The sequence below is a fragment of the Rhabdobacter roseus genome (assembly GCF_014202275.1).
GTDB lineage: Bacteria > Bacteroidota > Bacteroidia > Cytophagales > Spirosomataceae > Rhabdobacter > Rhabdobacter roseus.
This window is the reverse complement of record NZ_JACHGF010000003.1, coordinates 757,455-977,249: the sequence shown is the minus strand read 5'-3', so window position 1 is coordinate 977,249 and position 219,795 is coordinate 757,455. Positions and strand designations below refer to the sequence as shown.

Here is a 219,795-nt window from a genome sequence, read left to right as displayed (position 1 = left end):
GCTACGACTTCCGGATCCTGCGCTCGGTGATGGCGGTGAACGACGACCAGAAGAAGCGGCTGCTGCCGGTGGTGGAGGAGTACTTCGGGGGCGAGTTGAAGGGCAAGACGATTGCGGTGTGGGGGCTGGCCTTTAAGCCCTACACGGACGACATCCGCGAGGCCCCGGCTTTGGAGAACATCCGGGCGCTGCTGGCGGCGGGGGTACAGGTGACGGCCTACGACCCCGAAGCTATGGAGCACGTGAAGGCGCAGCTGCCGCAGGTGACGTACTGCCACACGCCTTACGCGGCCCTGGACGAGGCCGACGCGCTGATGATCTTCACGGAGTGGCCGCAGTTTAGGACGCCGGATTTTGCGAAGATGGGCAAGTTGTTGAAGAACAAGGTGATCTTCGACGGGCGGAACCTCTACGAGCTGGATCAGATCAGGGAGCAGGGCTTTACTTACTTCTCCATCGGGCGCGAAGCGGTGCAGGTGAGCTAGGCCTCCTATTTTTAGAACACGAATTTTTCACTATTTGACCAAATAACGTATTCATGAAACGCGTACTTATCACGGGAGCGGCGGGCTTTCTGGGCTCACATCTGAGCGATCGATTTATCAAGGAGGGTTACCACGTCATCGGGATGGATAACCTCATCACCGGCGACATGCGTAACATCGAGCACTTGATGCCTGAGCCCCACTTCGAGTTTTACCACCACGACGTGACTAAGTTTGTGCATGTGCCGGGCGATCTGCACTACGTGCTACACTTTGCTTCCCCGGCCAGCCCCATCGACTACCTCAAAATTCCCATCCAAACGCTGAAAGTAGGGGCCATGGGTACGCACAACCTCCTGGGCCTGGCCCTGGCCAAAGGCGCGCGTTTCATGATTGCCTCCACCTCGGAGGTTTACGGTGACCCGCTGGTGCACCCACAAAACGAAGAATACTGGGGGCACGTGAATCCCATTGGCCCGCGGGGCTGCTACGACGAGGCCAAGCGGTACCAGGAAGCCATCACGATGGCCTACCACCGCTACCACAGCCTGGAGACGCGCATCGTCCGGATCTTTAATACTTACGGACCGCGTATGCGCCTCAACGACGGACGGGTACTTCCGGCTTTCATTGGGCAGGCGCTGCGGGGCGAAGACCTGACGATCTTTGGCGACGGCAGCCAGACGCGCTCTTTCTGTTACGTAGCCGACCTGGTGGAAGGTATTTACCGGCTGTTGTTAAGTGACTACGCGTATCCGGTCAACATCGGCAATCCGGGTGAGATTACTATCAAGGAGTTTGCCGAAGAGATCATCAAGCTGACGGGTACTTCGCAGAAAATTATTTATAAAGATCTGCCGCAGGATGATCCCAAGCAACGGCAGCCGGACATCACCCTGGCCCGGCAGATCTTGGGCTGGGAGCCGCAAGTAAGCCGCCAAGAAGGGTTGCAGATTACCTACGACTACTTCAAGGCCTTACCTCAGGATCGACTGTACGAAGAGTCGGGACACCGCGCTTTTGCTGATTTCAAAAAAGTATAAAACGAAGGTACTTTGCCCGATCTTTTCCAAAGCCCGGTCTCATCAGGATCGGGCTTTGCCAGTTAGTGGCCGGAAGCCGACAAGCAGGCGTAGAAGAGGATACGCACTATGGGGCAATTACTCAAAGTATCTGGCGTTAAAAAGCGCTGCCAGGTACTTTGAGGGGGCAGGAATGGAATTTTTACATCTTCTTCCTGTCGTGGATAGGTACTTAATAATAATAAACGTATCCTGCACGACAAGGATGATTAGCCACTGAAAATACAAAGCGAATAGTAAGAGAGTCTGAGCTTTGCTCAGCGATAGCCATGAAAAAAGAGCAGCGATTCCCGTTAGTAGACACTAGCGGGAATCGCTGCTTTATACAAGTACCCATAAGGGTTTTTATACTTCCATAATATCCTTTTCCTTCACCACAAAAATCTGCTCGATTTGGGCGATGGCGCTGTCGGTGAGTTTCTGAACGCGCTCTTCCCCAATCTTCACTTCGTCTTCCGAAACACCTTCTTTGGTCAATTTACGAATGGAGTTATTGGCATCCTGACGGATGTTCCGCACGTTCACTTTGGCCGTTTCGACTTCCTGCTTCACGCGCTTGACCAGCTCCCGACGGCGCTCTTCGGTGAGCGGTGGTACCGACAGCCGGATCAGTTCGCCGTCGTTCGAAGGGGACAACCCTACGTTACTGTTCCGGATGGCTTTTTCTATTTCCGGAATCATTTTGCGCTCAAAAGGCTTGATGGCGATCGTGCGGGCGTCGGGCGTATTGACGGTCGCTACATTTTGTAATGGCGACATGGAGCCGTAGTACTCTATTTGTATCCCCTCCAGCATTTGGGGAGAAGCCTTTCCGGCGCGAATTTTCGACAATTCAATGGTGAGGTGTTTCAGAGCTCCGTCCATCGTTTCCTTGGCGTCATCCAGATATAGTTCTATTTCTTCCATGTGGGTTTGGTTAGATTTTATATCAAAACATATTTCAATGTAAAAAACGACTTACCCTTCACTCGACACCAGTGTACCGGCGGAGCCACCCATGACGATGTCGTAGAGATTGCCGGATTTGTTCATGTCGAACACGATGATGGGTACGTTGTTTTCTTTGCAAAGGGCAAAGGCGGTCAAATCCATAATCTTTAAATTCTTGGACAGCGCTTCGTCAAAGGTGAGTGAATCGTACTTGGTGGCGGTAGGGTCTTTTTCGGGATCGGCCGTGTAGACGCCATCGACGCGGGTACCTTTCAGAACTACCTCCGCCTCCGACTCAATGGCCCGCAGGCTGGCGGTGGTGTCGGTGGTAAAGTAGGGGTTGCCGGTACCGGCTCCAAAAATAACGATCCGGCTCTTTTCGAGGTGGCGAATGGCCCGGCGGCGGATCAGCGGCTCGCATACCTGCTCCATCTTGATGGCCGACATCAGCCGGGTGTACATGCCGTGCTTTTCGAGCGAGCTTTGTACGGCCATGCCGTTGATGACCGTCGCCAACATGCCCATGTGGTCGCCCTGGACGCGGTCGATGCCGGATTTCTCGACGGAGGCACCGCGAAAGATATTACCTCCACCAATGACGATCGCGATTTGTACGCCCGCGTCGTATACCCGCCGGATCTCCTGCGCGTACTGATCGAGAATACTAAAATCAATGACCTGAGTTTTATCGCCGCCGTTGAGGGCTTCGCCGCTGAGTTTGAGTAAAATACGTTTGTATTTAGGACTGGGCATGATGAAGTTTTTGGAGTTGAATTCGTAAAAATAAGCGCAGGAGAGTCAGAATTACAAGTTATTTAGACAAACTCTATCAATACCTGATTTTTTTCGACGCTATCGCCGGGCTGTACATGGATGGTCTTCACTACGCTATCGGCGGGGGCTTTGATGGCGTTTTCCATTTTCATAGCCACCAGCACTAGCAGGGTGTCGCCTTTCTGTACGGGGTCACCGGGCTGCACCCGGATGGTTTGGATGAGGCCGGGCATGGGGGCCTTCACCTGATTTACCTTAGTGCCCGCGGCCTGGCTCATGCCCATGCTTTCGAGCAGGAGATCGAAGCGATCCTGCACGGAGGTAGTGTAGAGCTGGCCGTTGATGCGTAGCGTAAACTGCTTGGCCGCCGCGTCCGTTTCAAGTACCTCCACGGTAAAGGAGCGATCGTTCCAGATGACATGGTACCGGCGGTCGTCGAGCCGTACAACGTCCCCTCCAAAGGGCTCGTCGCCAATAAACCACTGTTTCTTCTCCTGCCGGATCTGTAGCGTATCGGATTCGTTTACGGTTACTTTTAGCATGGTCGTAGCTTTTCTTTTGGGTTTAGATGGCCTCTAAGGTAGGTACTTTGCGGGGTACTTCCAGCACAAAAGTACCTCGGTCATGGCTTGTGGTTTGGTTCCGGGGTACTGGGCGGGCGGCTTTTGGCTTTCCTATTGATAAGGTACACCCCCGCCAGGATCACGAAAGTACCTCCCCACTGCTGTGGCCCGATGGACTCCTGGTCGAGCAGCCCCCACGACAACGCCACGATGGGCATCAGGTAGGTCACGGAGGCCGCAAATACCGCACTGGATAGCTGAATGACACGATTAAAAATGACCGACATCAGTCCCGAAGCCAACACGCCCAAACTAAGCAAGGCCGAGGAAGGAACCAGGTTGGCGGGGTTGGACATTTTGGTAAAAAAACCCGTGTACAGCAACATGCCCAACGCCATAGGCCCCACGCCGGCAAAAATCCAGGCGGTAGAGATTAGTGGTGGGAGCTCCCGGAGGTACCTTGCCACGATGTTGATGTTGGTGCCGTAGCAAAGCGTAGCCGCAATGGCCAGAATGACGTAGGGATTAATTACCGAAAACGAAGTACCGTTGTGCGTCAGGATGAGCATCAGGGCTCCGCCCAGCGCCACCAGCAGCCCCACCACCTGCATGAGGCGGGAGCGCTGCCCAAAGAGCAGCACGCCGATCAGCATCGTGAACAGCGGACTCAGGGCGTTGAGGGTACCTACCAGCGCGCTGTTGAGGTGACTACCCGCCTCGGCGATCAGAAAAGCCGGTACTAAGTACCCCAGCAGCCCCGACAGGAAAAGGTACTTTAACAAAAACCGGGGGATGATTTTGTAGCTGCGGACCAGTACGGGAAAAAAGAAAACAAAAGCCAGGAAAACCCGGCCCGCGGCCACTTCGGTGACGCTGTAAGCCAGTAAACTTTTTTTGATAAGAATAAACGAACTACCCCACACCAAAGCCAGTAGTCCGAGCAGACCCCAGGCGATCAGGGGAATGGGGGCGTTGGAGCTGGTAATGGATTTGCTGCTCATGCCGTCACGAATTCGGCCTGGTGGTAGGCTTCAGAAATTTCGCTCAGGATGCCGTTTAACTCCTCGTGCGACAAGCTCTCCACCAACCGCATCCGGTAGGGTTTGAAGTGGTTGAGGCCCCGGAAGTAGTTGGTGTAGTGGCGGCGCATTTCCAGAATGCCGGTAATCTCGCCTTTCCAGCGCACCGAAAAATCCAGGTGCTTGCGGCAGGCTTCTACGCGCGCGGCCAGGGTAGGAGGGGTCAATAGCTCACCCGTGCGGAGGTAATGCTTCACTTCGTTAAAAATCCAGGGGTACCCAATGGACGCCCGACCAATCATGATGCCGTCCACGCCGTAGCGGTTTTTGTAGGCCAGGGCTTTCTGGGGGCTGTCGATGTCGCCGTTGCCGAAGATCGGAATCGTCGTGCGCGGATTTTCCTTGATCCGCCCGATGAGCGTCCAGTCGGCGGCGCCCTTGTACATCTGTACGCGCGTGCGGCCGTGTACGGTCAGGGCCTGAATGCCTATATCTTGCAGCCGCTCGGCCACTTCCAGAATATTCTTGGTGGTGTCGTCCCAGCCCAGGCGCGTCTTAACCGTCACGGGTAGGTGGGTGGCTTTCACCACGGCCTCGGTCATCCGAACCATCTTGGGGATGTCCTGCAATAGCGCGGCACCCGCCCCACGGCAGGCTACATTCTTAACCGGGCAGCCGTAGTTGATGTCGATCAGGTCGGGACTGGCCTGGGTAGCAATTTCCGTACAAGCGCGCATGGTTTCGATGTCGCTGCCGAAAAGCTGGATGCCTATGGGGCGCTCGTACTCAAAGATGTCGAGCTTCCGGACGCTCTTGGCGGCGTCGCGGATCAAGCCCTCCGACGAAATGAACTCCGTGTACATCAGGTCCGCGCCATTCTCCTTGCAGACGGCCCGGAAGGGCGGATCGCTCACGTCTTCCATGGGGGCCAGCAGCAACGGAAATTCCCCTAATTCAATATTCCCAATCTTGACCATGCTTGTACTTACACTTTACTGATTATCTTGCCCATCAAACACCCGGACGCAGTCCGATAGTTTCTTTATTTTATACAATCCCAACCAGAAAGATGTTCCTGAACAGGAATTTAGCCGTAAATTTACGGAATTATGGTAGAAATAACTCCAAGTACCTCACGTCCACGGGTACCTAACACCTGGCGAAGCCTGCTGGTCCTCGTCGGATTTATCCTGGTCGGCATGTCGGTCGGGAATTTACTGGCGGCTTTGCTCCTGATTGGGTACCTGTCTATGGACGGCGCGGTATCCATGGACATCATCGCGACGCTCTTGCAGGACCCCTCGCAGGTACCCAACGGCTGGTACGCGCTCATGCTCTTGCAGGCTACGGCCCATGTACTTACGTTTCTGGTACCTTCGCTGCTGTACTGGTACCTGATCGAGCGGCGGCGCTGGGCCGATTTTGACTTCCGTCCGGCCTCGTCGGCCACTACCTGGCTGATGGTATTCCTGCTGGTCGTGGCTTTCATGCCTTTCAATAGCCTCATGATCGAGTGGAACAACCAGATGAGCCTACCCGAAGGGCTACAGGGTGTGGAGCAATGGATGCGCGCCAAAGAAGATCAACTAGGCAAGCTCACCAAGCACCTGGTGCAGTTCGAGTCGGCCGGGCAGCTGTTGATCGCCATCGTCGTGATCGGGTTTATTCCTTCCGTCGGCGAAGAGGTACTTTTCCGGGGCGTGTTGCAGCGGAAACTAGCCGAAGAATGGGCCAGCGTGCACACGGCGATCTGGGTATCGGCCATCGTATTCAGCGCCATTCACGTGCAGTTTTACGGGTTTTTGCCCCGGATGCTGCTCGGTGCCATGTTTGGGTACCTGTACTACTGGTCGGGGCGGTTGTCGATCGCAATCTTTGCGCATTTTGTCAATAACGGCTTCACGGTATTCATGATGTACCTCTACCACCGGAAAGCCATCCCGATCGACATCGAAGATACCGAGACGGTGTCGCTGGTTACCGCGCTGCTCTCGTTGGGCATCACCGGAGCCTTGCTCTACGGAGTTTGGGTGCGCAAAAACCGTCCCCTGGAGAGCACAGAAAAAATACTTTGAGAAAATAATAGTAGCAAGTAGCCACAAGTGATCATTTTTGAACGTAATCTATACTAGAGTAGAATGGATAATTGGGAAAAGGTATTTGAAACGAGTCAGGTAGTGCGGGCCGAAATAGCCCGGTCGGTGCTGGAAGAAAACGGGATCAACGCCGTCATTCTGAATAAACAATCCAGCAGCTACGTTATTTTCGGGTTATGTGAGGTACATGTACCCGTAGAAGACGCCCAGGCCGCCAAACAGATCCTGACCCATGACGCCACGCTTAGAGAAACTGAATAACCTGCAGCAACGCGTTGTGGCGGCTATCGTGGGCGTGGGCATTATTGTGCTGGGGGTACTTTACAACGACCTGACCTTCATGCTGTTGTTTTGTACCATTAGTGCTCTTACGCAGCTGGAGTTTTACAAGCTGCTGGGCCTCGATGGCAACCAGCCCCTGACTCACTACGGTACCTTGTGCGGGATCGTGATGATCCTGCTGACGTATTTGATCGAAAAGGAAATTGTCGCTTTTGAAAATTACTTTCTGATCAGCCCTTTGCTTGCCATGATTTTTTTTATCAAGCTGTACAAAAAGAACGATCTGAAACCCTTTACCAACATTGGCTTTACGTTCCTGGGGATCATCTACGTCGCGCTACCTTTTTCGCTCATCATCGCCATGGCCATTCGTGGGGGTATTTACAACTACGAAATCGTAATGGGTAGTTTGTTGCTGCTGTGGGCTACCGACATCGGGGCGTACTTTGCCGGCACCAAATTTGGCCGGCGAAAACTGTTTGAGCGCGTTTCGCCCAAGAAATCCTGGGAGGGAGCCCTGGGTGGAGCGGCCTTTGCGGCCCTCGTAGCCTTTGTTCTGGGCTTTTACTTTCGTACCTTCGAACCCTGGAAATGGTACTGCATCGGGGCTATTATTGTGGTGGTAGGTACCTACGGCGACCTGGTGGAGTCTCTCTTTAAGCGCAGCATTGCCATTAAAGATTCGGGAAGTACCATACCGGGCCACGGCGGTTTCCTGGACCGGTTCGACGGCTTGTTGCTGTCGGCGCCGTTCATCGTAACTTTCATCAAGCTGTTTTCGTGATTGGCACAACTATTTATACTTAATCCGAAGCAATGCGCCGATCAGCCGGGCGTTTTGGTACTAGCAGGTACTTTCAGGTACCTCGCCCAAGTACCTTTTTGATCATTTGCTTTTTTGAACCTTGGCTGGCAGCCTAAAAAACAGCGAAGGTAAGTCCTTGACCCATTAGAAATTAGAAATAAAGATTTGCAGGAATGAAAAACATCATCATAGTATTTTTTGTCGTACTGGCCAGCTGGCTGAGCAGCCCCGACGCCGCGGCGCAGGGGCAGCAAAAAGCGATCATCTTTACGGGGGTCGTGGTGGCCGGAGGAAACTCCGAGCGGTTGCCCGGCGCTTATATTTTTATTCCCAAAGCGGGTAAAGGTACCCTGGCCGACCACGTCGGGTACTTTTCCATTCCGGTGTTTCCCGGTGATAGCATTGTGTACACCTACGTGGGGTACAAAACGCAGTACCACGTGATCCCGCGCAACTACAACGCCGAAACCTACTCGGCCATCATTGCCATGCGCGAAGACGTACAGATGCTGGCCGAAGTACGGGTGTACCCCTACGCTACCGAAGAGGAATTCAAGAAGGCCTTTTTGGAAATGCGACTCCCCGACCAGGCCGACCGCGACGCTCTGGCGCGCAGTACCGATCAGGACTACCTCACCCGGATGGCCGCTCAGGTACCTAACAACGCCCAGACCAACTACCGCTACACCATGGATCAGCTGCTCTTTGGGCGGGAGTCGGCGGCCAATAAAAGCTTTGTCACTACCTTTCCGTTCCTGAATCCTTTTGCCTGGAATAACTTCATCAAATCCGTGAAGAACGGCGACTTGAAAAAGAAGGAGTACCGGCAGGATCTGAACCAGACCCCACGCGAAAGCATGACGCGGCAGGACTTTATCAGGGAGCCCTAGTCCATCAACATCCTTCTATTTGCCAAAAGTACCTAGCTGTACGCTCAGGCCGTCAAAGGTAGCGTAGGTTTGCTGGCTTACCCATTCGCCCAGGTTGATGTACCGGCTGTTGTCGGTCACGCGCAGGTCCAGGGGTAGGTGCCGGTGGCCAAAAATGTAGTAGTCGTGGTGGAGCAGCTGCTCCATGGCCCGGCAGTACTGAAAAAGCCATTCGCGTTCTTCGCCCAAAAACTGTTCTTCTCCCTTTTTGATGTTCGTGATCCGGCTGCGTTTCGACCAGCCCGTCGCGATCCGGATGCCCAGGTCGGGGTGGAGCTGTCGAAACGACCAGCGTGCCAGGGGGTTCTCAAACACCCGTTTGAGCTGCTTGTAAAAGTGATCGCCCGGCCCGAGCCCGTCGCCGTGGCCCACCAGCAGCGCTTTTTCTTCGCCCGTAGGCAGGGTGACCTGGTACCTGACGGGCACCCGGTGTATGGTAGCCCCCAGCTCATCGGTGAAGTAGTCTGACATCCACATGTCGTGATTGCCGGTAAAAAACACCAACTGGATGCCATCGTCCGACAGCTCGGCCAGCTTGCCCAGGAGCCTGACGTACCCCTTGGGGACGGCGTGCTTGTATTCAAACCAAAAATCGAAGATATCGCCCACCAGGAAAATTAGTTGGGCATCCGCTTTTATGGAATCCAACCAGCTTACAATCAGCCTTTCGCGGGCCCGGCTACGCTCAGGATTGGGCGCGCCCAGGTGGAAGTCGGAAGAGAAATAGAGGCGTTGCCCGGGGAAGAGGGAAAGAAGTTCCGTAGGTATTGCTGGAGTCATGGGTATGCTTCAAAAGAGTGCGCAAGTTACGACGTTCGGTTGGATCTGTTACCAAACCCGACTACCGAATGATAGCCCAACTATTCAAGTTAGGGGTTGATCTGCGTAATCCGCTAAATGTTGGACATTCTTATAAAGGGATTGCGGTAATTTCGAACCTACAACATCTGCCTGTAGGCTATTGGCTCCCACACCAATGCACCAGGAGTTTATCCTTTCTATCAGCCGTGGATCTCGACCGGGAAATAGCCCAATTAGAAGTAAAGTTGCTGCGTTCGCAGATCAACTCACACTTCCTGTTCAACAACCTGAATGCCATCAACTACCACATTTTACGGAACGATTCGCAGAAGGCCTCGCGCTACCTGACGCTCTTTTCCCGGCTCATGCGCCGGATCATCACCGGCTCCCAGCGCGACTTCGTCAAGCTTGACGAGGAGGCCGAGACGATCCGCCTGTACGTAGAAATGGAGAGCCTGCGGTTTGATAAACCTTTTAAGTTTATGTACTTTGTGGATGATAGCGTGGCTCCCGAAGCCGTCTGGATCCCTTCGTTGCTGCTGCATACCTACGTAGAAAACGCCATCTGGCACGGGCTGGTACCCCAAACGGGCGAGGGAATGCTGCGACTGAGTGTAAACCGCCACCTGGGGAAGTACCACATTGTGCTGGAAGACAATGGCTTCGACCGAAAGCCGGGCGGAACCGGGCTGCCCAGCGCCCTCCGGGCCGACGAAGATGCCGGCCTGCTCATGGCTGAAGAAAGGCTCCGGCTCCTGAACCAAAAATACAAAACCGATATGCGCGTACACATCGATACCCCTTCTTACGGTCCTGAGGGCTCCCGCCCCACGAGGCAGGGTACGCGCATCGAACTATCCTTTAAACCCTTTATGCTATGATGAAAGCCATACTCGTCGATGATGAAAAGCACTGCACCGAAAGCCTCGATATTTTGCTGAAAGCCTACTGCCCGGCGGTGGAAGTAGTAGGCAAGTACAACCGCGCCGAGGAGGCCCTGGAGGCCATCGGGCGTAACTCGTTCGACGTACTTTTTCTGGACATCGAAATGCCCGTCTACAACGGCTTCGAGCTGCTCAACCGTGTGGCCAAGCAAAACTTCGACGTGGTATTCACGACCGCTTACGATCAGTTTGCCGTGAAGGCTTTCAAGTACAGCGCCTTCGACTACCTCCTGAAGCCCATCGACGCCGATGAGCTGGTGAAATGCGTGGAGAAATTGAGCGAGAAAAAATCCCAGTCCGATGTTCAGAGCCAGCTGAGTTTTCTGCGCAGCATCCTGGATCGGGACCGTTTTCAGCCCCAAAAAATCGCCCTGCCTACTACCGTGGGCGTGGAGTACGTCGAAATCGCGGACATCGTGCGCTGTGAGTCAGACAGCAACTACACGCGTATTTTCTTGAATAACCAAAACCCAATCCTGATCTGCCGTACGCTGAAGGAGGTAGAAGAGCTGCTGGAGAACTCTAATTTTGCCCGGATTCACCACTCGCACCTCATTAGCCTGGACCACCTCCGCAAGTACGTCCGCTCCGACGGCGGCTACGTAATCATGTCTGACGGCAGCGAGCTGACCGTATCGCGCAGCCGCAAGGACGTATTGAATAATTTGTTGAAAGTCCGGTCTTTTCGGAATTGACCAATTACTCAGTAGAAAGCCCCGACTACGCAATCAACGGGCAAAAAAATAACGCGATGGCTACCTTTACTGAATCTACTAACCAACGCATGATCATGAAGGTAGCAAGAATCAGTACATTGGTGGTCGGGCTAGCACTCCTGGCTTTAGCGGAGGCCGGGGCCCAAATCCGGATCAATAGCCCCGGCAAGGTAGCCGAGCGCCAGGCCGAAAACCGGGCCAATCGTAAAATTGATCAGACCATCGACAGGGGCTTTGACAAAGTAGAGGAAGGCATTGGGAACATCTTTAAAAAGAAAGATAAAACCGCCAAGGAAGAAAAAAACGACCAGAAAGGTACCTCTGCCGAAAGCTCCGAAGACAATACAGGCGGAGGATCATCCGAAGGCCGCGCGTCGGGAGGTACTTCTACGGGCGGGAAAGCCGTCGAACCCGCCAAGCCTACCCTAAAAGCGTACAGCAAGTTTGACTTCATGCCCGGCGAGAAAATTGTGGCCGCCGAGGATTTTGCCCAGGATGCCGTGGGGGATTTTCCGGCCAAGTGGAATACCAACGCTTCGGCCGAGGTAGTGACCATTGACGGCTACGACGGCAAGTGGCTGATGATTGGTAAAACCAGCAACGCCAGCTACATTCCGGAGTTTATCAACGCCCTGCCCGAAAACTTCACCCTGGAGTACGACCTGGTTTATAATAACTGGAACAAAGAATACGCCTACCAACGCCGCCTCCTCACGACCCTCCACGAGGTACAGGACGCCTCCCAGCAAATTAACCGCGATGCCGCCGGACGGGGAGCGACGTTCGCCTTTGACGGGAAAATGGGCAATGGAAGCGTAGAGCTGGTACAAACCAACAAAAGCGGAAACTATACCGACCTGCGCGGCATAAACGACTACCAGCCCATCAACCCCGATAACAACGGCAAGGTATTTCACGTAGCGCTGTGGCGTCAGAAAGGCCGTCTGCGGGTATACGTTGATGAAAATAAGGTGTTCGATTTCCCCCGGGCCTTCCCGACCGACATCCAGCTTTCGGCGGTACGTTTCCATGCCGATATATCCAACGACGAAGCGCAGGTTTTTATCTCCAACATCCGCCTGGCCGTGGGCGCGCCCGACACCCGCTCGAAGCTCATCACCGAGGGGAAATTCGTGACCACGGGCATTACCTTCGACGTGAACTCGGCCACCATCAAACCCGAATCCTTTGCGGTACTAAAAGACATCGCCGCCACGCTCACCGAAAATGCGTCGGTAAAGGTGAAAATCATTGGCCATACCGACTCGGATGGCGATGAGGCCAGCAACCTGGCGCTGTCAAAGAAACGGGCCGAGGCCGTAAAAGAAGCGCTGAATAAAGAGTTTGGCGTAGGCAGCGACCGCCTCCAAACCGACGGCAAGGGCGAAAGCGAACCCCTCACCCCCAACACCACGCCCGAAGCCAAAGCCAACAACCGCCGCGTTGAGTTTATAAAGCTTTGATATACTTGGCAGAGGGTAGTTTGCAGGGGGCCTGGGGCAGAGGGTACTTTTTTCCAAAAGTAGCATCGTAGACTCCCTTTCTCCGCGGGAGAAAGGGCCGGGGATAGAGGCAAGGGAATTGGGGCTTTTAGCATAGTTCTAAGTACTTTGCCCGCTCAACTACCCTACGCCCTCTGCCGCGCGGCGGACCGCCCCGAGCCCCACGCTATGGGCCTACTCCGCCAGCTGGTACCGGATCTCGACGCGGGTACCGGCTACCTCGCCCTGGGGCGTTACTACGTCGGCTACTTGGATGTGGATCTGGGCGGAAAAATTCCGGTTAAAAAGCTCTACGCGCTTGTGGGTGATCTGCATTCCGAATGACTTGTTGCGGCTGGCCGACTTGCTCTTCATTTCGCGGGCTTTCTCGCGGCCAATGCCGTTGTCTTCAATCAAAAACAAGCAGGCGTCTTCCTCTTCCACCAGCCGAATCGTAAGTACCTTTTCGGGCTTGGTACTGTGAAGCAAGCCGTGCCAAATGGCGTTTTCGACGAAAGGTTGCAGCAGCAGGGGCGGCACCACCAGGGCGTCGGTATCCATGTGCTCGGGTACCTCGAGCCGGTAGTCGAAGCTGTCGCCGAAGCGCCGGGCTTCAATCTCCAGGTACAGCCGGAGGGCTTCCAGCTCTTCACTCAGGCTGATGGTATTCTCGCGCGAGTTTTGAAGTACCATGCGCAGCAGTCGCGAAAACTTGCCGAGGTAGTCGCTGGCTTTATCGTTTTCGTTATTGAGCACAAAATACCGGATCGTGTTGAGGCTGTTGAAGATAAAATGCGGGTTCATCTGGGCGCGCAGGGCCTGCATCTCCATGTCGGCGAGCTGGAACTCAAACTCGGAGCGGAGGTTGGCTTCCTTCTGGGCCTGCAGTGCTTCCGACATCGCCATCACTTCCTTGGTACGTTCAGATAGTTTTTCCTGTAGCTCGGCGTTGGCCTGCTCGGTGATGTCCTGGTTCAAGTGGAGCTGCTGGATGTAGGCCTTTTGGTTTTCGGTGCGCTCCTGAGCGAGCAGCCGCACGTTGAAGCCCAGCGCAAACGAAAAGCACATGATCTCGGCCAGTACGCCAATCTGGAAGTAGTTGATGGGAGAAATCCCTTGTACCTTGAATACCATTAGACTACCGAGCGTAGCTAGAATCACGCCCGCAATAAAAAAGATATTCCCGGCCAGAAAGTAGGGTAGTACCGGCGAGCGATTCTTTTGAATGATGCGGGCCAGCATCACCAGATTAAAGAGCAGCAGCACCACACGATCCACGGTGAAGAGCCGGACGTCGAACTCCCGCCTCCAGACGAGCCCCACCGCTACCAGTACCCCCACGCCGTACAGAATCAGGCCTTTCCAAAAAACGTTCAGAAAAGACCACAGCGGTTTGTCGTACTCCTGAATGCGCAACAAGCCCATGCTAAACCGAATGTAAAGACCCATGTAAACCAGCTGGATGGGCTCGTTGATGAGCGTCCGGAGCGAAGGCGACAGGTAGTGGCCCAGCCAAAACACCGAGCCCGTTTTTAGCGAAAAATAAATGACCACGCCCCCCAGGTACAAGGCGTAATAGAGGTAGAGGCGGTCGGTGGTTTTGAGGTAAAGAAAAACCACAAACAGGAAAATGGAAAAAACGGCCCCCAGAATGAGTACGCTGGTATAAATACCCAGGTTGCCGGGTGAGTAGGAGTCCCAAAAATCTTTTTCGAGCCCACGCTGGGTAAGGAGCCGCACCTGGAGGTTGGGGGCGGGCTGGTAGTTGTTCCTGAATTTGAGTAACAAAGCGGCCCTGGTCCGGGCCGGGATGCTGAACGGCAGGAGCGAGTTGTTGTAGCGGTAAGCTACCTTCCAGTAAGGCTCCATATCACCCACGCGCTGGTGTTGCCAGGTACCTAGGGAGTCGTAAGCGATGTACACGTCCACCTGGTCGTTGCCAGCGGGTGGATAAAGTACCCAGCGCCCGGCCTGAGGAGAGTCGTTCCAGAGCTCTAGCCGCAGCCAGTAGAGGCTGTCGCGGGTGGTAGTAGGTACTTGGGTGAGAGGCTGAAAGGTACTTAGCGCCAGGGTGTCGGGCGGGTAGTTGGCCAGCGAGGTAGCCCGCCAGACTACGTGCGAGGTCAGTGACGTATCCGAAGGTACCCCCGAAAGACGAAGGGGAGAAGGACTCTGGGCCACAGCGGCCCCCGCAAGGCAAAGCAGTAGTAAAAAAAGAAGGGTACTTTTCATGCAAAGTCCAAAATCGGGACATGGGTCCGCGCGCGATTCAAATATACTAAGTACCCAAGTACCTTCCGAATACTCCTCCGTTTTTCGGGCTTATGTTTCAAAGTACCTCCCGACGGATCTCGGCAAACTAGCTGCCAGGTACCCTGGCCGTGCGTATACTCGTCCGTTCAGACTCCCCGGTCTGGGGCTTTAGTTTTGCTTCGGCTCTGCTGGGTCTTTGTTTAAGTAAAAATTGGCATAAAAATTGCTTAAAAATTCGCGGTAAGCCCACTTTGGGCAACTACTTTATTCTTACTTTCACGTAGTCAGAGCCTTAACTCCGGCCGAGATTTTCTTTGTTTTTTGGGGCAAAATGGCATGTTTTTTGCAAAGGAAAGCTATACTCAACGTTAGGTCGAAATAGCATCCTGCGAATAGGAACATGAATAAATTCAAGAAAGAGTGCACGAGGGTGCGTACCTTCGTGTGTTGTTTGTGCTTTATGTTGGCCACGATGCTGAACACAAAGGCACAAGAACATCTTTGCGGTATTCCCGAGCCCACCGACGCGGAGGTGGAAGCACGGGAACTCATGATCAAAGCCCTGAAAAAGAACAAGCGCGGGGCGCGCCTCAGCGCCACCGAGCCGGCCTACATTCCCGTGCGCTTTCATGTGCTACAAAGAAATAACGGGGCCGACGGCGCTACCCTGACGGAGCTGAACCAGGCGCTGGCCCGGGCCAACAGCAAGTACCTCGAGAGCGGCATTCAGTTTTACATGGCCGGAAGTACCCCCAACTACATTCCCAGCGATACCTACTATGACTTCGATTTTACCGAAGAAACGGCCCTGACGGCCTCCCACTACGTTTCCAGCGCCATCAATCTGTACGTGGTAGGTACCCTTACGTACTATTCTTCGTCGGTGGCGGGCTACGCGTACTACCCGGCCACCTCGGCCGTGAGCAACCGGATCTTCATGCGCCGCGACGCCCTGCTCGACGGTCGGACGCTCATTCATGAGCTGGGGCACTATTTCAATTTACTCCATACCTTTCATAACAACAGCAGCTCCAACCTGGCCCTGCGCGAGCTCGTTACCCGCGCGGCGGGGGCTAATTGTACTATAACGGGGGACCTCCTCTGCGACACCCCCGCCGATCCGTACGGTTTGGGTAATTCCAATACGCAAGGATGTACGTATACTGGTACCGTTACAGACGTGAATGGTCAGCTGTTTACGCCTTCGCTCACCAACATCATGTCGTACTACTTCTGTGGCAACGACTTTACGGCGGGCCAGCACGGCCGCATGGCCGACGGCCTGCTGCTGCGCCAGCTGCCTGCCAACCAGTACGTGCTCAACTACGCATCGGCCAACGCCCTGCCCTCCAACCTGGTAGCTACTTACGGGGGGCAGGGCGTACAGGTTACGTTTACCGATAACAGCTCCGACGAAAGTGGCTTCCAGATCGAGCGGGCTACGGCGCCGGGCGGGCCTTATCTGGCCCTTGCGGGCCTGGCTCCCAACGTGACGTCCTACCTCGACAACGCCATCGTGACCAATACGCTGTATTACTACCGGGTGCGGGCCTCCAATAGTATTCAGTACAGCGCCGTGGACACGGCCAACGTGCAGCAATTCTACTGCCAGCCTCTCTACGGCTCGCCCTGCTCGCCGGTCGTCATTGCCGACTTCATTATGTCGGGCGCGGGGATCAATAACCTCAACACGGGCTGCGGGGTAGCCAGCTACAGCAATTTTACGAATATCACCGGGCAGGTAGTGGCCGGGCAGAGCTATTCGTTTACGGCCCGGGCGGTGCCGGGTGGCGTGGGGACGTACTTTCCCCAGCAGCTTTCGATCTGGATTGATTTCAATAAGGACGGTATTTTTGAAACCAACGAGCGGGTGTTCCAGTCGTCGAGTGCCATGGCACCTACCCTCACGGGCACCATCACCATTCCGGCGGGAGCACAGGCCGGAAGTACCCGGATGCGGGTGCGTTCGGCGTACAATGTGGCCGCGAATGATCCGTGTAGTTCGCTGACGTTCGGTGAGGCCGAAGATTATACCCTGAACATCACGTCTTCGTCTCCCACCATCCAGACTACCACCCTCAGCGCCACGAACATCTGCCGGGGCGATGCCCTCCAGGTGGCTTTTACGCACACGGGTAGTTTTGGGGCCAACAGTACCTTTGCCGTGGAGCTGGCTCCGGTGGGTAGTAGTACCTACGTAGCGGTACCTACCAGCGGCACGGCCAGTCCGCTCACGGCTACTATCCCGGCGGGTACGGCGGCAGGTACCTACAAAGTACGGGTCGTGGCCAACGGCGTAGCAAGCCCCGAAAGTACCCAGCAGCTGGTGGTGAATGCGGTACCCGGCGCGCCCACGCTGGCGGCAAGTACCCTAAGCGTGTGCCCCGGCGAAGCGGCCATCCTGACGGCCAGCCAGTGCAGTGGTTTGGTGAGTTGGTCGCACGGGCCTACGGGGAGCTCGGTGGAAGTAAGCCCCAGCACGGCTACGACCTACACGGCCACCTGTACCGTGGGGGGCTGCGTGAGCGGAGCCTCCGCGGCTATTACGATTGGTATAAAGCCCTTGGTACAGGCCACGCTGAGCGGCGGAGGTACTTTTGCCCTCGGCGACAGCGCTACCCTGACGGTACTATGCACCACGGGTGCCTTGCCCTGGCAATTTACGCTGTCGGATAACACGCTGTATGCCAACCTCATGAGCCCCAGCGTACAGGTGAAGGTGGCTCCGCCCACAACGACGACCTATACGCTGCTCGCGGTGCAGGATGCCGCCTGCGGCCTGGGAACGGGCGGGGGCTCGGCCCAGGTGGAGGTACTGGCACCCAGCGCCGTGGCGTTGCAGCTCCGGGTGTTTCTGGAAGGCCCCTACCGCAGCAACACGGGCCTCATGATTACGGGCCTCAACCAACGGGGACTGCTACCGGGGCAAACGCCCGTCAATATTCACGCCACTCCCACGCCTCCCGGCCAGCCCTACGGCGGCTCGCCCTGGAGCTACTTCGGCCCCGAAACCCAAAGTACCTACGCCACTACGGTGGTAGACTGGGTGTTGGTGTCGCTGCGCGCCACCACCTCGGTACAAAGTACCCTGTACCGCACGGCGGCGCTGCTGCACAACAACGGTTGGATTACGTTCGTGGGGAGTGGCCCGGCCCTCGACCCCCAGCAGAGCTACTACGTGGTGGTAGAGCACCGCAACCACCTGGGGGTACTTTCACACCAGGCGGTACCGGTGCAGAACGGCACCCTCACCTACGACTTCACGGCGCAGGACACCTACACGGCTACGACGCCCGTTTCGATGGGGCAAAAGCAAATTGGCTCGATCTTTGCTATGTTAGCGGGGGATGGCGATAAAAGTTTGCCGAACCAAAATTTTGATATAAATGTGCGCGATCATAATCTTTGGTTCGGCGCAAACGGTATCTTTGATGTATACTTTGGCGTCGATTTCAACCTGGACGCCCAGGTGTCGGCTTCGGATAAGGCCGTTTGGAATACCAACAACGGCCGCTTTTCGCTGATCGGGCGGCAGTAGTGCGTGAGAAAACTATACTAACTCATATTTCTTGATTAAAAAGCGAATGAAGAAAGCGATACTCTTTACGGGCTCAAGTACCCTGTTCCGGCTGCTGCTGCTGGTTGTCCTGATGGCAGGTACCCGCGCCGTTTCGGCCCAGTCGTTCGACCTGCGCCTGCGCCAAACCTCGGCCAACTGCGCCACCCGGCAGGTGGTTTTTGCGCTGGACATTCGGGCTTCCAACGCCGGAAGTACCTTCTCGCTGGGCTCGTCCAATTTCCGGTTTCAGTACAATACCGCCGTTTTGTCCAATCCCACCCTTAGCGCGCAGAATAACTACGCCAGCGGGGCCTACGCCGCGCAGGGGCTGGTAGTACAGACCGGCGTCGTGACCGTGAACATCAACCACAACAACGGCTCGGTGATCAACACTCCCAACGTCACTACCGACTGGACCACCATGTCGCACCTTACCTTTGAGGTACCTGTGGTGTCAGACGGCTGTTACAGCCTTGCCTGGATCGCCGGCCCGGATGCCTTTGCGGGTACGGAGGTATTCCTGGTGACGGGCGCGGGAGGTACTTCCACCGACCCCGTGGCCGAAGGTACCATCACCAACGCCACCGGTTGCGCCTTTCCGCAGCCCACGGCTACCCTCAGCGGTACCCAGAGCATCGGCAGCGGCGACGCCGCCCTGCTGACCGTCAACTACACGGGCACAGGCCCCTGGAGCATCAAGCTCTCCGACGGAGGTACTTTTACGAGCAATAACAACACACAAACCCTGGGCGTATCGCCCACCGGCACCACCACCTACACCCTCACCGAGGTAGAAGACGCCTGCGGAGCAGGTACCGTGAGCGGAAGCGCCATCGTGACGGTACTGCCGCCCCCGGCCGAGTGCAAGCCCATTTGCATCCCCGTTACGCTCCGAATCATCAAGTAGTTTTTTCCAAAAGGTACTTTACACAAACACCTCAGGGGTACTTCCGCCTGAGGTGTTTGTGTTTAAAAAGCAAAAAGAAAACCTACTGCTCCGGCGTGGCTTCGCGCTCGGCCAGTACCTCCGAGAGCGGCCGCAGGTTGGCTGGAATGGCCTCCTCCTTGGCGCTGCCGTCGTAGGGGAACACGTCCAGGATGGGCGTCAGGTTCAGGTCGGTGGTTTCGTAGGGGATCAGCATGGTGCGCATGCTTTCGGTGATCCGCGCCAGCGCCTGGGCTATATCCTCGGCGTTGACGAGCATGTAGTTCACTACCTTTTTTTCTTTCCCGCTTTTTTCGTCCACCGAGTAGTACACCACCTTGGCCTTGAACCACTTCTCGCCGTCTTCGTAGGCAAAGAGATCCGCCAGGCGCATCCGCGTGATGCTGTTGACGGTGAAGTCGCTGGCACCCGTCACGATCTGCTCGTAGAGGCGCGCTTCGGCCTCGGTGTAGGAGAGGGCGTCTACGAGGTAGGCTTCGTTGGTGGTTTTGAGTTTTCCGGTTTCGTCTTCTTTTTGGAAACGTATTTTTCCTAAGTACCAGCTGGCCATGGGTCTTTTGTAATGGGTTGATAAAGATGATTCGCCTCTCGCTCGGTGCCCCGGCTGGGGAGCCACCTTGGAGACGCGCAAAGGTACCTTCCCGCCCGCCGCCGCGCAACCCGCCCGGTACATTCTTTCACAAAAAAAGTACCCCCCGCAGCGGGAGGTACCTGGTGATTTTGTTCATAGCTAAAATTGTTTCACCGCTTAGGAAGCGCGCGACTTACGTACTTTCTTCCCTCGGTTCTCGGCCCATTCTTCGGCTTTGGCCGTCGCAATGGCAATGGCTTTTCCTTCATCGTAGCCTTCGTCCAGCAGCGCGTTGGCGATGTCGACCGCCTTGTTGCGCACGGGAGCCATGAAATTCTTCAGCGAAGGCGGATAGTTTTGTTTGGTCCAGGGCATGGCTTGTGATAGGTTTGGTACTTATGGGTTTTGAGAAATAAGTATGCCAGCGAAGTGGGAATCGCTTTTGGTACATACAATGTCGGCGGAATCTTCCCGTTGTATAACCTGTTGTAGCATTTTATACTACCTTTTAATCATCCCATAGACCATGAAAAAATGGCTTACCGTGGCCGGATTGCTGGCCGTAATCGGCGTGTTCAGCCAGTGTAGCGTTAGCAAGCAAGTAAAAGAAGCCAAGGCCTTCGGCGACTGCAAGTACCGCATCACGACCGTGGACAGCATCTACCTGGCGGGTACCGACATCCGGGAGCTGCGCAACATCCGCAGCATCCGCGATTTTGACCCCACCAAGTACCCTCACTTGGGCCTGGCTTTCCTGCGCAAGAACATCCCGCTGGACCTGCGCGTGAACCTGGATATTACTAACCCCACCAAAACCCTGGCGGCCATCAACCAGCTGGAATACAAGGTACTGCTGGCCGACAGCGAGCTGTTCAGCGGCTTTCTGAACCGCCGCATTGAGGTGTACCCCGGCACGGGCAGCACGCGGGTACCCATCAACCTCAGCACCAACGCCTACGAGCTGCTCAACAACGACAAAACCCGCGACGAATTCCTAGCCATGGTGCAGGCGCTCTCGGGCAAGGCCGACATAAAGCCTACCAAGCTCACCATCAAGGTGAAGCCCACGCTGTCGCTGGGCGACAAGCAGGTCAACTACCCCGGCTACATTACGTTTCAGGAAGAAATCACCCGCGAGATGCTCCTGGGCGCAAGCGGGTACTAGAGCAGACAGGTACTTTTGGTACGAACAAAGCCGGGGCACACCAAGTACCCCGGCTTTGTTCGTTTTGGAAAAACCCCAAAGTACCTACGGATGGGTACTTTTGAGCTTTCCGGTGTAGGTTTTCTTAAAAAGCTCAAAGCGCGGAATCGACACGCCCCGCACGTAGGGGTTGTTGGGGTTATGGATGACGTAGTCCTGGTGGTAGCCTTCGGCCCGGTAGAAAGCCTCCAGCGGCTTAATCTCCGTCACGATGCGGTTCTTATACCGGCTCTGGTTCATGTCGGCAGTGACGCGCTCGGCAATTTGCTTTTCTTCGGGGGTACTATAAAACAAAATGGAGCGGTAGGACGAGCCGCGGTCGGGCCCCTGCTGGTTGGGCGTGGTGGGGTCGTGGGAGAGGTAAAACACCCGCACCAGCTCTTCGTAGCTCACCTGGGCGGGGTCGTAGTACACCAGCACGGTTTCGGCGTGGCCGGTGGTTTCGGTATTTACTTTGTCGTAGGTGGGGTCGGTGGTGGTACCGCCCGCGTAGCCCGACACCGCCGAGTCTACGCCCACCACGGCTTCAAAAATTTCCTCGACGCACCAGAAGCAGCCTTCGGCAAAGGCCGCCGTGGCTTTGGTAGCGGGAGCCGCCGAGGCCAGCTCCACGGCGCGTACGTCGCTGTTGTCTTTGGCCTGGTGGTTGTTTCCTTTCTGCGCGCCGCAGGCCAGCAGCAGCAGCAAGGTACTTGCCTGAATACTCAGGACGAATGGATTTTTCATAGAGAACGAGGTCTTTGCTTATGTTGGGATAAAACAAGCAAAGACCTCGTTCTGTTCAAGCGGGGCGCAGGCTACTTCAGTTGGTAGGCCATCACGCTTTTTTTGTAAAAAGTAGGTACGTACACGATCCGCTTGGCGGCGTCGTAGCCGATGTCGGCCGAGTTGACTTTATCCGCGCTGGTGTCCAGCAGGGTGGTGGTAGTGCCGTCGGCTTTTACGTGGTACACGTAGCCCGACCAGCACGAAACCAGGTACTCGCCCGGCGCAATCTCCTCGATCCCGTCGGTACTTTTATCCATGCCCTCGGCCAGGGTTGTCAGATTTTTGTTGGCATCGAGCTTGTACAGGCTGCCGCTGGCGGCAAAAAGTACCCCGTCGCTGACGGCCAATACCCCGTTGGGGTTGTCGGCACCTTCGTGGTAGGTACTTACCTGCCCGTCTTTGAGGAGGTGAATTTTACCGGCGCTTTTGTCGGTAAAGTACACGTTGCCCTGCCCGTCCACCGACACGTCATTGAGCGCCTGCGCTCCGGCTACGGGTATTTTTTTGGTAATTTTTCCGTTAGCGAGGTCAATCTGTACCAGCTCGGTGAGGTCGGTCACGTAGAGGTAGCCACCTCCCATGCCCATGCCTTTGGGCGCGCTCAGGCCCGTCACCCAGTCCAGGTCGATGATCTGGCCGTCCAGCCCTACCTTCGCGATCCCGCCCTGGTTGTCCTTGCCGTCGGGCTTGCCGTCGATCTGCGAAACGTAAAGTACCTGGCTTTGGCCATCAAACAGCACGGACTCGGGTACTTGCAGGGTGGAGTCGGTACTCCAGAGGAGCTCCAGGGTACTTTCGGCGGTGGCAGTAGTGTCTTGGTCGTTGTCGGCGGCGTTGTCCTGATTGGACGAGCCGCAGGCGGAAAAAATGGCCAGAGAAGCCAGTAAAGCAAGGTGTTTGTGGTTCATGCGTTTGGGTAGTTGGTGAAAAAAATAAAAGCAAGAGGGCAGACCGGCACAAGGTACCGCCCCGCTCCGTTAACCAAAAGTACCTCGGTGGGGTTTTCTAATGGTACATCGTGAAGAAGAGGGTACTTGCCGGTACCTTACGGTGAATGGTCTGCGCTACCCACGCGAACGGGCGCTCTGCAACCCTTGGCACATCGATGAACAGCCAACACGCTTTTTCCGCCAAAGTACCCCGTTTTTAAGTATATTTGGTATCTGTATTTTCTCAAAGTACCTCATCTACTTATGTTCCAAGTCATGCTTCGTAGCCTTTACTGCCTCTTTGCGCTGAGTCTTCTTTCGTTTTCGGTTTTTTCCCAACCGCTGGACGTCCTCATCAAGAACGGTAAGATCATCGACGGCACCGGCAACTCCTGGTTTTATGGCGATGTGGGCATCAAAGAGGGAAAAATTACGGCCATCGGGAAGCTGGGGTCGGTGGAGGCGCGGCGGGTGATCGACGCCGCGGGGCTCATCGTCGCGCCGGGGTTCATCGACGTACACGCGCACATCGAAGGGGCGGAAGCAAGTACCCCCACGGCCGACAACTTCATCTACGACGGCGTCACGACGGTCGTGACCGGCAACTGTGGCGGCTCCAACCTGGACCTGGGCGGGTACTTTGTTCGCATGGATTCGCTCCGCACGTCGATCAACATCGCCTCGCTCATTGGCCACAATACCGTACGCCGGGCCGTGATCGGCGAAGCCCGGCGCGACCCCTCGCCCGACGAGCAGCGCCGCATGGAGGAGCTGGTTGAAAAAGCCATGCAAGACGGCGCCGTGGGCCTTTCGACGGGCCTGATCTACGTACCCGGTACCTACTCCAAAACGCCCGAAGTACTGGGCCTGGCGCGGGCCGCGGCCCGGCACGGCGGGGTGTACGCCTCGCACATTCGCGACGAAGGCGACCGCGTGACGGAGGCCATCGAAGAAGCTATTTCCATAGGTCGGGAAGCTGGTATGCCCGTCGAGATTTCGCATTTCAAAGTAACCTACAAACCCAACTGGGGCCGCTCGGTGCAAACGGTGGCGCTCATCGAGCGGGCTCGTAACGAGGGCCTGGACGTGACTATCGACCAGTACCCTTACATCGCCAGTAGCACCAGCCTCGACACCACCGTACCTACCTGGGCCTTTGGCGGCGGGCGCGACTCGCTGCACGCGCGCCTGCACGACGCGGCCACGCGCCAGCGGATCAAGAAGGAAATGGTCGCTACGCTCAAAAAGAAGCAGTTCAAAAACTACGACTACGCCCTCGTGGCCCGCTACGCCCCCGATACAACCTACAACGGCAAGACGATCCACGAAATCAATAAGCTGAAGGGCCGCAAAGCCAAGCCGCTGGACGAAGCCGAAACCATCCTGGACATGATCGAGGCTACCAACCGTACGCAAATGGTGTTTTTTAGCATGGACGAAAAAGACCTGGTGCGGATCATGCAGTATCCCTTCAACATGGTGGCTTCCGATGCGGGCATTGCGCGCTTTGGCTCGGGTATGCCGCACCCACGCGCCTACGGTACCAACGCCCGCGTGCTGGGTCGCTACGTACGCGAGCAAAAGGTACTTCGGCTCGAAGAGGCCATCCGGCGCATGACTTCGCTGCCGGCGCAGAAGTTCAAACTGCACGACCGCGGCCTGCTGCGTCCCGGCCTGGCGGCCGACCTCGTGGTATTCGACGAAGCTACCGTCAACGATGTCGCCGAGTTTGCCAATCCCCACGCCTATTCGGTAGGGTTCAGCTACGTACTGGTAAACGGCGAACTTACCGTAGACCAGGGCAAGCACACGGGTGTGCGCAACGGACGAGCCTTGCGCAATACAGCGACAGAATAAGAATAAAACCTTCGGATCAGTTACCTTGCCGGGGTACTTGCAAAGGTACCTTATAAAGCCAACAGGGAGCCTCTCAGAGGCTCCCTGTTGCGTAAAGTAAAGCAGCTACTTTACGTGTTACTTTTTGGCGATGCGGTACAGGCGGCCTTGGTCGGTGACGGCGTACAGGGCACCGTCCTTGCCTTGGGTAATATCCCGGAACCGCTGCATTTCCTCTACGAGCAGCCGCTCTTCGCCCACCACGCGGTTGTTGTCCAGTACCAGCCGTACGATGTGCATCCCGCTCAGGGCTCCGATGAAGAGGTTGTTTTTCCATTCGGGGATCTGGTTCCCGCTATAGAAGGTCATGCCGCTGGGTGATACCGACGGGTCCCAATAGTAGACGGGCTGCTCCAGTTGGGCTTTTTCCTGGATGTTTTCACCCACTTTTTTGCCGCTGTATTCAATTCCGTACGTAATGGTAGGCCAGCCGTAGTTTTTCCCGGCCTCAATGCGGTTTAGCTCGTCGCCACCGCGGGGGCCAAACTCATTCTCCCAGAGGTCGCCCGTGACGGGGTGGAAGGCCAGCCCCTGAACGTTGCGGTGGCCGTAGGAGTAAAGCTCCGGACGCGCCCCTTGCTTGTTCGCAAACGGATTACCGGCGGCGGGCTTGCCGTCGGTCGTGATTCGGATCACCTTGCCCAGTCCCGAGTTCAGGTCCTGCGCCTGGGGCCGGGTAGAAAGGTCGGAACGCTCGCCGGTGCTGATAACGAGGTTGCCCTGGCGGTCGAAGAGGATACGTCCGCCGTAGTGCAGATTGCCCTTGTAGGCGGGCGTAGCGCGGTAAATCACCGTAGCACCTTCGATGCGCTTTTCGTCGGTCGAAAGTTTGCCTTTGGCTACGGCCGTCAGGTTACCGTCGGAGAGGGGTTCCGAAAATACCCAGTAGACCATCCGGTTTTGGCTGAATTTGGGGTCCAGCGTAATGCCCAGCAAACCACCCTGACCAGCATTATGCACCGCCGGGAGGCCCGTAATGGGTTCGCTTAGCTTGCCCTCCGGCGTCACGATGCGCAGGTGTCCGGCTTTTTCGGTCAGGATCAGGCGGCCGTCGGGCAGGCTCGTAATGCCCCAGGGCGATTTCAGCGACTCGGTCAGTACCTTGCCTTCGTAGCTGGTGGTTGTTTTTACGCCCGGTACGCGGGTTTGGCCCGCAAAGGCCGGCCGGTTTTCGGGCGAGTTGGGTTCTTTGGTCTCGACGGGCGGCAAACTACCCCCCGCTCGGGCGGCGGTACCGCTTTGAGCAAACGTAGTCGTACTGGTACTCACCGCTATAGCAGCGGCGATCGTAAGAATAGAAATAGGTTTTATCATGGTTGGGTTGATTTATGGCTATTGGTTACCAGCCACAAAGATAACAGCTTACGAACGTGATCTGTTACTCCTCGGACGCCGGAATAGCATTTTCCTTTGGAGTGGTTTGGGGCGGTTCTGCCTGCTAATCAATGGATGGTACCGGAGGCCGAATGTTAAGGCAGAGGCTAGGAACGTTTTGCGTGTATGAGAAGTAGGGGGTTAAAAGGTACTTCACTTTCCATTTTGTGCAGCCTTTTATTAAAAGCACTAAGATTGGTTTAGCACCGAAATCACTGTTTCTTATGCCCGCTGTTATAGAACGTTTTCATTGCCTTTTCCAAAAAATAGTACGCTGAAACCAATCAAAGTTAATACGTAACCAAAAATAAGGCGAAAAGGTAATGGAATGATATGCCACAAAATGAGATTGGCAATAAAAATTATAAGAATGCCTAGTTTGGCTTTTTTGAAGTAATTCAAACTTAAAACCAGTAAGCCTAGATTGAAAATCTTAGAACTTGGCCCAATTGTAATAAAGGGTTTCCAAATTGATGGAACATTTGAAATATGATTGGTGAATTCAGTTCGCAATTCTTGATTAGGAAAGCTCCACCAAATGAAATCCAACACACACATACCAATGGTACAAACAATCCCAACTAGGGTCAGCGGTATCCCAATTAAGCTAATATTATTTTTAGGAAAAGATACCGTTTGGGGAATCAGTAGAGTCACACCAATTAATAAAAACCAATGAGCAAAATCAATGGGCTCCTGGTTATATACAAAATCATTCCCCTTAGCCAATAGAACCTGACCTATTAGAAAGAGAGCGAGTCCAACTATAAAGAGTGTTTTGTTTGTTATATTAAGCTTTATAGCCACCATTTTAGTATCGTCTTTTTTGTTATCCAAATGTGCTACAACATCCGTATATACGAACATAAGTGGCGTATATTCATCCAAATATACCGATAATTAAAAATTTTTGGCTTAGAAAGGCAAAGTCTACTGACGCCATTGCTGGTGGTAAAAACCCCCACCGGACTGTTTAGCTCAGGCTAATCCGTGCTCGATCGCAAACCGCACGAGATCGGCCGGTTGCTTGATGCCTAGCTTGAGGTTGATATTGTTGCGGTGGGTTTTCACGGTAGCCACGCTCAGAAACAGTCTGTCGGCTATTTCCTCGTTGGTGAAGCTTTGCCCGATCAAGCCGATAATCTCGATTTCGCGCTTCGTGAGTTGAAACTGGCGTTGAAACGAATCGTCGGCGTGTTGGTTAGGGGCGGTACTTTTGGTTAGTTTAGGATCGTAGTACTTTTTTCCAGCCAGCACCGTCTCGATGGCGTTCAGTACCTCGTCCACGCCGGAATTTTTGAGGATGTAGCCAGGTACCCCCAGCCGACTGCAATCCTCGACAAACTTGCGGTCGCTGTACATGGTAAGCATGATAATCCGTAGGGTAGGGTGGTGGTCCCGTAGTTTTTCGGCTACTTCCAGCCCGTTGAGCTGAGGCATGTTGATGTCTAGTAGCAGCAGGTCGGGTTGCAGGGTATGGACGGCATGAAGGACGTCTTTCCCGCTAAATACCTGCCCGACAACCTCAAGGGTGTCCTCGACGGAAAGCATCATTTTCATTCCATCGTTAAACAGCTGATGGTCGTCGGCAATGAGTATTTTGGTCATTTTTACTAAAAGTTAAACGTTGAAAATGAGTTGATAAGCGTACCGGAAAGGGATAGCGTTTGTCATGCCCTACGTACCCTTCAGTACGGTATTTCCACCACCACGGTCACGCCCGCGGGGCTGTTGTCGATGTCCAAGGTACCGTTAAGGAACGCCACTTTGGAGTGTAGGTTGTTGTATTTTGGTGGCATGGGGCCGTTGTGTTCAGAAATAAGCCTTACGCCCTGCGTATCGAAAACCAGCTGCAGGGTGGCTTCCGAAGCCTGGGAATTACGGACGATCTCGTTGATCAACTCGGCGGCAATCCGAAAAATCTGCACCTCGGTGCTGGGAGCCAGGCGGCGTTCCTGCCCGGCCACGATGTACTGAAAGCGGATGTCGGTGCCAGCCTGCACCTTAGCCATCGTTTCGGCCAGCGATTGGGCCAGACCCAAGGCGGCGAAGTTCTTGGGCATCAGGTTGTGCGAAACTGTCCTCAAGTTTTCTACGGCCCTATCCAGCAGGTGGCGGACTTCCATCAGTAAGGGTTGCTTTTCGCGAACGTCTGGCTTGCGTAGTACGCTAGTTACGTAGCCGATGGCCGTAGAGAGCATAGCCCCCACGTCGTCGTACAGATCTTCGGCGATACGGCTTCGCTCCAGTTCGAGGGCTTCAATGATCCGGCTCGATTGAGCCTGTTCATTCTGATGCAGGGTCGTGAGCAGGCGTTCGTTTTGCTGGCGGTAGCGCCGAAAGCCGAAATAAAGTACCCCCAGTGAAAGCAAAACCAGATCTACCAAATAATTGACCAGGACCAATCCTTCGTTGGTGAAATTGAACAGAGCGCGGCCCGTGCGACTATAGCCCATATTCACAAAGAACAGGATCAGAACCACAAACTGGACCACGGTAATGCCCATGTAAAAAAGGATAATCGGCTCGCGTTGATGGATGCGTTCCCGCAAGCTGAGCATAGCCAGCGGAACCACCATGAATGAGAAAAACAAGGTAAGCAAGAGTAATAGCCGGAAATAAAAAACCGGAACGTATCGAAGAATGAGTAGCGAAATGGTCAGCACCAGGGCCGCCACGATGCTGTACTTAAAGATATTAATGTAAGGAAAAACGCGGCTGTTTTGGGCATTTTGACCTATGAATCGTTGCATGAAATGCACCTTTACCAGTACGATCAGCCAGGCCGAGATAGTTTGGGGGTACCAGTCGTTGATGATCGGGGTATCGGGCCATACATACTGAAAAAATAACCCCGACGCAGCCCCCAGATGGAAAGTACTCACTACGACAATCGACATGAACCAGCCGTAGATGGAGTCGGCGGTGGCCAGCCAAACCATGCCGTTTAGCAGCAGTATCAGTAGCGTCATACCCGCCAGTCCACCCCAGAGTAAATACCGATTGCGACCATGTTGCTCGAACCTATCGGGGCTCCAGAGCCGAATACCCGTACTAAGGACTTCGCCGTGTTTGGCTACCATCACAAAAACATCCGTAGGTTGCTGGTAGTCAGCTAGCACCGGAAATACCCATTGGTAGTGTGAAAACTGCCGTGAGGCGAAAGGCAGCGAGTCGCCGGTAAAGACTTGCTTAATCAGAGATTTTCCAACGAATTGGTAAAAATCAACCCGATTTAAACGTGGATTTTCTATTTCCAGATAGCGCAATTGCCGCGAACCCGGGGGCAGCCGTAGGTGCAGCCAATGGTGGGCGGTCGTGTAGTTACTCAGCAACCGATTGTCGGGCAACGGCACAAAGCCTCCCTGGTCGTACAACGCTTTGATTTGTAAAACAGACATCTGACCGGTCGAGTCCATGAAGGTTTCGACCCGCTGGCCCAGGAGGGCGTGAATGGGGAAAAGGGTAAGAAATATGAAGCAGATGTTTTTCAAGCCAGTGGGTTTGATTCAAAAGTAGGGTGACATATTCTTTCTTCCTATACAAACATGTTTGTATATTGATCTAGCCTTGTACACGTATCGTAGTACCTTCCTTGCCGGATACGAGCTGCACCGTGGCCCCGAGCGTTTGGGCGCGGGCGAAAAGATTTTTGAGGCCAATTCCTCCTTCGGACCCGGCCTGACTCGGATCAAATCCGCGCCCATTGTCTGATACCATCAGTTCCCAGCCTGCCGCCAATTGGCTCAGAACGACGCAGCCTTCGGTGGCTTGGGCGTGTTTGATCAGGTTGTTGGTCAATTCGTTGGCTATGCGGTACAGCTGCCGGGTCTGCGCGTCCGACAGGTCGGCCAGTGGGCCATCGGTATCGTGCCGGAACTGCAGACGAATGCTTCCCGTCTCGTTGCGTTGCTGCACCAGTTCGGCCAGGGCCACCGCCAACCCTTTTCGCAGGAGGTCGGGCGGCGGACTATCGCGCAGAATCTGGTCGAGACAGTCGTCGGTTTTGTCGATCAATTTCACGGCCTCCACCAGTAAGGGGGCAGATGCAAGGCCGGTGAGCAGGGAACGGGTCTGGTGTAACCGGCCGCCTACGTCGGATTGCAGTAGGTAGCCTACCTGTTGGCGCTCCGCTTCGAGCACGTCAATGATGGCCGCGTTGGTCTGTTGTTGGGCTTGGGCCAGACTGATTTTCAGCCGCCGCTGTTCGTCAAGCGACCTCCTGTACCTGTAGGCCAGGAGGTAGGTGAACACCACCAGGTCGATAAAAAAATTAACCATCACAATCAGGTACGCATCTACGAAGAAAACCCCGTCGACCCGGTATCGCATGAGGTTCTGGATAAAAATAAAAAGCTGGCCGATGATTTGTATCCCAAAGCCAACGGCGTACAGTCGCTTGACGGAATCCTGCGATCGCAATCCTACAAGCGTAATAAAAATAAAAAGGATAAATACCACATTGGCCAACAGCGTATGGGTCATCGTGACGAGCCGGTACGCGCCGGTGTAGGCCGTGAGAAGGCCGGTCAGCTGGCCAACCACCAACAGCAAAAGCGCCAAGCAAAAGGCGTATTTAAGTACCTGGCTTAACCGGAATACCCAGGGTGCGGCCGTACGCAGTTGTAGAAAATGCTGCTGGAACTGTAGCATGGCGGGAACGTAAAGCCAGAGCGCTTCGATGACTGCATCGGGATGGTTGAAGACAGGTAGTCCGGGCCAGACAAACTGAAACCCCAGGCCGGTGTCGGCGAGCTGCCGCAAGGTAAGCCCCAAGAGGTACAGTCCGAACCAGCCGTACACCCGATCGCGGGTTGTTATGAAGAACAAAAAGGCCAGGAAAATCACCAGACCGGCTACCCCGAAAAATAGCCCCCAAAGAAAATACTCGCGCTGCTCCTTGTCCTCAAAATCACTCGTTCGCCACAATGTAAGTTCCGTCGCCAGATTTTCGTAGCGCTTATCGAGACGGAGGTAATAGTCTGCTTGCTGGCCGACTTCCACATTAAGCAGGTAAACAAAACTTTTGGTAGGAGAGGGGCGCTGGACGAAGGGGAACCGGCTGCCGGTTTGTCCCAGGGAGCGAAGGCTATTGTTTTTCAAGACAAAGAGCTCGACTTGGTCGATTGCGTGGTTTCGGATTTCGAAGGAAAGTTCTACGGGTTCTTTACTCGCTTTTATACGTAAATGAAACCAGTGGATCGACTCGGTATAGCCGGTGTTGAAGCGCTTTTCCTGAACCCTCGTAAACCTGCCGACTTGCCTTGCCTCCCGCGCGGAGGCTAGCCCGGTTGTGTCCTCCCAGTGATAGATGGGCACCGGCTGGATGGCAATCTGCCTGATCGAACTTTGATGATAGGTCAATAAACCCAGCATCAGTAGTACCACCACCCCCAAAAGCAGAACTAGTTTGCGGATCATACCAGGGTAGGGTTAGGCAAGCTTACCAGGGCCGAATTTCCCGCCTCAAAGTTATCCAGAAGCAGCGTGGCTCCAACCAAGTCGGCTTTGGCGCGCAAATTTATTAAATCAGAATCCGTAAACGCCGAGGACTGACCGTTATCCTCCACAGACAGGCTTACCTCATCTTCATGAAACAGCAACTGTGCCGTTATTTCGGTAACCATCGTCTGTTGTTGGGCGATCCGAATCAGTTGCACGGCCATACTGAACAGCATCTGATCGCGCTGTTCGCCTAGCGTTCTGCCCTGTCCCAGTGACACGAACTGTACCGGGGCACCCCGTCGGCTTGCCTGGTGACAGGCTTCGGCCAGGGCACTGGCCAGGCCGCTCTGGGCCAACTGCCGGGGCAATAACTGGTGTGAAAGTGCCCGCAGTTCGTCGGCGGCTTCGTCCAGCAAGGTCTGAGCGCGTTGCAAACCCGAGATTCGGCTGACACGGTCGAAGCGGGATAGGTACCCCTTGGCCGTAGCCAGCAAGGGGCCAACGTCGTCGTGAAGATCCTGGGCGAGTCGGCGGCGTTCGTCTTGCAGCGAATGAATAACCTGCTGCTGGGCCTCCTGTTGGCTTTGGAGTAGGCCCAGCTCCAGTTGCTGGTTGCCGTGGAGTGTGTGCATGTAGCGGTAAGCCAAGCCGTACGTAAAAAAAACCAAGTCGGTGAGTAGCGTTCCGCCCAGCACCACGTAGGTTTCGACGTCGAAGGGTAAGGGCCAGCCCTGCGCCTGGCAGAAATTCATAACGGCCACCAGTCCGTAGCCCGTGAACTGCACCGCGAGGGCATAGCCATAGTAGCGCACCATTTTTTCTCCTTCTCCACGGGTTACTTTTTCGTACAGACTCAGGGCTGTCAACACGACAATCACCGGCACAAAATAGGAAGTGGCCAGCGACACAAATTGGTACATGTACTGCTTGTGCCCCGCTACATCGAACAGCGGCATCGCAATAGCCACCGCCAGGCAACCCACCACAAACCACTTAAAGGCATTGACCCAGCGATATACCCGGCTATGGCTACGATCCTGGTTGATGAAATACTGCATGAAAGTCGTCTGAGCCACCATGGCGGCCCATACGTAGAGGTAGACGGGCATGAAATCGTTTAGGTGGGGCGAATCGGGCCACAGGTATTGGAAACCCAGCCCGGCATCGCAAAAAAGATGCATCGTGATAAAATGCAGATACAGGTTGTACCAGAGGTAAATCCAGTCGCGTACGGCCAGTAGCATCACAAAGTTCAGCACCAGGATCAGGCACACAATGCCAATAAAAATACCCCACAGAAAATATTCGTTTCGGTCGGAAGCGAGGAACGCCTGGCGGGGCCAAAGCCGCACAAAAAACGACAGTGTAGCGTACGACTGATTGACGCGCAGAAAGTATTGCGACGTCTGCCCTGCGCGCAGCCGAATGGGAAACGCGTAATTATTATTGAGGTAGGGCCGCTCACGGAACCGGAAGTGGTCACCGGTTCGGCCCAGTAATCGGATCGTATCGTTACTGACTTCGTATAAGGTCAGGTCGTCGAGGTTGGCGTACTCGATTTCCAGCATCAGGCGGTTCCCGTCGGCGGAATTTTCGGACCCGGCGAGTTCAAAAAACAGCCAGTGGGCCTCTGTGGTAGAATAGCCGAAATCCTGCCGAACGGTCCGAGCAGGGGAAAGGTGGAACGCCCCGTTCTGTTGGCGGATGACGACCTGATGGATGTCAAGTCGGCCGGTAGGGTCAGTAAAACGATGCAGATGCCCCACTAGCGGTATTTCACCGGTAAGGGTACTGGGGATAATGATCGGGTTGCTTGAACCAGGTGAATGCGCACGAGCCGCTTGCACAGAAAATAGCAGAAACCATACAAGGCAGGCGCGTTTCATGCTGATTAGTAAGAGACAAGGAGGGTTGAAAGATCAAATGAACATGGTTTTTGGTAAAAATACAAACAAGGTTGTATGGATTCGCCCGTGTCCGACCCGCCAACTTTGTGTCATTCAAACGGAGTGGAATTCAGCTATTTAAAATCAATACTAAACTCTTTTAAATCATACCAGAATGAAAACGAAACAAACGGTAGGTATCATCGGGGCGGGGGTAAGTGGACTGGTTACGGCCAAAACCATGCGGGAGCACGGATTTTCGGTGGTGGTGTTCGAGCGCGAACAGGAACTCGGCGGCGTATGGGCCTCCACGAAGCGTTATCCCAACGTAACTACCCAAAACACCCGCGACACCTATACGTTCTCGGATTTTCCCATGCCCGCGCACTACCCCGAATGGCCCACCGGAGAGCAGGTGCAGGAGTACCTGACCAACTATGCCCGGCAATTCGGAATTTTGCCCGGTATCCGATTCGGTACTACCGTGGAGCGGGCCGAACCTATAGAAAACGGCACGGAAGGCTGGCTACTCCAAACCCGGCAGCATGACGAAATCACCGAAGTACTCGTGGATTTCCTGGTAGTGTGCAACGGCGTGTTTAACGAACCGAACAAGCCCAAGGTACCCGGCCGTGAACTATTTCAAGGAACGGTGCTGCACAGCACCGAGTTTCGGCAGCATCATCTCGACGCCGCCCGCCACCAACGGGTAGCTGTGGTGGGCTTTGCCAAATCGGCCCACGACATTCTATCGCAGGTAAGTAACGTATCCGAAAATTGCGTTTGCATTTACCGCGAGGCCAAGTGGAAAATGCCCCGTATTTTTCAAGGATTGAACTTCAAGTACCTGCTGCTGCATCGCTTCGGAGAGTCACTTTTTCCGTACCGTCATTTGTTAGGTATCCACAAGTTTCTGCACGGACCGCTGGGTAAACCGGTCACCGGCCTGTTGACGAAAGGACTGGGTAAGTTGGTGGCGGCCCAATTGAAATTACGCCAAAGCGGTCTGTTGCCCGACAAGCCCTTCGACAGCATTGCCAACTGCTCCATTGGCCTCACCTCCGACCATTTTTACGAACGGGCGGCCTCGGGCGACATTCGACTCGAAAAGGGTGAAATTGCCCACTTTGTTTCGGACGGCGTGGTACTTCATTCCGGTAAGAAAATCGAAGCCGATCAGGTGATCTTCGCCACGGGTTTCCGGCAAACAGTACCTTTCTTTAGTGAAGAACTTACCCGCCAAATCCGCAACCAGAAAGGCTGGTTCCAGCTCTACCGCAACGTCCTGCCCACCGATGTACCCAACCTGGCTTTCGTAGGCTACAATCCGTCGCTGTTTACGCCCTTTACCTCAGAGCTGGCGGCCCACTACTCGGCTCAGTATTTCAAAGGCCAACTGAACTTGCCCAATCCCGTGGCGATGAAAACAGAAATCGCCTTACACCAGGAATGGCTCATGCAACGCGCCCCGCGTAGCAATGCTTCAGGTACCTGCATCATTCCTTTTTCGTTCCATCACGCCGACGAACTGATGCGCGACATGGGTCTCAAAACCCGCCGCACCCGTAACCCCATTAAGGAGTTTATGGCGCCGTTTAACCCGGCTATTTATCAAGGTCTTACCGACGAATTACGCGCTTTGAACAAAACGGAAATGGGTGCAGAAAAATCATTAGTTTTGGAGGAAATATGAACCCTAAACTCTCAGCCGCTGGCCCCGCCTCACTGGGCCCGGCCCTCCTAAGACCCATGAATGCCCTGAGCCGTTTCATCGACCGGATTGCCACCTGGAAAATCCTGATCCCGTTGCTTGCCCTTTACATTAGTTTTCCGGCTTACTGGCTTAAAAATGCCGAGGCTACCATCAACCGTTTGGCGGGCAAACCCCTGGGGCCCATCGACCTGACGTTCGGATTTGACCCTGCCCGTACCCTGCGCATGGTAGCCGACTACGGCCCCGCCGCCCGAGCCTACTACACACTAATCGAACTGACCACCGATTTGGTTTATCCCATCGTGTATAGTCTATTGTGGGCAGTAGTCCTCACGCTGCTGTTCCGCGGCAAAGCCTATAAACCGTTTGGCTGGATAGCACTACTGCCGTTCATTAGCCTGCTTTTCGACTACCTCGAAAACGCCACCATCGTGGGTTTGTTGACTACGTATCCTAATCAGTCCGTGGCGTTGGCGGTACTATGCGAACTGTTTAAGCTGGCTAAGTGGCTCACCTTTGGAGGGGTGATAAGCCTTGTCCTGTACGGGTTGGTTCGGCTTATGGTGACTCAATGGCGAACGTCATCCCAAGGGTAGAGAACCGCCTGGTTTTCAGAAGCCGTATGACGCCTTAATTGTTGTTTTTACTAACAAAAGCTAAAGTTTTTTTACTACTTTACTGATTAACGGTAAGTACATGACGATCATGTCGGCTGAATGCCGACATGATCGTCATGTACATTGTTAGATAGCGTTTTTCTATTTAATGTTTCATTTAGATTTATTTGTTCCTCTTGTATCATTTTATCAAGTACAATTGGGTTGATTTCAGGTTTGTTGCGTTTTACATATATTTCTGAAACTGAATTGATGATAGTCTGACCTTCCTGTTCTCCAAAGACTTCCTTGTAAATTTCCAAAGACTCTTTATGTGTTAAGAAAAATAAATCTCTTAGTTCTTGATCCATAGTTGCGAAAATGTATACTTGTTTAGCATCTTTTTCACAATAGTATTGTGTACTCCAAAACGATAAATACGTCAGATCCCATGCAACGTTCTTACAGATGCGGTTTATCGATTCGTAATTTATCTCCTTCTTTCGAAAGGTTTTGGATTTGCCGCCTAATAACATAACAGCAAAATATGTTGTGTACTTACAGATCAGTATATTCTCAAAGACCCATTTATGGAATAATTCAAATCTCTTCACAATTTCGAGTTCGTCACTAAAGTACAATTGAGACAATTTTAGCATTTCTAAGTAATGCATCTTGAAATGATCGTCTTCAAGAAAGAATTCGAAATCTTTTCCTTTCTCAAGTTCTATTTTTGGAATTGTTTTGGTTTTGCCCATTGCAAGGTCAAACCAGTCCCTTGGAGAATATTGCTTATATATATGGAGAAAGATATTGTTTTCTTTACTTGCTTCTATGTTACCTCCATGATGGTGTGAATATTCAGTAAGTGCCAAACCTGAATTAAGTGCAATGTTATTAAACTCTGACCATGCTAAAAGACAACTAATTACTTTCAGACTGTGTGTATCTTTTAATTCTCCATTATTTACTAAAATCTAATTATTCGAACCAGAATATTACGATCTAAGATAACGATAAAATTTCTCCCTTCATATCCTGAAAAGTCAGGAATTCCGTCAGGAGATATTATGGGATGTAGAATTATCTTCTTATCAATTAGGAAGAGAGTTATACTCTTAAGTTCACTTTCTTTAATTTCGATAAGTTTCATATTTTAAGCCTCTTACATGTTATCTAACATCTGTATTTACGAACCATACATTCAAATATACCGATACTTGAGGAGACTTGCCTAGGCTAAAAACTCCCGCACAACCTTCTGCTGAGTGCAAACCAGCCCGTGTTTGATTGTAAACTGGGTCATAGTAGCAAAGCTAGAGCTCGTACCTAACCTGAATTCTACGGTCAGCTATTCGTCAAAGCAGTAGCCCCCCCCTTACTTCTCCAGCTTTTTCAACTCCGCCCGAAGGTAGTCTTGCGGGTACCAGCGGGCACCTACCAACACACCCTCCACGCTGCGCGACTGGCCAATGTCCTGTAAGGGGTTACCGCTGAGCAGCACCAGGTCGGCGGCCTGGCCCACGGCTACGGTACCGGCGCGGTCGGCCTGGCCGAGGTAGGTCGCCACGTTGACGGTACCCGTGCGCAGGGCCTGGTAAGGCGTCAGGCCGGCGTCGACAAGGTACTTGAGCTCGTGGTGGACCGAGAAACCGGGTACGTTAAAGACCTGCGGGCCGTCGGAGCCCAGCAACAGGCCCACGCCATGTTGCTGGCAGGCCTTGATGAGGTCGCGCCGGAACTGAATGTACTTCGAGATCCTGGCTGGGTCGTAGGCGGCCTGCGCCTGGAGGCTCTGCTTGCTCCTGATCCAGCTCATGCGCACGTCAGGCTTCATGTAGATCATCTCGGGGGCGCGGTCAAGTACCTCCGGTGACGTGGGCGAAAGCCAGCGCTCGGCCAGCGCCTGGGTAGGCACTACCCAGATGTTTTTTTCCTTGAGGGCCTGCATGAGTTTAGGTACCTGCGCGCGATCGGCCTTCTCGGCCACGTACATCCCAAAAAGCCCCGCCTCCTGCTCGGTGTACGACTGGATGTCGGGCACGAGACCTTCGATGAAGCCGTCGAGGTGGTCGATGGACGAGTAGCCCGCCTCAATGGCCCGCCACACGCCCACGCCAAACGACACGTGCCCCACAAACGGGATACCTACGTCGTGGGCGGTTTCGGCTACGGCGTTGAAGTTGCGGAGCGTCAGGCCGGGGTGCAGCTTCAGGTAGTCGTAACCCGCTTCTTTTTGGGCCCGCACGCGCGCCGCACCCTCCTCGGGCGACTTCACCGTTTGCCCGTTGAAGGACGGGCCGGTGGTGTAGAAGTGGGGGCCGGGTATTTCGCCGTTGCGGAGTTTTTGGCGGAGCTCCAGGTGGCGTGAGTGGCCCAGCATACCGCGGATCGTCGTGACGCCGTTGGCCAGAAAGAGCGTAAGTACCTCCTGCATGGGCTCCAGCTCATCGACGGGCGGCACGTGCGCGTGCATCTCGGCCAGGCCGGGGATGAGGTACTTGCCGTTGGCCTCCACCACCTGCGCGTTTTTACCGTACTTGGCCTTAGCGGCATCGGTAATGGCCGTGATCTTGCCGTTTTGCACCACGACGGTCTGGTTGCGAAGTACCCGCTCCTGGTCCATCGGGATCACATTGACCTGCCGGAACACCAGCTCGCGGTCCTGGAGGTCGGTCCAGTTTTGGGCCTGAACGGGCGAAAGCGGTAAAATAACTAGGAACAAGAAAAGCAGGAGCCGGTCCATAGGATTGAAAGGGTTAGGGTAGAGGTACTTATCCTAATAAGTCCGAAAGGTAATGAAATGTTTTTGACCAGACCAGGTACCCCAGCAGTAGGTACTTATTACAAGAAAAAAGCCCCGCGCCGGGGCGCAGAGCTTCGTAAAATACTACGGAAGGTGCCCTTAGATTTTCCCCACCATATCTTCAGGTTTTACCCATTCGTCGAACTCCTCGGGCGTGAGGTACCCCAGCGCCACGGCGGTTTCTTTGAGCGTGGAGCCGTTTTTGTGGGCCGTTTGGGCAATTTCGGCGGCTTTGTAGTAGCCGATCTTGGTATTGAGGGCCGTCACGAGCATGAGCGAGTTATTCACGTGCTTCTTGATGTTGTCGTGCAGCGGCTCAATGCCCACGGCGCACTTGTCATTGAACGACACGCAGACGTCGCCGATAAGCCGAGCTGAGTGCAGGAAGTTGTAGGCCATCAGCGGCTTGAAAACGTTCAGCTCGAAGTGGCCGTTGGAGCCGCCGATGCCGATGGCCACGTCGTTGCCCATCACCTGGGCGGCCACCATCGTCATGGCTTCGCACTGCGTGGGGTTCACCTTGCCGGGCATGATGGAGCTACCGGGTTCGTTGTCCGGGATGTAGATCTCGCCAATGCCTGAGCGGGGGCCCGACGACAGCATCCGGATGTCGTTACCGATCTTCATCAGGCTCACGGCCACGGTTTTCAACGCGCCGTGGGCTTCCACGATGGCGTCGTGCGCGGCCAGGGCTTCAAATTTATTTTCGGCCGTGATGAAAGGCAGGCCGGTGAGGTCAGCGATGTGCCGGGCTACGTTTTCGGCATAACCGTCGGGCGTGTTGATGCCCGTACCCACGGCCGTACCGCCCAGCGCCAGCTCCGAGAGGTGCGCCAGGGTGTTGTTGATGGCGCGCAGGCCGTGGTCGAGCTGCGACACGTAGCCCGAAAACTCCTGCCCCAGCGTGAGCGGCGTGGCGTCCATGAAGTGCGTACGGCCAATCTTCACCACCTCTTTGAAAGCTTCGGCCTTGGCTTTGAGCGTGTCCCGCAGCTTGGTGATGCCGGGGATCGTCACTTCTACCAGGATCTTGTAGGCCGCAATGTGCATGGCCGTGGGGTAGGTGTCGTTGGACGACTGCGACTTGTTCACGTCGTCGTTGGGGTGCAGGTACTTTTGTTTATCCCCCAAAGTACCCCCTTGTAGCACGTGGCCGCGGTACGCAATCACCTCGTTGCAGTTCATGTTGGACTGGGTACCCGAGCCGGTTTGCCACACCACGAGCGGAAACTGGTCGTCGAGCTTTCCTGCCAGAATCTCGTCGCACACGCGGCCAATCAGGTCGCTTTTCTCCGGCGCAAGTACCCCCGCTTCGTAGTTGGTAATGGCGGCGGCCTTTTTAAGGTAGGCAAAGGCTTTTATGATTTCCTTGGGCATCTTGTTGATGTCCTGCGCGATGGGGAAGTTCTGGATGGAGCGCTGCGTTTGGGCACCCCAGTAGACATCGGCCGGTACTTGCACCTCGCCCATGGTATCTTTTTCGATGCGGTATTCCATAGTATTGGGTAGTAAAAAGAGCGTGTAGTGAGAAACATTTCGAGCCGGTAAAATTAGGGCAGGCGCGGGAGTTTTAGTAGATTTTAGGGATAAATAGTTTCATTCAGGCCATAAAACCCGGTCGCGGCGAAGGTACCTTTGCCCCGGCGGGGAAGGTACTTCGAGAGGCTTCATTTCCCAAAGTCCGAAACCTTTCGCCCTATCCGGGCGTATGTACTTTGCGGCGGCTTCTTGGCCAGCCAGCTCCCTTCGTTTGCCCTATGCGTGTTTGGATTCGAATTTTTGCGGGTACTTTATTGGCCATGGGTACTTTATCCATGGTGTCGCTGCGGGCGCAGGTACCTGCCGATACCCTGACCCGCGCTCGCCCGCCGCTTCTGCGCGACAAGACCATCGTACCCCTGCCGGTGGTGTTTCGGCTGCCCGAAACGGGTTTTGGGGCCGGGGCGGTGGTGGCGGGCGCTTTTTCGTTTGCAAAAGATTCGCTCTGGGCCAAGCCCTCGCAGCTCTCGCTGGGCGTCACCTACACCCAAAACCGCCAGATCCTGGTTTTTCTACCCTTTTCGATTTTCCTTAAAAATAATCGTTACTACCTCTTCTCAGATACCGGCTGGTACCGCTACAACTACTTTTACTACGGCATCGGCGAGGCGCGGGTACCTCAGGAATACTTCGACGTCACCTACCCGCGGGTGCGCCTGCTGGCCGCCCGGCAGTTGGGCCCCAAAACCTACGCGGGCCTGCGCTACCAGTACGAAAGCTACCGCGTCACCCGAACCGACGCTGGCGGCGAGCTGGCCTCCGGGCGGGTGGTGGGGAGTAGCTTCAGCCGTACGTCCAGCCTGGGGCCTTCTTTGCTGCGCGACACCCGCGACACGGTTTTTTACCCCCGCACGGGCATGTTCGGCGAGTTATACGTACTCCCCACGGCCCGGCTGCTCGGGGCCGACCGCAACTTCGTGCGGCTCTACCTCGACGTCGCCAACTACCTCGCGCTGAGCCCGCGCTGGGTACTGGCTACCAACTACGTGGTGAGTACCGTAATGGGGCGGGAAGTACCTTTCAGTCAGCTTTCCTTTTTGGGTGGGCAAAAAAAAATGCGGGGGATCTACGAAGGATTTTTTCGGGATAAAAACGCCCTCCTGGGCCAGGCCGAACTGCGCTGGGAGCTCGGCTGGCGGCTGGGGCTGGTGGGCTTCGGGGCGGTGGGGTTTCTGGGTGACCAGGCGGAGGTACTTCGGCTGGCTCGGCCCAAGTTTACCTACGGGGGCGGCCTGCGGCTGAAGGTACAAAAGAAAAACCACCTCAACGTCCGTGCCGACTACGGGCTGTCGCCCTACGGAGGCGGGCAGCTGTACCTCACGCTCGGCGAAGCTTTTTAGGTACTTGCTGCGGCGCGGATTTTTATTTTTTGTTACCTTTGCCGTGTTCTTTGTAATACCCGTCAATCGGAATAGTGGTTTTCGCGGGTGGAATCTTGCTTCTACCTACCCGCAGAAATTAAAAAAGGAATCGTGTGAAAATCACGAGCAGACGTGCTACTGTAAGTACCCCGTTTTGGAAACAAAACACGTTTTTACCCTCGCGGCCCATTGTCCTGCCCGGCAGGATGAGAAGGGCGGTAAAAATGGGACGAGCCAGGAGACTTGCCCCTATTCTCAATGGCTGAGCCTTCACGACTAGGGCTGAGTCACGCATTGATTTTACAACGCCGTTTTTATGAAAGTACCCCCTTCTTCGCCTTGACCATCAGGCGGGAAGGTAGTTTAGGCCTATCGCCGCCGCCGGACGAGGGTACTTCGTGCACAAAAACGGTACGTACCGGGCAGGCTGTGCCTTTTGACTTCGGTGAGAAGGCCCGCTGGCTTCGGGACGGGTAGGGTGTTTCAGAGGCGTTTTTTCAAAAACCCTTTAAACACAACGTAGTATGCTTACGCACAACCTCGGCTACCCGCGCATCGGGAGCCAACGCGAGCTCAAAAAAGCCTGCGAACAGTACTGGGCCGGTACCATCGACCGGGAAGCCCTGCTCCGGACCGCCCGCCAGCTGCGCCACCGCCACTGGGAGCTCCAACGCGCCGCGGGCCTGGACCTGATCCCGGCCAACGATTTTTCGCTCTACGACCAGGTACTGGACACCGCCCTGCTGGTGGGAGCCATTCCAGCGCGCTACCACGCGCTCATCGACGGCAAGTCCAACGCCGAGCTCGATCTTTACTTTGCCATGGCACGGGGCATCCAGCGTGAAGGCGTGGACATCAAAGCCCTGGAAATGACCAAGTGGTTCGATACCAACTACCACTACCTGGTACCTGAGTTTACGAAAGATCAGACCTTTTACCGCTATTCCGATAAGCCCGTTCGGGAGTTTGAAGACGCTAGGCAGCTGGGCATCCCTACCAAACCCGTGCTGCTGGGACCGGTTTCGTTTTTATTGTTAGGTAAAGAAAAAGAAGCGGGCTTCCACCGCATCGAGCTCCTGGACAAGCTCCTTCCCGTGTACGTGGAGGTACTTTGCGAGCTGGCCCAGCGCGGGGCCGAGTGGGTGCAGCTCGACGAACCCTGCCTGGTGCTGGACCTCACCGCCGACGAGCAAAAAGCCTTCGGCCGGGCCTACGAGCGGCTGGCGCAGGAAGTACCCCGTCTACGGATCATCCTGGCTACGTACTTTGGTAGCTTGGGCGACAACTTACCCGTAGCCACGGCCCTGCCCGTGGAGGTACTTCACCTGGACCTGGTGCGCGCCCCCGCCCAACTACCCCAGCTCCTGGCCCACGAGGCTTTTACCAATTCGTACAAGGTACTTTCGCTGGGGGTAGTGGACGGCCGCAATATCTGGAAAAACGACTACGCCGCTTCCCTAAAACTCATCGACGAAGCCGTGGCCAAGCTGGGCCCCGACCGCGTGATGCTGGCACCGTCGTGCTCGCTGCTGCACTGCCCCAACGACCTGGACCTGGAACGAGACGAAGCCGTGCTGACGCCCGAAATCAAGAACTGGATGGCTTTTGCCAAGCAGAAACTCCACGAAATAGTAGATCTGCGGGAGCTGGCCATAGCCGAAAAACCGCTGGACGAATGCCCGGTTTTAGTGCAAAACCAGGCGGCCCTGGAAAGCCGTCAGCAGTCGGCGCTGATTCACAAGGCCCACGTAAAAGACCGGCTGCGCGAGGTACCTGCGGTGGATCTCCGCCGTCAAAGTACCTTCCCGATTCGGCAGCTGATCCAGGGCAAAAAGCTCCAGCTACCCCTTTTCCCCACCACGACCATCGGCTCCTTCCCGCAGACGGCCGAGGTACGTCAGCTGCGGGCGCGCTTCAAAAAGGGAGAGCTAACTACCCAGGAGTACGAAGCGCGCATCGAGCAGGAGGTATTTGACTCGATCCGCTGGCAGGCTGACCTGGGCATCGACGTGCTGGTGCACGGCGAATTTGAGCGCAACGACATGGTGGAGTACTTCGGCGAGCGTCTGTCGGGTTTTGTTTTTACCCAAAACGGCTGGGTGCAGAGCTACGGAAGCCGCTGCGTGAAGCCGCCCATCATCTACGGCGACGTAGAGCGCCCCGCGCCCATGACGGTCCGGTGGTCGGCCTTTGCGCAGGCGCAAACCGATAAGCCCCTGAAAGGCATGCTAACCGGCCCGGTGACGATCCTGCAGTGGTCGTTTGTGCGCAACGACCAGCCCCGGCAGGCTACAGCCTTCCAAATCGCCCTGGCCATTCGCGACGAGGTACTTGACCTGGAGCAGGCGGGCATTCGCCTCATTCAGGTAGACGAGCCCGCCCTGCGGGAAGGCCTGCCGCTGCGCCGTGCCGACCGCCCCAGGTACCTGCAGTGGGCCGTGGACGCCTTCCGGCTCAGTACTTCGGGCGTGCAGGACAGCACCCAGATCCACACCCACATGTGCTACGCGGAGTTCAACGACATCATCGACTCCATCACCGCCCTCGACGCCGACGTGATCACCATCGAAACGTCCCGCTCGCAGATGGAACTGCTGGAGGCTTTTGCCAACTACCAGTACCCCAACGAGATCGGCCCCGGTGTATACGACATCCACTCGCCCAGGGTACCTGGCGCGGAGGAAATGGTACAGCTGCTGGAAAAAGCGCTGGCGGTGATTCCGGCCCGTAACCTGTGGGTAAACCCCGACTGCGGCCTCAAAACCCGCGGCTGGCCCGAAACCGAGGCTGCCCTGCGGAACATGATCGCGGCCAGTAGGTACCTGCGAGAAAAAGTAGGCGCGGAGGTACTTTGATGCGTTACTTTGTACCCGGCCTGCCGCCGCTTGGTGGAGGTAGGTCGGGTAATTACTTTATTCTTTATTTGTAAAAAACGCATGACGACCGAAGAGCGAATGAAGCAGGCCGAGACCCGCGTATTCAAAACCGTATTTCCCAACAACACCAACCACTACGACACGCTGTTTGGCGGCACGGCCCTCTCCATGATGGACGAGGTCGCCTTCATCGCGGCCACGCGCTTTACGCGCCAGCGCTGCGTCACCGTCTCCTCTGACCGCATCGACTTCGCGCGGCCCATCCCGGCGGGTACCATCATCGAGCTGGTGGGGCAGGTCATCTCCGTGGGCAATACCAGCCTGAAAGTACGTACCGACATCTACGTGGAGCAGATGTACGAAGAAAAACGCGAAAAGGCCGTGAGTGGTACCTTTACCTTCGTGGCCATTGACGAGGATAAAAATCCGATACCCATTAACAAAAATGAATAACAACGGGTTGAGGTACCTATGTAAACGCTGGTTTCAAAGCCCAGCACGCCAATAAAAGCTCCTGCCTGCTCCCAAAAAGAAGATTTCCCTGGTCCTGCCAGGTATGAGGTGGTATTGGTATTATTTCAAAACCCTCCTTCTATCCCCCTTTTCCTAGAAGGATCGGACCGTCGGACCGTCGCACGGAAGGGCCGCCGCTACGAGGATGATATTGAGGCTGATAGTTATTACTAACCTCCCTTCTCCTGAAAAGAGAAGGGCCGGGGATGAGGTAGATAAGGTACTTTATTACACTAACTTTTTAAACATACATTGCCATGCTGAACTTACCTTCCAAAACACACTGTGATACTTTCGTAGGTATCCAACTGACCATGCCACTGCTGATCGGGATGGAGTTTTCCCGCAAGCCCACGCCCTCGCAGCAGGACGACTGGCAGTGCCTGGAACAACTCAAAGAAGAGCAGGGCTGGGTATTTAACCTCCAAACCGCCAAACCCTACCTGGAAGGCCGCATGAGCGCCGTCGTCATCACCGACGCGGCGCAGCAGATCACCTGGGTGAGCAAGGGTTTTACCCGCATGACGGGCTACGGATTCGACGAAGCCTACCACAAAAAGCCCAGTTTTTTGCAGGGCGAAAAGACCAGTCCGGAAATTCGGCAGGAAATACGGCAGCAGCTCAGCCGCCGAAACCCCTACGCGGGGACAATCATCAACTACCGGAAGTCGGGCCTACCGTACCTCTGCAACGTACACATCATCCCCTTGCTGAACCAGGCCAACCAGCTGGTCAATTTTATGGCTCTGGAAAAAGAAGCGACCTGGCTGGTGTAAGGTACTTGTCTATTTGCTATTATTGAGGTTGTAAAACGAGTCAAGTACTTAGCCCGAACTACCTATGGCTACGCCCGAATTCCTGATTACCCACGAGCCCGACCAGAAACGCTTCGTGATCCATACCGAAGCCGGAGACGCCTACCAGGAGTACCTCCTGGCCACGGGCCGGATCGTCATTGCCCACACCGAAGTACCCGAAGCCCTGGAGGGGCAGGGTATTGGCTCAGCTCTGGCCAAGAACGCCCTGGAGTATACGGAAGCCAACGACCTCAAGATCCTGCCGCTTTGTCCGTTTATGGCTACTTACATGCGCCGCCACCCGCAGTACCACCACCTGCTGGCGGCGGGCTTTTCGGTGTAGGTACTTTGGGCTTACGAGTCGGCGTTAGCCAAATTGCTTGGGCTTTTGCTTTAGGCTGGCCAGGAGCGCTATTTCGTCCCGTCTTTTTTGCCGGGTTTCGGGGCGCTTGGCCAGTATGAGCCATTGCAGGATGGCTTTCCGCGTAGACCGGCTCAGGCTCATAAAGTACTCCTGAGAGCCCGCCCGGGCCGCAAATGCTTTCTCCAGGTCTTCGGGTATGTTCAGCTCTTCTACCTCGTCCAGCGTTTCCCACGAGCCGTTTTGCTGGGCCGTTTCGATGCTGTCGTAGCCCGCCTGGGTCATGAGCCCGGCGTCGATCAGGCGCTGTACTTTGGCCTTGTTCACCTTCGACCACACACTCCTGGGTTTTCGTTTGCAGAAAAACTGCATGAAGGTTTCGTGGTCAATGGATTTCCGGGTACTGTCGATCCAGCCAAAGCACAGGGCTTCGTCTACCGCATCGCTGTACGCAATGCTCGGTACGTTTGCCTGCTTTTTGTAGTACACCAGCCACACCGACTGCTTGGTCTGGTGGTGCTCCTGTAGCCAGTCCCGCCAGTCTTGCTGGCAAGTAGGGCAAAATGTTTCCAGGTCGGGTTTTTGCATAAGGGTACTCTTGCTGGCTCGTGTTGTTCCAATAATTAAAAGTAGTTGCAAACAGCCTAAAAATTTCCTAAATATTACAATAAAAGTATAGCTTTTTTACCTGAGCTGTTTAATAAAGATAACAAGCCATACAGTTTGTTTGAAAAGATGGCTTTGCGGTAGCCATTTTCGCCAATCTGTACGGCTTGCCGGATAAGGTATTTCTACTTATGGCTCTGTATCTACTTTACAACGGTGGCTTCAAGTTCTACCGTTAAAGTGGCAAAAAGTCCTTTTACTTCCAGCAAAGTGGTAGCTTGCTGTATTCCGTGTTTCATAAGAAAAGGCACGTAAACATCCATACAAGTTGTGAAAAATTCATTGGTGTTTGTTGTATACACGTTCAGCCTTACAATATTGTTACACTCATAGCCAGACTCACCGATAAGCTGTTCCAAATTTGCGATTGTTTGAATAAGCTGACTTCGCATATCAGCCGAACTTGGAATGCCGTTAGCGTCAATGGCCACTTGTCCTGAGCAGTATAGGGTTCCTGCTACGTTTTTAACTTCAACGGCTTGTACTGAATTGGTGCTTTTGCCCCAAGCCCAAGGGTCAACTGTTTTCTTTTCCATTTTTTATTGTTTTAAAAGATACAATACAAAGATGGAATAGGGTAGTGACAGCCTTATGTCAGGGGTCAAAAATAATTAATGATATTTATCAAAATATTCTTGTAACGTCATTTTATGTTGTTCAAACTTCTCGGTAAGGATTTCCATTCTCGTTATTCGGTCTAAACGAAAATACCGAAACTCTTTACGCAAACGGCACCAGGCAATGAGCAGCCAATTTTCAGTGGTACTTACCAAGGCAAAAGGCTCAATAATTCTTTTGGAGGTTATGCTTTGTTCGTTCGTATAGTTGATTTTTAGTAAATAGAAGTTGGTTAAAGCAAACTGCAATTGAGAAAGAGTATTACTGTTTCGTTCCCTATTCAGGTTCTGCTCAAAACGCGTTCTGTCCGCAAGCAGATTGGCCTTGTCTTTTTCTGATGGACGAAGTACCGCCTTTATTTTGTCAATGGCCTCTATATAATCTTTAATAAAAGAGGCATCTTTGTTTTTCAATACCAATTGTTCGGCAAGGATCAAAGCATTTGCTTGGCTTTCCGAAAACATCACGGGTGGAATTTTGTATCCTTCCATTAAGGTGTAACCCTTTCCGTCTTCGGTAAGAATAGGAACGCCCGCTTGCTCTAAGGCTCGAATGTCGCGATAAATGGTTCTCACGCTTACCTGAAATTTATCTGCCAAGCTGGTCGCTGTCAATAGTCGTTTCGTTTGCAGCTGTGTTAGAATGGCCGTCAGTCTTGAAAGCCGCTTGGTATCGTTGCCATTCATGTTTTATTCCAAATCCAAGTCACTATGCTCATATTCATTTGTTCCTCTTTTTAAGTTCCAAAACTTTATATCTGAGATAGAGCAATAAAGTTGGTGAAAATTGAGTAATTTGCCTGTTTTTAATTATTAGTAGTGCCTTTCAAATTTCTTCACTAAGGATTTTTTGTTTCCATTTATCAATTATTTCTGCTCTATTGCCAAAATCAGACTCACTATCAAGTTCATCGAGAGCTTTATCTCTACCATTTATATGTGTTTCTATAATTCCGTTAATTTTGTTTGTGTTTCCTGCATTTATTTTCTTACTATTAATCTCTTTTTCTAATTTTTTTGCGAAATAATGAGAAATCTCATACTTCAATTGAAGATAGTCTAGTAATTGTTGCGATTTATACTGTGGATTAACCCACGATAAATCTCTTCTAATTCCTCCGTATGATTCAATTGTGGTGACTCCCGTCCAAACATTTGCTTTTTTTACAAAAACGCCAAATGTAAGTTCTATATGAGCTTTCAAATCGTTGTTTGCAACAGCTGACATTTTAAAATCAGACCAATCTAAACTTTTTTTAGACCTATAAGTAATCGTGTCTCCTTCTTGTGCCTTGGTCATTTCAGAAATAACCCTTTCCCATTTTGGGAGATTCTTTGCCTGACCATAAACAAGAACCGGGAAACAAAGTGCTAGAAAAATTAATGCGACTCTACTCATTTTTTAAACGTGATCTATTTTGTAAGTAAGTTGAATCTTAATAGTATTTTCGTATTATGTAGTTTGCACAGTCACTTGGATTGTCCATAGCGTTTTGGCACTTGGCGCAGTGGTGGATTTCGGATCGGCCCGCCGAAGCGGCACAAAATTGACAATACACCACAAAAGTTGATGCGAGGTAGAATGTTCAATTAACCACGTCACCCGCCATTGAGCCAAATGCCTGTTACCGCATAGTGCTTCTGGCAAGCTTTGGTCGGTGCGTTAGCTTGAAGAGTTTGCCTATAGTCTTGGGTCAACATCTTCACTTTCTAATGCTAATACTCCAAACACACTTTCATGTATTCGTCTTAAAGGTTCTTTTTTTACAAATCTTTCAAGCCCTTCAACCCCAAGTGCAAATTCTCTTAGTGCTAAAGATTGTTTTCTTGAAAGACCTCTGTTTTTAAGTCTGTCGATATTTTCGGGTGCATCATATTCAGGTCCGTAAATTATTCTCAAATATTCACTTCCTCGGCATTTTACGGCTGGTTGTAAAAGTCCGTCCGAACCATAAGCAATAAAATCATAAGGTTTAACAACCATACCTTCTCCACCTTTACTTGTCAGGTCAAGCCACCATTGAACTGCTTCGCCAAAACTTGATTGGTCTTTCAAGTCCACTATTTTGTAGGGTGTTGCTATAAAAAGTTTGGTGTCGCCTTGACAAATCTCCTCAATGTTTGTCATGTGCCATTCATGCGTTTTATTAACGTGTACTTGCCCTTCTGTAGCTAAAATATGAAAAGGGGCTAATTTATAATCATCAATACTTTCAACCGTCCAACAGTAATTTTGATAGGCCTTTACATACTTGCCTATAGCTTTATTCTTGGCGGCAAATTTTTCTAAAGATGGCAAAGCATCTTTAATTCCTCTGTCAAGTGCCATTTGTAATGCTTGCTCGACAACTGGTAACGCCCCACCTGCTGCTGAACCAACAGATGCATACTGGTCTTTTAATAATGCCTGTGCTTTTGCAGACCAAGGCATTAGCTCGGCATCTAAACATACCCAATCCGTATTGAACTTATCCCAAAAGTTGGTGTTTGTCAGGCACTGATTAACTCTTGCTATAAAGGCTTTCTCAATTTCCGGGTCATTAAAAAAGTTTCTACCTGTTCGTGTGTAGCAAACTCCAATGCCTTCATTTTCAACCCCAAAGCGTTTTATGGCGGTTGTTTCATCTTTACAGATTATTAAAACAGCTCTTGAACCCATGTGTTTTTCTTCACAAACAACCTTTTCTATCCCTCTTTTTTTATAGTAATTCAAAGCCTGTGCTGGGTGTTCCAAAAATTCAGGCAATTCACTTGTCGCACATGGAGACATGGTTGGGGGTAGATAAATCAACCATTTTGGATTTATTGCAAAACGGCTCATTACTTCTAAGGCTGCAATAGAATTTTCCTCCTTGATAGTTATATTGTTTCTTAGTCTCGTTTGAACGATACGTTTTCCCGTAACATCTTCAATGTTCAGTAAATCATCATATTCTTGTTGTGAACTAAGTTTATTTTCTGATTCGTTAAAGTCTAAAGGTCTTATTGGCTCACAATAGACTTGTTTAGCCTTAATAGAAACTAATTCTTCTTCAGGATAACGAAGCGCGGTTAATTTTCCGCCAAATACACAACCTGTATCAATATCAATGGTTTTGTTTAACCATTCTGCTTCGGGTACTGGCGTATGTCCATAAACTACTTTCGCTTTACCTCTATATTCCTTTGCCCAATTATGTCTGACAGGCAAGCCAAATTCATCAATTTCTCCTGTTGTTTCACCATACAGACAAAATGAACGAACCGCACCCGAACCACGACCTTGCATTTCTTCTTTTAATCCTGCATGTGCAACAACTAACTTTCCATTATCAAAAACATAGTGGCTAATCAGGCTGTATAGAAATTGCTCAACCGATTTCTTGAATTCGGAAGTTTTGTTTTCCAATTGCTGTACTGTAACTTCTAAACCATGTTTTAACTGAACTTGCTTCCCATTGAGGTACTTCTGTAATTTTAAATCGTGATTACCTGGCACACAATACGCAACACCCGTATTAACCATACTCATTACTAAGCGCAAGACACTTGGCGAATCAGGGCCTCTATCAACAAGGTCGCCAACAAAAATTGCTTTTCTGTTTTCAGGAGCAATTACCTCAAATCCAAAATTTGAATTATTGGCTTCGACTTGATTTATTTCATAACCAAGTTTTAATAGTAATTCTTTCAACTCGTCAAAACATCCGTGAACATCTCCAATAATGTCAAACGGACCTGTTTCGTCTTTTTTATCGTTGTAAAGTTTCTCTCTTTTGATGTCAAGAATTGCTTCAACTTCATCAATTGATTTCAGAACATAAATTTGTCTAAATCCTTCATGCTTCAAATTTCTGATTGATTTTTTCAGTTGTTGAGCTTGTTGACGAATCACATGACCGCCAAAATTTCGGTCGGGTCTGCTTAGATTTCGTTCTTCAGATACTTTTTCGGGCAAGTCCAATACAATTGCCACCGGCAAACAATGATAGGTTCTGGCTAAATCAATTAGTCCTTTTCTTGATTCCTTTTGAACGTTGGTTGCATCTACAACGGTCAATAAGCCATTTTTCAAGCGTTTGCCCGCTATGTAATACAAAACATCAAAAGCGTCATTGGTTGAAGCCTGACTATTTTCGTCATCTGAAACTAATGCTCTACATTCGTCAGACGATAATATTTCCGTTCGTTTGAATAGTCTCCTTGCAAAACTACTTTTTCCCGAACCTGAAACACCGATTAAAACAACTAATGAAAGTTCTGGTACTTTAATTTCCATATCTAAATATTGCCATTTGTGATGGAGCACCAATGTTTTCTTCTTCGCCACCTATTGGTAATGTCTCCACGCTGTAATTATAAGTTTTTCCTATTCTGTTTGCCCATTCTGCAAACTCGTTTCTTGTCCATTCAAAACGGTGGTCGTTATGCCTCATATTCTCAGCATCCAATTTTTCCCACATTACATTATACTCTTTGTTTGGAGTGGTCAGAATTATGGTTTTGGGTTTTGCAAATTCAAACAAAACTCTTTCAAACGATTTTAGTCTGTTTAAATCCAAATGTTCAATAACTTCTACTACCGCAGCGGCATCAAAACCGTCAAGTCGTTTGTCTCTATATGTTAATGAGCCTTGAAATAGGTTGATTCTTTCTTTTTGTTTAGGCGACATTTCGTCAAAGTGAAGTCTCTCTCTCGCTTTCAATAGTTCATTGTAGGAAACGTCCATTCCTGCAATTTCAATAAATTGCTTTTGCTTTAGTAGTTGTCTTATGAGCTTTCCTTCTCCACACCCTAAGTCTAAAACCCTTTCAGCTCCTGATTCAATAAGTTTTTCAGCCACTAATTTTATTCGTTTGTCATGGAGAGTTTCTTTCTTTTTCTCAGTCTCTGTCTTTTCAATTGGCTCTTCTATTGCATTTTCAATTTCATCTCCTTCGCTTAGTCGTTCAAGTGCTTGTCTTGATAATGAATTTAAATTAATCAAGTATCGCCTGATTATTTGCTCCCTTTCAGGATGGACTTTTAGCCAACCTTCCCCTTTTTGAAATAGTTTTTCAATTTCGTTTTCACTGACAAAATAGTGTTTGTCGTTATCCAAAGCTGGAATTAAAACATACAAGTGTGAAAGTAATTCCTTTGTGGTGATTGTATGTTCAAGATTTAAAGAGAAGTATTTACTCTCTCCCCATTCAGGAAACTCAGCATCTAATGTATGTCGCTTCAATTCCACTTTATAACCAAGCGGTTCAAAGAATTTTCTAATTAAAATTTCGCCACCTTTTGGAGCGGGAATTGATGCAATTGAAATTTCAAAAGGCAATTTTACATCAACCAGTTCCGGTTTGTCTTTGCACTTACCATTCATTGCAGATGAAAAAGCTTTTGAAAGAGCAACACTCAGAAATGATGAAGCAACATAGGGTCTGTCGTTTACATAGTGTCCAAGTGAAAAACCGTCTCCACCCAAATTTCTTGCACCTCGGACCATGTCGATAGGATCAATGTCGAGTAATAGACTGATAGTTGTTTTATCTTCTCCCTTTTCTGGATAAAACACATGAGCCTTTCCAACAGATAAATCAAAGGTCTGAAACTTGTCAGGATGTTTATGTAGCAAATAGCCTAAGTCGGTTGCTGGCTTATGAGTTGTCGTAATGTTTAAAATCATCTTATGTCTTTATGGTGCGTTGGCAAAAATTCAGGCTCTTTTGCTTGCGAAGCGATAGCCCGTGCGTTAGGGCAAGCAAATACGCCTGGATGTGCGGTTGGCATTTTATTTCTGTCGTTCATTTTGTTCACTGTCGTTGTCTTTTAGCATTGGCGGTAACGTTTCACAGGTTTAAGAATATTGCGGTATTACTTGCAGAATTTCTGTCGACCCGCACTAAAAATAGTAAAAAGCGATGAATAAATTAACAGCACATCGCCCCGCAATTTTTTAAACCTGTTGTTATGGGCAGTAGTTTTATAAATCATTAGTGGTTATAAATGTCAGTATAACAAGTCCAAAATGAAACGCCAATATTATTAGTGTCACTTTCGGTTTATTTTTCGCTCGGTCTATCAAAAGTCCATAAAAAGGATATTGAAGAATTCCTATAATTATAAAAGGTATTTCAAGTCGATGGAAAATAGAAAAGCTTATTAATCCAGTCGGAAAAAGTAATATTCCTGGAACATAAGTTCCGTGACCACCTCCCATTAATAAAAAGACACCAATTAAAAGAAATGGTGTCAATATGGAAAGTGTGGTAGTTGTCTTGTAATTACTTTTCATTAGTCAGGTCGATACTATTGCCCATAACATCTGTATATACGTAATAAACTTACCTAGTTTCGTGTATTTCCGCTATACTCGAACCATTTGCAATCGTTTGCAAACGACTACAACTGTTTTTAGTACGTTTGTAACTAGTAATTGACAAGAAAAAGTACCTATGCCCTTCGTACCCAAAGATACAATCCGCCCCGCAAAAAGCGTAGCCCTCAGGCATTTCCTTTCGGAGAAAAAAGCAAATTTTTCACCCAACAACAAAAATCCCCACCTCTTTTCAAAGGCGGGGTTTCACAAAGTACCTTAGGCGCTGGGTACCGGGTCGTGTTGTAGGCACCTTCCCGGCAAATGCGTTGGCCGGGAAGTACTTTGCCGGGGAAGGCTTGCCCACTCGCGCCCGACGGACGTAAGCTCGTCAGTTAAACGACTGCCGGAATTCCAGCGGACTTTGGCTCGTCTTGGCTTTGAACAACTTGCTGAAAGACTGCGAATGCTCAAAACCCAGCTCATAGGCTATTTCGCTCACGGATAGCTCCGTCGTGGACAGTTTTTCCTTGGCTTTATCAATCAGTTTTTCGTGGATGATTTGCTGCGTGGTCTGTCCGGTGAGTTGTTTGAGTAAACTACTGAGGTACTTGGGCGAAACGTTGAGTGCGTCGGCGATGTACTGAACCGAGGGCAGCCCGTTGGACAGCAGCGCTTCGTTGCCGAAATAATCCGCCAGGACATCTTCCAGACGCTCCACGAGTTTATGGCTGGTTATCTTGCGGGTGATGAACTGCCGCTCGTAAAACCGCTGGGAATACGTAAAGAGCAATTCCAGCTGGGCAATGATCACATCCTGACTGAATTTGTCGATGTTGGCGTGGTATTCCTCTTTGATATTGTCAATAATGCCGTTGATGAGCGTTTCTTCCTTGTCAGAGAGAAACAAAGCTTCGTGGGTAGCATAATCGAAGTATTCGTAGTGCTTTATTTTCCTGGCCAGGGAGGTATTCCACAAGAAATCGGGATGAATGAACAGCATCCAGCCTTCGAGGTTGGGGGCCATGCCGCCTGCTTCGCCACGTAACACCTGGCCGGGGGCAATGAAGGCCATCACCCCTTCGTCAAAATCAAATCTTTGCTGCCCGTAGTGTAGCTTGTCACATCCTCTTTTTAGCGTCACGGTATAAAAATCAAAAATGGCAGCGTTCATTCCCGTTTCTACCTTCAGGTTTTTGAGGTCGATGATACTGACGAGCGGGTGATACGGCTTGGGTAGGCCCGCCAAGCGATGCCCCTCGGTGATGGTTTTGATTCGGTAGGGTTTTATCGAGGCCATGCTACGTAGCTAGTTTGAGAATTTAAAAGGGTACTTTAACCAGATCAATACCAAGGGCAGAGCCAGAAACGGAATCTCGATGAAAGCCATTTTTACGTTCCCCGCTTTCAGGGACAACGCCATGATCAAAACAATGGTGACGGCATTCAGTAGATTACTGATAAAAAAGGTTTGCGGAACCAGGAGCATTAATCCAAGCAGGATTGAAAAAGCGCCAAAAATGGGCATGATGGTTTTGCTGATACCTAAGTCGGCCATCATTTTTGTTTGCTCCGCGTTGGCGGGTTGAAAGGAATCCCAGCCGTGCTTGAGGCTCAGGAAGGCCGAAATCAGCAGGAGTATGATGCTTATGATTTTCATTTCTTTCGTTTGGTAAGGTACAAAAAATTAATTTCCATACATGTAGGAAGCTCCCATTTTCCCGGACTGGGCAATGATGAAGCTGGGGGCCACCCGGCTCAGTACCCGCATCACCTTCGCCAGGCCAGGATAGATTTCGAGCTGATCGTTTTTCATACCCCTGATGGCGGCGTCTATGATTTTTTCCGGAGCCATGAGGACATTGCTGCTAAATCCGTCTTCATTTTTGAATTTATCATTCAAAGGGGTAGCGCTTCCCGGTGCGACCAGCTCCATCACCTGAATGTTGGTATGTTTCAGCTGTACGCGCAGTGCCTGCGTGTAGGAACGAAGTCCGGACTTACTGGCGCTATAAATGGGTGATATGGCAAAAGGCATCAGGGCAATGCCCGACGTGACATTGAGTATAGCCGCGTTTTTTTGTTTTTTCAGATGCGGCAAAAACTGCTGTACCATCCGGATGGGGCCCATCAGGTTGATCTCGATTTCGCGGGTTATGTCGGCCAGATCGTGCTCGTGGTGCAGGCTTATTTTTCGCATTTCACCGGCATTGTTGATGAGCATATTGAGGTCCGGAAAGGCATGGGTTACGCGCTCGAAGAGACTCGTGATATCCTCGGCCCGGCTGACGTCGCTCTGGATGGTATGTACCGCAGGTAGTTTGCGCTTAACCTCCTGCAATTTTTCGGCATTTCGGCCCGTGATGATGACCGTGTTTCCCAAATCAATCAATTTGGCCGCAAACTCGTAGCCGAACCCTCCCGTTCCGCCCGTTACTAAGATCGTGTTGTTTTGTAAGTTCATGTTTCTTTGATTTTGTATGCTGCAAAGTTCAGCCATAGCCCCCAAACGGATGTAGCCAAAAGGCGGCATGTTGTAGTAGAAAGGCAGGGGGGCTGGTTGACGTAGCGTTCTTTAGCCGATCGGCTACTGGGTAGAGGTACTTTCTGGTATTTTTTTCGGTAACCAGAAGCAAAAATCCTCGCCTCTTTTCAAAGGCGGGGATTCGCAGCGTACAGAAGTTTTCATAAAAGTACCCTACGCGCCGGGTACCGGGAGGCCGAGGGTGCCTTCTGGTTGCTGGTTTACCTATCACTCCATCTGACGGGCAAGTAGTCTAAAACCTTTCTGGGGCGGTTTTGGCACGGGGTGCTTTTACTGGTGAATTTCACCCGAGACGGCTTTTAATTGTCAAAGTAGTAGCCCCTTGCTTTTAGGATTCCGTCTTTTTTTAACTGAAATAGTTCATTAATATAGTTTCCCATTACTACAATTGCTTTGTTGCCCGTTATTTTATAATAGGGGCTAGGAAACCATCTATCTATGGCTTCTTTTTTAAATTCACTAATATCAACAGATACTTCCTCTTTGAACTTTACCCTTACAGGCTTTATAGAAGTATTTTCATTGTCAGGATGCTCATAATCGCTAGAAGAATAAGGCCCGGCCCATTTATTGCCTTTTGTTAGGTAGACATCCGAGTATTGGTACTTTTCGTGGTATAATTTTCCGCCTTGCTCAGAAACGTATAAAAGTACGTGTTTGTATTTTGAGAAAGCGGGGACGCCATAATGGTCGTAGGCTTCAAATTCTATGGTATCCTTTGGGTAGTTTCCGTGTATGTTTTTAATGATTTTATATTTTGCTTTAAATGCGCCATCCATTATTATGGTGCCTTTTTTGACATCAGGAGAAAACTCTTTCACCTCGACTTTTTCTCCAATGAACACGAAAAGAGTTGAGTTTTCTTTTTCTTGCGCATAGGAAGCGCTTGAAAAAAATAGAAGCAGTAGGAGTAGATATATTTTATTCATGAGTTAAATCGAATAGTTGAAAAAAAGTGTGTTGGATACGTAAATTGCGGCCCAACGCCATCTTCTAAAACATGAGTGATATGTAAACCGTGTTCTTTGATGTCTAAAGTTTTTTTTCATATCCTTTAACTTCTTTTTTTTGTCTTTTGAATTTGGGTTATTGATGAGGGATTAGATTTGTAAAGCACCTAACTGGATTTGGTTTGCCTTACGGGGGCTCGGTGAGCCTAGCTAATGCTCTGAAAGAATTTACGAATTAACTCACGGATCAATTAAAGCCTTTCGTGAAAAAATTTTAAGAAATATTCCTCATCGACTTCAATCTTCCAGATATAATATATAGATGTTTTTGCTGACGGAAAATCACCTTCGATATTATAAAACGTAAGATACTTTGAATTACAAAACTTGCATTTATTATATAGAAGAGAACTAATTGAGTAGGGATTTTTTTTATTTATCAGTAAACCAAATAACTTGCCATCTTCAAAATAATCAGGGTAAAGTTTGTTTTTGATTAACAAATCATTTAAAATAGACTCGGATTTAATATATTTTATTGTTGTACGAGATTTGTACTTGTGATGAATAATGTCTATCTTTTGAATACTATTACATTGAATACAATTAAATTCAAGTATGCCAAAATCAGGTGGATCTACTGGGATGTCTTGGCCAAAAGCTACATTAAATTTTTTTTCTAAAAAATTTAATGTAGCTTTTTTAACATTATCCACTATCCTTAATTTATTACCCATACCAAGTTTTGAGGGATACTTATGTATTGAATTTTGATTTTTGGATTACTTAGATATTAGATAACTCAAATAAGGCATTAGGAAGATTTACTTGTTTAGTCTTGCCCTCTTCCAAACCACAGAATTATTTCTCCAACTTCGAGCCGCACACTTTCGTTTAACTCTATTTCGATATACTCTAGTACATCTAATTTGTCATAAGGGAGCGCGCGCTTATTAAAAGCTTCGGGAGATGTGTTATTATAGATCCGAGAATTAACCCGTAAAGGCTTGTGAATTATCAAGTGCTTTTCTTTTACATTAAGTAGAGGAAAGCCATAAGATACTTTACAAGTTTATTTATTTGTCAATAAAATCAATTTTTGATTCTTTAACTTCTAGTAAGTAAAAGATAGCCACAAAAAGTACCTATGCCCTCCATACCCAAAGATACTATTCCCTCCGCAAAAAGCGTAGCCCTCCGGTATTTCCTTTCGGAGAAAAAAGTATAAGTGTCACCCAATGGCAAAAATCCCCGCCTCTTTCCAAAGGCGGGGGTTCGCAATCTACAGAAGTTTTCCTAAAAGTACCCTACGCACCGGACACCGAAAGGCCGAAGATGCCTTCCCGCTGTTGGGTTGCCCATCGCCCCATCTGGCGGGCTAGGAGGGTGAGCGGTTTTAGTTGGGGGTACTTTGGTGCGGGAGCCGTTTCGGGTTTCTTTTAGCTTTTCGTTACCAAGGGATCTCGCCGGTTTCAGGATTTGTTTCTTCGCTGAAAAACTGGCCGGTCGGTCCGTCCTGATCAATCAACGCATACTTTACGATCCGACTTCCGGCTACCGCTACCTCCCCACCTTGATGGAACGTAAAGTCGGTGCTGGTATAACCGGGACAAACGGCATTGACTTTGAAGGTAGTTCCCCGCAGTTCGTACGCTAGATGAACCGTATACATATTCAGGGCGGCCTTGGAAGAGCCATACACCGCGTATTTGGCGTAGTCGTAAGCGGGCCAGTTTGGATCGCTTTGATCGCTTTGCAAGGCGAGAGAACCTACGCTGGTACTTACGTTTACAATTCGGGGCTCGGGCGATTTTTGTAATAAATCCAGGAAGGCCTGCGTAACTCTGGCCACGCCAAATACATTGGTATTAAAGGTCGCTATAAACTGGTCGGAGCGGGCTTCGAGGGCGGTATACGGACTACCTCCGTTGATCCCCGCGTTGTTGATGAGTACATCCAGAGCGTCTATTCTTTTGCCCACTTCTTCACGAGCTATTTTTACGGAATGATCATCGGTTACGTCTAAGGCTATGACCTCTACCTGGTGCAAACCTTCGGATTTTAATTGGTCAACGGCCTTGATCCCTTTGGCTACATCCCGACTGCCGATGAATACGTAAAACCCGGCTTGCAATAGTTGCTTGGCCGTCTCGAAGCCAATGCCTTTGTTGGCTCCGGTAATGAGTGCTGATTTCATTTTTTCTTTGTATTAAAATTTAGGCTACAAAGATTATCCGAGCGAAAATGAAATCATTTATCATTTGGTAAAAAGGAACTTAACGGATATTTCTTCTTATTCTGCTCAGTGATTGTTGGGTAACGCCCAGGTAGGAAGCCACAAAAGCCAGCGGAATTCGATTGATCAGGGAAGGGTAGTTTTGCATAAATTCCAAGTAGCGTGTAGTGGCGTCTTGCGAAATGACGGGCCCTTTCCGGGATTTTTGGTACATGCATAATCGTACCATCTTGTTTTTGATGTTATCCCAGCCCACTATGATCCGGGAAAGTTCTTCCCAGTGTTGTCTGGAAAATACAATGAGTTTACAATTGGTGCACGCTTGTAAATATTCCGAAGAGGAAGTATTGGCTTCAAAATGTACATAATCAACCACCAGGCTATTTTCACTAATAAAGCAGCGGGTGATTTCCTCGCCCTGGTTGTTGTAGTAACAGCCGCGAATGACGCCTTCCACAATAAAACCCACTTGGGAGGGAATCCGGCCCGCTTCCGAAAAATACGCGTCTTTTGGCAAGTCTAAGGTACTCGCTTTGCTAAGTACAAGGTCAATTTGCTGCTGGTTGAGATTGCCAAATTGCAAGATGTAGTCGATGAGCTCTTTCATAGAGGCAAGGTACTGGAAGATCAATGCGGATGATTTACCATTTGGTAAAAAAAGTAGGAGGGTACTTTAACGCTCCCAAGTACTTTACTTTCGGAGGAAAGAGGGCAAACACGTTTTCCCAAGGCAAAAACCCCCGCCTCTTTTCAAAGGCGGGGATTCTTAAAACGCAGTATCGACAAAAAGTACCCTAGTGGCCCGGCACCAGGAAGTCAAGTACCCCTTCCTGGATCTTGATCCCTACTTTGGTAGCTTTTTCGAGCTTGATCACCTCGTCGTCTACGTGGGCGTCGGCGCCTTCCCATTCCAGGCAAATGCTTTTACCGGTAACTACCTCGCAGGGGAAGGGGTCGGTTTTGCCGTTGAGCCTACCTACCAGGTAGCTGGCAAAGGCGTCGCGCTGGCTTTCGGGGAGCAAGGCAATGTTGAGAATGCCGTCGCTGGGGTCGGCCTGCGGGGCCAGGTGCAGGTTAGGGCCCATCAGACGCGTGTTCATGACCTCCACGAGCAGGTAGTCGCCGGAGTGATCGGTGCCATCTACCTTCATGCGGCATTTTTTGGGCTTGTAGGTCAGGATGAGGTCGTGCAGGGTGAGCAGGGCCATCTTTATTTTTTCTTCCGGCAACATATCCTCCTTGCGCTCCATCTTGCGGAGGGTTTTCATGAGGCGCGGAAACAGGCCGTACCCGAAGCTTTCCAGAAAGAATTTCTGCTCATCTACGCCATCAAGCAACCCCACGTCTATTTTCCGGAAGGTACCCTGGGACCAGGAGGCTATTAATTTTTCAATATCCGTTCCGAGCTCTAACGTTTTGGCGATGTTGTTGGCGGTACCCAAGGGCAGCAACGCCAAAGGATATTTTTTATCTACCAGCGTTCGGCTTAGGTACTGAGCCGCTACTTTTCGTACTGTGCCGTCGCCACCGGCTACGATCAGGAAGTCAATATCTGGCTCAATCTTTTCCCAGCCTTTCTTTTTTGTAGATGAATATCTACACTCAAATCCCTGTGATTCGATGAGCGCAATGAGTTTTTTGCGGTCGTGTTCCTCGTCTCCGGCGCCCGGATTGTGGAAAAGCTTAGCCAATGCCATAGTTAGTGCCCTCTTTTAGACTATACGTTTCCGGGATGAATACTAGAAGTGTACCTAATAGCCCCTAAACTGGCATACGTTTTTGCGTATAGGGGAGGAGAATCAAATCAGAACAGAGCGTTATGAGGATTTTAGTAGCAAACGACGACGGAATATACAGCCCTGGGCTGGCCTCACTGGCCAAAGTAGCGACCCGCTTTGGGGAAGTACGCGTAGTAGCTCCGGACGTAGAGCAGTCATCCATGGGCCACGCCATCACGGCCTCCCGGCCCCTTTCTTATAGAAAATCACCCATTCCATTTGACGGCATCGACGCCTACCGCGTCAATGGTACCCCGGCCGACTGCGTGGCGCTGGGTACGCACCTCTGGAGCAAGACCGACGTGGTGCTGTCGGGGATCAACCTGGGCCTCAACTTGGGTAACTCCATGTGGCACTCAGGTACCTTAGCGGCCGCCAAGCAAGCCGTGCTGCTGGGCGTGAAAGGCATTGCCTTCAGTACCTCTACGGGTAAGATAGATCCCGACTTCGAGGCCCTGGAGCCCTTTGTAGAGCAGGCACTGGCGCTGCTGCTGGAAAACCCCGACCTGTGCCTGATCAACGTCAACTTACCGCCCAACCCGCAGGGGATTCGCTGGACGCGGCAGTCGGTACGGCTCTACGACGGCAAGATCGAGCCGGGCATTGACCCAATGGGCCGCAAGCACTACTGGTTTACGGTGTTTCCGCTGGAGCCCGCCGAAGAAGGGACCGACCGCTGGGCCGTCGAGAATGGCTATGTGTCAATTACACCGCTGCGCCTGGACCTGACCAACGAGAAGGAACTGGAGATTGCGCTTCAGGAACATCCCGTTGCGTAAAGTACCTACTCGGGTACTTGCTATACATTCACGAAAGGTACCTTAGCGGGTACCTTTTCCTATTTTCGGCAAAAGCTCCGCGGCCGGTACTTCAAGTACCTCGCCGGGCTGCATGGTACCCAGCAGTACCCCGCCGATGGCCCAGCGCACCAGCCGCAAGGTAGGAAAGCCCACGGCGGCGGTCATGCGGCGTACCTGGCGGTTTTTGCCTTCGTGCAGCGAAATGGCCACCCAGGAGGTAGGAATGGCCTTGCGCTCCCGAATGGGCGGGTTGCGCTCGGGCAGGGCGGGCTCTTCGATGGGCGTGGCGTGGGCGGGGAGCGTAAGGTACTTTTTGCCGTTGATCGAGATCGGCACGCCGGTGGCCAGTTGCTGGCAGGCTTCGGAGGTGATTTCTCCCTCTACTTGCACGTAGTAGGTGCGGTAATGCCGCTGCTTGGGGTCGAGAAGGCGGGTTTTGAGGTGGTTGTCGTTGGTCAGCAGCAGCAAGCCTTCGCTGTCGGCGTCCAGCCTGCCTACGGGGTACACATCCTTCGGGAAGTCAGCGTCCAGGTCGGCCAGAGTAGGGTGGTCGCCCTCGCGGCTAAACTGCGAAAGCATGCCGTAGGGCTTGTAGATGAGGTAGTAGCGCAGCGTAGGGGACATGGGCAAAGGGTTCGAGAGGGTATGGGGTTTGGGGCGGTCCACCGTGGCAGCGGCGCCTCCCGCGCGGCACAGGGTACTTGGTGGCAAAAGTACCCTGGATGCACGGCTTTTAAATTATCGTAAGCGATTGATGATTTTTTTCAAGTCTATTTCAAAACCGGGCAATACGGGCTCACCTGATAAGCGAATAGCCAGCGTATCGAATTGCTCCACCGACTGCTGGGGGCGATACACGGATACTTCTTGGTTGAAGCGATCAATCAACCAGCCCAGCTGACAACCGTTGGCTATATACTCTTCCATTTTGTCTCGGAGTGCGGGTAGTTCATCGGACTGGGAACGTACTTCGATGATAAAATCAGGGCAAACCGGCGCAAAGCGCTCTTTATCTTCCGGCGAAAGTACCTCCCATTTTTCTTTCCGTACCCACGACACATCGGGCGAGCGTACGGCCCCGTTGGGTAGCGTAAAACCCGTGGAGGAGTCAAATACCTCGCCGGGAAAGTCCTGGGCCAGGTTCCAGTTATAGAGTGAGCTAGCCAGGTGTAGGTTGAAACTACCTGTATTGGAGCCGGTTGGAGACATGACGATGATGTTGCCGTATTGATCGCGCTCAAGGTTGAGGGTATCATTCATTTGGCAGAATCGGAAGAATTCCTCCTCGTTCATGATGTCTCCCATTTTCAGAATGACCGGATTTTCCATTGCTACGCGCCTTTTGATACCTATATCGTAAAAATACAAATTGCCCCCCAGAATAAAAAGCATGGGGCGTAGGGCCGTTGGGCAGAGGGCATGGGGCATTGGGCAGAGGGTACTTTCCGAAAAGTACCTCATGCTTAAAAGCCTCAATTCCATTGTGGCAATTCCATTGCGGCCATCCCCAGCCCTTTCTCCCGCGGAGAAAGGGAGTTTTTGAAGGTACTTTTGAGAAAGTACCTTCAAAAAGCTCCGCCTACACCCTCTGCCTAAAGTACCCAATGCCCCAAGCCCTCTGCCCAATGCCCCAGGCCAAAAAGCGCCTTTCAGTCGGCCAGGTGCAGCCAGACGGGGCAGTGGTCGGAGTGGATGGCCTGGCCCAGGTGGCGGCAGGCGACGAGCCGCTCGCGCAGGTTGTCGGTGACCGACTGGTAGTCGATCCGCCAGCCCTTGTTGTTGGTGCGGGCCCCGGCGCGGTAGCTCCACCAGCTGTACTCGATGAGGTTGGGGTTGAGGTACCTGTAGGCGTCGGTAAAGCCGCTATCGAACCACTGCGTCATCCAGGCGCGTTCCTCGGGTAGGAAGCCCGTTGTATTTTTATTCCGGATCGGATCGTGAATGTCCAGGGGCGTGTGGGCAATGTTGTAGTCGCCGCAGACGATCAACTGCGGACGTTCCTGCCGAAGTACCCGTACGTACTCGCTGAAATCATCCAGAAACTGCATCTTCACCCCCTGCCGAGCCTCCCCGCTGGTACCCGACGGGAAGTAGCAGTTAAGTACCGTCAGGTCGCCGAAATCGGCCCGCAGAATCCGGCCTTCGCAGTCGTAGACCGACAGTCCGCAGCCGTCCACGACGCGGTCGGGTGCGAGGCGCGACAGGATGGCCACGCCGCTGTAGCCTTTCTTTTCGGCGGCGTGCCAGCCCAGCACCCGGTAGCCCAGCGCCTCGAAGCCCGACAGATCCACCTGGTCGGGCGTGGCTTTGACTTCCTGAAAACAGAGAATATCGTAGGGTTTGTCGGCGAGCCAATCGAGCAGCCCGTTTTTGAGGGCCGCCCGGATGCCGTTGACGTTGTAGGAAAGTACCTGCATGAAGTAAGAAAGGTCGTTGACAAAGTACCCTCCAGCGGTAGGTACTTGACCGTCGCCCGGAGGGTACTTTTTTGTTTTATTGAGAATGCCGCATGGAATACTGCACTAGGCGGTAGCTATTTCTTCTACCGTCGACGCTTTGGTTTTGTTATCTACAAAAAATACCACAAACAGCACCAGCACCACCGCCGCAATACCTGCCGGTACCATCCAGATACTCGTCCAATCTTTGACGCCGTCGACGGTATAAAGATCAGCCACTACACCCGCGACCCAGGAGCCAATGCCCATCCCGATGCCGTAGGTAGCGATGCTGATGAGTCCCTGCGCCGACGATTTGATCTTGGCCCCGGCTTTATTGTCGGTGTAGATTTGCCCCGTTACAAAGAAGAAATCGTAGCAAACCCCGTGCAGCACGATGGCCAGGTACAGCAGCCATTCGCTGGAAGCGGCGTCGCCGTAGCCAAAGCCAATGAACCGGGCAATCCAGGCCAGGAGTCCCACGATGAGCATCCATTTTACGCCCCAGCGGCTGTAAGCGAGCGGGATCAGCAGCATGAAAACTACCTCCGAAATCTGCCCGAGCGACATTTTATTTTCCACGTTGGTCATGCCCGAGTCGGTGAGCGAAGGGTTGGCCATGGCGTAGTAAAACGACAGCGGAATGCAGATCAGCACCGACGAAATAAAGAAGATGGTGAAGGAGCGATCTTTGAAAAGCTTGAAGGCATCCAGCCCCACGATGTCGGCGAAGGAGGTACTTCGCGCGGGTTTGGGGGGGGTATTGGGCAAAAAGAACGCAAAGACGCCCAGCACCAGCGCGGCGTACATAGCAATCTCGAAGATGGCCACGTTGTCGCCCAGGGCGTAGTAGCCCACGAGGTTGGTCACGGCGATCCAGGCGATGGTCCCCATGACCCGAATGGCGGGAAACTCCTTCTCCGAGCTCACCATTTGCTGCATGGCAATGGAGCTGGTGAGTGCCAGCGTAGGCGCAAAGGTGAGGCAGTAGGCCAGAATATACCAGAAAAAGGTGTCGACGTTGGTGGATTGGGTTAAAAGAAAAAGCATGGCGGCTCCGGCCAGGTTAAGTACCCCCAATACCTTCTGGGCGGCAAAGTACCGGTCGGCGATCATCCCCACGAAAAAAGGGGAGATGATCATGGCGATGGAAAAAGCCGCGTAGGCACTACCTACTTGCACGCCCGTGGCGCCCAGCTGGGTAAAAAGGTACTTGCTCATTTGGCCGTACCACGCTCCCCACACAAAAAATTGGAGGAACATCATGGCCATGAGCTGGAGGCGAACGCTGGTTTTCATAAAGCGGAAATCCGGAGGAGAGTTTAAGTGTAAATGGGTTACTTTTTATAGGTTATTGGCTAAGTACAATCCCAAGGTACTTGCCAAAGCAAGCTACTCATTTTTGGTTAAATAAATGCCATAGCGTGCTCAAATCGCGTGGTCGGCGGGGAGGTCGGTGCCACTCCATACCTTCCGGGAGGTCCAGTCGGTGGCAGCACCCGACCAGAAGGCGTGGCCCTCGGGCAAGCCCAGCGGCAAAAGTACCTCGGCGCAGAGGTACAAACTACCCGTCGAGATGTACGACTCGCCCAGGCCTGGCTGGTGGCCGTTCAGCCCGATGGTCAGCCAGCCGTTTTTGTCGAAGTTGGCCGGGCTCTCGGTCGTTTTTTTGATCACCGCCGTCAGGGCGCTGCGTACCTGGGCGGGACTGACGCCCTCGGGTAGTTTTTCGTGCAGGGCCATGTTGGCCAGGTGCTGAAACGCCCCGGCCCGGTACACGATGGAGCGCCCAATAACGGGGTAGGTACCGTCGGGCGCGATGAGCCGCTCCTGCACTGCCGCGTAGCGCACGGCGCGCTTGGTCACGTCTTCGTACATTTTCTGGTATACGCGCTCCTTGGGCACGATCTCGGTCAGGATGTCGTACAGGAACGGCTGGATCACGAAGCTGTTGTAGTAGTCCCAGTGGAAGTTGGCCCCGTCGCCGTAGATGCCGTCGCCCTTGTACCACTGCTCGTGCTGGCGGATGGCGTAGTCGAGCCGCATTTTGTCGTAGTCGTATCCGTACTTGGCAAAGAAAGCCTCCACCATACCGCTGAACAGCAGCCAGTTGCTGGGGCCAGGGCGGATGATCCGGCTGCTGAGCAAAGCCGCGGCGGTGTTTTTCTTGACCGATTCCGGCATACTCTCCCACAGCCGGGGTGCCCGTACGAGCCCGTGCGCCAGGAAGGCCGCGTCCACCAGCGGCTGGCCGCCTTCTTTAAAATTCATGAAATCGGCGGCCGCGGGATTGGTGGCGTTGTCGAGGGCTTGCCGGGCCCACTGGGTACATTGGACGTGTAGTTGCTGCTCAGTGGGGTCGGTGATGTCGCTGCGGTTGAGCCAGGGGCCAATGCCCGCCATCAGGCGGCCAAAAGCTTCCAGGTGCGATACCGACGCGCGGTTGGCGTTTTTTTTCTCCTCCACGGGCATGGTAGCCTTCAGGCGGTTGTTGGCCAGGTTTTCCAGCACGGGCCGGGCGAGTTTGTCCAGGTGGCTCACCCAGTATTGGCGGTCCGAAGGAGCCAGCGAGGGCGCAAAGCCCGCTAAGCCCAAAAAGGGAGTGGTACTTAGGGATTTGAGAAAAAATCGACGAAGCATGAAATAGTAGTTAAAGCGGTAACGAATTTATCCGGGCGCACCGGCAGTAGCTTGGGCGTTGGCGGAGCTTTGTATCTAAAAGCCCAAACTACCCCAAACCTAACGCTCAGGTACCTGAAAACCTAGGCCACCCGGAGCTTTCCTTCTTGCTAACTATCCGTATGGATCGCCGAACTTTCACCAAAAAAGCTATCCAGGCAGCCGCCCTGGCCGGACTGACCGCCACTTTGCCTGCGTTTGGCGCGGCCCCCAAACCCTACGTACGCCTGGGCGGACCGCTCTTTGAAAAGTACCAGAACCCCGACGAATGGGTGGCGGCGCTGCGGAAAGAAGGCTACCGGGCGGCCTACTGTCCGGTACCGGTAGGGACAGCGCCCGAGCTCATCAAGGCCTACGCGCAGGCCGCCCGCCAGGCCGGGATCGTGATCGCGGAGGTAGGAGCCTGGAGCAATCCCATCAGTCCGGACGCGAAAATGGCCGGTGAAGCCTTCAAAAAATGTGTGGATTCCCTGGCGCTGGCCGAGGCCATCGGGGCCAACTGCTGTGTCAACATCAGTGGCTCCAAAAACCCCCAACACTGGGCGGGGCCGCACAAGGATAATTTAACCGAAAGTACCTTTGACGAAATCGTGGAGGTGACGCGCAAGATCCTGGCCGAGGTGCAGCCTACCCGTACCTACTTTGCGCTGGAGCCCATGCCCTGGACCTACCCCGACTCGGCCGACTCCTACCTGCGGCTCGTCAAGGCCATCGACCACCCACGGTTTGGCGTCCACCTGGACCCCATGAACCTGATCGTGAGCCCGCGGAGCTTTTACGACAACGCGGCGCTGATCCGAGAGTGTTTCAAAAAGCTGGGGCCGCACATCCGGAGCTGCCACGGCAAGGACATTATCCTGAAAGAAGATACCTACACGCCGCAGCTTTTTGAGTGCCGCCCCGGCCTGGGTACCCTCGACTACACCGTGTTCCTGACCGAGCTCAGCCGCCTGCGCGACATCCCGCTCATGCTGGAGCACCTCAGCACCGCCGACGAATACCGCCAGGCGGCGGCCTACGTGCGCTCGGTAGGAGAGCAGGTGGGGGTGCAGGTGTAGGGGTACTTTTTCTCTTGCATTTAAAGTACCCCTACAACTACCCTTTACACTTTCGGAAGTACCCAGGGCTTGCGGTAGCTGGGCGTAATGAGGGCGTTGGCGGCTTTATTTTTTCCAAACGACTGCGTGGCTTCGTCCCAGTTCAGCTGCGAATTGGTACGTAGGGCGATGTTGCCCAGATGCGCGTAGAGCGCCACCAGCCGCCCGGTTTCGATGGGGCAGTTGGGTTCCTTCCGCTCCCGGATGCAATCCAGCCAGTTTCGTACGTGCTCGGCGTGGCTTTCCTTCCAGCCTTTGGCGGCCAGCTCCGGCGCTTTGAAAGTACCCTTGTCGGACTCTGGAAAAACCTCCCAGCTGTTGCGGTCGATCACCAGCGTGGCGTCGTTGCCCACAAACTCCAGCCCGTAGGAGCGACCGTAGGGACCCTTCTGCACGCCCGCGCTATGCTCCCAGTTGAGGGTAAAGTCGTCGAACTGGTACAGGACGCTTAGGGTGTCGAAGGTTTCGTGAGCCAGGTCCTGGTTTAGGAAGTTGCCACCCGCCGCCGTCACGGCGTGGGGGCCTTGCTTCACGTTTTTGGCCCAGAGGGCGATGTCGAGCAGGTGCGCGCCCCAGTCGGTCATGAGGCCACCACCGTAGTCCCAGAAGAGCCGCCAGGAGCCGTGAAAGCGCGTAGGGTTGAAGCTGCGCGCGGGCGCGGGGCCGAGCCATCGCTCAAAGTCCACGCCCGCGGGCACGGGCTGGTCGGGCGCGGCGGGCCGTCCGGCGGCGTAGTTGAAATTGGCCCAGCTACGTACCTTCCGCACCGGTCCCAGGCCGCCTGCCTGAATAAACTGCGTGAGTTTTTGCCAGTGCTCTCCGCTGCGCTGCTGCTGCCCTACCTGCACCACGCGGTTGTAGCGGCGGGCGGCTTTCACCATCAGGTTGCATTCACCGATGGAGTTGGCCAGGGGCTTTTCTACGTAGACGTCCTTCCCGGCCTCGCAGGCGTAGATCATGGGCAGGCAGTGCCAGTGGTCGGGGGTACCTACGATCACGGCGTCGATGTCTTTGTTTTCCAGTAGTTTCCGAAAATCGCCGTAACGCTGCGGTTTTTTGCCCTGCTTCTTCACCACGTCTTCGCTGCGGCGGTCGAGCACGCTTTCGTCGATGTCGCAGAGCGCGGCGCACTCCACATTGGGGTTATTGAGGGCGTGGCTCAAAATACCAAAACCCATGTTGTTGCAGCCGATCAGCGCTACCGTTATTTTTTCGTTGGCCGAGCGGCGTGCGACGCCCCGGCGGTCCATCGCGTAGGTACCTTCGGGAGCCAGCATCCAGGCCCCGGCGACCAGGGAGAGACGGGTACTTTGTTCAAGAAAAGTTCGGCGTTTCATGGGGTTTAGGGTAGTTTGGAAAAAGTTATTGTTCAAAAGAAATGGTTTTTAGCGAAATGACGTTGTTGGTGGGTTTGTCGGGCTTCATGACCACGAAATACACATCGTGCCGCCCGCTGGTAGGTACCTGTACGTCACCCGTCACTTTTCCGCCCGCGCTACCCGAAGCCGGGTAGGTCGTTCGGCTGATCACCGGCCCGGCGTAGGAGCCGATCCGCACCCAGATTTCGCCGCTTTTCTCGCCGGAGCTGTATTCGTAAGTAAATTTCCGAATGCCCGTCAGGTCGATGTTCTTCAGCAAAATGTAGGCCTTGTGGTCGCCGCCGCTCAGGCTGTTGCTCCAGCGCGGAAAACCCACGTGGGCGTCGGCGTAGACGGTAGGTACCTTGGCGCTGCGGAGGGTCACTACTTCGGTGGTGGTGAGCGGCCCCACGGCGGCGGTACCCTGGTCGGTGTAGGAGGCTACCAAGGTATACTGGCCCCGGGGTTCGTTTTCGCGGTGGTCGGTTAGCGGTAAGGTACCTTGCGCGGGCAGGGTCGTAAGCTGGCGCTGCGGCTCGGCCAGCGATAGGATGTACTTCACCATTTCGGCGGCATCCTGGCGCGAGAGCTGCGGGTGGGCGCTCATGACGTGCTCGGTACCCCAGTTGCCACCCCCGCCCCGGATAATCTTGTCCGAAAGCAGCTCCAGGGCGTTGGCTTGTCCTTTGTAGCGCTCGGCGACGGCCAGGAGCGAAGGCCCCACTGACTTTTGGTCTACCGTGTGGCAGGCTTTGCAGTCGCTGCCGGCCATGAGGGTACTTCCCAGCGAAGCCGTGAGCAGCAGCGTTTCGGGCTGGTGGCCCGTCGCCGGGGTAGGGGGCAGGGTACTTGGCTGCGGGTTATAGGTGTAGTACACCCGCAGTTTTTTCGGGTCCATCTTGCTTTCTTCTTGATCAGAAACCTTCACTTCGTAGGTAAAGGGTTTATTTTCCCAAAAGAAAGACTGGTTGCCGGGCGTCGTAATCGCTACGCGCGGGGGGGTATTGCCTACCTTCACCGTCAGCGTGTCGGTACCTACCTGGCCGCGCGGGTCGGTTACCTTGAGTACGGCCCGGTATACGCCCGGCTGGGTGTAGGTGTGGGCGGCAGTGGGGCGGGTGGAGCCCACGGTTTTTCCGTCAAAAAGCCACTGGTAGCTGAGCACGTCGTCATCGTCGGGGTCCAGGGAGCCGCGGCTGCTGAAAAGTACCCTCAGGGGCGCTGCGCCCGCTACTTCCCGGATGGTGCTGGAGGGGCGGTTTTCGGACGTCAGGTACACGCGCTTGCTGAGCTGGGCCGTCGCGGCGGAGTCCACCACGCTGGCTTTGGCGATGGGCGGGCGGTTGCCGGTATTGTACTCAATCTTGACCAGGCGCGCGTCTTCGTTGTCGGCCCCGTACACCGAGCCGTACTCCAGCATGTACATGACGCCGTCGGGACCAAAGGCCAGGTCGATGGGGCGGCGGAAGTCGCCGTTGGAGGTCATGAAAGGCTCGGCCCGCACGAAGTTCTCCTGCTCGTCGAAGCGCAGCGCCATCACCCAGTTGCGCATCCAGTCGAAGACAAACAGGGTACCATCGTAGTAGGCAGGAAATTTGGTGGGCGAAGACGATTTTTCGTTGAACGTATAAAATTCACCGGCCATGGCGCTGCGACCACCCTGGCCCAGCTCCGGAAAGTCCGGCGAGGCGGCGTAGGGGTACCACAGCATGGCGGGCATGGCCGGGGGTAGTTGGGTAAGGCCGGTGTTGTTGGGGGATCGGTTGACGGGAGCCCGTGGGTCAAAGGGCGCACCTGCGGTTTTGGTACTAAAATCCCACTTCACGTAGGGGTAGTTGTTGCCCACGAAGTACGGCCAGCCGAAGTTCCCGGCCTTTCGCGCCTGGTTGAACTCGTCGTAGCCGCGCGGGCCCTGCGGGCCGTCCTCCCCGGCGTCGGGGCCAATTTCGCCCCAGTACAGCACGGACGTCTTCGGGTTGACGGCGATCCGGTAGGGGTTGCGCAGGCCCATGGTGTAAATCTCCGGGCGGGTTTGGGGCGTACCGGGCGGAAACAGGTTACCCGCGGGAATGGTATAGGGAGCCGCCCCCGCGGTACCGTCCGGCTGGGGCCGAATCCGCAGGATCTTTCCCTTCAGGTCGTTGGTGTTGGCCGAGGAGCGCTGGGCGTCGAGGCTGAAGTACTCCGGGCCGGGCCGCTCGTCAAGGGGCGCGTAGCCGTCGGACGGAAACGGGCTGGAGCTGTCGCCGGTCGAGAGGTACAGGTTGCCGTCTTTGTCCCAGGCCAGCGAGCCGCCGTGGTGCGCGCCGCTGTTTTCTTGCACAGGTACCTGTAGCAAGATTTTCTCCGAGGCTACATCCAGCGTATTGTTGTCCAATACCACAAAGCGGGAGAGATTGAACAGAATGGGCTCGCGGTCGGTGGGCGGGGAGTAGTAGAGGTAGATGTAGTGATTTTGGCTAAACTTCGGGTCCAACGTGACGCCGATGAGCCCCGTGCCGCCCTTGGTGGCGACGTCGAAGCGGTGCACGAGCGCGTGCTGCCGGGTTTTGGGATCGTACACGTAGAGGTTGGCGGTACGGAGCTCGGTGAAAAAAACGCGGCCGTCGGCGGCCACGGCCAGCTCCATGGGCGTGTTCAGGTCATCGACGAGGATGGTTTTGACAAAACGGTTTTCTTCCGGCATGGCCACCGAGTACGCTTTCCGGTAGTCGAGGGGCTTGTCGCCGATGGCGTACCGAATGCCACCCAGGATGTGCTGTAAAAAAAGCGGTTCGTCGTAGCTCGTATCCATATGGCCGCCGCCGGTATAGAAAGCCCGTCCGCCGTCGAACTCGTGGTACCAGGCAATGGGGTGGTTGGCGCCGTTGGTGCCGTTGTCGTAGGTACTTTCGTCGAGGTAGGCCAGCACGTTGAGGCCGGGGTAGAACGTGCGGTAGCTGTACCACTCGTCGGTGCGTTCCCAGCGGTCGGGCAGGTGGGCGGTGGCGGGGTGGTTTTTGTTGGTAACATCCACGGCGGCTTTGCGTTCACTCGGATTGAGCGGATGGTTGGCAAAGTAGGCCCCCATGAGCTTGCCGTACCAGGGCCATTCGTACTCGGTATCGGCGGCGGAGTGAATGCCCACGTAGCCACCCCCGGCCTGGATGTACCTTTCAAAAGCCGCCTGCTGCTCGGCGTTGAGGACGTTGCCGGTGGTGCAGTTGAAGATCACCGCCTGGTACTGGCGCAGGCTGTCGTCGGTAAAGTAGGCGGCGTTCAGCGTGGTATCGACCCGGAACTGATGCTCCCGCCCCAGCTTCTGAATGGCCGCGATCCCAAACGGAATGGAGGAGTGCTTCCAGCCTTTGGTTTTGGAAAAAACCAATACCCGTGGGGGTACTTTTTCGGCGGCCGCCACGGCGGACGTTCGGGTGTTGAGGCAGGAATACAGGCCCGCCGTGGCGGCCAGTACTGCGAGCAGCAAGGTACCTAGGCGAAGGCCAGCGGTGGGAAAAGCCAGAAAGCGAGAAAGGGAAATGTGTTGCATGGGTAAGCCGACGGTTAGCGAAGGAGCTTGGTAGCGGAATATTTCAGAGATACCTACGAAAAAGGCTATTGACGGGCGGAGCTACTTAGGCATCCGTCAGTAAATTCACCGCAGCTCCGGGGGGTACCTTAGGTTTGTAGCCTGGATGTCAGCTTAGGTACTTGCCGCCGAAAAGGTAAGTACCTGCCGGAAGGGCGTAAAGCCCGTCAGGAATACCGTGGGTGCATCCATGGCGGGCAGCGCCCCGCGCAGGGCGGTGTTTTTGTGCAGGTGCAGGCCGGGGCCAAACTGGATGCGGTCGTTTTGGAAGGTATAGGTACCCGTACCTTTCTCCATAAACCAGGTGTTAGGAAGGCTTGCGTGGGGAGTGAGCCCCGCAAAGGTACCCCCCGGCCGGAAGATCAGCTCCAGCGCCACCGGCACGCGGTCGGTCCCTTCGGAGGAGATTTCTACCTCCATCCCGTGGTTTGTTTCCCGAATAAGTACCCTGGTTTCGAGGTGCTGTACCTCGCTTTGCGGACGGGCCGTCCGCGGCATTTTCTCCCAGTCGCCGTCCTGGGTAGGTAGTTGGCCCGCCGGGTAGGGTTGGTAGTAGGGACCTTCCAGCCGCTGGGTCAGCTCCCAGCTTTTTTCTTTTTGGACCAGGGTTTCGGTTTGAAATTGTCCTTTGCCAAAAAACGACGCCGCCAGTCGTAGCCCCTGAAGTACCGCCTGCCCGTGCATGAAGGTGAAAAAGACCGGATTGCGGGCAATGAGGGTACTATCCCACTGCTCCCGCCGGACGCGCACCAGACCCGAGTTGGGGAAGGTCTTCACGTAACTAACCGGCGGCGACTTCGCTGGCGGCAGCGGAGCCCACAGCGCTTCGTCGGCCAGGTAGTAGTCCAGGTGGCCGCGGAGCTTCTGGCCCGCCGTGCGCTCGATGAGCGCGCACATGGCCGCGTAGGTGCCGTTCTGGTCGCGCAGGGCCAGGTACCTATAGGGGTAGTAGTAGTTTTCCAACGTACCTACCACGGCCTTATCCTGCCGCCCGGAGGCATCCGTCACGATCTCGCCGTTGGGGTGCACGTAGTACAGCGTCATGTCCAGGTTTTGGCGCACGTAGTCCAGCAGCTCAGGCTTGTTGAGCCCCCGGGCGATGGTGATCAGGACGCGGTCGCTGAGGGAGGAGTAAATGAAGGTACTTTTCTCGTTGTACTGGCCGTCGGCGTCGATGTCGATGCGCTCCTGCAGCCACTGCTCGGCGCGGGCGCGGTAGCGTGGGTCGGGCCAGCGGGTGTGCAGCTGCGCCAGGGCCGCGGCCACCACCCAGCGGTGGTTGGGCGTATGAATGCCGCCCACGATGAGCGCCTCGCCGGCGCGGGTCAGGAACGTTTTGAGAGGCGCAAGTACCCGTTCGACGCCCGGCGTGCCCGATTGCTCCAGAAAACCGTAGGCCGTCACGAGCCGCTTCACCAGAAAAGCCGTGTCGGGTGGGGAATGGAAATTGGTAGACAGCAGGTCGATGGTACCATCGGCGTGTTGGGTTTTGACGAGGTACTCCGCCGCCAGCCGCACGTCCTCCCGCAGCCCCTCCGACCGAAAGTACCTCGACGACGGCGCAAAGAGCGCGCAAGAGCCCCACAGGATCAGCGCAAAGGTACTGTGCGGGTTCAGGATGTCGTGGCCGTCGCGCACGCCACCCAGGGTACCTGCTTCTTTGCTTTGCAGGGCGCGCAGGGCTACGAGGCCGTCGTCGTTGAGCTTCACCAGCTCCAGCAGCCAGGGCGGCATGGAGCGGCTCGGGCGGACAAAGCCCAGCGCGGGGGCTACGCAGAGGGCGGTTAGGGTACTTTGTACAAACGTTCGTCGGTCCATGGCCACAGCGGGAAGGAGAGTGTAGGAAGGGTACTTTAAAGGTACTTTGTGCAATAAAAGAAAAAGGACCGGGGGAGTTACTGGGTAACAGGGTTACTTTGTGGCAAAGGGCGTTGGGTGCGGGGCAATGGGCAGAGGGTATTGGGTCTTCTAACAACCCATTTCTGGACAGGGCAAAGTACCCTTAAATGCCTCTATCCCCAGCCCTTTCTCCCGCGGAGAAAGGGAGCTTTAGCGAGGTACTTTACACTCTATACTTTAAACTACCCCACGCCCCGCACCCTCTGCCCTACGCGGGCCGCCCTCTGCCAAAAAGTACCTTGGGGAAACAGCGGTAGAAAACACCAGTAGCGGCTTTTTGAAAGTAAAACGTAATTTGTCCATTCATGTCCATTCGATTTCTAAGGCGGGCCAGGTACCTGATTTTTTGGGGTACTTTGGGAATGGCCGTATCCGCCCGGGCGCAGGAGAAGCTACACGTTCTGGCCTTTGAAAGTACCCAACACCTGCGCGATTTCTTCCGATGGACGCCCCAAAGTACCCCGCTGGTGAGCGGGCACCGGGGCGGCATGGAGGTGGGCTTCCCCGAAAACTCCATCGCGGCTTTTGAAAATACGCTGAAACATACGCCCGCTTTTTTTGAAATTGACCCCCGGCTCACCAAAGACAGCGTGATTATTCTGATGCACGACGCGACCCTGGACCGTACCACTACGGGTACCGGTCGGGTCGCTGACTATACCTGGGAGGAGCTGAAGAAACTCAAGCTGAAAGATGCTCAGGGCCGCGTGACGGCGCACGGTATACCTACCCTGGCGGAGGTACTTGAGTGGGCGCGGGGCAAAACGGTGCTGAACTTTGACAAAAAGGATGTACCCCTGGCCATGACGGCGGCGATTATCCGGAAGTACCGTGCCGACGCCTACGTGATGCTGACGGTGCACACCGCCGAGCAGGCGCTCTACTACTACCGCGACAACCCCGAACGGATGTTTTCGGCTTTTGTCAAAACACCCCAGGCCCTGGCCGAGTACGAGCGGGCGGGGGTACCTTGGGACCATATGATTGCCTACATTGGGCCGGAGGTAACGCCCGCCAACCAGGAAATGTACCGGCTTCTGCACGCACGGGGCGTGCGGTGCATGATTTCGGCGGCCCCGACCTACGATAAACTAAAAACGAAAGAAGAGCGCGCCGCCGCCTACCGGTCCGTGATCCGCGACGGTGCCAGCGTGCTGGAGTCAGACCTGCCCATCGAAGCCGCCGAGGCCATCAAAGCCATGTCTAGAAAGTAGGGGTACTTGGTGGCAGAAGGTGCGGGGCGTTGGGCATGGGGTACTTTGTATCTATGGCATAAGGGGTACTTTGAAAGTATAAAAAGTACCTCGCAAGCTCCCTTTGTTCTGCGTAGTTTTGAAACTACGCAGGCGCGTCACGCGGTCTCCGACCGGAGAAAAGGCCTCTATCCCCCCGCCCTTTCTCCCGCGGAGAAAGGGAGCTTGGTGTGGTACTTTTAGCAAAAGTACCCTCTGCCCCATGCCCTCTGCCCCACGCCCCAAAGTACCTACGCCCGCGCCAGGATGATCAGCGCCAGGCCCGCTACGTAGGCGATGCCCATGAACCACAGGAAGCGGTTGGCCTTTTTGGGGGCGCCCTCGAACTCGGCCCAGGCAAATAACCCCCACAGTACCGACACGATGGTAGCGCCCTGGCTGAGGCCGTACGAAACGGCGTCGCCGGCTTCGGGCGAGCCCAGAAAGAGCGCGATCATCCCCACGCCCCAAAGTACCCCGCTGGCTAGGCCCACGGCGTGCTGGCGGGCGGGTACTTCTCCGTACTTGGTTTCATCGTCTTCGTCGGAGATCTTGAAGTGCCGTACCAGCCACTCGATGCCCGGATTGCTGATGAGAATCCCCAGGGCAAAAAACAAAAAGCCCGAGTAGGGCGTGAGCAGCCCCGCTTCGGGCGAGGCCAGCTCTTTGCTCATGGCACTGGAGACGATCACGAAAAAGAAACCCAGTGCCAGCCCACCCGACAGGGCGATCCAGACGCCCCGGTTTTTTCCCGAGCTGGATTCTTCGTCGTCCTCTTCTTCTTTTTCCTTGGCCCGGTAAGCCAGGGCACTCAATGCAATGGCCACCAGCACCACGCCACCACCCGCGGCCAGCAGGGGTAGGTTGCCGCTAGGCTCGGCGATATGGTTCACGACCAGCCCCAACGCCAGCGAAAGCCCCGTCCCCACGGGCATGGCAATGGACAGGCCGGCCTGGTTGATGCCCACGGTTAGGAGGGTGTTCCCCAGGTTAAAAATAATCCCGGCGGCCAGCGCCAGTAAGAGGTTGGTGATTTCGGCTTGCCGGATGTCTTCCAGCAAGGGACGGCCTTCGTCGCCCAAGGTACCTAGCGTAAAGGCCAGCATCAGCGCACTGCCCGCGATACCGTAGACGTAGTCGCGGTAAAAAATGTACAGCGGTGCGGACTGCGTCACCCATTTTTGGCCGTTGCCCCACGAGCCCCAGCACAGCATGGTGACCAAACAAAGAATAATGGCCCAGGTAGGTTCTTCAACAATAAACATAGCTTGGTATGGATTAGGTAGGTAGTTGAATTGTAGTAAAAAAGGTATAGAAAGGAACGGTAAGCATATCTTTCTGGACTGCGAAGCCACAAAATATCATTCCAGCAATGGGTAACTTACGCCGTTTTTTGCCTTTGTTATGGAAGTAAAAGTACCTTGTGGCCCCTATTGCGAATGACCTGCCCGCCTACTGATCTGAGAAAGTCAACGAACGAAAACCGCCGCTTCGACGCCATCGTCATCGGTACGGGCATCAGCGGAGGCTGGGCCGCTAAGGAGCTTACCGAAAAAGGCCTGCGCACGCTGGTACTGGAGCGGGGCCGCGACGTGAAGCACGTCACCGACTACCCCACGGCGCAGATGCAGCCCTGGGAATTTGAGCACCGGGGACAGCCTCCGCTGGCGATTCGTCAGCAAAATCCGATTGCCAGCAAGCACTACATTTTCAGGGAAGACGCCATGCACTTCGTGGTGAAGGACGCCCATCATCCCTACGTACAAGACAAACCATTCGATTGGATGCGCGGCTACCAGGTAGGGGGGCGGTCGTTGCTGTGGGCGCGCCAGACGCAGCGCTGGTCCGACTTCGACTTTGAAGGCCCGGCCCGCGATGGCTTTGCCGTGGACTGGCCCATTCGCTACGCCGACCTGGCCCCCTGGTACAGCTACGTGGAGAAATTTGCGGGGATTTCGGGGAATCGGGACGGCTTGCCCCAACTACCCGACGGGGAGTTCCTGCCCCCGCACGAAATGACCTGCGTGGAAAAGCACTTCAGCGAGCAAACGGCCCAACATTACCAGGGTACCCGGCCGGTCATTATTGGGCGGGCGGCGCACATCACCGATCCGCAGCCCATTCATACCCAGCAGGGCCGCGCCAAGTGTCAGCACCGGGTGATGTGTCAGCGGGGGTGCCCGTTTGGGGGGTACTTTAGCAGCAATGCGTCTACGCTGCCCTGGGCCGAACGTACCGGCAAGTTGACCCTACGCCCGCACGCGGTGGTGCATTCCATCATCTACGACGAGAAAAAAGGCCGCGCGACCGGGGTCCGGGTTGTCGATGCGCACACGAAGGAGATGAGCGAGTACTACGCCAAGATTATCTTTGTGAACGCCTCGGCCCTCAACTCCAATCTGATTTTGCTCAATTCTACCTCGCACCGCTTTCCAAACGGCCTGGGCAACGACAACGGGCTACTGGGGAAACACATCGCCTTTCACAACTACCGCGGGCGGGTGTCGGCGCAGTTTGACGGCTTTCATGACTACACCACCGACGGCCGTCGGCCCAACGGAGCCTACGTGCCGCGCTTTCGAAACGTTTTCCGACAGGAAACCGACTTCCTGCGGGGCTACGCGGCATCTTTTTCAACTTCAAAAATCGGAAACGCTACACCCGGCCTGGGTACTTCGCTCAAAGACAGTTTATTCCGGCCCGACCGCAGCGGCTGGAGTATCGGTATCCAGATGATGGGCGAAACCCTACCCAAGGAAAGTAGTACCGTGCGCCTGGACCCCACGCTCCGCGACGACTGGGGCATTCCGCAACTTCGCATGTCGGTAGACTTCGACGACAACGACCGGAAAATGGTGCAGGATTTCTACGAGCAGTTTAGCGAGATGCTTCATAAAGCGGGCTTTGTCAACATCCAAACCGCAGATACGCGCCGGAATCCCGGCAGCGAAAACCACGAAATGGGCGGGGTGCGCATGGGGCACGATCCCACGACCTCGCTGCTCAACCGCTGGAACCAGCTGCACGCCTGCCAGAACGTATTCGTGACCGACGGCGCCTGCATGACCTCCACCAGTACCCAAAATCCCTCGCTCACCTACATGGCCCTCACGGCCCGCGCCGCCGACTACGCCGTAAAAGAGTTAAAAAAAGGGAATTTGTAGGGAAAAGAGAATAGGATGGCTACGCAAATACCCGGCCTAAGTCGATGCTGAAATCGGGGAAAATGCGGGAGGCAAGCACGCCTTCGTCGGAGCGGGGGGCATTTTATGCATATACCCTTTGATCAACTCCAGGCGGTCCTGGAATCGCCACGTAAGGTAATCGGCGTAGCTATATTGTTTGGTTAAATCCAGATCTTCCAATCGCGTTACCATATCCCGAGGCTTTTTTCTTTTACAAAAAGAGTACATGCACAGGTAGTGTCGACCAAACCTGAGCTGGGCAAAGTACCTTGTTAGCAAGGCAGGTATACTTTTAGTAGTCCTTCCGCCATACAACTCTACTAAAAACATGGAAATCATCAAGAAGCAATACCACTGGGGGTACCTGACCATCGGCGTCACGGTGCTGATCACCCTGGCGCTTTGGCTGGGCTCGATGTGGTACTACGACGACTGGTACGACGACCCCTTCAAGTACGTAGCCAAGGTAGGTAGTATGCCCGCTACGCTCCTGATGTGCTGGGCGTTTTTACTATCGGCGCGGTTTCGGCCCGTCAACGCGCTCTTTGGCGGGCTGGATAAAGTGTACAAAGCGCACCGGCACGTGGGCGAAGTAGCCTCCGTACTTATTTTCCTACACCCCATCTTCCTGGCCATGCACCTGTTGCCCGACTGGGGTACCTTTGGCCGCTTTTTTTGGTTTTCGGAAGATTGGGTACGCAATACGGGGCTTATGGCCATCATACTGCTGGTGGGGCTGGTGGCGCTTTCGATCTGGACGCCGCTGAAGTACCACCACTGGAAGCAGACGCACCATTTCTTCGGGCTGGTGCTGGTCATCGTGGTGGTGCACGGCATCATGGGCCAGGGCGAGATCATGCGCTTTCCGCTGCTACGTACGTGGTTCATTGCCTGGATTACCGTGGGGCTAGGGTGTTACGTCTACATCCGGGTACTTTACCATTCTCTGGGCCCTCGTTTTACGTACGAGGTAGCAGAGGTGCGCGAGGTAGACGACATGGCGGAGGTGTACCTGCGGCCCGTGGACCCGCAGCAACGCGTAGCGCAACGGCCGGGACAGTTTGTGTACATTTATTTCGATACCCCGGCGCTTCGCCCGGAACCTCATCCTTTTTCGGTTTCGTCTTCGCCCGAGGAAGAGCACCTGCGGCTGTCGGTCAAGGCCCTCGGAGACTGGACCTCCCGGCTCAATGAGCTACAACCCGGCGTGCGGGCCCAACTCTGGGGGCCTTACGGTGAGTTTGGGAATCATCTCTGGAAACGCCCCCAACCGGACGCCGTCCTCATTGCGGGTGGCATTGGCATTACGCCCTTTCTAAGTATGATCCGCGACGAGGCGTTTATGCAGCGGCGTCAGGGGAAAACATTCCTGATCTATAGCGTAGAAAAGCCCGGCGAAGCCAGCTACGAAGACGAAATCCGGAGCCTGGATCTGAAGGCAAAGGACATCGTGTACCTTCCGCACTGCTCAGACAAAGACGGCTTCCTGGATGCCGAAGTACTGGCCGAAAAAGTGGGTGAACTACCTTCGAAGTGCTTCTATATCTGCGGCCCAGGCCCTATGATGGATTCCTTGCAGAAAGAACTACTCGAGGCCGACGTACCGCTTCAGCATATCTTCAAGGAAGATTTTAACATCATTTAGCTTGTTAAAGTACCTGGCTATTGGCTAAAAATACGAAACACCCGCCCCGGAAACCGCGAGCGGGTGTTTGACACTATACACACACTAGGTACAAAGAAAGGTACCTCTGGGGAGAATTCAGAAAGGTTTAGACAAACTACCCGAATGCCTCGACGAAACCGAGGGTTACTTTGTGCGATTGACCTCTACCAACGATGTACCCTTAAGGCTAGTGGCACAGCTATTTTAGAGTAAGCACCAGGTAATAACCACCCAAACAAAACAGCAAGCGCTATGGCAACAGAAAATAAAGGGCATTCAGAACACGCCGTCAATTCCGTAACGGGCGTATTCCTGACCAATGAAGACGCGAATAAGGTATACGATACGCTACTGGCCAACGGATATTCGCAGGAGCAAATATCGGTGGTGATGTCGGAAGAAACGCAAAGTAAGAATTACCACATGGCCCCTCAGGACAACCAAAAAGATGAAACGGGCGAAACCCGCTCGGCAGAAACGGCTACCATGGGAGCGGCCATTGGCGGCACCACCGGAGCGGTGATAAGTGCCGTAGCAGCGCTGGGTACCAACCTGGTGTTACCGGGCATTGGACTGGCCCTGGCGGGGCCGGTACTGGCGGGTCTGGCGGGGGCCGCTGCGGGTGGCGTAGCGGGAGGTACCATTGGGAGTATCGTGGGGTCGGGTTTTCCTAAAGAAAACGAAGAGTACTACGAAACCAGCGTGAAAGAAGGCGCGGTCATTATCAGCGTACATCCCAGCAACGAAATGGATAAGGAGGCCATTATTTCGCTATTCAACCAGCACAACGGCCAAAAAATCTACGTTCGCGACGACCAAGCGGCTTAGTCTTTCTAAATAAGCCGGGAGTATTTTGAGCCGCCGGGAGTAGGCAGCACGTTTCGCGTTACACGCGGCTTGCTGCCTACTCCCGGCTTTCGTTTTGGGTTTCCATGTGGCCAAATTCACTGGTGTAAATCTTGAACAGCAGAATAAAATAGCTGATCAGGAGCGGGCCAAAAATAAATCCCCAAAAGCCAAACAGCTGCAAGCCCACAATCAAACCCAGAATGGTAGTAATGGGATGAACATCGCCGATCGTTTTTAGAAACGAAATACGCGCTACGTAGTCGATGTTGCCAATCACGACGGCCCCGTAAATGGCCAGGCCGATGCCCGCGCCGGTTTCGCCCGACGAGAACAGGTAGATCACCAACGGGATCCAGATCAGGGCGGTACCGACAATGGGGAAAAACGCGAAAATGCCGGTCAGGAAGCCAAACAGAACGAAGTCGTCCAGGCCGAAGATCCAGTAGCCGCCCATGGCTACCAATCCCTGGATGAGCGAGATCAGCGGAATTCCCAAAGCATTGGCTTTGACCATTTTATTAGTCTCGTCGGCCAGGATTGCAATGTTCTCTTTACGTAGCGCAATTTTAGTGCTCAATTTTTTCTCCAAAAACTCCCCGTTGGTGAGCATGTAGAAGGAAAGAAAAAGAATCATGAACAGATTGCCCAGCATGGTGGCCGAGCTGTTGAGCAGCGCCGGAATCAGGTTGGCTCCTACTTTCTGAATTTCCTGGATGCGCTCCTGGCTCAGCAGATCTTGTCCCGTCCAGGCCCTCAGCTGGGCAGAAATGGAGCGCAAGCCGTCCATCACGTCTTGGGGGTTGGTAAATAAGCCGCTGATTTTAGCAAACAGCAACTGCACCGCCAGGTAAATGGGCAGCACGACGCAAAGCAAAAAAGCCAGCATAAAAAGCAGGGCCGTCAGGCTTTTATTCCACGATTTTTTCTTGGTGAGGTAGCGGTACCAGTTGCGGCTCAGGATGTAGACGGTCACGGCCCCCAAAAAGCCGGGAAAAAAGACGTACAGCTCTCGCATGAGCAATACGGCCATCCCGACGACTAGCAACAGCAGCAGAACCTGCCGGATACGGTTATTAAAAGTAGGGCTCGTGTTGTTTGCAGGGCTCATGGGGTCAGTAAGGTTGGGAAAAGGGCTTGGTTTAAATCCACGGGGTACTAAGGCTACAAAAAAAGACTCCGGTTATTGAACCGAAGTCTTCTGTCGTTTCCCTCTTTCCTACGCTGGCATTATCCAGATCAGGTTTAAAGAGTATGTTCTCAGGTCTGCATGATCAGTTACCACCTCTTTCCGGAAACTTCTTGATCTAAGAAAGTATAAACAACTGTGCCAGAGCGTCGAGGTACCTCTACAACGTACCTAATGGCACTTTGTAGAATACACGTGCGTGAAAAATTAGCCGATCTGTCCTAATATATGCACATATGCATGGTTTGGCCGCGGCTTACCAGGCTGTGCCAGTGGCTAGGGGCGGGCTCCGTTCCGTACCTGGACAAAGTACCTACGTCCGGGCAAAGTAGGTCATTCTTTCCTCCGCTTCTTTCCCCGCCCGTGCCGTTTTTTATTTTGAATAATAGTATTATAAAAGCAAACAAAAGTAGCAGATCGCCGTAAAGTCAAAACTTAATTTTGGCATTAGTTAAACCGAGCGATTGTCATAACCTCATTAAAATTAATCTGTATGATGCAAAAAGCTATACACCGTCATTTTGGTTGGCAGCAGCCTATACTCCTGGCGGTACTACTCTTCAGTAGTATCATGGCCATGGCCCAGGGGGTGAAGCAGGTTACCGGCAAGGTCACCGATCCCAACAACGACCCGCTTCCGGGCGTGAACATTCAGTTGAAAGGAACTACTACCGGTGCCACCACGACCACCGAAGGTACCTATACGCTGAGCGTACCGGCCGAAGGCGGCAGCCTCATCTTTTCCTTTATTGGATACACGAGCCAGGAAATAGCCCTTGGCAATAGCTCGGTGATCAATGTGAGCATGAAGAGCGACGAAGCTGTGCTGAACGAAGTAGTGGTGGTGGGTTACGGAACGCAGTCACGCGAGACGGTCACGACCTCTATTTCCAAGCTCGATAACCAGGTGCTCGAAAACATTCCCTACGCCAACGCCGCCTCGGCGCTGCAGGGAGCCTTGCCAGGGGTACGGGTGCAAAGTACCTCGGGCCAGCCGGGCGCCGCGCCGCGCATTATCGTGCGCGGGGGTACTTCCATCAATAACCCCAACGGTGCCGCGCCTCTATACATTATTGACGGCATCATCCGGGCCAACATGAACGACATCAGTCCGGACGACATTGAGTCGTTGCAGGTACTTAAGGATGCCGCCTCGACGGCGATCTACGGAGCCCGGGGGTCCAACGGCGTTGTGATCATTACGACCCGCACCGGGAAATCGGGCAAAACCCGCGTTACTTATTCCTACGACTTGACTACTTCCGAGCCCGGTAAGCTCTACGAGCTGGCTTCGGCCCGCGACTACATCTACTACGCCCGGCTGGGTAATGAGCGCGCCGCCATCAAAAACCCGGCTACCTCCAACCGGCTGGGGCTGCCCATTGGCTACGGCACGGGCAACGACCTGACCCGCAATACGCCCTATACGACCCAATACCTGACGCCCCAAAACCAGCATAAACTCAACGAAGGCTGGGAAAGCATGCCCGACCCCATCGACCCCACCAAAACGATTATCTTTAAGGATACCGATTTTCAGCGGGCCATCTTCCAGACGGCGCTCTCGCACAACCACCACGTGGCGCTCACGGGCGGTACCGACAAAGCTACTTTCAACGCCGGGATAGGGTATCTCAACAGCGAGGGAACGGCCATCACGACGCGTTTCGACCGTCTTACTTTCAACCTGAACGGAGATCTGAAGGTACGCGATAATATCAGCGTTTTTGGGCGCACCATGTACACGCGCTCCACCAACAACCAGGTGTACGACCTGGCGCAGATCTTCTACCGCTCAGCCAGTACGCCGCCTACCGCCAAGTTTACGTTTGAAGACGGCTCGCTGGCCCCCGGCCAGAGCCGGAGCATGGGGAACCCGGTCTATCACCTCAATAACGACAAGCGAAATAACTCCAGCGAAAACCTGACGCTGTCGGTAGGAGGGCGCTGGGACATCCTGCCGGGCCTCTCCTTCGATCCGCAGGTATCCTTGTACAAAGTGACCAACGATGCTTATTCCTTTATTCCGGCCTATTGGAACGGCACCGCCAGCCAGGTCGTAACCCGGGCGGCTTCCTCGTCCTACAGCCGCATGATGCAATGGCAGGCGGATGCCGTTTTTTCGTATTTCAAGACCATTGCGCAGTCGCATAACCTGGACGTGAAAGCGGGTTTTTCCTACTTTGGTCGAGAGAACTACAGCCTGAGTGCCAGCGGCCAGGGAGCCGCTACCGACCTGATCCCCACTCTGAACGCTTCGCCACTGCCCGTAGCGGTGGGGGGAGCCATCAGCGACCAGCTCATTTTGGGGTACTTTACACGCGTTAACTACGATTACCAACAGAAGTACCTCTTCTCGCTGAACGCCCGTATTGACGGTGCTTCTAACTTAGGCGCCAACCACAAATGGGGCTTTTTTCCGGGCGTTTCTGTTGGGTGGAATATGCACCAGGAGGAGTTCTGGAAAGCCCTGCCAGATAACCTGCTGCGCGTAAAACTCCGGGGTAGCTACGGCGTCAACGGAAACATCAGCGGCCTGTCTGATTTTCAGGCGCAGGGCGAGTACGGCGTGGGCGATCGGTACCTGGGTACTTCGGCCATCCAGAATACCATCATCCCGAACCCCTCGCTCAAATGGGAACAGTCCAAGACGTTTGACGTGGGTGCCGATGTGGGCCTTTTCAACAGCCGGGTCAACGTCATGTTCGATTACTACCGGCGCGTCACGGAAAACCTCATTACTAGCTTGACGCTGCCCCCTTCTACGGGCTTCACCAGTATCTTTACCAACCTGGGTAGTTTGGAAAACAAAGGCGTTGAAATAGAAATAGGCGCGCAGCTCCTGCCCCCTACCTCCGATTTTCAGTGGAACCTATCTTTCAATGCTTCCAAAACAAGGCATAAAATCCTGACGCTACCCGCCAACGGAGCCGAAAACAATCGTGTAGGAGGCTTCAACCTCTGGAATGCCGCCCTGGGTACTTACAGCTGGCAGGGTGGCTTGCAGGAAGGCGGGCAGATCGGTGACCTCTTTGCCTGGAAGCAGATCGGTGTCTATGCCACCGACGAGGAAGCCCGCTCAGCTCCCAAAGACATGCTCATGACCACCTCCACCGGCGACTACACCAAGTACGGAGGGGATGCCATCTTTCTGGATGCGGACGGCAACGGGCTCATCGACGAAAGAGACCGCGTGTACATGGGGAATCCGTTCCCGGTCTGGACGGGCGGTATTTCTAATTCTGTAAGCTACAAAAACTTCAACTTGCTGCTTCGTATGGACTACACCACGGGCCACACGATTTATAACTACGCCCGGATCTTCATGGATGGCAACTGGCAGGGAGATGGTAACATGACGCAGGAAATGGTGGATAAATCCTGGAAACAGCAGGGCGACGTCGCTTCCCTACCGGCCTACGCCTGGGGAACGGGTAACTACAGCCTGTGGCGCGGCTCCGCCAACCACCAAACTACCACCAACTCCGAGTACTACGAAAAGGGCGACTTCCTGTGCGTGCGGGAGCTGACGCTCAGCTATACGGTACCTTCCGTGCTGCTGCAAAAGATCAAACTGAGCAACCTGCGGTTCAATGTGACGGGCAGCAACCTGTACTATTTTACGCAGTACAAAGGCCTCAACCCCGAAGAGGGCGGGCTCGACACAGGTCGCTACCCCATTCCGCGTAATATCACCTTTGGCGCTTCTGTTTCATTCTAATAAAAAATCAGAACCATGAAATTATCCCGTAAAATACTCTCCATCACGTTGCTGAGTGGGTTGCTGTTTTCCTCCTCCTGCTCAGATATGCTGGATGTGGAGCCTACGAGTATCATCTCCAATGCTTCCTTCTGGAAAACCGAAGACGACGCCAACGGTGCGCTGGCCGGTATGTACGTGAAGCTCCGGAACGAGGCGCAGCTCAACCTGTTTCAACTGGGCGAAGGCCGCAGTGAAACCATGGAATGGGGGCGGCTGGTAGGTACCCTGGACTACGACCGGCTGTACCTGAATACCCTCGACGCCACCTTTGCCGGTCCCAGCTGGATTGGCTTCTACTCGACTGTCAATGCCGCCAACCTCATCATCAAGTACGTACCGAACATCACCTTCCGGACGGAGGCGGCCAAAAACACCGTACTGGCGCAGGCTTATACCATGCGCGCTTACATGTACTTTGTAATGGTACGCTCCTGGGGCGATGTTCCCCTGCGCACCGAGCCGACCGAAGGCTATAGCGCCGAAACCACCAGCCTGGGCCGGGCACCCAAGGAGCAGGTGTTTCAACTCATCAAGGAAGATCTGGAGAAAGCGCTTCAGCTTTTTCCTTCCAATGCCTTCCACAACGGCCGCAATACCTGGTCAAAGGCCTCGGCCAACGCCCTCAAAGCCGACGTGTACCTCTGGACCGCCAAGCGCCTCAACGGCGGCCAGGCCGACTTTACCACGGCGCTGCAAGCTTGCAACGAAGTGCAAACCGCCGACGTAGAATTGCTGCCCAACTTTGCTAACGTATTTGCCTACACCAACAAGGCCAACAAGGAAATCCTGATGGCGGTGCGTTTCCAGCAGCTGGAGTCTAATAACAACTACTTCGAAAACATGTACATCCCGGCCTCCCTCGTACCTGCCACCACCGACCAGGCTACGAAGGATGTCATCGGGGTACCGGGCGGGAACATCGTCTGGACGCCTTCGCCCCTGGTACGAAATCAATTCACACCCGACGACCAGCGGCGCAATGCCTCCTTTCTGGAAATATACACCACCAACGCCAGCGGCCAACGCAGCTACTTCGGGTCCATTGCCGTGAAGGGCAAAGGCATGGTAGAAGGAGGCGTAAGGAACTTCAAGGACGACGTAGTACTCTACCGTTACGCCGACGTACTACTCCTGAAGGCCGAAGCCAAAAACGCCCTGGGGCAGGACCCCGCGCCCGAGATCAACCAGGTACGGCAGCGGGCCTACGGAGCCAATTTCGCCCAGCATACCTTTGTCAGTGGTACGAAGGCCCAAAACGATGAGGCCATCCTGAAAGAACGGTTGCTGGAGCTGGCCTTCGAAGGCAAACGCTGGTGGGATCTGGTGCGGTTTGGGAAAGCCTTTGAGCTGGTACCTTCCCTACAAAACCGTCAGGGGCAGGAACACCTGCTGCTATTCCCCATTTCCAGCTACATCCTGAGCCTGGAGCCGCAGGTACAGCAGAATCCTGGGTATAACTAACCTCACTTGGTTTCCGGAGGTACTTTCATAAGTACCTCCGGAAATAAAAAACGTGTCAGGTACTTAATGCTTGTATGAAAAAAGCAAGAAATACGAAAACGCGTCGGAGCTTTCTTAGAAGTACCCTACTGGGGGCGGCTTCGGTGCCGGTACTGACGAATGGGTCGTATGCGGCGGAGCCTGCTTCCGTTACGAGTACCCTGCGGCAGCGTTCCGTTGCGGCCAAGCACCGTAATCTTTTCAACGGCGACACCTGCGTGTTTTTTTATAATCCGGAGCTGTGGCAGCCCGAAGATTATTCCCTGAAGGTCGTTCGAAATTCCCGAACGGGAAAAATGAATACGCAGCCAACCGCCGAAGGAGGCCCTTTTTCGGCCAAAGCCATTCATCGGTACGTGGAAGTATTGGCTACCAACGGCATTGATACCTTTGTCATTAATGCCAATGCATCCCGGGCCTGGTACCCCAGCAAACGTATCCCCAGTATTCTGGACGGCTATCAGCGGGGTGACCGGGATTTTTTTCGGGGCCACGCCATCTGCCAGGGAATCACTGAGCCCGAAGCCGTGGAGGAGTTCCTCGATAGCTTTACGACGTTCATGAACCGCTACCAAGACTTGCTCGATGCGGGCGTAGACTGGCTGGCCGAAACGGCCAAGGCGTGTCGGCAGCGCGGGGTGTCGCCCTGGGTGAGTATTCGGATGAATGACTTGCACGGAAGCAACAACTTTGAAGGTAGTTTTTTTAATCTACCACTTCTCAAGCAAAAGGAGATGCGCCTGAGCCAGAGTGCCTACGGCCCGCACAACCCTTCCTACCGCGAAGGGCTCAACTACGAAAAACCCGAAGTACGGGCCCTCATGCTGGAGCAGATCCGGGAGGTCGTGGAAGACTACGATTTTGAAGGCCTGGAGCTCGACTGGTGGCGTCAGCCGCTCTGCTGCGAGCCTAACGCAAGCGCTGAGACCGTAGCCATGATGAGCGACTGGATTCGGGAAATCAAGGTACTTACCGAGCGGCAGGCCAAAAAGACCGGCCGGCCGTATCCGCTGGGAATGCGCATTCCGGGCCGCCTCAATACCCTCCAAAGCATCGGGCTGGACGTCGTGACGCTCTGCCGGGAAGGTACCCTGGACTTTATTTGTCCGTCGGGTTTTTGGTGCACAACCTGGGACATGCCGCACGATACGCTACGCCAGCAACTCGGCGACCGCGTGGCGATCTACGGGGTACTGGAGGATGGCGTTAACTCGCTGGCGACGTTTGATCCTACCCATAACCGCAGCCAAGCCATGCGGTATAGCTCGGCCAGCCGGGAAATCCTGCACGCCAACGCCGCCGGAAAGTTGGCCCTGGGAGCCGACGGCATCGAGTGGTTTAACTTCTACTGCACCGACCAGGGGCGCTATCCAGGCCTCCGCTCCGACTACGCGTCGTTGCAAAAAGTATACGATCGGGAGTACCTGCGGGGCAAACCCAAGCATTACTCGCTGGGCATTGGGGGGAAGTCGTTCAATCTGTTACCCTTTGAGCTACCCGCGCAGTTGCCCGTTCAGCTAGCGCCCATTTCCCACCATGCGTTTCGGGTGGCAATGGGCGCGGAGCCTTCGGACCGTACCCTTGAGCTGGTGGTGCAGGTGGTAGTAAAGGCCGACGAACCCGTAACGCACCTACCCGTTTCTTTCAATGGGAGTTGGCCCCAAATTCGGTACGAGCGCACCGACCGGCTCCTTTTTCCCTGCGGTGCGCTTACCCATCACACGCAGGAGCACGTGGGCTATAACGTCCGCTTTCCGGTGGAAGCCGTACAGGAGGGTTGGAACGAGATCGTGGTGGAAAATGGCGGCAAAGAGCCCGTCACCCTTGTGGCTTTGGAGCTGGCCATACGGCACCAGGCCCAATAAAAACCACGTACCCGCCCTCAGGGTACCTTGGCGGAAGTACGATGGAACAAGTAATGAATTTTAAGGTACCTTGACTTTATGAAAGCATCATGACTAAATACCATACTTGGCTGTGGGTACTTGCCCTACTCGTAGGCTCCACCTCTATCCGTGCCCAAAGTACCCCGGCGGGCGAGTCGGCCATTTCCGTCAAAAAGATCTGGGATCAGTCGCCGCACAGCGCTTTCACGGATCTGATTCGCTTCAATAACCACTTTTACTGCTCGTTTCGGGAGGGCATCAGCCACGTGGGCGGAAAGAACAGCGGGAAAGTCAGAATCCTGAAATCCAGAGACGGCGCGCAGTGGGAGAGCGTGGCGCTGCTGGAGATCGACGATCTGGACCTGCGCGACCCCAAACTGTCCGTAACGCCCCAGCGGCAGATCATGGTCATCATGGCGGGGGCCGTTTTTGAAAATGGCCTCAGCCAGCAGCTATTTCCGATGGTATCGTTTTCGGACCAAACCGGCATGAATTTCTCCCGGCCCGAAAAAGCGGTGATCGACCCGGCCGTACAGCCTACCCAGGATTGGATCTGGCGCGTCACCTGGCACAACGGCGTGGGCTACGGCATAGACTACCAACTGAAAGAAAACGCCCGCGACCGGAAGACGCTCGGCAAAAGGGCGTGGCTGGCCTATGTGCTGAAAACCACCGACGGCCGGTACTTTGAAAAAGTGGCGCAGCTGGACGTCGAAGATCTGCCCAACGAGGCTACGGTGCGGTTTGACAAAAAAGGCAAAATGTACGTGCTGGTGCGCCGCGAGGCGGGCGATCAACTGGGTGTGCTGGCCCAAAGTACCTTTCCCTACCAGGACTGGACCTACCATAAGCTCGGTCTGCGGTTGGGCGGACCCAATTTCCTATTCCTGAATGCCAAACAACTGGTGATGGGTACCCGGCTCTACGAAGCCAAAACGACCACGGGAATCCTGGTGACGGACCTCAACGGCGTGGTGAAGAAAACCCTCAAACTACCCAGCGAAGGCGATACGAGTTACCCCGGGATGGTACTTTACCAGAAAAAACTGTGGGTGTCGTACTATTCCGCGCACGAAGGCAAAGCCAACATTTACCTGGCTAAAATACCGCTTAAAGAGTTGAAAGTTAAATAAATGGAAGAGGTACTTAGCCGGATGGTTAAGGTACCCTTTTAAACCCTTTTTTCTATTCCTAAATCCTAACTTACTCATGTACAAGGCGCACAAAGTACCCTATTTTTTGTTTCTTTTCTTACTCCTGACGGTGGCCAGTCCGGTGCGGGCTCAGCAGGCTTTGCGGAAAATCAAGGATATGGTGATCTACCAGGATGACCGCTTTTATTCGTCTTTTCCGTCCATCATCAAGCGGCCCAACGGCGAGCTGCTGCTGGCCTTTCGGCGCGCGCCGGATCGTAAAGGATTTGGCGAAAAAGGTACCAGCCACGTAGATCCCAACAGCTACCTGGTGGCGGTGCGGTCTAAAAACGGCGAAACCTGGACCCAAGAGCCGGAGCTCATCTACGCCCACGCCTTTGGCGGCTCGCAGGACCCCTGCCTGCTGCAGCTCAAAAATGGCGATATTCTCTGCGCCAGCTACGGCTGGGCCTTCGTGCGGCCCGACGGCATGCCGAATCTGAAAAAACCGTACTTTGAAGCGGGCGGAGCCATCTTTCTGGGCGGGTACCTGGTGCGCTCCACCGACGGTGCCAAGACCTGGCAGGGGCCCATCTACCCGCCGCACATTGCCCCCGAAATCAACTACAGCGCGCTGGGGGAGCCCATTACGGCCTATAACCGCGGAGCCCTGTACGAAGGCAAAAGCGGACGTATCTACTGGGTAGTAGCCTCCAGCGATTCGAACAAGCCCAACAAAAAAACCTCCAACCACCTCATCGTCTCCGACGACAAGGGGCTCACCTGGAAGTACGAAAGCGTGGTGGCTATGGATGATAAAGCTTCCTTCAACGAAGCCTCCGTCTACGAAACGCCCAAGGGCGACATCGTGGCCTTTCTGCGCACGGCCGATATGGACGACCAGGCCTGCATAGCCCGCTCGACCGACGGGGGCAAAAGCTTCAAGTGGGAGAAAATGGGTTTTCAGGGCCACCCCATGCAGGCCCTGCGCCTGGCCGACAACCGGGTACTTTTGGTATACGGCTACCGCCACAAGCCCTACGGCATCCGGGCGCGGCTCCTCAACGCCGAGTGTGCCGACTTCGCCTCGGCTCCCGAGCTGGTCCTTCGCGAGGACGGCGGCACCACGGACATCGGGTACCCCTGGTCGGTGCAGCTAGACAAAAACCGGGTGCTGGTGACCTATTACTACAACCTGGACAACGGTCCCCGCCACATTGCGGGTACCATCCTGGAGGTAGGAAAGTGACCGGGCGTTTTTTATAAAATAAGTACCTTGTAACCAAAGCTTAAGCATGAGTATGGAAACCAGGAATAACGCAAAAGTCGATTTCGATCGGAATGGCTACGCTTTTCTGGCCGGTTTTTTATCGGCCGAAGAAACCGCCGAACTTCAGCAAAAACTGGAGGTGTTCATTCAAGACGTGGTACCTACCATGCCGCCCGAGCGCGCTTTCTACGAGGAGAAAAACAACCGGACTACGCTCAAGCAGCTCTTTCACCTCTCGGACTACGACCCCTACTTCGAGCAACTGTTGCGGGGTAGCAAGTTTGAAGAGCTGGCCGAAACGCTGCTGGGTGAGAAAATGGCGCGGGGAAATGTGGAGTACTTCAACAAGCCCGCGGGCGTAGGCAAGCCCACGCCGCCCCACCAGGACTGCTACTACTTCATGCTTACGCCGCCCCAGGCGCTTACCTTCTGGATACCCCTGGAAGACGTCGACCCGGAAAATGGGTGCCTGCGCTACGTGAAGGGCTCGCACCGGCTGGGTATGAGGCCGCACGGGCGCAACGCTACGCTGGGTTTTTCGCAAGCCATTACCGACTTCGGTACCCCCGAAGACCTCGCCCACGAGGTGGCCGTGCCCGCCAAGGTAGGTGACGTACTGGTGCACCACGGTATGACCATCCACCGCGCCGAGGCCAACCAGAGCCCCACGCGCTCGCGCCGGGTACTGGGGCTGGTGTACTTTGGAGAATCGGCGCGGGAAGATACTGCTGCCAAGGAGGCTTACCAGAAAAAGCTGCGGGAGGAGACACTCCTGATGGGGTAGTAGGAGCTCCCTTTTGTATGCGTATTTACTTTTTTCGATCTACCTGTTCGCTTTGAAAAAAAGTCTGTTGATTTTATTCTTGACCTTGTTGGAAAGTACCCTGCGGGCGCAGCCAGTGGCCTGGGATAGTATCTACCGGCCGGATATATACGGTCCGCAGGTGGAGCTGTTCAAGGCGCGGCCCCACTCCCGCAAAGACATCGTTTTCCTGGGCAATAGCCTTACCTTCTGGGCCGACTGGAGCGAGCTGCTGGGCAGCCGACGCTACAAGAACCGGGGGATTCCGGGCGACACTTCCTTTGGGGTACTGGCACGGCTCGACGAAGTGATCCGGGGGCGACCCACCAAAGTTTTTCTGTTGATTGGCATCAACGATCTGGCCCGGCGGATACCTGACAGCGTTATTGTACAAAACTACCGGCGGATCGTGCGGGCGCTGAAAGCAGGCACCCCTTCCACCCAGATTTACGTGCAGACGCTGCTGCCTACCAACGATGCATTTGGCAAGCTCAAGGGTCACTACCACCACGAGCCATCCATCAGGTACCTCAACGGAGCCCTGAAAGAAATAGCCCAGCAGGAGCAGGTCGGCTATATTGACCTCCACCCGCACTTTATAGACGAAGCCGGAAAACTGAAAAAAGAATACACCTGGGACGGTGTGCACCTGACCCTGGCGGGCTACACCCGCTGGGCCGACCTTTTATACCGTGGCAAGTACCTCAAGCGGCGGCGTTTAACCCTCTGAAAGAATGAATACAGATACCATAGCTCCAGTACTTGAATCAAAAGTTTCGGCCCGCGCCTGGCTGGTGGTGGCGCTGCTGTGCGTGGTGGGGTGCCTCAACTACCTCGACCGTATGATGATCACCACCATGCGCAGCTCCATCATGGACGCCATGCCCATGACCGACGCCCAGTTTGGGCTCCTCACCTCCGTTTTCTTGTGGGTCTACGGCCTGCTGAGCCCGTTTGCCGGTTTCCTGGCCGACCGCTTCAACCGCAGCCGGGTCATCATTGGGAGCCTGTTTGTGTGGTCGGCGGTGACCTGGCTCACGGCCTACGCCACCACCTTCGAGCAACTGCTCGCTACCCGCGCTCTGATGGGCATTAGCGAGGCCTGCTACATTCCGGCGGCGCTGGCGCTGATCGTCGACTACCACCGCGGCTCCACGCGTTCGCTGGCTACGGGTATCCACATCGCGGGCGTCATGGTAGGGCAGAGCCTGGGCTTCATCGGCGGCCTGCTGGCCGAGGAGCACGACTGGAGCTACGCCTTTAGTATTTTGGGGATCATCGGGGTGGTGTATTCGGGGGTACTTCTTTTCACGCTCAAAGACGCGCCCCAGGTACCTCGGCCGGAGGCGGAGCCCGCGCCACTGCAAAAGGTACGTTTTATCGACGGTCTCCGAAATTTGTTCAGTCGGGGCTCGTTCGTGCTGGCGCTGGTGTGCTGGGGGCTGCTGGGCGTGGTAAGCTGGATGATCGTGGGTTGGCTACCGACTTACTACAAAGAGCATTTTAACCTCTCCCAAACCCTGGCGGGCGTGTACGCCACGGGCTACTTCCACACGGCGGCGCTGATCGGAGTACTGGTAGGTGGCGCCCTGGCCGACTACTGGAGCCGCACCAACCCGCGCGCCCGGATTTTGCTTCCGGCCCTGGGGCTCTGCGTAGCTACCCCGGCCATTTTCCTGGCCAGCAGCACGGCGGTCCTCTACTTGGCCGTAGCGGGGTTTATGGTGTACGCCCTCACCCGTACCTTCACCGACGCCAACATGATGCCGATCCTGTGCATGGTGGCCGACCCGCGCTACCGTGCCACCGGCTACGGGGTACTTAACCTCTTCAGCTGCATCATCGGTGGGTTGGGGCTGTACGCGGGCGGGGTACTTCGCGACGCGCAAGTTGACCTCAGCCGCATGTTTCAGGTCGCCGCCGTACTTATGCTGGTGTGTGCGGTTATTTTATTTCGAATAAAACCCAAAATAGAAGATTTTTAAAGTACCCCGCTTGTATGACAAAAAGTACCTTACTCCTATTCCTAAGCCTTTTTTCTTTTAGCATGAATCAAAAAGAATTCCGTCCGGACCCGCAGTACCCTGCCTCCTACCGCGAAGCGGCCCTGCGGGAACTGCGGGAGGTACTTCAGCACCAGGAGGAGTGGGTGAAAGTACACGCGGCGGAGTACCTGCTGTGGGCGGGGTATCCCGAGGGCGTGCGGGCCGTCTACCTGCAGGAAGAAAAACGCTACGGTACCCAGTCGCCCTACCGCATCGGGATCTGGCGGGTACTGGCACAGGTGTCGGAAGAAGAAAAAAGTACCTGGACCGGACGCATTCAGCGGGCGTTCGGAGATCCCGACGGGCCGGACCGCATCCACGCGGCGGAGACGTTGGCCAAGCTCAAAGTCCCCCCCACGGCGGCCCCGGAAGTGACCCGCCGCGCGCTAGAAAGTGATAACCCGGCGCTGGCGCTCTACACCCGCTGGGCGGTGGCCCACGCCTCGCCCGAGGCCCTGGCCAGTACCCGCCAGTACCTGCTCGATGGGTTGGCGGCGGGCCCGCAGGAGGTACTTTTCAAGCGCCTGAGTGGTTATATTTTGCGCAACCTGGGCGACCTGACCCCGCCGCAGTGGCAGCAGCTGGCGCGGGTGGCCTTGGCCGAGCCCGCCACGTCCGACGCCCAGGTGTACCTGCTCAGCGCGGCCTACGTGCGGGTACCGGCGGGTGAGGAGGCGTCAGGTACCTACGCGCAGGTACGGGAGAAACTCCTAGGTACCCAGGATTCGCCCCAGAAGGCCGTCCGGAGCGAACTGGCGATGGCGCTGGCGGAAAAGGGTACTTTGGCTGACCTGCCGGTACTACTTTCTTTATTGACCAATAAAAATCCGTTGGGTACGGCGGAAGGTACCTGGACGGAAGAAGCGCTGCGAAAAAGCCCCGACAACGCCGATGTGCGCGCGGCGGCGGCCTACGCCATTCTGAAAATAGAGCAAAGGTACCCCTGAAAGTACCCCCAGACGCGTGAGGTACTTGCTGAAAGATAGTACCAGCATTCGGCAGAATAAGGTAAGACAGGAGCCGGGGCGTGGGGTACTTTTGGGACGGAATAGACGTGACTAAAAAAACGATTATAACTCTTTAGCAATGAATATGCGAGAAAGCCGGGTACTGACTAAGTGGAGGGCGGGCCAGACCGCCAGTTGTTTTAAAATCAACCTGGCCGACGCCCGTTCCGTGGAGATTGCGGCTCTGGCGGGTTTCGATTGCGTCTGGGTCGATCAGGAGCACATCGGGCAGGACTGGTCCATCCTGGCGTCCAGCGTGTGGGCCACCAAAGCCCACAACACCGACCTCATGGTGCGGGTACCCCGCGGCGCGTACAGCGACTACGTGAAACCCCTGGAGCTGGACGCGACGGGTCTTCTGGTACCGCACGTGATGAGCCTGGCGGAAGCCCGGAAAATCGTGGAGATGACGCGCTTTCACCCCCTGGGCAAGCGGCCCATCGACGGTGGCAACGCCGACGGCGCCTACACGGCCCTGGACTTTAGCGACTACCTGCGGCAGGCCAACGAGCGGCGCTTTGTGATGTTGCAAATTGAAGACAAGGAGCCGCTGGCGGAGCTGGAGGCCATCGCGGCCCTGGACGGCTACGACGCGCTGTTTTTCGGGCCGGGTGACTTCAGCCAGAGCATCGGCGCGCCCGGTGAGTGGAACCACCCCGAGCTGATCGCGGCCCGGAAGCGGGTGGCAGCGGTGGCGGCCCGGTTCGGCAAATTTGCCGCCACGGTGGGCGGGCCCGGCAACCTCGACGAACTGCGGGCCATGGGCTACCAGTTTGTGAGCCTGGGGGCCGACGTCGTGGGGCTGAAAAACTACTGCCAGGAGCTGGCGGGCGCTTTTCACAAATCGACCCAAAGTACCTCTTCTACATCGTACCTCGAAAGCTAAAAGTACCCATGCGTAAGCGACCTTTAGGAAATACGGGAATGGAGGTGTCGGAAGTGGCCTTCGGGGGGGTGGAGATCGGGATGCCCTACGGAATTGGGGTGGAAAGTACCTCCGACATGCTTTCGGAGGCGGAGGCCGTTGCGCTGCTGCGTGCCGCGCTCGATGCCGGGATCAATTTCTTCGACACGGCCCGGATGTATGGGATCAGCGAAAATCTCATGGGGAAGGCCTTTGCCGGTCGGCGAGCGGAGGTGGTGCTGGCGAGCAAGTGTTGGCATTTTCGAGATGCCTCCGGCCAACTCCCGCCCGACGGCCAACTGCAAGACTTTATTCACACGTCTCTGCACGAAAGCCTGACAGCGCTCCAAACCGACTACCTGGATGTATTCATGCTGCATCAGGCCGACCGCGAAATCCTGGAAAACGAAACCATCGCGGCGGTTTTTCAGGAATTGAAAAAAGCGGGTACCATCCGGGCCACGGGGGCTTCTACCTACACGGTAGCCGAAACGGAGCAAGCCCTGGACGCGGGTACCTGGGACGTGATTCAGCTGCCTTTCAACCTGCTGGACCAGCGCCAGGGGGTACTTTTTGCGCGGGCGCAGCGCCAGGACGTGGGGCTGGTGGTGCGGTCGGTACTACTGAAAGGGCTGCTGAGTGACCGGGGGCAAAACCTGCACCCGGCTTTGCAGCAGGTAGAAAAGCACATTGCGGATTACCAAGAATTACTGGACGCCGACTGCCCGGATCTGCCCACGCTGGCGACCAAGTTTGGGCTGTCGCAGCCGGAGGTGGCGGCGGTGCTGGTGGGGATCGACCGCCCGGAGTACCTGCGGCAGGCCCTGGCTACCGCCGACGGAAAGTACCTAGGTACTTTGCACCTGGAGCGGGCGCGGCAACAGGCCTACCCCGATCCGGCTTTTCTGAACCTGCCCCACTGGGACCGGATGGGGTGGTTGAAATAACCTCTTAAACAACAAACGGATGATCAACATAGGCATAGTAGGCATGAGTCCCGGTAATGCGCACCCGTATTCGTGGTCGGCGATTATCAATGGGTACTTCGACGCCGAGGAAATCAGACGCATCGGCTACCCGGCCGTAGCTACCTACCTGGAGGCCAACCGCGATACGCTGGGCCTGCCCCAGGCACGCGTGACCCACGTGTGGGCGCAGGAACCGGAAGTGGCCGAGAGCATTGCCCAAAGTACCCGCATTGACTACGTGGTGGAGCAACTCGAAGACCTGGTGGGGCAGGTCGATGCCGTCATCCTGGGGCGCGACGATCCCGAAAACCACGTGGCGATGGCCCGGCCGTTTCTGGAGGCGGGGGTACCTATCTTCGTGGATAAACCGCTGGCCATCACTAAGCCCGACCTGGCCTACTTTGCCGAGCAGGTGGCGCAGGGGAAATTCCTGATGTCGTGCTCCTCGATGCGCTACGCCAACGAGTGCCGCACGGCCAAAACGGAGCTGGCGGCACTGGGGAAAATCGAGCTGGTGACGGCCGTGGGGAAGAAGGACTGGAACAAGTACGGCGTACACCTGCTGGAAGCCATTTTTGCGCTGCTCGACGACCCCACGCCCGTGTCGGTACGGCACGTGGGCCAACCTACCAAAGACATCGTTCACCTGGAGTTGGCCGGTGGTGTGCAGGTGGTGGTGAGCCTTTTCATGGACATTGCCCCTACCTTTCAGCTCTCCGTGTTCGGGCAGCAGGGCTGGCGGCTGGTCGAGATCAAAAATTCTTACTCCATGTTCCGCGACAACATCATCGAATTCATCCGGTCGGTGGAGGAGGGGCAGTCGCGGTTGGATTTTCAGAAAACCAGTGCCATCATCCGGACGGTCATCGGTGCCAAAGAAAGCCTGGAGCAGGGCGGCGTGGTGGTCGATTTAACCCAAAGTACCCTATGAACGTAAAAGACCTACTGAGCCTGAAGGGCAAGATCATTGTCGTGACCGGCGGCTCGGGCAACTACGGCCGCTGCATGGTAGAAGGCCTGGCCGAGGCCGACGGTACCGTTATCACCACGTCGCGCAACCTGGCTACGGCCCAGCAAACCGCCGAGGAATTCCGGGCGCAGGGGCTGGACGTCCACGCCCTGCCGCTCGACCAGGGCGAGCCCGCCTCGGTACGGGCCTTCAAGGCAGCGCTGCAAAGTACCTTCGGGCGGCTGGACGTATTCGTGAATAACGCCGTGTCGCGGCCCATGAAAGGCTACCACGCACCGCTGGAGCAATTCGACGAATCCATGCGCGTAAACGCCACCGGCATGGTGGATCTGCTCCGCGAAATGACCGACCTCATCGTGCAGAGCGGCGGCGGGAGTGTGATCAACATCAGCTCCATGATGGGCATGTTCGGGCCCGACCTCTCCAACTACGAAGGTACTTCGATGGGCGATTTACCGCCGGACTACTTCTTTCACAACGCCGGGCTTATCAACCTGAACCGCTACATGGCCCAGATGCTGGCCGGGAAGAACGTCCGCTTCAACTGCATCAGTCCGGGGGGACTGTTCAATAACCAGCCGGAGGCTTTCCTACACAATTATTGCAAGAAAGTACCCCTGCGCCGCATGGCCAACCGCGACGACATCAAGGGGCTGGTGGTGCTGCTGGCGTCGGAAGCGGGGGCCTACATCAACGGTGAGAATATTCTAATGGATGGCGGCTTAAACGCTTGATGATGAAAAAGTTATTCATAGATACCTTTGGCTTACAGGGCAAGCACATCTGGGTGGTAGGCGGAGCCGGGTACCTGGGGCAGGCCACGGTGCGGCTGCTGGAAGCCGCCGGGGCCGAGGTACTTTGCGCCGACCTGGAAGACCGTGCCGCCGACTTCGTGGCGACGGCCGAGCTGGCACCCAACGTAACCCCCGCTACGCTGGACGTGCGCCAGGGTACTTTGGTGCAGCAGTTTGTGGCCGAGCACACGGAGCGTCGGGGCGTGCCGCACGGACTGGTCAACCTGGCGTTTGCCTCCACGGGCAAAACCTTGGAAGCGCTCACCGAGCAGGACTTCGACGAGGTCAATCACGGCGGCCTCACCAGTACTTTTATGCTGGCCCGGGCGGTGGGGCAGGCGATGGCGGCGCAAGGCCGGGGTAGTATCGTACTGTTTTCGAGCATGTACGGAGCCGTCTCGCCCGACCCGGCCGTGTACCACGCACCCATGCACAAAAACCCCATTGAGTACGGCGTAGGCAAGGCCGGGATCATCCAGATGACCCGCTACCTGGCCGTGCACTGGGGGCGGCAGGGCGTACGCTGCAACTGCATTTCGCCGGGGCCGTTTCCCAGTCCGGCGGTGCAGCAAAAGGAGCCCGACTTCGTGGCGCGCCTGGCGCAAAAAACGCCTCTGGGCCGCGTAGGGCAGTCGGCCGAAATCGCCGGAGCGGTGGCTTTTTTGCTGTCGGAGGCGAGTACCTACCTCACCGGCCAAAACCTGCCGGTAGACGGCGGCTGGACCAGCTGGTAAGGTACTTGGGGCGGATTTTTTGCGGATAGTGCCGGATTAAAAAATAGTATTACAAATCCAAACGATAGTAGCAGAAGGCGGTGGGAATGGAGGGTACTTTTGTTGGGTACGATGGGCGGTTGAATGGCGGTTTTTGGACCAAAGTACCTTTCGTGAAATGCTTCTCTACTGGGCTAAAAATGAATGTATAAAAGTACCTTATAATGCGTAATTAACACTATGAAAAAAATAGTTCATCCCGACCGCGACCCCGCCTTTGCCACCGGTGCCTACTCCGACGGCGTGCTGGTAGACGGCTTCCTGTTTGTGAGCGGGCAGGCTTCGGTCGACTTCAAAACGTCCGAGTTTGTGCTGGGTACCATCGAAGAAGAAACCACCCGTACCCTCGACAACATCAAGGCCATCGTGGAAGCGGCGGGGGCCAGCATGAGCCAGGTGGTGAAATGTACCGTGCACCTGGCCGACATCGCCGAGTTCGACCGCTACAATGTAGTGTACGCCACCTACTTTCCGGGCATCAAGCCCGCCCGCACCACGGTGCAGTCGGTGCTGGCCGAGGGCATAAAGGTAGAGATCGATTGCATCGTCAAACTAACGACTTAATTTTTTCTTAGGAAAATGAAGAAAGGAAATCCACACGAAATCAGCGTAGGCGTAGTGGGGCTGGGGCTGATGGGGAGCAGCATCGTGGTGGCGCTGCTGCTGGCGGGGCATCGGGTGGTAGCCATCGCTCCCCTTCCCGAAGATAAAAACCTCGGCCCCAAGCGTATCAACGAGTACCTGGCCCAATGCGCTCAGTCCGGGATGCTGGCGGCCGCACCCGCCAAGTACCTGGCGCAGCTAACGGTAACGGACGACTACGCCCAACTGGCCGACTGCCGCCTGGTGCTGGAGTGCGTCATCGAGAAGCTCGACGTGAAGAAATCCGTTTTTTCTAAAATAGCCACCTACCTAGCCACCGACGCCATCATTGGCAGCAATACGTCGGCCATTCCCATCAGCACGTTGCAGCAATACGTGCCGCAGCCCGAGCGTTTTCTGGGGATTCACTGGGCCGAACCGGCCTACCTCACGCGCTTTCTGGAAATTACCTGCGGCCAGCAAACCACCCCCGCCAACGCCGAGTGGGTGCTGGAGCTGGCTCACCACTGGGGCAAAGAGCCCACGCTGCTGCGCAAGGACGTGCGGGGCTTCATCACCAACCGCCTGATGTACGCCGTCTACCGCGAGATTTTTCATTTGATTGAAAACCAGAAGGCCACCCTGGAGGACGTCGATAAGGCCTTCCGCTATGATGCGGGCTCCTGGATGACCCTGATGGGGATCTTCCGCCGGATGGACTACCTGGGCCTGGCCGACTACGCCGAAATGCTCAAAACGGCCTTCCCGCAGCTCAGCACCACCGACCAGGTACCCGCGCTGATGCAGCGCATGGTCGACACCCACGCCCGCGGCGTGCAGAATGCCCGCGGACTGTACCCCTACACCGAGGAAGAGGCCCGGCAGTGGGAGGAGGCTTTTGCCCTATTCAACCAGGATATTTATCATTTGTCGTCCAAGTACCCCGTGCGTCCGCTGGGGCGTAACGCTTAACCTATGGAACCGAATCATCACTACGCGCAGTCCGCTGCCCTGCTCGAAAGAGCCAAAAAAGTACTGGCCGGGGGCGTTTCCTCCGAGTTCAGGAAGTATAACCACCCGCACGCTATTTTCTATACGCACGGCCAGGGTAGCCGGATCTACGACGTAGACGGCAACGAGTACCTGGACTTTACGTTGAGCCAGGGGCCGCTGATTTTGGGCCACTCGCATCCGCACGTGTTGCAGTCCATTAATGAGTACTCGGCGCAGGGGCAGCTTTTTGCCGGACAGCACCTGAAAGAAATTGAGCTGGCCGAAAAAATGAACGCGCTCATCCCGTCGGCCGAGCTGATGCGGTTTTGCCTGGATGGCTCCGAAGCCGTGCAGACGGCCCTACGGGTGGCGCGGGCCAAAACGGGCCGTCAGAAGTTTTTGCGCTTCGAAGGCCACTACCACGGCTGGCTCGACAACGTCTGCTGGGGCATTTCGACGCCCTCGGCCGACGCCTTGGGCAGTCGCGAGCAGCCCCAGGTCTACCCCTGGACCCAGGGCTTGCCCGAGCGCGTCACGGAGGAGTTTTTGATCCTTCCCTGGAACGACCTGGCGCTGGTCAGGAAGACCGTAGCCGAGCACCACCAGGAGCTGGCGGCCATCATCACCGAACCCATCATGTGCAACAACGGCTGCGTGCTACCCCGCGAGGGCTTCCTGCAAGGCCTCCGGGACATTTGCGACGAGTACGGCATCGCGCTCATTTTCGACGAAGTCATCACGGGTTTTCGGGTATCGCTCGGGGGCGCGCAGGGGTACTTTGGCATCACACCCGACCTCTCCATTTTTGCCAAAGCCTTTGCCAGTGGGTACCCCATCAGTGCCATTGTGGGTAAACGGGAATGGATGCAGCTCATCGAGGAAGCCAAGGTGATCCACGCCGGTACCATGAACTCTGGCAACGCCACCGTGGCCGCGGCGCTGGCGACCATCGAGGTACTGGAGCAGGAGCAACCCTACGAGCGCCTTTTCCGCTACGGACAAAAACTCATGGAGGGCCTGCGACAGGCCGCCGCCGAAACCGGCCAGAACCTGCGCGTCGAGGGCCTCGGCCCGATGTTCAACACGGCCTTTGCGGATACCGCTGCGACTACCTACGAGTACCGCGACACGCTCAGTTTCGACAAGGCCAAGCTCGGACGCTTTGTGGCGGGAATGCACGACGAGGGCGTGCGGGTGATTGGCCGGGGACTGTGGTACATCAGCGCCGCGCATACCGAAGCAGACATCGAACGGGCCATCAGCACGGCCCGGAAGGTACTTGAAAAAATGTAAGAAACCGATAACCGGAGTGTTAGATCTGGCTATCTAATTGAATTGAATCATGGTTGGCGCAATGCGGAGGAATAACCGGGAATACGAACGAGAGCCTATCCTGGTAGCAGGAACCGGAAAATTGGCTTGCAGCGTGGCTGTGTGCCTGGTGCAGGCCGGGCACGAGGTAACGCTGCTCACCGAGGCAGCGCCCGAAGCGCACCGGCTGTGTACCACGCACGTTGAAGACCTGCGCCGGGAAACCGCCGCCGAGCCCGTGCGTACGAAGCTACGCATCCTAAGTACCCTGGCGGAGGCGTCGGGTTTTGCCCTGGCCATAGCCCTGCCCGGCGAAAGCCTGGCCGCGAAGCAGGCGCTTCTGACTCGTCTGGAGGTACTTTTGACGCCGACGGCTACCCTGGCGCTGGCTACCGAAAGTACCCCCCTGCCTTTGCTGCAGCAGCAGGCCCGCTACCCGGCCCGGATCGTGGGTGCCAACTGGGTGGAGCCCGCGCATACCACCTGCTTTCTGGAGCTGGTCAGCAACGAGCGTACCGACCCGGAGCGGGTGAAGTACCTGTATGCTCTGGCCCAAACGGCCTGGAAAAAAGATCCCTACCACTTATCCCACGGCGAGGGGATACGCTACCGGCTGGTGAGTGCCCTGGTACGCGAAGCGTTTTATTTGGTGGAAAATGGGTACGCTTCCGTGGAGGACATCGACCGTGCCTGCCGCAACGACGCGGGCTACTACCTGCCCTTTGCCGGTAACTGCCGCTACATGGACCTGATGGGTACCTACGCCTACGGCATGGTAATGAAGGATCTCAATCGGGAGCTCGCCAACGACCAGACCGTCGCGCGCTTCTTTACCGAGGTACTTGCGCAGGGCGGACGGGGCATGGAAAACAACGCGGGTTTGTATACGTATCCCGAAGGCGAAGCAGCGGCCTGGGAAGAAACCTGCCGGACGTTCAGCTACCAGATCCAGCAACTCATGGAAAAGTACCCCTTTCACTACCAGGAAGCCGAAGTACCCCTGAACCCTTAGAAGGTGTTCGAGTTATTAATTTAATAGCGAAACGAAGGACTTTTGAGCGAAACGAGGTACTTTTTTCAGCGCGTAGCCGGAGGTTACGTGCTGAAAAAATAACGAAGGTGCAGCCAAAAAGACAAAGGTGCAGCTTAAAGAAACTAATTCGAACACCTTGTTAACCCACCGCATGAAAAAGCGATTGATCGTCGATGCACACCTGGACCTGGCTATGAACGCCCTGGAGTGGAACCGGGACCTGAGCCAGCCGCTATCCGAGATCCGGGCGCGCGAAATGCACATGAAAGACAAGCCCGACCGGGGCAAAGGTACCGTATGCCTGCCGGAGCTCCGGGCGGGGCGGATTGGTCTGGTGGTAGCTACGCAGCTGGCCCGCTACACGCCGCCCGGCAGTGCGCTGGCGGGCTGGAACTCGCCCCAGCAGGCCTGGGCCATGACGCAGGCGCAGCTCAGCTGGTACCGCGAAATGGAGGCCCTGGGCGACATGGTACAAATCACGGATCTGCCTGAGCTGGAGGCGCACCTGGCGCTGTGGGACGACGAAAGTACCCCCGACGCGGGCAAGCCCGTGGGCTACATCCTGAGCCTGGAAGGAGCCGACTCGCTGGTGGATGTGTCGTACCTGCACCGCGCCTACGACTACGGCCTGCGGGCCGTGGGGCTCTCACATTTCGGGCCGGGTCGCTACGCGCCAGGTACCCGCCTGGAGGGAAGCATCACGCCGCTGGGTCGGGAATTGCTGCGCGAAATGGGTGCCTTGAACCTGATCCTGGACGTAACGCACCTCACCGACGAGGGCTTCGAACAGGCGCTGGACAGCTACCAGGGCCCGGTTTGGGCCAGCCACCACAACGTGCGGGCCCTCGTGCCCAACCAGCGGCAGCTCACCGACGAGCAGATCAAACGGCTCATCGGGCGCGGGGCCGTCATCGGCGGCATGCTCGACTGCTGGGCCATGGATATTCGGTTTATCGATACCATTTCGGACCCCTGGCAGCTCAACATTCGACTCGAAAACCTGGTCGACCACTGGGATCATATTTGCCAACTGGCCGGGAACAGCCAGCACGTGGCTATCGGCAGCGACCTGGACGGCATCTTCGGTACCGAGCAGTCGCCCTGGGACCTAAACTCCATCGCCGATCTGCAAAAGTACGAGGCCATCCTGACCCGCCGGGGCTATACCGACCAGGACATCGACAATATTTTTCACGCCAATTGGCTGCGCTTCCTACGGCGGGCCTGGCGCTGAGAGGGTACCTGGTGCGGCCCTTTTATCCTATAACGACCCCTGAACCCCACTTCAACTCATGAGCAGTAACGATTCCTTCCGGGCCGGTGCGGCGAAGGTAGACATCACCCCGCCGCTGGGGACGATCATCAACGGCGACTTCGTGACGCACTACGCCCGTTACGTGCACGATCCGCTGTACGCCAAGGCGCTGGTGCTGCAAGACTCAAAAACTACCCTGGTGCTGGTGGTGGTGGATATTTGCGTCATGCCTCAGGATTTCCTGGACGACGTCAAAGCGCGCATCAGGGCGCGCACGGGTATTCCCGCCAGCCATATCCTGATTTCAAGTACCCATACCCACGCCGCCGGGTCGGTGGCCGACGTACACCTGGTGGGCGCGGACCTGGGCTACCGCCAGAAACTACCTCCGCTGCTGGTGGAGGCGGTGGTGCGGGCGCAGGAAAAGCTACGTCCCGCGCGCGTGGCGTTTGGGGCCGTAGAAGTACCTGAGCACGTGGTTTGCCGGCGCTACTTCATGAAGGAGGGCTACGCGCCCTTCAATCCCGTGACGGGCGGGACGGATGCCGTCAAAACCAACCCGCTGGGCGCGGAGGCCTACATCGACCGCCGCGCCGCCAGCCCCGATCCGCAGCTGGGCTTCCTGGCCGTGCAGGGTACCGACGGGCGCTGGATTAGCCTGCTGGCCAACTACTCGCTGCACTACGTGGGCGACTGGGAGAACGGCACCATTTCGGCGGATTATTTTGGTGAGTTTTCCCAACAAATACAACAAAAACTGGGAGCCGACGACGACTTCGTGGGCATGATGAGCAACGGCACCAGCGGCGACGTCAACATCTGGGACTTCGTGGACAATAGCCGCTACCCGACAGGGTACTTTGAAAAGAGTAAACGCATCGCGGCCGACCTCGTGGAGAAAGTAGCCGAAGCCTTACCGCAGTTGGATTGGCAAAGTACCCCCCAGCTGGCCGCGCTCACCGACAAAGTACCCCTGGCTACCCAGAAGCCTACGCCCGAAGAGCTGGCCGCCGCCCGGCAGGTCGTTGCCGATAGCCAGTACGAAGGCCTTACGCCCGACGAAGCGGGCCTGCGCAAAATCTACGCCCGTGAGCAGGTACTTTTGGGCGAATTCCCCGATACCACCTCCGGCCCCGTGCAGGTACTTCGCATCGGCGACGGGGTGATCGGCGGCTTGCCCGGTGAATTTTTTGCCGAAACGGGCCTGTGGCTGAAAGCAAGTACCCCCAGCCCGCACTACTTTACCATTGGCCTGGCCAACGGCAACCTGGGCTACGTACCTCCGGCCCACGAGCGTGAGCGCGGCGGCTACGAAACCTGGCGCTGCCGGATCAGCTACCTGGAGGCGGGGGCCGAAGAGAAAATGCGCGAAGTCCTGCTCCAATTGATCCAAACCCTATACACTGCATGAACGAACCCGCCGCCTGGTACCTGATCCAGAACCTGGACGAGCTCGACACGCCCGCGCTGGTGATCTACCCCGAGCGGGTACGGGAAAACATTGGTCGGCTAAAAAGCCAGATCGACGACCCCGCCCGCCTGCGCCCGCACGTCAAAACCAACAAGTCGGCCGACGCCACGCGGCTGCTCCTGGCGGAGGGGATTCAGCAATTTAAGTGCGCGACCATCGCCGAGGCCGAAATGCTGGCCCAAGCCGGTGCCGCCGACGTGCTGCTGGCCTACCAGCCCGTGGGCCCGAAGGTCGGTCGCTTTTTGGAACTGATCGCCAGGTACCCCCGCACGTACTTTGCCTGCCTGGTCGATCACCTACCGGCGGCCGAGCGGATTTCCGAGCAGGCTACTCTGCGTCAGCTTCGGGTACCGGTCTACGTAGATCTGAACGTAGGCATGAACCGCACGGGCATCCGGCCCGGTGCGGAAGCCGTGGCGCTGTACGAAGCCTGCGCGCAGCTACCGGGCGTAGAGCCGGTGGGCCTGCACGCCTACGACGGCCACATTCACGAATCGGACCTGGATGAGCGCCGACGGCGCTACGAAGCGGCTTTTGCGCCCGTGGATGCTATGCTGGGTACCTTAGGCCAAAAGGGGTACTTGCCGAAACTCGTGGCGGGCGGTACGCCTACTTTTCCGTTTTTGGCGGCGCGGGGTGATGCCGTGTGCAGTCCGGGTACTTTTCTGTATTGGGACAAAGGGTACCAGGATTTGTACCCCGAGCAGGATTTCCTGCCCGCGGCGCTGGTACTGGCACGGATCATTTCCCGGCCCAGCCCCCGTACCCTCTGCCTCGACCTGGGCTACAAGGCCGTAGCCTCCGAAAACCCGCTGGACCGCCGCGTCTTTTTCCTCAATGCGCCCGAACTTAGGATGTTGAGCCACAGCGAAGAGCACCTGGTGGTGGAGGCGCGTGAAGGCCACAGCTACCAGGTGGGGGAGGTACTTTACGGCCTGCCGATCCACATTTGTCCCACCTGCGCCGCCTACGAACGCGCCCTAACGGTGGAAAACGGCTGGGTGAATGGGCAGTGGGAAATCACCGCCCGCGACCGCCGCATCGGCGTGTAGCGGGCGCTAGATCGCCAGCGTTTTGCGGTAGATGGTGGGCGTCATGTTCTTGAATTTCTTGAACTGACGGTTAAAATTGGCCAGATTATTAAACCCGCATTCGTAGGCTACCTCCACCACGTGGCGGTCGTTTTCGGCCAGGAGCTTGCAGGCGTGCCCGATCCGGACGGTGTTGAGGTACTCCACAAACGTAACCCGGTACTGCTCCTTGAAAAAGTTACAAAAGGCCGTAACGCCCATGCTGGCCACGGAAGCGATTTCGGGCAGGCTGATGTCCTGGTCGAAGTTCTGCATGATGTACTCCGTCACTTTGCGGAAGCGGTCCGAGGACTCGTACTGAAAATTCTGCACAAACTTGGGGCTTGCCAGCAGGTCGTACTCCTGGGTATTGGCCATGATGTCGAAGATCGTCAGCAGCGTCGAGAGCCGCTGAAGGCCGTTCATCGGGGGCATTTGCTTGAGCAGGGTGTTGATCTTCCTGCGCGTGCGGCCTTTGAGGGCCATGCCCCGCTCCGACAGCCGAAGTACCTTCCGGAATTCCTCCATTTCCGGGACGGACAAAAAATCCTGGCCCAGGAAATTATCCAAAAAATGGACCACGATGGCGTCGGCGGGGTGGGTAGCCTGGCCGCTGCTGTACACGGCGTCGTTGACCCATACGTGGGGCAGCATGGAGCCCATAAAAACCAGGTCTTCCTCCTCAAAGTACCCAATGTGGTCGCCCACCATGCGTCGGCCGGTACTTTTGGTCACTAATACAAATTCATACTCGGGATGGTAGTGCCAGGGGCAGGGAAAAAACTTTCCGGTTTCCTGAAACACAATGAAAGATTTGTCAAAATCCTTCGGCAGGCGGTATTCAATGGCTTTCATGACGATTTTTTATAGGCGCAAAGAAATTACAATAAATTTCATGAACCATCCTACTTTGTGAAAAATAGTATCAGCATTGTGTGGGAAAGTATAGTTTGGTTGCGGAGCGCTCCCTGTGCGCAGCCGGACGATCCTGGGGGTAGTACCAGGTAAAAAAAGCCCGTAATAAGGGTACCTGGTAGCGCTCGAAGGCTACATGGTACCGCAGAAGCCGGTAGGTTGCTCAGCCTGAGAAGGTACTTGAGAAAATGAAAAGGCTTTACTCATCGTCATTAGCCTCTGAGGACTACTTCCGCAGCGTTCTACGCCCAGAAAAAGGGAAGGATTTTGCGCATTAAGACGCAACGAGGTTTGTCCCCCAACGATATGGTGGGGGACAAACCTCAGCAGAGGTACTTAAAAGCGTCGGCTTGACTTAGCTCCTGCTCTTAGAAAGTACGATTTTTTAATGGCTTTCTTCGCTTCGGAAATGGCTTCTTGGGAGGTACTTGCGGCCAGGTAGAGTTCGTAATCGGGATTTTGCAAAGGAACCGTCCGGGTGCTTACAGAGGAAGCGGGGTACTTTTTGGAACCACTTTCCTCCTGGTAGAGGGTAGTTTTAACCTGGTAGCCCATCCAGCTCCATTTCATTTTTACAAAAAATAATTTTTCCATGGCTTAGGTAAAAGATTAGGTAGGCATTAGGAGTTGCCTTGTAGTCAAGCAATAACGTGATTATACGTTTAGAAAGTATCTTGACTGGTGTATTGACCAAAAAGAAAGCTGACGTTAGGCATTTACAACAGCCCGTTTACGGGCCACCGGCGCGCGCTTACGGCGGCCCCACCAGATCAAAAAGCCTGTAACGGGCAGGCTCGCTACGACGAGGCTACAAAAAAAGGCCAGTATTTTGCCGGGTAGTCCCAGGATGGCTCCCACGTGAATGTCGTAGTTCATCCGAAGTACCTTGTCGGCCAGTTGAGCGTCTTTGAGCCTGCCGTAGATATGCTCCACGGGTAGTTCGGCCAGCGTATACTGGTCGAAGTAGCGGTAGTCGATTTGCCAGAAGGTACGGGCGTCAGCATTGGCGTTGGCGGCGATGGCAGCCGTATCGCTGTCAGGTACGTGGACTTCCAGGCGCTCGGCCCGGGGGTACTCGCGCTGCATGAGCAGCCACACCCGGTCGATGGCCGGTACCTGCTCCGAAGCGGCCTCGGAGCGGCTTTTGTCCGAAACGGGTTCCTGGTACAAAAGGGGTTTTTCACCGCCCAGGCTAGCGTGAAGGCCCTGCGCTACCCACTGAAACCCCCACACCAGGCCCGTCAGGGTGAGGATGACCGCGATCCAGGAAGCATAAAAGCCCAGGACGTTGTGCAGGTCGTAGTTTTTGCGCTTCCAATTCAGCGTAGGTTTCCAGCGGAGCCAAAAGCGCTGCTTGGCGGCCGCTTTGTTTTTGGGCCACCACAGCACGATGCCCGACACCAGCAGCACCGCAAACAGCAGCGTGGCGGAAGCCACCAGCGGCTGTCCGATCTGCGGCGGCAGCCACAGGTAGTAGTGGCCCATCAGCACGATCCGGAAAAAGTCGGCGTCCATGTCTTTTACCCTAAGTACCTCGCCGGTATAGGGATTCAGGTACACGCTGTAGTAATACGAAGGCTCAAAATGAAAAAAAATGACCTGCGCGGCCTTTCCCGGTTGTCCGTACTCCACGGCGTGCAGGTGCTTGTCGGGGAGTTGTTTTTCGGCAATGCCTTTGAGCACCGAGGGAGGCAGGTAGGCGGCCTGCTGCGGCTCTACAAATCGGTAGGGCTGGGTGAGGTCCTGGATCTCGGCCTGAAAGGCGTACAAGCAGCCGGTAATGGCGATGATAAACACCACCAGCCCGGTACTAAGCCCGAGCCAGAGGTGAATCTTTCCGATGATTTTTTTGAACGTCATATCAATCAAAAGCGGTAGCTGATGGAGAGGCGGGCGTTGCGTCCGGGCTCCGTTTGCCAGTAGTAGGTACTTCCGTAGGGAGCGCCCGAGTACAGGTACTCGTTGAGCAGGTTATTGACATTCAGCGTTACGCCAAAGGTGGGAGTCTGGTACGATAGTCCGCCGTCCAGCCGGAAGTAGTCGGGCAGGGCATTTTGGGAATTATCGAAGATGTACCAGGATGAGCGCCCGGCCTGGTACTGGTAGCCCAGCGAAAACTTCAGCCCCTTGAGGGTACTTTGCGGAAGGGTGTAGGAGATCCAGGCGTTGTGGATGTGCCGTGTTGCGCCAGGTACCTGGTTGCCCACCACCGACTCGTCGGAGTCTTTGGTGATCTGGGCGTCGGTGTAGGCATAGTTCAGGATCAGGTCCAGGTGGGGGAGTAGCTCGCCTTTGATGTCGGCTTCCACGCCTTCTACCTGCTGCTGGCCGGTCTGGCGGCTGAACACAAACTGCCCGGTGGTGGGGTCGGGATGTTGGGTGTCGGTGGTCAGCACGTTGTTTTTGATGATGCGGTAAGCGGCGAAGGTGGAGTTCCAGCGGCCCCCGAACCAGTTTCTTTTAAAGCCTACTTCCAGGTTGTTGCCCGTGATGGGGTCAAAGCTGCGGCCCTGCCAGTCTCGGCCGGGGTTGGACACAAACGCCTGGTCATACACGAAGTAGGCCGAGGTTTGTTTGTTGATGGAGTAGCTCAGTCCGGCGCGCGGCGTAAACTTGCTGTCGTCGGTAGAGGGATTGTACGGGTTCATGTCTTTATGGTGCGTAAAGCGTCCGGCCAGCGTGAGGCGGAGTTTGTTTTGGAACAAACCGATTTCGTCCTGCGCGTAAAAGGAACTGTAGCTGGTATTGTAGCGCACGCCCCGCTCGCGGATGTTCAGGCTGCGGTCCCAGACGGGAATATCCGCCGCCGCCACGGTACCATAGACCGGGTTGTAGATATTGAACGTACTGTCGCCCAGAGCCGCGCCCTGGTTCCAGTCGGCGTAGTAGTCTTTCTGGCTCATGTCGATGCCCCCCAGCAGGTTGTGGCTAATGCCGCCCGTCTGGGCACTACCGTTCAGGAAGATCTGCCCGGTTTTGGTCATGCCCAGCGCGTCCCAGATGCTGATGCCCCGTTGCATCGAGCGGTTATCTACCTGGGAGATTCCCCAGGGCCAAATACTCTGCCCCACCTGGTCGTAGTTGAAGTAGGCCATTTGGGCGGTGAGCTTCCATTTTTCGTTAAAGAAATGCTCAAAAATACCCAGGATGCTCTGGTCGTTGATGCGGCTGGGGGCCAGGTTGGCTTCGGCCGTGGTGAAGTTGCGGGGCAAATCCGCGTAGCCGCGGTTGGAGAAGGCGTAGTTGCTCCCGATGACGCTCATTTCCGAAAACTGGTAGGTATACTCCAGCGTCAGGGCGCTTTTCTCGTCGATGAGGTACTTGATCACGGGTACCACCGAATAGCGGTTGTTGTACTCAAAGTCGCGGTGCGATCCTTTGAGCTGGCCCATCAGGTTGAGGCGGTACAGCAGTTTTCCGCTTTTGGAAAGTTTGCCGTCCAGGTCCAGGGTGGTGCGGTAGGTATCAAAACTACCCAGCGAAAACGAAGCCTCGCCCTTTTCAATACCCGAAGGTTTCTTGGTCACGACGTTGTAGAAGCCACTCGGCTCGCCGTTGGCCAGCATAAAGCCCGCCGGACCCTTCACAAACTCGATGCGTTCCACCATGCTCATGTCTTCGGCCAGCGGCCCCCAGGGCATCTGCACATTCATGCCGTTGCGGAAAGCCGTGATCTGCGCGCCGCGCATGTAGATGAGCGCGTAGTTGTCCCAGTGCTCTACCTTCTGGGCCCCGCTCACGTTACGCTGAATCCCTTCGAGCATGTCAAAAACCTGCTGATCGGCGATGATCTGCCGCCCGATGACTTGGATGTTTTGCGGGGTTTCGAGAATGGGCGACATCAGCCGCAGCGATTTGGAGGTGTAGTCGGCCTTGTACTTGTTGGCGTTGGCAAACACGATCACTTCCTGCAGCTGCCGACTGTTTTCTTTCAGCGTAAAATGAATGGTTCGGATCTCGCCTTCGCGCAGGGCCACGGTTTCGCTTTGGGCTTGCAGGCCAATGAAGCTGGCCGTTAATACGTAGGTACCTTCCGGTAAGTTGGTAAAGCTGTAAGAGCCATCGGCTTGGGTCGTCGTCCCCTGCTGGGTACCTTCCAGCAGCACATTGACATATCCGGCGGGCTGGCCGTCTTTTGAAGTAATGATGCCTTTGATTTGCCCGGATTGTGCCAGCAAAAGGGTACTTGTAAAACATCCCAACAGGACGAGTAAAAAGCCTTTCATGTATACTTATTTATTTAGATTAATTAAAAATAATGGCGCAAATGTAGATGGGGATTTCCTACAAGTCAAGCATTATTTAGAAATAATATAAATAAGTTTTTTTGAAAGTACTTAGAAGGAGAAATCAAGTACCGTGACGGCCTAGATGGCAGCTGTGGTAGCAGGGGGGAGGTACCTACAAAAAAACCGTCCGGAAGTTACCTTCCGGACGGGCTGTTAAAGAATTGATACGAAAAGTACCCTACTTTTTTAGATTAGCCAAAAACTCTACCATGTCGCGGATCTCGCGTTTGGACATGATGTAGCCCATCGGTGGCATGCTCGAAGGCATGTTTTCGCGCTTGGCAATGCGAGCCTGCGGAATCTTCAGCGGCTCGGCCTCGGAGGTTTTCAGGATGAGTTCCTGCTCGGTTTCTTCGGCCAGGATGCCGTTGACGACCTGCCCGTCTTTGAGCGTGAGCGTTACCATGCCAAAGCCCGGTGCCAGCCGCGCGCTGGGCTCGATGAGCGCTTCCAGGAGTTTCTCGCGGCTCAGCACGTCGCCAATGTGGGTCAGCGACGGACCTACCTCGCCGCCCCGGCCACCAATGGCGTGGCAGCGCACGCACTGGCCGGTGGAGTTGGTATAAAAGTACCGGCTACCTATCTGACGGTTACCGCCAAAAAGTGCATCCTGAAACTCGGCCACACCCGAACCGCTGGGCTTCAGGGCCGAAAGCTTGGCTTTGAGCGCTTCGGAATGGGTAGAATCTACGGCCTCAGCCAGCTCCAGGTTCAGGCTGGGGGAGAGTTCTTTCTTGCCCATCCGGGCAATGAGCCCGTCCAGAATGCGCTCGGTTTTGGCGGCGGGCATGGTGCTAAGTACCCGTAGCATTTGTTGCTGTTCTTTCTCGGTACCTTTATCAAAAATGGTACTTACTACCTCCGACAGCGTTTGCTGCGACATGTTCAGCTCGCTCATCAGGCCCAGGGCTACCGTCCGTACATCCTCATTTTTGTCGTTCATGCCTTTCTTGATCACGGCGTCCATGTCGTTGTACTTGAGCTTGTGCAAAGCCGTAAGCATGGCGGACCGTACTTCCGGAGCCCAGTGCTCGTTCATGATTTTGAGCAGCGCCGGATTGTTGTTGGACATGCCGAGTTCTCCGAGCATTTGGGCCGTGGCAATCAGTACGTCCGACTGCGAATCCTGTAGCAAATCGTTCACGTGCGGTTGAATCTTCATGCGGGCCGAAGCCGGATTCCGCTCAATGACACCCCGGTAGCGGCCATCGACGCGGTCGAGTACCGACGGGTTGGCCCAGGTACCTAATGTAGCCAGCGCTTCGGACCGGATGGTTTTATCCACGTCCTGGCGCTTGGCGAAGGCAATCAGTATATCGAGTTGCTCAGGGTTGCCCACGCGCAGGCAGGCGTTGATGCCACGGCGCAGCAGCGGCTCGGACGTAAAGCGCTTTTCCTTGAGTACCGCAGCCAGGTCGGGCAGGGCGGCGGGAATGGACTCGTCGTCGTTGATGGCCCGGGCGGCTTCGGTTACGATGTACTCGTCCTGATCCTGCAAAAACAGGCGAATGTTTTCGTTACGCCACTGCCGCATCACTAGTACGCCCGCAATCCGGAGCGACCGGCTGGAGCTTTTGGCCAGCGCGGCGATGGGCTCCACCTGCTTGAGGCGGGTCAGGGCCATGACGCCCGCGTGGCGCAGGTACACGTCCTGGTCGCGGTTGGCCTCGATCATTTTCAGCAAAGGCGCTACGGCTTCTTTGTATCCCACGCGCCCCAGGGCCTGGGCCGCAAAGAACTGTACGCGCGGCTGCGCGCTGGTGAGCAAAGGGACCAGCTGCGGACCGGCCTCAGCCATGGCAGCGTCACCCAGTACCTTGGCGGTTTGGGCCACGATCTCCGCGTCGGCGTCTTTCAGCAGCGACAACAGCGTGCTTCCGTACGACTTATCCTGGCGCGCCAGTTGGCCCAGCCCCCAGATGCCGTGAATCCGCGCCAGCTGGTGGGTGGTTTGGTTGGTCGCCTGGGTCAGGACGGGAGCTCCCTTCGCGCCGCGGGCTACCAACTCAAACTGCGCCTTCTGCCGGATGCGCATGTCAGGGTTGGACAGTAGCGCCAGGAGTTGATCTTCCTTCTGAGCGGCGTAGTCGAGCTGCATGAGGCGCTTGGTTTCGGCGCGCAGGTCTTTGAAATCATTTTTCTCTTCGGTGACGTCCAGCTTCCACACGCGGCCGTAGTTTTTGGTACCCCAGCCGTTGATCCAGTCGGCTACGTAAAGCGCGCCGTCCGGACCGAACCGAATCCCCGTGGGTAGAATGCCGCTCACGACGTCGATTTCGCTGTCGAACTCAAAGGACGCACCCTTGGGCTTGAGGCCAAACGACCAGATGTGCGAGCGCGACGGATTTCCGACAAACTCGACGAGGAAGAACTTGTTTTTCCAGGCCGAGCCCAGCGCCGTACCGGGGTTGAACACCATACCCGTGGGGCCGTTGTGGAAGTTGCGGAGGGGCGGAATGATGTAGGCCGCCTGGCCTTCCCAACGGGGCGTGTAGAGCTTTTCGTCCATCCATACTTTGTAGCCGTTGTTGCGCGGGTCGGTGTACTTGCCGTACTGCCAGTTGGAGCGCCAGCCCGCGTCGGAGCCGTCCACAACGTGCACCAGCCGCTCGCTTTCGCCGGGGTGGTCGCCGTCGTTGTCGGAGCTGATGAGGTTCCCGTACTCGTCAAACACAAACTCGTGCGTGTTGCGCACGCCGTGTGCAAATACCTCAAAATCGCTACCGTCGGGATTGGAGCGGACAATCACACCCTCGTTGGGGTACTTGTGCTGTACGCCCTCGGCGGTGGTGATGTTGGCACCAATGTCGCCGATGCCCCAGTAGATCCGGCCGTCGGGCCCTTCCACGGCACCAGACATGCCGTGGCCGCTAAAGCCAATGTGGATGCCGTAGCCGTGGCTAATAGACGTTTTTTGGTCAAGTACCCCGTCGCCGTTGGTATCGCGCAGCCGCCACATGTCGGGGGCAATGCCCACAAACACATCCTTGGCGCGCACGAGCAGCGCCCCGGCTACGTCGGTCACTTCTTCGAAGAAATCGCTCAGGATGCGCATGGAGACGTCGGCCAGGCCGTCACCGTTGGTATCTTCCAGGCGCCACACTTCGTCCTTCTCCACGGCCAGGTCGCGCCAGTCGTGCACGCCGTCGCCGTTGAGGTCTTTGAGCCAGGTATTTTCGGCGCTCTTTTCCGGCGCAAAGGTACTTCGCAGGAAAGCCCGCCGGTCCTCCACGGTTTGAAGCGCAATGGAGGGCGTCATCCAGTTGCGGTGGCCGCGGATGTCAAACTCCGAGTTTTTCTGCCGGTTGGTACGGGTGAGGTACACCCGGCCCTGATCGTCGATGGACATCGCGATGGGGTCGGGGGCCAGGGAGTCAGAAGCCCACAGGTCCATTTTGAGGCCGTCGGCCAGTTTGGCGGCGGTATTTTCACGAATCTCTTTGGCGCGGGCCTGGGCCTGACTCGGATCTTCCCGCACCACCAGCGCGCCGCCCGACGAGCCCGTGGGGGCCATTTTCATACAGGATACAACAACCACCGCCATAAAAGCCATGAGCAGCAGGGGTGTTCGGTAAAAAGGTTTCGACATCATTTGATTGATTAGGATTGGGCTAAATTGAGTAGGTTGGCAGGGAAGGTGTCAAAAAGACACCGGGTCTATAGTAAATAGAGCACTAATTGTCTTTTTTATACTAAAAGAAAGAGAAATTCTTTGAGTGCCTAATTGGGTTTCAAAGCTTTTGCAGGAAACAAAGGATATGAAAGCAATTAGGAGGCTACTTAAACACATTGTGTTTTCCTGATTTTTTCGGATCATCAAAAAAGGCACGAAGTTTTTTGGCGACGGAGGGCAAGCCATCTTTGATCCACCTCTTTTTCAAAGCTAACTTATCAGCCATAACTACCTCATTATTTTCTAGTACTGCCAGCCGTGTAGGGATTTTCATACCATCATAAAGCACTAGGTATTTGAACATAGGGTGGTACGTATTAATATGCTCTAGGTTTTTTTGGTAAACGCCTTTGATCGTATTAGGAGCTACATAATGGCCACCTTCCAATACGCGTTGCCCGACTCTTGCTACGCAATCACTAATTTTATCCAGACATAGGTAGTTCAACTGAATTTGATAACCATTTTCTTCAAATAAATCCAGATAGTTCCAATAGTCAGGATGTGATAGGGGTGTTTCTAGTACAAAATGATTTTTTTGTTGAATCGCTATTTTCATTTGCTTAACCAATTCCTGTTCCATAAGCTGGGTTGCCTTTTGGTAAATCAGGTCGATGCGTACTCCCTGGCCTGCAAGCAGCACCTCGAACTCAGATCGCGTGAGATCTCTATCAAATGAAAGGATGCCTTCAAAATTCTCTGGAAGCATGGCCTGGATATGAGTGGATTTGCCAGCTCCGTTCGGGCCCGAGATTACCAGCAGCGTAGGGTTAGAATAATTCATGTTCTTTTCTGACACGCTCAGCATCAGAGGGTACTAATACCTGAATGAGTTTTGATTCGAATTTTGAGCCACTAACAAAAACGTGTTGAAGCTCGATGCGTCCATCCGGAAATTCACGATAAACCTGCCCTTCAGGAAGTTTATCGGAGAGAATTAAAAAGGGGAGATTCCTTTTAAAATTTCGGGCGCGCAATTCTTTAAGCGTTAATAAATACCGCTCTTTTTGTCCTTCTCCGTCGAAAACAACCTCTCTCATCACTTCCTGTTTTACTGCATTGCCAATTGGATAATCTAGTGTAAAAATACAACCTATTAAGGCCAAAACCAAAGTACCTACGTCACCAGCTTCTTGAGTTCGTTCAGCTTGAGCAGAGCCTCAATGGGGGAAAGCGTGTTGACATCCACCAGCGAAAGCTTCTCTTTCAGCTCTTCCAGGCGTGGGTCGGCGGGCTCGAAAATACTGAGCTGGAAGTTGTTCTTGGGCATCTCACGTACTTTTTTGGCCTGGCTTTCGGGTACATGGTCTTTCTCCAGGTGCTGCATGATTTCGCTGGCCCGCAGCACGATGGGCTGCGGCATACCGGCGATCTGGGCCACGTGAATCCCGAAGCTGTGCTCGCTGCCGCCGGGCTTGAGTTTCCGCAGGAAGATCACCTTGTTATCGACCTCCCGGACGGCCACGTTGAAATTCTTGATGCGCGGAAAATCCTCGGCCAGTTGGTTGAGCTCGTGGTAGTGCGTGGCGAAGAGCGTCTTGGCCCGCGACTGCGGGTGGTTGTGCAGGTACTCGGCAATGGCCCAGGCAATGGACACGCCGTCGTAGGTACTTGTGCCGCGCCCGATCTCATCCATCAGTACCAGGCTGCGGTCGCTGAGGTTGTTGAGGATGCTCGAGGTTTCGGTCATTTCCACCATGAAGGTACTTTCGCCCCGGCTGAGGTTGTCGCTGGCGCCCACGCGCGTGAAGATCTTGTCCACCAGCCCGATGGTGGCCTGCCGGGCGGGAATGTAGCAGCCCATTTGGGCCATGAGTACGATGAGCGCCGTTTGGCGGAGCAGGGCCGATTTCCCGGCCATGTTGGGCCCGGTGATGATGATGATCTGCTGCGTTTCGTCGTCCAGGTACAGGTCGTTGGGTACGTAGCTTTCGCCCAGGGGTAGTTGCTGCTCAATGACGGCGTGGCGGCCTTCCTTAATATCCAGCTCCTTGCCTTCGCTGATGGTGGGCTTCACGTAGTTATTTTTTCGGGCAATGGTCGCAAACGACGCCAGAACGTCCAGCACCGACACCACGCGGGCGTTTTGCTGGATGGCCCCCACGTACTCGGCGGCGGCCAGGATGAGGTCGTTGAAGATACGCTGCTCGATGGCGAAAATCTTATCCTCCGCGTTCAGGATTTTCTCCTCGTATTCTTTGAGCTCCGGCGTGATGTACCGCTCGGCGTTCACCAGGGTTTGCTTCCGGATCCAGTCCACGGGTACCTTGTTTTTGTGCGCGTTCGTCACTTCCAGGTAGTACCCAAATACTTTATTATAAGCAATCTTGAGCGAAGGAATGCCCGTTTGGGCCATTTCGCGGTTCTGGAGCTTCAGGAGGTAGTCTTTGCCTTCGTAAGCAATGCCGTGCAGCTCGTCGAGCTCGGGGTCCACGCCGCTTTTGATCATGTTACCCTGGTTGGTCACAATGGGCGCGTCGTCGCGGAGTTCGGCTTCGATTTTATCCAGCAGGTAGGCGCAGGTATTGAGCTGGTCGGCGTACTTCCGAAGTACCCCCAAGGTACCTGTAGGTACTTCGCTCGTTTCGCCAAGCTGAGCCGAAAGAAGCTCTTTGATGGGCGCGATCTGCCGGAGCGATTTTTTGAGCTGCCCCATTTCGCGCGGACTGATCCGCCGCACGGCTACCTTAGAAATGAGGCGCTCGAGGTCGCCGATCTGTTTGAGGTGCTGCGTAAGTACCTCGTGCAGTTCGTCGTGTTGCAGCAGCAGCTCCACCGTGTTGAGGCGCTCTTCGATGGGCTTTTTTTCTTTGAGGGGCAGCACCACCCACTTGCGCAGCAGGCGCGCACCCATGGGCGTGACGGTCTGGTCCAGGATCTGGATCAAAGGTACCCCGCCTTCCTGCTGCGGGTACACCAGCTCCAGGTTGCGCACCGTGAAGCGGTCGAGCCAAACGTACCGCTCCTCTTCCAGCCGCGTGATGCGGCTGATGTGGCCAATTTGCTTGTGTTCGGTTTCTTGCAAATAGTGCAAAATCACGCCCGCCGCGCAGATGCCCAGTGGCAGAATGTCGATGCCGAAGCCTTTGAGCGTAGCCGTACGGAAGTGCGTGGTGAGCTGCTCGTAGCCGAAGTCGTAGCCGAAGCACCAGTCTTCCAGCTGAAACGTATGGAATTTATCGCCGAAGAGCTGCGCAAACTCGGCTTTGTTTTTCTTGCAAAAAAGTACCTCCGAGGGCACAAAGCCCTGGAGCATTTTATCCACGTAGGCCGCGCTGCCCTGCGCCGCCAGGAATTCACCCGTCGAAATATCCAGAAACGCCAGCCCCAGCTGGTCGTCTTTGCCAAAATGTACCGCCGCCAGGTAGTTGTTGCGGCGCACGTCCAGCACGTTGTCGTTGAGCGACACGCCCGGCGTCACGAGCTCCGTCACGCCGCGCTTCACGATGCCTTTGGCCTGGGCGGGGTCTTCCAGCTGGTCACAAATGGCCACGCGCTCGCCCGCCCGCACGAGCTTGGGCAGGTAGGTATCCAGCGAGTGGTGCGGAAAACCCGCCAGCTCTTCCTGCGCCCCGCCGTTGTTGCGGCGCGTAAGTACGATGCCCAGAATGCGCGACGCCCGGATGGCGTCTTCGCCGAAGGTTTCGTAAAAATCACCCACCCGGAAGAGCAGGAGCGCGCCGGGGTACTTGGTTTTAATCTGGTTATACTGACGATTAAGGGGAGTTTCTTTCTGCGCTGCCTTTGCCAAAGAGGTACTTGATTTAGGAGGTATAAAAAAATGAGCTACCCGTTTTTTCAAAAATCAGGTAGCTACAAAATTAACCCTTCTTGTTGGTTTGGCAAGGTACCTTTTCAAATCATTGGATCACAAACCGAACGGTCCGGTGCGTACCGCCCGCCCGCAGCAGCAGCAGGTAGGTACCCGGCGCGCGCGGCAGCTGGACCAGGTAGCCCGAAGTACCCCCGGGCGGTTGGCTCTGGTAGATGGTCTGCCCGCGTAGGTCGGTTATGGTGATGGTGGCGTCGAGGCTCTCAAAGGGGTACTTGAGCCAGAAAGTACCCGCGTTGGGATTGGGATAAAGCAGCAGAAGTACCTCCTCCGGGAGCAAATCCGTGGCCGTGATCACGAACGGCTCGGACGCGCGCGCACCACAGGTACCTTGGGTGGTGGCTACGGTGTAAGTACCCGCCCCGGCGGGCCGGAGGCGCGGGCCCGTTTCGCCAGGAAGTACCTGTCCGTCGAGGTACCACTGGTTATTCGTAGCAGTGCTCGACTCCAGTACGTAGCCGGTGGTACCTTCCGGCACCAGCGCAATGGTGGGCCGCCCCGCCACCGCAACCGCCAGCGCGTTGCTGCTGGCCGCCGGACTGGCTGCACTCACGGTGAGCGTATAAGTGCCCCCTACAAGGTCCGCCGGTACCTGGAAGCGGAGCTGATGGCCTTCCTGCCAGGTACCGGCCAAGCGGTGCGCCGCCCCGCCCGCCGCGGGGCTCAAAAGTACCTCGTAGGTACTTGCGGGCGTAAAATCGCCGTAGGTCCAGAGCGCCAGCGTGGTGGTTTCTCCGGCGCAGAGGGTACTTTGCGTAGGCTGCGCCAGCAGCCGCGACTGGCCGTCGAGGAAGTACCTTTCGGCGGGGTCGGGGTGGGAGCGGAGGCGGAGTGAGTACCCCCACTGCATTCGTTCTGCCTGCTGCGGGGTGAAGCCCGTGCGGCAGCCCTGGTAGTACGACATCAGGTTGGTGACGTCGGGGCGGTACAGCTCGCGGAGCGGGTCCAGCACCGAAAAAAACGCCGACGAGCAGAGCTCCCTCGCCAGCAGCAAGTCCGACGGGAAAAGCAGCGAATGCGGGTCGGCGGGGGTATCGCAGAGCTGGTCGCCGGCGTAGGTGCAGTTGGCGGTGGGGCCGCGCGTCACGTACTCGCGCGTTTGCGGGTCCAGGTTGCCGGGCAGGCCGTGCTCGTGGGTATGCAACAGTCCGAAGTAGTGCCCCAACTCGTGCGGGATCACCTCCTGGATAATCTGGGCCACCGGATTGCCCCGCGCCACGGCCACAAAGACGCTGTTCCAGTGGCGGGTACTTTGGGTGGAGTCCAGGCTGGGCGGGTAGGCGTAGCCGTTGGCGTTGTCGGCGTTGCCCACCAGGTACAGGTTCAGGGCGTGGTGCACGTTGTGGGCGGCGGTTAGCGCCGCGTCGTCGCTCATGCGGAGGTTGAAGTACCGATCGCTCCGGATGTAGTTGACGTCTCCCAGCTGAAAAAACGACAGGCCCGTGGCCGCAAACTTTTCATTAAGTACCCTAAGTACCTCCGGGAGGTAGGTGGCGGCGCTGCCCTGGCCGTCGGCGGTCAGTACGTTGTGGATCTTGATGGCGACGCGGGTAGCGTGCGGCCGGGCGTTGGCGGGGGTACTTTGGCGGTAGTGTTGAAAGAGCTCCTGCGCCACCCGCCGCTGCGGCCCGGTAAGCGCCGGGCTGTGACACTCATCCGGTGGAAGTACCTGCCCCGCCAGGTACCCCGTGCTTGTGATTAGAATGCCCATCAGGAAAAGTACCCTCATCGTGCCTTATGGTGGTTGGTTCAAACCCCATATACGGATAAAGTACGGCTTGCGATGGAAAGGTACCTGAGAATACGGCCCAGCAGAGGGCGGGACAGCTAAGGCCGGTGGGGACACCGGCCAGGGTACCTTAGTCATAAAGCCGAAGCGGCGGGGCTTTGCTATTTTTTTTGCCCGCTTTTTACTACTTTCAGCCCCTTGCCGTTAAAGTACCTTCCCGACCAGCCTGCGCATGATCCAATCGCTATCCATAGATGCCTTTTTCCGGTTAGGTACCCGCGTTCCGCTGGCGGATGTCCGGACACCGGCGGAATTTGAGCAGGGCCACGTACCCGGCGCTTTTAACCTACCCTTGTTTAGCAACGACGAACGAGTACAGGTTGGAACTACCTACAAGCAAGTAGGGCGCGAGGAGGCTATCCTGCTGGGGTTTGACCTGACGGGCCCGAAGTGGTCGGGTTTTATCAAGCAGGCCTTGGCCCAGGTACCTGACAAAAAACTGGGCGTACACTGCTGGCGCGGCGGAATGCGGAGCGGGGCCATGGCCTGGGCGCTCGACCTGTACGGATTTGAGGTGTACCTCATCGAGGGCGGCTACAAAGAGTACCGGCGCTGGGTGCGCCAGCAACTGGCCGAAGCCTACCCGCTGTGGCTCCTGGGTGGCATGACCGGCTCGGGAAAAACCAAGCTCTTGCATGAGCTCAGGACCTTGGGCGAGCAGGTGATCGACCTGGAAGACCTCGCCCAGCACCAGGGCTCCTCCTACGGCTCCATGAACCGCCTGGTGCAGCCCAGCCAGGAGCAATTTGAGAACAACCTGGCCGAGCAGCTCGTGCGGCTGGACCGGCAGCGGCGAGTATGGGTGGAGGATGAAAGCCTGAGCATTGGAAGACTTTCCATTCCGCCCGCTTTCTGGGACCAAATGAAAAAAGCGACGCTGATCGAATTAAAGAGGGATGAGGCGCAACGCGTGCGTACGCTGGTTGAGGAGTACGGGGAGCTGGATAAAGATTTTTTGGTAGCCTGTACCGAGCGCATCCATAAACGGCTGGGGCCGCTACAAACCAAGCAGGCCCTGGCGGCTATTCGCGAAAACCGCATGGCTGATTTTATCCGGCTGGTGCTGGTCTATTACGACAAAACCTACCGCAATGGTCTCACCCGGCGCAAGGCCGATCAGGTACTTTCTCTGGAAATAAACAGCACGGATTGGGCGAGCAACGCCCACCAAATTTTAACTTTTGCCAATACCATTCCCATTATTGAACAACCTTAATCCTCAGCCATGGACACTACCATCCCGATTCAGCTCACCCACTACTCGCACGGCGCGGGCTGCGGGTGCAAGATCAGCCCCGCTATTTTGGATAAAATATTGCATAGCCCGTTGGCGATAACGACCGATCCGCGCCTGCTGGTAGGAAACGACAAGCGGGACGACGCGGCCGTGTTGGACCTGGGCAATGGCAGCGCGCTGATCTCGACCACCGATTTTTTTATGCCCATTGTGGATGATCCCTACGACTTTGGGCGCATCGCTTCGGCCAACGCCATTAGCGATGTGTACGCCATGGGCGGCAAACCCGTACTAGCCATCGCCATCCTGGGCTGGCCCATCGACAAACTACCCCCCGAAGTGGCTCAGAAGGTACTGGAAGGGGCGCGGGCGGTTTGCGCCGAGGCGGGCATCACCCTGGCCGGTGGCCACAGCATCGACTGCCCCGAGCCGGTTTTTGGCCTGGCGGTAAACGGCCTGGTGTCCATTCCGAACCTGAAACAAAACTCAACGGCTACGGCTGGTTGCCGGTTGTACCTGACCAAAGCCCTGGGCGTGGGGATTCTATCCACGGCTCAGAAAAAAGGAATATTACGGCCCGAGGACGCTGCCGTGGCTTTGAAGAGCATGGTTACGTTAAACAAACTGGGGGAGGTCTTTGGGGCCATGGAGGGCGTGAAGGCGATGACGGATGTGACGGGTTTTGGCCTGCTGGGCCACCTGGGCGAGATGTGCGAGGGCAGTGGCCTGGCGGCGGTGCTCGAATGGGAGAAAGTACCCGTCATGGCTTCGTTGCCCTACTACCTTGAGCAGCAGTGTTTTCCCGGCGGTACCAAGCGCAACCTCCACAGCTACGGCCATAAGGTAGGTGCCCTGACGGAGCAGCAGCGGTACATCCTCGCCGACCCCCAAACGAGCGGAGGTTTGCTGGTGGCGGTTTCGGAAGAAAGTACCCAGGATTTTGAAACCCAGCTTCGCGATCAGGGCTATTCGTTCCAGTCGTTTGGCGGGTTAAAAGTACCCGACGACGGGCCTTTGATCACCATGGCCTAAAGCCAGGAAACGGCGTTTGAAAAAAGCCAGAGGTAGTTTTATGATGACCAAAAAAGAACCGCTTCGCGGGCCCAGGCTCACGAAGCGGTTCTTTTTTGGTAGCAAGCCCGTACTTTACTTCTCCATCGGGTGCTCCCGGAGCAGCTGGTCGGGCGAATAAAAGTCCTTTTTGCTTTCGGTCGCGATCCGTACCTTTTTCACTTGCTCGGGCATGATGGCGGGTGCCTTGTTGCCGAAGGAATTCCGGACGTAGGTCAGTACGGCGGCTATTTCCTGGTCGTTGAGCAGGCCACCGAACGGCGTCATGGGTACTTGTCCGGCGTACTTGGTGCCGTTTACTTCCAGCGGTCCGAGCAGCCCTTTGAGAGCAACTTTGATCAGACGTTCCTCGTTGCCCGACACCCATTTGGTATTGGCAAGCGGCGGAAAGCCCGAAGCCGATAGCCCGGTGCCGTCGGCCTGGTGGCAGGTGGCACAGAAGCCTTCTTTGTTGTAAAGCGTTTTACCCAGCGTGAAGAGTTCCAGCTCTTTGCCCTTCAGGGTAGAAGTTACGGCGGCCTCTTTTTTCTTGCGCACGGGCTCGCCGTTGAGGTGCGCCACGGCGGTTTCGTGGGCATAAATCATCCATTCGTCCAGCGGTTTTTTGGCGGCTTCGGCCAAGATGGGCAGCCCTTTTTCCTTCCCGATCCAGGAGGCCGCCACGATGGCCGCCAGCCGTACCCGGCCGTGGTCGTCGCGGGCGGCCTGCATGAGCAGGTCGGCCTGGTCAGGTACCTGGTGGCCGGTGTAGCGCACTACCATCACGGCCGCCGCCCGGGCGCGGTAGTCCTGAGCCTTGAGGAGTTGGCGCAGGAGTTTTTGATCTACCTTGTTCAGGCCCCAGCTCACCCACAGGGCCTCCAGCAGGTGGTGCTCGTAGTTAGGATTTTTTTTGTCCAGCTTGGCTACCCAGGTGTTTAGCTTGGAAAGTACCTGGCTGACGTTGCGGCCCCGGAGCTCGCGGCGGGTGCGGTAACGAGTGCGGTACTCGGGTAGTTTGAGATTTTCCAAAAGTACCTCGATGCTGGCGCCGTCGATCTTGGCGGGCGTCACCAGCGGGCGCGCGGGGTAGGTGATGCGGTACACGCGGCCGTGCACGTGGTCGCGGAGGGGGTCGCGGGCGTTGTGCTGCATGTGCCCGATCAGGATGTTGTGCCAGTCGATGAAGTAGAGCGAGCCGTCGGGTGCAAACTCCATGTCGACGGGGCGGAAGTTCCGATCGTCACCCACGACGAGGTCCATCCGGTGCTTGCTCACGTAGCCGGTGCCGTCGTCCTTGAGGGTATGCTGCTTCATGCCCAGAAAGCCAATGGTGTTGTTGATGAGGAAGTCGCCCTGGAGTTCGTCGGGAAAATGCCGACTGGACACAAACTCCAGGCCGGAGGTAGGCCGCACCCGGTGGGCTTCTTCAATGAGCTGCGCCGACTTGTGCGTAGCCTCGCCGTAGCGGGGAAGTACCGTGCCGGGCATCATCCAGCGTACGTCGGGGCTGGAGGTTTCGGCAAAGAAAGGCTGGCCCCAGTCGTCGAAGGCGATGCCCCAGGGATTGGGGATGGAAAGCTGGGCCGTGCGCTCAAGTTTATGGAGCTGCGGGGCGTAGCGGTAAAAGCCGCCGTTGGTAGCGCGCACGGGCCCGTAGGCCGTCTCGACGTTGGTATGTAAAAAGACTCCCTCGCCCGAGTAGATCGCCCCGGAGGGATCTACCGTGAAGGCGCTGCTGTTGTGGTGGGTGTCGTGATCGTCGAAGCCACTCAGCAGGATTTCGCTCTTGTCGGCGTGGTCGTCGCCGTTGGTGTCCGTATAAAGCTTCAGGTTGGTACCCTGCGAGATATAAACACCTTCGGGCGCAATCTCAAAACCCAGCGGCAGGTGCAGGCCGTCCACAAAAACGGTTTGCTTGTCGGCTTTGCCGTCGCCGTTGGTATCTTCCAGAATAATGAGTTTATCGTTGGGCTTGGCATCGCCGGGGCGGTAGTGCGGGTAGCTCGGCATGGTAGCTACCCAGAGGCGCCCTTTGTTATCAAAGGACATCTGCACGGGATTGGCCAGATCCGGAAAATCTTCTTCCGAAGCAAACAGCTCGATCTTATAGCCGGGGGGGGCTTTCAGCTTGGCGAGCGCCGCCTGTCCGTAGAGGTACTCCGTGCTCCCGTTTTTTTCGGGATTGTAATTGGTCTTCACCGGCGGAAGCTGGGGGGTATTTTCGTCGGCGGAAGCCAGGTCCATTTTCTTGCCCTGCGAGGCGGCCAGCCAAATCGCGTTGTCGCGGATGGCGGTCAGCTCCCGGATTTTGTCTATTTCGGCGGGGTAGTTGTCGGGCCCGAAGGGGTTGTAGCGGCGGCCGTAGGCGTGGACGCCGTTCGGGATTTTGAAGTCGTTGTGCCACATCCAGTTTTTCTCCATGACCGCCTCCCGGATCAGTTTGCGTTTGGCCTCGGCTTTGGGCGCGGCCTTGCCAAAAATCTGGTCGGCTAGCAAAGTACCTAGCTTCTGGTAGCCCTCGTCGTTGAGCTGGAAGCCGTCGATGGTCAGCGGCTCCTTGCTGGCCGCGTACCACTTTTGAGAAGGCGCAAAGGCATCCACAAAAAGTACCTGATTTTGCTCGGCTACCTCCTTCATGGCTTTGGTGTACATCGCCAGGTTTTCGTTTTCCTTCTTCCCGTTGGGCAGGTCGTACTTGCCGGACAAATCCTGAAAGGCAATGGGCGACACCAGCGCCAGCTGCGGGGGGGTAGTTCCGTTGTAGGTTTGGCTCAGCGTGTATTTGACAAAAGCGTCGAGCTCGGCTTTGTAGTTTTCCAGGCCTGCCTGGCCCTGAAATGATTCGTTGTAGCCAAAGAAAGCAATGATGATGTCGGTCTGGAGGCGGGTGAGCCACTGGTCGGGGTTTTCGAAGTGCCCCTCGCTGCCCGAGGGCGTGGCGTACTCGGTCTGGAATTTTTCGGCTCCCGGAAAAGCCCAGGGCGAGTTGCGGCTGGCGTGGGGCCGGAAACCGGGCGTATCGCCGCCGTCGCACATGTTGCGGATGAACAGCAGGCTGTCGGGGTACCTTACCTGCATTTCGGTTTCAAAGTGGCCGTAGTTCATCATGCGCGAACCCAGGTTATTGCCAATCAGCGCGATACGAGCACCTTTTTTCAGTTTCAGGGTTTCGGATTGGCTAAACTGGAAAGCCGTGAACGCAACGATTGCCACACAAGCCACGATGAGCAATCCATGGATACTTTTTTTCATAGGGTTTAGTTTCATTATTTGGAGGGTCGAAATATACAAGGGTACCTGCACCCAACCATCCGGCTCTGTCGGGGCCTGGCGGCGGGGTACTTTTTAGGCTACATCATTCACTTTTTACTTTCGCAACTCATGTGAAAAAGAAGTACAACGGCCATCTGGTCAGTCCGAGTAAAACGGAAAGGCTTATTATAATACCTCGGATATTTAAGAGGGGCTATTTTCCTTCTATGTATCGAGCTTAAATAACTTGATTAATTTTTTATTTAAGAGATCTGTATCCCTTGCAGGTAAAGTACCTAGCCTACCAATTACCAGGTCATGATCAAGAGTGGCTATTTTGCTGAGTCGGACAAGAGAGGCTTTCTTTAACCCATTTTCAGGGTTTGGGTCAAGTTTTAAATCGTACTCTTCCTGCCACTTTACTTGAGAAGTGATGAAGGCCACTGTAATATCAGTGCTGGTAGTAACTAAAACCAGAGCAGGTCGTTTCTTTTGGCCCGTTAAGTCCGTAAAAGGAAATGGTATCAGTACAATATCCCCTTTTTTCACGTATACTTTTCTTTTAAGTCAGCCTCTGTATAGAGATCTTCCTCCTCTTCCAAAAATTGGAATGATTGAGACTTAGTAACCAATTGCTGAATCCCTTCCGTTAGAAGCCTATCTTCTAGCTTACTTACCAAAAATTCGGCGAAGTCGGATACTTCCTTTACATTTTGGTCAGGAAGCTTAGACAGATTATCTATGGTCTGTTGTATGAGCACGTGTCTGGACATCATGTTTTTCGCTTTAGTCTGATAATTAACGAATCCGTAACCTGTTTAGATGTTTTAAAAGGAATAGACATCAACAACTTAACAGACGTACTTTTAAAGCCCAAACCCGGACAAGGTACCTTCGCAAGCGCTTCCTTTTCGTAGCATAAAACGGTAGGTACTTGCCGGCGGATACGAAAAAGTACCTCAAGTACCCGCCAAAAAGTACCTGCCCAATGGTTACTTCACAATCCCTCGATAAGGTACCTGGATGTCAATTTTGCCCTTCCATTTTTTGGGGACGGGCTTGGCTAGCAGCCAGTGGATGGCGTTGACGGTGAGCCGCTGGAGGCCTTCTTCCTGAAAATCTTCGGGGTGGCCCAGGGTGGTAAAAAACACCTTCGCCCCGGCTTTGTTGGTCCAGGTCCAGGCTACGGGGTTCTCGATGGCGGCCTTGTCGGGGTTCACCGACTTGCCCATCAGCAGCAGCGTGGCGTCTGTAGGGGGGTAGTCGGGCCGGACGTGGTAGAGCCAGGAAGGTACGTGGAAAGCGGGCTTGACGCCCGTTAGGATGGGGTGTTTGGCGGCGTTGGCCATGACGCTGACGTCGGTGGTACTTTCGTGGCCGTAGTGCGTGTGGCCTGCTTTACCCCAGCCGGGAGGCGAACCAAAGGCGCGCTCACCGAAGGCGTTCCAGGCTTCGGAGGCGTGGCCCTTGGGGTAGTTGAAGGCGTGCGTGGACGTCCGGAAGCCCATGACGGGTTTGCCGGAGTTGAGGTACTCGTCGATGTACTGGAGCTGCTCGGGAGGAAGCTGCCGCCACCGCAGAAAAAAGATGGCGAGGTCGGCCTCGCGAAGTACCTCCAGGCCGGGAATATTGGTTTCGGCGTTCTGGTTGGGCGAAGAAGTGATTACGCGGGTACGGAAGCCGTAGTTTCGTTCCAGCTCGGCCGCAATGAGCGGGAGCGTTTGTTCGCCGCTGTACTCGTGGTCACCGGCCACGAAGACTACCAGCGGTTGTTTGTTCTTGGTTTGACCAAAACCCGTGGAAACACCTACCGCCAGCAGGCAAAGTACCAGGGAGAATTTTCGCGCAATGGCCGCTACAGGAATTCGGATCATAAGGGTAAAGGAGTAAAGAAAAAAACGAATACAAGCTATAAAGATAAGGCCGGGGTACCTTCAAAAACAACAGCAGACTTCCCGCCCTGTACTAATAAGGGGGAAAGTCTGCTTTTATAATGAATGAGCGGGGAGAAATGGCGCAATTCGCGCAAATATCCTTTTTTATAAAAAGAAGGCGGGTTGCCTGTGTACGCTTTTTTTTAGCCTTAAGGGTACTTTCAACTACTTTACTTAGAGGTACTTACCGGGGTCAGGTCCGCCAGGATGAGCTGGGCCAGGGCGAGGGCGTACTCGTCAATAGCAATGCTACCGATGTTGGCCTGGATGGCCACCACGACGGCCTCGGCGGGGAAATTGATCAGAAAACAGCGGGTACCTTTTACCGTACCGCTGTGGCCGTACCAGCTGCGCCCCCGCTGGTCTTGCCCCACAAACCACACCAATCCCTGCCACTGGGGTACCTGGGTAGGGTTGGAAGTACCCCGGAACGCTTTCTCGTACTTGTTGAAGTAGGGCGTCGTCATTTTTTTGAGGGTGGCGGGTTTGAGCAGGAGTCCGCGGTTGAGCGCCACGCCCAGCTTGACCATATCCTCGGCCGTAGAGATGATGCCACCCCCGGCGTACTTGTAGCTGACGTCTTCGTAGGGTGCGTTGATCAGTATCCCGTTGGCGGCCCGCACGTAGCCTTTGCCCCGGTGGGGCACGAGGCGCGCCGGTACGTCGAAACTGCTGGTGAGCATCCCCGCGGGTAGCCATACGTGCCGCTTCATGTACTCTTCAAAATCCAAACCGGATACTTTCTCTACGATGCCGTGCATGAGGTTGCAGGCGAAGGAAGAGTAGTGGTAGTAAGCACCCGGCTCGAAGAGCAGCGGGTCGTCGCGAAAGAGCGTCGTGGCTTCCTCGAAGGTGTCGTAGGGGCGCATGCGCTTGGTACCAAAGGCCTCGTTGTCCTGCGTGGCGTAGTGCCGGATGCCCGAGGTGTGCGTGAGCAGGTGCCGGATCGTGACGGGTTTCTGCTTCCGGGGCATGTAGGGCAGGTACTTCTGGATTTCGTCGTCCAGGCTCAGGAGTCCTTTTTCTTCCAGCTGCATGATGGCGACCACGGCTTCGGCCTTGGATACCGAGCCGATGTTGTGCACGGTTTTGCCCGTCTGCGGAATTAGGTTGTCCAGGTCGGCGTAGCCGATACCGTCCGAAAAAATGAGTTGACCGCCCACGGCTACCGCCGCCGATACGCCCGGCGCGCCGCTCTCGGCGGATACCCGTCGGAGAAAATCCCGGATGTAGGCCGGGTCGGTAACGGTTGCCTGCCCCTGGGCCCACAAAAACGCCAACGTACCCAGGCCGGTGAAAAGTACCTTTTTGAAAAAAGAAAAGCGCATGGAAGGGGTAGTTAGGGTTGTAAAATCCAGGTACGGTCGGCCACGGCTTTGATTTTTTCTTTGGAAAAATACACCGGGAAGTACTGATTCTTGGCCCAGAGCTCAAACAAGTCGCGGTAGTGCGGGTCGGCGGGGTCGGCCGATTGACCCGGACTGTTGATGCCCAGCGTTTTGTCCCAGTTTTCGGTATCGACCAGGATGCGGAAAGAGGCGCCGTGGGTTTGGTTGGGCGTATTGCCGGTGTTGTTGACGGTCTCGCCGTAGCCGCCCCGCGGGACCGGCCCCAGGTCGAGGTGCTGGCGGGTACCTTCGTCCACCCAGTCGCTGAAGGCGTGCTTGATGGTAATGTGCTTGTTGGCGGCCTGCCCGTAGGTCCAGCGGCTGCGGTCCTTCCCCAGGCGGCTGGCCAGGGCGGAGAGGGTACTTTGGAAAGTACTTTTAAGGAGCTCGTCGCGCTGGGCGAGGGGCTGGGTACCCAGGGAGGCCGGCGGGGTAATGACGTAGTCCAGAAGTACCTTGGTGGAAAGCGCGCGCAGGTGGGTGCGGGCGTTTTGGGGTACGACGCGCTCGTACAGGGCCCGCTTGAGCTGGTTTTCCCATTCGGCGTAGACGGTGGCCGCCCGCGCGTCGGGATGCAACTGGTAGTCCCAGCTGCGGAGCCAGTCCAGGGCCTCGCGCTCGGCGTCGGTTTGGGGTGCGACCTGCGCCAGCAGCATCGGTACCAGCGTGCGGGCGGGTACGGAGAGGTAGTCGGCCTGGAGGCGGGCAAAATCCTGGAGGTTGAGCCGCTGCCCCGCCGAAAGTACCTCCTCGATGCGTTGCGCCCGGTAGGGGCTCGACCACTCCCAGCCGATGGCGTTGCGGTGGGGGAAGTCGGCGGTGATCTGGTTGTTGTTGGCCGTAGCCCAGAAACCCTTGGCCGGGTTGGCTACGTGGGGGAGCTGCTTGATGGGCAGGTACCCCGCCCACTCAAAGCGCCCGTCGCCGGGTACCGGCACCAGCCCCGACCAGTTGGGACGCACCGGTGCCAGCCCCACCACCTGCCAGCCAATGTGGCCCCGGCGGTCGGCCCAGACCATGTTGAGGCCCGGCAGACGGCTGTAGGAGCAGGCCTCGCGAAATTCTTCCCAGCTTTTGGCCTGGTTCATGCGGAGGCTGGCCAGGTAGGGCGAGCAGCCTACTTCGCGCCAGCCCGCCCGTACGGCGTAGGCTTTGTGGTTTTGGGTATCTTCAAAAACCACCGGCCCGTGGCGGGTGTACTTCAGGGTCGCTACGTAGGGTACTTGTCCTTTTACCGGAATGGTGTCGGTGAGAGTTGTCATGCTTACCCATTTTCCCTGGTAGTGGTACTGCCCAGGATTGTCGGGGTTGGTGTCGTAGACGTACAGGTCTTCGTTGTCGGTACTATAGATGGTGATGCCCCAGGCGCCGTACTCGTTGTGCCCCACCGACACGCCCGGCAGGGTAGGCTCCCCGGCTCCGACGACGTTCCAGCCGGGGGCGTTGAGGTGTACCCAGTAGCGCAGCGAAGGGGTGGTTTGGGTGCGGTGGGGGTCGTTGGCCAGCATCGGGAAGCCACTTTGGGTATACTGGCCGCTCAGGACCCAGTTGTTGGAGCCCACGTACTCCTTTTCGGTGGCGTACCATTCCTGAAAATCAAAAACCTCCCCCGTCGATTTATCCTCTTTCCGAAACCGCACCGGACTGCGAAAGGCTGAGTAGAGTTCGAGAATATCCTGGAAGAGCGCCGCCCCCTCTACGCCCTTTTCCAGCGTCAGCTTGGGGTCCTTCTCCGGGGCGTAGGTAGGATGAAACCAGTTGAGCTCCCGCGTTTTTTCCTCACCCAGCAAATGCACCTGCCGGCCGATGTTGAGCTCGCTCGTCAGGTTGGAAATAAGTCCCTGGTGCCGACTAATCACGACGTCGGGCGTCCAGAAGCCGGGCAGCGTTTGCAGGAGCTTGAATTCCAGCGGGAGTCGGGCCGTGTCCTGGCGCATCTCCGCCACCCGGGCGTTGATGCCCGCCACGTAGGCCGTGATGATGCTCTTGCCCCGCGGGTGGTAGTGCGCCATTTCCTGCTCCCGGTTTTCCCGAAACATAAAAAGCCGGGTACCCAGGTCGCGTTTCAGCTCACCGGGGCCCAGCAGCTCGGCCACGGTACCGGTAGCCTGCCGCCGCCACAGCTCCAGCTGAAAAAGGCGGTCGGTGGCGGCTACGTACCCCTGGGCAAAAAACAAGTCGTGCTCGTTCTGGGCGTAGATGTGCGAAATACCCCACTGGTCGCGGATCACCTCCACGGGCTGTTTCAGCCCCTTCATCTGGAGGGTTTGTTGGGCGTGGGCCAGCGAAAGAGGAAGCAGCAGGGTACTTAGAAAGAGAACAAAAGGGCGGCGCATGGGTAGGAATGGTTAAGGCTACCGCGGAAAGTACCCGGCGGCGTTGAGTTCGTTTACGTTTTTAAAAGACTTATTGGGCTTGAGGTACTGGGCCAGAAAGGTATATACCTTTAGGCGAATTTCCTTGGCCCCGAAGTTGTCGATGCGGTCGAAGGTGTGGCCACCGGGTACGTCCTTGTAAATTTCGTATTCAAATTTTTTGCCGTCGGCCTTCAGGGCCTTGATCAGGTGCTCCACTTCCAGCACGTTGACGTCCTCGTCGATGGTGTTGGTATGCACCAGCAGGGGCGTTTTGAGTTTATGGGTATTCCAGGCCGGGGAGCGGCGGCGGTACTCGTTCACGTTTTCGTAGGCCGACTTGCCCATGTGGTAGTCGGCCGAGTACATGTCGCGGTAGCCCTGGGTTTTGTAGCCCATGCGGGCCACGAGGTCGCTTACGGGTACCCCGGCGTAGCCTACCTTGTAGTCGTCGGGATGATCGAAGAGGTTGAGCAGGGTAATCATGCCACCGTGGCTCCAGCCCAGAATGCCAACCCGGTCTTTGTCCACAAAATCGTAGTTTTTGAGCATGTAGTCGCGGCTGGCTTTGGTGTCTTCTACCTCCAGCCCGCCGTAGTCGATGAGGCGGTAAAAGCCCCCGCCGTAGCCCGTACTACCCCGGTACTCGGGGGCCACCACCACGTATTCCTGCGCAATCAGCTCCCGAATAATGTGCGCGTAGGCGGTATTGAAGTTGCTATGCACGCCGCCGTGGGGCAGCACCAGCAGGGGGTACTTTTTCTTGGGGTCGAGGTTGGAAGGAATAAACACGTAGGACGAAAAACGCACGGGATTTTTGGCTCCCTGCCCGGTGGGGTTGCGCACCACGGCGGGTGGCGGGCCCGTGATGATGACCTTATCCACGTAGGCTACGTCACCCAGTCGCTGGTGCCAGCGTACGTCGTCGACGGCTTTATCGAGGTTATCAAAGGTATGCCGCATGCCTTCCAGCTCCCGTTGGAGAGCGGCTACCTGTTCTTCCAGGGAGGGGGTTCGGGCGGAGCGTTCCTGGGCCAGGCTCAAAGTACCGGCGGCCAACGCCCACAGGAGGAGTATTGTTTTTTTCATTTTTTAGGAAAATTGGGATAAAGATTGGACAAAGCAATAGCAGGGCGTCGGCGACGCCGGGGTACAGAGCACATCAAAAAAGAAACCGGTACCTGGTGAGCCAGGTACCGGAGTAGGGTCGTTAGCGGGTACTGTACAGTTGGTTGAAAAGGAGCTTAAAGGTACCGTGCGCCTGGGCGCGGAAGGTGATCTCCGGCCCGTAGACCAGCAGCTTTCCGGAGCCCACCGTGGCCTCGAAGGCCGTGACGCCACCTTGCAGGTAGGCTTGTCCCCAGGCCCAGCCGCTGCGCAGGGGCTTGTCGTTGGGGAACCACATCAGGGGCTTCAAAGTACCCCGGGCGAGGGCGTCGGGTGCGAGCGTAAACACCGGACTGGCGTCGAAGTACACGTCGGTTTGGCCGTTCATGCCCCAAGTAGCGCGCTGCGACGAGTCGACGGCCACCCGCAAAATACTGCCCGGAATGTAGTACTTCTCGCCGGGGAGTGGGCGGTCTACGCCGCTGCGGGTCATTTCTACCAGCGCGTTACGGACCGGCAGGTTCAGGTGGTAGGCCAGGTTGGCACTGCTCCCGATGGTCAGGATGGTACCTCCGGCTTCCAGAAATTTCCGGAGCTCAGGAATGGATTTCTCCGCCGTGATGCTACCCAGCGTGGCGTGGTACTCAGCCGGAATTTCTTCCAGCTGGGGCGGACGCCGACCGTAGTAGCCACCCGACTCGGAAGGGCCGCTGGCAGCCGGGATGGCCCGCGTCACGAACACGATGGCGTCGTACTTCTTGCGCAGCTCACCGGCGTCGATGTCCTTGGCAAAAATAACGTCGAAGGGGAAGTGGTACTGCTCCATAATCCAACGTACCCAGCCTGAGGGCATGGAGCCGCCGTAGGTATCCCAGAGGGCGATCCGCCGGGGCGAGAGCTTCGTCAGGTCGGTGGCTGCGGGGCGTTTAGGGGCCGCCGTTACCGTGAGGCCGCGCTCCTGCGCTACTTTGTCCACGATGGTTTTGGCCTTGGCCGAAGCGGGCACGAAGAAGGTACCTTGGCCGCTTCCGGCGGCCGTGATGCGGTATACCTCCAGCCCGGCGGCCAGCAGGTCGTTGACGGCCAGGAAGGAATCGTTGGTGCGGGCACTGAGCTCGTAACCCGCCGTAGCCTTGGCAGGGCTGGCCGCCTTAGGTACCTGCAATTCGCCGTACGGTACCCGCTCGAAGGGGCCGGTGAAGTCCGTCAGGACGCGGTCAAACTGCACGCCCATCTGGTAGGCGAGCGTCCACCCGGCGGCGTCGTAGGGGCGCACGGGCGGACCGTCGGGGTACAGGAAGTCGTTGGGGTAGTCCTGCGGCTCGAACATATCCAGTACGTGCGGGCGGAAGGCCTGGTTGGTTTTGACGATATACGAGCCCGCCGGGTAGGTTTTGTTGTCTACGCTGAAGTCGGAGGTCGCTTTATGTACCAGGATACCGGTCTTGATGAGCGCATTTACAAACTTGACGGCCGTGGGAAAGTCGGCCTGGCTGGCCGGAAGGATATACCCGCGCGCGTCGCGCAGTGAAGGCTCTCTGAGCACGGCCTCGTAGTGGCTCAGCGCCGGAGCCGCGCTAGCCCGCCCCCCTGCCGGGCTGGCCTTCTTGATGGACTCCGTAATGGCGTCGATTCGGCTGGGGTAGGGCGTCCAGTAGTCTTTGCTGCCCCGCTCGATGGAGCTCTTGCCCATGTGGTAGATGTTGTACAATAACTCGTCGCGGTGGCGGGCGGCGTAGTTGAGCACGGCCCAGTTGAGCGAAAGCGAGTAGTCGATCGACTGCTGGAAGTACCACTTCTGGGGCGTGGCGGGGTTGGGCGTGTTGTTGTTGGGAATCAGGCGCTGCGGTACCAGCGGAATTTCCTCGGGCGTGGGGCTACCGATGATCTCGGTGAGCAGGCCGATCATGTTGTGGAAGTGCGTGGTCGTACGCAGGCCGCCGTTGTACCAGGTCGAGAAGGTGGAGCCCGTCAGGCGGGTAAAACCGGGCTTGTTCTCCACGTTGAGGCGGTTGTACATGGCCGCGCCCACGGCGTCGATGCCCGTCACCATCAGCGGATCGAAGACGTAGTTGAAGGGGTCGCGGTAGGGTGGCCCCGCCAGCACCGAGCCCGCCGGGCCGCGCTGGTGGTGGTTGTACATGATTTGCGGCAGCCATTCTACAAAAAGCTGACGCCCCATGTTCTGCGACTCCTTCATGTTCATGATGTAGAAATCGCGGTTGTTGTCGTGGCCAATGTACTTTTGGTACAGCTTAGGCAGGTGGTCGAGGCTGCGCTTTTCGGGTGTTTTTTCGCGCATGTACCAGTTGCTCACCAGCTCCTGGCCGTCGGGGTTGGCGTGCGTGAGCAGAATGATGACATTGTCCAGGATGTTCAGCGTTTCGGGGTCCTTCCGGCTAGCGAGCTGCCAGGCCGTTTCGATGAGCTGGTGGGTACCTACCGTCTCGGTGGCGTGCAGTCCCCCGTCGATCCATACTACGGCTTTTCCTTCCGCCGCCAGGGCTTTGGCCTCGGCGTCGGTCAGGCCTTCGGCCCGGGCCATTTTTTGGGAAATCTCCTGGTAGCGGGCCCGCTTTTTGAGGTTCTCGGGCGAAGACACAATGAACATGTACTGGTTACGGCCTTCCTCGGTCTGCCCGATCACGGTGAGCTCCATGCGGTCGGAGGCCGCGGCGAGCTTCTGGAAGTACGCTTCGGTTTGGGTGAAGGTAGCCAGGTGGTAGTTGTCGCCAATGGTGAAGCCAAAGTGTTCTTTGGGCGAAGGGAGCGTTTGGGCCCGGACGGTTGTGAACCCCAGCAGCAAAAAGAGTGTAAAGGTTTGTCTCAAAAAGCGCATCATGTACTGAAATGAGGAGAAAAAAAGAGTTATGGTTGGTAAAAAAAATACGTGTAAAACGAATTTTTCCACAAAATACGCGATCTATACCGCATCCGAAAGGCTGGAAAAGGTAAAATCCCGAATTTTTAGCGGAGGTACCATGCTGCCGCGCGTCCGTACGGGCTTCCCGATCGCCTCCAGGTTGTTGAGCATAATCACCGGACTTTCGTTGAAGCGGAAGTTCTTGACGGGGTACTTGATCTGCCCGTTTTCGATGTAAAAGGTACCATCGCGGGTGAGGCCCGTGTAGAGCAGCGTCTGCGGGTCGAGCCAGCGGGTGTACCAGAAGCGCGTGACGAGGATGCCCCGCTCGGTACTTTTGATGAGCTCGGCCAGGGAGGCATCGCCGCCGTCCATCCGAAAGCCGCTGGGCTGGGGTAGGGGCGCCAGGCCCTTCTGCGCGGCCCAGTAGCGCGAGCAGGATACATTTTTAACCACGCCCTTGTCGAACCAGACTACCTTCTGTTGCGGCAGGCCGTCGGAGCTGAAGGGCGAAGCGGGGATGTCAGGGTCTTGCGGGTCGGAGTAAATCGTGACCCGTTCGTCGAGCAGCTTTTCGCCCAGCCGGGTACCTCCGCCCTTTTTGCTCAGAAAGCTCCGGCCTTCGTCGGCGTTGCGGGCGTCCATGGCGCGCACCATAAACTGCACTAATTCTCCGGCGGCCATCGGTTCCAGAATGACCGTGTATTTGCCGGGTTCCATAGCCCGGGCGTTTTGGGAGGCCAGCGCTTTCTGAATGGCCACCTCCGTGGCGGCGCGGGTATTGAGCTGGGCTACGTCGTTGTAGTCGGCCGCGGCGTAGCCCGAGCCGGTGCCGTCGTCGGTCCGGATCGTCACCGAGAAATTGACCGAGGTACTGGGATAGTAGCCAAAGAGCCCCCGGCTGTTGCCGATGGCCTGGAACCCGGCGGAGTCTTCCTGGTAGCCTGCCGCCGACAGCTTCTTTTCGCGCGAAGGACGAATGCTCTCGACGGCCAACCGGGCCCGTTGCCGGGCCTCCAGGCGGGCGGTGGTGTCCAGGTACCCCTGGCTTTCTAGGTACTTTTGCGGGCCCAGCAGGGGAAGGTACTCGGGGTTGTCGGGGGCTAGGCGGGCTACTTCCTCCGCCCGGCGTACGGTTTTTTCGAGTGAGGCGTCGTCCAGCTCATTGACCGTAGCGGTACCGATTTTTTTACCAAAAATAGCCGTGACTGAGAGCGAAAGATTTTCGGTTTCGCCGCTCGTGGAGACGGTGTTGCGGGCAAAGCGGATGTTGCCCGTGCGGCTGCCGGTTAGCTCCACGCTCAGCTCGTCGGCCTGCGAGTACGAAAGTACTTTGTCGATGATTTTTTTGGCTTCGTCCGGGGTTAAGATCACCATCGTATGCTCAGATTTTTCGTCCTGTATTAATCACATTCACGCCATTAAAACGGGTGGTGGGGCAGCCGTGCGACACGGCGCTGGCCTGGCCGGGTTGCCCCTTGCCGTCGAAAAACGTACCAAAGAGCCGGTAGTCGTCCTGGTCGCAGATGCGGGCGCAGGAATTCCAGAACTCCTGGGTATTGGACTGGTAGGCCACGTCGTCGAGCATTCCCACGATCTCGCCGTTTTTGATCTCGTAAAAAAGCTGCCCGCTGAACTGGAAGTTGTAGCGCTGCTGGTCAATGGACGAGGAGCCCCGCCCCAGGATGTAGATCCCCTTCTCGACGTCCCGGATCATGTCGGTGATGCTGTACTTGTCGGGACTGGGCCGCAGCGATACGTTGGGCATCCGCTGAAATTGTACCGAGTCCCAGCTGTCGGCAAAGCTACAACCGTGCGAGGCCGTTTCGCCCAGAATATGGACCTGGTCGCGCGTGGCCTGGTAGTTGACCAGGATGCCGTCTTTGACCAAATTCCACTCCTTGCAAGGTACCCCTTCGTCGTCGAAGCCCACGGCGGCCATGGTGTGGGGCTGGGTTTTGTCGGCCACGAAGTTGACCATGTTGCTGCCGTACTGAAAGTTTTTGGAACGCCACTTGTCGAGGGTCGCAAAGCTGGTACCGGCCAGGTTGGCCTCGTAGCCCAGCACGCGGTCGAGCTCCAGCGGGTGGCCCACCGACTCGTGGATGGTCAGGCCCAGGTTGGAGGGGTCCAGGATCATGTCGTACTTGCCCGCCGGTACCGAGCGCGCCTTGAGTTTGTCTTTGGCTTGTTTGGCGGCCAGGATGGCGTCTTCGACCATGTCGTAGGAGTAGCGGTACACGGTAGGATACCCCATCACCGAGTGCTTTTCGGAAGCCAGGCCGTCGAGGTACTCGTAGCCCATGCCGATGGGCGCACTCAGGGCATCGCGCGACTTGAACCGCCCGGCGGCTTTGTCGATGGCCGTCACCGTGAAGGTAGGCCAGAGGCGGTGGATGTCTTGGTCGATGTAGGAGCCGTCGGAGGAGGCAAAGTACTTCTGTTCGTTGACGAAGAAGAGGTTGGAGGTGACGAAAGCGGCCCCGTTTTGCAGGGCACTATTATTTACTTTCATGAGCAGGTCGACCTTCTCTTTGACCGGAATTTCAAAGGCATTTTTTTGAATGGGCGTTTTCCAACTCACTACGCCCACGCCCTTCTGCGGGGCCAGTACTACGGGCTCGGTCTGGATCTCGGCGTTGGCCTTGGCAAGGGCCACGGCCCGTTCGGCGCAGCGGGCGATGCCTTCCTTCGTCACCTGGTTGGTGGCGGCAAAGCCCCAGGTACCATCGGCAATGACCCGAATCCCCACGCCGTACGACTCCGAGTTGACGATGTTTTCGACCTTGGTTTCGCGCGTGAAAAAGTACTGCCGCAGGTACCTGCCAATCCGTACGTCGGCGTAGGTGGCACCCCGGCTTTTGGCGGTGTTGAGGGCTACGTCGGCCAGGATTTTCTTGGCGGCGGGGTCGAGGCCGGGGTTCAGCAGCTCGGCGGCGGGTACCGGCTTCCCGGCAGCCCAGGTGTCGGGAAGCATCGCAGCTCCCAGGCCCACGCCCGACAGGCGCACAAAGTCTCTTCGGTTCATAGTTAGCTCTTTTTGGTAAGAAAGAATCAATACGCGAAGTACCTCTTTAGGTACCTTTGGTAGGGTACTTGGCGTTGATTAGTCGCCCGGATGATAGGTTTTCTCGGCGTTTCTCAGGACGTCTTTTTTATAGAATAAAATGTCTTTGTAAGTACCCTGAATGTAGCCCTCGACCTGGTCGGTAAAGTGGGGCGAGGCCGGGTCGGTGCTGGCACCGCCGGTCAGGATGGACTTGCCCCGTAGCTTTTTGCCAAAATCCACCACGGCCACGAAGGTGTTGCCCGTGGCTCCGTAGCGCCGGTGGGTACCGGGGGCAGGGCGGCTCACGTAGGCGTTGAGCGAGCCCATAAAGCCCGGCGTGGCGGGCAGCCCCCAGCTGGGTTTGTCGTCGCTAAACGGCTCGCCCTCGGCCGGGCGCTGGAAGCGGTTGAGTTGCCCCCAAGGTACCTGCCAGGTACCGAAGTTTTTCTCCAGCTCCGCCACGACCTGCGCCAGGGTCTCGACCTGTTTTTCGGGGGTTACAAAATCGACGGTTAGCTTCGCGCCGTTGGTAATGGAGTAGCGCTCCTCGTTGGTGTAGGGCTTTTGCAGGCGAGCCAGGTTGAGCGGGATCATCTTTTCGACCCAAAGCGTAGCCAGCGTGGTAGCTACCGAGCCGGTGTCGGTTTGGTAGTTCCAGGCGCGGAGAGTCTGGATGGGACCGGCCAGATGGGTGGAGGGCGACGGCAGGGCTGCGTAGGCGGCCAGCAGTGCGGGTACGTGGCGTTCGCCACCAGCCAGGTACTTATCGTGCGCGGCCGCAATGACGTCGTCGAGGGTGGCGTTCTGAAGTTGGGAAAGCACCCGGATGGCTCCGTCGGCCCGGGGCGTTTGCCCGTCGGGCAGCATGTAGGTAGGCTTGGTGCGGTACATGGTGGAGTCAAAGGTACCCGTGCCGTACAGAATGGTGGAGTTGCAGTTTTGGAGCCAGCCGTTGGCGGGGTTGAGGTAGTGCGGCAGGTCGTCGAGCGCGTAGGTACCTTTCCACTCGGTGGCGTCGGTGCTGCCATCCACGGCCCGTTTCCAGTCGAGTGCCGGATCTTTCTGCGGCACGAAGTTGCCGTGCCAGTAGCCAATGTTCCCGGCGCGGTCGGCGTAGATGACGTTACTGCCGGTCATGACGCGCGTATCCATCGAGGCCTTGAATTCCTTCAGGTTGCGGGCCTTCATTTTCTGCCAGTGCATGGCCAGCAGGTCGATGTTCGGGTCGTCGAGGGTTTTGAGCGTAATCCATTTTTTATCGTAGGCCGACACCACCGGGCCGTGGTGCGTGCGGTAGGTGGTGAAGGTTTTGCTAAGTAATTCGTTTCCTTTTTTGTATTGTAGCGTAATGCGGGTACTATCCACGGGGCGCAGGCTGCCGTTGTAACGGTAAAAGTACCGGCCATCCTGCTGCTCGACCTGCTCGGTGTAGAGGTCCTTGGCGTCGGAAAGTGACACCGGGTGCATCCAGCCGCAATATTCATTGAAGCCCTGGAAGATATTGAACTGCCCCAGAAAAGGCGCGCCGTAGGCGTTGAGGCCCTGCTTGCTCACGACCTGAATCTCGATGCGCCCGTAAAACTCCGAGTGCGGGTTGATGAGCAGCATGGCGTTTTTGCTTTGGGTGCGCGCGGGGCTCAGCGCCCAGCCGTTGGACCCGGCGGGCTCGCGCGGGTCTTCGGCCAGGTACCCTGGGCGGTAGGAGAGGGAGAGCCGGGCGTCTTTGCCGTAAAACTTCACAAATTCGTCTTCGTCGATGTTGCTGCCCGCCAGGGCCGGGACGTTGTTCATCAGGACCATCCAGGGCTGCACCCGCTGAATGAGCTTGGGCTTTTTCTCGGGATGGGAGATCATGTAAAAATTGATGCCATCGGCGTAGGCGTCGCACAGCTTTTGTAGCCAGCGCGGCGACTGCTCGTACAGGCCAATGGCCTTGCTGGAGTCGATGTACATGCGGGTCCAGAGGTCCTTGTAGAGCGCTGCTTCGCCTTCTACTTCGGCCTGGCGGCCCAGCCTGCTGATGAGGGTACTTTCTACTTTCTCGAAAAATTCCTCGCACTGCACGTACATCATCCCGAACACCGCGCCCGCGTCCGTTTTGGCGTACACGTGCGGTATCCCCCACTTGTCTTTCACAATAGTGACTTGCCGGGCCTGCTTTTTCAGCGCGCTGATTTCCTGGGACGAAAACGACTGCGCCTCGAGCCGAAAACAGAGCAAGGTGAGGCAAACGAGCGTAGAGAAGGTTTTCATTGTTTGTATAAAAATGAACGTTTGCTTGAGCATCCGTGAAACCAAAAAATGGAGCAAGAAAAGGTACCTTAAAGGTACTTTCAAAAATACGGGCTGGCCGAAAAGTACCCCCAGGTACCTCCCGGCCAGCCTGGGGTACTTTATTGGTAAATCGCTATTGAGTCGAACAGGCCCGGTACCGGGTTGGGGCTGTTGGCGTTGGAATTTAGCTCGTTTTGCGAATAAATAAAGCGCCAGGGCAACTGGCTGCCGTTGTTGGGCGCGAGCTTTACGCCCACGCTTTCCTTGCGGGTACGGCGCTCGTCGTTCCAGCCGGTATGCTGCCCGTAGAAAGTCACGTAGCGCTCTTCCAGGATTTCGCGCAGCAGGGCGTCGTTAGGCGTGATCCCGTCCTTATTCTCCATGCCCCCGGCGGCGAAGTCGGCGGCTTCGTAGGGCAGGTACTGGTAGGTGCCGGCCACTTTGTAGGTGGCGTGCAGGTACCCGCCGCCGTTCAGGAAGTTGCGGTAGGTGTTCAGGTACCCCAGCGCGGTCTCAAAGCCTTTGCCGGTGCGCAGGGCCGTTTCGGCCAGCGTGAGGATGTTCTCCTGGTAGGTCACGAGCGGGAAGCTGGCATCACGCGCAAAGAAGCCCCGCGCGGTAGCGGTGGTGGAGGTGTTGGGCTCGATGACGCCCGGTGCGTTCACGCCGTTTTCGAGGTAGTAAAACTTGAACCGCGCCGTTTCGTTGGTTTTGGCGTTGCCCCGGTAGCGGGCGTTGGCCGGGTTCAGAATGAAGGTATTGTAGGAATCCTCGCCGGTGATACTACCCGCCCGCACGTTGGTCAGGAAGCTGAAATTGGCGTTTTCGTTGTTGCTGGCCGTAGTACCGTGCGGCGAGTAGAGCGAATTGGCAAAGGTACTTACGCCGGAGCTGGCGGCGGTAAAGGCCGCGTCGTATTGCTTTATATCCATCAGTAGTCGGGCTTTGAGGGTGAAGGCCACCTGTTTCCACTTGGTGGCGTCACCGGCCAAATGGACGTCTTCGGCCCCTACGGTTCCTACGCCCGCGTCCAGGTCGGCGATGGCCTCGTCCAGGCGGGCGACGAGCTTGGGAATGAGCTCGGCCTGCGTCTCAAAACGCGGGTTGGGGTACTTTTCGCTTTGGCCCGCTTCTTCAAAAGGGATGTCGCCCCAGAGTTCCGTGGCCGTACCCAGCGCATTGACCTGGATAATCTTGGTGATCCCCGCCATTTTGCGGTTGCCGAGTTCCTCGGCTTTCTGAATGGTCAGGAGGGCATTTTTATTCACCCCCGTAAAGAAAATATTCCAGTCGTCGTCGAAGTTATTGGCCGTGATCTGGTAGAGGTACCAGGTACCTAGCTGCTGAAAAGTACCCTTGCCGTAGCCGGTCCAGACGATTGCCAGGCGGCTAGCCAGGCCTTCCTGCGCGGCCATGTTGGCGATTTGGGTACCCGTAAAGAGGTAACGGGCGGGGGCGTCGGTGGCGTTGTTGGGGTCGGTGTTGAGGCCGTCCACGATGCGCTCGCAGGCGCTCAGCGATAGGCTCAGCAGTAGCGCCAGGGCGGGCTTATATAGTTTTCTCATGGTAGATCAATTAGAAAATTAGTAGTTGATGCGCAGGCTGAAGACCAGCGACTTGGTATTGGGGTTGTTGAAATAATCCACGCCGCGGGCGTTGCCTACGCCCGACACGTTGCTATCGGGATCAATGCCGACGATCTTCGTCCACAGAAACGGGTTACGTCCCGTGATGGTGAAGTCGATGGACTGCAGCTTCGTTTTTTGGCGGAAGGTACTTGAGTTGAGGCTGTAGCCTAGTGAGATCTCCCGGACGCGGGTCCAGCTTCCGTCCCGCACAAACTGCTCGGCCAACTGCCCGGAGTGCCCGCCGATGGAGGTGTAGAACGACTGCTCCAGCAGCACGGGGCCCCCGCCGTAGTCGGCCACGTTGCCGCGCACGGTACTTCCCGCCGGAATGAGCTGACCGGCGTAGGTGTACATGTCCTGGCTGAGGGTTACCTCATGGCCCACGTCGCCGTAGGTACCGAAGTTGACCAGTACGCCGCGGGTACCTTCGTAGAAATCGCCGCCCTGGAGGGTCTCAAAGAGCAGGTTGAACGAAATATTCTTGTAGGCCAGGTTGGTACCAAAGCCGCTCCGCCAGCTGGGGTTGGGGTCGCCGATGATCTGCAGCTGGGTGTCCAGGATGGGGAAGCCCCGTTCGGTAAGTACCTTACTGCCGTCCGGGTTGCGCTTATACACGCCGCCGTAGAAAGACGAGAGCGGGTACCCTACGCTGGCTACGGTACTGAGTGCCCCACCCGTGAAGGTCACGATTTCGGTACCGCCCAGGTCGATAACCCGGTTGCGGTTGCGGCTCCAGTTGGCAAAGAGGTTCCAGCGCCAGTTGTTCTTTTGGAGAAGGTTGTAGTTCAAATCCAGCTCCATACCTTTGTTTTCCATGGTACCGGCGTTGGTGTACTTCTGGCTGAAACCCGTCGAGCCCGCCGCCGACACTTGCAGGAGCAGGTCCACGATCCGGTTTTGGTAGTAGGTAAAGCCCGCCGACAGTTTGTTGTTCAGCAGGCGCAGGTCGGTGCCGAGCTCCCATTCGGTTTTGCGCTCGGGCTTCAGGTAAGGGTCGCCCTGGGTGGTACTTTCTACGTAGGCACCGCCGTAGCCCGAGCCGGTGAGGTTGGTAGCCCAGCTGCCAAAGGAGGCTGTGACGTAGGGCGTGGTGTTGCGGTAGGCTTCGGGCTGGATACCCACGATGCCGTAGGAGGCCCGTAGTTTCCCAAACGACAACGCCGAGCCCGTAAAAACCGGCAGCTGGCTAAACTGCCAGGCTACGTCGGCCGAAGGGTAGTAGAAGGTCGACTTGGACTCGCTGCCAAAGGTAGAGCCGGCCTCGCCCGCCGCCGATAGATTGACGTACAGCTGGTCGTAGAAACCCAGGTTGAGCGTCGAGTAGAGCCGGGCCATGCGCCGGTGGGTTTCCCGGTTGTAGGGGTAGTTGTTGGCGTTAATGGAGTTGGTAAAATTCTGCGGGGCTTCTTCCAGAATGAAGTTGTTCATGATGCCCCCCAGGCTGTGGTAGGTCCGGTCGTTGACGTTGAAGCCGACGATCAGGGTACTTGTAACATTGGCCCCAAAATCTTTCATACCGCGTCCGATGATGTCCAGGTTGGTTTCGGTTTCCTTGATCATCTGCTGCTCGTACTGCCCCGCGCCGGAGTTCACCACCGACGACACGGGGTTATTCGTCACGCGGCGGTCGGTGTAGGTGTCGATCCCCCCGCGGGCCGTGAGGTTAAACCAGTTGACGGGGCTAAGTACCAGCTCCGAGCTCACAATAAAACGTTCCACTTCCGTGAGGTTGGTGAGCTCGTTGATGGTCCAGAGCGGATCGTTGTAGCTGGGATTGGCCGAGGCCCCCAGGTAGTTGCGGTAGGAGCGCTGGCGGTTGGTCACGGCCGAAGCCGTGGGCGAGGCGTAGTAGGAGCCGATCCAGTAGCGGCTGTCGAAGTCGGGGGCGGAGCGCAGCATCCCGAGGTAGAGCCCGCTGGTGTTGTCCCCTTTCTGAATCCGGTTCGACGACGTCCGGATGTAGTTGGCATTGGTAGAAGCCCGGACCAGGTCGTTGAACTGGCGCGTGGTGTTGAAACGTACCGAGCTGCGCTTGTAGTCGCTCTGGCCGTTGAAGATCCCCTTTTGGTCGAGGTTGCCCAGGCTCAGGTAGAAGTTTCCCTTGTCGTTGCCGCCACTCAGGCTCACGTTGTTGTCGAAGTAAGTACCCGTCCGAAACACGGCATCGCGGCGGGCGTCGTGGTATACTTCCTGCGAATTTTTGGTAAGGATGGGGTAAAACGTTTTGCCGTTGTAGGCTTCAAAGCGTGCCCCATTCATGTTGAGAGCATCTTCGGCCCCCGAGCGGTTAGCGATTTTGTCGCCCCAGGAGTACTGCGAGGTAGCGTTAAAAATGCCGTTGAAGCCCTGGCCGTAGCCATCCTGAAGCGGATGCAAAACGTTCACCTTGTCAAAGGAAACGGTCGAGGAATAGCTGATGTTCATTTTGCTGTCGTCCGCTCCTTTTTTGGTAGTAATCACAATCACCCCGTTGGCCGCGCGTGATCCCCACAGTCCCGCCGCCGAGGCGCCCTTAAGTACCTGCACCGAGGCGATGTCCTCGGGGTTGATGTCGTTGAGGCGCGACTGCTGGGCCACGCCGCTTCGGGCGTCGCCAATGGTGTTGTTGCTCATCGGGATGCCGTCGATGATGATCAGTGGCTGGTTGGAGCCCGTAATGGTACTTTGCCCGCGGATCTGGATGTTGGAGCCCGCGCCGGGGTCGCCCGTGGAGCGGGAGATCTGCACCCCGGCAGCCCGCCCGGACAGGCCGTTGATGACGCCCGTCTCGCCGGAGCGCACGATGTCGTCGGCCTTGATGGTGGAAGAAGTAGAGCCGAGCTTGTCTTTGTTTTCGCGGAAACCCAGGGCCGTCACAATCACCTCACTGAGCTGCTTGGTGTCGGTGGCGAGCTCTATGTTGATGGTGCTCTGGTCAAGTACCTGGATTTCCTGCGTATTGTAGCCAATGAACGAGAAGATCAGCACACTTTCGCGGTCGGGGACGGTGATGGCGTACTTCCCCTCGGCGTCGGTACTGGTACCTACCTGCGTTCCTTTCAGGATCACGTTGACGCCGGGCAGACCCGCGCCGTCTTCCTTGGCGGTTACTCTCCCCTTCACCACCAGCTCCGCGACCTCCGGTTTGGTAGTCCCTTCCTTCAAGCCCGTTTCGGGTGCCGGAGCGCTGCTTTTCTCCTTGATGATGTAGGTTTTCTCTACCTTTTCAAAGGTCAAATTTAGCGGCGGGAGAATTTCTTTCAGCCGAGCCTCGATGCCTTGGTTTCTTTCTACCGGTACTTCTATACGTTTTCCTTCCAGATTCTTTTTTTGGTAAGCAAAATGTACCTTATACTGTTTTTCCAAATCCTTCAAAAGATCAGTGAGGAGCTTCCGTTGCGGCTGCGCCGCGTGTTCGGAAGTAGTTTCGGTGCGTGTATTATGCCGAGCCCAAAGTTCCTGCCCGTGCGCGGCCGGATGCCACACCGCGACCAGGGAAAGCAGGAGCCAGGCCCCCCTTCTACGTAGTAGTGTTCTCATAAAATGTAAGTATTACGGTTAATGAATGCGTATGTTTACTCGTGCGGCTGCATCGTGAACTTCCCGTTTTTCCAAAGTACCTTTACATTCATGGTCTTGGCTAGTACATTCATAACCAGATGAATATTCTGCCGAGGTACTTTACCCGTAAATCGCTGTCGGGCCAGCGAGGGATTGGTAATATCAATTCGGACGGCGTAGTAATCTTCCATAATGCGGGCAATTTCGTCCAGGGGTACGTCATCAAACACAAAAAGATCGTTGAGCCAGGCCAGCCACAGGTCATCGTCGGCCGCTTGTATCCGTATGGTTTTTCGACGCGTTTCAAATTCGGCCCATTCGCCGGGTGTCATTTCCCAAGTTTGCTGCTGCTGGCGAAGTAAAATCTTCCCCTTTTGCAAAAAAACGGACGTCCGCTCGGGCCGCTGCACTACGTTGAAGGCCGTACCTAGTACCTCTACAGCCAGACCGCCCGGCGTACGGACCACAAACCGGCGCAGGCTGTCACTTTTTACTTCAAAAAAAGCCTCCCCTTGCAGGAGTTTCACGTCACGTTGTGCTCCGGTCCATTCGTTGGGATACTGCAAAGTGCTATTTCGGTTGAGCTGTACGAGGGTACCATCCACCAGTTTTATACTCTTTATTTCACGATCACCGGTACGAATTTGTACATAGTGTGCCGAAGAAAACCACGCGATTTGAAACGGAAAAGTAGAATATACTACTAGTCCAATCATCACCAAAACAGACACCGAAGCGGCTATTTTTAATTCTAATCGTGTACAGGTATTTAGTATTTTATAAAAGCGAGAACGGGTACTTGCCTGGGTTATTTCTTCATCCAGGTACTGGTCTACTACCTTATGTAATCTTCCTTGCTTTAAAAGCGAAAAAAAGACGGATAGCTCCTGATCAGTAGCCTGGTTTTGAATGTAGCGATCTACTAGCTTTTTTACATGTTTCGGATCGCCCATTCTTCTATTTTTCCTCTTACATTCCTAAAGACAGTTTATGCGGCAGGGTAGGGTACCTTGTATTTGGGCTAAAAGTATAAATAGTTTGAAAAATGATAGTATTCGGCAAAATAATACCCCAAAGTACCCCCTTATCAGGAAAAAACAGCGAAGCGAAATACCACGCTCAGGCAGAAGGAGATGGTTATCCCCAGCTCTCGTTCCATGGCTACTTTAAAGATCCGCATGGACTTTACCATGTGCTTCTTAATGCTGTGCGCCGACAGCCCCAGGATGCGGGCGGCTTCGCCGTAGGAAAGCCCCTGCTGCCGACACAGCTGAAAGACCTGGCGGCTTTGGGGCGGTAATGAAGCCAGATGGCTTTGGATAAATTTCTGGTATTCTGCGCTTTGTATTTGATCTTCGGCCTCGTTCCGTTGCTCGCTGATGTGTTTTACCAGCTGGGACAAGCTACGTTCCTCGGTACTTATCTTGTGTAGTAGGTTGAGGCTATGGTTCTTGCCCATAGTGAGTAGATAGTACTTGAAGGAGTGAATTTCTACTAGTTTGGATGGCTCCTCCCAAATCTTGATAAATACTTCCTGGCAGGTATCGTGGGCCAATTCTTCCGATTTCAGGATTTTAATCACAAATCGAAACAGAAGGGGCTTATAGTGTAGGTATAGTTCAGAAAACGCTTCTTGATCTCCCTCCGAAACCCGGATCAACCTCTCCTTTTCAGTAGCGAATGCCATATTGCAATGATCAAATTAAAGTGATACGCTATTAGAAATATATAGTATAAATACACTATAAGAACGCAATAGTAAAGTAGATAAAAGTAGGGGGTAGGTGTGGAGCTTATATAACTATGAAAATAGACTTTACAAGCTGGTTTTTCTAAAAAAGAGCTGGTGTGCAGACTAGTAATTAATAGTCCAATTGATTGAGTAACCAATTGGACTATTTTTGAGATTAGCTCTTAACAATTTTAAAAAATTAGCAACGCTAATACAAATTTTATGTAAAAGATGCAGCTTATTGTTAAATTAATAATAATGTAGGGGTAACATTGAATTTAAAAAAAGAGGGCGCTACTTTTAAAGTAAGGAGTTTGAGCGTCGGAAGGACTAATTTCAGCGGTTATCCTATTCTTCTGCCAGATTTTAGCTCCCGTCTATCGTATTGAATACCTAGCCCCGGCGTAGCAGGACTAGCCATTTTTCCTCCTTGTTATCCAGAGGCTACCAGTTAGGGACTTTTTACGTTAGGATTTTACACAAAGTCCTGAAGGCCGTACAAATTTTGGGACAGTGCTGCAAGTTGCCGAAACGGGCCGACCGATGGCTTGGTTTTGGAGGTATGAGGGGCCAGGTACTTACCGTCTTTGCGGCCAATCTCCGACACCTGCAACGCCCGAAGCAAGCCTCTACCGTTTGGGCCAGGCTGCCAAAACGGTAGAGGCTTGAATGCTGTTAGCTCCGGGTAGTTTTATTTTTTTAGCGTCTGATTTACCTTTCGTATCCCGGATTCTATCTAAGAAATTTTAGCTCCGATACTAATACGGTGGCTATCATAAGACCTAAATGGCCGAGCCAAACATGGAAACGACCGTTGCTGCCTTGCAATCCAGCGAGATTCAGGCCGACTCCGCCGATCAGAGAGACCATGAAAAATCAACCCCCTGGTGCCACAAGGGTAGAAGTTCTTGTATTTTAGGGTTATAAATGGGGTTTCTGTACCTACGAAAGCAGGAAAACACAGGCAAAAGATTTATCCTTAGGGAAAAAGAAAATTATGAAGATCAGGGATTATACTAGAGCTCACCCATAAGTCCTAGTACTTAAAGAGCGCTTTTGCTCTTTTTTCATTAATAACTAACCCAAGGCCGTTTTCTTTAGGAAGCATCATATTCCCCTCCTTGAATTCAATACCCTGATCAAAAATCGAACAAATAGTCGCGTATCGGTCGGCCTCAATGTACTCTACCATGGGGCCACAGTTAGGGATACTGGCCAGCAACTGCATGGTAGCCGCACTGCCCTGCATGGGTTTGGTATTGTGCGGTACCACCTGTTTATGGTGTAACCCGGCAATGTGGCAGATTTTAAGCCCTTCGGTAATACCGCCCGATTTTATGAAGTCGGTGTTGATCATATCGGGTTTCCCTTTTTCAATCAGGTCTTTCACCATCCAGCGGGTGTAGCATTTCTCACCCGCCATCACAGGAATCGTGAGTGCATCAACTACCGTGGCGAGGTCTTCGAGGTTTTCGTTGGGGCAGGGACTTTCGTAATACTTCATGCCCATATCCTGCAGGGCTTTGCCAATCTCAATGGCCCGGTAGCCTGTGTAGCCTTCGTTAGGGTCTAGGAAAAGATCCACGCTGTCGGGCAGTTCCTTACGCATGGCGGTATAGTATTTCAGGCTGGGATCATCTTTGGGATTGATGTTGTATTCCCGGATCTGTGCCCTGATCTTCACGGTTTTGAATCCTTTTTCGCCCAGTTTAACGGCTTGCTTCACGGCTTCATCCACCGGGATGGCTCCGCCTTTAATTCCGAACCCTGCGTAGGCTGGCACGCTGTCTCTGAACTTTCCCCCGATCATCTTGTAAACGGGCACGCCCAGCAGCTTGGCTTTCAGGTCCCACAGGGCGCAGTCAACGCCCGCAATGGCATAGGTCAGGATGCCTCCCGAGCCCAGATCCACATTTTTCCAGAACATGTTTTCCCAGAGTTGCTCGGTATCAAATGGGCTCTTTCCTACCACCTCGCGGGCCAACAGATCATTGATGATAGTCTGGACGGCCCGGATGCCGTTGGCACTGCTTTCGCCCCAGCCCACAGTGCCGTCAGTAGCTTCGATACGTACGTATACACCCCGGTCGTAGCCATCCTGAAACAGCAGGCCTTTTACATCTTTTATTTTAATATCGGCAGGCACTTCCCGCGGGCCAGGTTTAGTCAGTCCGGGAGCGGCCAGGGAGGCCATGCCAAACAGGCTGGCCTTCTTTAAAAAGTATCTTCGGTTGGTCATAGGTAGGTTAAAAAAGTAGAATCCTGGCGAACCACCGGCCCGCCAGGATTCTTGATTAGTAGGATGGGTTCTGGTCCAGGTTGGGGTTCAGGTCAAGCTCCCGGGCTGGTACGGGCCACAGAATACGATCGCGATTGGCTTCGGTCAGGTTTGGGACGGTTCCTACCGCCTTGTCCCAGCGAATAAGATCAAACCAGCGGTGAGGCTCAAAGGCCAGTTCCAGAAAGCGTTCATTCTCAATAGCTAGCTTTACTTCGGCCCGTGTGGAAGCGGTAGTTGGAAGCAACCCGGCACGCTCCCTGATTTGGTTCAGGTATGGAATCGCCTCGTTGGTTCTTCCCAGCTCATTAAGACACTCCGCGCGCAGCAGGATGATGTCCGCCAGCCGAAGGTATACGATATTGCTGGTCTGACTACCCCGGTTACTGGTGCCCGGTGGGGCTTGCTCGTATTTTCGGATGTAGACGTTGTTATTGAAAGTCCCCAGGCTGGCTGCTGCCCGCAAGTCGCCGGTACTTGCTGCAAACGCATTGATAATTTTTTGGTGAGGGCGCAGCCGGAAGCTGGACCCCGGAAACTGAACTGTATCATTGTCCAGATCGTGCCCTTCGGTGGACCGATTGGGGCGAAATGACATTTCAAAAATGGTTTCCGTAGTATTCTGCTTGCCTACGGCAAAGATATCAGCAAAGCTGGCTCCTGGAACCAGTCGGTACTGAGGATCTGCCATAATCTCCTCACATTTGGCCAGTGCCAGGGCGTAGTTAGGCTGGGGTTGCTGTAGGTACACTTTTGCCAGCCATGCCCTGGCCGACCCTTTAGCAGGCCGGGCCCGGTTGTTGTTGGTGTGCGTGGCCGGAAGCAACCTTTCGGCTTCCAGTAAATCCTTGGTAATCTGGGCGTAAACATCTACCACTTCGCTGCGTTTCAGATTGAAATCCTGAGCGGATGATTTGGAAGGTTCCAGCGGCATGGGTACTTTACCCCAGGTGCGGGTTAGTTGAAAAAAGGCCCACCCCCGCAGGAAATACGCTTCGCCAAGGATCCTGTCTTTCTGTATTGCCGGATCCGAAATATTCGGAACATTGACCAGCACATCGTTGGCCGAATGGATTGTCTGGTACAAGGCGATCCAGTGGTCGAGCACATTGCCATGAACCGACGTAGCCACAAATCCTTCGTGGCGGGTAAAGTTACCACCACTGTTGGCACGGGAGTCATCGGACAGCACCAGGGGTACGATGATAAAGTTCTGGGTCATGGAGTTCTGCATGAAATTGTAGGCACTCATAAGGCCCGCTTCGGCGTCCCCGGCAGTTTTCCAGAAATTTTCGGCCACAATGGAACTTGGCGGAGCTAGTTCCAGCAATTCGCCACAGGAAGATAGCATGAGTGCACTGCCTAGTAACAGCAGCTTGGCCTTATTACGGAATAGTGATTTCTTCATTTTTTTGCGTGTAAATGAGTGTAAAATTGAGTAGCAATGAAGTCGGGCTCCACCGCCAATGGAATTTTTACAATTAAAAACCAACATTTAGGCCAAACGTATAAACACGGGCCTGCGGCTGGGTCAGGTAATCGACCCCCAGCGACGGGATACGACCTCCGCCGGTGTTCTGGCTTTCTGGATCAAAACCGCTGTAATTCGTGATTGTAATCAGATTTTGTCCGCTGATATACAGCCGCAGATTGGTAAGTCCGATGCGCTGGATAAGAGGAGTGGGCAGGTTGTAGGCCAAAGTAATATTGCGGAACCTGAGAAAAGACCCATCTTCCAAGTACCGGCTCGAAACGTCGGTGGGGGACGCCCCGCTGACAGAAGATGATCCGTAGAGGGCTTTGGGTACGTCAGTTATGTCACCTTCTCTTTTCCACCGGCGAAGTACTTCGGTACTTTGATTCAGGTCTTCGATCATACCGGTAAGGGCGGCCCGGGTCATGTTGTAAATTTGATTTCCATAAGACCAGTTCATCACTACGCTTAGCTCCAGGCTATTGTAGCTAAAAACATTAGTCAGACCACCGATATGCTTTGGCAGGGCATTCCCGATGAGTAGCCGGTCATCGGCGCGCGAGATGAACCCATCTCCATTAACATCTAAAAAAGCAGCTTCACCCGCTCGTACTCCGCGTTCGTACAAATCCGTGATTCTATTTTCGGGGTCAGGGATACGGGGTACATCCGCGTCGGATGCATAGACACCCTGGTACAGATAGCCATAAAAATTACCAACGGATTGTCCGACGCGATAAATACTGTATGGCCCCTCCACCCCGTAGGCGTCCGGTAGTTTGAAGATAAAGTCGGAACCCAGTCGTCCGTTGTCGGGCAGGGAGGTAATGCGGTTGCGGTTGAAGGAAATATTAAAGTTGGTAGTCCACTTGAAGGCCCCCGCCAGGTTGATGGTATTGAGGGTAAACTCCAACCCCTTGTTTTCCATGGAGCCTATATTAGCGTTGCCGATTCCTCCAAATCCGGACGTCCAGGGTAGTTGCCGCTCAAATATCAGATCGTTGGTTCGTTTCAGATAAGCTTCGGCGGTAAACCCGATTCGGTTGTTTAAAATAGACAGATCCACTCCCAGATTCGTAGCTTCCGTTGACTCCCAGCCCAGCTCTGGGTTTGGAATATTGGCTTGTCCAATACCAGGATTCCCGTCGTAGTTACGCCCCGTTCCGTACAGTGCCAGGGAAGGGTAGTCGCCGCCCAGACCTTCCTGGTTGCCCGTAACACCATAGCCGACCCGCAATTTCAGGTCGTTAACAATGCGGCTACCCTTCAAAAAGGGCTCTTCCGAAATGCGCCAGCCTGCCGATAGGGCCGGAAAAACCCCATACCTTTTGTTGGCCCCAAACCGGCTGCTGCCATCGACTCGAAAACTGGCATCGGCCAGGTACTTGTCTTTGAAATTGTAGCTAGCCCGACCAAAGTACGAAAGCAGTGCCCATTCCGAAATTCGGTGCGTTGGAATGTAGGGGTCGGCAATAGCGATGGTCTTAATGATATCTGAACCAGCCGTCTGCCCGCCCGCCTGCAAGAAATTCGATTGGGATTTCTGATAACCTACACCTCCCAATAAAGATACCGCATGATCCCCGAATTGCTGTTGGTAGGTAAGGGTATTGTCAGAAACCCAGGTAAATTGGTCGCTATCGACAGCCAATGCCTCGGCGCGGCCGTTGCGGGAGAGAACAAAGCTGGGTACGTACCGTTCCTGTCGGTCGTCCAGGTTATCTATTCCCAGGGTAGTGCGAAATTTCAGGGTTTTAAGAATCAAAAACTCAGCATACAAATTGGAGATAACCCGCTTCTGATTGCTCTGTGCCAAAATTTCGTTGGCCAGCAGTACCGGATTTTCATTGTTGAGGGGGTCTACCGAGTAGGTGCCATCCGCGTTACGCACGGGCAGATTGGGGTTTCGAGTAAGGGCATTGGCCAGAATGGAAAATCCACTATAATCGTTAGCAACGCGGTTTTGCAGCGCATTGCTAAGCAGTGTACTGGTGCCAATTTTTAACCGATCAGTTGCCTGGTAATCAAGGTTTACCCGTACGTTGTAGCGTTGGTAATCCTGACCAATGATAGTGCCCTGTTGCTTGAAATAACCAAGGGATGCGAAGGTGCTGACGCGCTCGTTGCCCCCGGCTACCGACAAGTTATAATTGTTGATCGGGGCAGTCCGGAAAATTTCGTCCTGGTAGTTGGTGGTGGTTCCGGTAGGGGTTACTTCGCTAAACGGAAACTCAGTAAGCGGATTACGGCCCCGGTTAGTGAGCGACTCCCGGAGTAGTTCTACGTACTGGTCGCCGCTGAGCAAATCAAGTTTTTTGGTGACACTTTGTACGCCAGTATACGCATCAAAATTGAAACGAGCTTTTCCGGATTTGCCCCTTCTGGTTGTAATAAGGACAACACCGTTGCTGCCCCGAGCGCCATAAATGGCCGCTGCGGCTGCATCTTTCAAAATATCAATGCTCTCAATGTCATTAGGGTTGATGTCGGCCAGGGCAGATTGGCGCTGCCCCCCGGCATCAAGTACCGTACCTCCGAAGTTGTTGAGCGGTACCCCGTCCACTACATAGAGCGGTCGGGTTTCGCCGAGTAGAGAGGCCGTGCCCCGGATGCGGATAAATATCTCCCCGGCGGGGGTACCTGAATTCTGCACTACCTGCACGCCGGCGGCCTTACCCTGTAGCAGGGCATCGGGGCTGGTAACGGGTTGGTTTCTCAAATCTTTGGCTTTTAGGGAAGTAATGGCGCTGGTAACGTCGCGTTGCTGCTGGGTACCGTATCCTACCACTACCACTTCTTCCAGGGCTTTGGTGTCTACCAGGAGCGTAACGGTCAGCTGGGACTGGTTGCCTACAGGTACCTCCTGACTCAGGTACCCCACAAAGCTAAGCACCAGTATGGGCGAGCCCGTTTCTGGAAGTAGCAGGTCGAAACGCCCGTCAGCGTTGGTGGTGGTGCCGCGCTGGGTACCTTTTAGTACCACACTTACGCCCGGAAGAGCGGCGTTATTTTCGTCGGTCACGCGGCCAGTTACCGTGCGGTCAACGGGTTGGTTTACTTCCTGGGGAACAAGGCCAGTAGGTACGCCGGGTTGGGGCTTGCTCTTTCTTAATAAAATTCTATTTCCAATTACTTCATAGTCAACATCCATTGGTTTTAGTACTTCGTCCAGAACGGCAGAAAGCCTGCGATTTGTTGCATTAAGCGACACTTGCTGGCCGGATTTTATCTTAGTGCTGTACACAAATTTTACCTGAGCTTCCTTTTCAATCTGATGTAACACTTCTTTCAGTTCCAGCTTTTCTCCCCGAATTGAAATCGTCCGGTTCAGTACTTCCTGGCCGAGGGTGCTGTGTGCCACGGCCAGGCTGGTACAGAGGAAGATTAGCAGCACTTGTGAAAACGTAATTTTCATAACCTTCCACAATTTTTTGGGAATGGGTAATGGTTTTTTCATAGTTTTACTTGTTTTTTAATTGGTAAAAATTGAGAAACAGCACCCTCTCACAGATTGGCGTTTGTCGAGGGTATTCATTTGGAGCCGAACGTGTTTCCAGCACGTTCGGCTTTTTTTTACTGGCAACTGTCTCCGTTAATAAACACCACGGTGCCTCTTTTTTCGTAGGTGGCATCTACGGATTTACAGATCAGTTCAAGCTGGGTAAACATCGATAAGGCGTTCAGGTCGGCGGTGATGCGGCAGTCTTTTACCATAGGATTCGAAATCACAAATTCGATCCCGTACAGCCGGGTAAGTTCGGCCAGCACTTTTTCAAAGGAAGCCTCCCGAAAAACCAGCGCCGGTGTGGCATTTTTGCTGGGCAAGACCGCCACCGGCTCCTCTACAATGCCCGGCGTGATGTTGCGGGTGCTGGCATCGTACACAGCTCGTTGATTGGGCGTAATAATGAATCCATTCCGCTCACGCTGCTGATTTTTGCCCCGGGCGTATACCGATACTTTACCCGTACGAACCGATACCTCCGTGGTTTTGTCCTTTTCATTTTGCTGAATACGGAAACTCGTCCCGAGTACCTCCGTATCCAGCTCGCCGGTATGCACCACAAAAGGCTTGGTTACGTTGCGCTTCACATTGAAAAAAGCTTCGCCAGTGAGGTACACTTCCCGACGGGCCTGATTGAAGGTCTTTCCGTACACCAGGCTGCTATTTTGGGCCAGCAGAACGGTAGTACCATCGGGTAGCGCCACCTCCTGTTCGGTAGCATTGGTGTTTTTTACTTCGATTCCGGCATGTTCCCGCACCAGGGTAGCTACCAGCGATTCAGGATCGATTTCGGATGGGCTATAAAGCCAGGCAAAACCCAGTACCAGGCAAGCGGCAAGGCCCGACAGCCAGGCCATCCGAATTGTTCTACGGCTACTAGCTGGACGAATTCGAGTTTTAATTCCCTGCCAAATTCGCTTTTCGATACTTCCCTTCTGCGTATCGCTCAGCGACAACTCCACCTGATTGGCGGGGGTAGCGTACCATTCTGCCAGGAGTTGATCTTCCTGCTCGGTGGTTTGTCCTTCGAGGTAGCGTTTGAGTAGTTGGTTAAATTCCTGCTGTGTCATTTGATGAGCGCGATTGACTTCCTAGTTGTCGGTATGATATTCTTTCAAATTGTCTTTCAAGAACCGGAGCGACTTGGTGATGTGGTATTCGACGGCTTTTTCGCTGAGGTTGAGGCCCAGGGCAATTTCCCGTACGGACTGGTTTTCGAAGCGGCTACGTCGGAAAACTTCGGCACTTTTCTCAGGTAGTCGGTTCAGAACTTTTTCTACCGCCTCGGTTAGGTCGGCATAATTCACGATGGCGTCGGTACTGTGGTGCTGATGGATTTCCTGAAAAATGAGGTACTCCTGGTACTTTCGGTAGCTGATTTGAGATTTGATATAATCATAAACCTGATTCTTGATGGCAAAGGTCAGGTACATGCCCAGGTGCCGTATCTGCACCTCCGAACGACGGCTCCACAAGGTCAGGAATACCTCCTGCACCAGCTCCTCGGCTTCTTCCCGAATGCCGGTTTGGTGGTAAGCAAGGCTATACAACTTGTACCAATACCGCCGGTATATTTCTTCAAAGGCCGTCATTTTACCTTCCCGAAGAAACGCGAGCAACCGGTCGTCATCAAGTTGTTTAAGGACCATAGAGCTATGGGTGAAAGTACTAGGTACCCGTATAGTAGAAGATTGACGCGAAATCCCTAAATAATTTTAGAAAATAAATGAATATTTTTATTTGATTGGCCTAAAAGAGATCAAAAAGCACCGAGGCGAGAGGTAAACGAGTGCTTGTCAAGCCAAACTACCTTTTTATTTACGTCATCGTGCAGTAGGAGGCTGGATCAAGCCTACAAACGGGCACAGCCTGTACGGCCATGCTCGCGCAGGTACCTGGTGAAGAAAAGCCTGGCAGGGTGAGCATAGATAGTAGCTTGCCTTTGACAAGGGTAGGTACTTGGGGACGTTCCGCTAAAAAAAAGCGGATTGGCTACCGATAGCCAATCCGCCCGACTCAAAAAGTACCCCGGCCCGGGGTACTTTTTGAGGTACTTCATGAATAAATGTACTTAAACTACCAGCCGGGATTTTGCCGGATGTTGGTATTGGCGGCGATCACGTCCAGCGGAATCGGCCACAGGTAGTGCTTGTTTTCGTCAAAAATGGTGTTCTCGATGATGGACCCTTTGTAGGCATTAAGATAAGGAATGTTGCCGCGCGTAGGGTCGTTGGCGAAGGTCACCGTGGCTTGGGGGAAGCGCGCCCGGGCGGCCTCGTCCCAGCGGATACCCCAGGTGGGTTTTTCCAGCTTTTTGCCCTGCTTCCAGCGCCGCAGGTCGTCGTAGCGGAAGCCTTCCCCGAAGAGCTCGATCCGGCGCTCCCGGCGGATTTCTACCAGCAGGGGCGAAATGCCCTCGTTGGCGTAGCGAGGGTCCACGGGGACCTGGCTCAGGTTCAGGTGCGGCATCCCGACGCGGGTGCGCAGGCGGTTGATGGTTTTATCGAGGTCTTCCTGGGTGAGGGTACTTAGCTCGGCCTTCGCTTCGGCGTAGTTGAGCAGTACTTCGCCGTAGCGGGCCACGATGGCGGGCATGTAGCCGTTTTGGTCCAGGAGGTCCATGGCCCGGTTGAAGTGCTTGATGACGTGATAACCCGTTTCCGTAAGTTGGATCTCATTATTGCCTTGGCCGGGAAAAACCGGATACGGAAAGTTGACGTTGGTTTGCAGCTCGTAGGCCATGGCGTCGGCCGGGTGCAGGACCGTCTGCCGGAGGCGCGGGTCGCGGTTGACGAACACATCCTCAATTTTGGCATCACCGGCGTACAGCGGCGATAGCGAAATGGGGAGGCCGTCGGTGCACAGGTAATCTTCTACGGCATCGCGGGTAGCGCCGCCGAGGGCGCGGTTGTGGTAGCCTTGGGTACGGTTCTGTGATACGCCCGGGGCGTACTTACGCCAGTAAATTACCTCGGGGTTGTTGGTCAGGTCGATCAGGCGGTGAATGTGGTTGTAGTCGCGCGCGGGATTGCCAGTGCTGTGCAGGCGGTAGGGGCCGTTGTCAATGACCTCCTGGGCGGCCTTGGCCGCTTCCTGTAGCCACATTTCGGGATTGGTGCCGCCGTGGTACTTGCGCCAGGTACCTTCAAAAAGGCAGATTCTGGACTTTACCAGCAGGGCCATCCAGCGGTTCATGCGGCCGGGATTCTGGCCGTTGCCCCAGCTGTTGGGGAGGTTTTCAGTGGCGAAGTTCAAGTCGGCCAGCACGTGTTGCATGACCTCCTCGCGGGGTGAACGGTCTGCGAAGAGCTCGGGCGAATCTACGTTAAGCTCCTTATCAACCCAGGCTACATCGCCGAATTTGGATACTTTATCGGCATAAAACCACCCCCGGAACAGCCGCGCTTCGCCCGCGTAGCGGTTGATCACCGCGGCGGGTAAGCTGGCGCGCTGGTAGTTGGCCAGGCCAATGTTGATGGCCCGCAGGAAATTCCAACCCCGGTACCCGAAGAGTTGCCCGGAGGCCGACACGGGTACCTGATGCCGCTGCCCGCGTAGGAGCAGGTACTGCTGGTGCGAGGCCGTGCGGAAGGTCCCCGCCAGGTTGTCCGACCAGAAGTCCAGGTACAACGGGCTGTGCAGAATGGCTGAATTGCCCAGCATAATGGGTACCGCTCCGTCGTCGGAGGCCATGAAGTACAGGTTGTTGTTGTAGGCTTGCAGGTCCGTTTCGCTATTCCAAAAGGTTTCGTTACTGATACGGTCCAGCGGATAGCGCTGGAGGAATTCGTCATTGCAGCTACTGAGCAGCAGTACGAAGGGTAAAAGGATAGCCCATTTCGAGCGGATCTTTTTCATATATCTTGTCTTTTACGAAAGGTACTTAAAAGGTAAGGTTAACCCCGACGGTGTAGAGCCGCTGTAGGTAGTACTCCTGCGAGAGCGTGTAGATTTGCTCCGGGTCGAGGGGTTTTTGCATTTTGGTAAACTCCCAGAGGTTCATGCCCGACACGTAAAACTGCGCCCGGTTCAGTACTTTCAGTTTTTTGGTCAGGTGGTCGGGCAGCGTGTAGCTGAGGGTCACGTTTTTGAGCCGCACGTAGGACGCATTCTGCAGGTAGCGGGTTTGGGGTTCAAAGTTTCGCCGCGTATCCACGAGCCGGAAAGGGCGCACGCCGGGCCAGTAGGCGTCCCGGTTGGTTTCGCTCCAGCTGTCGGTGACCCACCACTCCTCTACGATGTCGGCCATCCAGGGCCAGAAGTTGGTGTGGTTGGAGCGGGGCGGGAAATAATCCCGGAAGAGTCCCTGGAAGAAGAGATTCAGCGACCAGTTTTTGTAGCTCAGGTCAGACGTGAACCCGAACGAGTAGCGGGCCGACGAATTGCCGATAATGAACTGGTCGCCCGGATCATCCAGGGTATTTTTGCCGCGGGTGATCACGCCATCGCCGTTGAGGTCGGCGTACTGAATGTCGCCGGGAAGCCAGGCACTGCCCAGCTGCGACTGGTTGGGCGCGGCTTTTACCTCATCCTGGGTCTGGAAGATACCCACCGTCTTGAAGCCCCAGATCTCCCCGATCCGCTTGCCTACGTAGTAGTCGTTGATGTTGCCCGTGGGGTTGTGGTACTTGGTGATGGTGGTGACGTTGTCGGCCAGCGCCAGGTTGAACCGGTACCGCCAGTCTTTGCCGATGGCATCGCGCCAGTTGAGGCTTAGCTCCCAGCCCTTGGTGCGGAGGTCGGCGGCGTTGGCGTCGGGAGCGTCAGCCCCCAGGATACTAGGGTACGACTGCGACATCAGCATATCTTTGGTATCCTTGGAATAGATGTCGGCCGTCAGGCCCAGCCGCTGATTGAGCATCGAGAGATCTAACCCCAGGTTGCGGGTCACGACGGTTTCCCAGGTGAGCTGGGAGCTGACCAGCCCGGCCGGAGATACGTAGGGGATCAGGCCGTCGGACATGATGAAGTTACGCTGCCCCATTCCCATGGTATTGATGTAGGCGTAGTAGTTGTCGCCCAGGAGCTGGTTGCCCAGGGTACCGTAGGAAGCCCGCACCATGAGGTTGTCGAGCCAGCGATTGCTGCCGCGCATAAACTTCTCGTTGGAGATGCGCCAGCCGGCCGAAAACGACGGGAAGAAGGCCATCCGGCTTTCTTTTGGGAAGCGGGAGCTGCCGTCGTAGCGTCCGTTGGCTTCCAGGAGGTACTTGTCCTGGAAGATGTAGTTGAGGCGGTAAAAAGCGCCCCGTAGGCTGATATGCGACTTACCTCCGTTGGTTTGCTGGGTACCGGTAGTCGAGCTCAGGTCGACGATGTTGGGCGTGGCGAGGTTGTTGGCCTGCGCCTGGATGAAGGAGTTGCGCCCCCACTCCTGGTTAAAGCCAACCATGGCCTTGAAGTAGTGGTTTTTGAGTTTGTCCAGGGTATATTCTCCGTAGGTATTAAAAACGTAGTATTGGTTGAAGCTCGAGCGGTTCCGGATCCAGTCGGCGGCACTAAACCCGTGCACAATCTGCATGTCCAGCAGGTTGTTATTAACCATGTTTACCTTGGAACGCACCTCCTGGTTCATTTGATTCAGGTATTGGTACGAAAAATCTCCCCGGATTCTCAGCCCAGGCAGGGGCGTCAGGGTCATGCCCTGCGTCAACCAGGTATCGAACCGGTTGTAGGTGTCGCGGCCGCCGTACTTGAAGTAGGGCAGCAGCCGGGCGTCCTGAAAGTACATGCCGATGTACTGCTCGTACTTGTCGCGGTCGCCGGGCTCCAGGTAGTAGGGAAGGTCGGGGAACTGTACCAGCCGGAAGGGGTCGGTGCGGACGAGCGTATTCAGGCTCACATCCCCGGCGTACACGTGCGGCTGGTCGTTTTTATCGGCGTTTACAATGATTTTTGGGTCCAGGCTGAGCCAGTCGTTTACTCGCAAGTCGGCCTTGAAAAGGACGTTGTAGCGCTGGTACCTGAGGTTATTGGGCTTGTCTTTAAAGTACCCATGCTTATCCAGGTACCCTACCGAAGCGTAGTAGGAGGCATTTTTAGTGCCGCCCGAAATGTTCATGTTGTAGCGGTGCTGGGGGGAGTTGCCGATCACCTCATCCTGCAAGTTCACGTAGCCGTAGTAAAAAAGCGAACCGTTGACCACGTCCCAGGCGTTTTCGGGCGTAGGGTTTTGGCTGTACTTGCGGGCCCCTTCTACGATTTCGTTCGAAAACCGGTTGGAGCCCCGGTTGAGCATGAAGGCGTCGTTCCAGATCGTGACGAGCCGGTAGGGGTCCGTTACGGGGTTGACGTGGAAAATGGGCTTGGTAATGGAAGTTTCGTAGCTGAGCTGTACGTTTACTTTGCCTTCTTTGGCGCGCTTGGTTTCGATCAGGATCACGCCAAAAGCGGCCCGCGCTCCGTACACGGCCGCCGCCGAGGCGTCCTTTAGTACGTTGACACTCGCAATGTCGTTGGGGTTGATGCGGTCTATGTTCATAGGTACCCCATCCACCAGGATCAGCGGCCCGCCGCCATTGATGGACTCAAAGCCCCGAATGTTGAAGGTGGTGCTGGCCGAAGGGTCCCCATTTCTAAAGCTAATGTTCAGGTTGGGGATAACCCCCTGCAAGCCCTGCCCCGCCGAGGCAATGGGGCGGTTTTCAAGTACCTCGGAGGTCACCATGCTCACCGACCCCGTCAGGTTGGCTTTTTTCTGGGTGCCGTAGCCTACCACCACTACCTCATCCAGCGATTTGTCCTCGGGCGTGAGCTGAACCGCCAGCACGGCTTGTCCGCCCACCACGATTTCCTTGGTCACGTAGCCCACAAAGCTGAATACCAGTACGGAGGTATTCTCAGGTACCTCGAGCTGAAACTTGCCCTCCACGTTGGTGGTAGTACCCCGCTGGGTACCTTTCACCACTACACTTACGCCGGGCAGGCCGTTGCCGGTTTCGTCCTGCACCGTACCCGACACCAGCTGCACCGGGGCCGCTGAACCGGAGGTACTTGCGCCGTCGAGCGGCGAGCCGGGTAGCGAAGAGGTAGGGCGCGGGCTGAGAACTACCTTACGGCCTACGAGCTCGTAGTGGATGTTGAGGGGCGTTAGGAGCTTGTCCAGGGCGGTTTCGAGCGTTACGTTGGCTAGCTGGAGCGATACCTTTTGGGAGGTCGCCACCACCTGCGAGCTGTACACAAACCGCACATCCGTGGCTTTTTCAATCTCCGTAAGTACCTTCTTGATTTCCCGGTTCTCGGCCTGTACCGTCAGGCGCCGGTTAAGGTACTCCTGGGCGTGTGTGTTGTGGGCGTACGATACGCCCACGAGCAGTAGCATGACTAAACTTTGTGTTAAAGAAAACCGCATAAGTAGTAGCCAGAATTGTCTGGTAGTCCGTTTTTTCATAGTTTTGATTTAGGGTTAAAAAGTTCTGGAATCGGAACAAGTACCCCCCCGGAAAGTACTTTGGCGAGTGGCTCCGGGCGGTAACCTATCGGCAGTGGCTTCGTCACTGCCGATTTTCTTTAGTTAGGGAGAATGGTTCATGGTAGTAGAGGTGAATGAATTAAAGGGTTTAGGATAGGATTATCTTCGTCAAATCAAGGACAGCCGGGCCCACTCACCACAAGCTGCCCGTCTACGATCTCGTAGCTTCCCGAGACGGTCTTACAGAGTATATCCATTTTTTCGTAGAGGCTCTCGTTGGAAAAAGTAGCCGTGATCCGGCAGCCTTCCAGGCTCTGGGCGTTAAACTGGATCGGGATGCCGTAGCTTCTTTCCAGCTCGCGCAGGATAGACGGCAGGGGTAGTTCATCATAAATGAAATCGACCTTTCGGGCTACCAGCAGTGCGGGCTTGGCCACCAGCGTCTTGGTCAGGCTCTGCTCAGTTTTTTCGTAGATCGCCGCCTGGTTGGCCGTCAGGATGAGCCCGTTAACGGCCCGCTCGTCCGGCTTAGGCTCGGGCCGGAGCGTATACACCGACACCCGCCCCGACTGCACCTGTACCGAAATGCGGTTGTCCTGCTCGTAGGCCGTTACCACAAAGCGGGTCCCAAGTACCTTCGTAACTACGTCGCCGGTGATTACCATGAAGGGCTGCGGGCGCGCCTGGATGGCAAAAGTACCCTGTCCCGAGAGGTACACCCGCCGGCTGGCGGCCGCGAAGTGTGCCGGGTACCGGAGCCTGCTTCCGGGACTAAGTACCACCAGCGAGCCGTCGTGAAGCTGAAGCTTCAGGGGCGTGGAGGTGTCGTTGATGGTTTCCGTCAGGGAGTCGCGCGGCATCAGGTTCGCCAGCCCGCCGTCGAGCTGCGGCCTGCGGTCTGGCTTCAGGTACCCTAGCAGGCCCAGCACCAGCAACAAACTGGCCGCTGCCACAAGCCCCAGCCCGTACGACCGCCAGAGCGGGCGAGTCGGAGCGTCGGCAGTAGGGGCAGGGGTACTTTGGTCCGCTTGCGACATGAATTTCTGTACTTCTTCCCGTATTTCTTTTTCGCTAAGCGTCTCGGCTCGTACGTGGGCAGCCCGGATGATTTGCTCGGCTTGTTTTAGTACGCCGGCTTGCTCCGGGTGCTGTTGAACGTAGGCCAGCCAGAACGTCTCCCGGGTACTTTCTCCCCGGACCCAGTCCCGAAAATCTTCGTCCAATACAAAGTCTTCTACCGTATAGGTATTGTAGCGTTTCATGCGTGAGTCGTCGTGCGGGCCCTTAGGGCGCTGCTTGGTTCATGATAGGTTGCGTTACACCAGGCCGGAAAACAGGAGGCTCAACAGAACCACTTGCCAGTGTTTGCGCAGGTTTCCCAGGGATTTCTGGAGTAGATTATACACCGACTGCCGCCCCAGCTGCATAACTTCCGCGATCTGCTCGAAGCTGAGGTTTTGGTAAAAACGCAGGTAGATCAGCTCCTTTTGGCGCTGAGGAAGGTAGTTCATGACTTGCTCCAACTTGCGGAGCTGGTATACCTCGTGCTCTTCCTCGATGAGCCGCAAGTCGGCCGCAAACTCTACCGAGAAGGCGTACTCGTCCGTAAGATTAGCCTGGTGCGTCACGTGCTTGCGGGAGAGCTCGCGCAGGATGCGCGCTTTGAGAACAGCCAGCAGGTAGGAGCGTACATTCTCAACGGTACCGATGGAATGGTGCTGCTTCCAGAGGTTCACAAACATCTCCTGGATGCAGTCTTTGACCAGCTCGCGCTCGGCGTGAAGGCGCATTCCCCAATGAAAGAGGTCGGGGTAGTAAGCCTGCATGATCCGGCCCAGGGCGTAGATATCCCCCGCCCGGTAGTCCTGCCATAGCTCACATGCTTCCTGCGCTGCTAGCCGTTTACTCATGGATAAAAAAAGATCTTTATTCCTAGGAGCATTTTTAGGAACAATCTTAACCTATCCTTTTTTATTTTTTTTCAAATAATAATACAAGAATGTGCCCGGATCAATGAGCTTCAGGGGTACTTATTGTAATAAGTGCCTGATTAATAATACATTAATCTATATTTATTAAATACTAAGAACTCTTTAAAAAAATATATATAAGCGCCCTGGCGGGGCTGAGTAGTAGGGATTTACTCCAAAAAGAAAACAAAATCTCGCCAGGTATCTACATCCGGAAAGCCAAGCGAGCCAGGACTGATCGCGACCCGGCGCGAGAAGGAAGCAGGGAAGGACGAGTCGTTTTGGTCGTTAGGTTTGGGCGGAAAAGTACCCTTTCCCTCCCGCCGGATGGCGTGCCCGCCGGGGTACTTTCCCCAATAGTTGTTGGCCAGTGACAGCCCCTGATCAGGGCGGGCTTCGTCAAACAGCACCAAAAAGGCGTACTGTTTGTGTGCTTCGAGGTAAGGACTGTGCGGGGCCAAAAGCTGGAAATGAAGGTACTCCTGCGGCTGTAACCCGGCTGGAATACGCCCGCCCGAAAACACCGCCAGGCTCCGGTAGGTTTCGCCGGTGAGGTAGTCGTCGGCGCGCGGGTCGTCGGTCCAATCCACCACCCGCCCGGAGGTAGTGCCGTTGTCGTGAATGACGGGGGTACCGGTTACCTCAAAAAGCTGGATGGACACGGGGGCTCCCAGGGCACCGGGCAGTACCGCTTTGTTTACCTTTAGGGTGATCCGCCGCAGGTAAAAGCCTTCCTCTCCTACCGTGAACGTTTGGCCCAGGTCCCGATCCCGCTCGTAGTAGCCCATCTGGCGCGGCGTACGGTCTCTTTCGTCCGGCTTTTCGGTTTTCAGCTTTTTGTTTTTCTTAAAACGAATGCTCGTAGCCCCACCCGCATCCCCCGCTGGCTGCCCGATCCGGACGGAGGTACCTGGCGGCGCGGTGGTGCTGCTGGTCACCGTGAGGGCATTGCTAATGATTTTTTGCGCCACACTCTCCGCGCCGCTGCTCAGTCCCAGCAGCAAGGTACATAGGCCGGTTTTGAGGTACTTGGTCAGCATAATTTTTCGGCTTTTTTCCAAATTCCTTCGTCGTATTCAAGCCCCAGGCCGGGCGTTTGCGGTATGGGCATGGTGCCGTCGGCCGCCAGCCGAATGGCGGGCGTGTACCAACTGGCCTGCCGGGCCGCAAACGCCACGGGGTACTCCTGCAGGCCGAAGAGGTTGGGGCATACGGCCGCTACCTGCCAAAAGGGCGCGATGAGCGGGTCGGCCTTGGGGCTGTGCGGGGCTACCGTTTTGCCCGCGAGCCGGGCTATTTCGGCTACCTGGAGGGTACGTAGTATGCCCCCGTTGTAGTACACGTCGGGCTGCAGAAGGTCGTAGACCGACGTTTGTGCCAGGCGCTGAAAACGGTACAGGCTGGTATCCTGCTCGCCACCGGCCAGGACGATCTTTTTGAGTGCTTTATTGACGGCCCGCATCCCTTCTTCATCTTCAAAATTGACCGCCTCCTCAAATATTTCGGCCCCGATGTCTTCCAGCATTTTACCGTAACGAATTCCGTCCTTTACGCTAAAGGATCCGTTGGCGTCGGCGTAAATGATTACTTTGTCGCCCAGGATTTTACGCGCCAGGCTCAGCATTTTCACGCTGCGGGCGTCGTCTTCGGGGGTATTTTTCAAGCGCCCGCCAATCTTAATTTTCACGCCGTTGGTGTGGGTTTGCTGCAAGGTATCGGCCAGTTGCTGCAAGATTTGCTCCACGGGGGCGTTGCGGTCGAGGCTGGAGAGGTACACGGGGTACGAAGTACGACGCGCCGTACCCAGCAGCTCATGAACGGGCTTCTGAGCTACTTTGCCCAGCAAATCCCAGACCGCGATTTCCACCGTGCCGATGCAGTTCCAGAGGGGCATCCCGGCGTACTTGTAGTTGCTGTCGAGGCTATAGGCATTCTGAACGAGCTGCGGCAGCTGGCGGGCGTCCTGCCCCACAAAATGCTTCATCACCAACCCCTGGAGCAGCGAGGTCAGGTTTTGCATACGGTCGTTGCACTGGGTAATGCCCCGCTGGCCCCGGTCGGAGGTCACAACGAGCAGGAGTTGCCCCTGGGTTTTGAATAGCTCCACCGACCGGATCAGCACGGGTTCGCGGAAGGTAGTGGTGAGGTCAGGCAGGGGCCATAGCGGGAGCTCCGTGGCTCGAGCTGCCTCGGCAGTGGCCTGGGTACCCAGGCCAGCTAAGAGAGGTAGACCGGCCAGGTGCCGTAGGAAATGTTTTCGACTCAGCATGGGTAGTTCAGGATTTTGTTGCTAAAAGGAGGGCAAAATCCTGTTTTTACTTACCCGATCAATCGTGCGCCGCAGCAGGTACTTTGCGGAGAAGGTACCTGATGCGGCTCTGGGCCAATCGTGACGGGTAGTAAGGGTACTTTTGTAACGATAAGTTGGGAAGTAAAAAAGCGAAGTACCTAGGCGTAGGCCAGGCTTTCCTCTTGCAGGCGGTCATGGAGCCCGATGACCCGCCGTACCACGTCTTGCTGCTCCTGGGGCGACAGCTGATGAACGGTGTGCACCACTCGGTTCATGATGGTAAATCCTTTTTCGTCGAGCAGGGGTTCACGTTGGGTCATGGCGGCCTGAATGGCTTCCCATTCGGGCCGTAGGGCCTCGGAAAAATAGATCGGATCGATGATCAGGAAGTAGGCAGCCTGCGAGAGCAGCGCCTTTTGCGCATCGTCAGGGTACCTGGCGAGCCCCGCTGCCAGTTTTGAAATTTCTACCAGGGCAAAAATGTTTGACTTTTTCACGTGGATGATAACTAGCGTTTGAAAAGAGGAGTATGATAAAGCAATAATAGCCCGTTTTTGCTCCGAATAGCAAGAATGGTATGTGAAATAGGCAATTCGGTATGTGAAGTAACCCATACTAACCTTGAAGTACCTCTAGTACCCAAACGCCGCCAAAACGGGCTACTGATTAGTTCTTAAATCAAGGTACTTGGCCGTAGGTACTTTCGGGCTTTGGTGGTATGTAGCTTCCCGGCTGTCGGGGTACTTTTTGTGGGCCTTCACCCTTGCAGGAGCCTTTTTTAGCCATTGCATGAAAGGGGAGTCAGGGAAAAAAGGAACGAATATCTTTTGAAGTGCCAGGTACTTTTGCTCCCCGTGCAGGGGTACTTGCCTGGTCTTTCTGGCGCGGGGTGCCCCACAAAGCCAGGTACCTATGTGAAGGGAGAAGTATAAAACAAAAAAAGGGAGGCCAGCAGCGGCCTCCCTTTCTCTTAAATTCCTGGTTCTTTAAAGATTCTTGGCTTTGAGCTGCTTCACGGCGTAGTCGACGCTGCGGGCGGCAAAGGCCATGTAGGTGATCGACGGGTTTTGGGTACTGGTGGAAGTCATGCTGGCGCCGTCGGTCACGAAGACGTTGGGTACGCTATGTACCTGGTTCCATTTGTTAAGTACCGACGTCTTAGGATCTTTACCCATGCGGGCTCCGCCCATCTCGTGGATGTCCAGCCCCGGGGCGCGCTTGTCGTCACTGGCGTGTATGTTGGTAAAGCCCGCCTTGGTGAACATCTCCGTAAGCTGCTCTATGTAATCTTTGATCATCTTCTCGTCGTTGTCGTCGTAGTCGACGGAGATCTTGAGCTGCGGAATGCCGTACGGATCAACCAGCGTGGGGTCCAGGGCTACGTAGTTGCTGGCTTTGGGTATTGTTTCGCCCATCATGTGGGAGCCCACGTGCCAGTTGCCAAGCTTGGGGTTGAGCAGGTTGTTTTTCAGCGATTCGCCCAGGCCGGCGCGGTCGGAATAGGAGCCCCGCGAGGCGCTAAAGCCCGCCGCGTAGCCGCGCAGGAAGTCGGTTTCCTGCTTATGCACGTTCCGGAAGCGCGGAATGTAGCTGCCGTTGGGGCGGCGGCCTTCGGTAGTAGTATCCAGGAAGCCTTCGTACTGGCCCGAGATCCGGGCGCGGTAGTTATGAAAAGCCACGTACTGCCCAAGTACCCCGCTGTCGTTGCCGAGGCCGTTCGGAAAGCGCGACGAGGTAGAGTTGAGCAAAATGAGGTTGGTATTGAGCGCGGCGGCATTGACAAAAATGATGTTGGCATAAAACTCCATCATTTGCTTGGTCGTGGCGTCGATAACGCGCACGCCCGTGGCCTTCTGCTTTTTCTCGTCGTAGATGATCGAATGCACCACCGACTGCGGCCGCAGCGTCATCTTGCCGGTTTTCATGGCCCACGGAATGGTGGAGGCATTGCTGCTAAAGTACCCTCCGAAGGGGCAGCCCCGCTCGCACATGGTGCGGTGCTGGCACTTGGCGCGGCCCTGGTCGTAGTGGATTTGCTGCGGGTCGGTGATGTGCGCAGCCCGGCCAATGATGATATGCCGATCCTGGTACTGCTTTGCGACCTGCTCTTTGAAGTACTTTTCCACGCAGGTCATTTCGTGCGGGGGCAAAAACTCGCCATCCGGGAGGGTATCCAGGCCGTCTTTATTGCCCGAAATCCCCGCAAACTTTTCCACGTAGCTGTACCAGGGAGCGATGTCGTCGTAGCCAATGGGCCACTCTACGGCAAAGCCATCCCGAGCCGGGCCTTCAAAGTCATACTTGCTCCAGCGCTGGGTTTGGCGGGCCCACAGCAGCGACTTGCCCCCTACCTGATAGCCCCGTATCCAGTCGAACGGTTTTTCCTGCACGTAAGGATGTTCCTTATCCTTGACAAAAAAATGCGCCGACGACTCCTTGAAGTTATAGCATTTGCTCACAATGGGGTTTTCCTTCACGACCTCCAGCGGCATACGCTCGCGGTGATCAAACTCCCAGGGGTTGAGGTTGGCGGTGGGGTAGTCTACGTTATGCTTTACGTCGCGGCCCCGCTCCAGCACCAGCGTTTTGAGGCCTTTTTCGCAAAGCTCCTTGGCCGCCCAGCCGCCGCTAATGCCCGAGCCGATCACGATGGCGTCGTAGGTACGGGCTTTCTGACTATCTATGTTGAAATAAGACATGGGTCAATGTTGAATAAAGGGTGAGGTTAGGCTTTAACGGGTACACAGCCATGAAAGCGACCGGGGATCATTTCGTACTTGGTCAGGTTTTTCATGACGTACTCGGAGCTCATATAGCCCTGGATCGTCAGCCCTTTCACCATCGAATAAAATCCTTTTTGGGTAGGGTCATCGCTGATCCCCATGCCTTCCAGCACGTGGATGCGCTGCGCCGGAGTACCGGCCGCAAAGTCTTTACCAAAGGTACTTTGACTAATCGTCTGTACCATCGCCAGGCCTTTGGTCAGGTTGTCCTGCGCTTGCTTTTCGTAGCAGTCGGTGAGCATGGTCTGGATGAACCGATCCACGCCCAGCTCTTGAGCACCCGGCGTATCGGTAGCGGGAAGGATGGTATCCACCACCGAGGCCAGCAAAGTACCTTCTTGGGAGGTCAGGAGGGTAGGCTGGGGCAGGTTGGTGGAGGTCCAGGCATTGGCCCAGGCGGGCAATGAAATCATTCCGCCCAGCCCGAGGGCCATGTTTTTGAGGGCTACACGTCTTTGCATGGGGTAGTTTGAAATAAATAGTAGGCTAACAATGGGTTACTCATGAGCTAAGGAAAGCTTTTGAAGCTGCAAGATACAGCTTGAGGTACTTTAAAGAAAAAGGCCGCCGCCCCATCCGAAAAAGTAAAAATTAAGGTATAGCCGAAAAAGGTACTTTGGGGATGCCTTTGAAACGAATAAGTACTTTTAAATCAGCTTTATGAACAAACGAAGCAAAGGGCTTTTCATTGCCGGAGCTTTCGCTGATATGCAAAAAAAAGATAAAATAGTATCACTTAATGGATACATAGGTAGTTCCGTCCGAAAAGAGTTCGTGGGCGTACTGCTGCGGGTCGTTGAGAATGTGGCGCCGGGATTCGTAGCCTACGCAAAAAGACTCCGAAAGCGTAATGACGCCCGAACCAATGTTGATGATTTTCCAGCTGCGCCCCGCCCGCTCCGCCGCGTGCGGCAGCTCAAAGTAGGCGTCGCCGCCCTTGTGGATGTACAGGTCCACGCTATCCGAAAGGGCGGTATCGCCGAAGGTAGTGGCAAACCGCCGCTGCACGGTGGCCATTTCCCGTTTGTGAATGACGCCGTCCGGATCAATGGTAAGCAGGGCGTCGTCGTGAGCGGCGGCGTACTGAATACCCGACACCTGGATGGGGTCGTGGGGCGCCGAGACCGTGAGCGCGTGAGCAATGACGGTAGTACCGATGCCCACCTGCCCGGAAAAGTAGTTTTTGAGCTCGCTGGGCGCGATGTAGATACCCCAGCCGTTCTTGATGATGGCTGCGTTAACGCCCCGAAAGGGCTCCAGGTGCAGGCCGTAAAAATTAGTGATCTCGGCGGGGTTGTTGGCCGTACTGCTGGTAAAAAGCCTCAGGTTGATCAGGTCGAAGGTGTCGGTGGTGTGGGTACGGCCGTTATTCCCAAACGACGCCGATAGCTTCAGCGTAGCCGCCTTCGCCAGACGGCCCCCGTCCCGAAAGCCCAGCGTATCGGGGTAGCCTCGGAGGTAGTTGAACTCCGAGGCCGACGTATGGACATCCGGGAAGGTCATACCGGCTTGGTAGTTGGCAAAGTTGTTCACGATCAGTCCCTGGTAGTTGGCGGTAGGCGTCGCCGCCAGGCCTACGGTGGTGGAGTCGGGATCTTCCAGGTCAAAGCGGGGCTCGTTGATGGCAATGTACGCACCGCGGGTGAGGAGCGTATCGTAGCGGGCCGTGACCAGCAGCATGTTTCGGTTGGGCGAGTCGTGCTGCTGCGAAATGGCTACCGCGCCGCGCCGCCAGATTTTGGCGGTATCGTTGGCGTTGAAGAGCGTCGTATCGGCGGTTTTCCAGTTGGTTTGCGCCCAGCAGGTACCAGCCTGCAAAAGCAGCAAAACGACCCAACTACCTGGTATAAAACGTTTCATAGGCTCTGGAAAGGGTTTGTTGACAAATAAGAATCGTTGAGTAAGGTACCTCTACGGGGGTACTTTCTCGGCCGTTGCGGCAAGGTACCTGTTTAGTAAAGTACCCGGCTGCTCAAAAATAACTACTAAAGCTGGCGGAAGGGTACTTGGCAGGAAGTAAAGAAAGGTAGTTTGGTGCCTTTGACGGTAGAGACGAAGGGCTCCGTTTGTTTAAGTTAGGAGAACGGCAAACCCACGAAGAATACGATTCTTGGCTAATTCAATTTAGCGCAGGGGTAGGTTAAGTTAGGTACTTAGTATGCGTTCGGATGCTTGCAGGACCGCCAATAATCAATGATGGTTTTGATGAGATTCTTGGTGTCCTGGTAGCTATCTTTTTTCTGAAAAAAGCCTTGTACCGTCATTTTGGTGTAGGCTTCGGTCACGTAGCGTTGCTCTACGGAAGTGGAATAGAAAATGAAGGGAATGCTTTTTTGCCGAAGCTCGTCGTCATGATCGATTTTCCTTTTGAATTCTATGCCGTTTTGTCCGGGTAGGTTGACGTCACTAAAAATGATCATGGGTTGATCAGCCGTAGTCTTGAGATAATGAAAGGCATCCGTACAATTTTCAAACCAAACCATCTCGTTCGGGATGGCCAACTCCTGTAAGATTTCTTCCAGCATGTCTTTGTCGTCGACATCATCCTCTACCACTACAATAGGTCCTGATTTCATACGGTGATGGGGTTTTTACGCTCAAAAACTATAACGCAGGAAAGAGCCTAAAGTTCATGTGCGACCCGTACCGGAGGATCGTGTCCGTGGGAAAAGTACATTTCCTGAACAACGGACCAGTTCGCCGGTTTATAGAGCGTAGTTACCTAACCAATCGTACTATTCATGAATTTCATTCTTCATTTACTGATCGACGCGACGGTCATTTTTGGCCTGGCTTACCTGCTGCCTCAGGTAGAGGTAAAAAGTTTCGGAACGGCCTTGCTGGTCGCGGTCTTGCTGGGGGTACTTAACTTTTTGATCGGCTGGCTCATTCGTTTTCCGCTCAACCTGGTTACGTTTTTTCTGCTGTCGGGCGTGGTCCGGCTGGTGGCCACGGCCCTGATCCTGAAGCTGATCGACAAAGTCATGTCGGGCTTATTGATCCGAGGGTTCTGGCCGGCATTGGTCATAGCGGCGGCCATTGCGCTGGCCGGGTACCTTATTGATTCCAAACAGGCTCCTTCGCAGGAAGTGGAGCGGCTGCCGGGCTATGAAACCTACCTGCCCGAAGTACGGCTAGCGCCGCTGGCGTAGCGGCAGGCGGCTGGGCTTACAGCAGCCCTGGCGCGAAGGGTACTTGGCGGCAAGGTACCTATGATCCGGGGACGGGCGTAGGTACCTTGCCGTTTTTAGGTACTTTACGGGCGAAGGGTACCAGCATTGGGCTAACCATTTGCGTAGCCAAAATAGCCGGATACGCCGGAAAATAAACCGCTTACTGAACAGGACTTGCCAAACGAGGCGGACTTATGTACTTTCGCAAATGATGTGGGAGTTGGAAGCCTTGGTAAGTTTTTTTTACCTTTATCCGGTTCTTTCAACATCCTAACCAACCACCTGCTATGGCTAAGAAAAAGCAACCCGATACCGGCAAAGAGGAAAACGAGAAACCACGCGTGCACAAGGAGTTGGACGGATTCGACATCCAGATCAATTCGTTTGGAGAAATTACGACGAGCTTCGACATGGACCGGATCAACGCGTTTCTGAATAAAAACGTAGACGATAAAAAACTCCGCGACCGCAACGACATCCCCGGCCGTAAAACCCGGAAGTCTAAGAAGAAAACCGACGAGGAGGAAGAAGAGTAGCTACGTGCAAAGTACCCTGCTTAAGTACCTTTCAAACCTTATTCCCTTCTAACATCTAAACCTGTTGCACAAACATGATTTCACACGAAATTGATTACAAGATCATTGGCGAAGACATTCAGATTGTGGAGATTGAACTGGACCCCAACGAGACCGTCATTGCCGAAGCCGGTGCCATGCTTTACATGGAAGACGGGATTCAGTTTGAAACCAAAATGGGCGACGGCTCCGAGGCCAATCAGAGTATTATGGGGAAAATCTTCCAGGCCGGTACCCGGGTACTTACCGGAGAGTCGCTCTTCATGACGCACTTTACCAACCGGGGCTACGGCAAGCGGAAGGTGGCATTTTCGGCGCCTTATCCGGGTACGGTGATGCCCATTGACCTAAGCAAAATTTACGGCAACGAGCTCATTGTCCAAAAGGACGGCTTCCTGTGCGCCGCTAAAGGAACCAGCATGAAGATCCACTTCAACCAGCGCATTGGCTCGGGTCTGTTTGGGGGGGAGGGTTTTATCTTGCAAAAACTACGTGGCGACGGCCTGGCCTTTGTGCACGCAGGCGGGGTGGTGATCGAGCGGCAGCTCAACAACGAAACCCTGCGCATCGACACGGGCTGCGTGGTGGCGTTTGAGCCTTCGCTTCAGTTTGACATCCAGCGGTCGGGTGGTCTGAAGTCGATGGTATTTGGCGGGGAGGGGATGTTCCTGGCCACGATGCGCGGTACGGGCCGCTGCTGGATCCAGTCGATGCCCATCTCGAAGCTGATCCAGCGGTTGTCGAGCTCCGGACCTAATACCAAAAAGGAAAGTGGCTCGGTGCTGGGCGGCCTGGGTAATTTGTTTGAAGACTAGCTTCCAGGTACTCTTTAAAAATACAATAAAACGGGGAGCGGCTTTTGGGCCGCTCCCCGTTCTGGTTTGGATATATGTAGTTTTCAAAAACCCATGTTTTGGGCCAGGTTGCGGTTGTTGTCGATCTCGCGCTGCGGAATGGGCAGCAGCAGGTTTCGTTCGCCGAAGGTCTTGTTGTAGATCGTCGTGTGGCCCACGAAGTCGTCCCAGTTTTTGGTGAGGTCGTTGCGTACCTTCCGCGTCCGGACCATATCAAACCAGATTTTGCTTTCAAAGGCCAGCTCAAAGTACCTTTCGGCCCAGACGGCCTTCTCAAATTCATCGACGTTGGTAGTGGTCACGGCGGGTAGCTGGGCCCGGCTGCGTACGCTGTTGAGGGCGGCGCGGGCCTGCGTACCGGGGCCGCCTTCGGCCCGGTTGGCGGCTTCGGCGTACATCAGTAGCACATCGGCGTAGCGGTAGATGGTGTAGTTGATATTGGCCTTGGCGTCGTTATCAATGGCTTGCTTGTCAAAGTACTTATAAATGTAATAGCCTCCCAGGAGCAGGGTGTCGCGGCGGGCGTCACCGGCGGGGTAGTCGGAAGGATGCCCTTTGTAGAAGGTGTAGTAAAACTGCTTCTCCTGGGCGCGCTTGTCGCCACTGGCGTAGCTTTCCACAAACTCCTTGCGCGGAATAAGCCCCCCGTACTCGTCGGAGTAGGCCGCGATGCCCCGCAGGGTAGGGAGCGTTACGGGCGTGAGGCCGTTGTTGCGGATGTCCTTCTCGTGCTGTACCTGAAAGATAAACTCGCCCTGGTTGCGGTTGGCGGGGTTAATCATGTCGGTGTATTCCGGGAAGAGCGTAAAGACGCCGCTGTCGATCAGCTCTTTGGAGCGCTTGGCCGACTCGGCGTAGTACTGGTTGCCGCCACGAACGGGGTACCCGGCGTAGGTTAGGTACACATCGGCCAGCAGCGACTTGATGAGGCCCATCGAAGTGCGTCCGCTGGTTTGACGCCAGGGCAAGGTCGATTTTTCGGCTTCCAGCAGGTCCGGGATAATGATTTCGTCGTAGATCTCTTTCACGGGCGAGCGGGGCGTTTGTACGGCCGAGAGCTCCGTAATGAGCTCGGTGATCTTGGGGACATCGCCAAACATCCGCACCAGCTGGAAGTAGTACAGTGCCCGCATGGTGCGGGCTTCGGCAATCATGGAAGCTTTGGTAGCGGCGTCCAGGGTAGCTATTTCGTTAATCTTCTGTATGGCCAGGTTGGCGCGGGCAATCCCCGAGTACATGCCCGACCACCAGTTGTCGATGTAGAAAGCGCGGGCGTCGTATTCAAGGTTATAAAACTTAAAGGCTTCGGTCTGGGAGTTGCCGTCGGCCTTGCCGGTCAGGAATTCGACCAGCGAGGCGTTGTTGCCGCCCCAGCCGCCGCCGCCGTTGTTGAAAGTACCCAGGTTGGAGTAGGAGCCATCCACAAAGGCCCGTGCTATCTCGGGGCTGGACACGGTGGACGACGTGGTGAGCGAGCCCGTCGGGTTTTCTTTCAGAAAATCATCGCAGGCCGTCAGGCCCACACCCAGCGCCAGGCAAGTATATACTACAAAGTTCTTTTTCATGCGTTTCGTACGGTTTTAGGAATTCTTTTTCCAAGCTTCCATTCAATGGCTTATCATCAAAAACTCACGTTGAGCCCGGCGTTGAAGGTACGCGGCCGGGGGTACTGGAAAAACTCCATGTTTTGGGTCAATTGGTTACCAAAGCCGGTGAGCGCTTCGGGGTCGTAGCCCGAGTACTTCGAGATCAGGAAGAAGTTCTGAGCACTCACGTACACCCGCAGGCGCTGGAAGTTCACCTTCCCAAGGGTACTGGGCAGCGTGTAACCCAGCATGATGTTCTGCCCCCGAATGAAGGAGCCATCCTCGGTCCACCAGTCGTCCATGTGGGTGTCGTAGCCCGCGTTGTAGTGGCGGATCTGGGCTATGTGCGTGTTCTGGTTTTCGGGCGTCCAGGCGTTGAGTACCGTGCGCGAGCTACTGGCAATGGCCTGCCGGTCTTCTACGGAGTGTTTGGTGGCGTTGACCGTATTGACGCCCATCACAAAGCGAATGTCAACCGAGAAGTCAAACTTGCCGAGCTGGATCGTGTTGCCGATGTTCATGGTCCACTTGGGGTAGGCGCGGCCAATGATGGTTTCGTCGGCGGCGTCGATGCGGCCATCTTCGTTCAGATCGGCCCACTTCAGGTCGCCGGGTAGGCGGTTGTAGCGGGCTGCCTGGTCAGCTTCGTCGGTACCCCAGGTACCCAGGCGGCGGTAGCCCCAGAACGAGCCAATGGGATACCCTACGCGCAGGATGTTGGTCTGGCCCAAAAACCAAGGGCCGGGAAAGATGTCGTCGTCGTTGACACCCAGTTTCAGAATCCGGTTTTGGTTGGTCGAGAAGGCCACGTTGGTGGTCCAGTTAAAATTGTTGGTAGCGATGTTGCGGGAGTTCAGGCCGAGCTCAAACCCTTTGTTTTCTACCGAGCCGATGTTCTGCGTCACGGAGCCCAGGCCCGTGGACCAGGGGATGGGGGCGTTCAGCAGCAGGTCTTTGGTGACTTTGTGGTAGTAATCTACGGTAAGTTCCAGGCGGTTGTTCCACAGGCCTATGTCCGCCCCGATGTCCAGTTGGTTGGTGTACTCCCAGCGCAGGTCGGGATTACCGAAGGACCCCCGCCAGATTCCCGTTTGGCGCTGGCCGTCCAGCAGTACGTCGCCCGTACTCAGGAATTGCTGCGACGCAAACTGCCCGATCTCCTGGTTCCCGGTTTTGCCGTAGCTGGCCCGGAGTCTGAGGTTGGTAATGAAAGTGCTGTTTTTCAAAAATTCCTCCTGACTGATGTTCCAGGCCACGGCCGCCGAGGGGAAAAAGGCGTACTTATTATTGACCCCAAACTTCGAGGAGCCGTCGTAGCGGCCCGTGACGGTGAAGAGGTACTTTTCGCGGAAAATGTAGTTGATCCGGGCAAAATACGAGTTGAGCGTCCACTGCCCGTCGCCCGAGGCGGGCTTGCGCAGGGTAGTTCCTACGCCCAGGTTGTGCCAGCCCCAGAAGTCGTCGATGAAGTTCTCGGCGGCGGCAAAGAAGTTTTCGTAGTACCTTTTCTGCCACGACAATCCCCCCAGCGCCGAGATGACGTGGTCGTTGCCCAGGGTTTTGTTGTAGTTGAGGTAATTCTCAAACTGCCAGTACTGCTCCGAGTTGGACCAGATGTCGGCCACGCCTTTCTGGTCGGCGGAGAGAGCGTTGAGGTCACGGCCCGAGTAGAAGTTGTTTTTCTCGTCTTTGAGCTCAAAGCTAAAGTTGGAGCGCAGCGACAGGGCGGGGTTGAAGGTAAGGACCGAGTATACCTGGCCCAGCGTCATGTTTTTGGTATTGCGGCGCTCGCGTTCTTCGGTCAGCCGGACGGGGTTTTCGCCGCCCTCCATGCCGGGCCAGTCTTTGTTGCGGCCCCAGCTGCCGTCGGGGTACTTGATGGGCAGGATGGGCAGCCCTTCCATCACCATGCGGGGCACGTTGAGTCCACCGGAGGCGTCGTCTACTTCCTGCTGGATGGAGCGGTTCAGGAACAAACTACCCCCCAGCTTCAGCCATTTGTTCACGTCGTTGTCCAGGGTGAGCTTGGCCGAGTACCGCTTGAAGTTGGAGTTGCGCATGAGTCCGCCCTGGTCGGTATAGCCCAGTGACATGCTGTAGGCCGTCCGCTCACTCCCCCCACGCACGCCCAGCTCGTGGTTTTGGGCCATCGCGGGCCGGTAGATCTCACGCTCCCAGTCGGTGTTGTAGAGCGGGCGTCCGTTGGCGTCGAAGAGGTTGGGGAAGTCGGCCGGGTTGTTACGCACGTACTTGCCGTCAGCAAAGCCCTGCGGATCGTACTTGGCGGCGTTGTCAAAGGCCGTGTTATAAACCGACATAAACTCTTCCGCGCTGAGGGTACCCAGGTACTTGGCGGGCGTGATGTACGAGCTCCAGGCGTCGTACGATACCTGCGTCTGGCCGGATTTGCCGCGCTTGGTCGTGATGATAATAACCCCGTTGGCCCCGCGTGCGCCGTAAATGGCCGTGGCGGAGGCATCTTTAAGTACCTCTACGGACTCGATGTCGTTGGGGTTGAGCAGGTTGGCATTGGTGACGCCGATGATCCCGTCTACCACGTAGAGCGGGTCGAGGCTGGAGTTGATGGAGCCGACGCCCCGAATCCGGATGCGGGGCTGGTAGCCCGGGGCCGACGAGTTCACGGATACGTCCACGCCTGGCAGCCGCCCTTGCAGCGCCTGGGCTACGTTGGTAGCCTGGCGGTCAAGTAGTTTATCGCCTTTGATGGCACTGACCGAGCCGGTGAGGTCGCTTTTGCGCACGGTGCCGTAGCCCACTACTACCATTTCTTCCAGGTTGCGGATGTCCTGCGCCAGCTCCACGGTAAGTTCGGTGCGGTTGCCGACGGGTACTTCGAGTTTCTCAAACCCCACAAAGCTAAATACCAGCACGGTGTTGGCGTCGGGTACTTCCAGCTCAAAGCGGCCTTCGGCGTTGGTAGTAGTCCCACGGCTGGTACCCCGCACCACCACACTCACGCCCGGCAGCGGAGAGCTACTGGCTCCATCCACGACCTGCCCCCGCACCAGGATGTCGGCCGGAGCTAACGGAAGCTGGCCGGTAGCCGGAGCGGGAAGCGAGGGCGTGGGCTTATCGGTGGGTTTTACTTTATAGAGCAAAATCTGCTGGTCGACGACCCGGTAGCCAATGTCGATGGGGCTGAGGAGCTGGTCAAGTACCTTCGACAAAGCCTCCGACTGGGCATTGACGCTCACTTTTACGTCGGACTTTACGACCCGGCTGCTGTAAATAAACTTCACATCCGTGGCTTTTTCCAGCTGCACGAGGGCGTCGCGCAGGCTTACCGACTGCACCTGCAGGGCCACCTTCTGGCTAAGTACCGATTGCCCCATCCCGTCGTTGGCATACACGACCAGCGTGCCCACCAGCGCCAACAGTAGTTGAACACAGCTTATTCGCATGATCTTGATTGGATCAAGGGTTGGTTTTTGTAAATACCTTTTCATACTTTTAGTTGCTTTATTTTGATTGAGAAATAATCCTCTTTTTACCGGCAAGTGAGAGAGGGTTCAGTAAAGCAGGTTTCGGAGTACTCCACGCGGGTACTCCGATTTTTTTTAGGGCGGTCTGAGGTAGTTGGAAAGCGTCATGAACAGGTCGATTGATGGTTTATAGGTTGATTGATTTCGTGGGGAGAGCCCGCCCCTTAGCAGCCTGGGCCCGAGAGCGTAATGAGGTTGTTTTCCAAGGTATAGGTGGCGTCGATGGAGTTGCAGAGTAAGTCCAGGATCATCGGCAGGCGCATCTGGGAGAAATCGGCCCGGATGTAGCAATCTTTCAGGGCTTTGTCGCTGAACTCAACCCGCACCCCAAACATCTTTTCCAGCGAAGCGGCCACGGTACCTACCGAGGTCCACTCAAAGTTGATCGAGACCGGCTCCCAGAGCTGGTAAGTGCCGGCCTGGCGGGCCGCAGGCTGGCGGTATTCCGTCAGCGTCTCCGACACCGGATCGAACCGCACCTGCTGCTTGGCCGAAAGAATAACCTTCTCCTTGGCACTGCGTACGGCCACGGTACCCGTCACTACCGACACCTCAAAGGGGCGCTCGTCCTGAAATGCCTGCACGTTGAAGCTCGTGCCAAGTACTTCGGTCGTCATGTTACCAGCCCGGATGATAAAAGGCTTCTGCGGGTTGGGCGTTACGTCAAAAAAAGCTTCGCCCACCAGCGCTACTTCCCGCACCGACTGGCCGTAGTCGGGCGCATAGGTGAGGCGGGAGTGCGGATTGAGCCATACCTGGCTGCTATCGGGGAGCGTATACGTTCGGATGATATTCTGCTCGTTGGCCAGCACGATGCTCACCGCAGCGGGTACCGTGGCCAGGGGGGTACTTCCCTTATTGCCGGGCCAAAGTACCAGCACCGACACCAGCACCACCGACGCGGCCGCCAGCCACGTTAGGTTGGGGTACTTTACCCATAAGCGCGCCCGCCCCGGCGGGTACTTTTCCGTTTGCTGAATCTTGGCCCGAATCCGGCGGAAAAGGTACTTTCGGTACTTGCCGCTGAGCGTATCGGGGAAGTCCTGCTGCAGATCGGGCTGTTGCTCAAACGACCGGTACCAGGCCTCCACGAGGCGGGCCTCCGCTTCGGTGCAGGTACCGGCCAGGTACTGGTCCAGGAGTTCGGGGGTAATGTTTTTCCTCATGGCTAAAGTAGAAAAAAGGCAATTGTTTAGGGATAAATCACAAATTACCCCCATAAGACGCACAACTCGCCCGGAGACCTTAGTCCATTAAGAAAAAAATTTAAAAAGTACCCGGAGCCGAAACTAGCTGAGTAGCCAGAGGATGAGCAGGCAGGCGGCGGAGAAGCCGCGCAGGCGGTGGCGGAGGGTCGTGCGGGCTTTGAGCAAGTGGCTCTCGATGGTTTTAGGCGATACGTGCAGGTGCTCGGCTACCTCGGCGATGCTCATGCCATCTTCGTAGAGGGTGTAGGCCAGGCGGCACTTTTCGGGCAGGTCCAGGATGCTGCGCTCGTAGGCTTCTTTCAGCTCGAGGTACTTTACCTGCTCCTCGGCGTCGCTCTTGGCGCTGTTGAGTACGGGGAGCTCATTGGTGTCGAAGTAGTCCATCCGCTGGTTTTTACGGAGGTGAGAAATCACCAGGTTGCGGAGCGATGTGTGCAGGTACACCTCTAGGTTTTTTTGCAAATGAATGCTCTGGCGCTTCAACCAGAGCGCCACAAACAGCTCCTGTACCATTTCCTCGGCCTGCGGGCGGTCGTGCAGCCGCTTGTAGGCGGCGTTCAGCAGCCGGTAAAAGTAGCGCCGGTACACTTCCTCAAAAGCCCGGTTGTCGTCCTGGCTGATGAGCTGAAACAATGCTTCATCGCTTATCTTGGTATAGCTGGGCATGGGTGGTTCATTTAGCGATTTATTTCTTGACAAGCCTCAATCGACGCGCACAGACAGAAGAAGGTACCTTGGGCAGGTAGTACAGAAAATAGACCCGAAAAATAGAACTTTCAGCAGGAGGTATACCTTTCTAAGACACACCAAGGTCGGATTTCTACTACTGTTTTCCCAAAATATTATTCAGCGAGGGGGTACTTTCGGCGCGTTGCTTCCCAGAAACCAGCGCGGCAGGTAGGTACCTGGCCATCTTTGGGGCTGAAATAGCCGTATATTGGACCAAGGGTACTTTGCGTAGCCTTCTATTGTTTACATTCGTTTTTAGTTTAACCCCTAGAGCAATCCCGTCATGAACTACCTCCGTAAATTCCTTATTTGTATACTAACCGTTTTTTTGCTGGCCTGCGGTACGTCCGCTCCCACCTCCGACGCCGCCCCCGCCGACGTGAGCCATGCTGCCTGGGACAAGCTGCTCAAAAAGCACGTGAACGCCCAGGGGATGGTCAATTACAAGGGCTTCAAGCAAGACCGCGCCGAACTCAAAAAATACCTCGACCAACTCAGTAAAAACGCGCCCAACCCCAAAACCTGGAGCAAGGACGAGCAGCTGGCCTACTGGATCAACGCCTACAACGCCTACACGGTGGAGCTGATCCTGGAATACTACCCCCTGAAAAGCATCAAGGACATCGGCTCTTCGATCAAGATCCCGTTTGTGAATACGCCCTGGGACATCAAGTTTATCGAGATTGGCGGCAAAAAAATGGACCTCAACAACATCGAGCACGGGATCATCCGGAAGCAGTTCAACGAGCCCCGCATCCACTACGCGCTGGTGTGTGCGGCGCTCTCGTGCCCGCCCCTGCGCAACGAAGCCTTCCTGCCCGAGAAGCTGGACAAACAGCTCGACGACCAGGGCCGCGCTTTCCTCAACGACCCCACCAAAAACGTGGTGACCAAAGACAAAGCCAGCATCAGCAAGATCATGGATTGGTACGGCGGGGATTTCAAGAAAAAAATGCCCATCCGCGACTGGGTCAATCAGTACGCCAACACCAAGCTGAGCGAAGGCGGTTCGATTTCCTTCATGGACTACAACTGGACGCTCAACGAGCAAAAGTAGCAAGGTACTTTATAAAGGTACTTTGTATGCTGCGCTCCCGAAGCCTACGCCTTGCCGGTGTAGGCTTTGCGGTATTCGCGCGGGGTCTGGTTGGTTACTTTCTTAAAAAGCCGGTTGAAGTTCGACAGCGTGTCAAAGCCGCTTTCGTAGGCCGTTTGGGATACGCTCCAGCGGTCTTCCTGCAAAAGCTTGCAGGCGTGGCCGATCCGGATTTCGTTCACAAAGTCGGTGAAGGTTTTGTTGGCGCGGGTCTTGAAGTACCTACAGAAGGCGGCCTCGCTCATGCCCGCCAGCGACGCCACCTCCACCAGCCGTATTTCTTCCTTAAAATGCTGTAGCACGTAGGTATGTACCTTCTGCATCCGCTCCGTTTCGGACACTTTGTAGTTGTTCTCGTAGCCGTAGCTGGTAATAGGTACCCCTTCGGCGCTGTGAGCGAGCTCGTTGAGTAACGCCAGCAACCGGACGATCCGCTCGAAGCCGTCGGCCTGCGTGAGTCCCAGCAGCTCCGTCCGCACGCGTTGGCGCGCCTCGCCCCGAAACTCAATCCCCCGCTTCGACTCTTTCAGAAACTGATCGATGGCGTGCATTTCGGGAAGATTAAAAAAAGCTTTTCCCAAAAAATCTTCCTGAAAGTACAGTACGATCCCGTGGGTAGTGAGGTCGTGGTTGGGCTCGAAGTAATGGGCATCGCTGCGCCAAAGGTGCGGAATATCCGGCCCCAAAAACACCGTGTCGCCCGGCTCGAACGGTTGAATGGAGTCGCCGATGAGCCGGGTGCCGGTACCCTCCAGCACCGTAAAAAGCTGGTAGTGCGGATGAAAGTGCCAGTTAGGATCGAAGTGAGGCTCCCGCAGTTCCTGAATGGTAACGGAAAGTACCTGGCTTTCGATGTTTTTGAGCAAAGGAGCTTTCATTGGGTCAAAATTTGCCTGAAAAAATCATATGTACCCTAAGAAAGTAAAAATGTAGTCAGTTCCTACTATCATCAGGGAAGATTTATTTTCAGGAGGGGAGTTCGGGACGTGGGGTAGTTCGGAGCGTAGGGTAGGGTACTTTTGGGCAAAGTACCTCGCTAAGCGCCCTTTCTCCGCGGGAAACGGGAAAGAGGAATTGCCGCATAATCAAGAAGGTACTTTGTATTATTTCGGAAATACAAGTAATAAAATCTTCTGCCGCGCGGCGAACCGCTCCGTACCCACTACTCCCTGTTAAGTACCCTCTGCCAAACACCCTCTGCCCCAGGCCCTTCACCAATCTTTAACTTTATTTTGCTTTAAAAGTCAGCCATGATTTTATTAAATTGTCAAAATAAAGTCAGTACTAATCAAAAGCCGAAAAGTACTTAGTATTTTATTGCTGTAAAATTGTATTTTATTTTTAGCTCTTCTCTTAGCATGAAATTTGGCATGAACCTCCTGTTGTGGGGGAATCAGATCGACGAAACACTTTTCCCCACGCTGGAGCTGATCCGGGAGATCGGCTTCGATGGCGTGGAGGTACCTATCTTCAATACCGACCCGGAGCATTGGTTTAGCTGGCGTAAGAAGCTCGACGAGCTGGGGCTTCTGTGCGAAACCGATACCATTTGCGGCCCCGATACGCACCTCATCAGTCCCGACCCGGCCATGCGGCGCGCCACCATCCAGCACCTGAAGCGCTGCGTGGACTGCTCGCTGGTGCTGGGCGCTACCCGGCTCATGGGGCCATTTCACTCGGCGCTGGGTGTCTTTACGGGTGCTCCGGCTACTTCCGACGAGTGGAAGTGGGGCGTGGAGGGCATCCAGGAAGTGGCCGACTACGCCGAGTCGCTGGACATAACGCTGGGCCTGGAGTACCTCAACCGCTTCGAGCTGTACCTAACCAGCTGCGGCGAGGAGCTGATCCGCTTCGTCGACGACGTGAACCACCCGCACTGCAAGATCATGTTTGATACGTTTCACGCCAACATTGAGGAGAAAAACATCGGCGATTGCATCCGGCAGATGGGCGACCGCATCACGCACATTCAGCTTTCGGAAAACGACCGCTCCACGCCCGGCAAAGGCAACGTGGACTGGGAAGGCATCTTTGCGGCCATTCAGGATATTCAGTACGACGGCTGGCTGAGCATCGAGGCCTTCAGCCCCAAACTACCCGTGGCCAACATCTGGCGGAAAATGTTCGGCTCCGAGGAGCAGCTCATGCGCGAGGGGCTGGCGTTTATTCGGGAGGGAGTGAAGCAGCCGCTGGTTCTAAGTACTTGATCCGACCTGGCTTCTCCAGGTACTTTGCACAATTCTTAACTCGTTATATTTTTACAATTCTCCATGAAGAAAATGAATATTGCCATCGTAGGCTTGGGCTTCGGAGCCGAGTTTATTCCCATTTACCAGCGTCACCCCAACGCCAACATGTACGCCATCTGCCAGCGTACGGAGTCGAAGCTGAACGCCGTGGGCGACGAATTTGGGATAGACGTACGCTACACCGACTACGATGAGCTCCTGAAAGACCCCAACATCGACGCGGTGCACATCAACTCACCCATCCCGAACCACGCCGAGCAAACCCTCAAGGCCCTGCGGGCGGGCAAGCACGTAGCCTGTACGGTACCCATGGCTACCTCCGTGGAAGACTGCCTGGAGATCGTGAAGGTATGCAAAGAGACCGGCCTGAAGTACATGATGATGGAGACGGTGGTGTACGCCCGCGAATTTTTGTTTGTGAAGGAGCTCTACGAAAAAGGCGAACTGGGTAAAGTACAGTTTCTGAAAGCCAGCCACCAGCAAGACATGGACGGCTGGCCCGACTACTGGCCCGGTTTGCCGCCCATGCACTACGCTACCCACTGCGTGGGGCCGGTGGCGGGCTTGCTGAAGCTGGAGGCCGAGTACGTGTCGTGCTTTGGCTCGGGTACGATCCGCGAAGAGCTGGCCCAGATTCACAACTCGCCCTTTGCGGTGGAGTCGGCGCATATCAAGTTTAAAGACAGCGACTTGTCGGCCTACGTGTACCGCTCGTTGTTTGATACGGCGCGGCAGTACCGCGAGAGCTTTGAGGTGTACGGTAGCCAGAAGTCGTTTGAATGGCCGCTGATCGAGGGCGAAGACCCGGTAATCCATACCGCCAAAAAGCCCGAGCACGAGATTCCCGAGCGCGTTAAAACGCCCGACTACGCCCACCTGCTCCCGGAGGAGATCCGGCAGTTTACGGGCCACGGCGTGTATAACCTCGACGACAACGCCCACCTGTCTTTTGTACAGGGCGGTGGCCACGGCGGCTCGCACCCGCACCTGGCGCACGAGTTCCTGACGGCCCTGGTCGAAGACCGCGACCCGTTCCCGAACGCCTGGCAGTCGGCCAACTGGACGAGCGTGGGTATCCTGGCGCACGAGTCGGCGCTGGCGGGGGGGAAGCTGATCCAGGTACCTGATTTCAAGAATGCCTGATTTAAAGTACCTTTAGCAACCAATCAACCTGGATGGGTCCTGGAAAAACAGCGGGTAGTTGGTGAGCCAACTACCCGCCTTCCAGACACTTTTATATTAGACAAAAACAGAAAACGCAGTTTCCCCTCCTCGAAAGTACTAGGTAGAGCAAGTGGGCTTTCAGTACCGGACAAGCAGGGTACTTTTAGCCGCCCAGGTACCTTGCTCTGCATTAGGAAAAGGAGGCAGCTCCGGCGGTGAAGAAGGAGCCCAACAGCGTGAGGTACTTTTGAATTGAACGATAATTCCCTATAAACTATGAAAATCAAAATGCTGGCTTTTTTCCTCGGCTTGGGCCTTTTGGGCTGCGCCGTGCAACAAAGCACCAAAACTACCGCCCGGTCCGAAGCCGTAAAAGGACGGCGCCTGGAGGTACTTTTCCTGGGTGACAACGGCCATCACCGCCCCATCGAGCGCATTCCGTCCATCATGGCGGCGCTGGGAAGCAAGGGAATCAATTTTACTTATACCGATAAGCTGGAAGACCTCAACCCGCAGACGCTCGCCAAGTACGACGCCCTGCTGGTCTTTGCCAACTGGGATAGCATTGCGCCCCAGCAGGCCAACGCCCTGCTCGACTTCGTAGCAAGCGGCAAAGGCTTCCTGCCGATCCACTGCGCTTCGTACTGCTTCCGCAACAACGCCGAGGTGGTGAAGCTCATCGGGGGGCAGTTCTGGCGGCACACCTGGGATACGATCCAGCCCGTCTGGACGAAGCCCGACCACCCGGCTATTGCGGGCGTGAAGCCGTTCAAAACGCTGGACGAAACCTACCTGCACGCCAAGCTGCAACCGGATAACGTCGTCCTGACCGAGCGGCTCATCCAGCCCGACCAGGCCAAAGACCGCCCCGGTCAGGAGAAGGAGCCCTACACCTGGGTACGCACGCACGGCAAGGGACGGGTGTTTTATACCGCCTACGGCCACGACGAAAAAACCTGGTCGCAGCCCGAATTTCACAACCTGATCGAGAAGGGTATCTTGTGGGCCGTGAACGACGAAGCCCGCCAGGCCCACGCCGCCCTGAACCCGCAGCCCTTCGCCTACCGCGAAGCCAAACTACCTAACTACGAGCAGCGTCCCGGCCCGCAGCTGCAACAACTGCCGCTCTCGCCGGAGGAGTCGGTGAAGCACATCCAGGTACCTGTTGACTTCACGCTGGAAGTATTTGCACACGAGCCCGACGTGATGCACCCCATTGCGATGGCCTGGGACGAGCGCGGGCGTTTGTTTGTGCTCATTACCAAAGACTACCCCAACGAGCGCAAGGAGAACGGCGGCAGTGACTACATCCTGATCTGCGAAGATACCAACGGCGACGGCAAGGCCGATAAGTTCACCCGCTTTGCCGATGGGCTCAGTATCCCGACCGGGATGGTTTTTGCCAACGGCGGACTCATCGTGTCGCAGGCACCGCACATGCTCTTCCTGCAAGATACCGACGGTGATGACAAGGCCGACGTAAAGAAGGTTCTGTTTAGCGGCTTTGGTACCTTTGATACCCACGCGGGGCCTTCCAGCCTGCACTATGGCTTCGACAACTGGATCTACGGGGCCGTAGGGTACTCGGGTTTCAAGGGGAAATTTGGCGATAAAGATTCGCTCAATTTCGGTCAGGCGCTGTTCCGCTTCCGGCCCGACGGCTCCGACATGGAAATCATGACGCGTACCTCCAATAATACCTGGGGGCTGGGCTTCAACGAAGCGGGCGACCTGTTCGGCTCCACGGCCAACAATTCCCACGGCTGGTACATGGCCATTCCGAACCGGTACTTTGGCGAAAGCCGCGTCGACAACGGGGGGCGCAGCACCGATACCCACAAGGACATGAAACCCATTACGCCCAAGGTACGTCAGGTGGATGTATTCGGCGGTTTCACGGCGGCGGCGGGCCATAATTTCTACACGGCCCGGGCGTACCCTAAGAAGTACTGGAATACCGTGGCTTTCGTTTCGGAACCAACGGGCCATGTGTTGCACCAAAACGTGATGGTGAAAAAAGGAACCGACTACGAAGATGCCGAAGGCTTCAACCTCCTGGCCGGAGCCGACGAGTGGGTTTCGCCGGTGTTTGCCCAGGTAGGTCCCGACGGGGCCGTGTGGGTAGCCGACTGGTACAGCTTCATTATTCAGCACAACCCTACGCCCCGGGGCTTCGATAACGGCCGCGGCAACGCCTACGATACCGACCTCCGCGACTTCACCCACGGACGTTTGTACCGTGTGGCCTGGAAAGAGGCCCCGGCCTATACGCCCATTACGCTGAGCAAAGACCGCCCGGCGGAGTTGGTAGCGAACCTGAAAAACACCAACATGCTGTGGCGCTTGCACGCCCAGCGCCTGCTGGTAGAGCGCGGTCAAAAAGACGTAGTACCGCAGCTGATCGCACTGGTGCAGGATACTTCCGTGGATGAAATCGGTCTGAATACGGCCGCTATTCATGCTCTGTGGACGTTACACGGGCTGGGAGCCCTGGAAGGCCCGGCGCTGCAAGCCGCCACAGCCGCCCTGAAGCACCCGAGCAGCGACGTCCGTAAAACGGCCGTGCAGGTACTTCCCCGCACTCCGGCTACGGCACAGGCGCTCATGAGCGTAAACGCCCTGGAAGACAAAGAACCCCTGGTGGTACTTAACTCCCTGCTGGCCTTCACCGAAGTACCCCTGACGCCGACCATTGAAAAAGCAATTCTGACGCGCCTGGAGAAATCGACCGAGGCCGACGACCGCTGGATGCCCGACGTATTTGCCGTAGCCCTAAATGCCCACGGCGGGGTACTTCGCCAAAAGTACCTGACGCAACGCGTAGCCACGGCAGCTTCTGCGCAGAAAAGTACCTCGGCGGCCAAGAAAGAAATGGATCATAGCACCATGAACCACGGCAGCCAAGCCAAGGCTCCTGCCAAAGTGGTACAGGGCAAAGCCGAGCTGGCCATTACCAACGTAAGCATTGAGCCGGGCTCGCCCTACGTACGTGAGTACGCCCGGGTGGTGGTGGAAATCACCAACCAGGGCAGCGTAGCCGTACCGGCAGACGTAGTACCCCTCGTGACGGTTGATATCCGCGGAGGTGGTTTAAGCCTCAACTACGTGAGTCGTAATCTGAACAAAGGCATTGCGCCGGGCGAAACCATCAAGCTCACCGAAGGCAACAACGGTCCGTGGCGCAGTACCTTCGGCTTTGCGTCCGACCAGGCCGGAAAAGTGACCGTAACGGCGACCGTCGATGCCGACAACGTAGTACCCGAAGAAGATGAGGAGCGTAACAATACGATGCGCAAAACCTTTGACGTACGCCGCCTCGACCGCCTCTCTGACTTCGCCCTCGAGCGCGCGGTGCGCAGCTACGCTTCCTATGCCTCCGCCGACTCGGTGATGGCGATCCTGAAAACGGCTCAGTCGCTCGATGCCGACGGACGCCTGGCCATGGTGAAAGGGGTACTTGGCGGCTGGAACATGCGGCGCAAAGAAACAACCTCCGGCGAAAACCGCGCCCTGTTGGCCGTCCTGAAAAACGAAATACCCGGCGACCTGGCGGGCCGGATGGCCAGCTTCATGGAGTCGTTTGGAATCAAAGACGAAGCCTCCTCCGATCCCAACCTGCAGATCATCGTGATCAAGGCCGTGCGGGAAGAGATGAAATTTGACAAAACGGCCTTTACGGTGGTAGCGGGCCAGCCCGTGGAGATTGTATTCGAAAACCCCGACGCCATGCAGCACAACATCGTGGTGGGTAAGCCCAAGTCGCTGGAGGTTATCGGGGCGGCGGCCGACAAGATGATCACGGCCAAGGACGGTGCCGAGAAAAACTACGTACCGGCCATTCCGCAGGTACTGGCGGCTACTCCGCTCGTGAACCCGGATCAAACCTACCGCCTGCGCTTTACGGCTCCCGCCGAACCGGGTAGCTATCCGTACGTATGTACCTTTCCCGGCCACTGGCGCCTCATGAAGGGCATGATGACGGTGATCAAGGAGCAAGCCAGCAATACAACCAAGTAAAAAGTAGCGTTTGACTTTAACCAACAAGGGTACCTGGCGTAGGGCAGGTACCCTTGTTTTTTGGGGTGAAAGGGGTATAAGAAGGTACTTCTAACTTCTTATAAAATCAGCTACGGCGTAGAGCGGAAAGACGCGGATATTTTCGTAGGCGGCGTAATTCTCCAGGGAGAGCCGCAGACCAAAGGGTACTTTCTTTTCAGCCAAAAACAGAAAAAGGCTTTGCATGGTACCTTTCTTGCCTGACTTCACTTCGATGGGCAAAATCTGTTCATTTTTCTGGATGAGGCCAGTTTAGTAGTTCTTGGTCAATGGCTCGCGGGAGGTACATTTATGAAGGGCAATAGTTGCCTTTGTTTTACATTTTTACAAATCAATGATTTTTTATAAATCTTGGTAAAGCTTAAGAAAAGTACCATCTGTGAATAATGTACCTTCCATAGATATTATTTTGATGTCGATGGAAGGTACTATTTTTTCTAAGTTAGCTTGTAGCTTGAAAGTTGCGCTTGTTGGCCGCACAGCGATGGAATGCGCACCCCATCGCTACAGGGTAGAGGTCGAGTAGCCCGTAGAGTTATAAAGTTATAAATAGACCATACTTACGGTACTTCATTCACTGATTACGCGTTGAAAAAGCGCCTAGCGAGCGCGTTATGTTAATTTTTTTACAATACTAAAAAGACAACCCATACGCATGAAAAAACAGCTGCTACTGATTCTCCTGCTGGGTACTTTCCTGCGGGCGGAAGCCCAATCGCCGTCGGTAAGTATCCCGGTGCACGACCCGGTGCTGATCCGGCAAGACAGCCTGTACTACCTCTTCTGCACGGGGCGGGGCATCGGCGTGTGGTCCTCGCCCGACCTGAAGACCTGGAAGCGTGAGCCACCGGTATTTGAGGAGCCGCCCGCCTGGGCCGAACAAGCCGTGCCGGGCTTCCGCCGCAACCACATCTGGGCACCTGACATCAGCTACCACGCAGGTACCTACTATCTCTACTATTCCATTTCGGCTTTTGGAAAAAACACCTCCTGTATTGGCCTGGCTACCAACGTTACCCTGCACCCCACCGACCCCGCCTACCGCTGGACCGACCACGGCAAGGTACTTGAGTCCGTACCCGGCCGCGACCAGTGGAACGCCATCGACCCGAACCTGATCCGGGACGAAGCGGGCGCACCCTGGCTGGCTTTTGGGTCTTTTTGGGACGGCCTCAAACTCGTGAAACTGACCGAGGACGCCAAAGCCATTGCCCAGGAGCCGCAGCAATGGTACACCCTGGCCAGCCGACGGCGCGGGCTGGTACCCGACAGCCTGCCGAACAATAGCGCTATCGAAGCACCCTTTATTTTCAAAAAAGCCAACTACTACTACCTCTTTGCCTCGGTAGACTTCTGCTGCCGGGGCGAGAAAAGCGACTACAAGATGATCGTGGGGCGCTCCGAAAAGCTGATGGGCCCCTACCTGGACCGGCAGGGACGGGACCTAGCCAAGGGCGGTGGCACAATCCTGCTGGAAGGCGATACCCACTGGCATGGGGTGGGGCACAACGCTGTCGTGACGTTTGAGGGCCTGGACTACCTCGTTTTTCATGGCTACGATGCCCAGGATGGTGGCCGCTCCAAGCTCCGGATCGAAACGCTGGAGTGGGAGCAGGCCCAGTGGCCAAAAGTACAGGGGCGCTAGCCGACAGGCGGAGGAGAAAATTTTTAACGGACTGGTACAGAAATTGCTATGCCTTAGAGCATACTCCAGAGGATAGTAGTACGGTGCCCTAGAAAATAAATTGAGTGACTCTGGTCCCTAAACCAAGAATATTAGCGTTGAATTTCCTAGTTTCGTTGTTCTTAAATTTCCCCGCACTTTGCACACAATACATGAATGAGCTGGTAGCCTTTTTTTCTAAACTGACCGATACGTCCGATTGGCCGCCGCGCTGGCAGTGTGGTACCTGGTCAGATTTTCACGGATGGCTCTATATCATCTCCGACCTCACCATCTGGTTGGCTTACATGGCTATTCCGCTGCTGCTTATTCGCTTTCTGATCATCAAGCAAGGGGTACCTTTGAAGGGTGTTTTCTGGTTGTTCGGAGCTTTTATTTTGCTGTGCGGACTTACGCACCTCATCGACGCGCTCATCTTCTGGATACCCGTCTACCGCATCAGCGCGCTCGTTCGCTTCCTGACGGGCATCGTTTCCATTGGTACCGTACTGGCGCTCGTACGGTATTTCGACGATGCCGTGGGGCTGAAAACTTCTCAGGAGTACGAATACGAGCTTCAGTATCGTCAAAAGGCGGTGCAAGCCCTGGAAAGATCCAACGAAGAGCTTAAGCAATTTGCCTACGTGGCTTCCCATGACTTGCAGTCGCCCCTGAAAACCATCGAAAACTACCTGGGGCTCCTGGAAGGAAGACACGGTGGGCAACTGGACGAATCGGGCTTGAAAATACTGCACACTACCATTGGGGCCACTCATCGCATGCGCGACCTCATCCACGACTTACTGGATTACTCGCAGGTGGGGACCGATCAGGAACTGCTCGAGCTGGACCTGACGGAGGTACTGGCCGAAACCCTGGAGGAAATGAAGGGGGACATTGAAGCCAGCCAGGCGCAGGTTCGCTACGAAAAACTACCTAGCCTGCGGGTGTCACGGTCAGACATGAAGCGTCTTTTTCAAAACCTTATTTCCAACGGCATCAAGTACCACCGCGAGGGCACTCCGCCTAAGCTGACTATCACCGCTCAGGAAGAAAACGCCGAGTGGATTTTCTGCGTCAATGACAACGGAATTGGGATCGACCCGCAATACTTTGATAAAATATTCCAGGTTTTCCAGCGTTTACATAGTCGGGCCCAATACCCCGGAACGGGGGTAGGCCTGGCTACGTGCAAGAAAATAGTGCTGAGTCATAACGGAGCGATCTGGCTGACCAGCGAACCGGGAAAAGGAAGTGCTTTTTACTTCTCGATTCCTAAAAATCTAAAAACACTTCATGACTTCAAGGAACAAACTGAACTGTATACTGCTAGTTGATGATGATCCGGACGATAATTTTTTGCACGAATTAGTAATTAAAGAAAGCAGTGCCGAGGCCAAAGTAGTAGTGGCTGAAAACGGCGAGCACGCCTGGCAGTACCTATCGAATCCCCAACGCCCCGATTTCTGGAAGCCTTCGGTGATTTTTCTGGACATCAACATGCCCCGCATGAACGGATTTGAGTTTTTGGAACTCTTCAAAACCCTGCCCGAAAGTACCCGAGCAGCTACCAAAGTGGTAGTACTGACTACCTCCTCCCACCCGCAAGATCAGGAAAAGGTGAGCTCAATCTACCAGGAGGCTGAGTACCGCACCAAGCCCCTTACCAGCGAGATTCTGTTTGACGTGCTGGGCTCGGAGTCGCCCCGCTTTTCTGCTCGTTAAAGTACCCCCCTTTCTTTTCAGTCCTCCACCACCTCTACCGCATTGCCCAGGTGTATTTCTCCTTCGAGTACTACCCGCGCGGTGATGCCTCCGTGCTGGCGCATGGCGTTGTAGCCGCCCGGGCCAAGTACCTCTTCCATGCGGCTACAGGGGTGGCACTCGCCGGTGTATTCCAGCACAGCTTCCCCAATCCGAAACGTTTTGTCTTTTAGCGAAAGTAAATTGATCCCCCGTACCACGATGTTGCGGCGCACCAGCGCCGGGTCGATGGCGGCCTGGCCCAGGTACGAAGCGACGGCCCGCAGGTGCTCTTCCTGAATGAGCGTAACCTGCCGCTTGCTCTCGGGCTTGCCCCGGTAGCGGTCGCCGTCGAGGCCGGTGCCCACGCGGGCGTAGGTTTCGGTACGGGTCTGGACGGGCTGCCGCGAAGCGGGCCGTACGCCGATCCAGGTGACCTCACCCGGCTGGGCGTAGTGCTGCATGAGCTGGTGCAGGGGCGAGTCAGGAGGTAAGGTGGCCATAGGGTATTTTACAAGTTAGGCTAAGATAAAAATTTCTCTACTCAATAACCAGCCAGGTGTACCCTTCGGCGGGAATTTCTACGGGTACTTCAATTTCGTAGTTTCGGTTCAGGGTATATTCTTTGAAAGTACCCTCCTGCACCCGTACGCGGGCTTTGGTGCTGAGGCCAGTGTAGTAGAGGGGGAGTTTGATGGTGCGTATGATCTTCTCCCGGCGGGGGTTATACAGCATGGCGAGCCCTTTTTGGGGTAGCTCAGAACTTACGTGCAGGATACCGTCCCAGTCGCGGCCGTCGGGGCGGCGCAGGTGCAGCAGGTCGGCATTCAAGATCATGCGGTACTTTTTGTACCACTGCACTACCTCCTGTACGGTCCGTTTGGTGTCGTCGGTATCGTAAAGGCGCGGACCCCGGTAGCACGCCTGGATACCCGCTCCGTAGTACTGCATCATAAGCTGGCGGTAATCCTTGAGGTGCTCGTGCAGGGGCTCTAGCACGGCCTCGGGGCCGCCGCCCTGGTACTTGGTGAGGGGTACGAAGCCCCAGCCCATCGAGGGGGTTTTCTCCCAGGTACCGTCGTATATATTTTGCCGGTTGAGGATTTTCTGCTGCTCCCGCGAGAGCGAAAAGTTAACTTCCCGGTAGCCCAGGGCAATCTTGTGGGTGCCGTCCATGAAGTACCAGTCGGGGGCGTTGATGTACACGCCGCGCTCGTTGAGCCAGCGGTAGAAGCCTTTCTGCATCTCCATTTGGACCCACTGGGAGTCGGACAGGCCGCGGTGACCGGGGTGGGTGGTGGAGGCGCAGACGTCGCCGGGGTAGGGGCCGTCGTGCTCCAGGAGGTCAAAGCCGGTTTGGGAGATGAATATTTTTAGTTTTTCCAGGTAATCAATGCCCCAGCGGCTGGCCAGGCAGGGCGCGTGGCCGAAGAAAGCCCCCTTGTTGGGCAGGCCGGTTTTGGGGTCGATGACGTCGGTTTCGTCGTCGATGCGCCGACTGCTGAAGAGCGAGTACCCACCCAGCTTGATGCCCCGCTGGTGGGCGTAGTCGGCCAAGGCCTTGAATTTAGCCAGGTTCGCCGCGGAGGTATCTTCCATGTTGAGGCCGCTCCCAAAACTCAAGATCACCATTTCGTAGCCCGTCTCGACGCACTGGTCAATGGTACTTCGCACCGTAGCCGGGTCGGTGCTGATCAGGTGCATGAACATGGGGTTTTGGGTGGTCCAGGGGACTACTGTACGGTACATGCGGCGGCGGGCCAGGCCGTTGCGCTCGCGGTCATAAGAGTCGAGCAGGAGTTCTTGGGTACGGATGGAGCGAAGTACCTGGCCGGGGGGTACTTCGGCACTCATGCCAAAGCTGGGGTAGATTTCCAGCAGGCAGGGCGTATCGAAGTAGTAGTTGACCTGCGACGTGTAGCTGCTGTCGCGCTTCCAGTGGGTAGCCTGGTCGGAGAGCTCGTAGCGCATGGCGTTGTTGAAGGCGTAATTATTTTCAATATAGATCCGCTGCGGTTTTTTCATCTGCTCCGGGGTACCTACCACCGCCGACTCCTCCTCGGGTGTGGCCAGGATTTCGCTGACGACCTGCTCTACCCGAATGGCCTGCGGACGGTTGTTTTCCACGCTCACCCACTTGCAAAGTACCGGGATGTCGTCGTAGAGCTCGTAATGTACCTGTACCCGGATGCCGCGGAGCTCGGGCCGCTCCGACGCAAACACCAGCGTAAGTACCTGCCCGCCGGGCTGGTTTGGGTTCATGGTCCAGGTGGTGGGTTTCCAGGGGAAGTAGGGCCGCAGCGAGGCTACGGACAGATCGACCACCTGGAAGTCGGAAGTACTTGCGGTAAAACCCGCTACCCATTCCTCGCGCAGGTAGGCGTGCTCGGTCTGGCCGTAGAGTCCCCCGACGGCGTACGTTTGGCCGCCAATGGTCAGGCGGGCTTCGGGGCGCACCGAGCGCACCAACTGCTCGCCGGTGCTGAGGTTTTGGTAGTCGATGGTGGCGGCGTTGGGCGTGAGGCGAATCCGCCGTTTGATGAGCCCATTGGAAAGTACTACCTCTTTGCCGCCGCTACTTTGGTAGATACCCGCGGGGTACTTTTGGGTGCCGAGCAGCCAGTCGGCGGGTACTTTTTGCTGCGGGTAGGGCGGTAGCTTGGCCAGCGAGGAGGCCAGGCGCTGCGCCCCGCAGGTACTGCCCCACGTGAGCAGCAGGAGCGTAAAAAGGGAAAATTTCATGAAGAAGGGTCTTTTTGAATAAAACGCACGCCAAGTACCCGTGCGGAAAGGTACCTGAGCCGAAGACAGCTCCCCCCGGCTCAGGTACCTGGTACGGCTAGTACAGCTTCTGGTAGTACTCCGCGGCCATGCGGTCGGAGTCGAAGTACTCGCCCACGTCGTTCATGCTGGTAAGGACCATTTTTTTCCAAACGTCGGGCTTATCGTAGTAGGTAGGAAGTACCTCGTTTTCGAGCAGGTCGAAGAGATGATCCATGTCCTGCTTGTTGACGTCGGCCCCTTCGGCCACGGGCACGAGGAACGCGTTCTCGCCCGAGCGCGCAAACTCACAGATCCAGCCGTCGTAGGTGGAGCAGTTGAGCGAAGCGTTCATGGCGGCGGTCATGCCGCTGGTACCCGAGGCCTCACGGGTCACGATGGGCGTATTGAGCCACACGTCGGAGCCGTCTTTCAGGAGCTTGGAGAGGGCCAGCTCGTAGCCCGTCAGCACGGCCATGTTGGGGTGCAGGTAGCTGAGGTAGTGCAGGCGATTGAAGATCTGAATAGCCCCCTCGTCTTTGGGGTAGGGCTTACCGGCCCAGATGATCTGGATGGGGTACTTTTCGTTGCGCATGAGCCGCAGGAAGCGCTCTGCATCCCAGGTGAGCATGTCGGCGCGCTTGTAAGCCGCAAAGCGCCGGGCCCACACCAGGGTTAGTACGTTGGGGTCGAAGAGGCGGCCGGTTTGGTCGGCCACGGTCTTGAACAGCGTCGCTTTCAGCTCCTTTTTGCGGGTGGCGATGGCCTCCACGTCGCTTTCCTGGCGAGCCATTTCCAGGTACTTGTCGGCCCAGTAGTTTTTGTTTTGCGAATTGGTAATGTGCGTAATCTCGCAGATTTTATCGTAGCTCCCCCACATCTGGCGGGCCACTTCACCGTGGAGCTTGGACACGCCGTTGGCCTTGCGGCTCAGGCGCAGCGCGGCCAGCGAGTGGCTAAAGATACTATCCTTGATGCCGGTAATTTTCCGCACGGTGTCCAGCGGTACTCCCGCAAAAAAGCCCAGGCGGTCCAGAAACTGGATGTCGTGCTTTTCGTTGCCGGCTTCTTCGGGGGTGTGGGTCGTAAAGACCAGCCGTTTTTTTACCTCAGGTACTTTTTGGTACTTCTGGTACAGGTAAAAAGCCGCCGGGAGCGAGTGGGCTTCGTTGAGGTGGTACACCTTGGGCTCGTACTTGAGCTCGTCCAGCAGCCGCGCCCCGCCCGCGCCCAGCACAATGCACTGCGCTACCTTGACGGCGGCGTCGGCGTCGTAGAGGTGGTACGAAATGGCGCGCGCCTCGGCGTCATTGCCCTCGGTGTCGGTGGTCAGGAAAAACATCGGGGCGGTGTTGAACACCTCCGGGGCCAGGTAGTAGGCATGTACCCACACGTCCTTGCCCATGATATGGATCTGAAAGCGGATGGAGGTGTCGGTCAGGAAAAAGTACATTTTTTCCCGGAAGCTGGCTTTCATGCTGTTGTCGCGCTGGCGGCCCTGGTCGTAGTAGCCGTACTTCCACAACATCCCGATGCCGATGAGGTTCTGGTTGAGGGCGAAGGCGCTCTTCATGTGGGAGCCCGCTAAAAAGCCCAAGCCCCCAGAGTAGGTTTTGAGGGCTTGGTCGAGCGCAAACTCCATCGAGAAGTAGGCTACGGATTTCTTATATGTTGGGTTGGGTTTGAGCGGATGCTCGTAGGGTACTTTGAAGGTGTTTTTTACTTGATCCATGAGTAGCTGATTTGTCCGAGCTCTAAGCTACAAAAAATAATTGTACCTACTTTTTCACTCCGTGGCTATTTTCGTAGTGCCGCCGCAGCAAATCCTCACCGAAGTCGTTGGTCAGGTCGCGCACGACGGTATGAATGTGGTTGGCGTCGTTTTGGGTATTGTCAAACTCGATCAGAATCGTGGGGCCGTGGATGCGGTAGTAGTGGCCGCGGTCTTTGCCCATGAGGGGTTCGGTATCGCCCATCCAGGCAAAGTAGATTTTGTCCAGCCCGGCTTTCTCCAGCTGCGCCATCTGCTGGTTTTTCAGCGTGACGTGGTAGCGATCCAGGTATAGGCTGATGAGCTGATGAAAAAGCTGCTTTTGGGCGGCCGTCATGTCTTTCATGGCCAAGCCCTTTCCCTGCTCCAGGGTCACTTCCCGCTTGTTTTCGGAGGCAATCTCCCAGGGCGATTTATTGGACAAGATCACCACCTTCCGCTGGGCTTCGGTGAGGGTATTGAGTAGCTGAAAGCCCAAATCCTCCTCTTCGCCCAGTACCCGGCGGCCCTTCTGCGGCACGTCAATGAGCACGTGCCCCGGATTACTTCCCAGGAAACTCGGCGTGAAGGAAAGCTTCCCGTTGGCCGTGGTGTAGTGCAGCGAGATGTGGTGGCCTTCGATGCGCCAGCCCCAGGGTTCCTTTTTTGCCGGATCGCCAAAAACCAGGAAAGCGTAGTTTTCGGGATCGCGGCGGGTATCGTTGGGCGGGCGGCTCTCGAGTACCCTCAGCACGTTTTCCAGGTCGATGATGTCGGTGACGCGCTGGTAGCCCCGGTCGCTCAGTACCACTTCCACCATCCGCAGGGCGGCTTTGCGTTGCGGGGCGGTCATGCGTTTGAGGTTGAGCCCGGCCCGCTCGCGCGGTACGTAGTGCCAGTCGTAGCGGAGGGTATCGCTCAGCGGACGCATCACTTCGGCGCTCTGCTCGGCGCTGAGGGTTTTGAGGAAAGCCCGCACGGCCTGCGTCATCTGCTGGGTAAGGTCGTCAGGTGCGGCAGGTACCTCCGCCTTGGGTAGGTACTTTGTATGATTCAATCGGGGATTATCCAATCCGGGATTGCAAAAGGCGAGTGCGTAAAAGCCCAGCAGGAGCGAGGTACTTAGGATTTTCATAGTAAAAAGTAAGGTTTAAAAGTACCCCTTAAGGTACCTGGGCGGGTCGGCTTAGAGCGTGCGAATGCGGATGTTGCGGTACCAGGCTTCGTCGCCGTGGTCTTGCAGGGCTATTTTGCCTTTGGCATGGGGCGTGGCGTAGTCCCAGCTTTTGAACTTACTCTTGGCTACGTCGGCCTTCCAGGCGTCGGAGCCGTACTCGTAGGCTACCACTTTCACGCCGTTGAGCCAGTGCTCCACCTGGTTGTTTTTGACCAGGATGCGGCCTTTATTCCATTGGCCCACGGGCTTGGCCACCGCTTGGCTGGGGGCGTGCATGTCGTAGTTGGCCCCGGTTTTCTGCTTGTCGTTGATGGTTACCATTTTGCCACCGTCGTTAAAGGGTGGGTACCCTTCGTCGTCGATCACCTGGTACTCGGGGCCGGTGAAGTAGGGCGGCTTGCCGGGTACTTCCACCACCTTGTACATGACGCCGCTGTTGCTCTTGGCCGGTATTTTAAATTCAAATTCCATTTCAAAGTCCTCAAATTCCTGGTCTGTGACCAGGTCTCCGCTGCCGCCGTGGGTCATGAGCGAGCCGCCCATCACCATCCAGCCTTTTACGCCTTCTTTGCCGTAGTTGTGCCAGCCTTGGGTGGTTTTGCCGTCGAAGAGGTTCTGCCACTTGCCGGGTTTTTGGGCCCAGACAGATCCCGCCACCAGGCAACCGATCAATACTAAACATAGCTTTTTCATAGGGAGAATGCGTGATTGTATAAAGGTCATTGATTAGGGATCGGCGTTTTTTCTTTAATACAAAGTACCCTCCCATACCAATATACTTGCTCTGGCCCGTGAAGTACCTAGCGGTACCTGAATGCATCGCGTCTCGCCTTTCTTTGCCCGGCGAATAGGGAAGCGGGCCCCAAAAAGGTACTTTATAGCTCCCTCTATTGAGGATGAATTTCTACGTTCTCCTACACTTAGGTAGTTATAGTCCAATGGCACCGTCTTTTTAGGTACTTGGAAGTACTAAACCAGACAAACGATACAAAAAATATACAGTACTATGAAAAAGGTAGCAATTGTAACCGGAATATACGCTTTCATCACCATGGGTTGGCTGCTCGCCAGCTGCGACTCCAACCGCCGCGACGAAGGTGAGAAACTGGCCGAAACCGAAGAGCAGGCCCAGGCCCGCACCGAAGACGCTTACCAGCAACTGGCCGAAGCCGAAACCAAGTCGGATGTTGAAGATATTCGCGACGACCTGAAAAAGATGGACGAGAAGCTCACCAAGGAGCAGCAAAACTACTACCAACGGATGCAAAAGCAGCACCAGGATATTACCCGGCGGCTGGAAAAACTCAACGGGCAGATTGCCTCGGCAGATGCTACTAAGAAACAGCGGCTCACCACCAACCGCGACACGCTCATCCACGAAAAAGACCTGTTGGAAGCCAATATGCTCGAAATGCAAAAGCCTATGAATGACGACGAATGGCGTACCGTTGAGAGCAAACTCAAGCAACTCATCGCGGCCATTGACACGGAGCTGGAAAAGAATTTTGACTAGGCCGTAAAATAGCCTGGGTACCTAAACCCTGAAAGTAGGAAGGGGAGAAGCCAAGACTGGATTCTCCCCTTCTTTTTGTGCGTAAAGTACCTAGTCGACCGCTGTTTGCGTCGAAGGTACCTTGCTTTTAGGCCAGGCGCCGTACCATCAGGTTTTTGACGAGCTCGTAGAAAGAATGCGGTTGCATGGTGCGCCAGCCGTTAAGATGGAGCGTACCGCCAAAGTTGAGGTAGTAGTCGAGGTGGAAGCGTTTCCACTCCTGCTCGATGTGGTCGCGGAAGCAAACGGCCGCGATCCAGCCGTCCTCGACGTCCTCAAACCACTCGGCGTAGTACTCGTCGTCGGAGCCGTGGAAGTTGAGGACATTTTCCCCAACCAGAATAAACTGGTTGATGCCCGCCGCCACAAACTCGTCGATGACGTTCCGCTTGAGGTACATGATGTCGTTGTGCAGCGTGTCGTTCCACTCCCCAAAAAGCTCGATGACCACGAAGTGCTGGTCGTAGTCGGCAAAAAGTACCTTCACGTACAGCGTCTCGGAGCCGATCTCGTCCCAGAGCGGATGGATGTAGTACCCGTAGATGGTATTTTCGTAGGCATTGAGGTTATACTCACGCTGGTAAAAAGGCGACTGCTCGTCGTCGGCCGATTGGTAGTACTTCTCCCAGTTATAAAAAGGCTCTATTTCCTGCATGGTTCAGTCTGCTAGTCGTTGGCAATATACAACGGCAGCAGCACAAAAAATATTCCTGATGCCCCGAGCTGTGGCTAGGTTCAGAAGCATTATTTAGTCACAGACTTGCTTTTTATCCACCGACGGCCGTCGAACGGTTGCAAACGGACGGCAGCGAGAGCCATAAAAGCGTAATCCCATCGTTGTCTTGTTTTTGCAGGTCCATGATGACTGCTTTCATCGGTTTTTTTTAAGAAAGCCAAGAGAGATAAGGCTTGCTTCACCCCAGTCGCCCCACCAGCTCCGGCCGGGCGTCCTTTGCCTGAGGATTCATGGCCACGATGCTGTTGGTAAACTGCACCCGCACGGTGTCGCCCTCGAAGCGGCAGGTGACCGTGTCGTGGTGCGGGGACTCGATGTACTGCCAACGCATCACCAGGGTACTTTCGTCGTGCCAGGTAGCGCTGGCGGCGACCGGCGCGCTGGGAATGTTTTTTACCTTCGTCACTACGAGGTTGGGCGGCGTGCCGGGCATGGAGGTGATGCCTTGCTTCCATTGGCCCAGCCCGCAGCTTATGGGGTAGGTACCTTGTTCATCTTTTAGGGTAAAGGTACCTGCGTCTTTCCCAAACTGAAAAGAAACCGACTGCGCCTTCATGGCATTAGGCTCCAGACGGAAGGTACGGCCGGACACTTTAGCAGCCAGCGCGGGTACTTTGGAGGCAGGCAGCGGCGGGAGGTTCAGCGTGCCGAGTTTTTTCTTAAGGGTACTTGCGGCAGGTGCGTTGGCCGCGAGCGGCTGGGCTTGCATGGCCGGGAGCAGGTGCTCGTAGATGAGGTCAAGCTGGCCCTGCATACTGCTGGTTTCGCTGGTGATGGCAATGACGGCGTCCTGTTCGGGCAGCACAATGGTGTACTGGCCAAAGGCCCCGTCGCCGCGGTAGGCGTTGTGGCGGCAGCGCCAAAACTGGTAGCAGTACCCCTGTAGCCAGTCGCTGCGATCCTTGGCACCGGGGTTATCGGCGGGTACGGGCTGCTGAATCTTGAAGCTCGTGGCTTCTTCTACCCAGGCTTTGGGCAGGAGTTGCTTCCCGTTCCAGGTACCTTTTTGCAGGTACAATTGCCCAAACTTCGCCAGGTCTTCCGTCCGGACGCGCAGGCCCCAGCCGCCGGTATCGACGCCCTGTGGGTCGCGCTCCCAGTCCATGCCCTCGATGCCCAGCGGCTCGAAGAGCCGGGGCCTCAGGTACTCAAGCACTCGCTGGCCGGTCAGTTTCTGTACAATGGCCGACAGCATGTAGGTAGCGCCGCTGTTGTAGAGAAAGGTACTTCCGGGCGGGTACTTGATGGGCAGCGACAAAAACTTCCGCACCCAGTCGTCTTCCAGCCGGATGTCGGGCGTGGAGTCTTTCTCGTGGCCCACGGCCATGCTCAGCAGATCCCGCACGCGTAGCGCCGCCAGGTGTTCGCTTACCTCGCTAGGTAGTTTATCGGGGAAGAAAGAAATGACTTTATCCTCTACCGTGAGGCGACCTTCGTGCACGGCCAGCCCGATGGCCGTGGAGGTGAAGCTCTTGCTCATGGAGTACATGGTGTGCCGGAGCTCGGGGCGGTAGGGGGCCCACCAGCCTTCGGCCACTACCTGCCCGTGCCGTACAATCATAAGGCTGTGAAACTCATGCTTGCTCTGCGCCACGGCTTCCAGAAAGGCCGCGATCCCGGCCGACGAAACGCCCTGCGCCTCCGGAGAGGTACTTCGGGCTAGTGTTTGACCTGGGGGCTGCGCGAGCAGGTACTTGGGGAAGCCTAGAAACAGCCCGGCACCAGCCGTACTGGCACCGAGCTGCTTGATAAAAGTTCTACGACTGGACAGCATGACAGAGAAGGGTTAAACGGCACGAAGAGCAGGATAGGGAATGCAGCCCAAAGTACTATCTCAGGTACTTTGGGAGACTACTTGGCCGGCACGCCTTCGTAGCTTTGGCCTTGCACTTCTACCACCATGCGGCTCACTTTTTTCTGATCGTTACGCGTAAATTTGAAGGTAGCGCGCCCGTTGGCGTCAAAGGTATCGGCTTGGTTGGGTACGGGTACCAGCACGCCGCTGTATTCCCCGGCTTCGTAGTGAAGTTGTCCGCTTTTTTCGGTCAGGACAATGTGTTCGAAAGGTAAGCCATCCATTTTGTAGCGGGCTGCGTAGTCGGCAAAGCTGGCCATTTCTTTGGTTCCTTCAAAAGTACCTTCCGATACCTCCAAGCGCAGTTTGGCTACTTGGCCCGCGCCGTCTCGCACGAAGGTGACGGTGGCTTCGTTGGCCGTGAAGGTGTCGGTTTTGCCGCTTACTTCCGCAAAATCGCCCTCGTATTCGCCCGCCACGTAGTGCAGTTTACCGGCCTGCTGGCTCACCACTACCTGGCTAAAAGGTAGGTTGGAATCGTTCATTTTGAAAGTACCCACGTAGTCCTGCAAGTCGGCCGGAGCCGGTATGGTAGTGGTGTAAAGCGGAGCGGGGGTACTTGCGGTCAGTAGCACGGGAGCCGCCAGGAGCAGCGAGAGGATAATAGTTGTTTTTTTCATACGGTTGATGATTTTGAAAAATAGAGAAAAAACAGTACCCCGTAGCCAAGGTACTTTGCGCTACGAAATGTAAGCGTTTTTTTGGAATTTAAAGATGAAAAATTTGTGTTTTTAACAAAGAAATAAAACAGGCAGCCCGCAGAAAAACTTCCCACGGGCTGCCTGTTTATTGAGTCAACTGACAAAGTACCTTAGTACCCTACCGTAAAGCGGCTGCGGCTAAACTGCGGTTTTTCCAGTTCATCGGCCAGCGCTACGGACAGGTCTTCGGCGGAGATTTGGGACTGGCCCTGCTCGTCAAAAACGGGCTGCTCGGTACCAATACGGAACTGGCCCGTGCGGCCCGAAATACCGGGGTGCATCATAATGGCCGGGCTCAGGAAGGTCCAGTCGAGCTCTTGCTCCTGGCGGAGCTTGGCCAGGTAGTCGCGCGAAGAAGACGCCCCCGCCTTGTATTCTTCGGGGAAGTCGGGCGAGTCCACCAGCTGCAGGCCGGGCGCGATCTCCAGGCTACCGGCTCCACCTACCACCAGCAGGCGCTTCACGCCCGACCGCCGGGTTGCTTCCTGAATAGACTCCGAACCTTGCAGAAAATCCTGGTAGAGGTTGGGGTTGGTCCAGCCCGCGTTGAAGGTACTTACCACGGCGTCGTGGCCTTGCAGTACCTCGGCCGTGGCGTCCACGGCGTTTACGTCGCTTTCTTTTACGGTAAGATTCGGGTGCTGGGTTGTGATCTTGGTGGTGTCACGGGCAATGGCGGTCACCTGGTGGCCGCGTTCCAGGAGTTCGTTCAGGAGGCTGGTACCTACGTAGCCGGAGGCTCCTACTAGGGCAATTTTCATGGTTGCGTTTGGTTTAAGGTAGTTTATAAAATTGAAATAAAAAGTGTTACAGTTTTGGGTAAAAATTTAGCCGAATTTTTGAACAAAATCGGCCAGCGACCAGGTACCTAGTTGCTCGGCCAGCGCGCGATCGGCGTCGGCGTAGAGCTGGTCCAGGTGCTGGTTGATCTGCTGCCCCACGGGGCAATGGGGGTTAGGTGCATTCTTGCACAGGCCCAGCAAAGCGGGCGGCCGCACGAGCTCGTATACCTCCGAGAGCCGGATCTGCCGCGGCGCGCGCGCTAGGTAGGTACCTCCGTTTTTGCCTTCCTTGGTACTCACCAGCCCCGCCTGGCGCAGGTTGCTGATCTCCTTCCGCACCAGCACAGGATTGATGTTGATGCTCCGGGCCAGAAACTCAGACGAAAGTACCTCCGTTTCGGCCTTGGCGAGGAGCGTCAGGATGTGTACCGAAATAGCGAAACGTCCGTTGTTCATTACTGTAATAAATAAAATTACAGTACAAAGGTAAGTACCTATTTTAGTAATCCAAACAAAGGCTAAAAAAAAGAGCCTGCTCGGGCAAGCAGGCTCTGGGGCAAGGGGTACTTTGGAAAGGTACCTGCTAGGTACTTTTTAGGGACTACAACTCCCGAATCCAGACGTTCCGGAAGCTGGTAGGGTTGCCGTGGTCTTGCAGCTTGATGGGCCCACGGCCGTGCGGCGCTACGGTAGGGCGGCCTACGTAGGGCGTGGTACCGTGGATCTGCGTGTGATTCTGGATCAGCACGCCGTTGTGCAGCACCGTGATGTACGCCGGAATGGTCATCTGGCCGTCTTTGTTGAAGCGCGGCGCGGTATAGATTACGTCGTAGACCTGCCACTCACCGGGGCCCTTGGAGGCATTGACCAGTGGCATGGTTTGCTTATAAATCGAGCCCGCCTGGCCGTTGGAGTAGGTGCGGTTGTTGTAGCTGTCAAGTACCTGAAGCTCGTATACACCCTGCATGAAGATGCCGCTGTTGCCGCGTCCCTGGCCGGTTCCTTTCACTTCGGCGGGCGTCCGGAACTCAATGTGCAGCTGATAGTCTTCAAAATCCTGCTTGGTCTGGATGTCGCCCTTGCCGCCCACCACGGTCATGGCGCCGTCGGCTACGGTCCAGGGAGCGGCCGCGCTCCCGTCCTTGGAAGATACCCACTTGTCCAGATTCTGACCATCAAAAAGTACGATGGCATCCGAAGGGGCCGTCAGGCCCGAGGCAGCGGCGGTACTGGTACCCGGCGTTACGATGCGCGGCACGGGGTCCCACAGTTCGCTGGACTCGGGGGTCATTTTAGAAGGTTGCAGCTGAGCCTGAGCGGCCAGAGCGGAGAGAAGTACCGTGGCCAGTAATAAAGGGCGTTTCATACAGATTTGAAAGTTAAAATGATGGTAATCGGTAAGGGAAGGACAACGTGCTCATCCCGTTCGTTATCCCAAAAGTAATAGAAAAGCGGAATCTAATGTCCAAGTACCCTACAGAAGCATTTTTTACTACAGCCGCAAAAGAAAGCGGCACCGAAAAGCCAAAAGTACCCTGGGGCATACTCAAAAAAAATCGTATTTTTGGGGCCCCGATACGGCTAGGTAGTCTTCTGTCGGGTAGTGATCGTTTTCCAATTAACCTATTTTGAACAAAATATGCAATACAAAGCCAAAACCACGGTTTGGTGTCTGGTTTGCCTGGGGATGAGCTGGCTTTCGGCTTCCTTTGCCCGTGCCCAGTCCGTGTCGTTGACTGATTTGAGTGCTTTCCAAAAACCCCAGCAAAACTGGCGGATTGTGGGGAGCGTCACGGCGGATCTGACTAAAAAAGACGCCATGACGGCCAAAGCCGGTACCGGCGTACTGGCCAACCTGCCCGCCAAGCAAAAGTACGGGATGGAATACGACCTCTTTACGAAGCTAACCCACGGGGATGCCGACATAGAGCTGGACTTTATGATGGCCAAAGGCTCCAACTCGGGAATTTACCTGCAGGGGCGCTACGAAGTTCAACTCTTTGACAGCTGGGGCAAAGCAAACCCTAGTGTGCACGACGGCGGAGCCATCTACGAGCGCTGGAACGAAAGCAAACCCGAGGGTGAAAAAGGCTTTGAAGGTACCCCGCCCCGCATGAACGTAACGCGGGCACCGGGCCTGTGGCAGCACATCAAAATCTCGTTTCAGGCGCCCCGTTTCGACGGCACCGGCAACAAAATTGCCAATGCTAAGGTACTTCGCATTGAGCTCAACGGCGTAACAATCCACGAAAACGTGGAGCTGACCGGCCCCACGCGCGGCGCGATGGTAGACAACGAAGTACCCCTGGGGCCGCTCCGTTTTCAGGGTGACCACGGCCCGGTGGCCTTCCGGAACCTGGTGGTACGGAGCTACGACAAGCCCAAACCTACCTTCGTGGATCTTAAGTACGCATTTTCACAATCCAAGGTAAGCAAAGAAGAAGATTTGCCCCGCCTAAAGGTAGACCGCGAGGGCGAAGCCGCCATGATCAGCAGCTCGTTCAGTACCGTACCAAACGACTACGTGCTGCGGTTTACGGGTAAAATTAAGCTGGCCGAAGCGGGCAAGTACCGTTTCAACGGGCAGTTTGTGGGCGGAAACGGTCGCCTGAAAATCAACAACACGGAGGTACTTCCCTGGAGCTGGTGGCGGCGCTCGGTCGAGGTAGACTTGCCCGCGGGTGAGCTGCCATTCGAGCTGGTTTTTTCCAAGCAGGAAGCCGGAGCCCGCGCCTCGCTGGGGCTGACCATCGAAGGTACCGGCGTGCGCCTCACGCCGCTGCATGACGTCAGCTCGGCCTCGCTGTCGGACTTTTCCGACCCAATCTTGCTGGCTACGGCCTCGGAGCCTATCATTCACCGGAGCTTTATCAATTACAAAGGAAAAAAAGTACCCCACGGGGTATCGGTAGGGGAGCCCACGGGCATCAGCTACTCGGTAGATTTGGAGAATGGCAGCTTGTTCCGGGTATGGAAGGGAGGCTTCCTGGACGTAACGCCCATGTGGAACGACCGCGGCAACGGCACGAGCATGCCCCTGGGCAGCGTTATGGATCTTTCGGCGCAGTCGATGATCACCGCCGTGGCGGGAGCACAGGCCGCCAACTACCGCTTCCGGGGCTACGACCTGGACGCCGCCAACCGCCCTACGTTCCGCTACGAGTGGAACAACACGCTGTTTGAGGACGCCATTCGGCCCGACGGCGAAGGTACCTACCTCACGCGCACCATTCGGCCTGTAGCGGCCCAGGGCAAGCCCGCCGCTTTTACGGCTTCGCTGGTGGAAGGCACGAGCATCGAAACGAGCGCGGCCAATACCTACCTGGTGGATGGTACCTACTACATCCGGATCAACGAAGGTGGTAAGGCCACCGTGCAGAACAGCGCCGACGGCAAAAAAGCGTTGGTTATTACTACAAACGGCAATTTGTCGTACTCGCTGATATGGTAAAAAGTAAAAAGTTCTGACTCGCTTAACAGATATGATGAAGCATATAATCAAGAAAAGTACCCTGGGTACCCTGTTGGTGGCCGCGCTGGCTTCCGGCGTGCAGGCCCAGCGCGTAGCGGCCCTGCCCGCTACGGAGGAGAATTATTACAAAATGGCCACGCTACCCATTCCGGAGGGCGTGGTGCTGGAAGTAGGCGGGATGGTCTCGCTGCCGAATGGTACCCTGGCGGTTTCGACGCGGCGCGGGGACGTTTGGATGATCGAAAACCCTACCTCTGAAGGCAATCGCCCGCCCTACTACCGGAAGTTTGCGAGCGGCCTGCACGAAATCCTGGGCCTGGCCTACAAGGATGGCGCTTTGCTGATGGCCCAGCGGGGCGAGCTCACCCGGCTCATCGACCGCGACAAGGACGGCCGCGCCGACCGCTACGAGACGGTCTACGCCTGGCCCATCTCGGCGCACTACCACGAGTACTCCTACGGACCCATCCTGATGCCTGACGGCAGCATGATGGTGACGGGCAACGTAGCCTTTGGCGACGCCGAATGGTGGCTAGGCGAAAGCCGGGTACCTTGGCGCGGCTGGGCCATGCGCATCACGCCCGACGGAAAAATGGAACCCTGGGCTACGGGCATGCGCTCGCCTTGCGGCATCGGAATGGTCGACGGGGAGTTTTTCTATGGCGATAACCAGGGCGACTGGATGGGCTCCGGCTTCATCTCGCACGTGCAGAAGGGCGATTTCATGGGCCACCCCGCTGGTTTGCGTTGGGCCGATTTGCCCGAGTCGCCGGTGAAGGTACGTACGCAGGACATTTACTCCCGCGTAGATCCGCGCTCCAATCCGGTGGGTGGGCCGTACATCAAGCCCGAAAACCTGGAAGGCCGTGGTACGCCTTTCTACGAAGTAGCGCGCGAAGTACCCGGTGGCAAGACGCCCGCCGTATGGCTGCCCCACGGTATTTTGGGAATCTCTACTTCGGAGATTGTGAATATTCCTAATGACGAAAAATTTGGTCCCTTCGGCGGGCAGCTGCTGGTAGGGGATCAGGGCCAAAGCAAGATTGCGCGGGTATTTCTGGAAAAAGTAAAAGGCCAGTACCAGGGTGGAGCCATTATGTTCCGCGAGGGCTTCCAGTCGGGGGTACTTCGGATGACCTGGGGTAATGACGGCTCGCTCTTCGTAGGACAAACCAACCGCGGCTGGGGCTCTACCGGCCCGAATCCCTACGGCCTGCAACGGCTGGTCTTTACCGGAAAAACGCCCTTTGAAATAAAAACGGTGAAGGCCATGCCCGATGGCTTTGAGCTGGAGTTTACGCTGCCCGTGGATAAAAAAGCCGCCGAAGACGTCAATGCCTACGAAATCACGGGCTTTGTGTATAAGTACCACCCGGTGTACGGTAGTCCGGTAGTAGATGATAAAAACTGCGCCATTAAGGGCATTGCCGTTTCTGAAGACGGCAAGCGTGTGCGCCTGGTGGTAGACGGCCTGCGCGAGAAGTACATCCACGAGATCAAAGTACCCGGCCTGCTGGATACGCAGGGCTCGGCGCTGCTCCATAGCACGGCCTACTACACGCTCAATGCCATTCCGGACGGCGAAAAACTGGCCAACTACAAAGCCGTGAAAGCCAGCGCCAACGCCCACGCCGGACATACCATGGCCACGCCCACCACGACCTCGCCCGACGGAAAAGGAGCAGCCCCGGCCGCGACGACCAAGGTATCCGGTACCAAAATGGCCAAACGCACCACCACCATGCCCGCCGACTGGACCAACGGCCCCGACAGCGAGTTTGTGGTAGGTACCAAGCCCGGCTTGCAGTTTGACCAAACCGAGCTGACCGTAAAAGCCGGTAGCCGCGTGAAGGTAACCATGACCAACAACGACGACATGCCGCACAACTTCCTGGTGGTGCAGCAGGGTACCGCCAACGCCGCCGGAGAAGCGGCCATTAAGCTGGGCCTGAAAGGCAACGAGATGGGCTACGTACCCAACCTGCCGAGTATCCTGTACCACACGAAGCTCATCCCGCCCGGTGCCGAGGATACCATCTATTTCCTGGCCCCGACCAAACCCGGCAAGTACACCTACGTATGTACCTACCCCGGTCACTACCTCTCCATGCAGGGTACTTTGACGGTGGTAGAGTAGCGCTTCAGCCTGGGGCGGGCATAGGGTACTTTGCTTAAAAGTACCCTGCACGGGCGGCCCTGCGCATACATTTTAAAAACCAAGAGAGGAAATCCAGTGCGGATTTCCTCTCTTGAATTAGGGGGTACTTTCAAAAGAATCAAACGCCAAAAACGTCCTGCGTTGTGAGCTCAAAGCCGCTGAGGACGGACGATTGCAGCAGGTCGGATTCTTCGTGATACCCCATTTCAAAACAGAACAGCCATCTCTTGCGTTATTAAGGCCGTGCGGGTGCGGCGGGTGGTCAACGCATTATTTTCCCGGGCTTTACGTTAGTACTACGAATCCATCAGGTACTTTGATCTATGTCTTCTTTAAAAGAAACTACCTTCCTGCAGTCGGTCAAAGGTAAAGTATTGCTTGGTTTCCTGATCAGTTGCCTGGCGCTGGCCGCTTCCTGGGTGGTAAGTAAAGTGGCCTTTCGGGAAGTACTGCGCACGGTGGAGGACCTTTCTTCTCCCAACGACCGGCTGCGGCTCATCAATGAAGTATTTAAAGATATTCTGCAACTGGACCAGCTCCAGAAAGCACAGACCGTACCCGGAAAGTCGGGTAAGAATGCGTTCATGCGGCAGTCGGAGGCGCTACGGTTGAAGCTGGATACCCTGAGGTACCTGAGCGGTACCAGCTCTTTTCAGGCTAGCCGGATCGACTCGATGAAGGAAATCCTGAAAACCCGGGAAAATATTTTTGACAACTACCTGAAAGTACGGTCGGGTTTGGTAAGTAACAAGGTACTTTCGCAGCAGGTGGAGTCGCTTTCGGGGCTGATGAAAGCCAATGCTACCCGGACCGACAGTACCCTTATCAAAACGGAGAAAAGTACCACCACTACCACGATGTTTCGGGAGCCAATCGCGCCGCCCCAGGAAGAGGAAAAGAGAGGGATTCTGGGGCGCTGGTTTGGAAGTAAAAAGAGTCGAAAAGAAGAAGAAACTACCCCTGCCAACGCCCCTCATCGCTTAGTACAAAAACAGGAGGTGAAAGTAGAGGTAGATACGCTGGCGCTGGCCGAAAAAGATAGCATCATTCAGAAAGTTGGCAAGGCGATCCGGGACATTGAGACGGGGCAACGCCAACGTACCGAACGCTTTGTGAGCCGCGAGCAGGAGCTGGCCGCCGTGGGCGATGCGCTGATCGGGCAGCTGCTCACGATGATGCAGGAAGTAGAAAACGAGGTAGTGCGGCAAACCAACCTGGACAGCCGCGAGGCCCGGAGCCTGGTGAACCAAAGTGTGGGGCGCATCGAGCTCATCATGCTGGGTTTCTTTTTTCTGACGGCGCTCCTGGCCTACCTGATTTTCACAGACATTACCAAAAGCAACCGGTACCGCCGCGAGCTGGAACTAGCCAAGGAAGAAGCCGAGTACCACAGCCTGGCCAAGCAGCGGTTTTTGTCCAACATGAGCCACGAGATTCGAACGCCGCTGCAGTCCATCATTGGCTACACCGAGGTACTTAAAAGGCAAAAACAGCCGCGCCACGAAGACCTCGAAACCTTGCACCGCTCCTCGGAGCACCTGTTGCACCTGGTCAACGAGGTACTTGATTACAGCCGCATCATCTCCGACCAGTTTACCTTTGAGCAGCAGGACTTTCTTATCACCGACCTGCTGCACGAAGTGATGGATATTGTGCGGCCAGAAGCCCGCCGCAAAGGCTTGATGCTGACGCTGGAGCAGCCCTTCGAGCCAGGTACCTACCTGAAGGGGGATCCGTTTCGGTTGCGCCAAATCCTGCATAACCTGCTCAGCAATGCCGTGAAGTTCACCGAAGTGGGTGAGGTAAAAGTACGGGTAAGCCAGGAAGGTACCGATGCGCTGCAAGAGGTTAAATTTGAAGTATCTGATACGGGTATTGGCCTCACCGAAGCCCAGCAGCAGCGCATCTTCAATCAGTTTGAGCAAGCCGATGCCAGCATCGCGGGCCGTTTTGGCGGTACCGGGCTGGGACTGAGCATAGTGAAAGCGCTGGTGGAAGGGCAGGGAGGTACCATTGGCGTAGAAAGTACCTTTGGCGAGGGTACTACTTTTGCCGTTTGGCTCCCCCTGACTCCCGGCCAGACCCCCAATCCCTGTGCCGAGCAGCCCCAGGCGGTGCCTTCGGCTTTTGAGGGAAAAGTATGGCTCGTCGACGACGATCCTTTTATTTTGCAATGGTGCGCTACGGTCCTGAACGAATACGGGGTGGAGCACCGCTGCTTTGCGTCGCCCCAGGCCATGCTGGACGAACCCTGGGACGAGGAGATTACGGTGGTGTTTATGGACATGCGTATGCCCGGAATGAACGGGGTCGAGCTGTGCCAGCGCCTGCGCCAGCGGGCCGGGGCGGACGTCCGCTTCTTTGTAGTGACTGCCCAGGCCCTGCCCGAAGAGCGTGAAACGCTGCTAAAAGCGGGCTTTGACGGCTTGCTCATGAAGCCTTTCCGTACGCACGAGCTGCTGGCCCTGCTGGGGCAGACGACGGACCTTCCCGCCGAACCGAATGAACCCCCGCTGACCGAAAAAGTGGAGCTTGATCTATCGTACCTTCATGCCATGGCGATGGGCGACGAAGACCTCATCCGTGACACGCTCGCGCATTTTGCCAAGGATACCCGGGCCGACCTGGAACGACTAGGACAACTACCTACCCTCGACGGGCAAGCCGAAAGCATGGAGCTGATCCACCGCCTGGCCGGAAGGGTAGGGCAAGTAGGGGCTCGGCCCCTGGGTGCCCGGCTGCGGGCGCTGGAGGTAGCATTGCGCGCGCGTAGCCAGGAAGTAAGCGAGGCCGAATACACGGAGCTACTGCGGGAAGTAGAACGCCTCGTAAACCAGATCGAAGAGCAGGTACCTCACTCGATCTGATATTTCTCCATTTTGTAGTACAGCGTCTTGCGGTCGATGTTGAGAAGCTTGGCGGCTTTGCTTTTGTTGTAGCGTACTTCCTGCAAGGTCTTGATGATCATCTCCCGCTCGTGCGACTCCTGCATAGCTTTCAGGTCAAAATTGGTGTAGACCGGTGCCGCCGGTACAGCGGTTTGCAGGGTAGTCATCTCGTCGGGTAGGGCGTTTACGTCGGCTACTTCGCCTTTGGTGAGGAGCACCAGGCGTTTAATGACGTTGCTTAGCTCACGCAGGTTGCCGGGCCAGTCGTACTGCCGAAAAATGTCGTTGACTTCCTTGGGCAAGTCCTGGACGTTCCGTCCCAGCTCCTGGTTGGCGCGGTCCATGAAGTACTTCACAAAAATAGCCAGATCTTCCCCGCGTTCGCGCAGGGCCGGTACCTGAATCTTGAATTCGTTGAGCCGGTGGTATAAATCTTCCCGAAAATCCCCCTTGGCTACGCTGGTGAGCAGGTCGTCGTTGGTAGCGGCAATGATACGCACATTGACTTTCACGGGCTGGGTGCTTCCAATCGGGACGATGATCCGCTCCTGCAAGGCCCGCAGAAGCTTTATTTGCACGTCGTAGCCCAGGTTGCCTACTTCGTCCATGAAGAGGGTACCTCCGTCGGCGGCTTCAAATTGCCCGATTTTGTCCAGCAATGCGCCCGTAAAAGCGCCTTTTTTGTGCCCAAAAAGCTCACTGGCGGCCAGGTCTTTGGAGAGCGAGCCGCAGTCGATGGCTACAAAAGGTTGGTTGGCCCGCGGGCTGAGCCGATGGATCATGCGGGCTACGTGCTCTTTGCCCGTGCCGCTTTCGCCCTGAATGATCACCGAAAAATCGGTGGGCGCTACGAGCCGGACGTGCTCGTACAGCAAGCGCGAAACAGCGCTTTTTCCCTCAATAAAATCTTGCGTGGTGGACGGCCGCTGGGCAGGAGGCGTACTGGGCGGATTCTTTTTTTCGAGGGCTTCCCTTAACACCATCAACAGCTCCTCCGGATTGACGGGCTTCGTAATGTAGTCCAGTGCACCCTGACGCATGGCCTGCACGGCCGTACGAATATCGTGGAAGCTCGTCATGATGAGGGCCGGTGGGCGCTTGCCTTTTTCACGGAGCGTCGTCAGCAGATCGAGGGCGTTGCCATCCGGAAGCCGATAGTCGAGAAGGAGTACATCAAATTCTTTTCCGGCCTGAGCCGCCTCCTGAAAGGCCTCCAGCCCTTCTTTTATAGTAAAGCAGGGGCTAACCGTATGGCCGTGCTTGGTCAGGAAGCCACGTAGTAGCTGCGAAAAAGTAGTGTCGTCTTCTACAAGTAGGAGGTTTGCCATAGGAGTGCAAAGATATTAGGTATTTAGTAAACGAAAAAAGGCCAGAGAATTTCTCTGACCTTCTTCATTTATTGCTCGTTATAGAGCCACCTACCTATTCTACTTTATTTCCGTCTTGATCCAGCTTCGCTGTGGCGGTTTCTTCTCCTCTTTTCAGCTCTACTTCGTAGTGTTGGGCGTTGTTTTCACCCGTCACTAAGAAAGCCTGGCTTACTTCCCAACCGGTGTATGGGTCCGCAGACAGCGTTCTTTTTACAGCGTCGGGTAGGTCTTCTGGCTTAACGGCAACTTTTTCTTGATCCAGCTGTTGTACAGTCGCTACTTCGGTAGCAGGATTTATGGTGGTTGAAGCATCAACGGTGGCGAAGGCAGTTAATGCTAAGGCGATGGCTGAGATTACTAACTTTTTCATAATTAATTGTGATTATAAAGGTTGAAGTATGAAATAATTGAGTTGTATAGATTTACTACTTCATCCTATATAACTGTACCTACTTGATTTGTTGTTAATAATTAATTGTAAGTCAAGCAGTTAAAGTATTTCTCCAAAAATTTGTTAAGCTAATTTTTGGGGAAATAGGCAACACTTTGCAGAGAATTGCTTCGAAAACGGCAGCTGGCAAGGTTTTGATTTTATAAGTAACCTTTTGCCTGCAATTGGAACAGTTCGGCGTACTTCCCGTTGAGTACCAGGAGCTCTTCGTGCGAGCCGTACTCCAGGCGCTGGCCGTTTTCGAGGAATAAAATGCGGTCAGCCATGCGTACCGTAGAGAAGCGGTGCGAGATCAGCACGGCCATTTTGCCTTCGATCAAGCGGCTAAAGCGCTGGAATACCTCGTGCTCGGCGCGGGCATCCAGGGCGGAGGTCGGTTCGTCCAGTACCACCAGCTGCGCGTCGCGCATGTAGGCGCGGGCCAGCGCTACCTTCTGCCATTGCCCGCCCGAGAGCTCCTGCCCGTTCTGAAAGCGCTTGCCCAATACCTGCTGGTAGCGGGCGGGCAGGCGTTCTACTACCTCGTGGGCCAGGCTTTTCTGCGCCGACTCCGCTATAAGTACCTCATCGTCGCGGCGCTCGATGTCGCCCACGGCAATGTTGTCGGCCACGCTCATTTCGTAGCGGATGTAATCCTGAAAAATAATACCGATGCTGGCCCTCAGCTCGGCCAGGCTATACGCTTCCAGCGGCAGGCCGTCGAGCAGGATGCGCCCCTCGGTGGGTTCGTAGAGCCGGGCCAGCAGCTTCACGAGGGTTGTTTTGCCAGCCCCGTTTTCGCCCACCAGCGCCAGCTTTTCGTTGGGTTGTAGCGTAAATGAAAGGTTGCGCACGGCCCACACCTCGGTGTCGGGGTACCTGAAGCTCACGTTTTCAAACGTGATCCCCCGCCGGATGGGCCGGGGTACTTTGGCCCCCGCTGTGTTGGCTCGGATGGTAGGTTGTATTTCAAAAAAATCAAATAAGTCTTGTAAGTACAACGCGCTCTCGGCAATGCTCGAAAACCGGCCCATGATGCCCTGCAACATGCCGTGCATCCGCTGAAACGAGCCCGACAGGAACGTCATGGTACCTACCGTGATGAGACCCGCGAGCGTTTGCATGAGCACAAATACGTAGGCCCCGTAGTAAGCCAAAGTACCCAAGGCGGCCAGCAAGTACCCCCAGCCCGCCCGGCCGATGGCAATCTTACGGTTTTCGAGGTAGTACTTGTCCGAAATGGTTTTGAAGCGGTCGGTGAGGTAGTTTTCCAGGCCAAATACCTTGACCTCCTTGGCCGTTTCGGCGCTGGCCCCGATGTAGCGCAGGTAGTCGAGTTCGCGCCGCTCGGGCGTCCAGCTGCGGGTGAGGGAGTAGGTACGTTCGTTGAAGTGTGTTTCGCCCAGGAAGGACGGGATTACGGCCACGACCAGAATGAGGATCAGCCAGGGATTGAAGGCCACCAGCCCGGCCCCGAGTAGCCCCAGCGACAGGATGTCCTGCATCTGTGAAAGTACCTGCGAAAGTAGCACCGTACGGCTGGTGGTCTGGCGGCGGGCGCGTTCGAGTTTGTCGTAAAAGACGGGATTTTCAAATTGGTACAGGTCCAGCTGCGCCGCGTGGTGGACCAGGTCTACGGAGGTTTTATTGGCTACCAAATCACCCAGCAGGCTGTCGAACAGCCCGATGCAGCGGTTGAGCAGGTCAGAGACGATGGTGAGGCCCAGCTCCGCCGCGACGAGCGTCCAGAGGTACCTTTGCGCGCCGCCGGTTCCCGCCAGCCGGATGATCTCGTCGATGATCTCCTTGCCTATATACAGCATCGCCAGCGGAATCCCCGCTTTCAGAAGTCGGAAAAGGATGTTGCCCAGCGTGAGCGAAGGACTGGTAGCCCACACAAGCCGGAAAAAACGCGGGAGGTTTTGTAGGGCCGAGAAACGTTTACGGAGCGACTGGCTCGGAGGTACCTGAGTACCCAATGGATTTTTTCTCAAATAAAAAGCAGCGTGTTGGTTCTGCTACGTAACTAGGGAGAAGGGCCTAAAAGTTCGGCCAGCCCCCTGTGGCAGCTTGCTGCCACAGGT

Annotated in this window: 166 protein-coding genes and 1 riboswitch; of the genes, 63 read left to right on the top strand and 103 right to left on the bottom strand. The window is 55.4% G+C overall.

Going from position 1 to position 219,795, the window contains the following annotated elements; genetic code table 11:
• Positions 1 to 485: UDP binding domain-containing protein (locus HNQ92_RS13900; RefSeq protein ID WP_184174613.1), on the top strand; the 485-nt coding region annotated here is incomplete at its 5' end.
• A gap of 53 nt (positions 486 to 538) precedes the next feature.
• Complete coding sequence (locus HNQ92_RS13895) at positions 539 to 1,528, top strand: UDP-glucuronic acid decarboxylase family protein (protein WP_184174612.1); 990 nt, start codon at positions 539 to 541, stop codon at positions 1,526 to 1,528.
• A gap of 384 nt (positions 1,529 to 1,912) precedes the next feature.
• On the opposite strand, the gene frr is transcribed toward HNQ92_RS13895, so the two are convergent.
• From frr to dusB, 5 genes are all read right to left on the bottom strand, one after another.
• Complete coding sequence (gene frr / locus HNQ92_RS13890; RefSeq protein WP_184174611.1) at positions 1,913 to 2,473, bottom strand: ribosome recycling factor; 561 nt, start codon at positions 2,471 to 2,473, stop codon at positions 1,913 to 1,915.
• Between the two features lie 51 nt (positions 2,474 to 2,524).
• Positions 2,525 to 3,250, bottom strand: coding sequence for a UMP kinase (gene pyrH / locus HNQ92_RS13885; protein WP_184174610.1), 726 nt, complete (start codon positions 3,248 to 3,250; stop codon positions 2,525 to 2,527).
• A 62-nt stretch (positions 3,251 to 3,312) separates the two neighbouring features.
• Positions 3,313 to 3,813: an acyl-CoA carboxylase biotin carboxyl carrier protein subunit gene (locus HNQ92_RS13880; RefSeq protein ID WP_184174609.1), complete on the bottom strand. Its 501-nt coding sequence runs from the start codon at positions 3,811 to 3,813 to the stop codon at positions 3,313 to 3,315.
• 80 nt (positions 3,814 to 3,893) lie between these two features.
• A complete protein-coding gene (locus HNQ92_RS13875; RefSeq protein WP_184174608.1) occupies positions 3,894 to 4,835 on the bottom strand; it encodes a DMT family transporter in 942 nt (313 codons plus the stop codon).
• The gene (gene dusB / locus HNQ92_RS13870) at positions 4,832 to 5,830 is read right to left on the bottom strand and encodes a tRNA dihydrouridine synthase DusB (RefSeq protein WP_184174607.1); all 999 of its coding nucleotides are present in this window, start codon (positions 5,828 to 5,830) and stop codon (positions 4,832 to 4,834) included. The genes HNQ92_RS13875 and dusB overlap by 4 nt, the downstream gene beginning before the upstream one ends.
• A gap of 132 nt (positions 5,831 to 5,962) precedes the next feature.
• Here dusB and HNQ92_RS13865 point away from each other — a divergent pair, with 132 nt between their 5' ends.
• The 4 genes from HNQ92_RS13865 (at position 5,963) to HNQ92_RS13850 (ending at position 8,926) form a co-directional block, all read left to right on the top strand.
• A complete protein-coding gene (locus HNQ92_RS13865) occupies positions 5,963 to 6,928 on the top strand; it encodes a CPBP family intramembrane glutamic endopeptidase (RefSeq protein WP_184174606.1) in 966 nt (321 codons plus the stop codon).
• Between the two features lie 63 nt (positions 6,929 to 6,991).
• A complete protein-coding gene (locus HNQ92_RS13860; RefSeq protein ID WP_184174605.1) occupies positions 6,992 to 7,210 on the top strand; it encodes a putative signal transducing protein in 219 nt (72 codons plus the stop codon).
• Positions 7,182 to 8,015, top strand: a complete 834-nt coding sequence (locus HNQ92_RS13855; RefSeq protein WP_184174604.1) for a phosphatidate cytidylyltransferase — start codon at positions 7,182 to 7,184, stop codon at positions 8,013 to 8,015. Before HNQ92_RS13860 ends, HNQ92_RS13855 begins: the two co-directional genes overlap by 29 nt.
• Positions 8,016 to 8,209: 194 nt before the next feature.
• A complete protein-coding gene (locus tag HNQ92_RS13850; RefSeq protein WP_184174603.1) occupies positions 8,210 to 8,926 on the top strand; it encodes a carboxypeptidase-like regulatory domain-containing protein in 717 nt (238 codons plus the stop codon).
• Positions 8,927 to 8,941: 15 nt separating this feature from the next.
• Here HNQ92_RS13850 and HNQ92_RS13845 read toward each other — a convergent pair whose 3' ends face one another.
• On the bottom strand, positions 8,942 to 9,745 hold the full coding sequence (locus tag HNQ92_RS13845) for a UDP-2,3-diacylglucosamine diphosphatase (protein WP_184174602.1): 804 nt from the start codon (positions 9,743 to 9,745) through the stop codon (positions 8,942 to 8,944).
• 227 nt (positions 9,746 to 9,972) lie between these two features.
• Here HNQ92_RS13845 and HNQ92_RS13840 point away from each other — a divergent pair, with 227 nt between their 5' ends.
• The 3 genes from HNQ92_RS13840 to HNQ92_RS13830 all read left to right on the top strand — a co-directional run bounded on the left by HNQ92_RS13840 (position 9,973) and on the right by HNQ92_RS13830 (position 12,889).
• The gene (locus HNQ92_RS13840; protein WP_184174601.1) at positions 9,973 to 10,647 is read left to right on the top strand and encodes a histidine kinase; all 675 of its coding nucleotides are present in this window, start codon (positions 9,973 to 9,975) and stop codon (positions 10,645 to 10,647) included.
• The gene (locus tag HNQ92_RS13835) at positions 10,644 to 11,405 is read left to right on the top strand and encodes a LytR/AlgR family response regulator transcription factor (protein WP_246440115.1); all 762 of its coding nucleotides are present in this window, start codon (positions 10,644 to 10,646) and stop codon (positions 11,403 to 11,405) included. Before HNQ92_RS13840 ends, HNQ92_RS13835 begins: the two co-directional genes overlap by 4 nt.
• Before the next feature lie 95 nt (positions 11,406 to 11,500).
• Positions 11,501 to 12,889 carry an OmpA family protein gene (locus tag HNQ92_RS13830; RefSeq protein ID WP_184174600.1) on the top strand — a complete coding sequence of 463 codons (1,389 nt, stop codon included), beginning with the start codon at positions 11,501 to 11,503 and terminating at the stop codon, positions 12,887 to 12,889.
• A gap of 213 nt (positions 12,890 to 13,102) precedes the next feature.
• Here the strand turns inward: HNQ92_RS13830 and HNQ92_RS13825 are convergent, their stop codons facing one another.
• The gene (locus tag HNQ92_RS13825; RefSeq protein ID WP_184174599.1) at positions 13,103 to 15,139 is read right to left on the bottom strand and encodes a histidine kinase; all 2,037 of its coding nucleotides are present in this window, start codon (positions 15,137 to 15,139) and stop codon (positions 13,103 to 13,105) included.
• A 421-nt stretch (positions 15,140 to 15,560) separates the two neighbouring features.
• Here HNQ92_RS13825 and HNQ92_RS13820 point away from each other — a divergent pair, with 421 nt between their 5' ends.
• Positions 15,561 to 18,698, top strand: coding sequence for a GEVED domain-containing protein (locus tag HNQ92_RS13820; RefSeq protein ID WP_184174598.1), 3,138 nt, complete (start codon positions 15,561 to 15,563; stop codon positions 18,696 to 18,698).
• Between the two features lie 46 nt (positions 18,699 to 18,744).
• Entirely contained in the window at positions 18,745 to 19,626 is an 882-nt protein-coding gene (locus HNQ92_RS13815) for a hypothetical protein (RefSeq protein ID WP_184174597.1), read from the top strand.
• Between the two features lie 82 nt (positions 19,627 to 19,708).
• Here the strand turns inward: HNQ92_RS13815 and HNQ92_RS13810 are convergent, their stop codons facing one another.
• Together HNQ92_RS13810 and HNQ92_RS13805 are read right to left on the bottom strand one after the other, a co-directional pair.
• Entirely contained in the window at positions 19,709 to 20,338 is a 630-nt protein-coding gene (locus HNQ92_RS13810; protein ID WP_343062999.1) for a DUF4494 domain-containing protein, read from the bottom strand.
• Positions 20,339 to 20,413: 75 nt separating this feature from the next.
• Positions 20,414 to 20,611 (bottom strand): DUF2188 domain-containing protein, encoded by a 198-nt coding sequence (locus tag HNQ92_RS13805; RefSeq protein WP_184174595.1) that lies wholly within the window; start codon positions 20,609 to 20,611, stop codon positions 20,414 to 20,416.
• 151 nt (positions 20,612 to 20,762) lie between these two features.
• Here HNQ92_RS13805 and HNQ92_RS13800 point away from each other — a divergent pair, with 151 nt between their 5' ends.
• Entirely contained in the window at positions 20,763 to 21,401 is a 639-nt protein-coding gene (locus HNQ92_RS13800) for an LEA/WHy family protein (RefSeq protein ID WP_184174594.1), read from the top strand.
• Between the two features lie 84 nt (positions 21,402 to 21,485).
• Here HNQ92_RS13800 and msrA read toward each other — a convergent pair whose 3' ends face one another.
• Together msrA and HNQ92_RS13790 are read right to left on the bottom strand one after the other, a co-directional pair.
• Positions 21,486 to 22,166, bottom strand: coding sequence for a peptide-methionine (S)-S-oxide reductase MsrA (msrA, locus tag HNQ92_RS13795; protein ID WP_184174593.1), 681 nt, complete (start codon positions 22,164 to 22,166; stop codon positions 21,486 to 21,488).
• 71 nt (positions 22,167 to 22,237) lie between these two features.
• A complete protein-coding gene (locus tag HNQ92_RS13790) occupies positions 22,238 to 23,116 on the bottom strand; it encodes an NHL repeat-containing protein (protein WP_184174592.1) in 879 nt (292 codons plus the stop codon).
• Positions 23,117 to 23,401: 285 nt separating this feature from the next.
• Here HNQ92_RS13790 and HNQ92_RS13785 point away from each other — a divergent pair, with 285 nt between their 5' ends.
• On the top strand, positions 23,402 to 24,994 hold the full coding sequence (locus HNQ92_RS13785) for an N-acyl-D-amino-acid deacylase family protein (RefSeq protein WP_246440106.1): 1,593 nt from the start codon (positions 23,402 to 23,404) through the stop codon (positions 24,992 to 24,994).
• A gap of 117 nt (positions 24,995 to 25,111) precedes the next feature.
• Here the strand turns inward: HNQ92_RS13785 and HNQ92_RS13780 are convergent, their stop codons facing one another.
• The 6 genes from HNQ92_RS13780 to HNQ92_RS13755 form a co-directional block, all read right to left on the bottom strand.
• Entirely contained in the window at positions 25,112 to 26,347 is a 1,236-nt protein-coding gene (locus HNQ92_RS13780; protein WP_184174591.1) for a PQQ-dependent sugar dehydrogenase, read from the bottom strand.
• A gap of 294 nt (positions 26,348 to 26,641) precedes the next feature.
• Entirely contained in the window at positions 26,642 to 27,295 is a 654-nt protein-coding gene (locus tag HNQ92_RS13775) for a hypothetical protein (RefSeq protein WP_221307444.1), read from the bottom strand.
• Between the two features lie 90 nt (positions 27,296 to 27,385).
• The gene (locus HNQ92_RS13770; protein WP_184174589.1) at positions 27,386 to 28,015 is read right to left on the bottom strand and encodes a response regulator; all 630 of its coding nucleotides are present in this window, start codon (positions 28,013 to 28,015) and stop codon (positions 27,386 to 27,388) included.
• Positions 28,016 to 28,095: 80 nt separating this feature from the next.
• Complete coding sequence (locus tag HNQ92_RS13765; protein WP_184174588.1) at positions 28,096 to 29,901, bottom strand: sensor histidine kinase; 1,806 nt, start codon at positions 29,899 to 29,901, stop codon at positions 28,096 to 28,098.
• A 70-nt stretch (positions 29,902 to 29,971) separates the two neighbouring features.
• A complete protein-coding gene (locus HNQ92_RS13760) occupies positions 29,972 to 31,828 on the bottom strand; it encodes a sensor histidine kinase (protein WP_184174587.1) in 1,857 nt (618 codons plus the stop codon).
• Positions 31,825 to 33,618 carry a sensor histidine kinase gene (locus HNQ92_RS13755; protein WP_221307443.1) on the bottom strand — a complete coding sequence of 598 codons (1,794 nt, stop codon included), beginning with the start codon at positions 33,616 to 33,618 and terminating at the stop codon, positions 31,825 to 31,827. Before HNQ92_RS13755 ends, HNQ92_RS13760 begins: the two co-directional genes overlap by 4 nt.
• A 295-nt stretch (positions 33,619 to 33,913) precedes the next feature.
• Here HNQ92_RS13755 and HNQ92_RS13750 point away from each other — a divergent pair, with 295 nt between their 5' ends.
• Together HNQ92_RS13750 and HNQ92_RS13745 are read left to right on the top strand one after the other, a co-directional pair.
• On the top strand, positions 33,914 to 35,431 hold the full coding sequence (locus HNQ92_RS13750) for a flavin-containing monooxygenase (protein ID WP_184174585.1): 1,518 nt from the start codon (positions 33,914 to 33,916) through the stop codon (positions 35,429 to 35,431).
• On the top strand, positions 35,428 to 36,048 hold the full coding sequence (locus tag HNQ92_RS13745; protein ID WP_246440103.1) for a hypothetical protein: 621 nt from the start codon (positions 35,428 to 35,430) through the stop codon (positions 36,046 to 36,048). Before HNQ92_RS13750 ends, HNQ92_RS13745 begins: the two co-directional genes overlap by 4 nt.
• Positions 36,049 to 36,155: 107 nt before the next feature.
• Here HNQ92_RS13745 and HNQ92_RS13740 read toward each other — a convergent pair whose 3' ends face one another.
• The 3 genes from HNQ92_RS13740 to fumC all read right to left on the bottom strand — a co-directional run bounded on the left by HNQ92_RS13740 (position 36,156) and on the right by fumC (position 40,351).
• Complete coding sequence (locus tag HNQ92_RS13740; RefSeq protein ID WP_184174584.1) at positions 36,156 to 36,923, bottom strand: hypothetical protein; 768 nt, start codon at positions 36,921 to 36,923, stop codon at positions 36,156 to 36,158.
• Between the two features lie 503 nt (positions 36,924 to 37,426).
• On the bottom strand, positions 37,427 to 38,794 hold the full coding sequence (locus HNQ92_RS13735) for an amidohydrolase family protein (RefSeq protein ID WP_184174583.1): 1,368 nt from the start codon (positions 38,792 to 38,794) through the stop codon (positions 37,427 to 37,429).
• 159 nt (positions 38,795 to 38,953) lie between these two features.
• Positions 38,954 to 40,351: a class II fumarate hydratase gene (fumC, locus tag HNQ92_RS13730; protein ID WP_184174582.1), complete on the bottom strand. Its 1,398-nt coding sequence runs from the start codon at positions 40,349 to 40,351 to the stop codon at positions 38,954 to 38,956.
• 260 nt (positions 40,352 to 40,611) lie between these two features.
• Here fumC and HNQ92_RS13725 point away from each other — a divergent pair, with 260 nt between their 5' ends.
• The 5 genes from HNQ92_RS13725 to HNQ92_RS13705 all read left to right on the top strand — a co-directional run bounded on the left by HNQ92_RS13725 (position 40,612) and on the right by HNQ92_RS13705 (position 46,283).
• Positions 40,612 to 41,733 (top strand): BamA/TamA family outer membrane protein, encoded by a 1,122-nt coding sequence (locus HNQ92_RS13725; protein ID WP_184174581.1) that lies wholly within the window; start codon positions 40,612 to 40,614, stop codon positions 41,731 to 41,733.
• Between the two features lie 58 nt (positions 41,734 to 41,791).
• Positions 41,792 to 42,019: riboswitch (cobalamin riboswitch) on the top strand.
• Positions 42,020 to 42,278: 259 nt separating this feature from the next.
• Positions 42,279 to 44,609, top strand: coding sequence for a 5-methyltetrahydropteroyltriglutamate--homocysteine S-methyltransferase (metE, locus tag HNQ92_RS13720; protein WP_184174580.1), 2,331 nt, complete (start codon positions 42,279 to 42,281; stop codon positions 44,607 to 44,609).
• A gap of 81 nt (positions 44,610 to 44,690) precedes the next feature.
• On the top strand, positions 44,691 to 45,083 hold the full coding sequence (locus HNQ92_RS13715) for an acyl-CoA thioesterase (RefSeq protein WP_184174579.1): 393 nt from the start codon (positions 44,691 to 44,693) through the stop codon (positions 45,081 to 45,083).
• Positions 45,084 to 45,400: 317 nt separating this feature from the next.
• Positions 45,401 to 45,919, top strand: coding sequence for a PAS domain-containing protein (locus HNQ92_RS13710; protein WP_184174578.1), 519 nt, complete (start codon positions 45,401 to 45,403; stop codon positions 45,917 to 45,919).
• Positions 45,920 to 45,983: 64 nt separating this feature from the next.
• Complete coding sequence (locus HNQ92_RS13705; protein ID WP_184174577.1) at positions 45,984 to 46,283, top strand: GNAT family N-acetyltransferase; 300 nt, start codon at positions 45,984 to 45,986, stop codon at positions 46,281 to 46,283.
• Positions 46,284 to 46,307: 24 nt separating this feature from the next.
• Here HNQ92_RS13705 and HNQ92_RS13700 read toward each other — a convergent pair whose 3' ends face one another.
• The 14 genes from HNQ92_RS13700 to HNQ92_RS13635 form a co-directional block, all read right to left on the bottom strand.
• A complete protein-coding gene (locus HNQ92_RS13700; protein WP_184174576.1) occupies positions 46,308 to 46,889 on the bottom strand; it encodes a YdeI/OmpD-associated family protein in 582 nt (193 codons plus the stop codon).
• Between the two features lie 221 nt (positions 46,890 to 47,110).
• Positions 47,111 to 47,503: a RidA family protein gene (locus tag HNQ92_RS13695; RefSeq protein ID WP_184174575.1), complete on the bottom strand. Its 393-nt coding sequence runs from the start codon at positions 47,501 to 47,503 to the stop codon at positions 47,111 to 47,113.
• Positions 47,504 to 47,578: 75 nt separating this feature from the next.
• A complete protein-coding gene (locus HNQ92_RS13690) occupies positions 47,579 to 48,271 on the bottom strand; it encodes a helix-turn-helix transcriptional regulator (protein WP_184174574.1) in 693 nt (230 codons plus the stop codon).
• A gap of 139 nt (positions 48,272 to 48,410) precedes the next feature.
• Positions 48,411 to 48,983 carry a hypothetical protein gene (locus HNQ92_RS13685; RefSeq protein ID WP_184174573.1) on the bottom strand — a complete coding sequence of 191 codons (573 nt, stop codon included), beginning with the start codon at positions 48,981 to 48,983 and terminating at the stop codon, positions 48,411 to 48,413.
• A gap of 282 nt (positions 48,984 to 49,265) precedes the next feature.
• A complete protein-coding gene (locus HNQ92_RS13680) occupies positions 49,266 to 51,842 on the bottom strand; it encodes a polynucleotide kinase-phosphatase (RefSeq protein WP_184174572.1) in 2,577 nt (858 codons plus the stop codon).
• Complete coding sequence (locus HNQ92_RS13675; RefSeq protein WP_184174571.1) at positions 51,832 to 53,235, bottom strand: 3' terminal RNA ribose 2'-O-methyltransferase Hen1; 1,404 nt, start codon at positions 53,233 to 53,235, stop codon at positions 51,832 to 51,834. The genes HNQ92_RS13680 and HNQ92_RS13675 overlap by 11 nt, the downstream gene beginning before the upstream one ends.
• Before the next feature lie 1,021 nt (positions 53,236 to 54,256).
• Positions 54,257 to 55,165 carry a helix-turn-helix domain-containing protein gene (locus HNQ92_RS13670; protein WP_184174570.1) on the bottom strand — a complete coding sequence of 303 codons (909 nt, stop codon included), beginning with the start codon at positions 55,163 to 55,165 and terminating at the stop codon, positions 54,257 to 54,259.
• 9 nt (positions 55,166 to 55,174) lie between these two features.
• Positions 55,175 to 55,525 carry a hypothetical protein gene (locus tag HNQ92_RS13665; protein ID WP_184174569.1) on the bottom strand — a complete coding sequence of 117 codons (351 nt, stop codon included), beginning with the start codon at positions 55,523 to 55,525 and terminating at the stop codon, positions 55,175 to 55,177.
• Between the two features lie 27 nt (positions 55,526 to 55,552).
• Complete coding sequence (locus HNQ92_RS13660; protein WP_184174568.1) at positions 55,553 to 56,329, bottom strand: SDR family oxidoreductase; 777 nt, start codon at positions 56,327 to 56,329, stop codon at positions 55,553 to 55,555.
• Between the two features lie 380 nt (positions 56,330 to 56,709).
• Positions 56,710 to 57,339, bottom strand: a complete 630-nt coding sequence (locus HNQ92_RS13655; protein WP_184174567.1) for a hypothetical protein — start codon at positions 57,337 to 57,339, stop codon at positions 56,710 to 56,712.
• A 272-nt stretch (positions 57,340 to 57,611) separates the two neighbouring features.
• Positions 57,612 to 58,097 (bottom strand): hypothetical protein, encoded by a 486-nt coding sequence (locus HNQ92_RS13650; RefSeq protein WP_184174566.1) that lies wholly within the window; start codon positions 58,095 to 58,097, stop codon positions 57,612 to 57,614.
• 713 nt (positions 58,098 to 58,810) lie between these two features.
• Positions 58,811 to 59,557 (bottom strand): SDR family oxidoreductase, encoded by a 747-nt coding sequence (locus HNQ92_RS13645; RefSeq protein ID WP_184174565.1) that lies wholly within the window; start codon positions 59,555 to 59,557, stop codon positions 58,811 to 58,813.
• A gap of 79 nt (positions 59,558 to 59,636) precedes the next feature.
• On the bottom strand, positions 59,637 to 60,203 hold the full coding sequence (locus tag HNQ92_RS13640; protein ID WP_184174564.1) for a Crp/Fnr family transcriptional regulator: 567 nt from the start codon (positions 60,201 to 60,203) through the stop codon (positions 59,637 to 59,639).
• A gap of 187 nt (positions 60,204 to 60,390) precedes the next feature.
• Entirely contained in the window at positions 60,391 to 61,293 is a 903-nt protein-coding gene (locus HNQ92_RS13635) for a diacylglycerol/lipid kinase family protein (RefSeq protein ID WP_184174563.1), read from the bottom strand.
• A gap of 122 nt (positions 61,294 to 61,415) precedes the next feature.
• Here HNQ92_RS13635 and surE point away from each other — a divergent pair, with 122 nt between their 5' ends.
• Complete coding sequence (gene surE / locus HNQ92_RS13630; RefSeq protein ID WP_184174562.1) at positions 61,416 to 62,153, top strand: 5'/3'-nucleotidase SurE; 738 nt, start codon at positions 61,416 to 61,418, stop codon at positions 62,151 to 62,153.
• Between the two features lie 42 nt (positions 62,154 to 62,195).
• Here the strand turns inward: surE and HNQ92_RS13625 are convergent, their stop codons facing one another.
• The 5 genes from HNQ92_RS13625 to HNQ92_RS13605 form a co-directional block, all read right to left on the bottom strand.
• Positions 62,196 to 62,798, bottom strand: coding sequence for a pseudouridine synthase (locus tag HNQ92_RS13625; protein ID WP_184174561.1), 603 nt, complete (start codon positions 62,796 to 62,798; stop codon positions 62,196 to 62,198).
• A 114-nt stretch (positions 62,799 to 62,912) separates the two neighbouring features.
• The gene (locus tag HNQ92_RS13620; RefSeq protein WP_184174560.1) at positions 62,913 to 63,503 is read right to left on the bottom strand and encodes a Uma2 family endonuclease; all 591 of its coding nucleotides are present in this window, start codon (positions 63,501 to 63,503) and stop codon (positions 62,913 to 62,915) included.
• A 320-nt stretch (positions 63,504 to 63,823) separates the two neighbouring features.
• On the bottom strand, positions 63,824 to 64,591 hold the full coding sequence (locus HNQ92_RS13615; protein ID WP_184174559.1) for an exodeoxyribonuclease III: 768 nt from the start codon (positions 64,589 to 64,591) through the stop codon (positions 63,824 to 63,826).
• Between the two features lie 105 nt (positions 64,592 to 64,696).
• Complete coding sequence (locus HNQ92_RS13610; RefSeq protein WP_184174558.1) at positions 64,697 to 65,911, bottom strand: nucleoside permease; 1,215 nt, start codon at positions 65,909 to 65,911, stop codon at positions 64,697 to 64,699.
• A 129-nt stretch (positions 65,912 to 66,040) separates the two neighbouring features.
• On the bottom strand, positions 66,041 to 67,252 hold the full coding sequence (locus HNQ92_RS13605; RefSeq protein WP_184174557.1) for a DUF2264 domain-containing protein: 1,212 nt from the start codon (positions 67,250 to 67,252) through the stop codon (positions 66,041 to 66,043).
• Between the two features lie 161 nt (positions 67,253 to 67,413).
• Here HNQ92_RS13605 and HNQ92_RS13600 point away from each other — a divergent pair, with 161 nt between their 5' ends.
• A complete protein-coding gene (locus HNQ92_RS13600; RefSeq protein ID WP_184174556.1) occupies positions 67,414 to 68,349 on the top strand; it encodes a sugar phosphate isomerase/epimerase family protein in 936 nt (311 codons plus the stop codon).
• A gap of 44 nt (positions 68,350 to 68,393) precedes the next feature.
• On the opposite strand, the gene HNQ92_RS13595 is transcribed toward HNQ92_RS13600, so the two are convergent.
• The 3 genes from HNQ92_RS13595 to HNQ92_RS13585 all read right to left on the bottom strand — a co-directional run bounded on the left by HNQ92_RS13595 (position 68,394) and on the right by HNQ92_RS13585 (position 75,132).
• The gene (locus tag HNQ92_RS13595; protein ID WP_184174555.1) at positions 68,394 to 69,725 is read right to left on the bottom strand and encodes a Gfo/Idh/MocA family protein; all 1,332 of its coding nucleotides are present in this window, start codon (positions 69,723 to 69,725) and stop codon (positions 68,394 to 68,396) included.
• A 25-nt stretch (positions 69,726 to 69,750) separates the two neighbouring features.
• The gene (locus tag HNQ92_RS13590) at positions 69,751 to 73,275 is read right to left on the bottom strand and encodes a ThuA domain-containing protein (RefSeq protein WP_184174554.1); all 3,525 of its coding nucleotides are present in this window, start codon (positions 73,273 to 73,275) and stop codon (positions 69,751 to 69,753) included.
• Positions 73,276 to 73,428: 153 nt separating this feature from the next.
• Positions 73,429 to 75,132 (bottom strand): hypothetical protein, encoded by a 1,704-nt coding sequence (locus HNQ92_RS13585; protein ID WP_184174553.1) that lies wholly within the window; start codon positions 75,130 to 75,132, stop codon positions 73,429 to 73,431.
• Between the two features lie 386 nt (positions 75,133 to 75,518).
• Here HNQ92_RS13585 and HNQ92_RS13580 point away from each other — a divergent pair, with 386 nt between their 5' ends.
• On the top strand, positions 75,519 to 76,427 hold the full coding sequence (locus tag HNQ92_RS13580; protein ID WP_184174552.1) for a glycerophosphodiester phosphodiesterase family protein: 909 nt from the start codon (positions 75,519 to 75,521) through the stop codon (positions 76,425 to 76,427).
• Positions 76,428 to 76,696: 269 nt separating this feature from the next.
• On the opposite strand, the gene HNQ92_RS13575 is transcribed toward HNQ92_RS13580, so the two are convergent.
• Positions 76,697 to 77,710: a GRP family sugar transporter gene (locus tag HNQ92_RS13575; protein ID WP_184174551.1), complete on the bottom strand. Its 1,014-nt coding sequence runs from the start codon at positions 77,708 to 77,710 to the stop codon at positions 76,697 to 76,699.
• A gap of 174 nt (positions 77,711 to 77,884) precedes the next feature.
• Between HNQ92_RS13575 and HNQ92_RS13570 the strand changes: the two genes are divergently transcribed.
• The 3 genes from HNQ92_RS13570 to HNQ92_RS13560 all read left to right on the top strand — a co-directional run bounded on the left by HNQ92_RS13570 (position 77,885) and on the right by HNQ92_RS13560 (position 82,124).
• Positions 77,885 to 79,609 carry a GMC oxidoreductase gene (locus HNQ92_RS13570; RefSeq protein ID WP_184174550.1) on the top strand — a complete coding sequence of 575 codons (1,725 nt, stop codon included), beginning with the start codon at positions 77,885 to 77,887 and terminating at the stop codon, positions 79,607 to 79,609.
• 349 nt (positions 79,610 to 79,958) lie between these two features.
• Positions 79,959 to 81,275 carry a ferredoxin reductase family protein gene (locus tag HNQ92_RS13565; RefSeq protein WP_184174549.1) on the top strand — a complete coding sequence of 439 codons (1,317 nt, stop codon included), beginning with the start codon at positions 79,959 to 79,961 and terminating at the stop codon, positions 81,273 to 81,275.
• Positions 81,276 to 81,548: 273 nt separating this feature from the next.
• Positions 81,549 to 82,124 carry a hypothetical protein gene (locus HNQ92_RS13560; RefSeq protein ID WP_184174548.1) on the top strand — a complete coding sequence of 192 codons (576 nt, stop codon included), beginning with the start codon at positions 81,549 to 81,551 and terminating at the stop codon, positions 82,122 to 82,124.
• Between the two features lie 76 nt (positions 82,125 to 82,200).
• On the opposite strand, the gene HNQ92_RS13555 is transcribed toward HNQ92_RS13560, so the two are convergent.
• On the bottom strand, positions 82,201 to 83,253 hold the full coding sequence (locus HNQ92_RS13555; protein ID WP_184174547.1) for an AI-2E family transporter: 1,053 nt from the start codon (positions 83,251 to 83,253) through the stop codon (positions 82,201 to 82,203).
• 571 nt (positions 83,254 to 83,824) lie between these two features.
• Between HNQ92_RS13555 and HNQ92_RS13550 the strand changes: the two genes are divergently transcribed.
• From HNQ92_RS13550 to HNQ92_RS13450, 21 genes are all read left to right on the top strand, one after another.
• A complete protein-coding gene (locus tag HNQ92_RS13550) occupies positions 83,825 to 87,052 on the top strand; it encodes a SusC/RagA family TonB-linked outer membrane protein (RefSeq protein ID WP_343062998.1) in 3,228 nt (1,075 codons plus the stop codon).
• Positions 87,053 to 87,067: 15 nt separating this feature from the next.
• On the top strand, positions 87,068 to 88,555 hold the full coding sequence (locus tag HNQ92_RS13545; RefSeq protein WP_184174546.1) for a RagB/SusD family nutrient uptake outer membrane protein: 1,488 nt from the start codon (positions 87,068 to 87,070) through the stop codon (positions 88,553 to 88,555).
• Positions 88,556 to 88,629: 74 nt separating this feature from the next.
• Positions 88,630 to 90,459, top strand: a complete 1,830-nt coding sequence (locus HNQ92_RS13540; protein ID WP_184174545.1) for an alpha-amylase family protein — start codon at positions 88,630 to 88,632, stop codon at positions 90,457 to 90,459.
• Positions 90,460 to 90,548: 89 nt separating this feature from the next.
• Positions 90,549 to 91,613 (top strand): hypothetical protein, encoded by a 1,065-nt coding sequence (locus HNQ92_RS13535; protein WP_221307442.1) that lies wholly within the window; start codon positions 90,549 to 90,551, stop codon positions 91,611 to 91,613.
• 76 nt (positions 91,614 to 91,689) lie between these two features.
• Positions 91,690 to 92,862 (top strand): sialidase family protein, encoded by a 1,173-nt coding sequence (locus tag HNQ92_RS13530; protein WP_184174544.1) that lies wholly within the window; start codon positions 91,690 to 91,692, stop codon positions 92,860 to 92,862.
• A 52-nt stretch (positions 92,863 to 92,914) separates the two neighbouring features.
• Positions 92,915 to 93,667: a phytanoyl-CoA dioxygenase family protein gene (locus HNQ92_RS13525; protein WP_184174543.1), complete on the top strand. Its 753-nt coding sequence runs from the start codon at positions 92,915 to 92,917 to the stop codon at positions 93,665 to 93,667.
• 52 nt (positions 93,668 to 93,719) lie between these two features.
• A complete protein-coding gene (locus HNQ92_RS13520; RefSeq protein ID WP_184174542.1) occupies positions 93,720 to 94,415 on the top strand; it encodes a GDSL-type esterase/lipase family protein in 696 nt (231 codons plus the stop codon).
• Between the two features lie 4 nt (positions 94,416 to 94,419).
• A complete protein-coding gene (locus HNQ92_RS13515) occupies positions 94,420 to 95,670 on the top strand; it encodes an MFS transporter (RefSeq protein ID WP_184174541.1) in 1,251 nt (416 codons plus the stop codon).
• A 62-nt stretch (positions 95,671 to 95,732) separates the two neighbouring features.
• A complete protein-coding gene (locus HNQ92_RS13510; RefSeq protein WP_184174540.1) occupies positions 95,733 to 96,677 on the top strand; it encodes a hypothetical protein in 945 nt (314 codons plus the stop codon).
• Positions 96,678 to 96,816: 139 nt separating this feature from the next.
• Positions 96,817 to 97,623 carry an HpcH/HpaI aldolase family protein gene (locus tag HNQ92_RS13505; RefSeq protein WP_184174539.1) on the top strand — a complete coding sequence of 269 codons (807 nt, stop codon included), beginning with the start codon at positions 96,817 to 96,819 and terminating at the stop codon, positions 97,621 to 97,623.
• Positions 97,624 to 97,631: 8 nt separating this feature from the next.
• On the top strand, positions 97,632 to 98,588 hold the full coding sequence (locus HNQ92_RS13500) for an aldo/keto reductase (protein WP_184174538.1): 957 nt from the start codon (positions 97,632 to 97,634) through the stop codon (positions 98,586 to 98,588).
• A gap of 43 nt (positions 98,589 to 98,631) precedes the next feature.
• Positions 98,632 to 99,540 (top strand): Gfo/Idh/MocA family protein, encoded by a 909-nt coding sequence (locus HNQ92_RS13495; RefSeq protein ID WP_246440098.1) that lies wholly within the window; start codon positions 98,632 to 98,634, stop codon positions 99,538 to 99,540.
• Positions 99,537 to 100,313 (top strand): SDR family oxidoreductase, encoded by a 777-nt coding sequence (locus HNQ92_RS13490; RefSeq protein ID WP_184174536.1) that lies wholly within the window; start codon positions 99,537 to 99,539, stop codon positions 100,311 to 100,313. Before HNQ92_RS13495 ends, HNQ92_RS13490 begins: the two co-directional genes overlap by 4 nt.
• 2 nt (positions 100,314 to 100,315) lie before the next feature.
• Complete coding sequence (locus HNQ92_RS13485) at positions 100,316 to 101,107, top strand: SDR family oxidoreductase (RefSeq protein ID WP_184174535.1); 792 nt, start codon at positions 100,316 to 100,318, stop codon at positions 101,105 to 101,107.
• A gap of 219 nt (positions 101,108 to 101,326) precedes the next feature.
• Positions 101,327 to 101,710 carry a Rid family detoxifying hydrolase gene (locus HNQ92_RS13480; protein ID WP_184174534.1) on the top strand — a complete coding sequence of 128 codons (384 nt, stop codon included), beginning with the start codon at positions 101,327 to 101,329 and terminating at the stop codon, positions 101,708 to 101,710.
• Between the two features lie 15 nt (positions 101,711 to 101,725).
• Positions 101,726 to 102,700, top strand: coding sequence for a 3-hydroxyacyl-CoA dehydrogenase family protein (locus HNQ92_RS13475; RefSeq protein WP_184174533.1), 975 nt, complete (start codon positions 101,726 to 101,728; stop codon positions 102,698 to 102,700).
• A gap of 3 nt (positions 102,701 to 102,703) precedes the next feature.
• The gene (locus tag HNQ92_RS13470) at positions 102,704 to 104,014 is read left to right on the top strand and encodes an aspartate aminotransferase family protein (RefSeq protein ID WP_184174532.1); all 1,311 of its coding nucleotides are present in this window, start codon (positions 102,704 to 102,706) and stop codon (positions 104,012 to 104,014) included.
• Positions 104,015 to 104,075: 61 nt separating this feature from the next.
• The gene (locus HNQ92_RS13465) at positions 104,076 to 105,044 is read left to right on the top strand and encodes a 3-hydroxyacyl-CoA dehydrogenase NAD-binding domain-containing protein (RefSeq protein ID WP_184174531.1); all 969 of its coding nucleotides are present in this window, start codon (positions 104,076 to 104,078) and stop codon (positions 105,042 to 105,044) included.
• Positions 105,045 to 105,216: 172 nt separating this feature from the next.
• Positions 105,217 to 106,299, top strand: coding sequence for a dipeptidase (locus tag HNQ92_RS13460; RefSeq protein ID WP_184174530.1), 1,083 nt, complete (start codon positions 105,217 to 105,219; stop codon positions 106,297 to 106,299).
• Positions 106,300 to 106,357: 58 nt separating this feature from the next.
• Positions 106,358 to 107,731: a neutral/alkaline non-lysosomal ceramidase N-terminal domain-containing protein gene (locus HNQ92_RS13455; protein ID WP_184174529.1), complete on the top strand. Its 1,374-nt coding sequence runs from the start codon at positions 106,358 to 106,360 to the stop codon at positions 107,729 to 107,731.
• Entirely contained in the window at positions 107,728 to 108,843 is a 1,116-nt protein-coding gene (locus HNQ92_RS13450; RefSeq protein WP_184174528.1) for a D-TA family PLP-dependent enzyme, read from the top strand. Before HNQ92_RS13455 ends, HNQ92_RS13450 begins: the two co-directional genes overlap by 4 nt.
• 6 nt (positions 108,844 to 108,849) lie before the next feature.
• On the opposite strand, the gene HNQ92_RS13445 is transcribed toward HNQ92_RS13450, so the two are convergent.
• The 9 genes from HNQ92_RS13445 to HNQ92_RS13405 all read right to left on the bottom strand — a co-directional run bounded on the left by HNQ92_RS13445 (position 108,850) and on the right by HNQ92_RS13405 (position 123,299).
• Positions 108,850 to 109,716, bottom strand: a complete 867-nt coding sequence (locus HNQ92_RS13445) for an AraC family transcriptional regulator (protein WP_184174527.1) — start codon at positions 109,714 to 109,716, stop codon at positions 108,850 to 108,852.
• Between the two features lie 396 nt (positions 109,717 to 110,112).
• A complete protein-coding gene (locus tag HNQ92_RS13440; protein WP_184174526.1) occupies positions 110,113 to 110,370 on the bottom strand; it encodes a hypothetical protein in 258 nt (85 codons plus the stop codon).
• Between the two features lie 114 nt (positions 110,371 to 110,484).
• Positions 110,485 to 111,636, bottom strand: a complete 1,152-nt coding sequence (locus HNQ92_RS13435) for a PepSY-associated TM helix domain-containing protein (protein WP_184174525.1) — start codon at positions 111,634 to 111,636, stop codon at positions 110,485 to 110,487.
• Between the two features lie 5 nt (positions 111,637 to 111,641).
• Complete coding sequence (locus HNQ92_RS13430) at positions 111,642 to 114,002, bottom strand: TonB-dependent receptor (protein ID WP_184174524.1); 2,361 nt, start codon at positions 114,000 to 114,002, stop codon at positions 111,642 to 111,644.
• Between the two features lie 241 nt (positions 114,003 to 114,243).
• Entirely contained in the window at positions 114,244 to 117,657 is a 3,414-nt protein-coding gene (locus tag HNQ92_RS13425; protein ID WP_184174523.1) for a DUF7133 domain-containing protein, read from the bottom strand.
• A 184-nt stretch (positions 117,658 to 117,841) separates the two neighbouring features.
• Positions 117,842 to 118,522 (bottom strand): zeta toxin family protein, encoded by a 681-nt coding sequence (locus HNQ92_RS13420; RefSeq protein WP_184174522.1) that lies wholly within the window; start codon positions 118,520 to 118,522, stop codon positions 117,842 to 117,844.
• On the bottom strand, positions 118,509 to 118,844 hold the full coding sequence (locus HNQ92_RS13415; RefSeq protein WP_221307441.1) for a hypothetical protein: 336 nt from the start codon (positions 118,842 to 118,844) through the stop codon (positions 118,509 to 118,511). The genes HNQ92_RS13420 and HNQ92_RS13415 overlap by 14 nt, the downstream gene beginning before the upstream one ends.
• 11 nt (positions 118,845 to 118,855) lie before the next feature.
• Positions 118,856 to 121,489 (bottom strand): DNA mismatch repair protein MutS, encoded by a 2,634-nt coding sequence (gene mutS, locus HNQ92_RS13410; RefSeq protein WP_184174520.1) that lies wholly within the window; start codon positions 121,487 to 121,489, stop codon positions 118,856 to 118,858.
• Positions 121,490 to 121,598: 109 nt separating this feature from the next.
• Positions 121,599 to 123,299 (bottom strand): T9SS type A sorting domain-containing protein, encoded by a 1,701-nt coding sequence (locus HNQ92_RS13405; protein WP_184174519.1) that lies wholly within the window; start codon positions 123,297 to 123,299, stop codon positions 121,599 to 121,601.
• A gap of 232 nt (positions 123,300 to 123,531) precedes the next feature.
• Here HNQ92_RS13405 and mnmH point away from each other — a divergent pair, with 232 nt between their 5' ends.
• Entirely contained in the window at positions 123,532 to 124,575 is a 1,044-nt protein-coding gene (gene mnmH, locus HNQ92_RS13400) for a tRNA 2-selenouridine(34) synthase MnmH (protein ID WP_184174518.1), read from the top strand.
• A gap of 9 nt (positions 124,576 to 124,584) precedes the next feature.
• On the top strand, positions 124,585 to 125,628 hold the full coding sequence (selD, locus tag HNQ92_RS13395; RefSeq protein ID WP_184174517.1) for a selenide, water dikinase SelD: 1,044 nt from the start codon (positions 124,585 to 124,587) through the stop codon (positions 125,626 to 125,628).
• Between the two features lie 114 nt (positions 125,629 to 125,742).
• Here selD and HNQ92_RS13390 read toward each other — a convergent pair whose 3' ends face one another.
• From HNQ92_RS13390 to HNQ92_RS13245, 30 genes are all read right to left on the bottom strand, one after another.
• Positions 125,743 to 128,901, bottom strand: coding sequence for a PVC-type heme-binding CxxCH protein (locus HNQ92_RS13390; protein WP_246440080.1), 3,159 nt, complete (start codon positions 128,899 to 128,901; stop codon positions 125,743 to 125,745).
• A gap of 225 nt (positions 128,902 to 129,126) precedes the next feature.
• Positions 129,127 to 129,450: a type II toxin-antitoxin system PemK/MazF family toxin gene (locus HNQ92_RS13385; protein WP_184174515.1), complete on the bottom strand. Its 324-nt coding sequence runs from the start codon at positions 129,448 to 129,450 to the stop codon at positions 129,127 to 129,129.
• A 443-nt stretch (positions 129,451 to 129,893) separates the two neighbouring features.
• Positions 129,894 to 130,775 (bottom strand): ThuA domain-containing protein, encoded by an 882-nt coding sequence (locus HNQ92_RS13380; RefSeq protein ID WP_184174514.1) that lies wholly within the window; start codon positions 130,773 to 130,775, stop codon positions 129,894 to 129,896.
• 230 nt (positions 130,776 to 131,005) lie between these two features.
• On the bottom strand, positions 131,006 to 132,163 hold the full coding sequence (locus HNQ92_RS13375; RefSeq protein WP_184174513.1) for a serine hydrolase domain-containing protein: 1,158 nt from the start codon (positions 132,161 to 132,163) through the stop codon (positions 131,006 to 131,008).
• A gap of 11 nt (positions 132,164 to 132,174) precedes the next feature.
• Complete coding sequence (locus HNQ92_RS13370; protein WP_184174512.1) at positions 132,175 to 134,559, bottom strand: penicillin acylase family protein; 2,385 nt, start codon at positions 134,557 to 134,559, stop codon at positions 132,175 to 132,177.
• Positions 134,560 to 134,577: 18 nt separating this feature from the next.
• Positions 134,578 to 135,666 (bottom strand): alpha/beta hydrolase family protein, encoded by a 1,089-nt coding sequence (locus tag HNQ92_RS13365; RefSeq protein WP_184174511.1) that lies wholly within the window; start codon positions 135,664 to 135,666, stop codon positions 134,578 to 134,580.
• A gap of 121 nt (positions 135,667 to 135,787) precedes the next feature.
• A complete protein-coding gene (locus tag HNQ92_RS13360; RefSeq protein ID WP_246440154.1) occupies positions 135,788 to 138,523 on the bottom strand; it encodes a M14 family metallopeptidase in 2,736 nt (911 codons plus the stop codon).
• An 84-nt stretch (positions 138,524 to 138,607) separates the two neighbouring features.
• Positions 138,608 to 139,924 (bottom strand): TldD/PmbA family protein, encoded by a 1,317-nt coding sequence (locus HNQ92_RS13355; protein ID WP_184174509.1) that lies wholly within the window; start codon positions 139,922 to 139,924, stop codon positions 138,608 to 138,610.
• A 7-nt stretch (positions 139,925 to 139,931) separates the two neighbouring features.
• On the bottom strand, positions 139,932 to 141,575 hold the full coding sequence (locus HNQ92_RS13350) for a TldD/PmbA family protein (RefSeq protein ID WP_184174508.1): 1,644 nt from the start codon (positions 141,573 to 141,575) through the stop codon (positions 139,932 to 139,934).
• A gap of 78 nt (positions 141,576 to 141,653) precedes the next feature.
• Positions 141,654 to 143,849 (bottom strand): penicillin acylase family protein, encoded by a 2,196-nt coding sequence (locus HNQ92_RS13345; RefSeq protein ID WP_184174507.1) that lies wholly within the window; start codon positions 143,847 to 143,849, stop codon positions 141,654 to 141,656.
• Positions 143,850 to 143,989: 140 nt separating this feature from the next.
• On the bottom strand, positions 143,990 to 145,435 hold the full coding sequence (locus HNQ92_RS13340) for a SusD/RagB family nutrient-binding outer membrane lipoprotein (protein ID WP_184174506.1): 1,446 nt from the start codon (positions 145,433 to 145,435) through the stop codon (positions 143,990 to 143,992).
• A gap of 18 nt (positions 145,436 to 145,453) precedes the next feature.
• A complete protein-coding gene (locus HNQ92_RS13335; protein WP_184174505.1) occupies positions 145,454 to 149,017 on the bottom strand; it encodes a SusC/RagA family TonB-linked outer membrane protein in 3,564 nt (1,187 codons plus the stop codon).
• A 35-nt stretch (positions 149,018 to 149,052) separates the two neighbouring features.
• Entirely contained in the window at positions 149,053 to 149,754 is a 702-nt protein-coding gene (locus HNQ92_RS13330) for a FecR family protein (protein ID WP_246440145.1), read from the bottom strand.
• A gap of 371 nt (positions 149,755 to 150,125) precedes the next feature.
• On the bottom strand, positions 150,126 to 150,725 hold the full coding sequence (locus tag HNQ92_RS13325) for an RNA polymerase sigma factor (RefSeq protein ID WP_184174503.1): 600 nt from the start codon (positions 150,723 to 150,725) through the stop codon (positions 150,126 to 150,128).
• Positions 150,726 to 151,806: 1,081 nt separating this feature from the next.
• Positions 151,807 to 153,009: a mandelate racemase/muconate lactonizing enzyme family protein gene (locus tag HNQ92_RS13320; RefSeq protein ID WP_184174502.1), complete on the bottom strand. Its 1,203-nt coding sequence runs from the start codon at positions 153,007 to 153,009 to the stop codon at positions 151,807 to 151,809.
• A gap of 55 nt (positions 153,010 to 153,064) precedes the next feature.
• A complete protein-coding gene (locus HNQ92_RS13315) occupies positions 153,065 to 154,456 on the bottom strand; it encodes a RagB/SusD family nutrient uptake outer membrane protein (protein WP_184174501.1) in 1,392 nt (463 codons plus the stop codon).
• Between the two features lie 73 nt (positions 154,457 to 154,529).
• On the bottom strand, positions 154,530 to 157,979 hold the full coding sequence (locus HNQ92_RS13310) for a TonB-dependent receptor (protein ID WP_246440077.1): 3,450 nt from the start codon (positions 157,977 to 157,979) through the stop codon (positions 154,530 to 154,532).
• 116 nt (positions 157,980 to 158,095) lie between these two features.
• The gene (locus HNQ92_RS13305; protein ID WP_184174500.1) at positions 158,096 to 159,097 is read right to left on the bottom strand and encodes a FecR family protein; all 1,002 of its coding nucleotides are present in this window, start codon (positions 159,095 to 159,097) and stop codon (positions 158,096 to 158,098) included.
• Between the two features lie 21 nt (positions 159,098 to 159,118).
• Complete coding sequence (locus HNQ92_RS13300; RefSeq protein ID WP_184174499.1) at positions 159,119 to 159,676, bottom strand: RNA polymerase sigma factor; 558 nt, start codon at positions 159,674 to 159,676, stop codon at positions 159,119 to 159,121.
• 427 nt (positions 159,677 to 160,103) lie between these two features.
• Positions 160,104 to 161,885 (bottom strand): RagB/SusD family nutrient uptake outer membrane protein, encoded by a 1,782-nt coding sequence (locus HNQ92_RS13295; protein ID WP_184174498.1) that lies wholly within the window; start codon positions 161,883 to 161,885, stop codon positions 160,104 to 160,106.
• A gap of 25 nt (positions 161,886 to 161,910) precedes the next feature.
• Complete coding sequence (locus HNQ92_RS13290) at positions 161,911 to 165,348, bottom strand: TonB-dependent receptor (RefSeq protein ID WP_221307440.1); 3,438 nt, start codon at positions 165,346 to 165,348, stop codon at positions 161,911 to 161,913.
• A gap of 263 nt (positions 165,349 to 165,611) precedes the next feature.
• Positions 165,612 to 166,700 carry a FecR family protein gene (locus HNQ92_RS13285; RefSeq protein ID WP_184174497.1) on the bottom strand — a complete coding sequence of 363 codons (1,089 nt, stop codon included), beginning with the start codon at positions 166,698 to 166,700 and terminating at the stop codon, positions 165,612 to 165,614.
• A gap of 54 nt (positions 166,701 to 166,754) precedes the next feature.
• Entirely contained in the window at positions 166,755 to 167,348 is a 594-nt protein-coding gene (locus tag HNQ92_RS13280; RefSeq protein ID WP_184174496.1) for an RNA polymerase sigma factor, read from the bottom strand.
• 230 nt (positions 167,349 to 167,578) lie between these two features.
• The gene (locus HNQ92_RS13275) at positions 167,579 to 168,448 is read right to left on the bottom strand and encodes a hypothetical protein (protein ID WP_184174495.1); all 870 of its coding nucleotides are present in this window, start codon (positions 168,446 to 168,448) and stop codon (positions 167,579 to 167,581) included.
• On the bottom strand, positions 168,442 to 169,677 hold the full coding sequence (locus tag HNQ92_RS13270; RefSeq protein ID WP_184174494.1) for a mandelate racemase/muconate lactonizing enzyme family protein: 1,236 nt from the start codon (positions 169,675 to 169,677) through the stop codon (positions 168,442 to 168,444). The genes HNQ92_RS13275 and HNQ92_RS13270 overlap by 7 nt, the downstream gene beginning before the upstream one ends.
• A gap of 179 nt (positions 169,678 to 169,856) precedes the next feature.
• Positions 169,857 to 170,195 carry a hypothetical protein gene (locus HNQ92_RS13265; RefSeq protein ID WP_184174493.1) on the bottom strand — a complete coding sequence of 113 codons (339 nt, stop codon included), beginning with the start codon at positions 170,193 to 170,195 and terminating at the stop codon, positions 169,857 to 169,859.
• A 489-nt stretch (positions 170,196 to 170,684) separates the two neighbouring features.
• Positions 170,685 to 172,397, bottom strand: coding sequence for a GMC oxidoreductase (locus HNQ92_RS13260; RefSeq protein WP_184174492.1), 1,713 nt, complete (start codon positions 172,395 to 172,397; stop codon positions 170,685 to 170,687).
• A 26-nt stretch (positions 172,398 to 172,423) separates the two neighbouring features.
• On the bottom strand, positions 172,424 to 172,942 hold the full coding sequence (locus tag HNQ92_RS13255) for a gluconate 2-dehydrogenase subunit 3 family protein (protein WP_246440067.1): 519 nt from the start codon (positions 172,940 to 172,942) through the stop codon (positions 172,424 to 172,426).
• Between the two features lie 271 nt (positions 172,943 to 173,213).
• Positions 173,214 to 174,341: a hypothetical protein gene (locus tag HNQ92_RS13250; protein WP_184174491.1), complete on the bottom strand. Its 1,128-nt coding sequence runs from the start codon at positions 174,339 to 174,341 to the stop codon at positions 173,214 to 173,216.
• Positions 174,342 to 174,634: 293 nt separating this feature from the next.
• Positions 174,635 to 175,057, bottom strand: a complete 423-nt coding sequence (locus tag HNQ92_RS13245) for a response regulator (protein ID WP_184174490.1) — start codon at positions 175,055 to 175,057, stop codon at positions 174,635 to 174,637.
• Positions 175,058 to 175,222: 165 nt separating this feature from the next.
• Between HNQ92_RS13245 and HNQ92_RS13240 the strand changes: the two genes are divergently transcribed.
• The 3 genes from HNQ92_RS13240 (at position 175,223) to HNQ92_RS13230 (ending at position 177,044) form a co-directional block, all read left to right on the top strand.
• Positions 175,223 to 175,633: a phage holin family protein gene (locus HNQ92_RS13240; protein ID WP_184174489.1), complete on the top strand. Its 411-nt coding sequence runs from the start codon at positions 175,223 to 175,225 to the stop codon at positions 175,631 to 175,633.
• A 308-nt stretch (positions 175,634 to 175,941) separates the two neighbouring features.
• Positions 175,942 to 176,190 (top strand): hypothetical protein, encoded by a 249-nt coding sequence (locus HNQ92_RS13235; RefSeq protein WP_184174488.1) that lies wholly within the window; start codon positions 175,942 to 175,944, stop codon positions 176,188 to 176,190.
• Between the two features lie 74 nt (positions 176,191 to 176,264).
• Positions 176,265 to 177,044 carry a TIGR00266 family protein gene (locus HNQ92_RS13230; RefSeq protein WP_184174487.1) on the top strand — a complete coding sequence of 260 codons (780 nt, stop codon included), beginning with the start codon at positions 176,265 to 176,267 and terminating at the stop codon, positions 177,042 to 177,044.
• Between the two features lie 83 nt (positions 177,045 to 177,127).
• On the opposite strand, the gene HNQ92_RS13225 is transcribed toward HNQ92_RS13230, so the two are convergent.
• The 4 genes from HNQ92_RS13225 to HNQ92_RS13210 form a co-directional block, all read right to left on the bottom strand.
• A complete protein-coding gene (locus HNQ92_RS13225) occupies positions 177,128 to 178,648 on the bottom strand; it encodes a RagB/SusD family nutrient uptake outer membrane protein (RefSeq protein ID WP_184174486.1) in 1,521 nt (506 codons plus the stop codon).
• Positions 178,649 to 178,704: 56 nt separating this feature from the next.
• Positions 178,705 to 182,091 (bottom strand): SusC/RagA family TonB-linked outer membrane protein, encoded by a 3,387-nt coding sequence (locus tag HNQ92_RS13220; RefSeq protein WP_246440064.1) that lies wholly within the window; start codon positions 182,089 to 182,091, stop codon positions 178,705 to 178,707.
• 245 nt (positions 182,092 to 182,336) lie between these two features.
• Positions 182,337 to 183,338, bottom strand: a complete 1,002-nt coding sequence (locus HNQ92_RS13215) for a FecR family protein (RefSeq protein ID WP_184174485.1) — start codon at positions 183,336 to 183,338, stop codon at positions 182,337 to 182,339.
• A gap of 123 nt (positions 183,339 to 183,461) precedes the next feature.
• A complete protein-coding gene (locus tag HNQ92_RS13210) occupies positions 183,462 to 184,046 on the bottom strand; it encodes an RNA polymerase sigma factor (RefSeq protein ID WP_184174484.1) in 585 nt (194 codons plus the stop codon).
• A 346-nt stretch (positions 184,047 to 184,392) separates the two neighbouring features.
• Here HNQ92_RS13210 and HNQ92_RS13205 point away from each other — a divergent pair, with 346 nt between their 5' ends.
• Complete coding sequence (locus HNQ92_RS13205; RefSeq protein WP_184174483.1) at positions 184,393 to 185,166, top strand: DUF547 domain-containing protein; 774 nt, start codon at positions 184,393 to 184,395, stop codon at positions 185,164 to 185,166.
• Between the two features lie 44 nt (positions 185,167 to 185,210).
• Here HNQ92_RS13205 and HNQ92_RS13200 read toward each other — a convergent pair whose 3' ends face one another.
• Entirely contained in the window at positions 185,211 to 186,083 is an 873-nt protein-coding gene (locus HNQ92_RS13200; protein ID WP_184174482.1) for an AraC family transcriptional regulator, read from the bottom strand.
• A 480-nt stretch (positions 186,084 to 186,563) separates the two neighbouring features.
• Here HNQ92_RS13200 and HNQ92_RS13195 point away from each other — a divergent pair, with 480 nt between their 5' ends.
• From HNQ92_RS13195 to HNQ92_RS13185, 3 genes are all read left to right on the top strand, one after another.
• On the top strand, positions 186,564 to 187,412 hold the full coding sequence (locus HNQ92_RS13195; protein WP_184174481.1) for a sugar phosphate isomerase/epimerase family protein: 849 nt from the start codon (positions 186,564 to 186,566) through the stop codon (positions 187,410 to 187,412).
• Positions 187,413 to 187,475: 63 nt separating this feature from the next.
• On the top strand, positions 187,476 to 188,597 hold the full coding sequence (locus HNQ92_RS13190) for a Gfo/Idh/MocA family protein (RefSeq protein ID WP_184174480.1): 1,122 nt from the start codon (positions 187,476 to 187,478) through the stop codon (positions 188,595 to 188,597).
• Positions 188,598 to 188,894: 297 nt separating this feature from the next.
• Positions 188,895 to 192,635, top strand: a complete 3,741-nt coding sequence (locus HNQ92_RS13185) for a PVC-type heme-binding CxxCH protein (RefSeq protein WP_184174479.1) — start codon at positions 188,895 to 188,897, stop codon at positions 192,633 to 192,635.
• Between the two features lie 90 nt (positions 192,636 to 192,725).
• Here HNQ92_RS13185 and HNQ92_RS28935 read toward each other — a convergent pair whose 3' ends face one another.
• Entirely contained in the window at positions 192,726 to 192,860 is a 135-nt protein-coding gene (locus tag HNQ92_RS28935) for a hypothetical protein (protein WP_281380747.1), read from the bottom strand.
• A 469-nt stretch (positions 192,861 to 193,329) separates the two neighbouring features.
• Here HNQ92_RS28935 and HNQ92_RS13180 point away from each other — a divergent pair, with 469 nt between their 5' ends.
• The 3 genes from HNQ92_RS13180 to HNQ92_RS13170 all read left to right on the top strand — a co-directional run bounded on the left by HNQ92_RS13180 (position 193,330) and on the right by HNQ92_RS13170 (position 196,062).
• A complete protein-coding gene (locus HNQ92_RS13180; protein WP_184174478.1) occupies positions 193,330 to 194,319 on the top strand; it encodes an arabinan endo-1,5-alpha-L-arabinosidase in 990 nt (329 codons plus the stop codon).
• 191 nt (positions 194,320 to 194,510) lie between these two features.
• Positions 194,511 to 195,674 (top strand): sensor histidine kinase, encoded by a 1,164-nt coding sequence (locus HNQ92_RS13175; RefSeq protein WP_184174477.1) that lies wholly within the window; start codon positions 194,511 to 194,513, stop codon positions 195,672 to 195,674.
• Positions 195,675 to 195,696: 22 nt separating this feature from the next.
• Positions 195,697 to 196,062 carry a response regulator gene (locus tag HNQ92_RS13170; protein WP_246440061.1) on the top strand — a complete coding sequence of 122 codons (366 nt, stop codon included), beginning with the start codon at positions 195,697 to 195,699 and terminating at the stop codon, positions 196,060 to 196,062.
• Between the two features lie 17 nt (positions 196,063 to 196,079).
• On the opposite strand, the gene HNQ92_RS13165 is transcribed toward HNQ92_RS13170, so the two are convergent.
• The 5 genes from HNQ92_RS13165 to HNQ92_RS13145 form a co-directional block, all read right to left on the bottom strand.
• Positions 196,080 to 196,583 carry an MOSC domain-containing protein gene (locus tag HNQ92_RS13165; protein ID WP_184174475.1) on the bottom strand — a complete coding sequence of 168 codons (504 nt, stop codon included), beginning with the start codon at positions 196,581 to 196,583 and terminating at the stop codon, positions 196,080 to 196,082.
• A 37-nt stretch (positions 196,584 to 196,620) separates the two neighbouring features.
• Positions 196,621 to 198,822 carry an alpha-amylase family protein gene (locus HNQ92_RS13160; protein WP_184174474.1) on the bottom strand — a complete coding sequence of 734 codons (2,202 nt, stop codon included), beginning with the start codon at positions 198,820 to 198,822 and terminating at the stop codon, positions 196,621 to 196,623.
• 97 nt (positions 198,823 to 198,919) lie between these two features.
• Positions 198,920 to 200,572, bottom strand: a complete 1,653-nt coding sequence (glgP, locus tag HNQ92_RS13155) for an alpha-glucan family phosphorylase (RefSeq protein ID WP_246440059.1) — start codon at positions 200,570 to 200,572, stop codon at positions 198,920 to 198,922.
• A 46-nt stretch (positions 200,573 to 200,618) separates the two neighbouring features.
• Positions 200,619 to 201,725: a DUF3500 domain-containing protein gene (locus tag HNQ92_RS13150; RefSeq protein WP_246440056.1), complete on the bottom strand. Its 1,107-nt coding sequence runs from the start codon at positions 201,723 to 201,725 to the stop codon at positions 200,619 to 200,621.
• Between the two features lie 51 nt (positions 201,726 to 201,776).
• Positions 201,777 to 202,460 carry a 3-keto-disaccharide hydrolase gene (locus tag HNQ92_RS13145; protein ID WP_184174473.1) on the bottom strand — a complete coding sequence of 228 codons (684 nt, stop codon included), beginning with the start codon at positions 202,458 to 202,460 and terminating at the stop codon, positions 201,777 to 201,779.
• 313 nt (positions 202,461 to 202,773) lie between these two features.
• Between HNQ92_RS13145 and HNQ92_RS13140 the strand changes: the two genes are divergently transcribed.
• Positions 202,774 to 203,280 carry a hypothetical protein gene (locus HNQ92_RS13140; RefSeq protein WP_184174472.1) on the top strand — a complete coding sequence of 169 codons (507 nt, stop codon included), beginning with the start codon at positions 202,774 to 202,776 and terminating at the stop codon, positions 203,278 to 203,280.
• A gap of 127 nt (positions 203,281 to 203,407) precedes the next feature.
• Here the strand turns inward: HNQ92_RS13140 and HNQ92_RS13135 are convergent, their stop codons facing one another.
• The 6 genes from HNQ92_RS13135 to HNQ92_RS13110 all read right to left on the bottom strand — a co-directional run bounded on the left by HNQ92_RS13135 (position 203,408) and on the right by HNQ92_RS13110 (position 208,759).
• Complete coding sequence (locus HNQ92_RS13135; protein ID WP_184174471.1) at positions 203,408 to 203,974, bottom strand: hypothetical protein; 567 nt, start codon at positions 203,972 to 203,974, stop codon at positions 203,408 to 203,410.
• A gap of 259 nt (positions 203,975 to 204,233) precedes the next feature.
• Positions 204,234 to 205,829, bottom strand: coding sequence for a serine hydrolase domain-containing protein (locus HNQ92_RS13130; protein WP_184174470.1), 1,596 nt, complete (start codon positions 205,827 to 205,829; stop codon positions 204,234 to 204,236).
• Positions 205,830 to 205,906: 77 nt separating this feature from the next.
• A complete protein-coding gene (locus tag HNQ92_RS13125) occupies positions 205,907 to 206,530 on the bottom strand; it encodes a hypothetical protein (protein ID WP_184174469.1) in 624 nt (207 codons plus the stop codon).
• Positions 206,531 to 206,721: 191 nt separating this feature from the next.
• Positions 206,722 to 207,372 carry an NAD(P)-dependent oxidoreductase gene (locus HNQ92_RS13120; RefSeq protein WP_184174468.1) on the bottom strand — a complete coding sequence of 217 codons (651 nt, stop codon included), beginning with the start codon at positions 207,370 to 207,372 and terminating at the stop codon, positions 206,722 to 206,724.
• Positions 207,373 to 207,438: 66 nt separating this feature from the next.
• Complete coding sequence (locus tag HNQ92_RS13115) at positions 207,439 to 207,849, bottom strand: Rrf2 family transcriptional regulator (protein WP_184174467.1); 411 nt, start codon at positions 207,847 to 207,849, stop codon at positions 207,439 to 207,441.
• Positions 207,850 to 207,994: 145 nt separating this feature from the next.
• Positions 207,995 to 208,759: a 3-keto-disaccharide hydrolase gene (locus HNQ92_RS13110; RefSeq protein WP_184174466.1), complete on the bottom strand. Its 765-nt coding sequence runs from the start codon at positions 208,757 to 208,759 to the stop codon at positions 207,995 to 207,997.
• A gap of 273 nt (positions 208,760 to 209,032) precedes the next feature.
• On the opposite strand from HNQ92_RS13110, the gene HNQ92_RS13105 reads away from it, so the two are divergent.
• The 3 genes from HNQ92_RS13105 (at position 209,033) to HNQ92_RS13095 (ending at position 215,890) form a co-directional block, all read left to right on the top strand.
• On the top strand, positions 209,033 to 210,844 hold the full coding sequence (locus HNQ92_RS13105; protein WP_184174465.1) for a 3-keto-alpha-glucoside-1,2-lyase-like domain-containing protein: 1,812 nt from the start codon (positions 209,033 to 209,035) through the stop codon (positions 210,842 to 210,844).
• Positions 210,845 to 210,875: 31 nt separating this feature from the next.
• The gene (locus HNQ92_RS13100) at positions 210,876 to 213,002 is read left to right on the top strand and encodes a plastocyanin/azurin family copper-binding protein (protein ID WP_246440053.1); all 2,127 of its coding nucleotides are present in this window, start codon (positions 210,876 to 210,878) and stop codon (positions 213,000 to 213,002) included.
• Positions 213,003 to 213,346: 344 nt separating this feature from the next.
• Positions 213,347 to 215,890, top strand: coding sequence for a hybrid sensor histidine kinase/response regulator (locus tag HNQ92_RS13095; protein WP_184174464.1), 2,544 nt, complete (start codon positions 213,347 to 213,349; stop codon positions 215,888 to 215,890).
• Here HNQ92_RS13095 and HNQ92_RS13090 read toward each other — a convergent pair.
• From HNQ92_RS13090 to HNQ92_RS13080, 3 genes are all read right to left on the bottom strand, one after another.
• Positions 215,878 to 217,239 (bottom strand): sigma-54-dependent transcriptional regulator, encoded by a 1,362-nt coding sequence (locus HNQ92_RS13090; RefSeq protein ID WP_184174463.1) that lies wholly within the window; start codon positions 217,237 to 217,239, stop codon positions 215,878 to 215,880. The genes HNQ92_RS13095 and HNQ92_RS13090 overlap by 13 nt on opposite strands.
• Positions 217,240 to 217,333: 94 nt before the next feature.
• Positions 217,334 to 217,651 carry a hypothetical protein gene (locus HNQ92_RS13085; protein WP_184174462.1) on the bottom strand — a complete coding sequence of 106 codons (318 nt, stop codon included), beginning with the start codon at positions 217,649 to 217,651 and terminating at the stop codon, positions 217,334 to 217,336.
• Between the two features lie 221 nt (positions 217,652 to 217,872).
• The gene (locus HNQ92_RS13080; RefSeq protein WP_221307439.1) at positions 217,873 to 219,705 is read right to left on the bottom strand and encodes an ABC transporter ATP-binding protein; all 1,833 of its coding nucleotides are present in this window, start codon (positions 219,703 to 219,705) and stop codon (positions 217,873 to 217,875) included.
• Positions 219,706 to 219,795 lie beyond the last annotated feature (90 nt).

What these genes read in the sequence shown, in the direction of transcription:
- HNQ92_RS13375 (WP_184174513.1), bottom strand. Translation starts at nt 132,163, where the DNA reads ATGCGCTTTTCTTTTTTCAAAAAGGTACTTTTCACCGGCCTGGGTACG.
- HNQ92_RS13380 (WP_184174514.1), bottom strand. Translation starts at nt 130,775, where the DNA reads ATGATCCGAATTCCTGTAGCGGCCATTGCGCGAAAATTCTCCCTGGTA.
- HNQ92_RS13175 (WP_184174477.1), top strand. Translation starts at nt 194,511, where the DNA reads ATGAATGAGCTGGTAGCCTTTTTTTCTAAACTGACCGATACGTCCGAT.
- HNQ92_RS13445 (WP_184174527.1), bottom strand. Translation starts at nt 109,716, where the DNA reads ATGAAAGCCATTGAATACCGCCTGCCGAAGGATTTTGACAAATCTTTC.
- HNQ92_RS13485 (WP_184174535.1), top strand. Translation starts at nt 100,316, where the DNA reads ATGAAAAAGTTATTCATAGATACCTTTGGCTTACAGGGCAAGCACATC.
- HNQ92_RS13525 (WP_184174543.1), top strand. Translation starts at nt 92,915, where the DNA reads ATGGAAACCAGGAATAACGCAAAAGTCGATTTCGATCGGAATGGCTAC.
- HNQ92_RS13705 (WP_184174577.1), top strand. Translation starts at nt 45,984, where the DNA reads ATGGCTACGCCCGAATTCCTGATTACCCACGAGCCCGACCAGAAACGC.
- HNQ92_RS13095 (WP_184174464.1), top strand. Translation starts at nt 213,347, where the DNA reads ATGTCTTCTTTAAAAGAAACTACCTTCCTGCAGTCGGTCAAAGGTAAA.
- HNQ92_RS13120 (WP_184174468.1), bottom strand. Translation starts at nt 207,372, where the DNA reads ATGAAAATTGCCCTAGTAGGAGCCTCCGGCTACGTAGGTACCAGCCTC.
- HNQ92_RS13825 (WP_184174599.1), bottom strand. Translation starts at nt 15,139, where the DNA reads ATGAAAAGTACCCTTCTTTTTTTACTACTGCTTTGCCTTGCGGGGGCC.
- HNQ92_RS13230 (WP_184174487.1), top strand. Translation starts at nt 176,265, where the DNA reads ATGATTTCACACGAAATTGATTACAAGATCATTGGCGAAGACATTCAG.
- HNQ92_RS13590 (WP_184174554.1), bottom strand. Translation starts at nt 73,275, where the DNA reads ATGCAACACATTTCCCTTTCTCGCTTTCTGGCTTTTCCCACCGCTGGC.
- HNQ92_RS13340 (WP_184174506.1), bottom strand. Translation starts at nt 145,435, where the DNA reads ATGAGAAAACTATATAAGCCCGCCCTGGCGCTACTGCTGAGCCTATCG.
- HNQ92_RS13270 (WP_184174494.1), bottom strand. Translation starts at nt 169,677, where the DNA reads ATGCTGAGTCGAAAACATTTCCTACGGCACCTGGCCGGTCTACCTCTC.
- dusB (WP_184174607.1), bottom strand. Translation starts at nt 5,830, where the DNA reads ATGGTCAAGATTGGGAATATTGAATTAGGGGAATTTCCGTTGCTGCTG.
- HNQ92_RS13545 (WP_184174546.1), top strand. Translation starts at nt 87,068, where the DNA reads ATGAAATTATCCCGTAAAATACTCTCCATCACGTTGCTGAGTGGGTTG.
- selD (WP_184174517.1), top strand. Translation starts at nt 124,585, where the DNA reads ATGGACACTACCATCCCGATTCAGCTCACCCACTACTCGCACGGCGCG.
- HNQ92_RS13190 (WP_184174480.1), top strand. Translation starts at nt 187,476, where the DNA reads ATGAAGAAAATGAATATTGCCATCGTAGGCTTGGGCTTCGGAGCCGAG.
- HNQ92_RS13470 (WP_184174532.1), top strand. Translation starts at nt 102,704, where the DNA reads ATGGAACCGAATCATCACTACGCGCAGTCCGCTGCCCTGCTCGAAAGA.
- HNQ92_RS13855 (WP_184174604.1), top strand. Translation starts at nt 7,182, where the DNA reads ATGACGCCACGCTTAGAGAAACTGAATAACCTGCAGCAACGCGTTGTG.
- HNQ92_RS13350 (WP_184174508.1), bottom strand. Translation starts at nt 141,575, where the DNA reads ATGAACCGAAGAGACTTTGTGCGCCTGTCGGGCGTGGGCCTGGGAGCT.
- HNQ92_RS13295 (WP_184174498.1), bottom strand. Translation starts at nt 161,885, where the DNA reads ATGAAAAAGATCCGCTCGAAATGGGCTATCCTTTTACCCTTCGTACTG.
- HNQ92_RS13685 (WP_184174573.1), bottom strand. Translation starts at nt 48,983, where the DNA reads ATGAGTAGAGTCGCATTAATTTTTCTAGCACTTTGTTTCCCGGTTCTT.
- HNQ92_RS13605 (WP_184174557.1), bottom strand. Translation starts at nt 67,252, where the DNA reads ATGCTTCGTCGATTTTTTCTCAAATCCCTAAGTACCACTCCCTTTTTG.
- HNQ92_RS13550 (WP_343062998.1), top strand. Translation starts at nt 83,825, where the DNA reads ATGATGCAAAAAGCTATACACCGTCATTTTGGTTGGCAGCAGCCTATA.
- HNQ92_RS13675 (WP_184174571.1), bottom strand. Translation starts at nt 53,235, where the DNA reads ATGATTTTAAACATTACGACAACTCATAAGCCAGCAACCGACTTAGGC.
- HNQ92_RS13850 (WP_184174603.1), top strand. Translation starts at nt 8,210, where the DNA reads ATGAAAAACATCATCATAGTATTTTTTGTCGTACTGGCCAGCTGGCTG.
- HNQ92_RS13220 (WP_246440064.1), bottom strand. Translation starts at nt 182,091, where the DNA reads ATGCGAATAAGCTGTGTTCAACTACTGTTGGCGCTGGTGGGCACGCTG.
- HNQ92_RS13645 (WP_184174565.1), bottom strand. Translation starts at nt 59,557, where the DNA reads ATGAAATCAGCACTCATTACCGGAGCCAACAAAGGCATTGGCTTCGAG.
- HNQ92_RS13460 (WP_184174530.1), top strand. Translation starts at nt 105,217, where the DNA reads ATGAAAAAGCGATTGATCGTCGATGCACACCTGGACCTGGCTATGAAC.
- HNQ92_RS13760 (WP_184174587.1), bottom strand. Translation starts at nt 31,828, where the DNA reads ATGATCCGCAAACTAGTTCTGCTTTTGGGGGTGGTGGTACTACTGATG.
- HNQ92_RS13540 (WP_184174545.1), top strand. Translation starts at nt 88,630, where the DNA reads ATGAAAAAAGCAAGAAATACGAAAACGCGTCGGAGCTTTCTTAGAAGT.
- HNQ92_RS13500 (WP_184174538.1), top strand. Translation starts at nt 97,632, where the DNA reads ATGCGTAAGCGACCTTTAGGAAATACGGGAATGGAGGTGTCGGAAGTG.
- HNQ92_RS13865 (WP_184174606.1), top strand. Translation starts at nt 5,963, where the DNA reads ATGGTAGAAATAACTCCAAGTACCTCACGTCCACGGGTACCTAACACC.
- HNQ92_RS13815 (WP_184174597.1), top strand. Translation starts at nt 18,745, where the DNA reads ATGAAGAAAGCGATACTCTTTACGGGCTCAAGTACCCTGTTCCGGCTG.
- HNQ92_RS13635 (WP_184174563.1), bottom strand. Translation starts at nt 61,293, where the DNA reads ATGGCATTGGCTAAGCTTTTCCACAATCCGGGCGCCGGAGACGAGGAA.
- HNQ92_RS13420 (WP_184174522.1), bottom strand. Translation starts at nt 118,522, where the DNA reads ATGAATTATTCTAACCCTACGCTGCTGGTAATCTCGGGCCCGAACGGA.
- HNQ92_RS13715 (WP_184174579.1), top strand. Translation starts at nt 44,691, where the DNA reads ATGACGACCGAAGAGCGAATGAAGCAGGCCGAGACCCGCGTATTCAAA.
- HNQ92_RS13200 (WP_184174482.1), bottom strand. Translation starts at nt 186,083, where the DNA reads ATGAAAGCTCCTTTGCTCAAAAACATCGAAAGCCAGGTACTTTCCGTT.
- HNQ92_RS13660 (WP_184174568.1), bottom strand. Translation starts at nt 56,329, where the DNA reads ATGAACTTACAAAACAACACGATCTTAGTAACGGGCGGAACGGGAGGG.
- HNQ92_RS13810 (WP_343062999.1), bottom strand. Translation starts at nt 20,338, where the DNA reads ATGTACCGGGCGGGTTGCGCGGCGGCGGGCGGGAAGGTACCTTTGCGC.
- HNQ92_RS13425 (WP_184174523.1), bottom strand. Translation starts at nt 117,657, where the DNA reads ATGATGTCGAAACCTTTTTACCGAACACCCCTGCTGCTCATGGCTTTT.
- HNQ92_RS13515 (WP_184174541.1), top strand. Translation starts at nt 94,420, where the DNA reads ATGAATACAGATACCATAGCTCCAGTACTTGAATCAAAAGTTTCGGCC.
- HNQ92_RS13615 (WP_184174559.1), bottom strand. Translation starts at nt 64,591, where the DNA reads ATGCAGGTACTTTCCTACAACGTCAACGGCATCCGGGCGGCCCTCAAA.
- HNQ92_RS13085 (WP_184174462.1), bottom strand. Translation starts at nt 217,651, where the DNA reads ATGAAAAAGTTAGTAATCTCAGCCATCGCCTTAGCATTAACTGCCTTC.
- HNQ92_RS13570 (WP_184174550.1), top strand. Translation starts at nt 77,885, where the DNA reads ATGACCTGCCCGCCTACTGATCTGAGAAAGTCAACGAACGAAAACCGC.
- HNQ92_RS13880 (WP_184174609.1), bottom strand. Translation starts at nt 3,813, where the DNA reads ATGCTAAAAGTAACCGTAAACGAATCCGATACGCTACAGATCCGGCAG.
- HNQ92_RS13435 (WP_184174525.1), bottom strand. Translation starts at nt 111,636, where the DNA reads ATGACGTTCAAAAAAATCATCGGAAAGATTCACCTCTGGCTCGGGCTT.
- HNQ92_RS13125 (WP_184174469.1), bottom strand. Translation starts at nt 206,530, where the DNA reads ATGAAAAAAACAACTATTATCCTCTCGCTGCTCCTGGCGGCTCCCGTG.
- HNQ92_RS13215 (WP_184174485.1), bottom strand. Translation starts at nt 183,338, where the DNA reads ATGAGGAAAAACATTACCCCCGAACTCCTGGACCAGTACCTGGCCGGT.
- HNQ92_RS13860 (WP_184174605.1), top strand. Translation starts at nt 6,992, where the DNA reads ATGGATAATTGGGAAAAGGTATTTGAAACGAGTCAGGTAGTGCGGGCC.
- HNQ92_RS13335 (WP_184174505.1), bottom strand. Translation starts at nt 149,017, where the DNA reads ATGAGAACACTACTACGTAGAAGGGGGGCCTGGCTCCTGCTTTCCCTG.
- HNQ92_RS13450 (WP_184174528.1), top strand. Translation starts at nt 107,728, where the DNA reads ATGAACGAACCCGCCGCCTGGTACCTGATCCAGAACCTGGACGAGCTC.
- HNQ92_RS13680 (WP_184174572.1), bottom strand. Translation starts at nt 51,842, where the DNA reads ATGGAAATTAAAGTACCAGAACTTTCATTAGTTGTTTTAATCGGTGTT.
- surE (WP_184174562.1), top strand. Translation starts at nt 61,416, where the DNA reads ATGAGGATTTTAGTAGCAAACGACGACGGAATATACAGCCCTGGGCTG.
- mnmH (WP_184174518.1), top strand. Translation starts at nt 123,532, where the DNA reads ATGATCCAATCGCTATCCATAGATGCCTTTTTCCGGTTAGGTACCCGC.
- pyrH (WP_184174610.1), bottom strand. Translation starts at nt 3,250, where the DNA reads ATGCCCAGTCCTAAATACAAACGTATTTTACTCAAACTCAGCGGCGAA.
- HNQ92_RS13140 (WP_184174472.1), top strand. Translation starts at nt 202,774, where the DNA reads ATGAAAAAGGTAGCAATTGTAACCGGAATATACGCTTTCATCACCATG.
- HNQ92_RS13655 (WP_184174567.1), bottom strand. Translation starts at nt 57,339, where the DNA reads ATGAATAAAATATATCTACTCCTACTGCTTCTATTTTTTTCAAGCGCT.
- HNQ92_RS13835 (WP_246440115.1), top strand. Translation starts at nt 10,644, where the DNA reads ATGATGAAAGCCATACTCGTCGATGATGAAAAGCACTGCACCGAAAGC.
- HNQ92_RS13315 (WP_184174501.1), bottom strand. Translation starts at nt 154,456, where the DNA reads ATGAAGAAATCACTATTCCGTAATAAGGCCAAGCTGCTGTTACTAGGC.
- HNQ92_RS13090 (WP_184174463.1), bottom strand. Translation starts at nt 217,239, where the DNA reads ATGGCAAACCTCCTACTTGTAGAAGACGACACTACTTTTTCGCAGCTA.
- HNQ92_RS13455 (WP_184174529.1), top strand. Translation starts at nt 106,358, where the DNA reads ATGAGCAGTAACGATTCCTTCCGGGCCGGTGCGGCGAAGGTAGACATC.
- frr (WP_184174611.1), bottom strand. Translation starts at nt 2,473, where the DNA reads ATGGAAGAAATAGAACTATATCTGGATGACGCCAAGGAAACGATGGAC.
- HNQ92_RS13895 (WP_184174612.1), top strand. Translation starts at nt 539, where the DNA reads ATGAAACGCGTACTTATCACGGGAGCGGCGGGCTTTCTGGGCTCACAT.
- HNQ92_RS13195 (WP_184174481.1), top strand. Translation starts at nt 186,564, where the DNA reads ATGAAATTTGGCATGAACCTCCTGTTGTGGGGGAATCAGATCGACGAA.
- HNQ92_RS13580 (WP_184174552.1), top strand. Translation starts at nt 75,519, where the DNA reads ATGTCCATTCGATTTCTAAGGCGGGCCAGGTACCTGATTTTTTGGGGT.
- HNQ92_RS13275 (WP_184174495.1), bottom strand. Translation starts at nt 168,448, where the DNA reads ATGCTGACCAAGTACCTCAAAACCGGCCTATGTACCTTGCTGCTGGGA.
- HNQ92_RS13430 (WP_184174524.1), bottom strand. Translation starts at nt 114,002, where the DNA reads ATGAAAGGCTTTTTACTCGTCCTGTTGGGATGTTTTACAAGTACCCTT.
- HNQ92_RS13565 (WP_184174549.1), top strand. Translation starts at nt 79,959, where the DNA reads ATGGAAATCATCAAGAAGCAATACCACTGGGGGTACCTGACCATCGGC.
- HNQ92_RS13480 (WP_184174534.1), top strand. Translation starts at nt 101,327, where the DNA reads ATGAAAAAAATAGTTCATCCCGACCGCGACCCCGCCTTTGCCACCGGT.
- HNQ92_RS13205 (WP_184174483.1), top strand. Translation starts at nt 184,393, where the DNA reads ATGAACTACCTCCGTAAATTCCTTATTTGTATACTAACCGTTTTTTTG.
- HNQ92_RS13255 (WP_246440067.1), bottom strand. Translation starts at nt 172,942, where the DNA reads ATGCAAAGACGTGTAGCCCTCAAAAACATGGCCCTCGGGCTGGGCGGA.
- HNQ92_RS13505 (WP_184174539.1), top strand. Translation starts at nt 96,817, where the DNA reads ATGAATATGCGAGAAAGCCGGGTACTGACTAAGTGGAGGGCGGGCCAG.
- HNQ92_RS13700 (WP_184174576.1), bottom strand. Translation starts at nt 46,889, where the DNA reads ATGCAAAAACCCGACCTGGAAACATTTTGCCCTACTTGCCAGCAAGAC.
- HNQ92_RS13245 (WP_184174490.1), bottom strand. Translation starts at nt 175,057, where the DNA reads ATGAAATCAGGACCTATTGTAGTGGTAGAGGATGATGTCGACGACAAA.
- HNQ92_RS13240 (WP_184174489.1), top strand. Translation starts at nt 175,223, where the DNA reads ATGAATTTCATTCTTCATTTACTGATCGACGCGACGGTCATTTTTGGC.
- HNQ92_RS13475 (WP_184174533.1), top strand. Translation starts at nt 101,726, where the DNA reads ATGAAGAAAGGAAATCCACACGAAATCAGCGTAGGCGTAGTGGGGCTG.
- HNQ92_RS13610 (WP_184174558.1), bottom strand. Translation starts at nt 65,911, where the DNA reads ATGAAAACCAGCGTTCGCCTCCAGCTCATGGCCATGATGTTCCTCCAA.
- HNQ92_RS13330 (WP_246440145.1), bottom strand. Translation starts at nt 149,754, where the DNA reads ATGATTGGACTAGTAGTATATTCTACTTTTCCGTTTCAAATCGCGTGG.
- HNQ92_RS13320 (WP_184174502.1), bottom strand. Translation starts at nt 153,009, where the DNA reads ATGACCAACCGAAGATACTTTTTAAAGAAGGCCAGCCTGTTTGGCATG.
- HNQ92_RS13710 (WP_184174578.1), top strand. Translation starts at nt 45,401, where the DNA reads ATGCTGAACTTACCTTCCAAAACACACTGTGATACTTTCGTAGGTATC.
- HNQ92_RS13790 (WP_184174592.1), bottom strand. Translation starts at nt 23,116, where the DNA reads ATGAACCACAAACACCTTGCTTTACTGGCTTCTCTGGCCATTTTTTCC.
- HNQ92_RS13305 (WP_184174500.1), bottom strand. Translation starts at nt 159,097, where the DNA reads ATGACACAGCAGGAATTTAACCAACTACTCAAACGCTACCTCGAAGGA.
- HNQ92_RS13495 (WP_246440098.1), top strand. Translation starts at nt 98,632, where the DNA reads ATGAGTCCCGGTAATGCGCACCCGTATTCGTGGTCGGCGATTATCAAT.
- HNQ92_RS13165 (WP_184174475.1), bottom strand. Translation starts at nt 196,583, where the DNA reads ATGGCCACCTTACCTCCTGACTCGCCCCTGCACCAGCTCATGCAGCAC.
- HNQ92_RS13145 (WP_184174473.1), bottom strand. Translation starts at nt 202,460, where the DNA reads ATGAAAAAGCTATGTTTAGTATTGATCGGTTGCCTGGTGGCGGGATCT.
- HNQ92_RS13110 (WP_184174466.1), bottom strand. Translation starts at nt 208,759, where the DNA reads ATGAAACGCCCTTTATTACTGGCCACGGTACTTCTCTCCGCTCTGGCC.
- HNQ92_RS13620 (WP_184174560.1), bottom strand. Translation starts at nt 63,503, where the DNA reads ATGGAAAATCCGGTCATTCTGAAAATGGGAGACATCATGAACGAGGAG.
- HNQ92_RS13800 (WP_184174594.1), top strand. Translation starts at nt 20,763, where the DNA reads ATGAAAAAATGGCTTACCGTGGCCGGATTGCTGGCCGTAATCGGCGTG.
- HNQ92_RS13130 (WP_184174470.1), bottom strand. Translation starts at nt 205,829, where the DNA reads ATGCTGTCCAGTCGTAGAACTTTTATCAAGCAGCTCGGTGCCAGTACG.
- HNQ92_RS13370 (WP_184174512.1), bottom strand. Translation starts at nt 134,559, where the DNA reads ATGCGCCGCCCTTTTGTTCTCTTTCTAAGTACCCTGCTGCTTCCTCTT.
- HNQ92_RS13210 (WP_184174484.1), bottom strand. Translation starts at nt 184,046, where the DNA reads ATGCCCAGCTATACCAAGATAAGCGATGAAGCATTGTTTCAGCTCATC.
- HNQ92_RS13805 (WP_184174595.1), bottom strand. Translation starts at nt 20,611, where the DNA reads ATGCCCTGGACCAAACAAAACTATCCGCCTTCGCTGAAGAATTTCATG.
- HNQ92_RS13535 (WP_221307442.1), top strand. Translation starts at nt 90,549, where the DNA reads ATGACTAAATACCATACTTGGCTGTGGGTACTTGCCCTACTCGTAGGC.
- HNQ92_RS13510 (WP_184174540.1), top strand. Translation starts at nt 95,733, where the DNA reads ATGAATCAAAAAGAATTCCGTCCGGACCCGCAGTACCCTGCCTCCTAC.
- HNQ92_RS13745 (WP_246440103.1), top strand. Translation starts at nt 35,428, where the DNA reads ATGAACCCTAAACTCTCAGCCGCTGGCCCCGCCTCACTGGGCCCGGCC.
- HNQ92_RS13180 (WP_184174478.1), top strand. Translation starts at nt 193,330, where the DNA reads ATGAAAAAACAGCTGCTACTGATTCTCCTGCTGGGTACTTTCCTGCGG.
- HNQ92_RS13725 (WP_184174581.1), top strand. Translation starts at nt 40,612, where the DNA reads ATGCGTGTTTGGATTCGAATTTTTGCGGGTACTTTATTGGCCATGGGT.
- HNQ92_RS13690 (WP_184174574.1), bottom strand. Translation starts at nt 48,271, where the DNA reads ATGAATGGCAACGATACCAAGCGGCTTTCAAGACTGACGGCCATTCTA.
- HNQ92_RS13135 (WP_184174471.1), bottom strand. Translation starts at nt 203,974, where the DNA reads ATGCAGGAAATAGAGCCTTTTTATAACTGGGAGAAGTACTACCAATCG.
- HNQ92_RS13820 (WP_184174598.1), top strand. Translation starts at nt 15,561, where the DNA reads ATGAATAAATTCAAGAAAGAGTGCACGAGGGTGCGTACCTTCGTGTGT.
- HNQ92_RS13345 (WP_184174507.1), bottom strand. Translation starts at nt 143,849, where the DNA reads ATGAAAACCTTCTCTACGCTCGTTTGCCTCACCTTGCTCTGTTTTCGG.
- HNQ92_RS13600 (WP_184174556.1), top strand. Translation starts at nt 67,414, where the DNA reads ATGGATCGCCGAACTTTCACCAAAAAAGCTATCCAGGCAGCCGCCCTG.
- HNQ92_RS13875 (WP_184174608.1), bottom strand. Translation starts at nt 4,835, where the DNA reads ATGAGCAGCAAATCCATTACCAGCTCCAACGCCCCCATTCCCCTGATC.
- HNQ92_RS13555 (WP_184174547.1), bottom strand. Translation starts at nt 83,253, where the DNA reads ATGAGCCCTGCAAACAACACGAGCCCTACTTTTAATAACCGTATCCGG.
- HNQ92_RS13695 (WP_184174575.1), bottom strand. Translation starts at nt 47,503, where the DNA reads ATGGAAAAGAAAACAGTTGACCCTTGGGCTTGGGGCAAAAGCACCAAT.
- HNQ92_RS13310 (WP_246440077.1), bottom strand. Translation starts at nt 157,979, where the DNA reads ATGAAAAAACCATTACCCATTCCCAAAAAATTGTGGAAGGTTATGAAA.
- HNQ92_RS13235 (WP_184174488.1), top strand. Translation starts at nt 175,942, where the DNA reads ATGGCTAAGAAAAAGCAACCCGATACCGGCAAAGAGGAAAACGAGAAA.
- glgP (WP_246440059.1), bottom strand. Translation starts at nt 200,572, where the DNA reads ATGGATCAAGTAAAAAACACCTTCAAAGTACCCTACGAGCATCCGCTC.
- HNQ92_RS13560 (WP_184174548.1), top strand. Translation starts at nt 81,549, where the DNA reads ATGGCAACAGAAAATAAAGGGCATTCAGAACACGCCGTCAATTCCGTA.
- HNQ92_RS13225 (WP_184174486.1), bottom strand. Translation starts at nt 178,648, where the DNA reads ATGAAAAAGAACTTTGTAGTATATACTTGCCTGGCGCTGGGTGTGGGC.
- HNQ92_RS13290 (WP_221307440.1), bottom strand. Translation starts at nt 165,348, where the DNA reads ATGCTACTGCTCGTGGGCGTATCGTACGCCCACAACACACACGCCCAG.
- HNQ92_RS13365 (WP_184174511.1), bottom strand. Translation starts at nt 135,666, where the DNA reads ATGAAAAAAACAATACTCCTCCTGTGGGCGTTGGCCGCCGGTACTTTG.
- HNQ92_RS13280 (WP_184174496.1), bottom strand. Translation starts at nt 167,348, where the DNA reads ATGAGTAAACGGCTAGCAGCGCAGGAAGCATGTGAGCTATGGCAGGAC.
- HNQ92_RS13360 (WP_246440154.1), bottom strand. Translation starts at nt 138,523, where the DNA reads ATGCGCTTTTTGAGACAAACCTTTACACTCTTTTTGCTGCTGGGGTTC.
- HNQ92_RS13115 (WP_184174467.1), bottom strand. Translation starts at nt 207,849, where the DNA reads ATGAACAACGGACGTTTCGCTATTTCGGTACACATCCTGACGCTCCTC.
- HNQ92_RS13355 (WP_184174509.1), bottom strand. Translation starts at nt 139,924, where the DNA reads ATGGTGATCTTAACCCCGGACGAAGCCAAAAAAATCATCGACAAAGTA.
- HNQ92_RS13785 (WP_246440106.1), top strand. Translation starts at nt 23,402, where the DNA reads ATGTTCCAAGTCATGCTTCGTAGCCTTTACTGCCTCTTTGCGCTGAGT.
- HNQ92_RS13595 (WP_184174555.1), bottom strand. Translation starts at nt 69,725, where the DNA reads ATGAAACGCCGAACTTTTCTTGAACAAAGTACCCGTCTCTCCCTGGTC.
- HNQ92_RS13465 (WP_184174531.1), top strand. Translation starts at nt 104,076, where the DNA reads ATGCGGAGGAATAACCGGGAATACGAACGAGAGCCTATCCTGGTAGCA.
- HNQ92_RS13770 (WP_184174589.1), bottom strand. Translation starts at nt 28,015, where the DNA reads ATGACCAAAATACTCATTGCCGACGACCATCAGCTGTTTAACGATGGA.
- fumC (WP_184174582.1), bottom strand. Translation starts at nt 40,351, where the DNA reads ATGGAATACCGCATCGAAAAAGATACCATGGGCGAGGTGCAAGTACCG.
- HNQ92_RS13185 (WP_184174479.1), top strand. Translation starts at nt 188,895, where the DNA reads ATGAAAATCAAAATGCTGGCTTTTTTCCTCGGCTTGGGCCTTTTGGGC.
- HNQ92_RS13830 (WP_184174600.1), top strand. Translation starts at nt 11,501, where the DNA reads ATGAAGGTAGCAAGAATCAGTACATTGGTGGTCGGGCTAGCACTCCTG.
- HNQ92_RS13845 (WP_184174602.1), bottom strand. Translation starts at nt 9,745, where the DNA reads ATGACTCCAGCAATACCTACGGAACTTCTTTCCCTCTTCCCCGGGCAA.
- HNQ92_RS13250 (WP_184174491.1), bottom strand. Translation starts at nt 174,341, where the DNA reads ATGAAACGTTTTATACCAGGTAGTTGGGTCGTTTTGCTGCTTTTGCAG.
- HNQ92_RS13390 (WP_246440080.1), bottom strand. Translation starts at nt 128,901, where the DNA reads ATGAAAAAAAGTATCCATGGATTGCTCATCGTGGCTTGTGTGGCAATC.
- HNQ92_RS13150 (WP_246440056.1), bottom strand. Translation starts at nt 201,725, where the DNA reads ATGAAAATCCTAAGTACCTCGCTCCTGCTGGGCTTTTACGCACTCGCC.
- HNQ92_RS13650 (WP_184174566.1), bottom strand. Translation starts at nt 58,097, where the DNA reads ATGGGTAATAAATTAAGGATAGTGGATAATGTTAAAAAAGCTACATTA.
- HNQ92_RS13105 (WP_184174465.1), top strand. Translation starts at nt 209,033, where the DNA reads ATGCAATACAAAGCCAAAACCACGGTTTGGTGTCTGGTTTGCCTGGGG.
- HNQ92_RS13300 (WP_184174499.1), bottom strand. Translation starts at nt 159,676, where the DNA reads ATGGTCCTTAAACAACTTGATGACGACCGGTTGCTCGCGTTTCTTCGG.
- HNQ92_RS13625 (WP_184174561.1), bottom strand. Translation starts at nt 62,798, where the DNA reads ATGTCCCCTACGCTGCGCTACTACCTCATCTACAAGCCCTACGGCATG.
- HNQ92_RS13325 (WP_184174503.1), bottom strand. Translation starts at nt 150,725, where the DNA reads ATGGCATTCGCTACTGAAAAGGAGAGGTTGATCCGGGTTTCGGAGGGA.
- HNQ92_RS13530 (WP_184174544.1), top strand. Translation starts at nt 91,690, where the DNA reads ATGTACAAGGCGCACAAAGTACCCTATTTTTTGTTTCTTTTCTTACTC.
- HNQ92_RS13735 (WP_184174583.1), bottom strand. Translation starts at nt 38,794, where the DNA reads ATGGACCGGCTCCTGCTTTTCTTGTTCCTAGTTATTTTACCGCTTTCG.
- HNQ92_RS13285 (WP_184174497.1), bottom strand. Translation starts at nt 166,700, where the DNA reads ATGAAACGCTACAATACCTATACGGTAGAAGACTTTGTATTGGACGAA.
- HNQ92_RS13260 (WP_184174492.1), bottom strand. Translation starts at nt 172,397, where the DNA reads ATGTCTTATTTCAACATAGATAGTCAGAAAGCCCGTACCTACGACGCC.
- HNQ92_RS13490 (WP_184174536.1), top strand. Translation starts at nt 99,537, where the DNA reads ATGAACGTAAAAGACCTACTGAGCCTGAAGGGCAAGATCATTGTCGTG.
- HNQ92_RS13160 (WP_184174474.1), bottom strand. Translation starts at nt 198,822, where the DNA reads ATGAAATTTTCCCTTTTTACGCTCCTGCTGCTCACGTGGGGCAGTACC.
- HNQ92_RS28935 (WP_281380747.1), bottom strand. Translation starts at nt 192,860, where the DNA reads ATGCAAAGCCTTTTTCTGTTTTTGGCTGAAAAGAAAGTACCCTTTGGT.
- msrA (WP_184174593.1), bottom strand. Translation starts at nt 22,166, where the DNA reads ATGAAAAATCCATTCGTCCTGAGTATTCAGGCAAGTACCTTGCTGCTG.
- HNQ92_RS13780 (WP_184174591.1), bottom strand. Translation starts at nt 26,347, where the DNA reads ATGATAAAACCTATTTCTATTCTTACGATCGCCGCTGCTATAGCGGTG.
- HNQ92_RS13750 (WP_184174585.1), top strand. Translation starts at nt 33,914, where the DNA reads ATGAAAACGAAACAAACGGTAGGTATCATCGGGGCGGGGGTAAGTGGA.
- metE (WP_184174580.1), top strand. Translation starts at nt 42,279, where the DNA reads ATGCTTACGCACAACCTCGGCTACCCGCGCATCGGGAGCCAACGCGAG.
- HNQ92_RS13440 (WP_184174526.1), bottom strand. Translation starts at nt 110,370, where the DNA reads ATGGAAAAATTATTTTTTGTAAAAATGAAATGGAGCTGGATGGGCTAC.
- HNQ92_RS13100 (WP_246440053.1), top strand. Translation starts at nt 210,876, where the DNA reads ATGATGAAGCATATAATCAAGAAAAGTACCCTGGGTACCCTGTTGGTG.
- HNQ92_RS13575 (WP_184174551.1), bottom strand. Translation starts at nt 77,710, where the DNA reads ATGTTTATTGTTGAAGAACCTACCTGGGCCATTATTCTTTGTTTGGTC.
- HNQ92_RS13640 (WP_184174564.1), bottom strand. Translation starts at nt 60,203, where the DNA reads ATGAAAGAGCTCATCGACTACATCTTGCAATTTGGCAATCTCAACCAG.
- HNQ92_RS13665 (WP_184174569.1), bottom strand. Translation starts at nt 55,525, where the DNA reads ATGAAAATCATAAGCATCATACTCCTGCTGATTTCGGCCTTCCTGAGC.
- HNQ92_RS13585 (WP_184174553.1), bottom strand. Translation starts at nt 75,132, where the DNA reads ATGGACCGACGAACGTTTGTACAAAGTACCCTAACCGCCCTCTGCGTA.
- HNQ92_RS13405 (WP_184174519.1), bottom strand. Translation starts at nt 123,299, where the DNA reads ATGAGGGTACTTTTCCTGATGGGCATTCTAATCACAAGCACGGGGTAC.
- HNQ92_RS13670 (WP_184174570.1), bottom strand. Translation starts at nt 55,165, where the DNA reads ATGGCCTCGATAAAACCCTACCGAATCAAAACCATCACCGAGGGGCAT.